General features: G+C 65.6%; 144 protein-coding genes, 1 tRNA gene and 1 pseudogene. 56 read left to right on the forward strand and 90 right to left on the reverse strand.

Annotated elements, in window-relative coordinates:
• Positions 1–66 precede the first annotated feature (66 nt).
• Positions 67–1392, forward strand: coding sequence for an ISNCY family transposase (locus U9J41_RS15220; protein WP_322402055.1), 1326 nt, complete (start codon positions 67–69; stop codon positions 1390–1392).
• Positions 1393–1475: 83 nt separating this feature from the next.
• Here U9J41_RS15220 and U9J41_RS15225 read toward each other — a convergent pair whose 3' ends face one another.
• Both U9J41_RS15225 and U9J41_RS15230 read right to left on the reverse strand, forming a co-directional pair.
• On the reverse strand, positions 1476–2642 hold the full coding sequence (locus U9J41_RS15225) for an MFS transporter (RefSeq protein WP_322403040.1): 1167 nt from the start codon (positions 2640–2642) through the stop codon (positions 1476–1478).
• On the reverse strand, positions 2639–3430 hold the full coding sequence (locus U9J41_RS15230; RefSeq protein WP_322403041.1) for a DeoR/GlpR family DNA-binding transcription regulator: 792 nt from the start codon (positions 3428–3430) through the stop codon (positions 2639–2641). Before U9J41_RS15230 ends, U9J41_RS15225 begins: the two co-directional genes overlap by 4 nt.
• Before the next feature lie 74 nt (positions 3431–3504).
• Between U9J41_RS15230 and U9J41_RS15235 the strand changes: the two genes are divergently transcribed.
• The gene (locus tag U9J41_RS15235; RefSeq protein ID WP_322403042.1) at positions 3505–3774 is read left to right on the forward strand and encodes a hypothetical protein; all 270 of its coding nucleotides are present in this window, start codon (positions 3505–3507) and stop codon (positions 3772–3774) included.
• A 149-nt stretch (positions 3775–3923) separates the two neighbouring features.
• Here U9J41_RS15235 and U9J41_RS15240 read toward each other — a convergent pair whose 3' ends face one another.
• The gene (locus U9J41_RS15240; RefSeq protein WP_322403043.1) at positions 3924–5270 is read right to left on the reverse strand and encodes a glutamine synthetase family protein; all 1347 of its coding nucleotides are present in this window, start codon (positions 5268–5270) and stop codon (positions 3924–3926) included.
• Between the two features lie 157 nt (positions 5271–5427).
• On the opposite strand from U9J41_RS15240, the gene U9J41_RS15245 reads away from it, so the two are divergent.
• Entirely contained in the window at positions 5428–6513 is a 1086-nt protein-coding gene (locus tag U9J41_RS15245; protein ID WP_322403044.1) for a sensor histidine kinase, read from the forward strand.
• On the forward strand, positions 6510–7262 hold the full coding sequence (locus U9J41_RS15250; RefSeq protein ID WP_322403045.1) for a LytR/AlgR family response regulator transcription factor: 753 nt from the start codon (positions 6510–6512) through the stop codon (positions 7260–7262). Before U9J41_RS15245 ends, U9J41_RS15250 begins: the two co-directional genes overlap by 4 nt.
• Positions 7263–7443: 181 nt before the next feature.
• On the opposite strand, the gene U9J41_RS15255 is transcribed toward U9J41_RS15250, so the two are convergent.
• Complete coding sequence (locus U9J41_RS15255; protein WP_322403046.1) at positions 7444–8928, reverse strand: aldehyde dehydrogenase; 1485 nt, start codon at positions 8926–8928, stop codon at positions 7444–7446.
• 143 nt (positions 8929–9071) lie between these two features.
• Here U9J41_RS15255 and U9J41_RS15260 point away from each other — a divergent pair, with 143 nt between their 5' ends.
• Positions 9072–10529, forward strand: coding sequence for a high affinity choline transporter 1 (locus tag U9J41_RS15260; protein ID WP_322403047.1), 1458 nt, complete (start codon positions 9072–9074; stop codon positions 10527–10529).
• A gap of 183 nt (positions 10530–10712) precedes the next feature.
• Here U9J41_RS15260 and U9J41_RS15265 read toward each other — a convergent pair whose 3' ends face one another.
• The 3 genes from U9J41_RS15265 to U9J41_RS15275 all read right to left on the reverse strand — a co-directional run bounded on the left by U9J41_RS15265 (position 10713) and on the right by U9J41_RS15275 (position 14459).
• Positions 10713–12149, reverse strand: a complete 1437-nt coding sequence (locus U9J41_RS15265; RefSeq protein WP_322403170.1) for an aspartate aminotransferase family protein — start codon at positions 12147–12149, stop codon at positions 10713–10715.
• A gap of 42 nt (positions 12150–12191) precedes the next feature.
• Positions 12192–13562: a glutamine synthetase family protein gene (locus U9J41_RS15270; RefSeq protein WP_322403048.1), complete on the reverse strand. Its 1371-nt coding sequence runs from the start codon at positions 13560–13562 to the stop codon at positions 12192–12194.
• A 126-nt stretch (positions 13563–13688) separates the two neighbouring features.
• Positions 13689–14459: a gamma-glutamyl-gamma-aminobutyrate hydrolase family protein gene (locus tag U9J41_RS15275; protein ID WP_322403049.1), complete on the reverse strand. Its 771-nt coding sequence runs from the start codon at positions 14457–14459 to the stop codon at positions 13689–13691.
• Positions 14460–14720: 261 nt separating this feature from the next.
• Here U9J41_RS15275 and U9J41_RS15280 point away from each other — a divergent pair, with 261 nt between their 5' ends.
• Together U9J41_RS15280 and U9J41_RS15285 are read left to right on the forward strand one after the other, a co-directional pair.
• Positions 14721–16175, forward strand: coding sequence for an NAD-dependent succinate-semialdehyde dehydrogenase (locus U9J41_RS15280; protein WP_322403050.1), 1455 nt, complete (start codon positions 14721–14723; stop codon positions 16173–16175).
• Positions 16176–16440: 265 nt separating this feature from the next.
• Positions 16441–18090, forward strand: coding sequence for a methyl-accepting chemotaxis protein (locus tag U9J41_RS15285; RefSeq protein ID WP_322403051.1), 1650 nt, complete (start codon positions 16441–16443; stop codon positions 18088–18090).
• Between the two features lie 61 nt (positions 18091–18151).
• Here U9J41_RS15285 and U9J41_RS15290 read toward each other — a convergent pair whose 3' ends face one another.
• From U9J41_RS15290 to U9J41_RS15330, 9 genes are all read right to left on the reverse strand, one after another.
• On the reverse strand, positions 18152–18514 hold the full coding sequence (locus U9J41_RS15290; protein WP_322403171.1) for a nucleotide pyrophosphohydrolase: 363 nt from the start codon (positions 18512–18514) through the stop codon (positions 18152–18154).
• The gene (gene can, locus U9J41_RS15295) at positions 18514–19188 is read right to left on the reverse strand and encodes a carbonate dehydratase (protein ID WP_322403052.1); all 675 of its coding nucleotides are present in this window, start codon (positions 19186–19188) and stop codon (positions 18514–18516) included. The genes U9J41_RS15290 and can overlap by 1 nt, the downstream gene beginning before the upstream one ends.
• 148 nt (positions 19189–19336) lie before the next feature.
• On the reverse strand, positions 19337–20461 hold the full coding sequence (gene dnaJ, locus U9J41_RS15300) for a molecular chaperone DnaJ (protein ID WP_322403053.1): 1125 nt from the start codon (positions 20459–20461) through the stop codon (positions 19337–19339).
• 282 nt (positions 20462–20743) lie between these two features.
• Positions 20744–22684: a molecular chaperone DnaK gene (gene dnaK / locus U9J41_RS15305; RefSeq protein WP_322403054.1), complete on the reverse strand. Its 1941-nt coding sequence runs from the start codon at positions 22682–22684 to the stop codon at positions 20744–20746.
• Positions 22685–22776: 92 nt separating this feature from the next.
• Positions 22777–23325, reverse strand: coding sequence for a nucleotide exchange factor GrpE (grpE, locus tag U9J41_RS15310; protein ID WP_322403055.1), 549 nt, complete (start codon positions 23323–23325; stop codon positions 22777–22779).
• Positions 23326–23826: 501 nt separating this feature from the next.
• Positions 23827–24930 (reverse strand): ferrochelatase, encoded by a 1104-nt coding sequence (hemH, locus tag U9J41_RS15315; RefSeq protein ID WP_322403056.1) that lies wholly within the window; start codon positions 24928–24930, stop codon positions 23827–23829.
• A 19-nt stretch (positions 24931–24949) separates the two neighbouring features.
• Positions 24950–26614, reverse strand: coding sequence for a DNA repair protein RecN (gene recN / locus U9J41_RS15320; protein ID WP_322403057.1), 1665 nt, complete (start codon positions 26612–26614; stop codon positions 24950–24952).
• Positions 26615–26645: 31 nt separating this feature from the next.
• A complete protein-coding gene (locus U9J41_RS15325) occupies positions 26646–27548 on the reverse strand; it encodes an NAD kinase (protein WP_322403058.1) in 903 nt (300 codons plus the stop codon).
• Between the two features lie 146 nt (positions 27549–27694).
• Complete coding sequence (locus U9J41_RS15330; protein ID WP_322403059.1) at positions 27695–28501, reverse strand: DUF3667 domain-containing protein; 807 nt, start codon at positions 28499–28501, stop codon at positions 27695–27697.
• Positions 28502–28732: 231 nt separating this feature from the next.
• On the opposite strand from U9J41_RS15330, the gene U9J41_RS15335 reads away from it, so the two are divergent.
• The 4 genes from U9J41_RS15335 to gloA all read left to right on the forward strand — a co-directional run bounded on the left by U9J41_RS15335 (position 28733) and on the right by gloA (position 31428).
• Complete coding sequence (locus U9J41_RS15335; protein ID WP_322403060.1) at positions 28733–29044, forward strand: hypothetical protein; 312 nt, start codon at positions 28733–28735, stop codon at positions 29042–29044.
• The gene (locus tag U9J41_RS15340) at positions 29041–30363 is read left to right on the forward strand and encodes a PQQ-dependent sugar dehydrogenase (RefSeq protein ID WP_322403061.1); all 1323 of its coding nucleotides are present in this window, start codon (positions 29041–29043) and stop codon (positions 30361–30363) included. The genes U9J41_RS15335 and U9J41_RS15340 overlap by 4 nt, the downstream gene beginning before the upstream one ends.
• The gene (locus tag U9J41_RS15345; RefSeq protein ID WP_322403062.1) at positions 30360–30788 is read left to right on the forward strand and encodes an OsmC family protein; all 429 of its coding nucleotides are present in this window, start codon (positions 30360–30362) and stop codon (positions 30786–30788) included. The genes U9J41_RS15340 and U9J41_RS15345 overlap by 4 nt, the downstream gene beginning before the upstream one ends.
• A gap of 226 nt (positions 30789–31014) precedes the next feature.
• On the forward strand, positions 31015–31428 hold the full coding sequence (gene gloA, locus U9J41_RS15350; protein ID WP_322403063.1) for a lactoylglutathione lyase: 414 nt from the start codon (positions 31015–31017) through the stop codon (positions 31426–31428).
• Between the two features lie 31 nt (positions 31429–31459).
• On the opposite strand, the gene U9J41_RS15355 is transcribed toward gloA, so the two are convergent.
• The 5 genes from U9J41_RS15355 to U9J41_RS15380 form a co-directional block, all read right to left on the reverse strand.
• Positions 31460–31804, reverse strand: coding sequence for a hypothetical protein (locus tag U9J41_RS15355; RefSeq protein ID WP_322403064.1), 345 nt, complete (start codon positions 31802–31804; stop codon positions 31460–31462).
• A gap of 259 nt (positions 31805–32063) precedes the next feature.
• Positions 32064–33389 (reverse strand): TolC family outer membrane protein, encoded by a 1326-nt coding sequence (locus U9J41_RS15365; RefSeq protein WP_322403065.1) that lies wholly within the window; start codon positions 33387–33389, stop codon positions 32064–32066.
• Positions 33390–33432: 43 nt separating this feature from the next.
• Entirely contained in the window at positions 33433–33756 is a 324-nt protein-coding gene (locus U9J41_RS15370) for a rhodanese-like domain-containing protein (protein WP_056438391.1), read from the reverse strand.
• A 17-nt stretch (positions 33757–33773) separates the two neighbouring features.
• A complete protein-coding gene (locus U9J41_RS15375) occupies positions 33774–34427 on the reverse strand; it encodes a protein-L-isoaspartate O-methyltransferase family protein (protein WP_322403066.1) in 654 nt (217 codons plus the stop codon).
• 165 nt (positions 34428–34592) lie between these two features.
• Positions 34593–35249 carry a TetR/AcrR family transcriptional regulator gene (locus tag U9J41_RS15380; RefSeq protein WP_322403067.1) on the reverse strand — a complete coding sequence of 219 codons (657 nt, stop codon included), beginning with the start codon at positions 35247–35249 and terminating at the stop codon, positions 34593–34595.
• A 143-nt stretch (positions 35250–35392) separates the two neighbouring features.
• Between U9J41_RS15380 and U9J41_RS15385 the strand changes: the two genes are divergently transcribed.
• The 3 genes from U9J41_RS15385 (at position 35393) to recQ (ending at position 38448) form a co-directional block, all read left to right on the forward strand.
• The gene (locus U9J41_RS15385) at positions 35393–35665 is read left to right on the forward strand and encodes a YkgJ family cysteine cluster protein (RefSeq protein ID WP_322403068.1); all 273 of its coding nucleotides are present in this window, start codon (positions 35393–35395) and stop codon (positions 35663–35665) included.
• A 106-nt stretch (positions 35666–35771) separates the two neighbouring features.
• A complete protein-coding gene (locus U9J41_RS15390) occupies positions 35772–36605 on the forward strand; it encodes an undecaprenyl-diphosphate phosphatase (RefSeq protein ID WP_322403069.1) in 834 nt (277 codons plus the stop codon).
• 22 nt (positions 36606–36627) lie between these two features.
• Positions 36628–38448 carry a DNA helicase RecQ gene (gene recQ / locus U9J41_RS15395; protein ID WP_322403070.1) on the forward strand — a complete coding sequence of 607 codons (1821 nt, stop codon included), beginning with the start codon at positions 36628–36630 and terminating at the stop codon, positions 38446–38448.
• Between the two features lie 40 nt (positions 38449–38488).
• Here the strand turns inward: recQ and trmB are convergent, their stop codons facing one another.
• A complete protein-coding gene (gene trmB, locus U9J41_RS15400; protein WP_322403172.1) occupies positions 38489–39169 on the reverse strand; it encodes a tRNA (guanosine(46)-N7)-methyltransferase TrmB in 681 nt (226 codons plus the stop codon).
• Positions 39170–39309: 140 nt separating this feature from the next.
• Here trmB and U9J41_RS15405 point away from each other — a divergent pair, with 140 nt between their 5' ends.
• Positions 39310–40428 (forward strand): succinylglutamate desuccinylase/aspartoacylase family protein, encoded by a 1119-nt coding sequence (locus U9J41_RS15405; RefSeq protein ID WP_322403071.1) that lies wholly within the window; start codon positions 39310–39312, stop codon positions 40426–40428.
• Between the two features lie 121 nt (positions 40429–40549).
• Here the strand turns inward: U9J41_RS15405 and U9J41_RS15410 are convergent, their stop codons facing one another.
• The 6 genes from U9J41_RS15410 to U9J41_RS15435 form a co-directional block, all read right to left on the reverse strand.
• A complete protein-coding gene (locus U9J41_RS15410; RefSeq protein WP_322403072.1) occupies positions 40550–43234 on the reverse strand; it encodes a bifunctional diguanylate cyclase/phosphodiesterase in 2685 nt (894 codons plus the stop codon).
• Between the two features lie 67 nt (positions 43235–43301).
• Positions 43302–43865, reverse strand: a complete 564-nt coding sequence (locus U9J41_RS15415; protein WP_322403073.1) for a response regulator — start codon at positions 43863–43865, stop codon at positions 43302–43304.
• Between the two features lie 199 nt (positions 43866–44064).
• Complete coding sequence (locus tag U9J41_RS15420; RefSeq protein ID WP_322403074.1) at positions 44065–46116, reverse strand: hybrid sensor histidine kinase/response regulator; 2052 nt, start codon at positions 46114–46116, stop codon at positions 44065–44067.
• 131 nt (positions 46117–46247) lie between these two features.
• Positions 46248–46321: transfer RNA gene (locus U9J41_RS15425), tRNA-Gly, on the reverse strand.
• A 64-nt stretch (positions 46322–46385) separates the two neighbouring features.
• The gene (locus U9J41_RS15430) at positions 46386–47444 is read right to left on the reverse strand and encodes an acyltransferase family protein (protein WP_322403075.1); all 1059 of its coding nucleotides are present in this window, start codon (positions 47442–47444) and stop codon (positions 46386–46388) included.
• Positions 47441–48763 carry a putative O-glycosylation ligase, exosortase A system-associated gene (locus U9J41_RS15435; protein ID WP_322403076.1) on the reverse strand — a complete coding sequence of 441 codons (1323 nt, stop codon included), beginning with the start codon at positions 48761–48763 and terminating at the stop codon, positions 47441–47443. Before U9J41_RS15435 ends, U9J41_RS15430 begins: the two co-directional genes overlap by 4 nt.
• Positions 48764–49405: 642 nt before the next feature.
• Here U9J41_RS15435 and epsC point away from each other — a divergent pair.
• The gene (gene epsC / locus U9J41_RS15440) at positions 49406–50329 is read left to right on the forward strand and encodes a serine O-acetyltransferase EpsC (RefSeq protein ID WP_322403077.1); all 924 of its coding nucleotides are present in this window, start codon (positions 49406–49408) and stop codon (positions 50327–50329) included.
• A gap of 18 nt (positions 50330–50347) precedes the next feature.
• Here epsC and U9J41_RS15445 read toward each other — a convergent pair whose 3' ends face one another.
• The 5 genes from U9J41_RS15445 to U9J41_RS15465 form a co-directional block, all read right to left on the reverse strand.
• Entirely contained in the window at positions 50348–51391 is a 1044-nt protein-coding gene (locus U9J41_RS15445; RefSeq protein WP_322403078.1) for a TraB/GumN family protein, read from the reverse strand.
• An 11-nt stretch (positions 51392–51402) separates the two neighbouring features.
• On the reverse strand, positions 51403–52233 hold the full coding sequence (locus U9J41_RS15450; protein ID WP_322403173.1) for a TraB/GumN family protein: 831 nt from the start codon (positions 52231–52233) through the stop codon (positions 51403–51405).
• A complete protein-coding gene (locus U9J41_RS15455) occupies positions 52233–52448 on the reverse strand; it encodes a hypothetical protein (RefSeq protein ID WP_322403079.1) in 216 nt (71 codons plus the stop codon). Before U9J41_RS15455 ends, U9J41_RS15450 begins: the two co-directional genes overlap by 1 nt.
• 119 nt (positions 52449–52567) lie before the next feature.
• Positions 52568–54100 carry a UdgX family uracil-DNA binding protein gene (locus U9J41_RS15460; RefSeq protein WP_425260548.1) on the reverse strand — a complete coding sequence of 511 codons (1533 nt, stop codon included), beginning with the start codon at positions 54098–54100 and terminating at the stop codon, positions 52568–52570.
• On the reverse strand, positions 54100–55329 hold the full coding sequence (locus U9J41_RS15465) for a putative DNA modification/repair radical SAM protein (RefSeq protein ID WP_322403081.1): 1230 nt from the start codon (positions 55327–55329) through the stop codon (positions 54100–54102). The genes U9J41_RS15460 and U9J41_RS15465 overlap by 1 nt, the downstream gene beginning before the upstream one ends.
• A 163-nt stretch (positions 55330–55492) precedes the next feature.
• Between U9J41_RS15465 and U9J41_RS15470 the strand changes: the two genes are divergently transcribed.
• Positions 55493–56296 carry an alpha/beta fold hydrolase gene (locus tag U9J41_RS15470; protein WP_322403082.1) on the forward strand — a complete coding sequence of 268 codons (804 nt, stop codon included), beginning with the start codon at positions 55493–55495 and terminating at the stop codon, positions 56294–56296.
• A 71-nt stretch (positions 56297–56367) separates the two neighbouring features.
• Here the strand turns inward: U9J41_RS15470 and U9J41_RS15475 are convergent, their stop codons facing one another.
• The 13 genes from U9J41_RS15475 to U9J41_RS15535 form a co-directional block, all read right to left on the reverse strand.
• Positions 56368–57936 carry a tetratricopeptide repeat protein gene (locus tag U9J41_RS15475; RefSeq protein ID WP_322403083.1) on the reverse strand — a complete coding sequence of 523 codons (1569 nt, stop codon included), beginning with the start codon at positions 57934–57936 and terminating at the stop codon, positions 56368–56370.
• Between the two features lie 6 nt (positions 57937–57942).
• Positions 57943–60165 (reverse strand): putative bifunctional diguanylate cyclase/phosphodiesterase, encoded by a 2223-nt coding sequence (locus U9J41_RS15480; protein WP_322403084.1) that lies wholly within the window; start codon positions 60163–60165, stop codon positions 57943–57945.
• Between the two features lie 7 nt (positions 60166–60172).
• Positions 60173–62287 (reverse strand): HDOD domain-containing protein, encoded by a 2115-nt coding sequence (locus tag U9J41_RS15485; RefSeq protein ID WP_322403085.1) that lies wholly within the window; start codon positions 62285–62287, stop codon positions 60173–60175.
• 317 nt (positions 62288–62604) lie between these two features.
• The gene (locus tag U9J41_RS15490) at positions 62605–63879 is read right to left on the reverse strand and encodes a multidrug effflux MFS transporter (RefSeq protein ID WP_322403086.1); all 1275 of its coding nucleotides are present in this window, start codon (positions 63877–63879) and stop codon (positions 62605–62607) included.
• Positions 63880–63882: 3 nt separating this feature from the next.
• Positions 63883–65091, reverse strand: a complete 1209-nt coding sequence (locus U9J41_RS15495; protein WP_425260520.1) for a THUMP domain-containing class I SAM-dependent RNA methyltransferase — start codon at positions 65089–65091, stop codon at positions 63883–63885.
• Positions 65092–65376: 285 nt separating this feature from the next.
• Positions 65377–65790: a CopD family protein gene (locus U9J41_RS15500; protein WP_322403087.1), complete on the reverse strand. Its 414-nt coding sequence runs from the start codon at positions 65788–65790 to the stop codon at positions 65377–65379.
• A 174-nt stretch (positions 65791–65964) separates the two neighbouring features.
• The gene (locus tag U9J41_RS15505) at positions 65965–67230 is read right to left on the reverse strand and encodes a glutamate-5-semialdehyde dehydrogenase (protein WP_322403088.1); all 1266 of its coding nucleotides are present in this window, start codon (positions 67228–67230) and stop codon (positions 65965–65967) included.
• Positions 67231–67286: 56 nt separating this feature from the next.
• Entirely contained in the window at positions 67287–68300 is a 1014-nt protein-coding gene (holA, locus tag U9J41_RS15510; RefSeq protein WP_322403089.1) for a DNA polymerase III subunit delta, read from the reverse strand.
• Between the two features lie 23 nt (positions 68301–68323).
• Positions 68324–68845 (reverse strand): LPS-assembly lipoprotein LptE, encoded by a 522-nt coding sequence (locus U9J41_RS15515; RefSeq protein WP_322403090.1) that lies wholly within the window; start codon positions 68843–68845, stop codon positions 68324–68326.
• Positions 68846–68848: 3 nt separating this feature from the next.
• The gene (leuS, locus tag U9J41_RS15520) at positions 68849–71494 is read right to left on the reverse strand and encodes a leucine--tRNA ligase (RefSeq protein WP_322403091.1); all 2646 of its coding nucleotides are present in this window, start codon (positions 71492–71494) and stop codon (positions 68849–68851) included.
• A 168-nt stretch (positions 71495–71662) separates the two neighbouring features.
• Positions 71663–71989 (reverse strand): barstar family protein, encoded by a 327-nt coding sequence (locus U9J41_RS15525; RefSeq protein WP_322403092.1) that lies wholly within the window; start codon positions 71987–71989, stop codon positions 71663–71665.
• Positions 71990–72166: 177 nt separating this feature from the next.
• Positions 72167–72976 (reverse strand): 4-hydroxy-tetrahydrodipicolinate reductase, encoded by an 810-nt coding sequence (gene dapB, locus U9J41_RS15530; RefSeq protein ID WP_322403093.1) that lies wholly within the window; start codon positions 72974–72976, stop codon positions 72167–72169.
• Complete coding sequence (locus U9J41_RS15535; protein WP_322403094.1) at positions 72976–73551, reverse strand: outer membrane protein assembly factor BamE; 576 nt, start codon at positions 73549–73551, stop codon at positions 72976–72978. The genes dapB and U9J41_RS15535 overlap by 1 nt, the downstream gene beginning before the upstream one ends.
• Positions 73552–73681: 130 nt before the next feature.
• On the opposite strand from U9J41_RS15535, the gene fur reads away from it, so the two are divergent.
• A complete protein-coding gene (gene fur / locus U9J41_RS15540) occupies positions 73682–74110 on the forward strand; it encodes a ferric iron uptake transcriptional regulator (RefSeq protein ID WP_036234473.1) in 429 nt (142 codons plus the stop codon).
• Between the two features lie 121 nt (positions 74111–74231).
• On the opposite strand, the gene hrcA is transcribed toward fur, so the two are convergent.
• On the reverse strand, positions 74232–75245 hold the full coding sequence (hrcA, locus tag U9J41_RS15545) for a heat-inducible transcriptional repressor HrcA (protein ID WP_322403095.1): 1014 nt from the start codon (positions 75243–75245) through the stop codon (positions 74232–74234).
• 72 nt (positions 75246–75317) lie between these two features.
• Positions 75318–76028: an HAD family hydrolase gene (locus U9J41_RS15550; protein ID WP_322403096.1), complete on the reverse strand. Its 711-nt coding sequence runs from the start codon at positions 76026–76028 to the stop codon at positions 75318–75320.
• A gap of 230 nt (positions 76029–76258) precedes the next feature.
• Here U9J41_RS15550 and U9J41_RS15555 point away from each other — a divergent pair, with 230 nt between their 5' ends.
• Together U9J41_RS15555 and U9J41_RS15560 are read left to right on the forward strand one after the other, a co-directional pair.
• On the forward strand, positions 76259–76861 hold the full coding sequence (locus tag U9J41_RS15555; RefSeq protein ID WP_322403097.1) for a hypothetical protein: 603 nt from the start codon (positions 76259–76261) through the stop codon (positions 76859–76861).
• 16 nt (positions 76862–76877) lie between these two features.
• Positions 76878–77615 carry a hypothetical protein gene (locus U9J41_RS15560; protein WP_322403098.1) on the forward strand — a complete coding sequence of 246 codons (738 nt, stop codon included), beginning with the start codon at positions 76878–76880 and terminating at the stop codon, positions 77613–77615.
• Positions 77616–77984: 369 nt separating this feature from the next.
• Here U9J41_RS15560 and U9J41_RS15565 read toward each other — a convergent pair whose 3' ends face one another.
• Positions 77985–78179 carry a hypothetical protein gene (locus U9J41_RS15565; protein ID WP_322403099.1) on the reverse strand — a complete coding sequence of 65 codons (195 nt, stop codon included), beginning with the start codon at positions 78177–78179 and terminating at the stop codon, positions 77985–77987.
• Between the two features lie 29 nt (positions 78180–78208).
• Entirely contained in the window at positions 78209–78403 is a 195-nt protein-coding gene (locus U9J41_RS15570; protein WP_322403100.1) for a hypothetical protein, read from the reverse strand.
• 238 nt (positions 78404–78641) lie between these two features.
• Between U9J41_RS15570 and U9J41_RS15575 the strand changes: the two genes are divergently transcribed.
• A complete protein-coding gene (locus tag U9J41_RS15575; RefSeq protein WP_322403101.1) occupies positions 78642–79439 on the forward strand; it encodes a DUF6851 domain-containing protein in 798 nt (265 codons plus the stop codon).
• Here the strand turns inward: U9J41_RS15575 and rsmA are convergent.
• Genes rsmA through U9J41_RS15595 form a run of 4 tightly spaced genes read right to left on the reverse strand, consistent with a single transcriptional unit; the run spans position 79434 to position 85032 of the window.
• Positions 79434–80213, reverse strand: coding sequence for a 16S rRNA (adenine(1518)-N(6)/adenine(1519)-N(6))-dimethyltransferase RsmA (gene rsmA, locus U9J41_RS15580; protein WP_322403102.1), 780 nt, complete (start codon positions 80211–80213; stop codon positions 79434–79436). The genes U9J41_RS15575 and rsmA overlap by 6 nt on opposite strands.
• 5 nt (positions 80214–80218) lie before the next feature.
• Complete coding sequence (gene pdxA / locus U9J41_RS15585) at positions 80219–81280, reverse strand: 4-hydroxythreonine-4-phosphate dehydrogenase PdxA (protein WP_322403103.1); 1062 nt, start codon at positions 81278–81280, stop codon at positions 80219–80221.
• 1 nt (position 81281) lies between these two features.
• Positions 81282–82712: a peptidylprolyl isomerase gene (locus U9J41_RS15590; protein WP_322403104.1), complete on the reverse strand. Its 1431-nt coding sequence runs from the start codon at positions 82710–82712 to the stop codon at positions 81282–81284.
• A 46-nt stretch (positions 82713–82758) separates the two neighbouring features.
• Positions 82759–85032, reverse strand: a complete 2274-nt coding sequence (locus U9J41_RS15595; protein WP_322403105.1) for an LPS-assembly protein LptD — start codon at positions 85030–85032, stop codon at positions 82759–82761.
• A 311-nt stretch (positions 85033–85343) separates the two neighbouring features.
• On the opposite strand from U9J41_RS15595, the gene U9J41_RS15600 reads away from it, so the two are divergent.
• The 4 genes from U9J41_RS15600 to U9J41_RS15615 are packed head-to-tail and all read left to right on the forward strand — an operon-like array spanning position 85344 to position 89625.
• The gene (locus U9J41_RS15600) at positions 85344–86402 is read left to right on the forward strand and encodes an aminoglycoside phosphotransferase family protein (RefSeq protein ID WP_322403106.1); all 1059 of its coding nucleotides are present in this window, start codon (positions 85344–85346) and stop codon (positions 86400–86402) included.
• Between the two features lie 10 nt (positions 86403–86412).
• Complete coding sequence (gene murU / locus U9J41_RS15605) at positions 86413–87135, forward strand: N-acetylmuramate alpha-1-phosphate uridylyltransferase MurU (protein WP_322403107.1); 723 nt, start codon at positions 86413–86415, stop codon at positions 87133–87135.
• On the forward strand, positions 87135–88469 hold the full coding sequence (gene pepP / locus U9J41_RS15610) for a Xaa-Pro aminopeptidase (protein ID WP_322403108.1): 1335 nt from the start codon (positions 87135–87137) through the stop codon (positions 88467–88469). The genes murU and pepP overlap by 1 nt, the downstream gene beginning before the upstream one ends.
• The gene (locus U9J41_RS15615) at positions 88462–89625 is read left to right on the forward strand and encodes an FAD-dependent monooxygenase (protein WP_322403109.1); all 1164 of its coding nucleotides are present in this window, start codon (positions 88462–88464) and stop codon (positions 89623–89625) included. Before pepP ends, U9J41_RS15615 begins: the two co-directional genes overlap by 8 nt.
• Positions 89626–89785: 160 nt before the next feature.
• On the opposite strand, the gene U9J41_RS15620 is transcribed toward U9J41_RS15615, so the two are convergent.
• Genes U9J41_RS15620 through U9J41_RS15630 form a run of 3 tightly spaced genes read right to left on the reverse strand, consistent with a single transcriptional unit; the run spans position 89786 to position 92718 of the window.
• Positions 89786–91243, reverse strand: coding sequence for an NAD(P)(+) transhydrogenase (Re/Si-specific) subunit beta (locus tag U9J41_RS15620; protein WP_322403110.1), 1458 nt, complete (start codon positions 91241–91243; stop codon positions 89786–89788).
• Positions 91240–91593, reverse strand: a complete 354-nt coding sequence (locus U9J41_RS15625; protein ID WP_322403111.1) for an NAD(P) transhydrogenase subunit alpha part 2 — start codon at positions 91591–91593, stop codon at positions 91240–91242. The genes U9J41_RS15620 and U9J41_RS15625 overlap by 4 nt, the downstream gene beginning before the upstream one ends.
• A 12-nt stretch (positions 91594–91605) precedes the next feature.
• The gene (locus U9J41_RS15630) at positions 91606–92718 is read right to left on the reverse strand and encodes a Re/Si-specific NAD(P)(+) transhydrogenase subunit alpha (RefSeq protein ID WP_322403112.1); all 1113 of its coding nucleotides are present in this window, start codon (positions 92716–92718) and stop codon (positions 91606–91608) included.
• Between the two features lie 247 nt (positions 92719–92965).
• Here U9J41_RS15630 and U9J41_RS15635 point away from each other — a divergent pair, with 247 nt between their 5' ends.
• From U9J41_RS15635 to U9J41_RS15645, 3 genes are all read left to right on the forward strand, one after another.
• Positions 92966–93469, forward strand: a complete 504-nt coding sequence (locus tag U9J41_RS15635) for an NUDIX hydrolase (RefSeq protein ID WP_322403113.1) — start codon at positions 92966–92968, stop codon at positions 93467–93469.
• A gap of 1 nt (position 93470) precedes the next feature.
• Positions 93471–94592, forward strand: coding sequence for a tRNA 2-thiouridine(34) synthase MnmA (gene mnmA, locus U9J41_RS15640; RefSeq protein WP_322403114.1), 1122 nt, complete (start codon positions 93471–93473; stop codon positions 94590–94592).
• A gap of 137 nt (positions 94593–94729) precedes the next feature.
• Positions 94730–95209, forward strand: a complete 480-nt coding sequence (locus U9J41_RS15645; RefSeq protein WP_082547796.1) for a chemotaxis protein CheW — start codon at positions 94730–94732, stop codon at positions 95207–95209.
• A 124-nt stretch (positions 95210–95333) separates the two neighbouring features.
• Here the strand turns inward: U9J41_RS15645 and U9J41_RS15650 are convergent, their stop codons facing one another.
• From U9J41_RS15650 to U9J41_RS15660, 3 genes are read right to left on the reverse strand one after another with little or no spacing between them, the layout of a single operon-like run.
• Positions 95334–95717, reverse strand: coding sequence for an ANTAR domain-containing response regulator (locus U9J41_RS15650; RefSeq protein ID WP_322403115.1), 384 nt, complete (start codon positions 95715–95717; stop codon positions 95334–95336).
• Between the two features lie 15 nt (positions 95718–95732).
• Positions 95733–96509, reverse strand: a complete 777-nt coding sequence (locus U9J41_RS15655) for a 5'-3' exonuclease (protein WP_322403116.1) — start codon at positions 96507–96509, stop codon at positions 95733–95735.
• 17 nt (positions 96510–96526) lie between these two features.
• Positions 96527–97195: a glutathione S-transferase gene (locus U9J41_RS15660; RefSeq protein ID WP_322403117.1), complete on the reverse strand. Its 669-nt coding sequence runs from the start codon at positions 97193–97195 to the stop codon at positions 96527–96529.
• Between the two features lie 281 nt (positions 97196–97476).
• Between U9J41_RS15660 and U9J41_RS15665 the strand changes: the two genes are divergently transcribed.
• From U9J41_RS15665 to U9J41_RS15680, 4 genes are all read left to right on the forward strand, one after another.
• The gene (locus U9J41_RS15665; protein WP_322403118.1) at positions 97477–99372 is read left to right on the forward strand and encodes a methyl-accepting chemotaxis protein; all 1896 of its coding nucleotides are present in this window, start codon (positions 97477–97479) and stop codon (positions 99370–99372) included.
• A gap of 284 nt (positions 99373–99656) precedes the next feature.
• Positions 99657–101591, forward strand: a complete 1935-nt coding sequence (locus U9J41_RS15670) for a CocE/NonD family hydrolase (RefSeq protein WP_322403119.1) — start codon at positions 99657–99659, stop codon at positions 101589–101591.
• A gap of 129 nt (positions 101592–101720) precedes the next feature.
• The gene (locus tag U9J41_RS15675) at positions 101721–102311 is read left to right on the forward strand and encodes a PEP-CTERM sorting domain-containing protein (protein WP_322403120.1); all 591 of its coding nucleotides are present in this window, start codon (positions 101721–101723) and stop codon (positions 102309–102311) included.
• Between the two features lie 57 nt (positions 102312–102368).
• Positions 102369–103199: a DUF72 domain-containing protein gene (locus U9J41_RS15680; RefSeq protein WP_322403121.1), complete on the forward strand. Its 831-nt coding sequence runs from the start codon at positions 102369–102371 to the stop codon at positions 103197–103199.
• A 94-nt stretch (positions 103200–103293) separates the two neighbouring features.
• On the opposite strand, the gene U9J41_RS15685 is transcribed toward U9J41_RS15680, so the two are convergent.
• From U9J41_RS15685 to U9J41_RS15695, 3 genes are read right to left on the reverse strand one after another with little or no spacing between them, the layout of a single operon-like run.
• The gene (locus U9J41_RS15685) at positions 103294–103554 is read right to left on the reverse strand and encodes a DUF6587 family protein (RefSeq protein ID WP_322403122.1); all 261 of its coding nucleotides are present in this window, start codon (positions 103552–103554) and stop codon (positions 103294–103296) included.
• Positions 103555–103556: 2 nt separating this feature from the next.
• Entirely contained in the window at positions 103557–105449 is a 1893-nt protein-coding gene (gene feoB, locus U9J41_RS15690; RefSeq protein ID WP_322403123.1) for a ferrous iron transporter B, read from the reverse strand.
• 10 nt (positions 105450–105459) lie between these two features.
• A complete protein-coding gene (locus U9J41_RS15695; protein WP_056438557.1) occupies positions 105460–105729 on the reverse strand; it encodes a FeoA family protein in 270 nt (89 codons plus the stop codon).
• Positions 105730–105971: 242 nt separating this feature from the next.
• On the opposite strand from U9J41_RS15695, the gene U9J41_RS15700 reads away from it, so the two are divergent.
• From U9J41_RS15700 to bfr, 3 genes are all read left to right on the forward strand, one after another.
• Positions 105972–106190, forward strand: coding sequence for a (2Fe-2S)-binding protein (locus tag U9J41_RS15700; protein ID WP_056438559.1), 219 nt, complete (start codon positions 105972–105974; stop codon positions 106188–106190).
• A 137-nt stretch (positions 106191–106327) separates the two neighbouring features.
• On the forward strand, positions 106328–107008 hold the full coding sequence (locus U9J41_RS15705; protein WP_425260533.1) for a PepSY-associated TM helix domain-containing protein: 681 nt from the start codon (positions 106328–106330) through the stop codon (positions 107006–107008).
• 140 nt (positions 107009–107148) lie between these two features.
• Positions 107149–107619 carry a bacterioferritin gene (bfr, locus tag U9J41_RS15710; protein ID WP_322403125.1) on the forward strand — a complete coding sequence of 157 codons (471 nt, stop codon included), beginning with the start codon at positions 107149–107151 and terminating at the stop codon, positions 107617–107619.
• A 132-nt stretch (positions 107620–107751) separates the two neighbouring features.
• Here bfr and U9J41_RS15715 read toward each other — a convergent pair whose 3' ends face one another.
• Entirely contained in the window at positions 107752–108690 is a 939-nt protein-coding gene (locus U9J41_RS15715; RefSeq protein WP_322403126.1) for a PfkB family carbohydrate kinase, read from the reverse strand.
• A gap of 7 nt (positions 108691–108697) precedes the next feature.
• A complete protein-coding gene (locus U9J41_RS15720; protein ID WP_322403127.1) occupies positions 108698–109315 on the reverse strand; it encodes a glutathione S-transferase N-terminal domain-containing protein in 618 nt (205 codons plus the stop codon).
• 164 nt (positions 109316–109479) lie between these two features.
• On the opposite strand from U9J41_RS15720, the gene purB reads away from it, so the two are divergent.
• Positions 109480–110859 carry an adenylosuccinate lyase gene (purB, locus tag U9J41_RS15725; protein WP_322403128.1) on the forward strand — a complete coding sequence of 460 codons (1380 nt, stop codon included), beginning with the start codon at positions 109480–109482 and terminating at the stop codon, positions 110857–110859.
• Between the two features lie 144 nt (positions 110860–111003).
• Here purB and U9J41_RS15730 read toward each other — a convergent pair whose 3' ends face one another.
• A complete protein-coding gene (locus U9J41_RS15730; RefSeq protein ID WP_322403129.1) occupies positions 111004–112968 on the reverse strand; it encodes a TOL_0244 family TonB-dependent receptor in 1965 nt (654 codons plus the stop codon).
• A 324-nt stretch (positions 112969–113292) separates the two neighbouring features.
• Between U9J41_RS15730 and U9J41_RS15735 the strand changes: the two genes are divergently transcribed.
• From U9J41_RS15735 to U9J41_RS15745, 3 genes are read left to right on the forward strand one after another with little or no spacing between them, the layout of a single operon-like run.
• Positions 113293–113829: a cytochrome b gene (locus U9J41_RS15735; protein ID WP_322403130.1), complete on the forward strand. Its 537-nt coding sequence runs from the start codon at positions 113293–113295 to the stop codon at positions 113827–113829.
• 10 nt (positions 113830–113839) lie between these two features.
• A complete protein-coding gene (locus tag U9J41_RS15740; RefSeq protein WP_322403131.1) occupies positions 113840–114406 on the forward strand; it encodes a YceI family protein in 567 nt (188 codons plus the stop codon).
• Between the two features lie 30 nt (positions 114407–114436).
• A complete protein-coding gene (locus tag U9J41_RS15745; protein ID WP_056438586.1) occupies positions 114437–115006 on the forward strand; it encodes a YceI family protein in 570 nt (189 codons plus the stop codon).
• A gap of 193 nt (positions 115007–115199) precedes the next feature.
• Here the strand turns inward: U9J41_RS15745 and U9J41_RS15750 are convergent, their stop codons facing one another.
• A complete protein-coding gene (locus U9J41_RS15750) occupies positions 115200–116705 on the reverse strand; it encodes a hypothetical protein (RefSeq protein ID WP_322403132.1) in 1506 nt (501 codons plus the stop codon).
• Positions 116706–116980: 275 nt separating this feature from the next.
• On the opposite strand from U9J41_RS15750, the gene U9J41_RS15755 reads away from it, so the two are divergent.
• The 4 genes from U9J41_RS15755 (at position 116981) to U9J41_RS15770 (ending at position 122003) form a co-directional block, all read left to right on the forward strand.
• Positions 116981–117250: a GlsB/YeaQ/YmgE family stress response membrane protein gene (locus U9J41_RS15755; RefSeq protein WP_056438592.1), complete on the forward strand. Its 270-nt coding sequence runs from the start codon at positions 116981–116983 to the stop codon at positions 117248–117250.
• A 72-nt stretch (positions 117251–117322) separates the two neighbouring features.
• Positions 117323–118600, forward strand: a complete 1278-nt coding sequence (gene cls, locus U9J41_RS15760; protein ID WP_322403133.1) for a cardiolipin synthase — start codon at positions 117323–117325, stop codon at positions 118598–118600.
• Positions 118601–118608: 8 nt separating this feature from the next.
• The gene (locus U9J41_RS15765) at positions 118609–120768 is read left to right on the forward strand and encodes a S46 family peptidase (RefSeq protein WP_322403134.1); all 2160 of its coding nucleotides are present in this window, start codon (positions 118609–118611) and stop codon (positions 120766–120768) included.
• Positions 120769–120893: 125 nt separating this feature from the next.
• Positions 120894–122003, forward strand: a complete 1110-nt coding sequence (locus U9J41_RS15770; protein ID WP_322403135.1) for an alpha/beta hydrolase — start codon at positions 120894–120896, stop codon at positions 122001–122003.
• Positions 122004–122156: 153 nt separating this feature from the next.
• Here U9J41_RS15770 and U9J41_RS15775 read toward each other — a convergent pair whose 3' ends face one another.
• Positions 122157–123644 carry an APC family permease gene (locus U9J41_RS15775; RefSeq protein ID WP_322403136.1) on the reverse strand — a complete coding sequence of 496 codons (1488 nt, stop codon included), beginning with the start codon at positions 123642–123644 and terminating at the stop codon, positions 122157–122159.
• Positions 123645–123852: 208 nt separating this feature from the next.
• On the opposite strand from U9J41_RS15775, the gene U9J41_RS15780 reads away from it, so the two are divergent.
• Together U9J41_RS15780 and U9J41_RS15785 are read left to right on the forward strand one after the other, a co-directional pair.
• Positions 123853–124347, forward strand: a complete 495-nt coding sequence (locus U9J41_RS15780) for an RrF2 family transcriptional regulator (RefSeq protein WP_322403137.1) — start codon at positions 123853–123855, stop codon at positions 124345–124347.
• An 87-nt stretch (positions 124348–124434) separates the two neighbouring features.
• Positions 124435–125628 (forward strand): globin domain-containing protein, encoded by a 1194-nt coding sequence (locus U9J41_RS15785; protein WP_322403138.1) that lies wholly within the window; start codon positions 124435–124437, stop codon positions 125626–125628.
• 184 nt (positions 125629–125812) lie between these two features.
• On the opposite strand, the gene U9J41_RS15790 is transcribed toward U9J41_RS15785, so the two are convergent.
• From U9J41_RS15790 to U9J41_RS15840, 11 genes are all read right to left on the reverse strand, one after another.
• Positions 125813–126685, reverse strand: a complete 873-nt coding sequence (locus tag U9J41_RS15790) for a head GIN domain-containing protein (RefSeq protein ID WP_322403139.1) — start codon at positions 126683–126685, stop codon at positions 125813–125815.
• A 135-nt stretch (positions 126686–126820) separates the two neighbouring features.
• Positions 126821–127936, reverse strand: coding sequence for an NADH:flavin oxidoreductase/NADH oxidase (locus U9J41_RS15795; protein WP_322403140.1), 1116 nt, complete (start codon positions 127934–127936; stop codon positions 126821–126823).
• Between the two features lie 201 nt (positions 127937–128137).
• Positions 128138–129145, reverse strand: a complete 1008-nt coding sequence (locus U9J41_RS15800; protein WP_322403141.1) for a succinylglutamate desuccinylase — start codon at positions 129143–129145, stop codon at positions 128138–128140.
• Positions 129146–129149: 4 nt separating this feature from the next.
• Positions 129150–133907 carry an NAD-glutamate dehydrogenase domain-containing protein gene (locus tag U9J41_RS15805; RefSeq protein WP_322403142.1) on the reverse strand — a complete coding sequence of 1586 codons (4758 nt, stop codon included), beginning with the start codon at positions 133905–133907 and terminating at the stop codon, positions 129150–129152.
• 228 nt (positions 133908–134135) lie between these two features.
• Entirely contained in the window at positions 134136–135491 is a 1356-nt protein-coding gene (astB, locus tag U9J41_RS15810; protein WP_322403143.1) for an N-succinylarginine dihydrolase, read from the reverse strand.
• Between the two features lie 4 nt (positions 135492–135495).
• On the reverse strand, positions 135496–136962 hold the full coding sequence (gene astD, locus U9J41_RS15815; RefSeq protein WP_322403144.1) for a succinylglutamate-semialdehyde dehydrogenase: 1467 nt from the start codon (positions 136960–136962) through the stop codon (positions 135496–135498).
• Positions 136955–137986, reverse strand: a complete 1032-nt coding sequence (astA, locus tag U9J41_RS15820; RefSeq protein WP_322403145.1) for an arginine N-succinyltransferase — start codon at positions 137984–137986, stop codon at positions 136955–136957. The genes astD and astA overlap by 8 nt, the downstream gene beginning before the upstream one ends.
• Positions 137987–138011: 25 nt before the next feature.
• The gene (locus U9J41_RS15825) at positions 138012–139052 is read right to left on the reverse strand and encodes an arginine N-succinyltransferase (RefSeq protein WP_322403146.1); all 1041 of its coding nucleotides are present in this window, start codon (positions 139050–139052) and stop codon (positions 138012–138014) included.
• 80 nt (positions 139053–139132) lie between these two features.
• Positions 139133–140374, reverse strand: coding sequence for an acetylornithine/succinyldiaminopimelate transaminase (locus tag U9J41_RS15830; protein WP_322403147.1), 1242 nt, complete (start codon positions 140372–140374; stop codon positions 139133–139135).
• Positions 140375–140741: 367 nt separating this feature from the next.
• The gene (locus U9J41_RS15835; protein WP_322403148.1) at positions 140742–141680 is read right to left on the reverse strand and encodes a GlxA family transcriptional regulator; all 939 of its coding nucleotides are present in this window, start codon (positions 141678–141680) and stop codon (positions 140742–140744) included.
• Positions 141596–142612, reverse strand: a complete 1017-nt coding sequence (locus U9J41_RS15840) for a DMT family transporter (RefSeq protein ID WP_322403149.1) — start codon at positions 142610–142612, stop codon at positions 141596–141598. Before U9J41_RS15840 ends, U9J41_RS15835 begins: the two co-directional genes overlap by 85 nt.
• A gap of 100 nt (positions 142613–142712) precedes the next feature.
• On the opposite strand from U9J41_RS15840, the gene U9J41_RS15845 reads away from it, so the two are divergent.
• The 5 genes from U9J41_RS15845 (at position 142713) to U9J41_RS15865 (ending at position 146182) form a co-directional block, all read left to right on the forward strand.
• Complete coding sequence (locus U9J41_RS15845) at positions 142713–143201, forward strand: MarR family winged helix-turn-helix transcriptional regulator (RefSeq protein ID WP_322403150.1); 489 nt, start codon at positions 142713–142715, stop codon at positions 143199–143201.
• 1 nt (position 143202) lies between these two features.
• A complete protein-coding gene (locus U9J41_RS15850) occupies positions 143203–143484 on the forward strand; it encodes a hypothetical protein (RefSeq protein ID WP_322403151.1) in 282 nt (93 codons plus the stop codon).
• 29 nt (positions 143485–143513) lie between these two features.
• Entirely contained in the window at positions 143514–144350 is an 837-nt protein-coding gene (locus U9J41_RS15855) for an HDOD domain-containing protein (RefSeq protein WP_322403152.1), read from the forward strand.
• A 200-nt stretch (positions 144351–144550) separates the two neighbouring features.
• Positions 144551–145069, forward strand: a complete 519-nt coding sequence (locus tag U9J41_RS15860) for a porin family protein (RefSeq protein ID WP_322403153.1) — start codon at positions 144551–144553, stop codon at positions 145067–145069.
• Between the two features lie 159 nt (positions 145070–145228).
• Positions 145229–146182 carry an IS1595 family transposase gene (locus tag U9J41_RS15865; protein ID WP_322403154.1) on the forward strand — a complete coding sequence of 318 codons (954 nt, stop codon included), beginning with the start codon at positions 145229–145231 and terminating at the stop codon, positions 146180–146182.
• A 428-nt stretch (positions 146183–146610) separates the two neighbouring features.
• Here U9J41_RS15865 and secF read toward each other — a convergent pair whose 3' ends face one another.
• From secF to queA, 5 genes are all read right to left on the reverse strand, one after another.
• On the reverse strand, positions 146611–147633 hold the full coding sequence (gene secF, locus U9J41_RS15870; protein ID WP_322403155.1) for a protein translocase subunit SecF: 1023 nt from the start codon (positions 147631–147633) through the stop codon (positions 146611–146613).
• A 14-nt stretch (positions 147634–147647) separates the two neighbouring features.
• A complete protein-coding gene (secD, locus tag U9J41_RS15875; RefSeq protein ID WP_322403156.1) occupies positions 147648–149540 on the reverse strand; it encodes a protein translocase subunit SecD in 1893 nt (630 codons plus the stop codon).
• A gap of 54 nt (positions 149541–149594) precedes the next feature.
• Entirely contained in the window at positions 149595–149927 is a 333-nt protein-coding gene (yajC, locus tag U9J41_RS15880) for a preprotein translocase subunit YajC (protein WP_322403157.1), read from the reverse strand.
• A gap of 317 nt (positions 149928–150244) precedes the next feature.
• A complete protein-coding gene (tgt, locus tag U9J41_RS15885) occupies positions 150245–151384 on the reverse strand; it encodes a tRNA guanosine(34) transglycosylase Tgt (protein WP_322403158.1) in 1140 nt (379 codons plus the stop codon).
• Positions 151385–151392: 8 nt separating this feature from the next.
• Positions 151393–152442 carry a tRNA preQ1(34) S-adenosylmethionine ribosyltransferase-isomerase QueA gene (gene queA, locus U9J41_RS15890; protein ID WP_322403159.1) on the reverse strand — a complete coding sequence of 350 codons (1050 nt, stop codon included), beginning with the start codon at positions 152440–152442 and terminating at the stop codon, positions 151393–151395.
• Positions 152443–152591: 149 nt separating this feature from the next.
• Between queA and recG the strand changes: the two genes are divergently transcribed.
• Positions 152592–154676: an ATP-dependent DNA helicase RecG gene (gene recG / locus U9J41_RS15895; protein WP_322403160.1), complete on the forward strand. Its 2085-nt coding sequence runs from the start codon at positions 152592–152594 to the stop codon at positions 154674–154676.
• A 350-nt stretch (positions 154677–155026) separates the two neighbouring features.
• Here recG and U9J41_RS15900 read toward each other — a convergent pair whose 3' ends face one another.
• The 3 genes from U9J41_RS15900 to U9J41_RS15910 form a co-directional block, all read right to left on the reverse strand.
• On the reverse strand, positions 155027–155287 hold the full coding sequence (locus U9J41_RS15900; RefSeq protein WP_322403161.1) for a hypothetical protein: 261 nt from the start codon (positions 155285–155287) through the stop codon (positions 155027–155029).
• 42 nt (positions 155288–155329) lie between these two features.
• Complete coding sequence (locus U9J41_RS15905) at positions 155330–155641, reverse strand: hypothetical protein (RefSeq protein ID WP_322403162.1); 312 nt, start codon at positions 155639–155641, stop codon at positions 155330–155332.
• Between the two features lie 125 nt (positions 155642–155766).
• Entirely contained in the window at positions 155767–156447 is a 681-nt protein-coding gene (locus tag U9J41_RS15910; RefSeq protein WP_322403163.1) for a DJ-1/PfpI family protein, read from the reverse strand.
• Between the two features lie 90 nt (positions 156448–156537).
• Here U9J41_RS15910 and U9J41_RS15915 point away from each other — a divergent pair, with 90 nt between their 5' ends.
• Complete coding sequence (locus U9J41_RS15915; protein ID WP_322403164.1) at positions 156538–157527, forward strand: GlxA family transcriptional regulator; 990 nt, start codon at positions 156538–156540, stop codon at positions 157525–157527.
• A 153-nt stretch (positions 157528–157680) separates the two neighbouring features.
• On the opposite strand, the gene U9J41_RS15920 is transcribed toward U9J41_RS15915, so the two are convergent.
• Positions 157681–158001, reverse strand: a complete 321-nt coding sequence (locus U9J41_RS15920; RefSeq protein WP_322403165.1) for a hypothetical protein — start codon at positions 157999–158001, stop codon at positions 157681–157683.
• A 712-nt stretch (positions 158002–158713) separates the two neighbouring features.
• Between U9J41_RS15920 and U9J41_RS15925 the strand changes: the two genes are divergently transcribed.
• Positions 158714–159136 (forward strand): hypothetical protein, encoded by a 423-nt coding sequence (locus U9J41_RS15925; protein WP_322403166.1) that lies wholly within the window; start codon positions 158714–158716, stop codon positions 159134–159136.
• A gap of 306 nt (positions 159137–159442) precedes the next feature.
• On the opposite strand, the pseudogene U9J41_RS15930 reads toward U9J41_RS15925, so the two are convergent.
• A pseudogene (locus tag U9J41_RS15930) lies at positions 159443–160870 on the reverse strand (IS1182 family transposase); the annotation flags it as partial.
• Positions 160871–161007: 137 nt separating this feature from the next.
• On the opposite strand from U9J41_RS15930, the gene U9J41_RS15935 reads away from it, so the two are divergent.
• Both U9J41_RS15935 and U9J41_RS15940 read left to right on the forward strand, forming a co-directional pair.
• Entirely contained in the window at positions 161008–161559 is a 552-nt protein-coding gene (locus tag U9J41_RS15935; RefSeq protein WP_322403167.1) for a hypothetical protein, read from the forward strand.
• Positions 161537–161815, forward strand: a complete 279-nt coding sequence (locus U9J41_RS15940; protein ID WP_322403168.1) for a hypothetical protein — start codon at positions 161537–161539, stop codon at positions 161813–161815. The genes U9J41_RS15935 and U9J41_RS15940 overlap by 23 nt, the downstream gene beginning before the upstream one ends.
• Positions 161816–162335: 520 nt before the next feature.
• On the opposite strand, the gene U9J41_RS15945 is transcribed toward U9J41_RS15940, so the two are convergent.
• Positions 162336–162965, reverse strand: coding sequence for an NAD(P)/FAD-dependent oxidoreductase (locus U9J41_RS15945; protein WP_322403169.1), 630 nt, complete (start codon positions 162963–162965; stop codon positions 162336–162338).
• A gap of 96 nt (positions 162966–163061) precedes the next feature.
• Between U9J41_RS15945 and U9J41_RS15950 the strand changes: the two genes are divergently transcribed.
• Positions 163062–163924, forward strand: a protein-coding gene (locus U9J41_RS15950) for an IS5 family transposase (protein ID WP_425260250.1) whose coding sequence is annotated in 2 segments (ribosomal slippage) — positions 163062–163431 and positions 163431–163924 — 864 coding nt in all. Because the reading frame shifts where the segments join, the coding sequence is not laid out codon by codon here.
• Positions 163925–163945 lie beyond the last annotated feature (21 nt).

The raw sequence follows: 163945 nt of genomic DNA on the forward strand, positions 1-163945 counted from the left end.
TGTTAGGGCAAAGTTGTAATGTCCGCATTTAGCAAAGTTGAAATGTCCGCTTTTGCTAGATAGCTCATGCTGTCGATTCCGAACGGTTTGGAGTCGAGCGTGGGAAAAATCGGGAGCATTACGATGGAGGAGTTGGAACGCGCCGGGGTCATCGGCGCCAGTATCAAGGGCGAGATCACGGCGGTCATTGCGGCCAGGCGGCTGGGGATAACGACGCGTCAAATACGCCGTCTTCAAAAACGCTTTGAACAAGAAGGCCAGAGCGGGATGATATCCAGGCAGCGGGGCAAGCCGAGCAACAATCGGCTTGCGCCTGAGGTGGCGCAGAAGGCGCTGGGACTGCTACGTGATCACTATGCCGACTTTGGGCCGACGCTGGCTTGCGAGCAACTACGCGAGCGGCATGGCTTGAAACTGTCGAAGGAAACCCTGCGCAACTTGATGATCAAGGCCGGGCTATGGGTCACGAAATCTGCCCACAAGAGCCGTCTTTATCAGCCGCGAGAACGACGTCGGTGCATCGGAGAGTTGGTCCAGATAGACGGCAGTCGTCATCACTGGTTCGAGAAACGTGGCGACGCTTGCACCTTGCTAGTGTATATCGACGATGCGACGGGCAGGATTCAGCATCTGCACTTTGCCGAGACAGAAACGACGGCCAGCTATTTTGAGGCGACTCGACGATACATCGAGCAGCACGGCAGACCGCAAGCGTTCTATGCCGACCGTGCAGCGGTCTTTCGCTCACCATCAGCAACGAACCAGACGAAGACCCAGTTCCAGCGTGCGCTCGATGAACTTGGCATCGAGCTAATCTGTGCCAACTCTCCTCAAGCGAAGGGCCGCGTGGAGCGGGCTAACCGTACGTTGCAAGACCGTCTGGTTAAAACCTTGCGACTGGACGGCATCAACGACATCGAGACCGCAAACGCCTGGTGCGGTGATTTCATCCAGAACTACAACGCACGCTTTTCAGTCGAGCCGGGCAATCCGCTTGACCTGCATGTCGCCCTTAACTCAACTTACAACCTGGATCTGATCCTGGCCATTTGCGACAGCCGAAAACTCAGCGCCAAACTCACCTTGCATCACGGCGGCGTACCGTATCGGTTTGACGATAAGCCTGAGCTTCGCAAGCTGATCGGTCAGTCCATCAACATCCATACCTATGCTGATGGTCGAGTTGAAATGCGCGCTAACGGCAACGTGCTCGCCTATATCCGTATGGAGCAACCGCTGCGGGCGAAGGATGTCGACGTGGATAGCAAAACGCTGCACGCAACTCTCGACAAGAAGAAACGCAATCGCAACTACCGCGAAGATCGAGTTGCCGCCGCCGTCGTGCAGGGGGTGATGACGGCAAGGAAAACGTCCGCTCAGAAGCGCATTTGAAATGTCACATGACGGACATTTCAACTTTGCTCAAAGCGGACATTTTAACTTTGCCTTTACAGGGTGGGCACCCCGTGCCCACCCTACGGTTTGACGCGCCGTGAATTGGCCGCGATTACGATCCCCGATAAGGACAGGACGCCCAGCGCCACCGCGATATTCGTATGCGCCGCGATCGACCCGATCAACGGCGGCGCCATCAGCAATCCCGCGTAACCCAGCGTGGCGACGGTCGCCAGGCCCCCGCCGGCCGACATCCCCGGCATGCGCGCGGCCGCCGCGAAGATCAGCGGCACGACGTTGGCGGCCGACAGGCCGATCAGCGCGAAGCCCAGCGCCGACAGCACGAAATGCGTGCTGACCACGGCCAGCATCAGGCCCGCGAACATGCCGAGGCCACCGACCGTCATCACGCGCAGCGGCCCGAAACGCAGCACGAGCCGGTCGCCGGCGAAGCGGCACGCGGCCATCGCCACCGAGAATGCCGAGTAGCCGAACGCCGCCGACGCCGCATCGACCCGGGTCCGCTCCGTCAGCAGCAGCGCGCTCCAGTCGACGAGGGCGCCCTCCACCGCGAAGCACAGCAACCCGAGCAGGCCGAGGAACAACGCCGGCCCGCGCGGCAGGGCGAAGTGGCTCGCGTGCGGCGCCGGCGGCACCGCGAGCAGCCGCCTCGCGCACAATGCCACGACGATGGCGATGGCAACGCTCATCATCAGCGCGCCGCGGCCGTCGCCCAGACCGGCGCCGATCAACAGGCCGCCGAGCGCCGCCCCGATGAGGCCACCGAGGCTGTAGAAGCCGTGGAACGAGGACATCGTCGGGATGCCGCGCGCCGCCTCGACCTCGCTGGCGTTGGCGTTCATCGCCACGTCCAGCACGCCGTTGCTGGCGCCGAACGCAAACGCCGCGAGGAACAGCGGCACGAGGCCGCCCGCGTTCATCAACAGGCCGCTCGTGAGCGCGAACAGGAAAGCGCTGCCGATGACGACGGCGCGCGTGCCCCAGCGCCCGGCCATCCAGCCGGACAGCGGCATCGCGGAGATCGCGCCGCCGGCGATGGTGAGCAGCAGGAAGCCGAGCACGCCGGTGTCGATGCCGGCGCGCGCCTGCACGAGCGGCACGTGCGCGGCCCACACGCCGATGCCGGCGCCGTTGAGGAGAAAAATCGTCGACACCGACCAGCGCGCGGCATGCAGCCCGGCCGCGGGTGCGCGTTCCAGCGCGTGCGCGTCGTCGATGCGGCTCATGCGCGCCCCCGCGCAGGCACCGGGGCCGCCAGCACGACCTCGGGCGCGCGCTCGCCCTCGCGCAGGCGCGCCAGCACGTCGGGCGCCGCATCCGCTTCCAGCACGAGGCGGTCGATCTCGTAAAGCGGTGCGATCGGAAACGGCGCCGGCACCTCCAGGCGTTCGTTCAGCGCGGCGACGACGCGCCGGCTGCCCGCGGCCAGGATGGCCTGCTTGAGGATGGCTTCCTCGGCGTCGCTCGCGCCCAGGCCGCGCTCGGCCTCGACACTGCACACGCCCACCACGGCCAGGTCCACACGCAGGCGCTGGATCTCGGCCAGCGTCTGCGCGCCCAGCACGGCGCCGACGTGGGCCGAATAAACCCCGCCGAGCAGCACGACGCGCGTGCTGCGCAGGTGGCCGAGACCCAGCGCGATCTGCGGACTGTTGGTGACGATGGTGGCCGCCAGGCCGTCTTCCAGCTGGCGCGCGAACGCGAGGTTGGTCGTGCCGGCATCGACGAGCACCGTGTCGCCCGGCCGCACGCTCTCGGCCAGCGCGCGCGCCAGCATCTCCTTGCGCGCGGCATCGGCATCGACCCGCTGGCCAAAGCTCGGCACGGCCTGCGTGCGCCGCATCGCGCCGCCATGCACGCGCCGCAGCAGGCCGGCCGCGTCCAGGTCGCGCAAATCGCGCCGGATCGTGTCTTCCGATGTATTGAACCGCTGCGCCAGTTCGGCCGCCAGCACCTTGCCCTGCCGCTCGACCGTGTCGACGATGTGCTGCCGTCGTTCTTCCGCCAGTTGCATATAGCCTCCTTTGAGGCGCCCACTGTACACATGTGCGCACAAACGTGCAACAATCAATACGAACATGCACGATCATGCATGACGACAGTCTGGTATGGGTTGGCAATACATTCGTTGTGGCACCGGGCCCCGGCAGCCTGCACGTCGTAATCGACAACGAGGGCGAGGTGCCGCTGACCATGCGCGGACGCTTCTTCGACAAGTACGCCACGGCCGGCAAGGCCGACGGCACGGGCCTGGGCACGTATTCGATCCGCCTCATGGCCGCGGTCCCGGGCGGCGACGCCGCTATCGCGACGGGCGACGGCCACACGCGGCTGACCATCACGCTGCCGTGCGTGTGAGCCGTTCCGGCCCGCGGCGGATACGTAGGGTGGGCGGCCTCCGCCCACGCGCGCAACCGGCGCGTGCACGGTTACAACGCATCCATTCACGCGCCGGTTGAACGCGTGGGCACGGGGTGCCCACCCTACCTGAAGCCAACGTTACACGATCAAACGAGGAGCATCAAATGCTCCCGCTCCCACGAACTGATCACGCGCGAAAACGTCGCGAACTCCAGCTCCTTCACTTCGCAGAACGCCTGCACGAACAATGGCCCCAGCATGTGCGCCAGCGCCGGACAGCCGCGCAGCTGCTGGATCGCATCCTCGAGATTGCGCGGCAGGTCGCCGTGGATGTGCTCCGCGCTTTCCGGCGTCGGCGCGGACGGCTCCAGAGCCTCGACCATGCCGAGAAAACCGCAGGCCAGCGTGGCCGCCATCGCAAGATACGGGTTCACGTCCACGCCCGGCACGCGGTTTTCCACGCGCCGGCTGGACGGCGCGGAATTCGGGATGCGGATGCCGCACGTGCGGTTGTCGTAGCCCCAGTGCACGTTCATCGGGGCCGACTGGAAGCGCGACAGGCGGCGGTAGGAATTCACGTGCGGCGCGAACAGCAGCGTGGCCGGCGGCACGTATTTTTCCAGGCCGCCGATGAAGTGCCGGAACAGCACGCTTTCCGAGCCGTCCTCGTTGGAAAAGATGTTGCGGCCTTCGCCGTCGACGATGCTCTGGTGGACGTGCATGGCGCTGCCCGGCTCCGTCTCCATCGGCTTGGCCATGAACGTGGCAAAGATGCCGTGGCGCAGCGCCGTCTCGCGCACGGCGCGCTTGAACAGGAACACGCGGTCGGCCAGTTCGAGCGCGTCCCCATGCGTAAAATTGATTTCCATCTGGCCCGCGCCGGCCTCGTGGATCAGCGTCTCGACGCCCAGCTCGTGCTGCTTGCAGAACGCCGACAGCTCCAGGAAGAACGGATCGAAATCGTTGACGGCATCGATCGAATACGATTGCCGGCCCTGCTCCGTGAAGCCGCTGCGTCCCGTCGGCGGGATCAGGGGCTCGTGCGGATTCGTCGTGCGCGCGACGAGATAAAACTCCATTTCCGGCGCCACGACGGGCGTCCAGCCCCGCTCGGCGTACCGGGCGAGCACGTGGCGCAGCACGGAGCGCGGGGCCAGGCCGACCCGGGTGCCGTCGAAATTCATGCAATCGTGGATCACGAGCGCGACCCGTTCGGTGGCCCAGGGCACGACGCGGATCGTGGCCGGATCGGGCACGCAGACCATGTCGGGATCGATGGACCCGACGTACGGGGTGTTGTTCGGTTGTTCGCCGTGGACCGTGTTCAACAGCACACTCTTCGGCAACCGCATGTGTTCGCCAGCCAGGAACAGGTCTTTCGGAAGAATCTTGCCGCGGGCTATGCCCGTCATGTCGGCAATGACGCACTCGACTTCGTGGATGTTATGTTCGCGCAGAAAATCGCGCATCGGATCATGCGCTTCGGAATCCATCACACTCCTCGCTTCATTCGATGCGACCCAATATAGCATCGGCGATGTTTGTGCCGCGCGCGGGTCGGACGCGCCTTTTTCCTCAATTCGTTGCCCCGTTACCGCACTTCGCGTCATGGGCATTCCGCCGGAGGCCGTCCTGCGTCATACTTTCTGAATGGAACAGCTGACGATCCCGACGACGACGATGCCGACCAGCCGCATGTGGCGCAACTACGCCGGCGGCTGGATCGCGTACATGCTGCTGCTCTCGGTCGCGCTGCACCTGGACGACATCAACCGCAACAGCTTCAACTGGCGCGGCCTGGTCCCGATGCTGTGGGTCGTGCCGCAGGCGCTCATCCTGGCCCTGCACTGGCCGCTCGGCGGCTGGCTGGAGCGCCGGCACGCCTCGGCCACGACGATGTGCCTGGTCCACGCCGTGGGCGGCCCCGCGTACGGCCTGCTGTCGTACGCGCTCCCGGCCATGCTGTACGGTGCGACGCAGCCGCTGTCGTTCTACGTGTGGCCCGTGCTGTATTCGATCATGAGCTACGGTGTCATCGCCATCACGTTCCACATGGTGCGCGCCAATGCGATGCGGCGCCGCCAGGAGGTGGCCATGCAGCAGGCCCACGCGCTGCTCGTGGCATCGGAGCTGAACGCGCTGCGCAGCAAGCTCAATCCGCACTTCCTGTTCAACACGCTGCACTCCATCATCGCCCTCACCCGCAAGGACCCGAACGCCGCCGAGACGGCGCTGTTCCAGTTCTCCGACATGCTGCGCTACGTGCTGGACACGGAAAAGACCGGCAACGACCGCGTCACGCTGGACGACGAACTGCGCTTCGTGCGCGACTACCTGGAGCTCGAGAGCCTGCGCCTCGGCCCGCGCCTCAGGATCGACTGGGAGCTCGACGACAATGCCGGCGGCCACGTGCTGCCCGCGCTGTCGCTGCAGCCGCTCGTCGAGAACAGCATCAAGCACGCGTTCAATCCGCATAGCCGGCCGGGCCGCCTGCTGATCCGCACGCGCGTCGACGAACACGCGCACACACTCGTGCTGTCCGTCGGCGACGACGGTCCGGGCGCCGACATCGTCCGCGTGCGCGCATCGAACGGGCTGGGCCTGCGCACCGTCGAGCGCCGCCTGCAGCTCGAATACGGCACGATGGATGCCCTCGCGATCGACACGACGCCGGGTGCCGGCTTCGTCGTCACGATGGCGATCCCGCTCCCCGCCAACGACAAGGATTTTGCATGAATGCCAGGACCGTATTCATCGCCGAGGACGAACCGCTCGCGCGCGACGTCCTGCGCGACTTCATCTACGCCCACGCCGGCCTGCGCCTCGTGGGCGAAGCGGCCGACGGCGCCAGCGCGCTCGCACAGATCGACCGCATCCGTCCCGACATCGTCTTCATGGACATCCAGATGCCCGAGATGACGGGCCTGGAAGTGCTGCGCCGGCTGGAGGTCGTGCCGGACATCGTGTTCACGACCGCATACGACCAGTACGCGGTGACGGCGTTCGAACTGAACGCCGTCGACTACCTGCTGAAACCTTTTACGCGCGCCCGCTTCGACGCGGCCGTCGTGCGCCTGCTGGAAACGCCCGGCGTGGCCGTCCCGGCACGCGACGTCGTCGATGGTGCCCTCGCGCAGGCCGTGCAGCACGCGCCGGCGCGCCTCGAGCGCATCCTCGTGCGCGACCGCGGGCGCATCTTCCCGCTGTCCGTGAACGAGATCGCCTATATGATGGCGGACGCCAAGTACACGGCGATCGCCGCGCGCGGCCAGACCTTCCTCGTGCGCATCGGGATCACCCAGCTGGAAGCCCAGCTGGACCCGGGCCGCTTCATGCGCATCCACCGCTCGGCGCTCGTCAACCTCGACTTCGTCGATTCGATGCGGGCGGACGACCAGTCGCAGCTCGAGATCACGATGCGCGACGGGGCGGTGCTGACGGCGAGCCGGGAGGCGTCGAAGGTGCTGCGCGAGATGGCGATTTAATCAGCCGCGCAACTAAAACACCGTCGTTCCCGCGCAGGCGGGAATCCAATTTTACGTGCATGGCTGCGCAATGAACTTGGGCCCCCGCCTCCGCGGGGGTGACGGGCTTGCATGTGCAGGTCTTGCGTGTGCAGGTCTTGCGTGTACAGGTCTCACGTGTGCAGAGTGTCGCGTGCACCGGTCAAACCCGAATCCACGTCGTCTTGAGCTCCGTGTACTTGTCGAACGCGTGCAACGATTTATCGCGTCCATTCCCCGACTGTTTATAGCCCCCGAACGGCACCGTGATGTCGTCGTTGTCGTACTGGTTCACGTGCACGGTCCCGGCCCGCAGCTTGCGCGACGTGCGGATCGCACGGCTGATGTCGGACGTCCACACGGCCGCCGCGAGGCCGTACGGGGTCGCGTTCGCCTGGCGGACCGCCTCGTCGAGGTCCGTGAACGACAGCACCGACAGCACCGGCCCGAAGATTTCCTCGCGCGCGATGCGCATCGCGGGGTCCACGCCGTCGAACAGCGTCGGCTCGATGTACAGGCCGCCCGTCGCCGCGCGCGCCGCGCTGCCGCCCGCGAGCAGGCGCGCGCCGGCCGCCTTGCCGTCCTCGATATAGCCCAGCACCGTCTTCATCTGGACCGCGTCGACGATCGCGCCCATCACCGTCGCCTCGTCGAGCGGATCGCCCGGCGCGTACTGCGGCAGCAGCGCGAGGGCCTTGTCGAGGAACGCCGTGCGGATCGATTCCTCGACGAACAGGCGCGACGGCGCGTTGCAGCTTTCGCCCTGGTTGAAATAGATAGCCCCGATGGCGCCCGCGACGGCCGCGTCCAGGTCGGGACAGTCCGCACACACGATGTTGGCGGATTTGCCGCCCAGTTCCGTCCACGCGCGCTTGAGGTTCGACTGGCCCGCCATCTGCAGGATCTGCCTGCCCACGCGCGTGGAGCCCGTGAAACCGATGCAATCGACGTCCATGTGCAGCGCGAGCGCGCGGCCCGCCTCGTCGCCATAGCCGGGCAGCACGTTGAACACGCCTTCGGGCACGCCGGCCTCGAGCGCCAGCTCGGCCAGCCGCAGCGAGGTCAAGGGCGCCTTTTCCGACGGCTTCAGCACGACGCTGTTGCCGCTTGCCAGGGCCGGGCCGATCTTCCAGGCGGCCATCAGCATCGGATAATTCCACGGGATGATGGCGGCGACGACGCCGACCGGTTCGCGCGTGATCAGCGCGAGGCTGTCCTGCGGGCTCGGCGCGACCTGGTCGTAGAGCTTGTCGATCGCCTCGCCGTACCAGCGGATGCAGTTCTGGGCCAGGCTCACGTCCACGCTCTTGCTGTAGCGGATGGGCTTGCCCATGTCGAGGGTTTCCAGCAGGGCGAGTTCGTCCTCGTGGGCGAGCATCAGGTCGGCGAAGCGGACCAGGATACGTTTGCGCTCCGCGGGCGCCTTGCCGGCCCAGCGGCCGTCGTCGAACGCGGCGCGGGCGCCGGCGACCGCCGCATCGACGTCGGCCGCGTCGCAGCGGGCAACCTGGCCCAGCAGGCGGCCGTCGATGGGAGAAACGCAGTCGAAACGGGCGCCGGACACGGCGTCGACGCGCCTGCCCTGGATGACGGCGCGGCCGTCGATGCGCACCAATTTGGAACGTTCATGCCAGCTTTGCGTGGCCATAATGTCTCCTTCCGGATGCATTGATGTTGTCGAGCCGATACTAGCAAACAAAATCGATCCAAACGCCGATTTCTGCCGCTATAATCGCGAATTTTTCCCACCCGCATTTCTTATTTCCGCCGCCGCACGGAGCACACACTGCCATGAACCCCATCCTGATTTCATCCGTCGTGGTCTACCTGCTCGGCACACTCGGCCTGGGCGTCTGGGCCGGGACGCGGATCAAGGACACGTCCGACTTCGCCGTGGCCGGCCGCAGCCTGCCGCTGATCATGGTCGTGACGACGACGTTCGCCACCTGGTTCGGCGCCGAGACCGTGATGGGCATCCCGGCCAAGTTCGTGCAGGGCGGCCTGGGTGCGCTCGTGGAAGACCCGTTCGGCGCCGGCACCTGCCTGATCCTCGTCGGCCTGTTCTTCGCCGCCCGCCTGTACAAGCTGAACCTGCTCACCATTGGCGACTACTACCGCGCCCGCTACGGCAAGGGCATCGAAGTGTTCTGCTCGGCCGCCATCATCCTGTCCTACCTCGGCTGGGTCGCGGCGCAGATCACGGCGCTGGGCCTCGTGTTCTCGGTGCTGACGGGCGGCGCGATGTCGGAGACGGCCGGCATGATCGTCGGCACGCTCGCCGTGCTGATCTACGTCGTGATCGGCGGCTTCCTGGCCGTCGCCATCACCGACTTCATCCAGATGATCGTGTTGGTGATCGGCCTGTCCATCATCGCGATGTTCTCTGCGAAACTGGCCGGCGGCACGGGCGCCGTCCTCGACATGGCCCACAACGCCAACCTGTGGCACTTCCTGCCGCAAGCGAAGTTCACCGACATCGCCTTCTTCGTCGGCTCGGCCGTGACGATGATGCTCGGTTCGATTCCGCAGCAGGACGTGTACCAGCGCGTGATGTCGGCCAAGAACGCGCCCACCGCCCGCGCCGGCGCCGTGATCGGCGGCGCCAGCTACATCGTCTTCGCCTTCGTGCCGATGTTCGTCGTGGCATGCGCCGTGATCGTGATGGGCAATGATGCGATGGAAATGGCCAAGAGCGATTACCAGCGCGTGCTCCCCACGTTCGTGATGACGAGGATGCCGCTGGTCATGCAGATCCTGTTCTTCGGCGCGCTGCTGTCCGCGATCAAGAGCACGTCGTCGGCCACCTTGCTGGCGCCGTCGACGAGTTTTACCGAAAACATCCTCAAGAATCTGCGCCCCGGCATGAGCGACCGCCAGCAACTGCTCGCGATGCGCGTCACCATCGTCGTGTTCGCCTGCCTCGTGCTGGCGTACGCGATCGCGATGAAGGGCACGTCGATCTACGACCTCGTGTCGTCCGCCTACCAGGTGACGCTCGTCGGCGCGTTCGTGCCGCTCGTCATGGGCCTGTACTGGAAGCGCGCGACGACGCAGGGCGCGATCCTGTCGCTGGCGGCGGGCATCGCCACGTGGATCGTGTTCTTCCCGCAGCTCTCGTCGCTGGGCGAGGTCTTCCCGGGCCAGCTGGCGGGCCTGGTGGCGGCGTTCGGCGGCATGGTCGCGGGGTCGCTGGCGCCGCAGGTGCTCAAGAACCGGCATGAGCCGCACAAGACGGCGCTGAGCGTGTAAATGAAAAGGCCCCGATGCATGTTCGGGGCCTTCTGTTTTGCGGCTTCGGATAGGAAATTGGGTCCCTGCCTGCGCAGGGACGACGTGCTGGTGATAACGCAAGAATAGCGTTGGCACCGTTCCTGCGTTGGCCTCAAAACCGTCGTCCCCGCGAAGGCGGGGACCCAAGTTCAGCATCCAGATTCAGCCCATCCACCCGCGCCCAACCACATCCTTCAGCGTCAGGTCGAGACACACCCGGATCCGCTCCACCATCTCGTCGATCTGCGCGCAACTCATGACGAGCGGCGGCGCCACGATCATCCGGTCGCCGACCGCGCGCATGATGACGCCGTTGTCGAACATGTGCTGCCGGCACACCATCCCCGCCCCCAGCGCGCGTGCGAACGGTTCGCAGTCGTGCACGGTCGCGCCCTTGCGCCGCACGAGGTTCAGGCCGGCCGTCATGCCGATGCTTTCCGCGTGCCCGACGAGCGGGTGGTCCGCCAGGCGCGCGAACGCGGCCTTCAGGTGTGGGCCCGTCTCGCGCGCGACCTTGTCGACCAGTTTCTCGTCCTCAATGATGCGCAGGTTTTCCAGCGCCGCCGCGCAGGCGACCGGGTGGCCGGAATACGTGAAACCGTGGTTGAAGTCGCCGCCGCGCTCGATCAGCGCGCGCGCCACCCGCTCGCCGACCAGCACGCCGCCCAGCGGCACATAGCCCGACGTGACGCCCTTCGCGAACGGGATCAGGTCCGGCCGCATGCCCATGCGCTCGCTGCCGAACCACGTGCCGAGACGGCCGAAGCCGCAGATGACCTCGTCCGACACGAGCAGGATGCCGTACTTGTCGCAGATGCGCTGGATTTGCGGCCAGTAGGTCTGCGGCGGAATGATGACGCCGCCTGCGCCCTGCACGGGTTCGCCGATGAAGGCGGCGACGCGCTCCGGGCCCAGTTCCAGGATCTTTTGTTCGAGCCAGTCGGCCGCGAGCAGCCCGAATTCTGTTTCGGACAGGCCGCGCCCGTGCTCGGCGAAGTTCGGCTGTTCGATGTGATGGATGCCGGGAATCGGCAGCGCGCCCTGTGCGTGCATGCCGGCCATGCCGCCCAGCGACGCCCCGGCGATCGTGCTGCCGTGGTAGGCGTTGCGGCGGCTGATGACGACGTGCCGCTCCGGCTGGCCCATCAGCTGCCAGTAGCGCCAGACCATGCGCAGCGCCGTGTCGTTGGCTTCCGAGCCGGAGCTGGTGAAGAACACGTGCTCGAAGCCGGGCGGTGCCAGGGCCGCCAGCTTTTCCGCCAGCTTCACGGCCGGCACGTTCGTCGTGTTGAAGAAGGTGTTGTAGAACGGCAGAACGTCCATCTGGCGCGCCACGGCCTGCGTGATGGACGTGCGGCCATAGCCCACGTTCACGCACCACAGGCCGGACATGCCGTCGATGGTTTTATTGCCGTCCGAATCCCACAGGTAGATGCCCTCCCCGCGCACCATCACGCGCGCGCCGCGGGTGCTCAGGGCGCCGTGGTCGGTGAACGGGTGCAGGAAGTGGGCGCTGTCGAGCTGTTGCAATGCGCGGGTGTCCAGGCGCGTGTCAACCTCGTCCCGGGCCGGCGCGCACAGGCCTGCCTCGAATGCCATGGTGTCGATAGTCATGATGATCTCCTCGTCGTCGTCGCATGGTCACACGTGCAGTAACAGATGTTCCCGTTCCCACGGGCTGATGACTGTCATAAATTCCTGGTGCTCCAGTTCCTTGACCGCGGAATAGACGTCGATGAAGCGTTCACCGAGGATGTCGCGCAGGCGGTCGTCGCCGCGCAGCACGGTCAGCGCTTCGGACAGGCCCTGCGGCAGCTCGACCTTCATCTTGTAGGCGCTGCCCTCGACCATGGCCGTCGGTTCCAGGTGCTCCTGGATGCCGAGGTAGCCGCACGCGAGCGTGACGGCCAGCGCGAGATACGGATTGGCGTCGGCGCCGATCACGCGGTTTTCCACGCGCCGGTCCTGCGAGCCGGACACGGGCACGCGGAAGCCGACGGTGCGGTTGTCCACGCCCCATTGCAGGTTGATCGGGGCGGCCGTGTGGCGCACGATGCGGCGGTACGAGTTCACGTACGGCGCGACGATCGCCATCGCCGACGGCATGTATTTCTGCAGACCGGCGATGTAGTGGCGGAACAGGTCGGACGGCGAGCCGTCCTCGTTGCTGAAGATGTTGCGGCCGGTCTCTTCGTCGACGACGCTCTGGTGCACGTGCATCGCCGAGCCGGGCTCGCCAGCCATCGGCTTGGCCATGAAGGTGGCGTACATATCGTGTTTCAGCGCCGCTTCGCGCAGGGTGCGCTTGAAATAAAACACCTTGTCGGCCAGGCCCAGCGGTTCTCCGTGCTGGAAATTGATTTCCATCTGGCCGGCGCCGATCTCGTGGATCAGCGTGTCGACGTCGAGGCCCATCATGTCGCAGTAATCGTAGATGTCCTCGAACAGCGGATCGAACTCGTTGACGGCGTCGATGCTGTAGACCTGGCGGCTCGTCTCCGAGCGCCCGCTGCGGCCGATCGGCGCGGCCAGCGGCAGGTCGGGGTCGATGTTCTTGGCCGTGAGATAGAACTCCAGCTCGGGCGCGACGAGCGGCTTCCAGCCCTTTTGCGCATACAGTTTCAGCACGCGGCGCAGCACGCTGCGCGGGGCGAAGTCGACCAGCTTGCCGTCGGAAAAATAGCAGTCGTGGATCACCTGCGCGGTCGGGTCGACGGCCCACGGCACCATCGTGATCGTGCCGGGGTCGGCCTTCAGGATCATGTCGCGGTCGGTCGTCGAGATGGCGCGGTCGAAGGCATCGTCGTCGGACGGCGAATTGCCCGTCACGGTCATGCCCAGCACGATTTCCGGCAGGCGCATGCCGCGGTCTTCGGTGAATTTGACACGTGGAAGGATTTTTCCACGCGCGACGCCGGTCAGGTCGGGGACCAGGCATTCGATTTCGGTGACCCGTTTGCCGTTGAGCCACTCGTCCATGTCGTTGTACGAAAAATTGTCGCGGATAGCCATGATGTTTCCTCTGTCCATTGAATGAATGCAGCCACGCGCAGGCGCGCCGCCCGCGGGCCGCGTGGGAGTCGAGCAGGAATCAGGGAAGCTATGGGACGGGCGTGACCGCCCATGTCGCGTCGGGGGTCATGATGGTGTCCTGGACGTTGCCGGTCTGGTCGAGCGGTAGGCGCGGCACGCGTTGCCGAACGCGCCGAACATTTTCATGGAATGCGGATTGTGGGCGATGCGCCATTCCGGGTGCCATTGCACGGCCAAGGTGAAGCCGGGCGCGCCGCTCACCGAGAAGGCTTCCACGAGCCCATCCTCGGCCGTCGCCTCGACGACGAGGCCGCGCGCCAGTTCGTTCACGCCTTGTCCGTGCAGGGAATTCACGGGAATTTCGGGCAGGCCAATGATCTGATGCAGCATGCCACCTTGCACGAGCTGGATCTTGTGGGCGTCGCCATATTGCTCGTCCATGCCGAGTTCCGGATTCTCGCGGTGGTCGAAGTGCCCGGGGACCGCCTGCACGGCCTGGTGCAGGCTGCCGCCCAGCGCCACGTTCATTTCCTGGAAACCGCGGCAGATCGCGATGATCGGAATGCCGCGTTTCACGGCTGCGCGGATCAGCGGCAAGGTGGTCTGGTCGCGTGCCGGGTCTTGCGGCAGCGACGGGTCGAGCAGCTCCTGGGAATAATAGCTGGGGTGAACGTTCGAGGCCGAGCCCGTCAGCATGATCCCGTCGCACAGCGCGAGCATCGTCTCCAGGTCGAGCGCCTCCCCCAGCGACGGCAGGATCAGCGGCGCGCAGTCGGCGCCGATGACGACGGCGTCGACATACTTGTGCTGGGCCGCGTGGTAAGGGTGTTCACCGAAATCGCGGGTGCAAGCGGGGACGAAAACGATCGGGCGCATGGTCTCTACCTTGTCGTGAGCGCACAGGAACCATCATACGTACAAAGCGGTCCGAATGCGAGTGGCCGTTGTTTCAGATCAAGGAAACCGCATTCCAAGTCGATGCTTCCCTGGAATCTGCTAGTTGGGTGGGTTCGTTGCGTGTAACCCATAGCAAAAGCTTAACGTCAACTGAGGAACGATGCCAACACAAACGGACCGGAGGGTCCGGCGCGACGTGGTATCGTAGTTTGCACGTCCGAACGAGATGACGAGGTGCTTATGCTGAAGCTCAACGATCCCGCCCTCCTGCGCCAGCAGGCATATATCGACGGCACCTGGTGCGGCGCCGACGACGGCAAGACGATCAACGTCGTCAATCCCGCCACCGGCACAACGCTGGGCACCGTGCCGCACATGGGGGCCCGCGAAACCCGGCGCGCCATCGAGGCGGCGCAGGCCGCCTGGCCGGCCTGGCGCAAGAAGACGGCGCGCGAACGCGCCCTCATCCTGCGCAGGTGGAACGACCTGATGCTTGACAATGCCGACGACCTGGCCGCCATCATGACGGCGGAACAGGGCAAGCCGCTGGCCGAATCGAAGGGAGAAATTGCCTACGCGGCCTCGTTCTTCGAGTGGTTCGGCGAACAGGGCAAGCGCATCGAAGGCGACGTGCTGGAATCGCCCGCGCGCGACCGTCGCATCGTCGTCACGAAGGAACCGATCGGCGTGTGCGCCGCGATCACGCCGTGGAATTTCCCGGCCGCGATGATCGCCCGCAAGGTCGCGCCCGCGCTGGCGGCCGGCTGCCCGATCGTGCTCAAACCGGCCGGGCTGACGCCGTATTCCGCCCTCGCCCTGGCCCTCCTGGCGGAGCGCGCCGGCGTGCCGCCAGGCGTGTTTTCCATCGTGATCGGCGATTCGACCGCGATCGGCGCCGAGATGTGCGCGAACCCGATCGTGCGCAAGCTCAGTTTTACGGGCTCCACGCAAGTCGGCCGCGTACTGATGGAACAGTGCGCGCCGACGATCAAGAAACTGTCGCTGGAACTGGGCGGCAACGCATCGTTCATCGTGTTCGACGACGCCGACCTGGACGCGGCGGTCGAGGGCGCCATGGCGTCGAAATACCGCAACATGGGGCAGACCTGCGTGTGCGCGAACCGCATCTACGTGCAGGACGGCGTCTACGATGCGTTCGCCGCCAAACTGACGGCGGCCGTCGCGAAACTCAAGGTCGGCAACGGCATGGATGCGGGCGTGAACCAGGGCCCGCTGATCGAAGAAAAGGCTGTCGAGAAAGTCGAGCACCACATCGCGGACGCGCTGGGCAAGGGGGCGCGCCTGCTGTTGGGCGGCAAGCGCCATCCGCTGGGCCAAACGTTCTTCGAACCGACCGTCCTCGCCGACGTCACGCCGCAGATGCTCATGTCGGACGAGGAAACCTTCGGCCCCGTGGCCCCGCTGTTCCGCTTCAAGACCGAGGCCGACGTGATCGCCCTCGCGAATGCGACGGAATACGGCCTGGCATCGTATTTCTACGCGCGCGACATCGGCCGCGTGTGGCGCGTGGCCGAGCGGATCGAGTCGGGCATGGTGGGCGTGAACACGGGCCTGATCTCGAACGAAGTCGCGCCGTTCGGCGGCGTCAAGCAGTCCGGCCTGGGCCGCGAAGGGTCGAAGTACGGCATGGACGATTATCTCGTCATCAAGTACATCTGCCTGGGCGGGATGTGACGCCTGCGGCGGTATTTGGGCGACGATACTCGTTGTCAATTTTCCACATGACAACTTTTTGATTGCCATGTAGGACAAGTCCTACTAAAATTATTCCGCTCGGCAATATCTACTACGGCGCCCTATCCCCGCGCACACGTTGTCCCCCCTTGCCGCGCCCCCCTTGTATCGCCATGCCCTTCAGCTTCACACGCAGGCCACGTGCCGCCCACCTGTGAAGTGAGCATCCGCACGCCCTGAAACGACACTCAACACATTCGGAAAAATGAAGCTGAACAATCTCAAGATCGGCCAACGCCTCGCGCTGGGCTTCGGCATGATATTGGCCCTGCTGGTGCTGGTCACCGCTGCCGGGCTGAGCAACATGAACACCCTCAACGACACGGTCGACAATATCGTCAACGGCAACAACCTGAAGCTGCAGGCCGCCAACGACATGCTCGAAGCGCAGCGCCGCGTGACGATCGCGGTGCGCGACATCATCCTGACCGACGACGAAGCGGAAACCAGGCGCCTGTACGAGGAAATCGGCGCCGGCTGGCAGGCTTACGACCGCGCCGACGCCGTGCTGCAGAAGATGGTGAAGCGGCCGGCAGTGCGCGCCCTGCTGGGCAAGATCACCGAGGCGCGCACAACCGCCACGCCTCTGATCGCCGAGGCAGCCGAGCTGGGCAAGCAGAACAAGCAGGCGGAAGGCTTCGCGGTCCTGAAAGCCAAGGTGAAGCCGACCACCGCGGCCTGGCGCAACGCGATCGCCGAGATGATCCGCTCGCAAAGCGAGTTCAACGCGGCCGACCAGGCCGCCGGCGTAGCCCAGTACGAACAGGCGCGCCTGGTGCTGTATGCCGTGGCCGCCGCCGCGATCCTGCTGGCGGTCGTGATCGCCTGGCGCATCACGCGCTCGATCACCGGTCCGATGCGGGAAGCCGTGCGCATCGCCACGACCGTCGCCGCCGGCGACCTGACCAGCCGCATCGAGGTCGACTCGAAGGACGAAACGGGCGAACTGCTGGCCGCGCTGAAGGCGATGAACGAGTCGCTGCGCTCGATCGTCCACCAGGTCCGTGACGGCACCCGCACGCTGGCCACGGCTACCGACGAGATCGCGACGGGCAACCTCGACCTGTCGAGCCGCACCGAGCAGCAGGCCGGCGCGCTGGAAGAAACGGCGTCGTCGATGGAAGAGCTGACCTCGACCGTCAAGCAGAACGCGGAGAACGCGCGCCAGGCGAACCAGCTGGCGCAGTCGGCGTCCGACGTCGCGGTCCGGGGCGGCACCGTCGTCGCCGCCGTCGTCACGACCATGGGATCGATCAACGAATCCGCCGGCCGCATCGTGGACATCATCGGTGTCATCGACGGCATCGCGTTCCAGACCAATATCCTGGCCTTGAACGCCGCGGTGGAAGCGGCCCGGGCCGGCGAGCAGGGCCGCGGCTTTGCCGTCGTGGCGTCGGAAGTGCGCAACCTGGCCCAGCGCTCGGCCAGCGCGGCCAAGGAAATCAAGGCCCTGATCGATGATTCGGTCGGCAAGGTCAACGAAGGCAGCCGCCTCGTCCACCAAGCGGGCTCGACGATGGAAGACGTCGTGGACAGCGTGCGGCGCGTGACGGACATCATGGCCGAAATCACGGCGGCCAGCCAGGAGCAGGAGGCCGGCATCGAGCAGATCAACCAGGCGGTCAGCGAAATGGATGCCGTCACCCAGCAGAACGCCGCGCTGGTGGAAGAAGCCGCCGCGGCCGCGCAATCGTTGCAGGATCAGTCGGGCGAGCTCGAGCAGATGGTCAGCACATTCCGCCTGCCGGACGAGGCCGCCGCCGCACCGGCATTCAGCCCGCGGCGCCCCGCCGCGGCCGGTCGTCCGGCGACGCGTCCGGCGCTGGCTGCGGCGGGAAGCTGGGACATGTTTTGATGGCGCGGCATGTGAACGTTGAACGCGTGGACGGCAAGCCGTCCACCCTGTCCGCGATCGTTCACCGTTTGTATTCGTGATACTTGCGCGCGTCGCCGCGCACCAGATCGGCCGGGTACTTGGCGCGATTGAGCACCATCTTTTCCTGCACGGCGGCGAGCAGGTCGACGTCGAGCTTGTCGGCCAGGCGCACGAGGTAGACGAGCACGTCCGCCATCTCGTGGCGCACCTCGACGAGCTTGTCCGCGCCGAGCTCATCGGCGCGGCCGTCGCTCAGCCACTGGAAATGTTCCAGCAGCTCGGCCGCTTCGACCGTCAGCGCCGATGCCAGGTTCTTCGGCGTGTGGAACTGGTCCCAGTCGCGCTCCTCGACGAATTCACGCACGACGGCGCGCAGTCGGTCGAGTTCGCCGCCGGGCTGCATCACTTGTCGCCACCCACGAGGTAGCCCTGCAGGATCTTGTCCAGCTTGGGCTGGATCTCGTCGTAGCTACTGACGGTGATGCCCAGGTCGCGCAGCAGGCCGTCGTGCACGCCGTAGACCCAGCTGTGGATGGTCACGGGCTGGCCGCGTTCCCACGCGTCGCGCACGACGGTCGTCTGGGCCACGTTGATGACCTGTTCGGCGACGTTCAATTCCACGAGGCGGTTGGTGGCGGCGGTACCGGCCACGTTGCCGAGGTATTTGCCGTGCATGTCGCGCACGTCGCGCACGTGGCCGAGCCAGTTGTCGGCCAGGCCGACGCGCGTATTGTTCAACGCCGCGCCCACGCCCGAGCAGCCGTAGTGGCCGCACAGGATGATGTGCTTGACCTTGAGGACGTCGACCGCGAACTGCAGCACGGTCAGGCAGTTCAGGTCCGAATGCGAGACGACGTTGGCGATGTTGCGGTGGACGAACAGTTCGCCCGGCGCCATGCCGACGAGTTCATTGGCTGGCACGCGGCTGTCGGAGCAGCCGATCCACAGGTATTCCGGGGACTGCTGGGACGCGAGGTCCTTGAAGAAGTCGGGATCTTCCTTGATCATCGACGCGGCCCATTGGCGGTTGCGTTCGAAGAGGTCTGCGGCGGTGAGGCCGGTGGGTGTCTTTGCCATGGATTTTTTACCTTACTCGATATGCAGCCGCACCGTCGTTCCACCCCGGCGAGCGGCCGGGTGAGAAACGGCGATGCTTGTTTAATCGACCACACTTTGGTCAAAAAAAACCGCCGGGGCTCGCGCTCCCGGCGGTCCATTCGGTATCTTACTCGAAGAAGTCCTTCACCTTATCCATCCAGCCCTTGCTCTGTGGGCTGTGCTTCGCGCCGCCCTCGTTCGTCAGGCGGTCGAATTCGCGCAGCAAGTCCTTCTGCTTGTCGGTGAGCTTGACGGGCGTCTCGACCACGACGTGGCAGAACAGGTCGCCCGAATAGCCCGAGCGCACGCCCTTGATGCCCTTGCCCTTGAGGCGGAAGGTCTTGCCGGTCTGCGTGCCTTCGGGGATCGTGAACGATACCTTGCCGGCCAGGGTCGGCACCTCGATCTCGCCGCCCAATGCCGCCTTGCTGAACGAGATCGGCATTTCGCAATGCAGGTCGTCGCCTTCGCGCTGGAACACGGTGTGCGGCTTGATGTGGATCTCGACGTACAGGTCGCCCGGCGGCCCGCCGTTCGTGCCCGGCTCGCCGTTGCCGGTCGAGCGGATGCGCATGCCGCTGTCGATGCCGGCCGGGATCTTCACTTCCAGCGTCTTGTTGCGCTTGATGCGTCCGGCGCCGCCGCAGGATGCGCACGGTTCCGGGATGATCTTGCCGCTGCCATGGCATTTCGGGCAGGTTTGCTGGATCGAGAAGAAGCCCTGCTGCATGCGCACCTGGCCGTGGCCGTGGCAGGTCGAGCAAGTGACGGGTGACGTGCCCGGCTTGGCGCCGCTGCCGTGGCAGGTGTCGCACTTGTCCCAGCTCGGCACGCGGATCGTCGTGTCGAAACCGGCTGCGGCCTGTTCCAGCGAAATTTCGAGGTTGTAGCGCAGGTCGGCGCCGCGGTACACCTGCGGGCCCGCGCTGCGGCCACGCGCACCGCCGCCGAAGATGTCGCCGAAGATGTCGCCGAATGCATCGCCAAAGCCGCCGGCGCCGAAGCCGCCGCCCATGCCGCCGTTCGGATCGACGCCGGCGTGACCGTAGCGGTCATAAGCCTCGCGCTTTTCCGGATTGGTCAGCATCTCGTAGGCTTCCTTGACCTCCTTGAACTTCTCTTCCGCTTCCTTGTTATCGGGATTGCGGTCCGGATGGTACTTCATCGCAAGCTTGCGATAGGCCTTCTTGATCTCGTCTTCCGAAGCACTCTTCGCGACGCCGAGGATCTCGTAAAAATCACGCTTTGCCATTTGTCGGCACCTTGCTGTCTATCTACAAAAGAACTGTGGCGGACCGGGCGCTACCCGCGAACGCACAGCCAAAAGGATACGAGTATACAGTGAGCATCACGGGCCTGCTCGACTCGACCGTAAAAACAACGGCCGGATCGGACCCGCAGAGTCTGGATTACGCAAAAAAACCGAGCCGGGCACCGTGAGGTCGCTTCGGCTCGGCGGTCCGGCTAGGACGTCGACCGGATCGTTCAGACGCCGGTCGGACGCGTGGACGGCGGCGCCGTCCACCCTACCCTGTTACTTCGCGTCTTTGACTTCCTTGAAGTCGGCATCGACGACGTCGTCATCCTGCTTGGCCGACTCCGCGCCCGGCTGGCCATCGGCCGCCTGCGCACCGGCGGCGCCCTGCTGGGCCTGCATGTCGGCGTACATCTTCTCGCCCAGCTTCTGGGCGGCGGTCGACAGCGCGGCCACCTTGGCGTCGATCTCGGCCTTGTCGCCCGACTTGATCGAACCTTCCAGGTCGGCGATCGCGGCTTCGATCTTTTCCTTCTCGCCCGCTTCCAGCTTGTCGCCGTATTCGGTCAGGGACTTGCGGGTCGAGTGGACCAGCGCGTCGGCCTGGTTGCGCGACTCGGCCAGTTCCTTGACCTTCTTGTCCTCTTCCGCGTTCAGCTCGGCGTCCTTCACCATCTTCTGGATCTCTTCTTCCGACAGACCCGAGTTGGCCTTGATGGTGATCTTGTTCTCTTTACCGGTGGCCTTGTCCTTCGCGCCCACGTGCAGGATGCCGTTGGCGTCGATGTCGAAGGTCACTTCGATCTGCGGGGTGCCGCGCGGCGACGGCGGGATGCCTTCCAGGTTGAACTCGCCCAGGCCCTTGTTGCCGGCGGCGATCTCGCGCTCGCCCTGGTAGACCTTGATGGTCACGGCCGGCTGGTTGTCGTCGGCGGTCGAGAACACCTGCGAGAACTTGGTCGGGATCGTGGTGTTCTTCTGGATCATCTTGGTCATCACGCCGCCCAGGGTTTCGATACCCAGCGACAGCGGGGTCACGTCCAGCAGCAGCAGGTCCTTGCGGTCGCCGGCCAGCACGGAGCCCTGGATGGCGGCGCCGACAGCGACGGCCTCGTCCGGGTTCACGTCCTTGCGCGGGTCCTTGCCGAAGAACTCCTTGACTTTTTCCTGCACCTTCGGCATGCGGGTCATGCCGCCGACCAGGATGATGTCGTCGATGTCCGAGACCTTCACGCCGGCATCCTTGATCGCGATGCGGCACGGCTCGATGGTCTTGGCGATCAGTTCCTCGACGAGGGCTTCCAGCTTGGCGCGGGTGATCTTGAGGTTCAGGTGGACCGGTGCGCCGTTCGCCATGGCGATGTACGGCTCGTTGATCTCGGTCTGCTGCGACGACGACAGTTCGATCTTCGCGCGCTCGGCCGAGGCCTTGATGCGCTGCAGGGCGATCGGGTCCTTCGACAGGTCGAGGCCGTTGATCTTCTTGAATTCGTCGATGATGTAGTCGATGATGCGCTGGTCGAAGTCTTCGCCGCCCAGGAACGTGTCGCCGTTGGTCGACAGCACTTCGAACTGCTTCTCGCCGTCCACGTCGGCGATCTCGATGATCGACACGTCGAACGTGCCGCCGCCGAGGTCATACACGGCGATCTTGCGGTCGCCCTTGTCGGTCTTGTCCAGGCCGAAGGCCAGCGCGGCCGCGGTCGGCTCGTTGATGATGCGCTTGACGTCCAGGCCGGCGATGCGGCCGGCGTCCTTGGTCGCCTGGCGCTGCGAGTCGTTGAAGTAGGCCGGCACGGTGATCACGGCTTCCGTCACTTCTTCGCCGAGGTAGTCTTCGGCGGTCTTCTTCATCTTGCGCAGCACTTCGGCCGACACCTGCTGTGCCGCCAGTTTCTTGTCGCGCACGCCGATCCAGGCGTCGCCGTTGTCGGCCTTGACGATCTGGTACGGCATCAGGCCGATGTCCTTCTGGACTTCCTTCTCGTCGAATTTACGGCCGATCAGGCGCTTGACGGCGTACAGCGTGTTCTTCGGGTTGGTCACGGCCTGGCGTTTCGCCGGCGCGCCGACCAGGATCTCGCCATCGTCCTGATAAGCGATGATCGACGGCGTCGTACGAGCGCCTTCCGCGTTTTCGATGACCTTGGGCTGACCATTTTCCATGATCGCCACGCAGGAGTTGGTGGTGCCCAGGTCGATACCGATGATTCTGCCCATAATATTTTCCTTTTTAGTACTCAGTTTTCAGATGTGTCGAATATTGGGAAATACTGGTTGCTTTCAAGAGCTTGTTCAGCCCCATCGCAACATTATTTCGGTGCCGCGGCGGTCACGATGGCCGGACGCAGCAGGCGGTCGGCGATCATATAGCCCTTCTGCAGCACGGTGACCACGGTGTTCGCTTCCTGGTCGGCCGGTACCACGGCCACGGCCTGGTGCTTGTTCGGGTCGAGCTTGTCGCCCGCCTGCGGCATCACTTCGATCAGGCGGTTCTTCTCGAACGCGGCGGTGAGCTGCTTGAGGGTCATCTCGACGCCTTCCTTGATCGATTCGACCGTCGGCGCTTCGACTTTCAAGGCCATCTCGAGGCTGTCGCGCACGGGCACCATGGCCTCGGCGAAACTTTCGATGGCGAATTTATGGGCCTTGCTCACATCTTCCTGGGCACGGCGGCGGATATTGTCCGCCTCGGCCTTGGCACGCATGAAGGCATCGTGCATCTCGGCCAGCTTGGCTTCGGTGGCGCTCAGCTGTTCTTCGAGGCCGGGCTCCGTTGCCGGCGCACCCTGGGCCGCGGCGGCTGCTGCGGCGTCGGCTTCCGGCTGATTGCCCACCTCTTGGTTTTCTTGGTCTTGCATCGAAAAAACTCCTGAAATCAAGGACTTGGCTGATTGATTGGACGGTTATACCGCATACACAGGCCCCCATATTGGGCAATCGCCTACATTTTCAAGGGGACACCGAACTAATATGGATGAGAAGGTGTAGTCTTTTGTTACAAGATTTACTTGCTCGTAGTCACCATCGACAGCCGGCCGTTCTACTATCGTTTCGTTAAGACATCCGTCCAAAAAACGACCCGATGGGAACGATCATGAAACTGCATCTGATAAGCGGCGCCGTGCTCATCTACACCCTGCTCGCGCTGGCTGCGATCTGCCTGGCGGAACTCGGGTCGGCGTCACAAAACGTGGCATTTTAACATCCCGTCGTTGGTTGCCGTAGGGCGGGCGGTCCTCCGCCCACCCGATGATACGTAACGGCTTCGTGTTCGTGCACGAACCGGCTGACGCTAACGATCACCGCGTGGGCACGTGGTGCCCGCCCTACGCACTACGCGGTCGTTGACGCTCGAACCTTCACGCGCCCATTTTCACGGCATGCCCGCGCGCGATCTCCGCATCGCGGCGCTGCGCCTCGCGTTGCGCGGGCGTGAGCATCGTCGGCCAGCCGATCAGGTGCTGTTCGGCGATCTCGGCCATGCCGACGATCCAGGCCGCATTGTCGTTCAGGCACGGGATGTAGTGATAATCCTGGCCGCCGTTCGACTCGAAGTCGTGGCGCACTTCCATGTTGATCTCTTCCAGCGTCTCCAGGCAGTCGCTGGTGAAACCGGGGCACATGACGTCGATCCGCTTGACGCCGTCACGCGCGAGCTGCTGCACGGTCGGCGCCGTGTACGGCTGCAGCCATTCGGCGCGGCCGAAGCGCGACTGGAACGTGACCAGGTATTGGTCGGGCGTGAGGCGCAGGCGCGCCGCCAGCAGGCGCGCCGTCCGGTGGCATTCGCAGTGGTACGGGTCGCCCAGCAGCAAGGTGCGCTTGGGCACGCCGTGGAAACTCATCACCAGTTTCTCGCCTCGGCCGTGCGCGTCCCAGTACGACTCCACGGATTCCGCCAGCGCCTCGATATAGCCTTCGTGGTCGTGGTAATGCTTCACGAGGCGCAGCTCGGGGATGTTGCGCACCTTTTTGTAGTGATCGAAGACGGCGTCCCAGATCGATGCGGTGGTCGTGCCCGAATACTGCGGATACGCGGGCAGCACGACGATGCGTTCGGCGCCGCGCGCCTTGAGCTCGTCCAGCACGTCCGGCAGCGCGGGCGCGCCGTAGCGCATCGCCATCGCCACCTCGACGTCGTGGTGGCCGCGCTGCTCCAGGAGCCGCCGCAGCGCCGCCGCCTGCCGCTCCGTGTACACCTTCAGGGGCGAGCCGTCGCGGCGCCAGATGGTCGCGTATTTTTTCGCCGACCGCCCGGAGCGGAACGGCAGGATCGCCAGGTGCAGGATGACGTTCCACACGGCGCGCGGGATCTCCACGACGCGCGGGTCGGACAGGAACTGCTTCAGGTAGCGCCGCACCGCCGGCCGCGTCGGCGCCTCGGGCGTGCCGAGGTTGACGAGGACGATGGCGCTCGTCGCGATGGTGCCGTGCTGGTGCGGAGGTTCTTTGTTGAAGGGCATGGACGGTTCTTGGGTTGACTCAGGACGCCAGCAACTCGCGCGCGTGCTTGCGCGTGGTCTCGGTGATCTCGATGCCGCCCAGCATGCGCGCCACTTCCTCCACGCGGGACTTGTTGTCGAGCACGTCGATGCGCGAGACGGTCTTGCCGCCGTCCGTCGTGCCCTTGGCCACCTGGAAGTGCTGGTTGGCCTGGCTCGCGACCTGCGGCAGGTGCGTCACGCACAGCACTTGCCGGCTCTGGCCGAGGCGCTTCAGCAGGCGGCCGACGACTTCCGCCACGCCGCCGCCGATGCCCGTGTCGACCTCGTCGAAGATCAGGGTCGGCACCGTCGTCGCGTTCGCCGTGATGACGGAAATCGCCAGCGAGATGCGCGCCAGTTCGCCGCCCGACGCCACCTTGGCCAGCGGCCGCGGCACGACGCCGGCGTGGCCGGCCACGAGGAACTCGACCTGCTCGCAACCATACACGGCCGGCTCGCACGGGTTCAGCGCGACGACGAAGCGGCCGCCGCTCATCGACAGTTCCTGCATCGCTTCCGACACCTGCGAGGACAGACGCTGGGCCGCCTGCGCGCGCGTCGCGGACAGTTTTTGCGCGGCCGCCAGGTAGACCGCCTTGGCCTTGTCTTCCTGGCGGCGCAGGCCTTCCACGTCGCTGGCGTCGGCCAGCTGCTGCAGCTTGGCCTTCAACGTCGCGTGTTCGTCCGGCAGTTCATCCGGCGTAACCCGGAACTTGCGGGCCGTGCTGTGGATGGCGTCCATGCGCGCGTCGACCTGGGCCAGGCGCTCGGGATCGAGCTCGACCTTGTCGACATAGGTGTTCAGCGCATACGCGGCTTCCTGCAGCTGGATGCGCGCCGGTTCCATGCAGTCGAGCACGGCCTGCAGGCCCGCGTCGACATCGGCCAGCTTGGCCAGCTTCTGGTTCAGCGACGACAGTTGCGACAGGATCGGCTGCTCCGATTCGGACAGTGCAGTGAGCGCTTCCTGCGCGCCTTCGATCAGGCTGGCGGCATGCGACAGGCGGCTGTGCTCGTTGGTGATCTCGGCCCACTCGCCCGGCTTCACGGCCAGTTTATCCAGCTCGCCGACCTGCCATTCGAGGCGCTCGCGTTCCAGCAGCACGTTCTTCGCGTTCGTCTCGAATTCCTCGCGCTGGCGCGCCAGCGCCTTCCACGCCTTGTAGGTGGCGGCGACGTCCTGCACCTGGGCCGGCGCGGCGGGATCGCGCACGGCGACCTGGTTGTCGAGCAGCGCCCGCTGGGCGTCGAGCTTGAGCAGCGACTGGTGCGCGTGCTGGCCGTGGATGTCGACGAGCAGTTCGCCCAGTTCGCGCAACTGGCTGGCGGTGGCGGCGATGCCGTTGATATACGACTTGGAGCGGCCGGCGTTGTCGATCACGCGGCGCACCAGCGCGCCGCCCTCGTCGCTGTCGAACTCGTTCTGTTCCAGCCAGGCGCCCGCCGCCGGGGTCAGGGCGAAATCGGCGCTGATGTCGGCCTTGGCCGCGCCTTCGCGCACCATGCTCGCGTCGCCGCGGCCGCCCAGCGCGAGCTGCAGCGCGTCGATCAGGATCGACTTGCCGGCGCCGGTTTCGCCGGTGAACACCGTGAAGCCGTTCGAGAACTCGAGCTCGATCGTGTCGACGATGACGAAGTCGCGGATGGTCAATGTGCGCAACATGAAGAAACTCATCTCCTGATGGATGCTGGAATTATTTGAGCTTGCCGTCACCGGACGGATATTCGTTCCAGTGCAGCTTCTCGCGCAGCGTATGGTAGTAGCTCCACCCTTCCGGATGCAGGAACGTGACGGTGTGGGGCGAGCGCGAGATCATGATCTGGTCGCCGTGCTGCAGGCTCGCGAACGTTTGCATGTCGAAGTTCACGCTGATGTCGCGGCCGTTGATGATCTCGACGACGATGTCGCTCGTGTTCGGCACGACGATCGGGCGGTTGGACAGCGCGTGCGGCGCGATCGGCACCAGCACGATGCCGGCCAGCGTCGGATGCAGCAGCGGACCGCCGGCCGACAGCGCATATGCCGTCGACCCAGTGGGCGTGGACACGATCAGGCCGTCCGAACGCTGGTTGTACATGAAGGTGCCGTCCACCGTGACCTTCAGTTCGGCCATGCCGGCGCCCGTGCCGCGCGCGACGACGACGTCGTTGACGGCGACGGAACAGTGGATCTCGACGCCGTCGCGCACGACGCGCGCCTCCAGCAGCGAGCGCTCCTCGGCCTTGGCCTTGCCGCTGAGGATCTCGCCCAGCGCGGGCAGCATGCGGTCGATCGGGATGTCCGTCATGAAGCCCAGGCGCCCCTGGTTGATGCCGATGAGCGGCACGCGGTAGCGCGCCAGCTGGCGGGCGATGCCGAGCATCGTGCCGTCGCCGCCGACGACGATGGCCGTGCCGCAGTGCGCGCCGATCTCGTCCACCGTCATGCCCGCCACGCCCGCGACTTTCACGTGTCCGGCCGTCTGCTCCTCGAACACGACGCGGTAGCCGGCGCCCTGCAGGAAGTCGACGATGGCCTGCACGGGCTCGTCGATGCCGGCCGTGTGGTGCCGTACGACGAGCGCGATGGTTTGTTGCGATTCAGGCGTCACGGACATTACGGCTCTCGGCAGCAGGTGATAGGGAGACAGAAGATTAACCGATTCGCCCGGCTTCTGCACTATCGCAACTCAGCAAATACTGTACAAACGCACAGTATAGTTGGGCGGACGGACTTCCGGCAAGCAGACCAGTCGAGTTCGCGTCAATGGAGGATGCCGAACCCGAACGCGGCACCGATCGCCAGGCCCAGGCCGGTAACGTGCAGCGCCATCAGCACGAGCCAGCGCAAGCCGGTGACGAGGCGCGAGCCGCCGTACACGCGCCGCATCGCGACCGGCGTATAGAACACGAGCCACAGGCCCAGCACGAACGACACGATACCGAGCACATTCGGCGTCACGATCAGCAGGGTCAGGGCCAGGAATGCAAACCCGTGCACATGCAGCGCGAACAGCAGGTGTTCGCCGTAGCGCCGTCCCGAACCCAGGTACAGCACCTTGAGGTACAGCGCGAACAGCGGCATCATCAAGAACACGGCGTACGGCACATAGCTGCTGAAGGCCGTCCTCATCACCTTGTCGCGCTCGGCCGGCGACATGTTGCTGAACCGGTCCGCCTGCTCGCCCCAGTGCGCATTGACGTTGCTGATGCCCTTGCGCAGTTCCACGGTGCCTTCGGCGATTTCGCCCGGCTCGTCTTCGCGCACCAGGCCGTCTTTCTTTGCCGCCTTGTCGTGTGCGGCCGCGGCGGCCGGGGCCTGGCCCCGCTGCGGCTGCGCCGGAACGTCGTCGTGACCGGTATATTTTGCGACGGCAAAGAAGATCAGGCTGAACGTCAGGTACAGCCGCAGCGGCTGGATGTAGCGCACGCGGCGACCATTGATGTATTCCAAAGTCAGCTGTCCCGGCCGGAACAAAAGGAGCAGCAACGACTTCCAAAGCTTGCCTTCCAATGCGACGTAATGTCCGATGAACTCGTGCAGGAATTCGCGCGTGCTGGGCGGATGCAAGACGGTTTCCTGCCCGCATTCGTGGCAGAAATTTCCGGAAACGACGGCCCGGCAATTCGGGCAGTCGCCGGCGGCGTGGTGCGGATGGGCGGGCGTGTTCATGACGGTCGCGGCGGTTGTCATATCAACCGACATGTTAACCAGTTAATTGCAAAAAAGCATCTTCCAATTGCGCGACCGCCTTCGGGTCGAAGGATTAGGATTTAATCAATTGAATCGAAGGAGGTTGTCATGGTGCAGGAAGAAAAAGACCGTGTCGTGAATACCGACCGGAAAATCGAAGAACAGAGCTACAAGCGCGAACCGCACGAGCGTGACGAATCGCCGGACGGCCAGGACGTCAAGCCGCGCGGGATCATGAAGCAGGCCGCGGAGGACCTGCAGCAGGGCCTCGTCGATACCGATGCGCGCGCGACCCCGGGCGCCAGCGAAGCCGTGACGCCGACACCGGGCGCCACCGGCCAGGCCAAGCCGCAGCCGGACCGCAACCGCGACATGCGCGACCACGATTCGACCATTCCGGACGGAGGGAAGAATCGATGACATCACGCATCCGGCTTGCGTTCCTGTTGCTTCCCCTGCTGGGTCCCGCTGCCGCCCTCGCCCAGCAATATCCGGTCGGCTGGGGTCCGAATCCGACCCTGCCCGCGCCCGAGAGATCGCTGATCCCGACCATCAACGTGGCCAAGGCGGACGCGTGGCCGCAGGGTACGCGTCCGACGCCGGCCGCCGGGTTGGCCGTCACCGCGTATGCGACCGGTCTCGACCATCCGCGCTGGCTGTACGTGCTGCCGAACGGCGACGTGCTCGTGGCCGAGAGCAACAAGCCTGGCAACGCGCCGAAGGAAAAGGGGATCCGGGCCAAGGTGCAGGGGCTGGCGCAGAAGGAGGCCGGGGCCGGGGTCGCATCGCCCGATAAAATCATCCTGCTGCGCGGCTTCAAGCCGGACGGCACGGCCGACACGAAGGTCACGTTCATGCAGGGCCTGACCTCGCCGTTCGGCATGGCGCTCGTCGGCAACGACCTGTACGTCGCCAACGCCGATGCGCTGTGGAAGTTCCCGTACAAGACCGGCGAGACGAGCATCACGGCCAGGGGCACCAAGGTGCTCGACCTGCCTTCCGGGATCAACCACCACTGGACGAAGAACGTCGTCGCTTCTCCCGACGGCAGGAAGCTGTACATCACGGTCGGTTCGAACAGCAACGCGGCGGAGAACGGCATGGAGGTCGAGAAAGGCCGCGCCGCCATCTGGGAATACGACATCGCCAGCGGCAAGTCGCGCATCTACGCGAGCGGCCTGCGCAATCCGAACGGAATGGACTTTCAGCCGCAGACGAAGGCCTTGTGGACCTCCGTCAACGAGCGCGACGAGCTTGGCAACGACCTCGTGCCCGACTACATGACGGCCGTGCAGGACGGCGCGTTCTACGGTTGGCCGTACAGCTATTACGGCCAGCACGTCGACGCCCGCGTCAAGCCGCAGAATCCCGACATGGTGGCCAAGGCGATCGTTCCCGACTATGCACTGGGCGCACACACGGCCTCGCTGGGCATGACGTTCTACAACGCCGACCTGATGCCGCAGTTCAAGAACGGCGCCCTGGTCAGCCAGCACGGCTCGTGGAACCGCAAGCCGCATTCTGGCTACCAGCTCGTGTTCGTACCGTTCACGAACGGCAAGCCGAGCGGTCCGCCGCAGAATGTCCTGTCAGGCTTCCTCGGCAAGGACGAGCACGCTTATGGGCGCCCGGTCGGGGTCGCGGTCGACAAGACCGGCGCCATCCTGCTGGCGGATGACGTCGGCAACACCGTCTGGCGGATCACACCGGCCGCCACCAATCAGGGAGTCACTAAATGATCAAACGTAAGGGAAGCGCCGTCTGGAGCGGCGGCTTGAAGGATGGCAAGGGCACCGTGTCCACGCAGAGCGGCGTCCTCAACCAGTCGCAATACGGCTTCAACACCCGCTTCGAGGATGGCGCGGGCACGAATCCGGAAGAACTGCTGGCGGCCGCGCACGCGGGCTGCTTCACGATGGCGCTGTCGGCCCAGTTGGGCGAAGCGGGCATGACGGCGCAGAAGCTGGAGACGACCGCCACCGTGTCGCTGGACAAGGTCGACGGCGGCTTCGCCATCCCGGCCGTGCACCTGGATCTCGTCGCCACGATCCCCGGTGCCGACGAGCAGGCATTCCAGGAAGCGGCGCGCAAGGCCAAGGAAGGGTGTCCGGTGTCCAAGCTGTTCAATGCGAACATCACGCTGGAGGCCAAACTCCAAACGTAGGGCTACCGTAAGGCATGCATGACATTGCCGCTGATGCCGTCCACGCGTTCAAGCGGCAATTGCGTTACCTCGGCTGTTCAATCCGGCACCGCTTACATTTTTGAAGGATCGACCGGCGCGTATCACTGCGTGGACGGCGCAGCCGTCCCCTGCGCGTGCCGCGCCTGCACGAATCCGCCCGAGCGCATAAAATCCTCGCTTCCACCACGAACCAACAAGGACAACAATGCGCATCCTGCACACCATGTTACGCGTCGGCGACCTGCAGCGCTCCATCGACTTCTACACCAAGGTGCTGGGCATGACGCTGCTGCGCACGAGCGAGAATCCGGAATACAAATACACCCTCGCCTTCGTCGGCTACGGCACCAATCCGGACCATGCGGAACTCGAGCTGACCTATAACTGGGGCGTCGACAAGTACGAGATGGGTTCGGCCTACGGCCACATCGCCATCTCGGCCGACGACATCTACCAGACATGCGACCAGGTCCGCGCAGCCGGCGGCAACATTACCCGCGAACCCGGTCCCGTCAAAGGCGGCACGACCGTCATCGCCTTCATCACCGATCCGGACGGCTACAAGGTCGAACTGATCGAGCGCGCGGACCACGCCGGTGGCGGCGGCCTGAGCAGCTAAGACGGCAAACCGGCGCGCGGTCCGCCGCGCGTTATTTTGTCTTCGAGCCGAAATAGACCCGGTCGCCCGACGTCGCCGTCTTGCGCGTCAGGTCCAGGTGCAGGTCCGACTTCGTGCAGTCGGGCCAGTCGATGTCCGGGTCGGCCGAATAGCACAGCGTGTTCGACGCATCCGATACCGGCAGCTCGACGGCCTCGCCCACTTTCAAGGTCAGGCCCTTGTCCACACCGCCGTTCCCGGCGCCGACCTTCACATAGCACTGGCCGTCGGACGCCCCCTTGCATGTGAACACGGCGAGTTTGCCGTCGTCCTTCGGTACGAACGCATAGGCCACGCTCCGGAACGGTCCCGCGTGGGCCGTACCTGCGAGCGCCAAGAACATCGCCAGAAAACCCGACACGGCCGGTAAGCGCAATCGCTGCATCGTCGTTCTTCCTTCGCTGGCTATCCTCGCCATCCTACCTTCGTGCGCTAAAGCTCCGCGCGCTCGACCTGTCGCCGATGGTGCTCGACAACGGCAACCGCTACGGCACGCCGTTCACCGTCTCGACCGAGGCACGCGACGGCGTCAGTGAATTCGGGGTCAGAGCCCTGTTTTAGGAAATTGCCCAAAACAGGGCTCTGACCCCGACTTATTACGGCTGCTGCAGCAACGCGTTGATCGGCTGCAGGTCTTCCTCGCGCAGCGAACCGGCCGCGGCCTTCAGTTTCAGGCCGGCCAGGATCGTGTTGTAGCGCGCGCGGGCCAGGTCGGTGCGGGTCTGGTACAGCTGGCGCTGGGCATTCAGCACGTCGATGTTGATGCGCACGCCGACCTGGTAGCCGAGCTTGTTCGATTCCAGCGCGGAATTGCTCGACACCTCGGCCGCTTCCAGCGCCTTCACCTGGGCCAGGCCGCTGTTCACGCCGAGGAACGACTGGCGCGCCAACAGCGCGGCGTTGCGGCGGTTCGCTTCCAGGTCGTTGCGGGCCTTGTCTTCCAGCGCGATCGATTCGCGCACCTTGCTCGTCACGGCGAAGCCGTTGAAGATCGGGATGCTGTACTGGATGCCGATCGAGTTGCCGTTGGTCTTGCCCGACTGGAACGTCTGGCCATTGACGTCGCGGTGCACCGACGATGCGACGAGGTCCACGGTCGGATAGTGGCCAGAGCGGTTCTTCGAGATGTCGTGCTTGGCCGATTCCAGCTGCAGCTGGGCCACGGTCACGGCATAGTTCTGGTTCTCGGCCGCGGACACCCACTGGTCGACGTTGACCGGTTGCGGCGCCGTCAGGTTCACGCCCGTGCGCAACGTGGCCAGCGCGGACGGCGGCGTGCCGATGATGGCCTGCAGCGCCGTCTTCTTGGTCTCCAGATCGTTGACGGCGGCAATTTCCTGCGACACGACCAGGTCATACGCGGCCTGCGCTTCATGGGTGTCGGTGATGGTCTGCGTGCCGACTTCGAAGTTGCGCTTGGCGGACGCCAGCTGCTCGGTCACGGCGACTTTTTGCGCACGCGTGGATTCCAGCGTGTCCTGGGCGGCCAGCACGTCGAAATAGGCTTGCGATACGCGCGTGATCAGGTCTTGCTGGGCCTGGGCAAACTGGGCTTCCGAAATGGCTTGCTGCAGCTTGCTCTGCTGGTAGGTTTCCCAGCGGTCCCAGCGGAACAACGGCTGCTGCAGCGTGACCTGGATCTCGTTGGTGCGCAGGTTGCCGCTGTTGCCCAGCGCCGCATCGTTGTTCCACGCCGTGAAGTCGCTATTGTTCTTCGTGATGTCGCCAGTGATGCCGACGGTCGGCAGCAGGCCGGAACGCCCCTGGGTGATACGTTCGCGTCCGGCGGCGGCGGCCGCGCGGGCGCTGGCATACGTGGCGTCGTTCGCCAATGCCTGCTGGTACACCTGGATCAGATCGGCCGCCTGGGCATCGAGCGAAAACGCGCTGGCCAACAGTACGGCGATGAGGGGCTTCTGCATTACTTTCTCCGTCGGAGTCATCAATAGTTAAGAACGCAGGCCGTCAATACTTGGGCATCGAAGGGTCGACCTGCACGGCCCAGGCGTGTATTCCGCCTGTGAGGTTGGTAATGTTGCTGAATCCGTTGCGCTCCAGGAAAGCGGCCACCTGCATGCTGCGTGCGCCGTGGTGGCACACGCAGACGATGTCCTGGCCGTCATCCAGTTCGCTCACGCGGATCGGAATCAGGTTCATCGGAATCTGGGTCGAGCCCTCGATGTGGCAGGTCTCGAATTCCCAGTTTTCGCGGACGTCGAGCAGCAGCGGCTTCGGACGCGACGGGTCGGCCAGCCAGGCGGCCAACTCGGGTGCGGTAATATGCTGCATCCTTGCGTCTCCGTCGCTCAGAACTGGAAGTGAGACGGCACCGGGGCGCCAGTCAGGTAGCGCACGTTGGTCTCGAACACCTTGATCGTGCTGTACGTGTTCTCGCCCGTGCGGGTGATGACCGACGCTTCCATCACCGGCGCCTGGCCGACGATGGCGGCGATGCGGCCACCGACCTTCACCTGCTTCAGGATGGCTTCCGGCAGCACTTCCAGCGCGCCCGAGATCACGATCGCGTCGTAGGGTGCGCCTTTTTCCCAGCCTTGCGCGCCATTGCCCGTTTCCACGGTCACGTTGTGGATGCCGGCATTGGCCAGGTTCTTCTTCGCCTGTTCCGCGGTTTCCGGATTGATTTCCACGGTGGTCACCTTGGCGGCGCGGTGCGCCAGCAGGGCAGCCATATAGCCCGAACCGGTGCCGATTTCCAGCACGGTCTCGTGTTTCTTCACGCCGACTTCCTGCAGGATGCGCGCTTCGAACTTCGGCGCCAGCATGGCCGCGCCGCCCGGCAGCGGGATCTCGACGTCGGCGAACGCCAGGTTCTGGTACGCCGCCGGCACGAACTGTTCGCGCTTGACGACGTGCAGCAGGTCGAGCACATCCTGGTCCAGCACGTTCCACGGACGGATCTGCTGTTCGATCATGTTGAAGCGGGCTTGTTCGATATTCATCTTTATACTCGGTGGGAAAATAAATAATCCGATATTTTATCGTTGAACGGCTTCAGCAAACATATCTTAACGATATGAAGCTGAGTACCACGGGAAATTGCGACAGTCTGCAGTTTAAGGGGCATGAAACCCGGAAAATAGCGTCTTGACGTAGGAAAACGAGGGTCACGCGGCTTCCGCGCCCGGGGCGGCCGGCAGCAGCCCGTGCAGCGCCATGTCGAGAAAGGTGTCGAGGAAGGCCTGCGGCGCCAGTTCCGCAGGCGGACATGGGCCGACGGAATGCTTCCAGATGACGAGGGTAAGCATCGGCGCGAACAGCACCTGGGTCGTCGTGACCACGTCGATCGGCCGGAACTCGCCGCGCGCGATGCCGCGCTCGAGCATCGTCGCCATCGCCTTCGTACCGCGGTTGATGACCTCTTCCTGGTAGAAGCGGGCCAGTTCCGGGAAGTTGCCGGCTTCGGCCATGACGAGCTTGATGATGCCGGACGCCTTGGTCGCGCCCAACCGCTGCCACCACGAGTGGATCAGGTGGCGCAGCAGGTCGGCACTGTGGCCGTCGAACTCGGCGACGGACGCTTCCGCCTCGCCGATCACGGGCACGATATTGCTGCGCACGACCGCCTTGAACAGTTCTTCCTTGTTTTCGTAATACAGGTACAAGGTGCCTTTCGACACGCCGGCGCGGCGCGCGACGTCTTCCAGGCGTGTGGCGGCGTAACCACGCTCGACGAACAGGTCGATCGCCGCCTCCAGCAACTCCTGGGGCCGCGCGTCCTTACGGCGCTCCCAGCGCGGCTTGGTGTCAAAGGGGCATGGCATGCTTCTGTCCGACAACTAACTGTTGAGTCAGCAAATATAGACCTGGGGATAGGGCCAGTCAAGAACAGCAGGCCCTGGCGGTAGTATACTGGCAGCTTGTCCGCCCCCGGTCTTTACACCGCACGATTTCCCCGGCCGTTTCCGTGAATTCTCCATCTGCTCCCGTCCATTGCCGCCCCGGCTGCGGCGCCTGCTGCACCGCCCCGTCGATCACGTCGCCGATTCCCGGCATGCCGAACGGTAAGCCGGCCGGCGTGCGCTGCGTGCAGCTGGACGAGCACGACGGTTGCAGGATCTTCGGGCAGCCGGACCGGCCCCGCGTCTGCGGCAGCCTGCCGCCCTCGCGCGAGATGTGCGGGGACACGCGCGAGCAGGCGATGTTCTTCCTGTCCGAATTGGAGCGCTTGACGGCCTGACATTGAAACAGTAACTCGACGGCGGCCCCCTTCCTCATGGTAAGCTTGCGGCCCGCGCGGCGGCGTCCGCGCACGCGTCTCCAACCCTACCGAACTCATACACCAAATGGATATCATTCTCGCCCTGAAAGCGATCATCATGGGCCTCGTCGAGGGCTTCACGGAATTCCTGCCGATTTCGTCCACAGGTCACTTGATCCTGGCCGGTAGCCTGATCAATTTCACGGGTGAAGTGGCCAAAGTGTTCGAGATCGCGATCCAGGCCGGCGCCATCTTCGCCGTGATGTGGGAATACCGTGCGCGCGTCGCTGCCGCGCTGAGCGGAGTCACGTCCGATCCGCGCCAGCAGAAACTCGTCGTCAACCTGATCGTCGCGTTCCTCCCGGCGGCCGTGCTGGGCGTGTTGTTCGCCAAGGCGATCAAGGCGCATCTGTTCAAGCCGGAACCGGTGGCCGCCGCGTTCATCATCGGCGCCTTCGTGATCCTGTGGGCGGAGCGCCGCCACAAGGTCCTGCCGGGCTCGCACCGCGTCGAGACCGTGGACGACATGACCATGCTCGACGCGTTCAAGGTGGGTTGCGCGCAATGCTTCGCGCTGATCCCGGGCACGAGCCGTTCGGGCGCCACGATCATCGGCGGCATGCTGTTCGGCCTGTCGCGCACGGCCGCCACCGAATTCTCGTTCTTCCTCGCGATTCCGACCCTGCTGGCCGCGACCGTGTATTCCGTCTTCAAGGCGCGCCACGACCTGCACGCGGCCGACCTCCCGCTGTTCCTGATCGGCGGCGTGGCGGCGTTCATTTCCGCCTTCCTGTGCGTGCGTTGGCTGTTGCGCTTCATCAGCACGCACACCTTCACGGGCTTCGCCTGGTACCGTATCGTGTTCGGTGTGATCATCCTGGTCACCGCCCATTTCGGCTGGGTCGTCTGGGCCGATTAAACCGCAGGCAGCAAGTACCATCATGACGAGCGACATCCAGCAACGCGCGCTGCAGATCCTGCAGACGGTATTCGGCTACCCCGCCTTCCGGGGGCAGCAGGCCGACATCGTCGAGCACGTGGCGTCCGGCGGCGATGCGCTCGTGCTGATGCCCACCGGCGGCGGCAAGTCGCTGTGCTACCAGATTCCCGCGCTGCTGCGCGACGGCGTCGGCGTCGTCGTGTCGCCGCTGATCGCGCTGATGCAGGACCAGGTCGACGCGCTGGCCGAAGTCGGCGTGCGCGCAGCGTTCCTGAACTCGACCCAGACCTTCGAAGAGACCCTGCGCATCGAGCGCATGGTGCGCACCGGCGAACTCGACCTCGTCTACGTGGCGCCCGAGCGCCTGATGACGCCGCGCTGCCTGGAGCTGTTCGAGTCCGCGCACATCTCGCTGTTCGCCATCGACGAGGCGCACTGCGTGTCGCAATGGGGCCACGATTTCCGGCCCGAATACATCCGCCTGTCGATCCTGCACGAGCGCTTCCCGCACGTGCCGCGCATCGCGCTGACGGCCACCGCCGACCAGCTCACGCGCGCCGAAATCGCCCAGCGCCTGCAGCTGGACGAGGCGCGCCAGTTCGTGTCGTCGTTCGACCGTCCGAACATCCGCTATGCCATCGTCGAAAAGACGAACGGCCGCAAGCAGCTGCTCGACTTCATCTCGGCGGAACATCCGGGCGACTCCGGCATCGTCTACTGCCTGTCGCGCAAGAAGGTCGAGGAGACTGCGGCGTTCCTCAACGAAAACGGCATCCGCGCCCTGCCCTATCACGCGGGCATGGAGTATTCGCTGCGGGCCGAAAACCAGGCGCGCTTCCTGCGCGAAGACAATATCGTGATGGTGGCGACCATCGCGTTCGGCATGGGCATCGACAAGCCGGACGTGCGCTTCGTCTGCCACCTCGACCTGCCCAAATCGCTGGAAGGCTATTACCAGGAAACGGGCCGCGCCGGCCGCGACGGCCAGCCGTCGAACGCCTGGATGGCCTACGGTTTGCAGGACGTCGTGCTGCAGCGCCGGATGATCGACGAATCCGAGGCCGACGAGAATTTCAAGCGCGTGCTGTCGTCGAAACTCGACGCCATGCTGGGCCTGTGCGAGACGCTCAGCTGCCGGCGCATGCGCCTGCTCGAATACTTCGGCGAGCGCTCCGGCCCGTGCGGCAACTGCGATACGTGCCTGATCCCGCCAACGTCGTTCGATGCGACGGTGCCCGTGCAAAAGCTGCTGTCGGCCATCTACCGCGTCGACCAGCGCTTCGCGGCCGGCCACGTGATCGACGTGCTGCGCGGGGTGTCGTCCGAACGCATCGTCCAGTGGCACCACGACAAACTGACGGTGTTCGGCGTCGGTGCCGAGCGCGGCGAACAGGAATGGCGCGCCATCGTGCGCCAGACGATCGCACTCGGCCTCGTCACCGTCGACCACGACGCGTTCAGTTCACTGAAATTGACGGAGGCGGCGCGGCCGGTGCTGAAGGGCGAGCAGAACGTGCAGCTGCGCCAGTACCAGAAACCGGTCAAGCCCAAGCGCACGTCGACGCCGCGCGGCAGCTACGAAGAGGTCGAGCTGTCGAAGTCCGAACAGGCGATCTTCGACAAGCTGCGCTGGTGGCGCGTCGAAACGGCGCGCGCGCACGGCGTGCCGGCGTACGTCGTGTTCCAGGACGCGACCTTGCGCGAGATCTCCAAGGTCAAGCCCACGTCGCTGGATCAGCTGCGCGGGGTGTCCGGGGTCGGCGAGAAGAAGCTGACGTCGTATGGCGACGAGATCGTCGGCATCATCAGCGAGATGGTGTAGCGCGGTTCGCGTGGGCACGGGGTGCCCACCAATGCACGCGTTACTTCTTGGTGAACACCAGGTCCCACACGCCGTGGCCCAGCTTCAGGCCCCGGTTCTCGAACTTGGTCAGCGGGCGGTACGCCGGCTTCTCCGCATACCCCTCGGCCGTGTTCCGCAGCGCGGGTTCGGCGCCCAGCACTTCCAGCATCTGCACCGCGTAATCTTCCCAGTCGGTGGCGCAATGGATGTAGCCGCCCTGCGCCAGCTTGCGGCACAGCAGCGCGACGAACGGCGGCTGGATCAGGCGGCGCTTGTTGTGGCGCGCCTTGTGCCACGGGTCCGGGAAGAAGATGTGCACGCCGGACAGCGTCCCATCCGCCACCATATTGTTCAGCACCTCGACGGCGTCGTGCTGGATGATGCGCAGGTTCGCGATGTCCTGTTCGCCCGCCAGCTTCAACAGGCTGCCCACGCCGGGGGTGTGCACCTCGACGCCGATGAAATCCTTGTCCGGCATCGCCTGCGCGATGTGCGCCGTCGTGCCGCCCATGCCGAAGCCGATCTCCAGGACCAGCGGCGCGGTGCGGCCGAACGGCGCGTGAAAGTCGAACGGCGCCTTCTGGTACTCGATGAGATAGCGCGGGCCGAACGCTTCCAGCGCGCGCGCCTGTCCGGTCGACAGGCGGCCGGCGCGGGTGACGAAGCTGCGGATGCGGCGTTCGGTCGGGTCGTAGAGCATGGTGCGGCCCTGCTCGTTGGTAGGCGTATCGGAGGACATGGGAGATAGGGGAAGAGTCTGAAAAAGCGGGCGCCATTATAACCCGGCGCTTTCCCGGCGCGATCTCCGACATAATGTGCCTTCGCCCACAGGAGTTGCACATGCACCAGCAGACCCACCCGATCGCCACCGAGGACAACGTCGCCGCCTACCGCCTGACGTCGTTCCACTACGGCGCGCCCGGCAGCGGCAAGAAGGTTTATATCCAGGCCTCGCTCCATGCGGACGAGGTGCCGGCCATGCTGGTCGCGCACGTCCTGCGCCGTGAGCTCGACCGCCTGGACGCGGCCGGCAAGGTCCGCGGCGAGATCATCCTGGTGCCGGCGGCGAATCCGATCGGGCTGTCGCAGGTGATCCACGGCGCGCCGTTCGGCCGCTTCGACCTCGCCAGCGGCACCAATTTCAACCGGTCGTACCGGCACGTGGCCGACGCCCTGAAAGTGTCGCTGGAGGGCAGGCTGGGCGCGGACGCCGCCGCCAACGCGGCGCTCGTGCGCGCACATGCGCGCCGCGAAATCGCGGCCTGGCTGCCGAACAACGCGACCGAGGAACTCAAGAAGACGCTGCTGGGCATGGCGATCGACGCCGACATCATGCTCGACCTCCATTGCGACAACGAGGCCGTGCTCCACATGTACACCGGCACGCCGCTGGCCGACCGCGTGACGCCGCTGGCCGCGCTGATGGGCGCGCACGCGGTGCTGCTTGCGACGGAATCCGGCGGCGAGCCGTTCGACGAAGCGTGCAGCCGCGTGTGGTGGCAGCTGCGGGAACACTTCGGCGACCGCTTCCCGATCCCGCTCGGCTGCGTCGGCGTGACGGTCGAGCTGCGCGGCGAGAACGACGTGCGCTACGACCTCGCCGAACGCGACGCGCACGCGCTGCTGCAATACCTGGCGCGCGAAGGCGTCGTCGACCTGCCGCTCGACCCGCTGCCGGCGCCGCTGTGCGCGCCCACGCCGCTCGAGGGCGTGGAACCTTTGCACGCGCCGCACGCGGGCGTGCTCGTGTTCTTAAAAAATCTGGGCGAGCGCGTGCAGGCGGGCGACGCCGTCGCCGACATCGTCGACCCGGTCCGCGGCAGGACGACGACCTTGCGGCCGACGCAGTCCGGCATCCTGTTCGCCAGCACCGCGCACCGGCACCTGCTGCGCGGGATGCACGTCTGTAAGGTCGCGGGGACGTCCGCGTGGCGGACCGGGAGTCTGCTGGGCGCGTAACAGAACCGATAAAGCGAACCGTCGCCCCCGCGCAGGCGGCGGTCCAATTTTGCCAGCGCTGCCGCGACGCGCGCATGACTTGGGTCCCCGCCTGCGGAGACGACGTATCGAGCGCTGCGGCCTATGCGGCCAGCGCCTCGTTGAACAGGTAGCGCTGCGCCAGCAGCGGCGCAATCGACGCCGCCGGCTGCGGCCGCGCGACGAAATACCCCTGCACCTCGTTGCAGTTCAGCGCGCGCAGGATCGCCAGCTGTTCCTCGTTCTCGACGCCTTCGGCCACGACTTCCATCCCGAGCGCGTGCGCCATCGACACGATGGCCTGGAAGAACACGGTGCCTTCCTTCGAGCGTCCCAGTTCGGCCGTGAACGAGCGGTCGACCTTGAGCACGTCCATCTTCATGCGCTGCAGCTGCGACAGCGACGAGTAGCCGGTGCCGAAATCGTCGACGTGCAGCTTGACGCCCAGCGCGCGGATCGCGGCCAGTTCCGCCAGGATCTCGGCCTGGTCGCCCATCATCGCGGACTCCGTGATCTCGACTTCGAGCAGGGCGGCCGGCACGGCGTGGCGTTGCAGCGCATCGGCCAGCTCGCGCTGCACGCCGCCGCGCAGGAACTGCTTGGGCGAGACGTTGATCGATACCGGCACCGGCACGGCGCCGTGCGCGCGCCACGCGGCCAGCTGGGCGCAGGCCTGGTCGATGACGATGGCGCCGATCGGCACGATCAGGCCGCTCGACTCGGCCAGCGGAATGAATTCGTCCGGGCGGATCATGCCCAGCGTCGGATGCTCCCAGCGCAGCAGCGCTTCCATGCTCAGGAGCTCGCCCGTGCGGGTGTCCACGCGCGGCTGGTAGTGCAACAGGAACTGGCGCTTGTCGATCGCTTCCAGCAGGCGCTGGCGCAGCTGCGTGCGCGTCTTGAGGATGTTCGACTGCGCGGGATCGAAGAAGCGGTACTGCCCCTTGCCTTCGGCCTTGCCGGCATACATGGCGATGTCGCCGTGGCGGATCAGGGTCGCGGCATCGAGGCCGTCGCGCGGGTACACGGCGATGCCGACCGAGGCGCCGATCATGTGCTGCTCGTCGGCGATCGGGAACGGCTTGCCGAAGGCGTCGACGATGCGCGCGGCGACGATCGCCACCTGCTGGTCGCTGTCGAAGGGGCTCAACAGGACGACGAATTCATCGCCGCCGAAGCGCGCCACGCTGTCGCCCGGCCGCAGCTGCGACATCAGGCGCTCGGCGGCCAGCTTGAGCAGGCGGTCGCCGACGGCGTGGCCGTGTGTATCGTTGACCTGCTTGAATTCGTCGAGGTCGATGAACAGCAGCGCCGCGCCGTGGTCGCCGTGCTGCGCCTGGGCCAGCGCGGCCGGCACGAAGTTGAGGAACCAGTGGCGGTTCGGCAGGCCGGTGAGGCTGTCCTCGTTGGCCAGGCGCGCCAGCTGGGATTCGTGTTCCTTGCGCTCGCTGATGTCCTGCAGCGTGACGGCGAGGACGTCGCCCACGCGCACGATGCGCCGGTGGCCCCAGCGGATGTTCAAGCGGTTATTGTCGGGCATGCGCCGGTCTTCCTGGTGGAAGCCGACGGCCATGGCCGTGCGGTAGTTGGCGGACAGGTCGTCGAACGAGGTGCCGTGATGGAGGTCGGAGATCAGGCTCCCGACGATTTGCACGCGCGTCGCGCCATAGAAAAAGGCGCCGCGCTCGTTGCAGTCGACGATGCGGAAGTCGATCGTCTGGCCCTTGCGGTCGCGCACCGGCGCGACCATGTAGAAGCCGTCGTTGCCGCTCTCGGTGGCCGTGCGGTAGGCGCGCTGGATCCCGGCCCGCTCGCGCGCCCGCGCTCCCGCCCGCAGCGAGAGCATGCTCGCGCCCAGCGCCAGCAGCGACAGCACGACGGTCGCCAGCACCGTGTGGTTGCGGCTGTCGGTCCAGTAGGCGTCGGCCGCTTCCAGCACGGCCGTATGCGACAACGCGACGAGGGCCACGAGCGGATACGCGCTGGAACGGCGCCAGCCCAGCACGCGCGCCTCGCCGTCGGCGAAGCCGCCCTGCCCCGCGACCAGCTGCACGCCGCGCGCCACCGGCCAGCGGTCGGCATTCGCGGGCAGCAGCGAACTGGCGCTCTGCGTGCGCACGACGCCGCGGGCGTCCTGCTCGACGCGCAGGGCATTCTCGGTGCCGACGAGGGCCAGCAGGCTGCCCGGCCCCAGCGTGGGCGAGCTGACGAACGACGTGAAGTAGCCGGCATCGACGGCCATCAGCAGCACGCCGTCGAATCCATCGTCGGCCGTATCGAGGCGGCGCGTGAACAGGATCGTGCCGCGGGTCTCCTCCAGTTCCGGCGGCGGCGTGCCGATGCGCAGCGCGGTCGAGATGGCGTCGCGGTGCTGGATGAAGAAGCCGGCCCTGGACAGGTTCAGCCCGCGCTCGTGGATGCGGCTGGACGAGCGGATCGCGCCGTCGGGCCCGATGACGCTCACGTTGACGAAGGCGGCGTCGGTGAACATGCCGTCGCGCCGCATGTTCTCGATCAGGCTGCGGTCGTGCGCATGCTCCCAGCTGTGCTTGAGCTGCATGGTGATCTGGTCGATCTGCGCGACCGAGCGCGTGACGTACTGTTCGTAGGCCTCGGCATAGGCATCGGCCTCCTTGAACGCCTGCTCCTCGGCGCGCCGGCGCTCGGCGCCCGCGTGCAGGATCGTGGCGGTCCACAGGGCGGCGCAGGCGAGCAGCGCCAGCGCGGGCCACAGCAGCGCGAGGAATCGGTGGGTGCGCGGGGCGGTGTGCGCACTGGACTTGGACATGCGGTTTCCGAGTTACTGTTCAGCAACGCGCAGTGTAAGAAGTGAAAGTTACCGCTTGATGACAACGCTACCCCGGAACGCCGCCGGCCAAGGCCTGCGCCAACGCATCCACGTTGGCCGGCTTCACGAAATGGTAATGGAACCCGGCGGCCCTGGATGCGTCGCGGTCCTGCTGCTGGCCATAGCCAGTGAGCGCGATGAACAGGGCGCCGGCCGCCCCCGGCAGCGTGCGGATCTGGCGTGCCAGTTCGTGGCCGTCCATGCCCGGCAGGCCGATGTCGAGGACGAACGCGTCGAAAGACCCGTCGCGCGCGCTGGCCAACGCCTGCAACGGATCGTATTCGACGGCCGTCTCGTGCCCCAGCACTTCCAGCAGCATCGCCACCGTCTGGGCGGCGTCGACGTTGTCGTCGACCACCAGCACGCGCCGCACGCCCGGCGCCGCCGCGGCATCGGCGGTACGGTCGGCCGGCGCGGACGCGGTCGCCGCGGCGAGGCCGCCGGGCCGCCCCGCGACACGCTTGACCGGTGCGGGCGCCACGCCCACACCCATGCTCTCGTCGGGGTGTATCAGTTCGGCCCGGGCGGTGCCGTCCTGCAAGTCTTCGAAGATGCCGATGAAGTCGTACATACGCTCGTTCCAGTAATCAGCCGCATGGCATTGCCAATGGTACGAAAATACGCCTTGTTGGCGCGCAGCCTACGCACGGTAGGGCCGCGCCCGGTCGCTTACCGGCACGCGCAAGGCCGTCCATACGACGCATGCGCCAAGGATAACGCTCCCAGTGCCAGGCGGCAATACACGCACGGTTGAATGATCGACGTGCGGGTCAGCGCCGCGCCTCGGCCCGGGACAATACCTCGTTGACTTCGTTCAGGTCGGCAGGCTTGACGAGGTAATGGTCGAAGCCGGCCTGGCGGGCCTCGGCGCGGTCCTGGCTCTGGCCGTAGCCCGTCAGCGCGACCAGCGTGGCGTCCGCGTTCTCCGGTTGGGCGCGCAGGCGCCGCGCCAGTTCGTAGCCGTCCATGTCGGGCAGGCCGATGTCGAGCAGCAGGACGTCGGGATGCTCGTTTCTCGCCCGCGCCAGCGCCCCGCGCGCGTCGTACTCGACGCTCACCGCGTGCCCCTGCACTTCGAGCAGCGCGGCCAGCATCTGGGCGGCGTCGGCGTTGTCGTCGACCACCAGCACGCGCAGGTTGCCGTTGTCGTGGCCGGCATCCGCGTCGCCCGCCGCGCCGGCGTCTGGCATCTGCGCCGGGGCACGCGCCACGCACGGCAGGCAGATCGAGAACTCGCTGCCCAGCCCCAGGCCGTCGCTGTGGGCGTGCACGCTGCCGCCGTGCAGGGCGACGAGGCTCTTGACGAGCGCCAGTCCGATCCCGAGCCCGCCCTGGGAACGGTCGGGGGTGCGCTCGGCCTGCGTGAACAGGTCGAAGATGTACGGCAGGACTTCCGGCGCGATGCCGACGCCGTTGTCGCGCACGGCCACCGTCACGCGCTCCGCCGCCACCGTCACGGCCAGCACGATCCGCCCGCCCGGCGCCGTGTACTTGGCGGCGTTGTTGAGGATGTTCGAGATGACCTGCACGAGGCGCGTGCGGTCGCCGGTCACGCGCGCCGGCTGGCCGGACAGCTGCAGCGTCAGCGCGTGGCGGCGCGTGTCGACCAGCGGCCGCACCTGCTCGACGGCGGCGGCGACGAGCACGTTCAGGTCCAACTCTTCCTTCTCCAGCGCGACGAGGCCGCGCGTGACGCGCGACACGTCCAGCAGGTCGTTGACGAGGTCCGTCATGTGCTCGGCCTGGCGCACGATGATCTCGCTGGCGTTGGCCACGCTCCGCGGCTCGAGGCGGCCGAGCTTGAGCAAATGGGCCGCCGTCATGATGGGCGCCAGCGGGTTGCGCAGCTCGTGCGCCAGCATCGCCAGGAACTGGTCCTTCTGGCGGTTGGCCGCGCGCAGCTCGTCCTCGACGAGCTTGCGGGCCGTGACGTCGCTGCCTTCCACGAAGATGCCGGTCACCTGGCCGTTTTCGTCGCGGATCGGCTGGTAGACGAAGTCGATGTAGCGCTCTTCCGGCGGCCCTTCCGGCTCGCGCTGCAGGCGCACGGGCAACGCATGGCCGACGAACGGCTCGCCCGTCGTGTAGACCCGGTCGAGCAGTTCGAGGAAGCCCTGGCCGACGATCTCCGGCAACGCCTCGCGCGCGGCCTTGCCGACGACCGGGCGGTGGCCGACCAGCTGCATGTACGACTGGTTCGTCAGCTCGAACACGTGCTCGGGACCGCGCAGCACGGCCATGATCCCGGGCGCCTGCGCGAACAGGCCGCGCAGCCGCTCGTTTTCCTCGTTGCGGTATTTCTCGGCCAGCACCTGGTCGGTGACCTCGACGCACGCGCAATACATGCCGGCGATGTTTCCGCGCTCGTCGCGCACGGGCGAATACGAGAACGTGAACCAGGTCGGCTCGTCGTAGCCGTGGCGGTTCATCACGAGGTACAGGCGGTCGGCGTACGTCGCCTCGCCGCCCAGGGCGCGCTCGGTCAGCGGGCCGATGTCGTGCCAGATCTCGGACCAGATGTCGTGGAAGCGCCCGCCGAGCGCGGCCGGATGCTTGGCGCCGAGGACGTCGCGGTAGGAATCGTTGTACAGGAACCCGAGCTCCGGCCCCCAGGCCACGAACATCGGGAACTTCGAATTGAGCATCAGGCCGACGACCGTGCGCAACGCCTGCGGCCACGTGCGCGGATGGCCCAGCGGCGAACCGGACCAGTCGTGCGCACGCATCATGGCGCCGACCTCGCCGCCACCGCTCAGGAACATGAGGGCGCCGGCATGGTCGAGCGTGTCCGCGTGGGAAGAGCCTTTTTCGTCTACTTGCATGATTGATACAGGATGGAGCGACAACCCAGTGTGCCATAAGGGGGCCGCGGCAGGCGCGCACGGCGGGACGGACGGCGCGCGGGTATGACGGAAGCAGGCAGGGAGGACGGCGGGGAGGGGGCGCCGGAGACTGGAGCGGGTGAAGGGAATCGAACCCTCGTCGTAAGCTTGGGAAGCTTCTGCTCTACCATTGAGCTACACCCGCGTTGCCTGCATTCTACGCGGGTTTTATAGGGATTGACAACGTTCGCCGCTGCCGGCGGCCGCGCCTATCGGGTCGACAGGCGGCGCCGGAAGTATTTTTGGGACGGCATGTCCACCACGTGGTGCAGCGCCACGGACAGGATGAAGACGACCACGAACGACAGCCACAGATACACTTGGTTGATCTGCTGGGTATTCGAAATAAAGGCGGCTTTCAGCAGGTCGTAGACGAGGTAATGCACCATGTACGTCGAATACGAGATCTCGCCGAGGTAGACGAGCACGGGCGTGGAAAGCGCGGCGGTGATCCATGACGTCGTCACGCTCAGGTAAGCGATCAGCAACGCGAACGTGATCGGAATCAGCGCGTAATCCGGCGTCGACGTCAAGGCATACAGGACGCACGACGCGACGAAGGCCGCAAGTGCCACGGTGGCATACCGTTCCAGGAAATCCCGGTGGTTGACGTACAGCGAGCCGACGAAGACACCCATCAGGAATTCGAACATGGTGCGCACCAGGGCCATGTGCGGAATGTCGGCGCCGATGGAGTGCAGCCCGCTCGTCGAATAGATCACGTACAGGACGACGGCGGCCGCCGCGATGCTCAGCAGGTGCGCGGCAATACCGCCGCGCAGCTTGCGCAGGCTGAATGCCATCAGCGGGAAGAACAGGTAGACGAACCATTCCGAACTGATCGACCAGGACGGCACGTTCCACGTCAGGTCGCTGCCGAACCACATATGCACCAGAAACATGCTCTGGATGAACGTACTCCACGTATAGCTTTCCGGCGCCGCATGGCTGCTCGACAGATAAGTGAAGGCCGCGAACAGCATCAGGTATCCGCCCAACATCACAAAATGCAGCGGATAGATACGGGAAAACCGGTTCCAGTAAAACTTGCCGACGCTGTGAGGAAAATTCGTGCTCAGCGATGCGTGGTAGCTCAGGAAGATCACGAAGCCACTGAGCAGGAAGAACAGGTCGACGGCCAGGTAGCCGTGCGCGATGAAATGCCTGACCGGCGTCGGTACCGAATCGTTCATGAGGCCCAGGTAATGGTAGAACACTACCCACCAGGCGCAGATTCCCCGTAATCCTGCGAGTTGGTTGAGTTTCACGGTATCGCACGTCCTTTTACTTTGAGTTGGTCCCGCACCACGCGCGCCGCGTACTGGTCGATCGCCACTGTCAGGCTGAGGATGTAGAAGACGTACGGCTGGTAAGCGATGCCGACGAAAGAGCCGCCGGCGAGAAACACCACGATCGACGTCATCAACGCATTGGCCAGGCCGGAAATCCAGGCCATGCCCGCATCGTTTTTCCACGCCCTCTTTAACCTGGTTAATTTGAACAAGGCCAGCCCGACCATCAGGAGGTATAGCGAAATACCGATGATGCCCTGTTCGCCCAGCACTTCGAAATAGATGCTGTGGAAGGCCTTGCCGCCGATCTGGCCCTCAGGCAGATACTGGGTTTCGCCGTCGGACGTGACGCCAAGAATACGGTTGTGCAAGTAAGCATCGAAACCGCCGCCCAGCGGGTGCTTGCCGACAAAGCCGATCGTCCATTGCCACACTTTGATCCTGCCCATTGCGGACGAGTCGGCACTATAGGTTTCGATCGTGGACATGCGGTTGCCCCAGCGCGTCTCGGACAGGTCGAGATTCATTATCACGACGGCGACAAGGGCAAGGCCAGCTATCCACCACAATTTCTTTTTCGACTGCAGCATCGACAGCAGGCACATCACCGCCACGGCGATGATGCCCGTGCGCGCCGTCGTACCGACCACGGCGGCAAGCGCCATGACGATAATGGTCAGGAACAAGCCGCGCGTCAGCAGGTTTCGCGGAAAGATCACGGTATGGCGCATGAGGAACATGACCAGGGGGATCAGCATCACGCACACCACGGCCAGCGTGCTGCTCTCGGACAGGCCGGTATTGCCCGTTCCCATGACGGCCAGCGTCCCGTAGCCGCCGCCGCCGAGAATGGTCTTCAGGCCGGCCGAGAACAGGATCGTACTGGCGGAGAATACGAACACCAGGATGAAGGCTTCGATCTGGACCCGCGAACGGAAGATGTACGGGATCAGCACCGCGAAAATGAGCACCTTGGACGCCCAGTCCCATTTACCCCATGCTTGCGCCGGGAAATCCGATATGAATGTCGTAAACGTTACCCACAGACCGAACAGTACAATCAACAGCAGGATCGGTCCGAATTTGGGCGGCGACTTTTTATCCCTGAGCAGGAACAGTCCCAGCGTCGCCACGGCCGCGATGAACGACAGCGGCTGGTCGTTGATGATCGAATAGGCGAGCTGCTGGGGCCGAACGATGTCCACCCAGACGAAGCCCAGGGCGGCGGCAAAAGCGGCTGAAAAACCGGTGAACATCAGGACGGCGAAGACAGCCGACAAAAAAATACTCTGCATACGTGTGATGCCTTGCGCAACAGTAAAAGAAACGCCGAAGCCGTATGTTTATTTACGAATGTTCTTCTTCGCCGGCGGTGGCGGTTGCTGTTCCTCGCGTGAGAACCAGGAAAGCGTCTTGTCCAGTTTGATTGCGCGGATAACCGTATAAATTATTAACGTACTGAAAAGCAATATTGCTGCAGTGTCAATCATGCGTGACCTTTGACGGGAATCTGTTGCCGCGTATCGATGAGTTACCGGAACGAACGGGCGCTAGAATAACATGCAACATACGGCCACACCGTTGCCTCAACGGACTTTGTATTATCAGCCAGTCTCTAAACCGAGCGCAACAATCTTTCCCTGCGCGTGCCGCCGTGCCAACACCGATACGCTCGTTTGGATGACGATTCTTCAACGTTGGCGTTGACGAAACGCAGGGCACCCACGCTGCGCCTTAGACGTTTTCAGCATGAGCTTGTGCCGAAAAATTCGTTGGGCCGCCCGTGGATGGGCTCGTATATTGAAAACTCGTCAATAGCATAGCGGAGGCATCGTGACGCCCGAAGTCCTGAAGGAACACCTTTTCGGCCCGGCGCACGTTGCCGGGCTCCATGTGCCGCCGCACATGCGCGGCGATCGCCTCCGGGAGCACGACTGATGGCCGACTTCGACATCGGCGCGATCGTGCGCGACCTGCACGGCGCGCGCCAGCAATGGCGCCAGGCCCACCGTCCGGCCGGCGAAGTGCGCGGTATCGAGTTCCCGTCGCGCGAAGCGCTGGCGACCGTCCTCGCGCAACTCAAGGGCGTGCTGTTCCCCCTGCGCCTGGGCCCGCCCGACCTGCGCCAGGAAAGCGAGGACTTCCACGTCGCCCATGCCCTCGACACCGCCCTGCACGTGCTGCTGCGCCAGGTGCGCATCGAGTTGCGCTACAGCGCGGCGCTGCGCCGCCTTGCCGACACCGACATCGAACCGCAGGCGCTGGACGCCACCCGCGCGTTCGGCGCCGCCCTGCCCGGCATCCGCACCCTGCTCGACAGCGACGTGATCGCCGCCTACCAGGGCGACCCGGCCGCGCGCAGCGTCGACGAAGTGCTGCTGTGCTATCCGGGCATCCACGCGATGATCCACCACCGCCTCGCGCACTGCCTGTACGGGCTCGGCCTGCCGCTGCTGGCGCGGATCATCGCCGAGCTGGCGCACGCGGAGACGGGCATCGACATCCACCCCGGCGCCACGATCGGCCCCGGCTTCTTCATCGACCACGGCACCGGCGTCGTGATCGGGGAGACGGCCGTCATCGGCCAGCGCGTGCGCCTGTACCAGGCCGTCACCCTGGGCGCCAAGCGTTTTCCCGCGAATGCCGACGGCACGCTGCAAAAAGGCTTGCCGCGCCATCCCGTCGTCGAGGACGACGTCGTCATCTATGCCGGCGCCACCCTGCTGGGCCGCATCACCGTCGGCAAGGGCGCCGTCATCGGCGGCAATGTCTGGCTGACGCACGACGTACCGCCCGGTGCCCGCGTGGCCCAGGCGGCGTCGCGCGAGGATGACCTGGGGGTGCCGGGCGAGCCGGCGTGACCGGCCGGCCCGGCCTGGTCATCTGGGACTCTCGACCGCATAGCCCCTGGCCTGCAGCCCGGCCAGGTAGCTCGTCGGTCCGACGATGTCCTGGATCTCCAGCACGGCGAACGTGGAAGCGTTGCCGGCCAGCGCCTTTTCCGCCGATTTGAGCCAGGAGATGCGCAGGCGCTCACGCATCTGCCGCAGGGCCGCGGCATCCTTCGTGATCGAACTGTTCAGGATGGCGTCCAGGCAGGCGTCCTGGCGCTCCGCGAAGTTCAGGCCGCGGATTTCGCCGATGTCGCCGTTGGCCCAGGCATTCGCCCGCACGCGCATCGTTTCGAGGTCGATATCCAGGCTCTTGAGCGTCTTGGTGAAGCAGACGAGATCGTCCACCTGCGAATTCTTGAAGTCACGCACGAGCTTGCGCGGATCGTCGAGCATCACGTCGTAGCCGGAGTCGCTCAGCTTGACCTTGTTCTTTTTCGCGATGTCCTCGATCGTGCCGAGCACTTCGCCGCCGTACGACAGGCCACTCTGCTTGAGGCCGGCGAGCAGCAATTCCTCGCCGGCGAAGACGGGGCGGTAATGCTCGACGCCGTCGTCGTTGCCGATGTATTTGGCCTTCAGCACTGTCCAGTGCGCATACACGTCGGACGGGACGACGTCATGCAGCACGGCATCGTCGGGATTCCGCTTGATGCCGATGAGGCTGGGCAAGGCCGTCAGCCCCCGGAAGAACCCGATGTGGGCCTTGGCGACCGGCGGCATGAGTACTTCCTGCGACTTGGCCACGAGGCGTTCGACGCGCGACGCATCCCACTCCATCTTCTGCGGCAACGGCGCGTAGGTCCCGAACACCCACATCACATGCGCCCCCTTCGACACCTTCCACACGCCAGGACCGGGGCGGCGCCCCTCGACGACCACCGTGGCCGGGATGGCGTCCGGCGCGGCTTCGGTGACGGCCGGCGGTTCGGCCAGTTGCGCGGCCGGCTGCGCGGCCTGGTCGATGCTCTGGGCGCATGCCGGCACAGCCAACAGGCCCAGCCAGAGCGCGTATCGACTGGTTCTCTTCATGGGGAATATCCTTATTTCGGGCTTTCGACCGTATAGCCTTTCGCCTGCAGGTCCGCAAGATAACCTGTCGGACCGCCGAGGTCCTTCATCGGCAGGAGGGCAAACGTCGACGTGTTATCGGCCAATGATTTTTCCGCCGCCTTCATCCAGTTGGCACGGATACGTTCGGGAAGATGCTGGAACGCGGGAGAATTCCTGGCGAACGCGCTGTTGAAGATGGCATCGCTGCACGCCTTGTCGCGCTCGGCATAATCGAGGCTTGAAATCTCGGCGATATTGCCGTTGGCCCAGGCGTTGGCGCGCACGCGCATGGCGTCGATATCGCCTTCCAGCCGTTCCAGGGTCTTGGTGAAGCAGGCCACGTCTTCCACCTGCGACTTTTTGAATGCCTTCATCAGGCCGCGCGGATCGTCGACGTCGATGCTGAACGCGGTCGACGTGACCTTGACCTTGTTGCGCCTGGCCGTCTTTTCGATCAACTCATCCACGCCGGTATGCTGCGTCAGGCCGCTTTTCCAGATGCCCTTGCTCAGCAGCGTGTCGGCGACGAAGATCGGGCGCCGGCGCTCGATGCTGTCGTTCTCGCCGATATACTTGCCCTTCAATACCTGCCACCGCGCATACACGTCCGCCGGAAGCACGTCCCGCAGCGTGGCCCCGTCCGGGTTCTTGTCGATGCCGATCGCGGTCGGCAGCAGGGTCAGGCCACGGAAGAATCCGACCTCCATGTGGGCGGCCGGCCGTGCCAGCACTTCCTGCGACTTCGCCACCAGACGTTCCACGCGCGCCGAATCCCATTCCATCTTTTGCGGCAGCGGCGAGTACAGGCCGAACACCCACATCACGTGATCGCCCTTCGACACTTTCCAGACGCCGGGACCGGGGGACGGCGGCCCTCGACGACGACGGTGGCCGGGACCGCATCCGATGCAACGTCAGCGGCAGGCTCGACGGCGGCAGCCGGTTCAGGCTGGACCGAGGTCTCGGCCGCGGTCTGGGCCAGCGCCGGCAGGGTGAGGAAACCCAGATACAACGCGCATGCATATCGTTTGCTCATCGGACATCCCATTGTTGTCATGTGCGCAAAAGCTTAGCGCCGCGGATGAGCTTAGCCTATCCACGCAACGGAATGTTACATATTTGACATGCATATGTCACAGCGACAACACTCTGGCGTCACGCCTCGTCCGGCGTCTCGACCGGCCGGTTCAGGAGATCGTGCGCCAGCCTGAGCCCCTCGACCATCGTATCGAACGCCGCGCGCTTCGCGTCTTCGCCCGGCACGCGCAGCACGTACGACGGGTGATACGTGGTGACGACCCACCGGCCTTCGTGGCGCAGCGGTTTGCCGAGGGAGTCCTTGAGCGTCACGTTGGCCGTGCGCAGCACGGATTTCAACGCGGTGGCGCCGAGGGCCACGATGACGGTCGGCTTGACGCTCGCCAGCTCCTTGTCGAGCCAGTAGTGGCAGGCCTCGATCTCGCGCTGGACCGGCGTCTTGTGCAGGCGCCGCTTGCCGCGCGGCTCCCATTTGAAATGCTTGACGGCGTTGGTGACGTAGATCGTGTCGCGGTCGACGCCGGCCGCCTCGCACACGCGGTCCAGCAGCTTGCCGGCCGGGCCGACGAACGGTTGCCCGGCGAGATCTTCCTGGTCGCCCGGCTGCTCGCCGACGAACATGATTTTCGCGCGCTTCGGGCCTGCGCCGCCGACGGCCTGGGTGGCGGACTGCCACAGCTCGCAGCGCCGGCATTCGTCGAGCTTCGAGGGCTGCTGGCGTGCCGGCTGGGCGTCTTCGGGGGCGATCGGGATCGTCGTGCCCTTGCGCTGGCCGACGGCCTCGTACTGGCCCACCTTGCGCGCGCCACGCGCCGCGTCGCTCACCATCTGCGGCACGATCTTCGCCTCCGGCAGGTTCTTCCACCGATCCGATTGAATATGCTGGTGCATGACGTCCGTGTTCAGGCGGGCCGGGTTGAACACGCTGCGGTAATACGTCAGCCACAGGGCTTCGCCCGTGTCTTCCAGGTCGGCCGCATCGCGCACGAGCGGACCGGTATTGTGCAGCGTATGGCCATCCCACAGGACGCTCGCCTCGGGCGTGGCGATCATCCAGCTGACCTTGCCCATGCGCGACATAAAATGCTCGGCCACCTGGGGCAGCACGTCGTGGCGCGGTTCGTACCAGGCGACGAAGCGCGGCGGACCGGCATCGATCGGGCGCTCGCGGAAGCGGATGTAGGCATGCATGTCGTGTTCCTCGCGGTGCACCGCCTTCACCATCGCGTGCAGGCGCGCGCCGTCTTCGTCGGCCGGCGACTGCACGTCGTGCTCGCCCTGCTGCCAGCGCCAGATCACGCGGTACAGGAAGGCCCAGCGGTCCGGCACGCGGCAGCAGGCGGCCGACTGCAGCATCTCCATCAGCGAGCGCGGGATGTGCGGCGCGGGGCGCAATGGCCCGGTCGGCGATTCAGTCGGCGGTATGGGCAGATTATCGGACGCCCCGGCCGCGGGCGGCGCACCCGAGAACAGGTCGCCGCCCGCCAGCAGGTCGTCCATATGCGGCGCACCCCACGTCACCTGCTCCGGCGGAATGCCGCGCACGAGCAGGTCGCGCGCCGCCTCGCGCCACTCGGCGAACGTCTCGACCTGCAGCGGCTGCCCGGCCCGGACCAGTTCGTCGGCGGGCTGTGCGGACGGCGCGGCCATCAGGCGGCCTGCAGTTCCGGCCACAGATTCATCTGCTGCGGCGCGTCGGCCAGGTTACGCCGCAGCAGGTCGGACGAGGCGCCTCCCGACGCCGGCTTGTAGTCCGCCGTGATCACGAAGGGCGCCAGCTTCTTGAGACTGCAGCGCAGGCGCGACAGGTCTTCCCAGCGGATGCGCCGCAGCCGCCGCAAATCGATCAGGCGCTTCGCCGTGCGCAGCCCGATGCCCGGCACGCGCGCGATCATGCCCTCGTCCGCGCGGTTCAGGTCGAGCGGGAAATGGGCGCGGTTCGCGAGCGCCCAGCCCAGCTTGGGGTCGATGTCCAGCGCGAGATTGCCGGCCGCGGGCATCAGCTCCTGCGCCGTAAAACCATAACCGCGCAGCAGGAAGTCGGCCTGGTACAAGCGGTGCTCGCGCAGCAGCGGCGGCGGCGCGGACGGCACGCTGGACGGACTCTGCGGGATCGGACTGAACGCCGAGTAGTACACGCGCTTGAGTTTATAGCTGCCGTACAGCGTCTGTGCCGTGCCGAGGATCGTCTGGTCGTCGCTGGCGTCCGCGCCGACGATCATCTGCGTGCTCTGCCCGGCCGGCGCGAACACGGGCGCCTTGGGGTGGTCGTCCTTTTCGTCCAGCCGGGTGCGGATGGACCCCATCGCCAGCTTGATCGTGTGCACGCTCTTTTCGGGCGCAAGCTTCGCCACGCTGTCCTGCGTGGGCAGCTCGATGTTCACCGACAGGCGGTCGGCATACCGGCCCGCCAGTTCGATGAGCTGCGGGTCGGCGTCGGGAATCGTCTTGAGGTGGATGTAGCCGCGGAACTGGTGGTCCTCGCGCAGGCGCCGCGCGACGTCGACCAGCTGCTCCATCGTGTAGTCGCTCGACTGGATGATGCCGGAGCTGAGGAACAGGCCGTCGATGTAGTTGCGCAGGTAAAAGTCGTGCGTGAGCTTGACGACCTCGGCGACGGAGAACCGGGCCCGCGGCACGTTCGACGTGCGCCGGTTCACGCAGTACTGGCAATCGTAGACGCAGAAATTGGTCAGCAGAATCTTGAGCAGCGACACGCAGCGGCCGTCCGGCGTATAGCTGTGGCAGATGCCCATGCCATTGGTGGCGCCGAGCCCGTCCTTGTCGACCGAGTCGCGCTTCGGCGCGCCGCTGCTGGCGCAGGAGGCGTCGTACTTGGCCGCGTCGGCCAGGATTTCGAGCTTGTCTTTGAGTTCCATCGCGCAGAAAATACTGTAGATATAAACAGTATATCGCGAATCGTCCGCGCCATGCCGTGCGCGAACGCACCGTGTTCGCCGATGCGGCCCGACCGTTGTTTAATCCGACGTCCGTTATTTCACAATGTTAATATCGGAGGATCGCACCAAGCCTGGAATCACCATGTCTGTACAGTTTCGCAACAATGTCCACGTGACCGGTTCAGGACCGACGACCATGATCTTCGTGCATGGTTTCGGTTGCGACCAGACCATGTGGCGCTACCTGGCGCCGGCTTTCGCGGACCGCTTTCGCGTCGTGCTGTACGACCTGACGGGCAGCGGCCATTCCGACTGGTCCGCCTACGACCGCACGAAGTACGGCAGCCTGCAAGGCCACGTCACGGATCTGCTGGAGATTCTCGACGCCTGTGCGGCCGGCCCGAGCATCGTCGTCGGGCACTCGGTCGGCGCGTCGATCGGCCTGCTGGCGACGATCGCGGCGCCGCAGCGCTTCGTGGGCCAGGTCCTGGTCGGCCCCTCGCCCTGCTACACCAACGACGGCGATTACGTAGGCGGTTTCAACCCCGAAGACATCGACGGCCTGCTGGACTCGATGGAGACCAATTTCCTCGAGTGGTCGCACAAGATGGCACCCGCGATCATGGGCGCGCCCAACCAGCCGCACCTGGGACAGGAACTGACGCGCAGCTTCTGCCGCAACGATCCCGCCATCGCCAAGCATTTCGCGCGCGTGACCTTCCGCGCCGATGTCCGCGCCGACGTGCCCCGTTCGACGGTGCCCGCCCTGATCCTGCAATGCAGCGACGACCTGATCGTGCCGCGCGAAGTGGGAGACTGGCTGCATCGCCACCTGGCGCGCAGCACGTTACGTGTGATCGACAACGTGGGGCACTGCCCCCACCTGAGCGCGCCGACGGCGAGTTCGGACGCGATCGAAAGCTTTCTCGCGCAGACGTTGCGGTAGGGTGGGCGGCCTCCGCCCACGCGTAGCGCCAACACGCCGCATACGTCACGCGCGGGCACGGGGTGCCCGCCCTACGCAGCGCCGATGTACCCGTTGGCCTGCGCCAGCAGCGCAGGTTCCATGCGCGCCGCCAGGCGCTGGATGTAGTTGGCGGCCGGCGCGACGCCGGCGGCGCCGGCGCGGTGCAGCCACGCATAGGCTTCCACGAGGTCGGTCGGCACGCCCTGCCCCGCCGCATACATCACGCCGAGGTTGAACTGGGCGCGCGCATGGCCCTGGCGCGCGGCGCACAGATACCAGAAATGGGCGGCCTCGTAATCGCGCTCGGCGCCGTGGCCGCTGTCGTGGCGCAGGCCCAGCGCGAACTGCGCGAGCGCATGGCCCTGCTCGGCCGCCTTGCGGTACCACAGCGTGGCCTGGCGCGGATCGACGGTGCCGGTGTCGTCGCGGTCGAGCAGCTGACCCAGCGCGTACTGGGCCGGCGCGTAGTCCTGGTCGGCGGCCTTGCGATACCAGTACGCGGCTTCGCGCTCGTCCTGCGCGACGCCGTTGCCGCTTTCGTAGCGCAACGCGAGGTCGAATTGCGCGCGCAGGTGGCCCTGTTCGGCGGCCTTGCGATACCAGTCCAGCGCGATCGCGGTGTCCTGCGGCACGCCGTGCCCCGCGTCGACCAGCTGCCCGAGGTGATACTGCGCGCCGGCGAAGCCCTGCGCGGCCGCCAGTGCGAACCAGTGCGCGGCCGCGGCGTAATCCTGCTCGACGCCCTGCCCATGTTCGTAGCGCAGCCCGAGGTTGTCCTGCGCCGCGGCGTGCCCCTGCTCGGCCGCGCGCCGGAACCACGCCAGCGCCAGTTGCGCATCGCGCGCGACGCCGTGCCCGGCATCGTAGATCAGCGCCAGGTTGAACTGCGAACTGGCGTGGCCCTGTTCTCCGGCGCGGCCATACCACAGGATCGCCTTCTCGCTGTCCTGCGGCAGGTCCTGGCCCTTGTCGTAACGGAGACCGAGGTTGAACTGGGCCGGCGCGTAACCCTGCTCGGCGGCCTTGCGGAACCAGTGGATGGCCTGCTGGACGTCGCGTGCGATGCCCTGGCCGCTGTCGTAACGCAGCGCGAGATTGAACTGCGAGCGCGCGTAATTCTGTTCTGCCGCCTTGCGATACCAGTCGACGGCCTGCGCGACGTCCTGCGCGACGCCCTTGCCGCCCTCGTACATCATGCCCAGGTTGTGCTGCGCGCCGGGGTCGCCCTGCCCGGCCGCCTTGACGAACCAGCGCAGCGCTTCGTGCACGTCGGCCGGCGTGCCTTGTCCCTTCGCGTACAGCCACCCGAGGTTGTACTGGGCCTGGACGTAGCCCTGCTCGGCCGCCTGCCGATACCAATATAACGCCTGGCCCAGGTCCTGCGCCACGCCCTGGCCCTTCTGGTACATCACGCCGAGGTTGTACTGGGCCTGTTCGAGGCCGCTGTCCGCGGCCATGCGATACCACGCGACGGCCAGCTCATGGTTGCGCGGCACGCCCTGGCCGTTCACGTACATGAAGCCCAGGCTGTGCTGGGCGCTGGCGACGCCGCGCTCGGCCAGCGCCTTTACCCGCAAAAACTCAGCCGTGTGACGCGCCTCGATCTCGCTGGGGGACATGGCGCATCAGGCCTGGAAGGCGAGCACGTTCGACGCGCCCGTCGGCAGCCCCTGCCCGCGCAGCACGTCGATGAAGCGCGGCAGCGGCATCGGGCGGTGATACAGATAGCCCTGCATCGTCAGGCAGCCGTTCGAGCGCAGGTAGCGGGCCTGCGAATCGGTCTCCACGCCTTCCGCGACCAGGTTCAGGCCCAGGCCGCGCGCGATCGAGATGATCGCCAGGACGACCGGATAGTGCCCGTGCTCGTCGTGGATCTCCTTGACGAACGACTGGTCGATCTTGATCGTGTGGACCGGGAACCGGTGCAGGTAAGCGAGCGACGAATAGCCGGTGCCGAAGTCGTCGATCGCCACCGACACACCCAGCTGCCCCAGCTTGTTCAACTGCTCGATCGCGTGCTGCGGATTGCGGATGCAGATGTTCTCGGTGATTTCGACTTCGATCTGGCTCGGCGCGATCCCGTAACGCAGGAGCGCGCCGCGCATCTTTTCGAAGAAGTCGCCGCGGTCGAGGTATTGCGGCGACAGGTTCAGCGACAGCCGCACCTGGTTGCCGCCGATGTTCTTCCACTGCAGCATGTCGCGGCACAGGGCGCCGATCATCCAGTCCGAGATCGGCAGCATCAGCCCGTTCTCTTCGGCGAACGGCAGGAATTCGCCCGGCGAGACGATGCCGCGGGTAGGGTGGTTCCAGCGCATCAGCGCCTCGGCGCCGACGATGCGGCCGCTGATCGCGTCGATCTGCGGCTGGTAGTACATCTCGAGCTCGTTGTTCTCGAGCGCGCGGCGCAGGCTCTGTTCCAGCGCGATCTTCTGGTGCGACACGTCCTGCATCGTCGGGTCGTAGAACGCGTGGCCGTTCTTGCCTTGTCCCTTGACCTGGTACATGGCGATGTCGGCGTGGCGCAGCAGCTCGTCGATCGATTCGCCGTGGGTCGGATAGATCGCGATGCCGATCGACGCCGAGATGTGCACGGCGTGGCCATCCAGGTCGAACGGGTCCTGCAGGCATTCGAGGAATTTGTCGGCCACCATGCGCGCGTCGTCGCGGTCGCGCAGCTCGGGCAGCACGATCGTGAATTCGTCGCCGCCCTGGCGCGCCAGCGTGTCGCCGCGGCGCAGGCATTCCTTCAGGCGGCCGGCGGCCTGCTGCAGCAGCTCGTCGCCCTTCACGTGGCCGAGCGTGTCGTTGACGAGCTTGAAGCGGTCCAGGTCGATGAACATGACGGCGAGTTCCGTCTGTTTTCTCTTGGCCTGGATGACGGCGAGGCCGAGGCGGTCCTTGAACAGGATGCGGTTCGGCAGGTCGGTCAGGATGTCGTGGTAGGCCTGGTACGAGATCACTTCTTCCGCGCGCTTGCGGTCGGTGATGTCGCGCGCCACGCCATAGGTGCCGTAGAACTCGAGCTTCCTGACCTCCTGGTCGGGCACGTGCATGCCGATGGCGTTCAGCGAGATCGTCATCAAGGTGTTGTTGAACGTGCGTTCCTGGTTGGCGCCCGCGTGGCACTTCAGGCGCAGCTCGACGTTGCGCGAGGCGCGCTCGTCGACGCGGCGCTCGTTGAACACGTAGCGCGCGCGCTCCAGGTCTTCCTCGTGCACGAGGATCGAGTAATGCTGGCCGATGAGCTCTTCGCGCTTGTAGCCGAGCAGCTGGTAGGCGCGGTCGTTGATGAACGTGAAGCGGCCTTCGTGGTTCAGCGTGTAGATGATGTCGGGCGAAGAGTCCACCAGGTAGCGGTACATCTTCTCGGAGTTTTCCAGCTGGTTGGCGATGCGCGCGTTGGCTTCTTCCAAACGCCGTTGTTTCAACGCGTTCGCCACGGTTTTCAGCAGCTCCTCGCGGCTGTACGGCTTGCGCAGGTAGTCGTAGGCACCGCGTTTCAGCGCGCCGATGGCGGCATCGATGCCGACCTCGCCGCTCATCACGATGACATCCGATTCGATGCCCTTCTCGTTGATGAAGTCCATGATCTCATGGCCGCCGATGTCGGGCAGGCGCAGGTCGAGCAGCACGAGGTCGAAGCGCAGACGTGCCAGGTGTGCGAGGGCTTCGCTGCCGGTGGCCGCCGTGACGAGCTGGTAGCCGCGACCCTGCAGCAGCTCGTACAGCGAGGCGAGCAGGCGGGGTTCATCGTCGACGAGCAGGAGCCTGGGCTGGTCGTTGCCGAGCGAGGTTTGCGTGTCGTGGGGGCTGGACGACGGTGCGCTGGCGGAGAATGGATTCATTGTTACCTTATACGGATCCAAGCGCGCGCACCGGCGATGTGGCCGGTGCGCCGGCGCCGGCATGCGCCGGCAGCAGGATTTCAAAACTGGTGCCGGTCGTGCCGCTGCGGCAGGCGATATGCCCGTTCAGCTTCTTGACCAGGCTGTGCACGATCGACAGGCCGAGACCGTGGTGCGGACCTTCCTTGGTGCTCTTCACGGCCGAGAACAGATTGGCCAGCACGTCGCGCGACAGGCCCGGACCGGTGTCGGAGACCACCAGTTCCAAGTACAGCCTGCGCTCGCGGTTCACGTGGCCGCGGTTGGCGATCTCGATGCGGCCGCCACCCGCCGACAGCGCCTCGATCGCGTTCTTGACGAGGTTCACGAGGATCTGCTTGAGGATGTCCGGGTCGCCGTCGACGCGGCCGGCGTCGTCCGGCATGCTGACGACGATCTCCACGTTGGCCGGGACGAAGTTCGTCGTGCGGAACAGGCGCAGCACCTCGTCCACGACTTTCGCCACGTCCGCGGCCGGCGCGGCACCGTCGGCTCGCGACATGGCGACGCCCGGCTGGATCTCCGTCAGGCTGCCGACCAGCTGGCCGACGCGGTCGATCTCCTCGTTCAGGATCGACAGCTCGGCGCTGACCGGTTCCTGGCGTTCCAGCTTGCTGTCCAGGACCGACAGGTAGTTCTTGATGATCGACAGCGGGTTGTTCACTTCGTGCACGACGCGGCGCGATGCCTCGCGGTATTCCTCCGCGACGTGGGCGAGCTGGCGGCGCGCATGGCCCCGTTCCGACAGCGCCGTCTCCAGCGCGCCCGCGGCCTGCGTCCCGAACGCCTGCAGGAAGCGCTCGCGCTTCTGGCAGGCCGGCAGCTGCCAAGCGGCGACGCCGCCCACCAGCACGCCGAGGCAGCGCGCGCCCGCGACGAGCGGCAGGCACACGAACGATTCCGTGCCGAGGATGCGCAGCAGCTGTTCTTCCGCCAGGCCGAGCGGACGGCCGTCGCGGCGCACGAAGCCCAGGCGGCGGTCCAGCGCGGACTGCGCGACGGCGCCGCCCTTCGCCAGCGGGACCGTGAATTCGGCGATGCGCTGCTGGTTCGTGATCGGCGCGCCGACGAGGGCCTGGCCGGTCGGATTCTCCAGCAGCACGACGGCATTCTCGAAATCGAACAGGATGCGCGCCGAGCGCGTCATCGCTTCCAGCAGGCCCGACTCGCCTTGCTGGCGCGCGAACGTCTGGCCGACTTCGGACACCAGCACGAGATTGCGGACTTCTTCGGACAGGCGCTGCTGCACGGGGTCGACGGGTGGCGGCGGCGCGAACGCGGGCAGCGCGGGCAGGTCGTCGGCACCCGCGAGGTCGATGCCGAGATGGACGGCGGCCTTCTCGACCTGGCGCGCGGCCAGGGTCAAAAGCTCGTCGGGCGCGTCCGGACCGAGGCCGCACAGGGCGCGCGCCTCGTCCACGAGGGCATCGTCGTTCGCGTGGCTGGACAGCACGTGGGCCACGCGCACGATGCGGATCAGGGGATGCGCCGCTTCCAGGCGCTCGCTCGGCTCGTGGTGGTACAGCACGGAATCGGCGAGGAAGGAATCGAGCTGCCAGCGCTCGATCAGCCAGGCGCCCGCTTCGGCGTGCGTGATCTGCAGGGTGCGCTGCTCGACGGCGCACAGGTCCTCGTCGTCGCGCGCCGTGAAGTTGAACGCATATTCCTTGGGCGCCGTCGCCAGCAGCGCGAGGCGGCCGACGTTGTGCAGCAGGCCCGCCAGATAGGCTTCTTCCGGCTGCCCATAATCGATGCGGCGCGCGACCTCGCGCGCCAGCACGGCCGCCGTCAGCGAATTCTTCCAGAACACGCGCAGGTCGGTGGTGCCGGAGTTCGGGAAGCTGTTGAACGTCTGGAACACGGAATCGCTGATGACCAGCGTCTTGATCATGTCCGTGCCCAGCGCCACCATGGCCTGCTCGAGGCTGGCCTGGCGGCCGTTGCGGTGGTAGGCCGAACTGGTGGCGACGGTGAGGATCTTGCCCGTCATGCCGGCATCCTTGGCGACCAGCGCGGCCAGCTCCGGCATGCCCAGATCGTCCGCCTGCAAGTGCGCGAGCAGCTTGATGAGGATCTGCGGCATAGCCGGCAAACGCGCGATCAGCAGTCGGTTGCGGATGTCCTGGTCTGGTTGATGTATGGTTTCAAGCACGGCCGCCAACTTGGTTTTTGGGGTGATGGCCGCCTTCCCTGCGGGGGCTGCCACAGTATTCGTTCTTGCGGTCCCTGGAATAAGGCAATCCTTACATCGTTATTCCAAGCATGAAAAACTTATCTTAGCATATATACATTTCTGGCCGGGAACAATATTTTCCGTGAAATTTGACGCTTTTTAGACTCAAAACTCAATTGGACGGTATTGACATTGCGCAAATTAAACCATACTAGTTTGCATTTTACTCAGGCCAGCGCCTTGTAACGGCGATACCGGCGCGATGTCATCCAGCACGCCAGCGATGCCAGCGCGAACGCGGCCTGGCCGAGCGCCATCGCCAGCACCGAATGGGTCAGTGCCGGCGCGATGATGCCGGCGACCAGCGCGCCCATCAAGGTGGTCACGAACGACTGGCACGACGCCACCGTGCCGCGGATGTGCGGGAACAGGTCGAGGGCCAGCAAGGTGGCGCTCGGGTTGATGATCGAGCTGCCGAAGTTATAGAAGAACATCGGCAGCACGGTCCACGGCAGCGCCGGCGGCAGCAGCGAGTGGTACGTGACGGTACCGGTGACGGCCGCCAGCATGAATGCGTAGCCGATGCCGATCTGGCGCGAGAACGTCATCTTCCCCGCCAGCCGGTTGGCGGCGAGCGCGCCGAGGAAGATGCCGCTCACGGCCGGCACGAACAGCCACGCGAACTGCGACGGCCCCAGGTGCAGGTGCACGGGCAGCAGCACGGGGGCGCCCGCGATGAACAGGAACATGCCGCCGAAATTGCACGCGACGATGCCGGACTTCATCTGGAACAGCACGGAGCTGAAGATGTCCCAGTAGCTGCGCGCCAGGAAGCGCGGGTTGAACGGCTGGCGGCGCTCCACCGGCATCGTCTCCGGCAGGTGCTGCCAGCACACCCACCACAGCACGACCGAAAATCCCAGCAGGCCGAGGAAGATCGAACGCCAGTCGAACGCGGCGACCACCCAGCCGCCCAGCACGGGCGCGATGGCCGGTGCGATCGAAAAAATCATCGTCACCATCGACAGCAGGCGCGCGGCCGGCGCGTCCGAATACAGGTCGCGGATGATGGCCCGACCGACGACGACGCCCGCACCGGCGGAGATGCCCTGCATGATCCGGAAGACCCACAGGTAGTGCACGGAATGCGCGGACGCGCAGCCGAGCGTCCCGACCGCGAACACGATCAGCCCGACGAGGATCACGTTGCGCCGCCCGAACGCGTCCGACAACGCGCCGTGCCACAGCGACATCACGGCGAAGGCCAGCATGTACGCCGTCAGCGTCTGCTGGACTTCCAGCCCGGTCGCGCCCAGCGACGCCTGGATGCTCGGGAACGCGGGCAGGTAGGCGTCGACGGAAAAGGGGCCCAGCATCGACAGCGCGGCCAGCAGCGACGCGAGGCCGCCGGCCGACAGCATGGTGACCTTGTGCGGCACCGGCAGCGGGACGGGGATGACCGGGTCTTTCGGCAGGTTGTCCGGTTCGGGTTCGGGCAGCATCGATTATTCGTCTTTCGGTTTTGCGGCGTCGCGGCGGTTGAAGCCGGCGACCATGTCGAAGCGGAACAGGCGGCATTCGAGGGCGCCGTTGAAGAACGGCGTCTTGCGCGATTCCTTCAGGCGCAGCATCTTGGGCAGGCCCAGGTCGGCCGTGAACAGGTACACGGTCCAGCCGGCGAAGCGCTGCTTCAGCGTGGTGGAGAGCTGCTGGTAGAAGCCGACGGCCATCTCGTCCTGCGGGATCGTGGAATCGCCGCGCACGCCGATCCGCTCGCCGTACGGCGGATTCGTCACCAGCAGGCCGGGCAGGCTGGTGGGCGGCTGCACCTGCTGCGCCTCGATCTGCTTCAGCGGGACGTCGAACAGGATGCCGGCCGCGCGCAGGTTGTGGCGGGTCATCGCGATCATGTCGCCGGAGATGTCGGAGCCGAAGATCGTCGGTTCGGCGGGCAGCGGGTTCGGCTTGATGGCCGTCTTCATCTCCTGCCAGGCCTTGGCGTTGAAGTTCCCGAATTTTTCGAACGCGAAGCGGCGGCGCGCGCCGGGCGGAATGCCCTGCACCATCTGCGCGGCCTCGATCAGGATCGTGCCCGAGCCGCACATCGGATCGAACAGCGGCACGCCCGGCTTCCATCCCGCCACGCGCAGCAGGCCGGCGGCCAGGTTCTCGCGCAGCGGCGCGTCGCCCGTCTCTTCGCGCCAGCCGCGCTTGAACAGCGCCTCGCCGGAGGTGTCCAGGTAGATCGTGAAGTTGCGCTGGTCGAGGAAGCCCACGATGCGCATGTCCGGCTCGCGCGTATCGACGGACGGGCGGCGGCCGAACTGGTCGCGGAAGCGGTCGCACACGGCGTCCTTGATCTTCAGGGTCGTGAACTCGAGGCTCGTCAGCGGCGACTTGATGGCGGTGATGTCGACGCGGATCGTGTGGTCGACGCCGAACCAGTCTTCCCACGGCTGTTCCAGCACGAGGTCGTAGATGTCGTTTTCGTTGGCGTAGTTGCGGTTGGCGATGCGCAGCAGCACACGCGACGCGATGCGCGAATGCAGGTTGATGCGGTATGCGTCGGTGTCCGAGCCCGAGCAGTGCACGCCGCCCGGCACCTGGTTGTGCACCTTCAGCGTCGCGCTGCCGGTGGCCTGTGCGATCTCGGCCAGCTCGTCGGCCAGCGCCTGTTCCATGCCGCGCGGGCAGGGGCAAAAATAAGAAGCCATAGGGGTACCTTTTATCCGTTATTTCGCATAATCGGGGTCAGAGCCCGGTTCACCGGGTGGGCTCTGACCCCGACTGACTAAATTGGGGTGAGAGCCCGGTTCACCGGCTGGGCTCTGACCCCGACTGACTATTGGGGCGAGAGCCCCGTTCACCGGGTGGGCTCTGACCCCGACTGACTAAATTGGGGTGAGAGCCCGTTCACCGGCTGGGCTCTGACCCCGACTGACTAAAAAGAAACGGCCGGGATCAGGCCCGGCCGCCAATTGCAAGTTTGAGTCTTCAGGTCAGAATGGTTTTACCACGACCAGAATCACGATCGCCAGCAACAACAAGACCGGCACTTCATTGAACACGCGGAACCATTTATGACTGCGCGTATTCACGCCGCGCTCGAACTTCTTCAGCAGCGATCCGCAGGCATGATGGTAGCCGATGACGAGGATCACGAGCGCCAGTTTTGCGTGCAGCCAGCCGCCCTTGATGCCGAAGCCCAGCCACAGCCACAAGCCCAGCAACAGCGCCGGCACCGCGAGGATCGTCGTGAAGCGGTACAGGCGGCGAGCCATGCCGAGCAGGCGCTCGACCGCGGCCGGGTTGCTTTCCTGGGCCAGGTTCACGTAGATGCGCGGCAGGTAAAACAGGCCGGCGAACCACGAGGCGATGAAGACGATGTGCAGCGCTTTGATCCACAAATACATGCAATCCCTCTATTTCCAAAATTCGGGCTCTGACCCTAATGCCGTTAAGTTAAGCGTGATTTCAGCCAGTTTAGGACCGGTAAGGTCCGCGCGAAGCCCTTGAAAAGGCCACTCAGATGTTAGTCGGAGCGGTCTTTTTGGCCTTAACTTAACGGCATTAGGCTCTGACCCCGGTTATTTGCGCACCTCGCCGTGGCCGAAGACCACGTACTTCAGCGACGTGAGGCCTTCCAGCCCGACCGGTCCGCGCGCATGCAGCTTGTCGTTCGAGATGCCGATCTCCGCACCGAGGCCGTATTCGAAGCCGTCGGCGAAGCGCGTCGACGCGTTGATCATCACGGAGGCCGAATCGACTTCGCGCAGGAAGCGCATCGCGTCCGTGTAATCCTCGGTGACGATGGCGTCCGTGTGCTTCGACGAATACGTGTTGATATGCTCGATCGCGGCATCGATGCCGTCGACGATCTTGACGGCGAGGATAGGCGCCAGGTATTCCGTGCTCCAGTCCTCTTCCGTCGCCGGCACCAGGTGCGGGTAGCCGTGCAGGATCGCCAGCGCTTCCGGGTCGGCGCGCAGTTCCACTTCCTTCGTCGCGTACAGCGCGGCCAGTTGCGGCAGCAAGGTGGGCGCGACGGCGCGTGCGACCAGCAAGGTCTCCATCGTGTTGCACGTGCCGTAGCGGTGCGTCTTGGCGTTCATGGCGATCCGGAGCGCCTTCGCGCTGTCGGCCTTGGCGTCGATGTAGACGTGGCAGATGCCGTCCAGGTGCTTGATCATCGGGACCGTGGATTCCTTCATCAGCCGGGCGATCAGGCCCTTGCCGCCGCGCGGGACGATCACGTCCACGAATTCCGGCATCGTGATGAGGGCGCCGACGGCGGCGCGGTCGGTCGTCTCGACGACCTGCACGCCGTGTTCCGGCAGGCCGGCGCCACGCAGGCCTTCGGCCACGAGCGCCGCGAGCGCGCGGTTGCAGTGGATGGCTTCCGAGCCGCCGCGCAGGATGGCGGCGTTGCCGCTCTTGATGCACAGGCCGGCCGCGTCGACCGTCACGTTCGGACGCGCCTCGTAGATGATGCCGATGACACCGAGCGGCACGCGCATGCGGCCCACCTGGATGCCCGTCGGGCGGAATTTCAGGTCCGTGATCTCGCCGATCGGGTCGGGCAGCGCGACGATCTGGCGCAGGCCGTCGACCATCGTGGCGATCGCCTTGTCGGACAGCGCCAGGCGGTCCAGCAGCGCCGGTTCCAGGCCGGCGGCGGCCGCCGCTTCCATGTCGCGTGCGTTGGCGGCGCGCAGGATGTCGGCGTCGCGCTCGATGGCGGCGGCGATCAGGAGCAGGGCCTGGTTGCGGGTGGCGCTGTCCGCGCGCGCCATCGCGCGCGAGGCCGCGCGCGCCTGGCGGCCCATTGTTTGCATGGTGTCGGTGATGTCCATCGTGCTTCGTTCCTCTGTATTCATATCAGCCGTAGGGTGGGCACCCCGTGCCCACCCTACGATGCAATTCTCAATGCAAGCTGCAGCATCGCGTCCCATGCGTCGCCCGCGAACTGCTTCGCGCGCAGGCCCTTGACCATCTTGTCGACCTGCGCCGCCTGCTGCAGCGCCGCTTCCAGCGTCGGCAGCGCGATCCTGCGCAGCGCCGGTTCCATCATGCGCTCGCGCGGGCCCCAGATGCGGTATTCCTTCAACAGCGCGCCCAGCGGGCGTCCCTGCGCCATCCCTGCCTTCAATTTTAGCAGCGTACGGATTTCTTCGGAGACGGCCCACAACACCAGCGGCAGCGCCTCGCCCTCGCCTTTCAGGCCTTCCAGCATCCGCACGAGGCGCGCCGGGTCGCCGGCCAGCATCGCTTCCGACAATTTAAAGACGTCGTAGCGGGCGACGTTCAGCACGGCGTCGTGCACCTGCTCGTACGTCAGCTTGCCCGGCTCGTACAGCAGGGCGAGTTTCTGGATCTCCTGGTGCGCCGCCAGCAGGTTGCCTTCCACGCGGTCGGCGATGAAGTCCAGGCTCTGGCGGTCCGCGCTCTGGTTCTGCGCGGCCAGGCGCGTGCCGATCCAGCCCGGCAGCTGCGCGCGTTCCACGTTCGCGATCTCGACGTAGACCGCGGCCTGCTGCAGCGCCGCCACCCACGATGCCTTGGCCGTCTGCCAGTCCAGCTTCGGCAAGGTGACCAGCGTGAGGTTGTCGGGGTTCAGGTCCTTCGCGTAGTTCTGCAGCGCGGCGCTGCCGTCCTTGCCCGGCTTGCCGCCAGGGATGCGCAGCTCGATCAGCTTCTTGTCGCCGAACAGCGACATGGCCTGGTTCGCGGCCAGCAGCTCGCCCCATTTGAAACTGCGCTCGACCGTGAGCACGTCCCGCTCGGAATAGCCGTGCGCGCGCGCCGCGCGGCGGATTTTATCGGCCGCTTCCAATGCGAGCAGGTGCTCGTCGCTGGTGATCACGTACAGGGGCGCGAGCCCCTTGGCGAGGTGGCCGTCGAGTGCGTCGGGCCGCAACTGCATGGTCTTCCTTTGTCGCTTATCTGTTAAGTGGCCGGCTTCATCGCGGCCAGGCGGCGGATGATCTGCTGCACGAGGTCCGCCTGCATGTCGCGGTACAGCAGCGCTTCTTCCGATTCCTTGGCCAGCACCTGGGTCTCGTCGAACGCCATGTTCCGGCGCAGCGAGATCTCGGTCGGCGCCACCAGCTCCGCGCCCTTGGCGTCGCGCACGCTGAACGTCAGCGTGTACGTCAGCAGGTATTCGCGCACGCGGCCCAGGCTGTTCAGCGACAGGATGGACTTGTTGCGCGTCTCGCCCAGCAGCACGAACTGCGCCTCGGCGTCCGTCGCCTTGTCGGCGATGACCACCTGGTCCGTCGCGCGCAGGTTGCGCTTGAGTTCCGTGCCCAGCGCCGACGTGTCCGGGAAGCCCAGATAAATGCTGTGGAACGGCATCGTGTAGCTGCCGTTCGAGCCGCGCAGCTCGAAGCCGCAGCCTGCCAGGCTACTCGCCACCAGCAGGGCCGCGGCCGCGCGCACCACCAACTTCCGGGTAGGGGCGCGCATCGCTTACACCACGATGTTGATCAATTTGCCGGGGACGACGATGACCTTCTTCGGCGTGCCTTCGATGAACTTCTGCGCCGATTCCGACGCCAGCGCGGCGGCCTCGATGGCGGCCTTGTCGGCATCCTTGGCCACCTTCACCGAACCGCGCAGCTTGCCGTTCACCTGGATCATCAGTTCGATCTCCGCCTGTTCCAGCGCGGCCGGATCCACTTCCGGCCAGGCCACGTTGAGGATATCGCCGTACTTGCCGGCGTACCCCAGTTCCTGCCACAGCGCGTGCGTGATGTGCGGCGCGACCGGGTTCAGCATGCGCAGGAAGATCGACAGGCCTTCGGCGATCACGGCGTCGCTCGCAGCACCTTCCGCCAGCTTGCTGGACTCCAGCGTGTTGAGCATCTTCATGCAGGCCGAGACGACCGTGTTGTACTGGATGCGCTTGAAGTCGTAGTCGGCCTGCTGCAGCACCTTGTGCACTTCGCGGCGCAGCGTCTTCTGCGCTTCATCCAGCGTGCCGGCCTGCTGGCCGGCCAGCGCCGCGGCGACGCGCTCGCGCTGGGCGTAAGCGAACGCCCAGACGCGGCGCAGGAAGCGGCTCGCGCCTTCCACGCCCGACTCCGACCACTCGAGCGTCTGCTCCGGTGGCGCGGCGAACATCGTGAACAGGCGGGCCGTATCGGCGCCGTACTGCTCGATCTGCGCCTGCGGGTCGATGCCGTTGTTCTTCGACTTCGACATCTTCTCGGTGCCGCCGATGACGACCGGCTGGCCGTCTTCCTTCAGCACCGCCGACTGCGGACGGCCGCGTTCATCGAACGTCAGCGTCACGTCGGCGGGGTTGTACCAGGTCTTCTTGCCCGACTCTTCTTCGCGATAATAGGTCTCGTTCAACACCATGCCCTGCGTGAGCAGGTTGACGAACGGCTCGTCGAACGTCACGAGGCCGAAGTCGCGCATGACCTTCGTCCAGAAACGCGCGTACAGCAGGTGCAGCACGGCGTGCTCGATGCCGCCGATGTACTGGTCCATCGGCATCCAGTAATCGTTGCGGGCCGGGTCGACCATCGCGTCGTTCGAACCCGGCGAGGTATAGCGCATGTAGTACCAGGACGAATCGATGAACGTGTCCATCGTGTCCGTCTCGCGGCGCGCGGGCGCGCCGCAGCACGGGCAGTCGACCTTCAGGAAGGCTTCGTGTTTCTTGAGCGGATTGCCGCTGCCGTCCGGGACGCAGTCTTCCGGCAGCACGACCGGCAGGTCCTTCTCGGGGACCGGCACCGTGCCGCACTTGTCGCAGTGGATCATCGGGATCGGCGTGCCCCAGTAGCGCTGGCGCGAGATGCCCCAGTCGCGCAGGCGGAACGTGACCTTCTTGTCGCCCAGGCCCAGGTTCGCGAGGTCGCCGGCGACGGCATTCACCGCCGACGTGTAATCCAGGCCGTCGTACTTGCCCGAGTCGACGACGACGCCGCGCTCCTTGTCGCCGTACCACTCCTGCCAGCCGTCCAGCGAGAAGGTCTCGCCTTCGACCGCGATGACCTGCTTGATCGGCAGGTCGTATTTTTTGGCGAACGCGAAATCGCGCTCGTCGTGGCCCGGCACGCCCATCACCGCGCCGTCGCCGTACGTGATCAGGACGTAGTTGCCGACCCAGACCGGCACCTGCTCGCCGGAGATCGGGTGCGTGACGAACAGGCCGGTCGGCATGCCCTTCTTTTCCATCGTCGCCATGTCGGCTTCGATGACGGAACCCTGCTTGCACTCGGCGATGAACGCCTGCAGTTCCGGATTGTCCTTGGCGGCGTGCTGCGCGAGCGCGTGTTCCGGCGCGACGGCGCAGAAGGTCACGCCCATGATCGTGTCGGCGCGCGTCGTGAAGACGTACATCTTGCCGTCGTTGATGAGCTCACCCTGCTCGTCCATGATCACGTGCGGGAACGCGAAGCGCACGCCGGTCGACTTGCCGATCCAGTTGGCCTGCATGATGCGCACGCGCTCCGGCCAGCCCGGCAGCTTGTTCTCGACGTGGTCCAGCAGTTCGTCGGCGTAGTCCGTGATGCGCACGTAGTACATCGGGATCTCGCGCTTTTCCACGGTCGCGCCCGAGCGCCAGCCCTTGCCGTCGATGACCTGCTCGTTGGCGAGCACGGTCTGGTCGACCGGGTCCCAGTTCACGGTGCCGGTCTTCTGGTAGATGATGCCCTTCTCGAGCATCTTGAGGAACATCCACTGATTCCACTTGTAGTAGTCCGGCTTGCAGGCGGTCATTTCGCGCGACCAGTCGATGGCGAGGCCCATCGACTCCATCTGGCCGCGCATGTGGGCGATGTTCGAATACGTCCACTGCGCGGGCGGCACGTTGTTGGCCATCGCCGCGTTCTCGGCGGGCATGCCGAAGGCGTCCCAGCCCATCGGCATCAGCACGTTGTAGCCGTTCATCCGCAGATAGCGGTACATCACGTCATTGATCGTATAGTTGCGCACGTGACCCATGTGCAGCTTGCCCGACGGGTAAGGCAGCATCGAGCAGGCGTAATACTTGCCTTTTGGGAAACGCGGGTCGTTCTCGACGGCTTTATACGCGTCGATCGACTTCCAGTAGGCCTGCGCGGCCTGTTCGACTTCGGCTGGACTATATTTATCTTGCATGATGTTCTGCGGACTGAAGGAGGTGAGCAGAACATTATACCGGCTCGTTCGTCAACCGGCGGCGGTAGCGCGGTAGGGTGGGCACCCCGTGCCCACGCGGACGTATGCGGCGTGTTGGCGTTACGCGTGGGCACAGGGTGCCGACCTACGATTGAACGCGTTTCCGTATTACCGAAGCTCGAGCTCCAGCGCCGGCTTCTCGCCGTAATCCTCGTAGCGCTCGTTGATGCCGATGATGCAGAACGCCATCTCTTCCAGCACGTCCGGCGCCCGTTCGCGCAGGGCTTCCGAGTGCGTCACGACGATGTGCAGCACCTCGTCCTTTTTCAGGCGGACGCTGCTCATGCCGTCTTCGTCGCGCAGATAGCTCAGGCAATCGACCCAGGAATCCATGGTGTGCACATACGAATCGGGAAAGCCGAACGCACGCCGGCTCTCGACGTGGAAGCTGTCCGCGTCGGTGATCGCGGCGCCGTTCAATTCGACGGTGGCCATGGAAGATCTCCTGTCAGGTAACGTAAAACAACGCCGCCCCTGCGCAGGCGGTCGGCTTACAAAATTGAATCCCGCCTCCGCGGGGAGTCGTTTCCGGCAGTGCCGGGAACGACGGCAGTCATGGAGAGTATGCCAGCAGATCGCCGGCAAAGCCGTCCAGTTCGGCGGGCGTGTGCGTCAGCCCTTGAGGCCCAGCACGTCCTGCATGTCGTACAGGCCGGTCGGCTTGTCGGCCAGGAAGCGCGCGGCGCGCAGCGAGCCCTGGGCGTAGCTGACGCGGCTGCTCGATTTGTGGCTGATCTCGATGCGTTCGCCGATGCCGGCGAACAGCACGGTGTGGTCGCCCACGATGTCGCCGCCGCGCACGGTGGCGAAGCCGATCGTCGACGGGTCGCGCTCGCCCGTCACGCCTTCGCGGCCGTAGACGGCGCATGCCTTGAGGTCGCGGCCGAGGGCGTCGGCGATGACTTCACCCATCTTGAGCGCCGTGCCGGACGGGGCATCGACCTTGTGGCGGTGGTGGGCTTCGATGATCTCGATGTCATAGCCCTCAGAAAAATTCTTGGCTGCCAGTTCCAGCAGCTTCATCGTGACGTTGACGCCGATACTCATGTTCGGGGCGAACATGATCGCGGTCTTGTCGGCGGCGGCGCGGATGGCGGCCTTGCCGGCGTCATCGAAACCGGTGGTGCCGATGATCATCTTGATGCCGTGCGCGGCGCAGTATTCCAGGTGGCGCAGCGTGCCTTCCGGACGCGTGAAATCGATCAGGAAATCGGCGTCGGCCAGGCCCTTGTCGAGGTCGGACTGGATCACGACGCCGGTCAGCTGGCCGGAAAACGCGCCGGCGTCCGCATTGATGAACGGGGTGCCTTCGCGGTCGAGGGCGCCGGCCAGCCGGGCGTCCGGCGCAGCGGCGATGGTTTCGATCAGCATGCGGCCCATGCGGCCGCTGGCGCCGGCGACGGCGATTTTCAGTTGGGTCATCATTGTCCTCCGCCGCCACCGCCTTTGGCTGCCTCGTCGCGCTTGCGCTTGAGTTCGTCCAACGACTCCTGCTCGGATTGGGTTTCGTATTTCGAGATGCCGATCAGGCGATTGATGTATTCGCGTTCCGTCGGCAGGTTGCCGCCGTCAAAGTGGTCGACCTTGTCGTCCTTGAAAAAGACGGTGACGCGGCTGGTGGTCAGCTCGCCGTTGCCGCGCGCGAGGTAGAACGGATAATCCCAGCGGTCCGCGTGGAAGGCGTCCTGCAGCAGCGGGGTGCCGAGAATAAATTTCACCTGGTCGCGGGTCTGGCCGACTTTCAGCTGGTTCAGCATTTCCTGCGAGACGAAGTTGCCCTGCTGGATGTCCGGGCGGTAGGGCGAGAAGATCCAGAGGAATTTCTGCAGCTTGGTGACGGTCGTCGTCTGCGCGCCCGAATTCGCGATTGCCGCGGACTTGCCGGCATCGGCAGCGACCGCGGCGGGGGCGGTGCTCACCGGGGCTGCCGGCTGGGTCTGGTTGCGCCAGGCGGCGCAGCCGGACAGCGCCAACGTCATGCAGGCGAGGCCGGCCACGAGCGCTGCCCGGGCGTGGGAACGATGTAAAACGGCGTTAATGCGCATATCTGACCTTAAAAATCGATGAGGCGGGAGCTATCAAAACGCTATATCATAAAGCACTCCGCCCATATCCGAGTAACAAAACATGAGCAACAATCCAACCGACCTGAAAGCCAGCGGCCTGAAAGCGACCTTGCCTCGGCTAAAAATCCTGGAAATTTTCCAGAACAGCGCGGTGCGGCACCTGACGGCGGAAGACGTCTACAAGACCCTCCTGAACGAAAATATGGACGTAGGGCTGGCGACCGTCTACCGGGTGCTGACCCAGTTCGAGCAAGCAGGCCTGTTGAACCGCAATCACTTTGAAACCGGCAAGGCGATCTACGAGCTGAACGCCGGATCGCACCACGACCACCTCGTCTGCCTCGATTGCGGCCACGTGGAAGAGTTCTACGACGACGAAATCGAAAGCCGCCAGCAAAAGATCGCCAGCGAACGCGGCTTCAAGATCGCCGAGCACGCCCTGGCCATCTACGGCCACTGCCAGAAGACCGACTGCCCGCACCGGCACTAAACCAGGCGCAAACCGGTAGCGTGGGCATTTGAGGCCGGGGGCCTCAAATGAAACGTGCCCACGCGTAACGTATGCGGTACGCGAACGTCACGCGTGGGCGGAGGCGGCCCACCCTACCCCCTCATGTGTGGCTCAGCGCGCTCGACAGCAGCTTGGCCGTGATGTCGACGATCGGGATCACGCGCTCGTAGGCCATACGCGTGGGGCCGATGACGCCGAGGGTGCCGACGATCTTGCCGTTCACCTCGTACGACGCCGTGACGACGCTCATCTCGTCCATCGGCACGAGCTTCGATTCGCCGCCGATGAAGATCTGCACGCCGCCGGCCCGGCTCGATACGTCGAGCAATTGCATCAGGCCTGTTTTCTGCTCGAACATCTCGAACATCTGGCGCAGCGAGCTCATGTTGGAAGACAGGTCGGCCACGGACAGCAGGTTGCGCTCGCCCGCGATCACCATATCGTCCGTCTCGGCCAGCGCTTCGCTGCCGGCCTCCACCGCGGCCTGCATCAGGCGTCCCATGTCGTCGCGCAGCTGGCGCAGTTCGCCCGTCAGGCGGCCGCGCACCTCGTCGAACGACAGGCCGGCGAAATGCTGGTTCAGGTAATTGGCCGATTGGATCAGTTCGGACGGCGTGTAGTCGACGTCGGTCAGCAGCAGGCGGTTCTGGACGTCGCCGCGCGGGTCGACGATGACGAGCAGGATGCGCTTTTCCGACAGGCGCAGGAATTCGATCTGCTGGAACGCCGATTCGCGCCGCGGGCTCTGCACGACGCCGGCGAACTGCGACAGGGACGACAGCATCTGGGCCGCGTTGGCGATCATCTTCTGCGGCTGGTGCGCGGGCAGGCGCATGCCGGCCTCGACGGCGTTCTCGTCGATCTGCTGCACGGTCAACAGCGTGTCGACGAACAGGCGGTAGCCGCGCGGCGTGGGAATGCGGCCGGCCGACGTGTGCGGACTGGCGACGTAGCCCATTTCCTCGAGGTCGGCCATGATGTTGCGGATCGTGGCGGGCGAGAGGTCGAGGCCGGAAATCTTCGAGAGCGCGCGCGAACCGACCGGCTGGCCGTCGGCGATGTAGCGCTCGACCAGGGCTTTCAACAGGGTTTGTGCACGGTTATCGAGTTGCATGGCCTTGGAACGGAACGGACTGTCCGGTTGTTGTCATTTCTTTCATTATGCACGTTCGATCGACGGTGTGCGTTATCCGTGTTCGCGCTTGAGCCAGTCGAGCAGCTCGTCGAAGTCGCGCACGATCGCATCCGGCACCACCTCGTGTTCCAGGTGCCCGGTCGACCCCGTGCGGTTCATCCACACCGCGCGCAGGCCGGCGCGCTGGGCGCCCCGCACGTCGAGCAGCACGTCGTCGCCGACATACACCGCGTCCTCCGGCGCCACGCCCAGTTCCGCGCACGCGGCCAGGAAGATCGTCGCATCCGGCTTGGCCACGCCGAACTGCGACGCCGCCACCGACACCTTGAAATGGTGCGACAGGCCGATCGTCCGCAGGTCGGCATTACCGTTCGAAATCGAGCCGATCAGCACGTGGTTCTTCAGGCGCAGCAGGCCCGGCAGCACATCGTCGTACGGGACCACGGCATTGCGCGCGGCGAAAAACTGCGCCATCGCATGCTCGACCTTGGCGGCATCCTCGCCCGCTTCCTGGAACGCCTCCACGAGGCCGGCGTGGCGCAGCTTGCCGAGGTCGAGGTGGAATTCGGGCTTGCGCGCCAGCAGTTCCAGGCGCGCCTGGCGCAGGGTGTCGATGGTAAACCGCTCGGCCACGCGCGGCGCGTGCTCGCGCAACCAGGCGAACAACGTCTCTTCGGCCTGCAGGATCACGGGGGCGATGGGCCACAGCGTGTCGTCGAGGTCGAACAGGATGGCCTTGGGCCAGGCACGGCGCGTGTTCATGTGGGATTGCGGCTCCGGAAACGAAGCTTGGACAGTGGAAAGGAGCAGGTCAAGCATAACGAGGGCGGCGCCGAAAAGCAATGCCGCGCCGGACACGGGCTCATGGTTACACCGTGATACAAAGGCAAATGAGGCCGTTGCTTGGCAAATGCACTAAAATGATGGGCATTTTTCTATTCGGCCGTACCGGCGCCGCCTTCGCGCGCCACTCATTCCATTGTGGAGATTTTATGAAGAGCTCGATCCTGCGTGCCGGCGTTGTAGCGCTGGCATGCGCGCTGGGCCTGTCCGCCTGCGGCGGCGGGAGCGGCGACCTGTACCTGACCGGCACGGTTGGCAACGTCACCAAGGACGGCCTGGTGCTGACCAATAACGGCGAAGACCTTGCCGTGACGACGCCGTATACCTCGTTCCAGTTCAATAACCGGATTTCGACGGACGACCAGTTCGACATCAAGGTCAAGGCCGTGCCGTCGAACGTTGCCAAGATCGACGATTGCACAGTGAACAACGGCAAGGCGCGCGCCAACTATTACACGATCGCCCAGATCAGCGTTGTGTGCAAAATCATTCAACATCCGCTGACGGCGTCGATCAAGAACCTGACGGGCAGCGGTCTCGTGATCGTCAACGGCGATGATCGCCATGACGTCCCGGCGGGCACCAGCTCGGTGTCGTTCGCGACGGTGTACGAAGACGGCGCCTACGGCGTCACCGTCCTCACCCAGCCGACCGGCCAGACCTGCACGGTCAGCGGCGGCAGCAGCGGCAACGGCTCGGGCATCATGGGCTCGGCCGCCGAGGGTACGACCGTCACCGTCACTTGCTCTTAATCCTGGAGAGACCTACATGAAGTTTTCTTTCGCGCGTCCGGCCCTCGCCCTCGCGATCATGGCGACGCTGGCCTCCTGCGGCGGCGGCGGCAAGGCCACGTTCCCGATCACCGTCACGGTCAGCAATGTGCGATACCCGGGCCTCGTTCTGAGCACGAACGGCCAGGACCTGACCGTCAACCCGCCGTCCGCCACCAGTGCGACGGACGCCATTGTCCCGGATGTCGTCCTCACCTTCCCGAACTCGATCGAGTACGGCCAGGAGTATGAAGTCGTCCCGAAAGGCGCGACCGTCGTCAACCACGCCGCGACGGGCGGCGCCCTGCCAAAGCACCAGCAATGCTCGCCGAACCTGTTCCCGGCATACGGCACGGCCGGCCAGCTGGCCAAGATCGACATCCGCTATGCCTGTGCCATCAACACGTATCCGCTCACCGGCACCGTCAAGGGCCTGACCGGCACCGGCCTCGTCCTCGCCAACGGCAGTACGACGGGCACCATCGGCGTCAGCCCCGCCGTGGACGCCAACAACGCCCCGACCGGCGCGGACGTGACGCTCACGATGAACCCGGTGCCCTACGGTTCGACCTACGGCGTGACCGTCCTGACCCAGCCAACCAGCCCGGCCCAGACCTGCACCGTCACCGGCGGCGGCACCAACGGCACGGGCGGCGGCACGATGGACGATGCGGCGGAAGCGGCAACGAGCCCCGGTGTAAACAACCTGGTCGTGACCTGCGTGACCAATAAATAAGCAGCACGCGACGGCCTGTAGGAGATATGGAAATTTCGAATATCGAATATCCGAAACAGAAATTGGACTGATATGCTGTGATGCAGCATAATTGCACCTGTCTCCTCCAACTCTCCTCAGAAAGAATTGGATTTAAGCCCGCCTCACAGCGGGCTTTTTTTTTGCCCGCGGGGCGACACGGGACCGGCGGCGGCATGCCGTCGATGTCCTCATCGGGTGCGTTGTGTGGTGCGATCTACGGCCTGTGCGGCCTGCTGTGGACGGCGCCGTCGAGCTGCGTGGCAGCCGGGCCGTTCTGGCTTCATTCACTGCCGGGCGGCAGCAGGTTCCATCTCTTGCTCGATCTTTTGCCCTGCGGCGCGCGCCGCATCAGGCGCGCGATTTCTCGACGGTGGCGAGGCGTTTCGCCGTCACCTTGACGACGGCCATCTGCTGGCCTTCGATCGTCACCTGGGCGTCGTAGCGCTGATGCCGGGTCACGCTGGCGGCGTGCGCGGCGCTCGTCACACCCACGAGGACGGCGGCTGCGAGGAAGATGGCTTCCATGTTTTTCAGGATGTTCATGACTATTCTCCTTCAGTCCGGTTCAAGGTTCAGATGGCGGCTTTGTCGACGGCGGCGAGGCGTTTCGCCGTCACCTTGACGACGGCCATCTGCTGGCCTTCGATCGTCACCTGGGCGTCGTAGCGCTGGTGCCTGGTCACGCTGGCGGCGTGCGCGGCGCTCGTCACACCCACGAGGACGGCGGCTGCGAGGAAGATGGCTTCCATGTTTTTGAGGACGTTCATTTTGCTTCTCCTGAGTGGTCGTTCGGTTCGTCGGGGGCCGTAATCGGCTCGGTATGGTGTCACTGTAGGCGCACGTCCCCGTCCCTTCCAGCGGACTGCGACGAACTGCATAAAACGCAGGATAAAGCGGCAAAAAACCGGATTGTGCGTTGCGGCACAGCAGCCGGCGCATGAGCATGCTCAACAGCCTGGCCGGATTCGCTGGCGATACTCGTCGATGGCACAAGCGGAGGCGAACATGGGGCGGCGGAACATCCTGAAAGTGGAGTCGGACGGGGCAACGGCACCCCTGGCGGCGCGGCCGGCCGGCACGGTGCCGGGCTGGAATGCGCTGGCGCTAACGTGCAGCGGGACGGCGCAGGCGCTGCATACGCTCGCCCTCGTGCATACCTGCGTGTACAACGCCTGGGCCGCCTACGACGGCGACGCGCGCCAGACGACGCTCGGCGTGGCCGTGCGCCTGCCCCGCGCCGAGCGCGACGCCGCCAGCAAGACGGCCGCGATGAGCCATGCGGCCCGCCGCGTCCTCGTCGACCTGTTCCCGGAACGGCAACCGGACGTCGATTGCCACATGGCGAGCCTGGGGCTGGCGCCGGCCGCCGCGGCCGGACAATTCAGCCCGGCCGGCATCGGCCGCACGCAGGCGGCGGCCGTGCTCGACGCCTGCCGTCGGGAGCAACCGTTCGCGCTGATGCCGGCCGAGGTCAACCGACCGGTCACCGCCGGGCGGCATGCGGTCGCGGCGCACTGGTTCCGGCTGGCCCGGCACATATCGTTACGGGACGGGCACGACGACGACCGCGACGTGCTGCTGTTCTTCGTGCTCGCCAATGCCCTGGCCGACGCCGCCAGCGCGGCCATGGATGAGAAATCCGTCGACGCCGCCTGCGCCGGCGCCGCGGCCGAAGCGCTACGCCGCTTCACGGGCAGCGACCGGCTGGACGCGGCCGCGTTCACGGCGGGTCAGGAAGCGGGAAAAAAGATCGGCGCGCGCGTGTTCGACAAGGCGCGCCGCTACCGGCAGGGGAAGTTATGACGCCGGCTTGAGGATATTCGCCAGCGCCACGTACTGCTCGAGCCCCACGGTTTCCGGACGCGTGCCCGGATCGATGCCGGCATCGACGAGCTGCTGTTCGGTGAACATGCCCGCCACGCAGTTGCGGATCACCTTGCGGCGCTGCGAGAACGCCTTCTGCACGACGGCTTCGAGCGTGGCCGCATCGGCCGGCAGCTGGCGCTTCGTCGGCACCATGCGCACGATCGCGGACTCGACCTGCGGCGGCGGATCGAACGCCGTCGGCGGCACGATGAACAGCAGCGCCATGTCGTAGCGCCACTGCAGCATCACGGACAGGCGGCCGTAGGCCTTCGTGCCCGGCTCCGCCACCATGCGCTCCACGACCTCCTTTTGCAGCATGAAGTGCTGGTCCTCGATGAGGTGGGCGTAGTCGGCCAGGTGGAACAGTAGCGGGCTGGAGATGTTGTACGGCAGGTTGCCCACGACACGCAGCTTCTTCCCTTCCGGAACGGGGATGCCGCCGAAGTCGAATTTCAGGGCATCGCCCGCGTGGATCGTCAATCGTTCGCGCGGATACGCTTTTTCCAGCCGCGCGACGAGGTCGCGGTCCAGCTCCACCACGTGCATGTGGTCGAGCTCCTTGAGCAGCAGTGCCGTCATCGCGGCCAGGCCCGGGCCGATTTCGACCATCGTGTCGCCCCGGTGCGGGGCTATGCCTTCGATGATGTCGTGGAGGACGTGGTCGTCGGTCAGGAAGTTCTGGCCGAAGCGCTTGCGGGCTACGTGTTTCATTATTGTTATGCGGGTGGGTTCTGTTGCGCGCGGACCATCGACAGGGCGACGCGGATCGCCTCTTCCATGCTGCCGCAATCGGCCTGGCCCAGGCCTTGCGCGGCCAGGTCGAGCGCCGTGCCGTGGTCGACGGACGTGCGGATCAAGGGCAGGCCGAGCGTGATGTTGACGCCGCGGCCAAAGGTCGCGTGCTTGAGCACGGGCAGGCCCTGGTCGTGGTACATGGCCAGCACGGCGTCGGCGTCCTGCAGGTATTTGGGCTGGAACAGCGTGTCGGCCGGATACGGGCCGCGCGCGTCGATGCCGCGCGCGCGGGCGTCCTCCAGCACGGGTGTGATGACGTCGATCTCTTCGCGGCCGAGATAGCCGTTCTCGCCCGCGTGCGGGTTCAGGCCCGTCACGAGGATGCGCGGCGACGCGATGCCGAACTTCTGCACCAGATCCGCGTGCAGGATGTCGAGCACGCGCGTGAGGCTGTCACGCGTGATGGCGCCGGAGACGTCCTTGAGCGGCAGGTGCGTCGTGGCCAGCGCCACGCGCAGGTACGGCTGATCCGCCCCCGAAGGTGACGCCAATGCGCCCGCGAGCATCATGACGACCTTGGGCGTGCCGGTCTTCTCGGCCAGGTATTCCGTGTGGCCGGAAAACGCGACGCCGGCGTCGTTGATGGTGCTCTTTTGCAGCGGCGCCGTGACGATGCCATCCCACCAGCCGGCTTGCGTGCCTTCGACCGCGAGATCGAGCGTCGCCAGCACGGCGCGGCCGTTGGCGGCGTCGAGCCGGCCCGGCACGACGTGGGCGTCCAGCGGCACGTCGACGACGGGGATCGTGTCCGGGCCGAAGTGCGGCAGGCCGCTGTGGCGCAGCGCGAGCGTGGAGATCGCGGACAGGCGGATGCTCGGGTCGATCAGGCTGGCCGTCAGCGACAAAAAGGCGGCATCGCCCACGAGCACGCAGCGGGCCTCGCGGCGCAGCGCCCAGGCCGCGCGGATCGAGATCTCCGGACCGATGCCCGCCGGCTCGCCGACCGTGACGGCCAGCGAAGGGCGTGTGCCTGCCTGGGACATCTTATTTGTCCTCGCGGAACTCGACGTAGGCGCGGTCGCGGACCTGGCGGCTCCAGTCTTCCAGCGCTTCCTGACGCTTGCGGTCGGTGAGGACCTGGCGCGCGGCCGAGCGTTCCTTCTCCTTCGACACGTCCTGCGTCTTACGCTCGACGACCTCGATCAGGTGCAGGCCGAACGGCGTCTTGATGACATCCGAGACCTGGCCCGGCTTGAGGGCGTTCATCGGGTTCTCGAATTCCGGCAGCGCGTCGCCCGGATACAGCCAGCCCAGGTCGCCGCCCTTCGAGGCCGAGCCGTCGTTCGAGTACTGGCGCGCCATGTCTTCGAACGTGGCCTGCTTGCTGTCGATCTTCTGCTTGATTTCCAGGAGCTTCTTGCGGGCTTCCTCTTCGGTCTGGGTCGGCGTGATCTTCAGCAGGATGTGGCGCGCGTGGGTCTGCTGCACGACGGCCTGGTCGGGCTTCTGCGCGTCCGCCAGCTTGCGCACGCCCGCGAGCTTGAGGACGTGGAAGCCGACGTTGGTGCGGATCACCGGCGTGACCTGGCCCGGCTTCAGTTTATGCAGTTCGCTCGCGAAGATCGGGGGCAGGCGGTCCGGATCGCGCCAGCCGACCGAGCCGCCTTTCAGCGCGTCCGGCGAATCGGAATACGTGGCGGCCATCTTGGCGAAGTCGGCACCGGTGCGCAGCTGGCGCTCGACTTCGTCGGCCCTGGCCTTGCGGGCGGCGATCTGTTCGGGCGACGCGTTTTCCGGGATGCGCACGAGGATCTGGGCGATGTCCATCTCGACGCGGTCGGCGGCGGCAGCCTTCTCGGCCGCCATGTACGTGTCGATCTCGGCGTCGGTGACCTGGATCTTGCTGTCGACTTCATGCTCGATCAGGCGCTGCATCATGATCTCGTTGCGGATCTGCTCGCGGAACTGGGAGAACGTCAGGCCGTCCTTTTCCATCGCGTTGCGCATGTCCTGCACGGTCATCTTCTGGTTCTCGGCGATGCGGCCGATGGCGCGGTCGAGCGTCGTGTCGTCGACGCGCACGCCCATTTCCTTGGCCAGCTGGAGCTGGGCGCGCTCGGTGATCATGGCCTCGACGACCTGGCGGCGCAGGTCTTCCTCGGCCGGCATCTGGGCACCTTGCGCCTTGAGGCGCTGGGTGATCTCGGCCATGCGCTGGTCGACTTCGCGCCTGGTGATGACCTCGTCGTTGACGATCACGTACACGGAATCGATCACGTGGGCATTGCTGGACGCCGGCGGCAGGAAGCCGGTGCCGGGTTTGGCGGCCGGCTTGGCGGCGGCGGGCTTGGCCGCGGCCGGAGCGCCGGCCGGTGCCGCCTGGGCCAGGACATCGCCGGTGGCGAGGGCGCACAGCAGCAGCACCGCCAGTTTGATCTGGTGCGGACGGAGCGGGGACGGGCGGGTAGTACGCATATTCAGGAAAGCACTCATTTCAGGTATCTAGTTGTCCATGGCCCGGTCAGGGGCGGCCGACGTTGGTGTTCAGCCGGGTGTAGCCGGGAATGCTCTTGTTGAAAGTCTCCAGCGGGTTGCCGAACCCCAGGCGCGACAGGCCGTTCAGCTCGAGCTGGAAGAAAATCGGCGTCGAGGTGGTCTGCGCGGCGGTCACGAAACGCTGTGCGCCCATGCGGAACACCCAGCAATCCGCCTTGTACTCGAGCCCCACGAGGCTCTCGAGCAGTTTGCGGTCGCGTACCGAGTAGCTGACCCGGGTCACACCATACCAGCGCTGCGACAGCGGCCACTGGCCCGAGACGTCGGCGTTGCGGAAGCCGTTGGCGATGCCGAAGGTGTCGCGTTGAAAACGGTATTCGAGGTTCAACACCTTCATCGGGGCCGGCTGCCACTGCACCCCGACATTCGAGCTGTACAGGCTGCGCGCCTGTGCATCGTATTGTACGCCGCTGTCGAAGCTCCAGGACTCCGAAATGCGGCCCGACGCCGCCAGCAGCGCGTCCGAGCGGGTCTGGTTGCTTTGCTCGCTCGAGTTCAGGCGCACGCGCGGGTCGGTGAAGTAGTAGCGGCTGCCGACCGCGAGGCGCAGGCGCTCGGCGCCGTTGGCCTCGATGAAGCGCGAGACGATCGCCGCCGTCAACTGGTTCGCATCCGACACCTTGTCGGCGCCGACGAAGCGGTTTTCCGTGAACAGCTGGGCGTAGTTGAAACCGGCGACGCCCGTATCGAAGTTGGGGATGTCGTCCTGGTTTTTATAGGGGGTGCGCACGTAGAACAGGCGCGGCTCCAGCGTCTGCGTGCCGCCCGATCCGAACAGCGACGACTTGCGCTCGAAGACGAGGCCGGAATCCAGCGAGACCGTGGGCAGCACGCGCGAGATCTTGTCGTCGCTGTTGACGTTGTGCGTCAGGTCGTACTGCGTCGCGTGCAGCATCAGCTTGGGCGTGACGAACCAGCCCGGATGCACCCACGGGTAGCTCACCTGGGCGACCATATTGGCGCGGTTGCCCTGCACCTGGTTGTCGTCCGGATGCGTGAAGCGCGTGGCTTCCGCATCGACGGCCCAGTCGAAGCCGCCCAGCACGTCGTAGCGGCCGGCGTGGAAGTTCAGCGTCGGCAGGCGGTTGTACGGCGTCGCCACGGTCAGCGCGGGATTCAGCACGGCGCCCGGGTCCTGCAGCACCTGGTAGCTCTGCACGCGCGCCGTCAGGTTCCAGTACTGGCCGTAGTAGTCCGTGCGCAGTTCGCGCAGCAGCTGGCGCTCGGCGCTGGCGGCGACGGTGCGCGAGAAGTCCGACGGGTATTCGTTGTCCGACGCCGCGTGCGCGTTCCAGCCGAACGTCCAGTTGGGCGCCAGGAACTGGTTGTGCAGCGTGTCGACCCACCAGCGGTTGCGGTGCGCCAGGCGGTCGTTGGCGAGGTATTCCACGTGCGTCTCGCCGTGGTAAGGCCCGCGGTCGGTCTCGCCCAGGTAGCGGCCCGTCGCGCCCAGTTGCAGGCCGCGCGCGAAGATGTAGCGCGGGAACAGCGTCAGGTCGCGGTTCGGCGCGATGTTGAAGTAATACGGCACCATCAGCTCGGCCGAGCCCTTGGAACCGAAGCCGATCGTGGGCGGCAGCCAGCCGGAACGGCGCGCGCCCGACAGCGAGAACGACAGCGCCGGAATGCCGAGGATGGGCACGTCCTTGAAATAGATGATCGTCTTGCCGGCCGTGCCGACGTCGCGGCCCTGGTCCAGGCGCAGCGTGCTGGATTTCAGGTACCAGTCGGGATCGGGGCCTTCGCACGTGCTGTACGTGCCGTCGACGACGACGGCCTGGTCCTCGCCGAGGAAATTGATGCGCTGGGCCTTGCCCTGCGCATTGTTCGTGCCAAGGCGGTAGGCCGGGTGCAGCACCCAGCCCTTGCCCGTTTCCAGGTTCAGCTGCAGGGCGTCGCCCTTGTAGCGGTCGCCGAAGCGCCACATCGTGATATTGCCTTCGGCCGTGACCTCGTCCTCGACGCGCCGGTAGCACGCCGTGTCCGCGGTGATGCCGGTGGCGCCGCGCGTGATCTCGACGTTGCGTACCATGTTCAGGATGCGATCGGGGCGGCCGGAAAATTCCTCGGCGCGCATCGTGATCGGGAGGTCCTGCTCGTCCGGATGGGCCGGCGCGGGCACGGGCGCGGCCGATGGCGCCGCCGTCTGTGCATACAGCGGCCCCGCGGCCATGGCCACGAGAGCGGACAATGCTGCGGTTCGCCGCGGCGGGAATGGTAGGGCCGTCGTCCAGCTCATGAAAGATCGCGTTGCACCATAAGGGCGATTGTTTGGATTGAATCCCTTATTATATGGGAATTCGTGCGGCACGGTCGCGTTAGTCCGCTCGGCGGTCATTCTGTGCAAGCGCGACGGTGAACCATAACTCTTTGATTTTCAAAGAGAAATGAATTTTACCGATAGATACAATTTTAACAATAGGATCTTTTCCGCTGCAGTCCCGAGTGGTCCGGTGCATAGGGAAATCGCGTATCATTACACCGAACTGCCCTGCGCACGCAGGCGCGCACTTTACAACCCGTCACGAACCCGTTTCACCGGGACGCTTCATGTCTTCTCAGCCTCAACACGTTACCCCCTCCCCCGACAAGGATGCCCGCCTGGCCCGACTGACCGAATGGTTGAGCTCGCTGGACCTGGTCGACGTCGGCAGCCTGCGCCCGGCGTCGTCCGACGCGAGTTTCCGCCGCTACTTCCGGCTCGATGTTGTGCCGGCGCTACGCGACAAGCTGGGCAATACCGTCGTCGCCATGGACGCCCCGCCGGAGCGTGAAAACGTCCCGGCCTTCATCCACGTCGACGGCCTGCTGCGCGACGCCGGCGTCACCGTGCCCGCCATCGTGGCCCGCGACGTGGACGCCGGCTTCCTGCTGCTGTCCGACCTCGGCACGACGATGTACCTGCAGCGCCTGTCCGTCGACAACGCCCCGTTCATGTACTCGGACGCCATCGACGCCCTGATCAAGTTCCAGCTCGCCAGCGAGGCCGGCGTGCTGCCCGAATTCGACCGCGCCTTCGTGCTGCGCGAGATGAACCTGTTCCCCGAATGGTTCATCGGGCGCCACCTGGGCGTCACGATGAACGACATCCAGCGCGCCCAGCTGGATAAGGTGTTCGAGGCGATCACGGCCAACGTGCTGGCGCAACAGCAAGTGTTCATGCACCGCGATTTCCATTCGCGCAACCTGATGTTCCTCGACCAGGGCAACCCGGGCGTGCTGGACTTCCAGGATGCCGTCTACGGCCCCGTCACCTACGACCTGGCCTCGCTGCTGCGCGACGCCTACATCCAGTGGGACGAGGAATTCGTGCTGGACTGGGTCGTGCGTTACTGGCAAAGCGCGAAGCAGGTCGGCCTGCCCGTCAACCCGGACATCGACGCCTTCTACCGCGACTTCGAATACATGGCCCTGCAGCGCCACCTGAAAATCCTCGGCATCTTCTGCCGCCTGAACTACCGCGACGGCAAATCCACGTACATGGGCGACCTGCCCACGGTGATGGACTACGTGCGCAAGACCGCCAACCGCTACACCGAACTCAAGCCGCTCGTGCGCCTGCTCGACGCGTTCGACGACAAGGCGCCGCAAGTCGGCTACACATTCTGAAGACCAGCCGATGAAAGCCATGATCTTCGCCGCCGGCCGCGGCGAGCGGATGCGTCCGCTGACCGACACCTGCCCCAAGCCCCTGCTCAAGGTGCGCGGCCGTCCCCTCATCACCTGGCACGTGCTGAACCTCGTGCGCGCCGGCATCAAGGACATCGTCATCAACCACTCGCACCTCGGCCACATGATCGAGGAAGCGCTGGGCGACGGCAGCCGCTACGGCGCGCGCATCGTCTACTCGCACGAACCGGCCCCGCTGGAAACGGCCGGCGGCATCGCCAACGCCCTGCACCTGCTGGGCGACGAACCGTTCCTGGCCCTGTCCGGCGACATCTACGCGCCCTACTTCGACTTCGAACAGGTCCTCGATGCGCTCAAGGACGTGGACGCCGTGGGCCAGCCGATCCCGCATGACAAACGCGACATCGCGTGGCTGTACCTGACGCCGAACCCCTGGCACAACCCGGACGGCGACTTCGGCATGACGATGTACACGCTGTCCAACGACGGCGATCCGAAATGGAATTTTTCGAACATCGGTGTCTATCGTCCCGAGATGTTCGACGGGATCAAGGCCGGAGAAGTTTCACGGCTCGGCCCCCTGATGCGCAAATTCATTGACCAGGGTCGTATCGGCGGTGAGATCTACACGGGCCCCTGGGTCAACGTGGGCACCGTGCGCCAGCTGGAAGAACTCAACGCGCCGCCGGCCTCCGTGCGGACGGACGCCTGATGGACTACGCGGCACGACGCGCGCGCCTGGCCGCGCAGATGCAGCCGGGCGCCGTCGCCGTGCTGCCCACCGCCCCGGAATTGCTCCGCAACGGCGACAGCGACTACCCGTACCGGCACGACAGCGCGTTTTACTATCTGACCGGCTTCACGGAACCGGAAAGCGTACTGGTCCTCGTCGCCGCGCACGGCGACAAGCCGGCCCGTTCGATCCTGTTCTGCCGCGAGAAGAACGTCGAGCGCGAAATCTGGGACGGCTACCGCCACGGTCCGGAAGCGGCGCGCACGACGTTCGGCGTCGACGACGCCTATCCGATCGCCGAACTGGATACGCACATGGCGCGCATCCTCGCGAACGCGCCAGCGCTGTACTACGCGCTGGCGTCGAACGCCGCGCTCGACGCGCAGGTGACCGGCTGGATCAAGGCCGTGCGCGCCCAGGCCCGCACCGGCACGACGGCGCCCGGCACCTTCGTCAACCTGTCGCCGCTGCTCGACGAGATGCGGCTCGTGAAGGATGCCGACGAACAGGCGCTGATGCTGCGCGCCGGCGAGATCTCGGGCCGCGCGCACGAGCGCGCGATGCGCGCGGCGCGGCCCGGCATGTTCGAATACGAGCTGGAAGCGGAACTGCTGTACGCCTTCCGCAAGAGCGGCGCCCAGTTCCCGGCCTACACGCCCATCGTGGCCTCGGGCCCGAACGCCTGCATCCTGCACTACAACGTCAACGACCGGCCCATGCAGATTGGGGACCTCGTGCTGATCGACGCCGGCTGCGAGCTGGATGGCTACGCGTCCGACATCACCCGCACGTTCCCCGTCAACGGCCGCTTCACGGACGCCCAGCGCGCCCTGTACGAACTGGTGCTGGCCGCGCAGGACGCGGCGTTTGCCGCCATCGCGCCGGGGCGGCCATACAGCGCCTTCCACGAAGCGGCGCTGCGCGTTCTCGTGCAGGGCATGCTCGACCTGGGCCTCATCGACAAGTCGGCACATGCGAGCGTCGACGACGCCATCGCCGCCAAGGCGCACGTGCCGTTCTACATGCACGGCACGGGCCACTGGCTGGGCATGGACGTGCACGACGTCGGCGCCTATCGCGACGTCACCCAGGCCGAGAAGCCATCGCGGCCGCTCGCGGAGGGCATGGTCGTGACGGTGGAACCGGGCATCTACGTGCGCCCGGCCGACGGCGTGCCGGAACGCTTCTGGCACATCGGCATCCGCATCGAGGACGACGTCGTCGTGACGAAGGACGGTTACCGCCTGCTGACGGCGGCCGCGCCGAAGACCGTGGCGGAGATCGAAGCGATCGTGGGGACGGCGCATGGCTGACGAGATTCTATCCGCCGACGTCGCCATCTGCGGCGCCGGCCCAGTCGGCCTCGCGCTGGCCGCGCTGATGGCGCGCCGCGGCGTCGCGCCGGGGCGCATCGCCCTCGTGGATGCGAAGGCGCTGGGCCAGGCGATCTCGGACCCGCGCTCGATCGCGCTGTCGTGGGGCAGCCGCATGCTGCTGGAGGATGTCGGCGCATGGCCGTTGCCGTGCACGCCGATCCACCAGATCCACGTGTCGCGCCGCGGCCACCTGGGCCGCAGCGTGATGGACCGGGCCGAGCACAAGCTCGATGCGCTGGGCTACGTCGCCCGCTACGGCGACGTCGTCGATGCGTTGTCGCGCGCCTGCGGGCGCGCGGGCGTGCAGGTGCTGCGCCCCGTGCGCGTGGCGGGGCTCGATGAAGAGCGCGACGGCGTCGTGCTGGCGCTGGACGACGGCCGCACGCTGCATGCGAAGGTGGCGGTGCAGGCCGAGGGCGGCGTGTTCGGCGAACAGGCGGACAAGACGCAGCGGCGCGACTACGTGCAGACCGCCGTCATCGCGCGCGTCACGGCCAGCCAGCCGATCGCGCACCGCGCCTTCGAGCGTTTTACGGACGAAGGTCCGCTCGCGCTGTTGCCGCAGGACGGCGCGGACGGCCATCAATATGCGCTGGTCTGGTGCGTGCATCCGGAACGCGCGCAGCAGTTGCTCGACCTGGGCGAGGAAGCGTTCCTACGTGAGCTGGGCGCGGCGTTCGGCGAGCGTCTCGGCACGTTCGTGCGCGCGGCGGAACGGGCCGCGTTTCCGCTCGGGCTGAATGCGGACCCGCGATTCACGACACGCACGGTGGCCATCGGGAATGCGGCGCAGACCTTGCATCCGGTTGCCGGCCAGGGCCTGAACCTCGGCCTGCGCGACGCGGCCGTGCTGGCGCGCCTGCTCGCGCGCGGGATCGACCACGACGGCGGCACCGCCGATGCGCTCTCCCGCTTCGCCGACGAACGTGCGCGCGACCGCGGCGCCATCATCCGCACCACGGATGCGATGGCGCGCGTGTTCGCGAATACGGGGCCGCACCAGGCGTTGTTCGGGCTGGCGCTGGCGGCCCTGGATACCGTCAAGCCGGCGCGGATGCTGCTCGCCGAGTTGATGATGTTCGGACGGCGTTGAACGCGTTCGCGTTTCGGCAGGTGCCCCGTCCACGCGTTCAACCGCCATATGATTATTCGACCCGCGTTTCGGTAATCGCGCGTGGGCACAGGGTGCCCACCCTACCGATGAGGTTCCACCGCCGGTAGGGTGGACGGGTTCCCCGTCCACGCGTCCAGCGTTATTCGACCGCCTTCACCATCGACTCGATCACCTTCTTCGCATCGCCGAACACCATCATCGTGTTCGGCTGATAAAAGAGATCGTTGTCCAGCCCCGCATACCCGGACGCCATCGACCGCTTGTTGACGATGATGCTCTTGGCTTTATAGGCCTCGAGGATCGGCATCCCCGCGATCGGCGATGTCGGGTCCTTGGCCGCCGGGTTCACGACGTCGTTCGCGCCCAGCACGAGCACGACGTCGGTCTGTCCGAATTCGCCGTTGATGTCTTCCATCTCCGCCACCTGATCGTACGGCACCTCGGCTTCGGCCAGCAGCACGTTCATGTGGCCCGGCATGCGGCCCGCCACCGGGTGGATCGCGTAGCGCACCTGCACGCCGTGCGCGGTGAGCTTGTCGACCAGTTCCTTCACCGTATGCTGGGCGCGCGCCACCGCGAGGCCGTAGCCCGGCACGATGATCACGGATTCCGCGTTCTGCAGGATGAACGCCGCGTCTTCCGGCGAGCCCGATTTCACCGGGCGCTGTTCCTTCGCGCCGCCCGCGTCGGCCACTGCGGCCTCGCCGCCGAAGCCGCCCAGGATTACGTTGAAGAACGAGCGGTTCATCGCCTTGCACATGATGTACGACAGGATCGCGCCCGACGAGCCCACCAGCGAGCCGGCGATGATCAGCATCGAGTTGTTCAGCGAGAAGCCGATGCCGGCCGCGGCCCAGCCCGAGTACGAGTTCAGCATCGACACGACAACGGGCATGTCCGCGCCGCCGATCGGGATGATGATCAGCACGCCCAGCACGAACGACAGCACGGCCATCACGATGTACGGGGTCCACGCCGGTGCCGCGCCGTCCGAAAAGCAGAACACGAGGCCGAGGCCGACGATGGCGATGGCCACGAGCAGGTTGATCATGTGCTGGCCCGGATAGCGCACGGGCGCGCCCTGGAACAGCCGGAATTTATATTTGCCGGCCAGCTTGCCGAACGCGATCACGGAGCCGGAAAACGTCACCGCGCCGACGAACGTGCCGATGAACAGTTCGAGGCGGTTGCCGAACGGGAGCCCGGCGCCGCGCGCGGCGATATTGAAAGCCCACGGCTCCGACACGGCCGCGATGGCGATGCACACCGCCGCGAGGCCGATCAGCGAGTGCATCGCCGCGACGAGTTCCGGCATCTTGGTCATCTCGACCCGCCGCGCCGCGATCGCGCCGATCGTGCCGCCGACGACCACGCCGAGCAGCACGAGACCGAAGCCCATGCCGCCCGTCTGCATCTGCTCCTTGAGCTTGAACATCAGGGCGATGGTCGTGACGACGGCGATGCCCATGCCCGTCATGCCGAACGCGTTGCCCATGCGCGCGGACGCGGGCGACGACAAGCCCTTCAAGGCCTGGATGAAGCACACGGACGCCACCAGGTACAGCAGCGTCACGACGTTCATGCTGATCAGGTTCATGCGGCCTCCTTGGCACGGACAGCCCCGGCAGCGGCATCGCCTGCGGCCGGCTTGGCGGCTTTCGGCTCCTTCTTCTTGAACATCTCCAGCATGCGCTGCGTGACGAGGAAGCCGCCGAACACGTTTACGGCCGCCAGCGCGACGGCGATGGTGCCGGCGACCCGGCCCGTCAGGCCTTCCGTCAGGCCGGCCGCCAGCATGGCGCCGACGATGATGATGGCCGAGATGGCGTTGGTCACCGCCATCAGCGGCGTGTGCAGCGCGGGCGTGACGGTCCACACGACGTGGTAGCCGACGTAGATCGCCAGCACGAAGATGATCAGGTTGATGATGGTATGACTGATTTCCATGACGGCCTCTCCTTATTTACGTAACACGTCGCCGTCGATGGCGACCAGCGTCGCGCGCACGATCTCGTCCTCGCGGTCGATGACGAGCTTCCCGTCCTTGTCGATCACGAGCTTCAGGAAATCCAGCACGTTGCGCGCGTACAGGGCCGACGCATCGGCCGCCACGAGCGCCGGCAGGTTCGGTTCGCCGATGATCGTCACGCCGTGCTTGATCACCGTCTTGCCGAGTTCCGTCAGCGGGCAGTTGCCGCCCTGCTCGATGGCCATGTCGACGATCACGGAGCCCGGTTTCATGGCGCGCACCGTCTCTTCCGAGATCAGCACCGGCGCCTGGCGGCCCGGGATCAGCGCCGTCGTGATGACGATGTCCGCGAGCTTCGCGCGCTCGTGCACGAGTTCCGCCTGGCGCCGCATCCAGTCGGCCGGCATCGGGCGCGCGTAGCCGCCCGCGCCTTTGGCGATCTCGCGCTCCTCGTCGGTCAGCAACGGCACGTCGATGAACTTGGCGCCCAGCGATTCCACCTGTTCCTTCACGGGCGGACGGACGTCGGACGCTTCGATGACGGCGCCCAGGCGCTTGGCGGTCGCGATGGCCTGCAGGCCGGCGACGCCGACGCCCATGATCAGCACGCGCGCCGCTTTCACGGTGCCGGCGGCCGTCATCAGCATCGGCATGAAGCGTTGATAGGCATTCGCCGCCATGAGCACGGCCTTGTAGCCGGCGATGTTGGCCTGGGACGACAGCACGTCCATCGACTGGGCGCGCGTGATGCGCGGCGCCGCTTCCAGCGCGAACGCGGTCAGGCGCTGCTGCGCCAGCGCGGCCAGGTTGTTGGCGTCGAACGGGTTCAGCATGCCGACGAGGGCGGCGCCCGGCGTCATCTGCGCGCGCTCCCCGGCATCCGGGCTGCGGACCTTCAGGACGAGATCGGCCCCGAGGGCCTCTTGCGCGGTCCCGATGCGGGCGCCGGCGGCAACATAGGCGTCATCGATCACGGAAGCATGGACGCCGGCGCCCGATTGCACGATCACTTCGTGCTGGGCAGCCAGCTTCTTGACGGTTTCGGGGGTCGCTGCGACACGTGTCTCGCCCGGCCTCGATTCGGCCGGCACACCAATTCTCATAATGCCTCCGTATAATTGATAAACTGTCCACAATCTAGCATGTAATGCCCCCGATCAATACAGATGAGTGGTTTTTCGTCAACAGATCGGCAATTCTCGTGGCATGGCCCGTGAGAACCTAGACGAATCCACAAGATTTTTGTTTCATATCAATATTCAAACTTGTCCGGAACTGTTGCACCGCAGCGTGCGCCCGAGCAACGCACGTTCCATCAAGGTAGAATGTCGGCTCACTACAAGGACGCGCATGACCCATACCTTCAGACCGTCAGTCACCGTCGCCGCGATCATCGAGCGCGATGGCCGCTTTCTGCTGATCGAAGAGGAAACCAGCGACGGCATCCGCCTGAACCAGCCTGCCGGCCACCTCGACCCGTACGAATCGCTCGAACAGGCGGTGATCCGCGAGGCGATGGAAGAGACGGCGCACGAATTCATCCCGGAAGCCCTCGTCGGCATGTACCTGTCGCGCTACCACTCGAAATCGCGCGGGCATGACGTCACGTACCTGCGTTTCACGTTCTGCGGCAAGGCCGGCAGGCAGTTCGACCAGGCGCTGGACCATGGCATCCTGCGCACCTTGTGGTTGACGCGCGACGAGCTGGCCGCGTGCCAGGAGCGCCACCGCAGCCCCATCGTGCTGAAGTGTGTGGACGATTACCTGGCGGGCAGGCGCACGCAGCTCGACCTGCTGTACACGGACCACTCGGTCTTCGAAAACGGACTCACCATCAAACCGGACGTAACCTGAAATGAGTAAAAAGAAAGTCGTGATCGGGATGTCGGGCGGCGTCGACTCCTCGGTCGCGGCCTGGATGCTGAAGGAACAGGGATACGAGGTCGTCGGCCTGTTCATGAAGAACTGGGAAGACGACGACGATTCCGAATACTGTTCCACGCGCCAGGACTGGATCGACGCGGCCAGCGTGGCCGACGTCGTCGGCGTGGACATCGAGGCGGTCAACTTCGCCGCCGAATACAAGGACCGCGTGTTCGCGGAATTCCTGCGCGAATACCAGGCCGGCCGCACGCCGAACCCGGACGTGCTGTGCAACGCCGAGATCAAGTTCAAGGCCTTCCTCGACCACGCGATGAAGCTGGGCGCCGACCTGATCGCGACCGGCCATTACGCGCGCGTGCGCCACAACGGCGCCACCGATCGGTTCGAGCTGCTCAAGGCCCTCGATTCGACCAAGGACCAGAGCTACTTCCTGCACCGCCTGAACCAGGCGCAGTTGTCGAAATCGCTGTTCCCGCTGGGCGACATCGCCAAGACCGAAGTGCGCAAGATCGCGGAAAAGCTGAACCTGCCGAACGCGGCGAAAAAGGATTCGACCGGCATCTGCTTCATCGGCGAGCGCCCGTTCCGCGAATTCCTCGGCCGCTACCTGCAGCACAAGCCGGGCCCGATGAAGCTGGACAACGGCCAGACCGTAGGCGAGCACGTGGGCCTGTCGTTCTACACGCTGGGCCAGCGCAAGGGCATCGGCATCGGCGGCCTGAAGTCGCACAAGAACGCGGACGGCACGAGCGAGCCGTGGTTCGTGGCGCGCAAGGACATCGCCACCAACACCCTGTACATCGTGCAGGGGCACGACCACCCGTGGCTGCTGTCGTCGAACCTGGGCGCCGGCCAGGCTTCCTGGGTCGCGGGCGAGCCGCCCGGGGTCGAGTATACTGCGCGCGCCCTGTCGGCCAAGACGCGCTACCGCCAGGCCGACGTGCCGTGCACGGTCGCGCCGGAAGGCCTCGACCGCTTCACGCTCGACTTCACCGATCCGCAATGGGCGGTGACGCCGGGCCAGTCGGCCGTGCTGTACGACGGCGACGTGTGCCTGGGCGGCGGCATCATCGATACTGCCAGCGCCATCTGATTGTTGCGTTCTGCACGCAGCCACGGCATTTTTGTGTGGGATTAGTATTTGTCCATCGTATCGGACACAAAAATGTCGTAACCTTCCTGTATATTTCCGCATGGAAAATTTGTGGCATGCTTACCCGAGGAATTACCATGGCTGAAGACATCGACAACAACGCGACCGAAGTGCTGTCATTCCGCCTGGGCAGCGAGGAATATGCGATCAGCATCCTCAAGGTCCAGGAAATCCGCGGCTACGACGCCGTCACGCGCATCGCCAGCGCGCCCGACTACCTGAAGGGCGTCGTCAACCTGCGCGGCATCATCGTGCCGGTCGTCGACATGCGCATCAAGTTCAACGTGGGCGCGGCGACCTACGACGCGTTCACCGTCGTGATCGTCCTGAACATCAACAAGCACACGATCGGCATGGTGGTGGACAGCGTCTCCGACGTCGTCACGCTCACGCCGGACCAGATCAAGCCGGCGCCGGACCTCGGCGCCACCGTGTCGGGCGACTACCTGCGCGGCCTGGCTACCGTGGGCGAGCGCATGCTGATCATGCTCGATATCGACAAGCTGCTCGGTTCCGAGGAGATGGGGTTGCTGGCGGCGGCGAAAGAGGCGGCCTGATCCAGGCCGCCGCATCAAACGTCGTCCCCGCGAAGGCGGGGATCCAATTTTGCTTGCGTTTCGATACGCGAAGAACTTGGGCCCCCGCCTGCGCGGGGGCGACGTTGTCCCAAGCCGGTAAGTCTCATTCGCCCCGGTGTTTCTTGACGATCGAAATGACGGTGTTGCGTATCGTGCGCAGCACCGTATCCGCCTTGAACGGCTTGACGATGAACCCGTGCACGCCGCCCGCGAGCGCGGCCTGGATGGCGGGCGCGTCGAGTGTGCCGGACACCATGAAGATCAGCGTTTTCGGGAATTGCGTGCGCAACTGGCCGACGGCTTCGTGCCCGTCCTCGAACTGCTCGCGCGCGATGCAGAAGATGTGCGGGTGGTGCTTGAGCGCTAGCGCAAATCCGGCCGCGGCCGTATGGGCCTGGCCGGCGACGTCGTAGCCGCCGTCGGTGAGCACGGTGTTGAGCAAGCCGCGCGCGACGGCGCTGCCGTCCACGATGATCGCCTTGAGCATCGGTTTCCTTTCTCGTTAATCTGCCTCGTACGCGAGCATGTTCCACGTGACGCCCAGGCGCACGTCGGTCTTCAGCTGCACGAGCTTGCGCGACACCTCCAGGATCTCGCGTTCCGCGCGCAGCCTCTCGCCCAGCGGCGTCTTGAGGATGCCGGCGCCCGCCATGACGGCGTCCAGGTCGCCATAGGCGTTGAGCAGGCGCGCGGCCGTCTTCATGCCGATCTTCGACACGCCCGGCACGCCGTCCGTCGGGTCGCCCATCAGCGCCAGCAGGTCGTGCAGGCGTTCCGGCGCGACGCCGAACCGGTTGCGCACCCACGCGTCGTCGTGCCACTCGCCCTTGAAATGATCCCACACCAGCGCGCCGTGCGCGATCAAGGGATGCAGGTCCTTGTCGGTGGTCGCGACGACCGCGTCGCCGCGTCCTTCCGACAGCCAGCGCAGCACGCCCGTGCCGATCACGTCGTCGGCCTCGACCTCGGGCAGCATCAATACGTGCAGGCCGACCTTGCGCAGGCGCTCGTGGAATTCCGGCAGCGCCTCGCGCAGCACGCCCGGCATCGGCGCGCGGCCTTCGCGGTAGCGCGGATACAGGGCGTGGCGCCACGTGGCGCCGCCGTAGTCGAACGCGGCCAGCACGTGCGTGGGCGCGTGCGCTTCGAGCAGGGTGCGGAACGACGAGAATGCGTGGCGCAGCGCGATGCTCGCCTTGAGGTCCGAGTCCGGTTCGGGACTCGCCTCGTACACGCGCCGTACGATGTTCAGGCCGTCGATGGCCAGCAGCTTCGCCATGGTTCTTTACGTCTTGCTTACTTCACGAAATCGTATTGCCCGCCGCGTTCGAGCGCGCGCCGGTAGGCCGGCCGCGCGTGGATCTTGTCGAGGAAGGCGACGAGGTTCGGATACTGCCCATCCAGCCCGCCGCGCGCGGCCGCCGCTTCCAGCGGAAAGCTCATCTGGATGTCGGCGGCGGAAAAATCGTCGCCCGCGAACCAGGTGCGCTTGCCCAGTTCCCCTTCCAGGAACGCCAGGTGCTGGCGGATCTGCGGCAGCACGAAGCTGTCCTTGACCTTGTTCGCGATGGCGCGCGCGATCGGGCGCACGAAGAACGGCGCGGGGCCGTTCCCGACGCGGTCGAACACGAGTTTCAGCAGCAGCGGCGGCATCGCCGACCCTTCCGCGTAATGCAGGAAATACGTGTAGTGCAGGCGCCCGGGCGTGCCCGGCATCGGCGCAAGCGCCGTGCCGTAACGGCCGACGAGGTATTCGATGATCGCGCCCGATTCCGCCACGATCGCGTCGCCGTCCTGGATCACGGGCGACTTGCCGAGCGGGTGCACGGCGCGCAGCTCGGGCGGCGCCAGCATCGTCTTCGGGTCGCGCTGGTATTTTTTGATCTCGTATTCCAGACCCAGTTCCTCCAGCAGCCACAGGATGCGCTGGGAACGCGAATTATTCAGGTGATGGACGACGATCATTGGCATTTGCGAGCGTGACAAAGGCCCTAGCTTAGCATTGTTGCGTGCTGACCAGAAGCAAAGCGACAACGACATCGTCGCCAAATTTGCCATATTCGCCGAAAGATACCGGATATATCGCCGGTGACATTAGATCGCCGAGCATTTCCAAGACTATAAAAGAACGTTGTAGAGATGCTGCGTCCAGAGACAAATTTTGACGAAAACCATCAATTACAAACGTCATCCCATGTTTTCATGATTAAACTCAATTTACCTTTCCATAAACCAATTCCCCAGCCATGACATTCCGCCATCTCACCATACGCGTCAAGCTCATGCTCAGCATGGGTGTATGTCTGCTCGTATTCATCGCCATCTCGTCCACGCTGTCGATCACGATGACCAGTGCGCAGATGCGCGAGCGTGTCGTCGACAATGAATTGCCGGCCCAGGTCAGCGCCATCCGCAACGACATCCAGCGCCAGATCGCGGAACCCGCGGCGATGTCGCAGACGCTGGCGAACAACACGTTCCTGCAGGCGTGGGAAGATGCGGGCAACCCGGACGACGGCCTTGCCGCGTGGACCGCGCAGGCCAAGCGCCTGTACGAGGCCAACCATGCGGCCACCGTGCTCTGGGTGTCGGACAGCACATCGAAATACTTCACCGAAAAGGGGCTGGACCGCACGATCGACAAAACGTCCGACAAGGATGCGTGGTTCAAAAAATTCCTCGACAGCGGCGCACCCTATACGCTCAACCTGGACAAGGATGCCACCTCGGGCGTCTACATGCTGTTCATCGACGCGCGCGTGCAGACGCCGGGCGGCAAGCTGGCGGTCGCCGGCCTGGGTCTCTCCGCCGAAGCGCTGGCCAACAGCATCCGCAACTATCGCCTGGGCAAATCCGGCTATGTCTACCTGGTGAGCAACAACGGCACCCTGCTGGTCCACCGCGACCGCAGCCTGCTCGACGGCCACCATACCCTCGACAAACAGCCCGGCTTCACGCCCGAACTGGCGCGCTCGCTGCTGAACAAGCAGGCGTTCGCGTCGGCGCGCTACGAAGCCCCGGCGGGCCGCCAGTTCGTCGCCTCGTCGTACGTGCCGGAACTGAAACTGTACGTCATCGCCGAAGTGCCGGAAGCCGAAGTGCTGGGCAACATCGGCCGTACGGCGGCGGTGTCCGCCATCGTCGCGGCCCTCGTCGGCGGCGCGGTCGGCCTCGCGGCGATCTGGTTCGTGGCCGGCGCCATCTCGGCGCCCGTGATGGGCGCGGCCGGCATGCTGGGTGAAATCGCCGACGGTGAAGGCGACCTCAGCCGCCGTCTGGAAGCCGATGGCGAGGACGAGGTCGGCAAGCTGGCCCAGGCGTTCAACCGCTTCGTCGGCTCGCTCAGCGGCACGATCGGCAAGGTGCGCGACAGCAGCCATGTGATCGCGGGCGCCACCGAAGAAATCGCACGCGGCAATATGGACTTGTCCGCGCGCACCGAAGCGCAGGCGTCGAGCATCGAGGAAACGGCTGCCGCGATGGAAGAACTGACGACGACCGTGCGCCACAACGCCGAACACGCGATCGAAGCGAACCGCCTCGTGTCCGAGACGGCGCAATCGGCCGAGAAGGGCGGCGCCGTGGTGGCGGAAGTCGTGCGCACGATGGGCGCCATCACGGAAAGCTCGCGCAAGATTTCCGAGATCATCGGCGTCATCGACGGCATTGCGTTCCAGACCAATATCCTCGCCTTGAACGCGGCCGTGGAAGCGGCCCGTGCGGGCGAACAGGGCCGCGGCTTCGCGGTCGTCGCCGGCGAGGTGCGCACGCTGGCCCAGCGCTCGGCCGCGGCATCGAAGGAAATCCGCCAGCTGATCCTGGACTCGGTCGCCAAGGTCGATGCCGGCAGCGCGCTGGCCGACGGCGCGGGCCACGCGATGGAAACGATCGTCTCCTCGGTGCGCCGCGCCGAAATCCTCATGCGCGACATCGCCTCGTCGAGCCAGGAACAGAGCCTGGGCATCACCCAGGTCAACCAGGCGATCGCGCAGATGGACGACGCAACCCAGCAGAACGCCGCCCTCGTCGAGGAAGCGGCGGCCGCCGCGGCCGCGCTGCAGGAACAGGCGCGCGAGCTGGATGCCGTCGTCAGCACGTTCAAGCTGGCCGCACCGGCGGGGCGCAAGCTCCTGGCAGCGTAACACCGGGGTCAGAGCCTAATGCCGTTAAGTTAAGGCCAAAAAGACCGCTCCGACTAACATCTGAGTGGCCTTTTCAAGGGCTTCGCGCGGACCTTACCGGTCCTAAACTGGCTGAAATCACGCTTAACTTAACGGCATTAGGGTCAGAGCCCGATTTTTGGCAATTGCCCAAAATCGGGCTCTGACCCCGGTACGTTTGCAGACTTTTCCACGCTTCGGTACTATGCTTTGTTGCAACTTTTACCCAAGGTTGCTCATTCAACCGTCCCGTGGAGAACAATCCAATGTCGCGTCACCGCCTGCCATCCCTGTCCGCCCTTTCCCTCTTGCTTGCCGCCGCCTTCGCCAGCGCGGCGCACGCCCAGACGCCAGCGATGGCGCCGGATATCCCGGCCGACAAATTCACCGCGACGGTCCCGAACGCCGACTACGTCAAGCAGGAGGTCATGATCCCGATGCGCGACGGCGTCAAGCTGCACACCGTGATCGTGATCCCGAAGAGCGTCATGGCCGGCAAGGCGCCGATCATGCTGACGCGCACCCCGTACAACGCCTCGGGCCGCGCGAGCCGCATGAAGAGCCCGCACATCGCCTCGATCCTCGGCGACGGCGACGACGCCTTCATCGAGAACGGCTACATCCGCGTGTTCCAGGACGTGCGCGGCAAATACGGTTCGGAAGGCGATTACGTGATGACGCGCCCCGTGCGCGGCCCGTTGAACAACACGCCGGTCGACCACAGCACGGACGCCTGGGACACCATCGACTGGCTGGTGAAAAACATCCCGCAGTCGAACGGCAAGGTCGGCATGGTCGGCTCGTCCTACGAAGGTTTTACGGTGCTGATGGCCCTCGTGGAGCCGCACCCGGCACTGAAGGCGGCGGTGCCGATGAGCCCGATGGTCGACGGCTGGCGCGGCGACGACTGGTTCCACAACGGCGCCTTCCGCAACACGAACCTCGCCTACATCGCCGGCCAGAACGCGGCGCGCGGCGAAGGCGAGAAAATCGTCACCGGCATCAACGACGACTACGAGGCCTACCTGCGCGCCGGCTCCACGTCCGACTTCGCCCACATCTTCGGCCTCGACCAGCTGAACTTCACGAAAAAACTGTTCGAGCATCCGGCCTACGACAGCTACTGGCAGGAACAGGCGCTGGATAAAATCCTCGCCAAGCGCCCGTTGAAGGTGCCGACGATGACCGTCGTCGGCCGCTGGGACCAGGAAGACATCTACGGCGCCTACGCGACCTACGCCGCCGTCGAACCGCAGGACAAGACCAACAAGATGAATTCGCTCGTGGTCGGCCCGTGGCGCCACAGCGGCGTCAACTACGACGGCTCCACGTTGGGCGCGCTGAAATTCACGGGCGACACGGCCCGCGAATTCCGCCGCGAGGTCATGCTCCCGTTCTTCAACCAGTATCTCAAGGACGGCGCGCCCGCGTTCGACACGCCGCCCGTATGGTCGTACCAGACGGGCGTGAACCGCTGGCGCCGCCTCGACCAATGGCCGCTCGCGCCGGCCAGCACGCCGCTGTACCTGAAGCCGGGCTTCGGCCTCGCGTTCGAGAAAGCCGAGGGCAAGGCCGACAAGACGGCCGCGTTCGACGAATACGTGTCCGACCCGGCCAAGCCGGTGCCGTTCGTGCCGCGTCCCGTGCACATGAACGACGCCAATGTCTGGAAGCCGTGGCTCGTGAACGACCAGCGCGGCGATGCCGACCGCACCGATGTGCTGACGTACACGAGTACCCCGCTCACCGCGCCGCTGCAACTGGCCGGCCAGCCGATGGTCGACCTGTTCGCGTCGACCTCGGGCACGGACAGCGACTGGGTCGTCAAGCTGATCGACGTGTACCCGGACGAAGTCGCGGCGCAGCCGGAACTGGGCGGCTACGAGCTGCCGATCGCGATGGACATCTTCCGCGGCCGCTACTACCAGGGCCTGGACAAGCCGGCCGCGATCCCCGCCAACAAGGCCGAGCGCTACCGCTTCGCCCTGCCCAACGTCGACCACGTGTTCCTGCCGGGCCACCGCATCATGGTGCAGATCCAGTCCAGCTGGTTCCCGCTGTACGACCGCAATCCGCAGACCTTCGTGCCGAACATCTTCTACGCCAAGCCGGGCGATTATCGCAAGGCGACGCAGCGCGTCTATCACGCGCCGGGGCTGGAGAGCGCGATCGAACTGCCGGTGGTGCGGGCGGCGAAGTAAGCGGTGCGGCGCCGGCCGGGTCATGCGTTGTGGCTGGCCGGCGACACACATGTTAAATCCTTAGGACTTTCGCGGACTGCACGGTAGGCTGTCAGCACGCTCATCGTTGCCGATCACCGAGGTCCTGTCATGAAGTTCATCGTTTCCGCCGCAGCCCTGCTGCTGGCAAGTACGCTCGCTCACGCCCAGACCAGCCACTGGGGCTTCAGCTACACCGGCTTCTACGACCAGGAAGCGGGCGCCTTCCTGCCCGACATGCGCATCGACGGTTCGTTCACCGGCGTCGATGCCGACGGCGACGGCGTCCTCGAACGCGGCGAACTGACGTCCCTGCTGGTCGACACGAAAGACTATGTGGCGTGCGCCGCGAGCAGCAACGCGTACTACCACTGCGACGCCGACAGCTTCACGTTCTCCGCGGAGAGCGGCCTGGCGTTCAGCGTGAGCGAGACGTCCAGCGATCCGGAAGGTTTATATGGCGGCGGCCACCTCGTCACGACGGGACAGCTGGCCTACGACTACCAGTTCAATCCCTATGCCAACGCGGAACACCACCTGTATTGGACCGACGCCACGGTGCTGACCATGACGTCTGCGCTGGGCGGGACGGAATCGGTGCCGGCCGTGCCGGAAGCGCCGGCGTGGATGATGCTGCTGGCCGGCGTGGGCGGCGTCGGCCTGTGGCGCCGGCGTGGTTCGCAGCGCATCCGCCCCGGCTGAACGATCACGGTTCGCCAGCGCACGGATCGGAGCCGGGGCCCGGCCTAGACTGCCGGCATGGGCGCAATCTACATCGGCATCTCGGGCTGGCGCTACGCACCGTGGCGCGGCGTGTTCTACCCGCCCGGCCTCGCGCAGGCGCGCGAGCTGGATTACGCGTCGCGCTTCCTGCCCTCCATCGAGATCAACGGTTCCTTCTACGCGCTGCAGCGCCCCGCCAGCTACGCGGCGTGGTACGACGCGGCGCCGCCCGGCTTCGTGTTCGCCGTGAAGGGCAACCGCTTCCTCACCCACATGCTCAAATTGCGCGGCGTCGAGACGCCGCTCGCCAACGTGCTCGCGTCGGGCGTGCTCGCGCTGCGCGACAAGCTCGGGCCCTTCCTGTGGCAGTTCCCGCCGCAGTTGCGCTTCGACGCCGGCAAGGTCGAACATTTTCTCGGCCTGCTCCCGCACGACACGGGCCGTGCGCTCGATATCGCCCGCGGCCACGACGACAAGGTCGCAGGCCGCGCGCTGCTGGACATCGACGCCGTGCGCCCGCTGCGCCACGCCGTCGAAGTGCGCCACGAGAGCTTCCGCGATCCCGCCTTCATCGCGCTGCTGCGCAAGTACGGCGTGGCGGTGGTGGTGGCCGATGCGGCCGGCAAGTGGCCGGAATTCGAGGAGGTGACGGCGGACTTCGTCTACATCCGCCTGCACGGCGAGCACGAGCTGTATGCGAGCGGCTACGACGACGCGTCCCTGGCCCGCTGGGCCGCGCGCATCCGCGCGTGGGCGAAGAAAGGAGATGTGTACTGCTACTTCGACAACGACATCAAGGTCAGGGCGCCGTTCGATGCGAAGCGCTTGATGGAGATGGTGGGCGTGGATTGGAAGCCGGCGACCTGAAAACCGTCGTTCCCGCGCAGGCGGGAACCCGAGTTTTGAGCGTACCGAAATGCATGCAAAATTGGGCCCCCGCCTGCGCGGGGGCGACGGTGTTTTAGCGCTGCACGTGGACCTGGATGACCTTGCGGCCCTTCGCATCCGTCTCCGGCAATGGCGTCGTCTCGCAGGTGCCGCACGAATCGCACCCGCTGCCGCAACTCGAATCCGTGCCGAGCCACGTCACGATGCGGCCCTTGCCGGTGCCGCGCGACAGCTTGTAGACGAGCTTCTCGCGCCACGTCTTCGGCAGGTACTTGGCCGCCGCATACAGCGCGGCCAGGGCGACGATGAGTCCGACGATCAGGTATTGAATCACGATCAGCTCCCCAGCACGGCCCGTGCGATGTGATAGGTCAGGAACGAGGCCGTGTACGCGAGCGCGAACATGTAGCCGGCCATCAGCAGTGCGTAGCGCATGCTGCCCGTCTCGCGGCGCACGACGGACAGGGTCGACAGGCACTGCGGCGCGAACACGTACCACGCGAGCAGCGACAGCGCCGTCGGCAGGGTCCACGAGGCGGCGATGATCGGGGCCAGCGAACCGGCCACGTCGTCGCCCGTCGTCGACAGCGCGTACACCGTGCCGAGCGCGCCGACCGCCACTTCGCGCGCCGCCATGCCCGGCACGAGCGCGATGCAGATCTGCCAGCCGAAGCCGATCGGCTCGAACACGACGGCGAGCGCCCGGCCCAGTATGCCGGCGATGCTGTAGTAGATCGGCGGATGCGTCGCGCCTTCCGGTGCGCCCGGGAAGCTGGACAGGAACCAGACGAGGATCATCAAGGTGAGGATCACGGTGCCGACGCGCGTGATGAAGATGCGCGCGCGCTCCCACAGGCCCAGCGCCAGATTGTGCAGGTGCGGCCAGTGGTAGGCGGGCAGTTCCAGCATCAGCGGCTGGTGGCCCTTGGCGCCGACGGTGCGCTTGAAGAAGTAGGCGACGCCCATCGCGCTGAAGATGCCCGCCGCGTACAGCACGAACAGCACGAGGCCTTGCAGGTTGATGCCGCCGCCCAGTTCGCGGGCAGGGATGAACGCCGCGATCACGAGCGCGTACACGGGCAGGCGCGCGGAACACGTCATCAGCGGCGCGATCATGATCGTCACGAGGCGGTCGCGCGGGTTCTGGATCGTGCGCGCGGCCATCACGCCGGGAATCGCGCAGGCGAACGACGACAGCAGCGGGATGAACGCGCGGCCCGAGAGGCCGACTCCGCCCATCATGCGGTCGAGCAGGAACGCGGCGCGCGGCAGGTAGCCGCAATCCTCCAGCACGAGGATGAAGAAGAACAGGATCAGGATCTGCGGCAGGTACACGAGCACGCTGCCCGCGCCGCCGAACACGCCGTCGACGACCAGACCGCGCAGCGGGCCGTCCGGCAGCGCGGCGCCGACCCAGTGGCCGAGCGCGTCGACGCCGTTCTTGATCAGGTCCATGGGCACGTTGGCCCAGCTGAACACGGCCTGGAAAATCAGGAACATCGTGGCCGCCAGGATGATCGGGCCGATCACCGGGTGCAGCACGACGTGGTCGATCTGCTCGCTCAGGTTGCCGGTGTCCTTGTCGAAGCTGACCGTCGCGTCGATGATGCGGCGCACCTCGCGCTGCGTCTCCTCGACCGGGACGGCGTCGATGGCGGACAGCGGGTTCGGCTTCGCCTGCGTATCGAACGGCATCGCTTCGAGCGCCTTGAGCAGGCCCTTCTCGCCGCCGGCCTGCACGGCCACGGTCTCGATGACGGGCATGCCGAGTTCCCGCGCCAGGCGCGCCGTGTCGATCTCGATGCCGCGCTTCTTCGCGACGTCGACCATGTTCAGTGCCAGCACCATCGGCAGGCCGAGGCGCTTGATCTCCAGCACGAGACGCAGGTTCAGGCGCAGGTTGGTCGCGTTGACGACGCAGATGACGGCATCCGGCGTCTGCTCGCCGGCGCGCAGGCCGGCGACGACGTCGCGCGTGATCGCTTCGTCCGGCGTGTGGGCGGCAAGGCTGTAGGCGCCCGGCAGGTCGAGCACGCGCAGCGGACGGCCGCCCGGCAGCATGAAGCTGCCTTCCTTGCGCTCGATGGTGACGCCGGCGTAGTTCGCGACCTTCTGGCGCGCGCCGGTCAGGCGGTTGAACAGGGCGGTCTTGCCGCAGTTCGGATTACCCAGCAGGGCGACGAGCGGCGTTTTTGCGGCCGCCAGGACCTGCTGTTCTACTGCTCCCATGTCGGTTCCGTCACTCCGGCTGGATCGAGACCAGCGCCGCTTCGAACCGGCGCAGGGCGAACGTCGACTGGCCGACCTTGACCGCGAGCGGACCGCCGGGCAGGCCGCGCTTGAGCATGCGGATGCGCTCGCCCGGCACGAAGCCCAGTTCCATCAGGCGGCGCGACACGTCGATGCCGCCGTCGCGGCTGCCGAGCGCGTTCGGCGCGAGGTGGATCACGGTGCCGCTCTGGCCGGCCTTGAGGCTGTCGAGCGTGGTCAGGGTGGGTGCAAGAGTCATGGTGTCGCTTCCCGGTGGTGGTGCGCTGCTTTAACGGATGGGTACATCATAAACCTAAATGCGAATTATTTCTATTTGCGGTTTGTCCACTTCTGCTCACTCGGCATCGTTTTAACGCAACGGCGCAACAAAAACGCTTGCAATCCGGATTTAATTTGCGCAGAATACGAAGGGTAATGAGAATGATTCGCATTATAGACCAAACAACAATGGCCTGTGATGCACCCACCACGGAACCGTCCATGATCGTCTGCGTCTGCAACAACATCTCCGACCGCGAAATCCGCCAGGCGGTCGACCTCGGCCTCACGTCGATGGCCGACCTGTACAAGGAACTCGGCGTCGGCACCTGCTGCGGCAAATGCGTCAGCTATGCGCGCGAAGTGATGCACGAGCACCTGGAAAGCAAGACGGTCGTCACCGAGCTGCGCCGCACCCCGCACGACGGGCTTGCGGCCTGATCCGGCCCGCCGCCGCCGCGGGTGATAACAGGCAGACAAGGCGCCAATATTGCTACGCCCAATCCGTGCGTGCGACTGTCCATGCGCGGTCCGGTCTTGGTAATATGTGACTTCCGATGCGCCCAGATTTCACTCCCATGCCCGTAATCCCGTTCCGTCCACCAAGAGCGCCCTTTACGGTCCAGCCTCCCCCGCAGCCTTCGCGCCGAGCACTCATCGTGAAATGGCTGCGCAGGACGCACGGTTGGATCGGTCTCTGGGGCGCCGTGCTCGGCCTGCTGTTCGGCAGCACCGGCATTCTGCTCAACCACCGCGCCGTGCTCAGGATTCCCGCCGTCCGGGCGCAGGAGTCCACGGTCCAGGTTCCCCTGCCGAGTCCGGCACCCGGCAGTCCGCAGGCGCTGGCCGTCTGGCTCAAGCGTTCGCTACGGCTGGAACCGGAACCCGGACGCGTGAAGGCCGAGGCCGCCCGTGCCGTCGCCTGGGGCGACAAGTCCCTGATCCAGCCGGCGCGCTGGAGCGCCAGTTTTACTTCGCCATCAGGCAATGTCCAGGCTGAATATTGGGTCGGTAACAGCTATGTCACCGTCAAGCGCGCCGAAAACAATGTCTTCGGCACCCTCGTCAACCTGCACAAGGGCGTCGGCATGAGCGCCGCGTGGGTCCTGCTCGTGGATACGCTGGCCGGTTCCATCATCCTGCTGTCGCTGTCCGGCGTCGTGCTGTGGACGCTCACCAACCGGCGGCGCACGGTCGGCATCGTGATCGGTACGGTGTCGCTGCTGGCGGTAGGCGGGCTGGCGCTGGCCGCCATCTGATTTCCCGTGGCGGCGGCGTGCACGGCACGCCACGCCGTTGCCGTCCGCCGGCGCACGGTCCGGCAAACGATTCACACCCCTGCCCGCCTGCCGCGCGGTTTGCTATGATGCCGGGACAACAACCGCACGCAAAGGCAATCATGAAGGGCGATCCCAACATCATCCGGCTGCTCAACGCGCAGCTGACCAACGAGCTCACCGCCGTCAACCAGTACTTCCTGCACGCGCGCATGTACCGGCACTGGGGCTTCGCGAAGCTGGGCAAGAAGGAATACGACGAATCGATCGGCGAGATGAAGCATGCCGACCGGCTGATCGACCGCATCCTGATGCTGGACGGCTTGCCCAACCTGCAAGCCCTGCACAAGCTGCTGATCGGCGAATCGACGCAGGAAATGCTCGAATGCGACCTCAAGCTGGAACGCGCGGCCCAGGTCACGGTCAAGGAAGGCATCGCCGCCGCCGAGATCGCGCACGACTATGTGTCGCGCGACCTGCTGCTGGAGATTCTCGAAGACACCGAGGAACACATCGAGTGGCTGGAAACCCAGCTCGACCTCATCGTCAAGGTGGGCATCCAGAATTACCTGCAGTCCCAGATGGGCGAATAAGAGCGAGCATTAAGGGGCCTCGAGAAACCGTAGCGAGCGGAAGCCATGTTGGCCGAGAAGCGCAGCCGTACTTGAGTACGGTGAGCATCGCAGGCCGACAGGGCGACGCGCAGTAGGTTTATCGTCGCCCCTTCAGGATTGGCGCCAGCGCGCGACCCACTTGTCGTAGAAACCGATGTCGCCCGGCACGGCGCCCGTGACGGCACAGATCGCGCCGGCGAATTCGTTGGCGCGCGACAGGATCAGCTCCAGCGGCCAGCCGCGCGCGCGGCCCAGCATGAAGATGGCGGAAAAGGCGTCGCCGGCACCGGTCGTGTCGATCACGAACGGCGGCACCGGGTTGTCGCGGGTGGCGATGTAGCCGCCGTCGGCGCCGAAGTACACGGAACCGCGGTGGCCCAGCGTGACGATCAGCGCCTCCAGCGAAAACCGGTCCATCAACGCGCGGCAGGCCGCGTGCACCTCTTCCGTCGACAGCGCCGCATCGTCCGGGCCGATCTGGAAATACCACTGGAACAGCGCTTGTAATTCCTCTTCGTTGACCTTGACGACGTCGGCCGCCGTCAGCGCCTTCGTGACGATGGGCTCGGTTGCCTGTCCGGGCCGCAGGTTGAGGTCGAGGAAACGCTTGGCCTGCGTGTTTTCCAGCACGGCCGCCAGCGCCAGGCGCGAGCGTTCCTCGCGCAGGGCCAGCGTGCCGAAATAAAAGAAGTCATGATCAGCGCCGGCGATGCTCGCGGCGGCCGCCTGCGGGTCGATGAAATCGTAGGCCTGGCGCGGCAGCAAGGTGAAGCGGTGGGCCGCGCCCTGGCGCTCGGCGACGGCGCGGCCGGTCTCTTCCATCGGGTCGACCTGCAGGCCCGATTCCGGAATCACGAAGCGCTCGAACTCGGCGCGCACGGCGGCGCCGTTGCGGTCGTCGCCGATGCGCGTGATCATCAAGGGCGGCGCCATGAAGGCCGCCAGGTGGCGCGCCACATTGAACGGGGCGCCGCCCACCGCGTGCCCGCTCGGCCCTTCGTCGACGAGGGCTTCGCCGAAGACGATGGTCGATATGCGCGCGGTCATCATCGGGGGCTCACTGCGGCAGGAAAGGCACGGTGTCCTTGAACGACGGCCGTTCGGACAGCTTGTCGAACAGGCGCGCCAGGTTCGGGTAGGTGTCGCGCCAGGCGATGTCGGGGAAGCGGAACGCCAGCCAGCCCAGCGTGCAGCCGACGGCGACGTCGGCCAGCGTGTAATGGATGCCCATGCAGAACGGCTGCTCGCCCAGGTTCTCGGACATCACTTCGAGGCCGCCGTGCACCTTGCCCATCTGGCGGTCGAACCAGGCCTCGCTCTGCTGCGCGGCCGGGCGCCACGTGCGCTCCAGGAAGGCCAGCACGGCCGCATCCAGCACGCCGTCCGCCAGCGCTTCCCACACCTTGACGTTGGCGCGGTCGCGGCTGTTCGCGGGCAGCAGTTTGCAGACGGGCGTCAGCGTGTCGAGGTATTCGGCGATCACGCGCGAGTCGTACATCGCGCTGCCGTCCTCCATCACGAGGCACGGGACTTTCCCGAGCGGGTTCGACGACGCGATGTTCGTTTCCGGTGCCCAGACGTTTTCCAGCTCGAACTGATAGTCGAGCTTTTTTTCTGCCAGCACGACGCGCGCCTTGCGCACGTAGGCACTGGTGACGGAACCGATGAGTTTCATAAATGCTCAGTATTGGGGAGTGGCTGACAGTATAGCATCGGCCTTTCGCCCGCCGAACGCAGGGAACCGCTTGCAACGGTGGCCAAATGAGACTTGACAAAGCGATCCCGGCCAGGCCGCCGATGGTAGAATCTCGTTTTTGCACTCACCGCTTCCCGCCTCCCATGACCTCTACCGCCTCCTCCTCGACCCTGTCGGCCCTGTCCCCCCTGGACGGCCGCTACGCCGCCAAGACCGACAAGCTGCGCCCCATCCTGTCGGAAGCCGGCTTCATGCACCACCGCGTGAAAGTGGAGATCGCCTGGCTGCAGGCGCTGTCGCAAGCCGGCTTCGCCGAACTGAAACCGTTCTCCGCGCAAGCGTCCGCCCTGCTGGACAAGATCGCCGCCGGCTTCTCCGACGCCGACGCTGCCCGCATCAAGGACATCGAGGCCGTCACCAACCACGACGTGAAGGCCGTCGAGTACTGGCTGAAGGAACAGGTCAAGGATGTGCCGGAGCTGGTCGCGGCCTCCGAATTCATCCACTTCGCGTGCACGTCGGAAGACATCAACAACACGTCGCACGGCATGATGCTGAAGGCGGCCCGCGACGGCGTGCTGCTGCCGTCGCTGCAGGCGGTGATCGCCAGGCTGACCGAGATCGCCCACACGAACGCCGACCTGCCGATGCTGTCGCGCACGCACGGCCAGACCGCGAGCCCGACCACGCTCGGCAAGGAATTCGCCAACGTCGTCGCCCGCCTGCAGCGCGCGGTGAAGCGCATCGCCGACGTGGAAATCCTCGGCAAGATGAACGGCGCCGTCGGCAACTACAACGCGCACCTGTCGGCATACCCGGGCTTCGACTGGCCGGCGTTCTCGAAGAACGTGATCGAGCAGCGCCTGGGCCTGACGTTCAACCCGTACACGATCCAGATCGAACCGCACGACTACATGGCGGAGCTGTTCGACGCCATCTCGCGCACGAACACGATCCTGCTCGACCTGAACCGCGACATCTGGACCTACGTCTCGCTCGGCTACTTCAAGCAGAAGCTGAAGGCCGGCGAGATCGGTTCGTCGACGATGCCCCATAAAGTCAATCCGATCGACTTCGAGAACTCGGAAGGCAACCTCGGCCTGGCCAACGCCATGCTGCGCCACATGGCGGATAAGCTGCCGGTCTCGCGCATGCAGCGCGACCTGACCGACTCGACGGTCCTGCGCAACATCGGCGTGGGCTTCGGCTACGCGCTGCTCGCGTACGACAGCTGCCTGCGCGGCCTGAACAAGCTGGAAGTGAACCCGGCGCGCCTGGCGCAGGACCTCGATGCGAACTGGGAAGTGCTGGCCGAGCCGGTGCAGACCGTGATGCGCCGTTTCGGCATCGAGAACCCGTACGAACAGCTGAAGGAACTCACGCGCGGCAAGGGCATCACGCGCGACGCGCTGCAGGAATTCATCGGCAAGCTGGCGATTCCGCAGGACGCCAAGGACCTGCTGCTGGCCATGACGCCGGCGAATTACACGGGTCTGGCGGCGCAGCTGGCGAAGGCGATTTAAGCATTTCGCGGATAGCGCTGCAAAGAAAATGATACGTCGTTCCCGCGGAGGCGGGAACCTAATTTTGCATGAGCTGTCGAAACGCGTAGAACTTGGGCCCCCGCCTTCGCGGGGGCGACGTTTCTCACTGAGTAGTCGTCCTCTTCACCTCTGCCACGTCAGCTTGACCCCCACCGTCCTGGGCACCTCGGTGCGCACGGGCACCACGCCGTATTCCGCGTGGCTGCCGTTCAGGTTCGTCCCGATCACCGATAACTCCATCCCCGGCGCGAACCGCCAGCCGAACCGCGCGTCGATGGCCGTGTAGGCCGGCACGTACGGGAATCCCAGCGCGCCGTTGCGGCGCACGGCCAGTTCCAGCTCGCGCTTCTCGCCGAGCGCGTGGCTGGAGCGCAGCTGGGCCGTGTAGGCCGGATCGCGGCCCGTCGTCATCACGCTGCCCAGGTCACCGCTGCCGGGCTTGAGCGAAAACACCTCGTGCAGCAAGGTCGCCCCCGCCGCGATGCGCCACGACTCGCTCACCTGCACGTTGCCCCAGGCTTCGATGCCGCGCGTCTGGCCCGCCATCAGGTTGCCGAACACGATCGCGCGTCCGTCGGGGGTGATGTCCTGGGTGCGCAGGTGGTCGTACAGGTTGCGGTACGCGGTCACGGAATACGACACGCGCTGCCCCGCCTGCCCGCGGTAGCCCAGTTCGAACACGCGCGCGGTCTCGGACCGCACTTGCCGGCCGCCCGCCAGCAGGTAGGGCGGCGCGCCGGGCACGTAGGCGTCGACGTCCAGCCGCGACGGCGCGCGCACCGTGCGCGACACGGCCGCCCAGAACGCGTGCGCCGGCGTGGCGCGCCACGACAGCCGCACGGTCGGCAGGAATTCGGCGCCCGTGTACGGATTGCGCTCCCAGCGCGCGCCGATGGTGGCGCGCAGGTCGTCCCGCAACGCCATCTCGTCCTGCGCGAACAGGCTGGCCCAGGCCTGCCTGTCGCTGGCCGGCAGGAAGGCGACGAAGCGGCTGTTGTCGACGCGGTCCCAGTTGTAGCGGTACTCCCCGCCCCACACGACGCGGTGGCGCCCGACCGGCGCCAGCGCATGCTGCAGCTGCACGTCGAGGATGTCCACGCGGTCGGCGAATGTGGGCGGCACGCGGCGGTAGCGGGTGTCGTAATAGGCTTGCGCGGTCACGCTGCCGCCGCCGTCGATCAGGTGCTCCCAGTGCCCGGTGACGTTGGCGCCGTGCAGCCGGATATCGTCCAGGCCCGTGCTCGCGCCGGGTGCCGCGATGACGCCCGGCACCGGCTGGCCCTCGCGCCCGCGCCAGGCGTTGGCGTTGACGCTGAACCGCTCCGACCCGCGTTCCCAGTCGCCGCGCCAGCCGACCTGGCCCTGCGTCCAGTCGTCGTCGATCGGCTGGCCGGACGCCAGGTCGCTGTGCGCCAGCCGGAACGCCTTGCCGTACGCGCGCCAATGGCCGCCGTCCATCTCGGCGCCGTGGCGGAACGCGGCCTGGACGCCGTCGTCGTCGGCGCGCAGCACGAGCAGGTCGCCCTGCGTGTCGCGCGCGTGGCGCGTGGTGATGTTGATGACGCCGTTGACGGCATTCACGCCCCACAGCGTGCCGCCCGGGCCGCTGATCACTTCGATCCGCTCGACGTCTTCCAGCATGACGTCCGGCTCGTCCCAGAACGTGCCGGAAAACAGCGGCGAATACACGGACCGGCCGTCGATCATCACCAGCAGCTTGTTGGCCGGGCTGTTGCTCGTGCCGTTCATGCCGCGCGCGGAAATGAACGCGTTCGTGTTGCTGCTGCGCGCGACCTGCACATTGGGCGCCAGGTTCAGGGCGTCGACGAGGGTGCGGGCGCCGGAGCGGCGGATGTCTTCCGCCGTGATCACGAACACGGACGCCGGCGCGTCCTGCAGGCGCTCGGGCCGGCGCGATACCGACGTGACGTCGATGTTCGCCAGCTCTTCGATCGACAGGTCGACGAACTCGCCGCCCGGCCGGCGCGCCCCCTCGTCGGCATGGACCGGCTGCGCCAGCAGCAGCGCGGCCACCAGCAGGGCCACGCCGGACGTGCGGCAATGGGTTCCGGGAACCATCTGGTTCATCGCTTATCGAAAGAAATAATCATTTCCCAACCATTATTTTTTATAAATCCATTTTTTCAACATTTTACCTTCACGACCCCGCGATTTTGTCGCGCACACCGCTCGGGCTGGTACACGAACGACGGATTGTGCCATTTGCTGAACAAAGTTATCCGTGTGGATGGCTTCCTTACGATATTTGGAACAGGTAAAGTGTCCCTATTGCAAAACAACGCCGGCGCGCAAGTCGTGCTAGTGTGTTTAAGGAAATGCCGGCTGCTTAACCAGGCCGAACTTGGTAAGATTTGGTCCTAACACGTACTAACTGATCGGAGACACCCACCCATGCAGCGCTATACAACGACCGCCATCGTGCTTCACTGGCTGATCGCCGTGCTGATCATCGGGGCGTTCACGCTCGGTCTCGTGATGACGGACATGCCCGGCATCTCGCCCACCAAGCTGAAATATTTTTCGTGGCATAAGTGGGCGGGCGTCACCGTGCTGCTGCTGGCCACGCTGCGCCTCCTGTGGCGCCTGAAAAACCGCCCGCCGGCGCTGCCCGCGTCGATGCCCGCGTGGCAGCGCGGCGCCGCCCACGGCCTGCACCACCTGCTGTACGTGCTGATCTTCGCCGTGCCGCTGTCCGGCTATTTTTATACGCTGGCGACCGGCTTCCCCGTCGTCTATTTCGAACTGATCAAGCTGCCCGTGCTGATCGCCAAGGACAAGGCACTGGCCGACACGCTGAAGCCGATCCATTACTGGCTGAACATGACGATGGCCGGCCTCGTCGGCCTGCACGTGGTCGCCGCCCTGAAACACCAGATCATCGACCGCGACGGCACGCTCGGACGCATGCTGCCCGGCCGTTCCCACTGAAGGAGATACCATGACATTCACCCGTGGCAGCCTTGCCGCCTCAGTTGCCGCATTACTCGCCGGCGTGACCCTCATCGCCAGCGCAATGCCGCTCAAGACCGACGTGGCGCACAGCAGCGTCTCGGCCGTGTTCAAGCAGATGAACGTGCCGGTCGAATCGAAATTCAAGCGTTTCGACGCGCAGATCGACTACGACGCCGCGCATCCGGACAAGGCGACGGCGCGCGTCGACATCGACACGGCCAGCTTCGATATCGGCGAGGCCGAGTACAACAAGGAAGTGGCCGGCAAGGACTGGTTCAACTCGGCCAAGTTTCCCAAGGCCACCTTCGTGTCGTCCGCGATCAAGCCGGCCGGCGCGGGCAAGTTGTCCGTCTCGGGCAAGCTGACCATCAAGGGCCGGGTCCAGGACGTGACCTTCCCGGTCACCATCAAGCCGGAAGGCACCCGACAGGTTTTCGAAGGACAGCTGCCGATCAGGCGGCTGGCCTTCAACATCGGCGAAGGCGAGTGGAAGGACACGAGCATGGTCGCCGACGAAGTCGTCATCAAATTCCGCGTCGCTGCGGGACAGTAATCCACACCCCATCGTAAAGGACTGTTTTTCATGAAATTCAAGCACCTCGCCCTGCTCGCCGCCGTCTTCGCTTCCAGCGCCGCCTTCGCCGCCGACACCTACAAGGTCGACCCGGCCCACACCTACCCGAGCTTCGAGGCCGACCACTTCGGCGGCCTATCCAACTGGCGCGGCAAGTTCGACAAGAGCGACGGCACCATCGTGCTGGACCGCGCCAACAAGTCGGGCACCGTCGACATCACCATCGACACCACGAGCCTGGACTTCGGCTACGCCAAGCTGAACGAGCACGCCAAGGGGCCGGATATGTTCGACGTGGCCAAGTACCCGACCGCCACCTACAAGGGCAAGCTCGTGTTCAAGGGCGACGTGCCGGCGTCCGTCAACGGCGAACTGACCCTGCACGGCGTGACCAAGCCGGTCACCCTGCACATCAACCAGTTCAAGTGCATCCAGCACCCGATGCTCAAGCGCGAAGTGTGCGGCGCCGACGCGTCGGCCACGTTCAACCGTGCCGATTTCGGCGTGGATTACGGCGTCAAGATGGGCTTCAAGCCGGAAGTCAAGCTGGCCATCCAGGTCGAAGCCGTCAAGCAGTAAGCAGCGTATCCCAACGTAAAAAAGCCTCGCGTCGCGAGGCTTTTTCTTTTGGCGAACAACGTGTTTCGGTAGGGTGGGCGGCCCCCGCCCACGCGTTCAGGCAGCGTATGAATCGACATATTCAACGTATCGTCCATTTCACGCGCCGGTTGAACGCGTGGGCACGTGGTGCCCACCCTACGTCGCCGGTCGATCAACGGCCGTCGCGGTCCAGGTCGCCCGGCATCGCACGCTCCACGCGGTCCCACGCGGCGCGGCTGGCCGACTTGGCCTGCTCCCACGACAGGCGCGACTGGCCCTTCACGCGATCCCACTCGTCGGCCATGTGCGGCTCGGCCAGGTCGTAGCTCGGGAAGCGGCGCGCGTTGTTGTAGCCCAGCGCGTAGGCCGGCGAATAATCGTCGTACGTGTAGCCCTGGGCGTAGTACGGCTGGGTTTGGTAGTTGGTGCGCCAGTAGGCATCTTCCGCCGTCGGATTGACGAGGTGGCCGGCTCCCTTGCCCACCATGCCGCCGGCGATACCGCCGATGGCCGCGCCGGCCGCCATGCCCACCGGACCGCCCACGGCGCCCAGCGCGGCACCGGTCACGGCACCGCCGCCCGCGCCGACGCCGCCGGCCAGGTTGTGCTCATGCAGCTCGTCGCCCGGTTTCGGGTTCGCGACCTCGCCCGCGCCCTTGCCGGCCATGCCGCCCGCGATACCGCCGATGGCAGCGCCCGCGACGGCGCCGATCGGGCCCGCCGGGCTGCCGATGGCCGCACCGGCCAGTGCGCCCGCACCGGCACCGGTGCCCTGGGCCAGATTGTGTTCATGCAGGCGGTCTTCGCTGTGCGGATTCACCACTTCGCCCGCGCCACGGCCCGCCGCGCCGCCGGCCAGGCCGCCGATCGCGGCGCCGGCCAGGGCGCCCACCGGACCGGCCACGGAACCCGCCGCCGCGCCCATTGCCGCGCCGGCACCGGCACCCGTGCCCTTGGCCAGGTAGTGTTCGCCCAGGTCGTCGCCCGCTTTCGGATTGACGACTTCGCCCACGCCCTTGCCGGCCATGCCGCCGGCAATGCCGCCGATCGCGGCGCCGGCCGCCATGCCGACCGGACCACCGACCGCGCCCAGCGCGGCGCCGGTGGCCGCACCCGCGGCGGCGCCGATGCCGGTGCCGATCACGTGCGAGCCGCCGTTGTCGACGAAGGTCTGGTTCAGGTAGGCGACGTCGTCATCCGTGCGCGGCGTCACGCCCATCACGATGCCGCCGTTGTTGATGCCTTCCTCATAGTGCTTGACGCGTTCTTCCGGGATGCCGGCGCCGATCAGTGCACCGATCAGGCCGCCGGTGATGCCGCCCGCGCCCGCGCCGGCCAGGGCCGCCGCCAGCGGACCGGCGACGACGAGGCCCGCGCCCGGGATCACGAGCGTGGTGCCGATGGCGGCCACGCCGGCCAGCACGGCGCCGATGGTGCCGCCGATGCCGGCGCCGGCAGCGGCGCCCTCGGCGGCCTTGCTGCCCAGTTCAGTCTCGGTGTCGGCGAAATGGGTCTTGCGGGTGGTGTCCGACATCATCAGGTTGACGTCGTCCTTCGTATAGCCGCGGGTCGAAATTGCGTTGTACGCACGCTCCGCGCTGGCGCGGTCGGGGAACAGCCCGGTGACCATGCGGTTCTGCTTGTTCTGCTCTGTCGTCGTCGTGTCGAAAATGGCCATGATGAAATTCCTTTCAGTAATCGAATCGGTCCGGGGTGTCGCGGTTCACTTGATGCAAAGTGGCTTAAACGATATGCCTGCCGAGCAGTGCGCTTCTGTTCGCTGACGCACCCAGTACAGGACATTCCGCATCACAAGAGAACGCACGCGCGGTTTGCGCGTCTAACGTTCGGCAACGCACCGACCCCGGGGGGTGTGCATCACTAGACTTTGCACATGGCCTCGGCAATCAATTGGCCTGGAGTATGTTTTTTCCAACTTGAGGAGGACTCAACATGTTATTCATTATCTGGATCGTTGTCGGTGGTGTGCTCGGCTGGCTCGCCAGCATGGTCATGAAGACGGATGCTGAGCAAGGCATGATTCTCAATATCGTGGTCGGTATCGTGGGAGCCTTCCTGGGTGGCTGGCTGCTGTCTCCGCTGTTCGGCAGCGGCACCATCAACTCCGATGACTTCAGTGTGTCGTCGCTGCTGGTCTCTTTCCTGGGCGCCGTCATCCTGCTCGCTATCGTGAATCTGCTCCGTCGCGGCCGCGTCCGCTAAAACAGGTGCAAGCCCCACTTTGAAAACCAACGTCGCATGGCGTTGGTTTTTTTACGTCCGGAATCCGAGCTCATGCGCATCAAACGTTCCATCGTCGTCCTCATCACCTGCATCGCCACGCTCGTGGCGGGCTTGCTCGTGCTGAACTTTTCGCCCGGCGAAAAGAAGATCGACACGCAGTTGACCCGGCAATACGACACGAGCGACCCGCAGTTCCGCCGCTCGCTCGGCGTGCTGCTGGGCCCGCCCATCATCGAGGGCAACAAGGTCGAAGCGCTGCTCAACGGCGACCAGATCTTTCCCGCCATGCTGGACGCGATCCGCTCGGCGCAGAAGTCGATCAGCTTCGAAACCTATATTTATTGGGAAGGCACGATCGGGCGCGAGTTCACGGAAGCGCTGTCGGAACGGGCGCGCGCCGGCGTCAAGGTGCACGTGCTGCTCGACTGGATCGGCAGCATGAAGATCGGCGAGGCCGCGCTCGACGAGATGCGCCGCGCCGGCGTGGAAGTGCATCGCTATCACAAGCCCGTGTGGTGGAAGCTGGCGCGCCTGAACAACCGCACGCACCGCAAGCTCTTGATCGTCGACGGCAAGACCGGCTTCACGGGCGGCGTCGGCATCGCCGACAAATGGCGCGGCCACGCCCAGGACCCCAACCACTGGCGCGATTCCCACTTCCGCGTCGAAGGTCCCGTCGTCGGGCAGATGCAGGCCGTGTTCAACGACAACTGGACGAAGGCGACCGGCGCCGTGCTCGACGGCCCCGACTATTTCCCGGCGCTCGTCGCGCAAGGCGACATGCCCGCGCAGATGTTCTCCAGCTCGCCCACGGGCGGCAGCGAGAGCATGCACCTGATGTACCTGCTCGCGATCACGGCCGCGCGCCACACGATCCACCTGTCGAATTCCTACTTCGTGCCGGACGAGCTGGCCCTCAAGGCACTCGTCGCGGCGGCGAAACGCGGCGTCGACGTGCGCATCATCACGCCGGGGCCGGTTATCGATTCCGACATCGTGCGCGCCGCGTCGCGCGAGCGCTGGGGAGAATTGCTGGCGGCCGGCGTCAAGATGGCCGAATACCAGCCGACGATGTACCACGTGAAGGCGCTGGTCGTGGATTCGCTCCTCGTCTCGGTCGGCTCCACCAACTTCGACAACCGCTCGTTCATCCTCAACGACGAAGCGAACCTGAACGTGCTCGATGCCGGCTTCGCGAAACAGCAGGAGGCTGTCTTCGAAGACGACTGGAAGCACGCGCGCCAAGTGAGCCTGCAGGCCTGGCAGAACCGGCCGTTCACGGAAAAGATCGGCGGCATGCTGGCGGACCTGATCGGGGCGCAACTATGAAGCGGGCCATGTACACATCCCTGCTTCCGTTTGTCCTCCTGGCCGCCTGCGCCGCGCACGCCGACGAAGGCATGTGGATGCCGCAGCAGCTGCCGCAAGTCGCGAAGCAGCTCAAGGCGGACGGCCTCGAACTCGATCCGGCGACCCTCACCCGGCTGACCGGCTTCCCGATGGGCGCCATCGTCAGCCTGGGCGGCTGCTCGGCCTCGTTCGTGTCGCCGCAAGGCCTCGTGATCACGAACCACCACTGCGTGTACAACAGCGTGGCCGTCAACTCGACGCCGCAGCGCGACCTCCTCGCCGACGGCTTTCTCGCGCGGACGATGGCCGATGAACTGCCGGCCGCGCCGGGCAGCCGCGTGTTCGTCACCGAGGACGTCGCCGACGTCAGCCGGCGCGTGATCACGCCGGACGTCGCCAGGCTCACGGGCAAGGCGCGCCTGGACGCGATGGAGACGAACCAGAAAGCCCTCGTCGCCGAATGCGAGCGGGACGCCGGCTACCGCTGCACGGTGGCGAGCTTCTACGGCGGCCTCGCGTTCTACCGCATCAAGCAGCTCGAGATCCGCGACGTGCGCCTCGTGCACGCGCCCCCGGTCGGCATCGGCAAGTTCGGCGGCGACACCGACAACTGGATGTGGCCGCGCCACACGGGCGACTACGGCTTCTATCGCGCCTACGTCGGCCGCGACGGCAAGGCCGCGGACTACGCCAGGGACAACGTCCCGTACCGTCCCAAGGTGTGGCTGAAGATCGCGCCAGGCGGCGTGCGCGAGGGCGATTTCGTCATGGCCCTCGGCTACCCGGGCCGCACGAACCGGCACCGCCTGCCGTCCGAAGTGGCGTTCACGTTCGACTGGAACTATCCGGCCTACGTGAAGGCCGCGGGCGAGACGCTGGCCGTCATCGAGCGCGAAACGAAGAACGATCCGGCCATGCGCCTCAAGTACGCGGGCCAGATCGCCAGCGTCAACAACTACTACAAGAACCGCAAGGGCATGCTCGCCAGCTACCAGGGCAGCGACATCCTCGCGCGCAAGACGGCCGAGCACAATGCATTGAAAACCTGGGTGGATGCGAACCCGCGGCGCAAGGCGGAATTCGGCGCAGCCATCGAGGCGGCCGAACGGCTGATCGCCCGGCGCGACGCGCAGACCCGGCGCGAATTCTTCCTCGGCTATTCGATGCCGCGCTTCCTGAACGCGGCGCGCACCCTGTACCGCCTCGCCAACGAGCGCGCGAAGCCGGATGCGCTGCGCAAGTCGGGCTACCAGGAACGCGACCTGGCGCGCCTGGCGTCCGTCATCGGCGGCCAGGACCGCACGTACGACGAGAAGGTCGACAAGGCCCTCGTGCTGAACTTCCTGAAGCAGTACGACGCGCAGCCGCTCGACCAGCACGACGCCGCATTCGACAGTGCGCTCGGCATCGAGCCGGGCATGGGCGAGGCCGACCTGAAAGCGCTGCTCGACCGCGTCTACGCCGGCTCGCGGCTGCAGGACAAGGACGTGCGCACGGCGTGGCTGACGAAGACCCCGCAGGACTTCAGGGCCAGCAACGACAGCTTCATCAAGGCCGCCGTCGCGATGTACGACGCCGACGCGCGGCGCGAGGCGGAAGAGGACGAACTGGCGGGGAATATCCAGCAGGCCTACGCCGGCTACATGAAGGCCAAGATCGCCTACATGAACGGTCGCGGCCAGGCCGTCTACCCGGACGCCAACTCGACGCTGCGCGTCACCTTCGGCAACGTCAAGGGCCGCGACTACGGCGCCGACGGCACCGGGTCCTGGACCGCGTTCACGACCGTGAAGGGCGTCGTCGCCAAGCACACGGGCACCGGCGAATTCAACGCGCCCGAACGGCAGCTGGCCGCGATCCGCGCGCGCGACTTCGGCCGCTGGGCCGATCCGGTACTGAAGACCGTGCCGGTCGACTTCCTCGCCACGCTGGACATCACGGGCGGCAACTCGGGTTCGGCCGCGCTGAACGCGCGCGGGGAACTGGTCGGCCTCGCGTTCGACGGCACGCTCGATTCCATCATCTCCGACTGGGATTTCGATCCGCGCGCCACGCGCGACATCCAGGTCGACATCCGCTACATCCTGTGGAACATGGAGAAGGTGGACCATGCCGACAACCTGCTCGAGGAGATGAACGTGCGGTAAAACCGTGCGTTCATCCGTGCGCCATGCATTCCATGCCGCGCTCGGCGCAGTTCATTCCATTGCCGCTGCCGGCCGCCGCGCCGCCCGCTACACTGCCTGCACATCGACGCATAAGGAGAACGGCAATGAAGCGGATCTGGATCTGGTGCTGGGCGCTGCTCGGCATCGCGTGCGCGCCCGTGCACGCGCAGGAAGACAAGGTTCAACAAGAGCAGGCGCAGGCATGGACGCAAGCCCGCGCCATCGTGGCGGACCTGGATAAAATCGTCGTGCCGCACGGCGTGCAGGCGTCGTACAAGACGCGCATCGGCGGCATCGACCAGTGGCTCACGGTGCGCGGCCAGGAACGCGACAACCCGATGATCCTGTTCGTCCACGGCGGCCCGGCATCGCCCGTCACGCCGACGCTGTGGCAGTTCGAGCGCCCGCTCGAGGAATACTTCACCATCGCGAACTGGGACCAGCGCGGCGCCGGCAAGACCTACGGCGAGACCGACCCGGACAAGGTCGCGGACACCATCCACATCGACCGCTACGTCGACGACGCCATCGAAGTCGCGGAGCACCTGCGCCAGCGCTACGGCAAGAAGAAGCTGATCCTGATGGGCCACAGCTGGGGCACGATCGTCGGCATGAAGGCGGCGCTGAAGCGTCCCGACCTGTTCTATGCCTACGTCGGCATCGGCCAGGTGATCAGCGTGCGCGAGAACGAACGCATCAGCTTCGACTACGCGCTGGAACAGGCGAAACTCCACAAGAACGAGGAAGCGCTGCGCGATCTGCAGTCGATCGCGCCCTATCCCGGCAACCAGCCGATCACGCGCGAGCGCATCATCGTGGCGCGCAAGTGGCCCCAGTACTACGGCGGCATGAGCGCATACCGCAGCGAGTCCGCCTATTATTTCGACGGTCCGCGCCTGTCGCCGGACTACGATGCGAAGCAGGTGAAGGACATCGACCAGGGCAACCTGCTGACACTGGGCCGCATCCTGCCGGAGTTCGTGCACGTGGATTTCTCGAACGTGAAGACGTTCCCGATCCCGGTGGTGATGTTCATGGGCCGGCACGACTACACGACGCCGACGGCACCGACCGTGGCCTGGCTCGCGCAGGTGAAGGCGCCCATCAAACAGGCCGTGTGGTTCGAGCGCTCGGCGCACATGATCCCGTGGGAAGAGCCGGGCAAGACGCTGGTCAGCCTGTTGACGTACGTGCGGCCGTTGGCGCGGCAATAACCGAAAGTGCAAAACGTCGCCCCGTGCAGGCGGGGGCCAATTAAACGTCGCCCCCGCGCAGGCGGGGGCCCAATTTTGTGAGCGCCGTCGATACGCATACAACTTGGGCCCCTGCCTTCGCAGGGACGACGTTGTTATGCGTACGTGGTCACGTCAATGCATCAACTCCGCCTGCGCCGCATCCACCTTGTTCAAGCGGCTGTTGCGGATGCCGTAGCCGAAATACGTGAGCACGGCCACCGTCATCCAGATCGTGAACACGGTATAGGTCGTGCTGGACAACCCGCCCACGAGATACAGGCAGGCCAGGATCGACAGCCCCGGCACCAGGTAAGGCCCGAACGGCACGCGAAAACCCTTGCGTCCCGTCTCGCCCTGCTTGCGGCGGATGACCGGCACGGCGACCGACACGACGATGAACGCGACCAGCGTGCCCATGCTCACCATGTCCCACAGGAAGGTGGAGTCGACGAGGCCCGCCACGATGCCCACGGCGACGCTGACGATCAGCGTGTTCGTCACCGGCGAGTGCGTGCGCGGATTGACGCTGCGGAAGGCCTTCGGCACGAGGCCGTCCTTGGAGATGGCGTACAGGATGCGCGTCTGGCCGTAGATCGTCACCAGCGTCACGGAGAACACGGAGATGACGGCGCCGGCCGACAGCACGAGCGCCGGCCAGGCCTTGCCGGTCACGTTCTGCAGGATCACGGCGAGGCCCGCTTCCTGGCCCGCGAACATCGCGGCCGGCTGGGCGCCGAGGGCGGCGATCGCCACCAGCATGTAGAACACCGTGACGATGCAGAGGGCGGCCAGGATGCCGATCGGGACGTCGCGCGTCGGGTCCTTGACCTCTTCGCCGGCGGTGGCGATGGTGTCCAGGCCGATGAACGAAAAGAACACGGTGCCCGCGGCCGCCGTCACGCCGGCCAAGCCGCCGATGCCCTTGCCGGTCGCCGGCCACACGAACGGGTGGAAGTTGTGGATGTCGAAGCCGGACAGCGCGATCGCGGAAAAGAACACGAGGATCGCCAGCTTGATGAGCACCATGACGGCGTTCGTCGTCGCCGATTCCTTGGTGCCGCGGATCAGCAGCACGCAGCACAGCACCACCAGCAGGATCGGCGGCAGGTTGATCTGGCCGGCGTGGAATTCGACGCCGCCGGTCTTGCCCGCGACGATCATGGGCGAGCGCAGCGCATCGGGAATCTGCCAGCCGAGCGCGTTCTGCAGGAAGTTATTCAGGTAGTCGGACCAGCCGATGGCCGTCGCGCTGGCCGCGAGGCCGTACTCCAGCAGCAGGCAGGCCGCGACGATGAAGGCGGCGAACTCGCCCACGGTGGCGTAGGCGAAGGAATACGAGGACCCGGCGGCCGGCACGCGGTTGGCCAGCTCGGCATAGCACAGCGCCGTGAGGCCCGCGGTGACGGCGGCCATCAGGAACGACAGCACGACGGCCGGACCGGCCTTCGGCACGGCTTCCACCATCGTGAAGAAGATGCCGGTGCCGATCGTGGCGCCGACGCCGATCATGGTCAGGGGAAAGAGGCCCAGCGAGCGGCCCAGGGCGTGGGCGGAGCCGTCATCCGATTTGTGCTCGGATGTCTTGGTGCGGATGAGCTTTTGGCCCAGGGTCTGGTTCACGACGTGTCCTCTTGGCGCGGGTGGCGCTGATTATATGTGTTATGTGGATGCGATATAAGCACCCAAAGTCCGCGATTATAGGGCCAGTTTCCGGGGGCGTTTTCAGTGCCGCAAAAAAATACTTCACTTAAACATGCATTTTTTATGCAGATTTAGGTAGAATACGGCCGTGCAGGTAGAATACGCCGGTACCCACTGAGCTTACCCAATGCGACTCACTCGATTCTCCGATATTGGCCTGCGTGTCCTGATCTATCTGGAACGGGCGGGAGAACGTACGCAGCCGGTGACGGTGGCCGAGATCGGCAGGCAGTTCGACATCCCGCTGAACCACCTCGTGAAAGTGGTCGGGCAGTTGGCGAAGCTGGGCTGGGTGCAGGCGACGCGCGGACGCAACGGTGGCCTGCGCCTCGCGGCCGATCCGGCAACGCTCACGATCGGCCAGGTGCTGCGCAAGCTGGAAGGCGAGGACGACGAACTGGTCGACTGCGAAGGCACGGACTGTACGCTGAAGCTGGATTGCCAGCTGCGCGGCATGCTGCGCACCGGCATGAAGGCCTTCTACGACGCGATGGACCGTTTTACGCTGGCCCACGCGACGGCCGGCAATACCGGCGAGCAAGTCATGCGCATGCACCGCATGTTCTGGGATGGCGCGGCAAGAAGCAGGCTGCCGGCCGCGGAACCGGTGAGTGAGGATTAACTTATTAGTATGATGGCAACGCCCGCCATGCGAGCCTTTTTTTGAACCGTAAATCTGCATTTTAAATGCATAATTAAAGGAACCAAGATGATTTCCGAAGCATCCCGCCCCTACATCGATGCCAGCGTCCCCGTCCTGCGCCAGCATGGCCTGACGATCACCAAGCTGTTCTACACGAACATGCTGGGTGCGCATCCCGAGTTGACCCGCATCTTCAATATGGGCAACCAGGCAAGTGGGGCGCAGCAGCAATCGCTGGCATCGGCGGTGTTCGCCTATGCGGCCAACATCGGCAATCCGGGCGCGCTGGGTCCCGTCGTCGAGCGCATCGTGCACAAGCACGTGTCGGTCGGCATCCGCGCCGAGCACTACCCGATCGTCGGCAAGCACCTGCTGGACTCCATCGCCGCCACGCTGGGCGACGCCGCCACGCCGCCGCTGCTGGACGCCTGGAAGGAAGCGTATAACTCGCTGGCCAAGCTGCTGATCGAAGCGGAAGCGAAGATGTACAGCACGGCCGGCATCCAGCCGGGCGAAACGCGCCCGATGCGCGTCACCGACGTCAAGACCGAAAGCTTCAACGTGCTGTCGATCCGCTTCGTCCCGGCGGACGGCAAACCGGTTTCCGCGTTCAAGCCGGGCCAGTACGTCAGCGTCGCCGTCGACCTGCCGGGCGGCCGCCACCAGCTGCGCCAGTACAGCCTGTCCGATGCGCCCGACGGCGAGAGCCTGCGCATCTCGGTCAAGCGCGAAGACAGCATCGACGACACGCCGGCCGGCGAAGTGTCGAACTGGCTGCACGCGAACGTCAACGTCGGCGCCACGCTGCAGGTATCGCACCCGTTCGGCGAATTCACGCCGGAGACGGAAGGCGACAAGCCGCTCGTGCTGCTGTCGGCCGGCGTCGGCATCACGCCGATGGTCTCCGCACTGAAGCGCGTGGCCGGCGTGAATCCGCAGCGCCGCGTGATCTTCGCGCATGCCGCCCGCGATGCGGCCCACCATGCGCTGCGTGCGGAAGTCGACGCGCTGCAGGCCGTGATGCCGAACCTGTCGGTCGTGACGTTCCACGAAGACGCGCGAGGCGCCGCCGGCGTCATCGCGGGCCGCATGGACGTGACCAGGCTGCCGGCATGGCCGCGCGAGGACGCGAACGTGTATCTGTGCGGACCGCACAAGTTCATGCAGGCGCAGTGGCTCGGTTTGCTGCACGCCGGCGTGCCGGCGGGGCGCCTGTATCGCGAGGTGTTCGGGCCGGAGCTGCTGGATCACCTGCTCTGAACCTGCGTGCGTCGAACGCGTGGGCGGAGGCAATGCCCCCGGCATTACCTCCCCGCCCACCCTACGTGCTCTCGTTGGGTGGGCACCCCGTGCCCACGCATCCCACCACGCACCCGCGTAGGGTGGGCACCCCGTGCCCACGCGTTCCGCCACCCACCCTCGGTGCCCACGCATCCCACCACATTCAATTCACGACCTGGATGAGCGTCCCGCGCACGGTCCGCTGCGCGGGATTCCCGTACACGCGGATACCGCCGGACCCGCTGTTCTGCGCGACCAGCGACTGCTTCACGTTCGCCGTGATGCCGCCCGATCCCGTCGCCGACAGGTCCGCCTGGTCGCTCGCGAGGTCCGCCAGGTCCAGGTGACCGGACCCGTTCGACCGCGCCGCCAGGCTGCGCACGGCGCCCGCCACGCGCAGCTGACCCGAGCCGTTCAGGTTCGCCGTCACGTGCTCGCCCTGCATGCGGCCGACGACCAGCCGGCCGGAACCGCTCATGGACACGGTGCCGCCGCCGCTCTGCAAGGTCGCCGCGTCAATGCTGCCCGAACCGTTCATCGCCGCATCGAGGCTGGCCACGCGGCCCGTCAGCAGCACCGAGCCCGAGCCCTGCTCCGCCACCACGAGCGGCGCGCCGTTCAGGTCCTGCACGGTCAGGTGGCCGGAACCGTTATGGCGCACGTCCGTCAGGCGCGGCACGGTATAGGTCACGCGCACGGCATGATTGGTGCGGAACGACCGCTCCTTCTCGATGACGAGGCGGTCGCCGCGCAGTTCCGTGCGGATGAACGGCAGCAGGTTGCTGTCCGCCTCCACGACCAGCGACGTGGCCGGGCCGACGCGCACGTCGACCGTGATGGTGCCGTTCACTTCCAGTCCCGGCACGGTGGCGATCGTGCGCTCGTCGCGCGCGAACGCGCCGTTGCCTTCGACCGAATCGTTGGAGAACGGCGTGCGGACCTGGTAGTCGCCATCGCCGTTCGGGTTGACGATGATGGCGCAGCCGCCGAGGACGGCGCAGGTGATGGCGATGGCGATGGCGAGCGGAGTACGCATGAAGTCCCTTTTCTTGTTGTCAGTGGATGGCGCGGCAGGGCCGACCATGCCACTGTAGCAAGGGCATCCGGCACCTGCCCGCGGGATGCGACAGGCGGTAGAAAAGACGGGACGAACGGTCGCGACGGACGACGGTCAGCGCTGGCCCAGGCGCGTGTCGCCGAACAGCTGCTTGAATTCGTGCGGCTGCGAGCGCCAGTACTGCGGCGGCGCGCTGACCGTCGCCCCCAGTTCCGCCGCCGCGTGCCACGGCCAGCGCGGGTCGTACAGCATGGCACGCGCCAGCGCCACCATGTCGGCCTGGCCCGTCTGCACGATGGTCTCGGCCTGCTTCGCTTCCGTGATCAGGCCCACGCCGATGGTCGGCATCGACGTCTGCGCCTTGATGCGGGCGGCGAATTCGATCTGGTAGCCCGGGCCGACGGGGATCTTCTGCTGCGGCGACACCCCGCCGCTCGACACGTGGATGAACTGGCACCCGAGCTTTTCGAGTTCGCTCGCCAGCACGAGACTCTGGTCCAGGTCCCAGCCGCCCTCGACCCAGTCGCTGGCCGAGATGCGCATGCCGACGACCATCTCGGGCGACACCGCGGCGCGCACCGCCTGGAACACCTCGAGCGGGAAGCGCATGCGGTTGTCCAGCGCGCCGCCGTAACGGTCGTCGCGCCGGTTCGACAGCGGCGACAGGAACTGGTGCAGCAGATAGCCGTGGGCGCCGTGCAGTTCGATGGCGTCCAGCCCCAGGGCGTCGGCGCGGCGCGCGGCGGCGACGAAGCCGTCCTTCACGCGCTGCATGCCGGCCGCATCGAGCGCCAGCGGCACGGTTTCGCCGGCCGCATGCGGCATCGCGGACGGCGCCACGGTCTGCCAGCCGTGCGCATGGTCGGCCGGAATATTCGCCCCGCCCTGCCACGGCACCTCGCTCGACGCCTTGCGGCCCGCGTGGGCGAGCTGGATGGCGATCTTGATGGGGGCGTATTTGCGCATGGCGTTGACCACCGGCTCCAGCGCGGCCGCGTGCTCGTCGGACCACAGGCCCAGGTCGGCGTGGGTGATGCGGCCTTCCTCCGTCACGGCCGTCGCCTCGATGGTCAAGAGGCCGGCGCCGGACAGCGCGAGATGGCCGAGGTGGATCATGTGCCAGTCGGTCGCGAGGCCGCGGTCGGCGGAGTATTGGCACATCGGCGCGATGGCGATCCGGTTGGCCAGCTCGAGCGGGCCGAGTCGGATCGGAGAGAACAGCTTGCTCATGGGTGGTGCACTCCCTTGACGTAGGGTGGGCACCCCGTGCCCACCAAATGCATGCATAAAGGGATAGTCTAGCGCGCGCGGTTAAAACGCGCTTTTCGGGAACCGGGATACGTGCGTTGAACGCGTGGGCACGTGGTGCCCACCCTACCGTAGGGTGGACGGCTCGCCATCCACGCGTTCAACCGGCGGTGCCAGGCACGATCAATCCGCGCGGACGACCATGATCCCCGCCCGCAGCCCGACCCGCACATCCGGGTTCGGGAACACGACACACTCCTCGTCGTGCTGAACGGTATAAACCGTATCACCATCCCGTGCGATCACGTCGCCCTTCTTGAGCGGCGTGAAGTTCTCAGTGTCGCGCCCGAAGCTCATCGTAAAAGCGTCGGACAGCTTGGTGATCGACTGCGCCGTATCGAACACGATGGGCGCCTTGCCCTCGCCCGCCGTCGAACCGCGCAGCAGGCCGCGCAGCGCGTCCGCCATCGCCGCGAACTGCGCCAGGTCGTTCTGTCCCAGCGTGCCGATGCGTCCCAGTTCCACGGTGGTGCCCGCGGCCCCGTGCCGCTCGGCCGTCCAGTAGCTGTACGTGCCGGCGGAAGCCGGATTCATGATGACGGCTTCGATGCCGCCGACGCCCAGCCACGCGATCAGCGCGCGGCGCGGTTCGGCCGCGATCAATTCCGGCACGATCGCAAAACGGGGATAGCGCGACCCGCGGATCGCCGTGTGCAGGTCGAGGTGCCAGCGGCGCGGGCCGCTGCCGTCGAAAAAGTCGGCGGTCGCCGCGATCAGCGCGTCGGCCCGGCCGGCCTCGAAGGTGCCTGCCAGGTCGCCGCGCTGGTCGCGGAACATGCGGTTCAGGTCCGCATCGATGAAACGCTTGCCGGCCGCGATCGCGTCGATGTTCCCGACGCACAGCATCAGGTCCACCGCGAGTTCTTGCGGCGCGCGCGACAGCGCCTCGATGGCGTAGGCCACCATCTCGATCGGCCCCGTCTCGTCGCCGTGCACGCCCACCGACAGCAGCACGGCGGGACGATCCGGCGTAGGTGCGGCAGCCTTCACCGTCAGCACGCCCTTCGCAGGCTGGCCGACGATGAAACCGGCCGCCGCGAAGCGGCCGGCGACCTCGCCGAAGTCGGCCTGGGCCAGCGCCCGGATCGCCTTCGGCAAGGTACCCAACTGAGCGAACGAAGCGGCCGCCATCGCGTTACGCCAGCGTCGCGACGGTGAGGGCCGCGGTGCCCGCTGCGATGCGGTCCGGGCTCGAACCTTCCGACAGCGACCACACGGCCAGCATCGCCTGTTCCAGGTCGGTCGGCTGGACGTAGCCGCCGGACAGGCCCATCGCCGCCGTCAGCTCGCGCACCGCGGCCTGCATGTCGCCGGTGGCGCGGCTCGCTTCCAGCACCTCCAGCAGCAGGCGTTGCTGCGTGCGGCGCAGGGCCTGCAGCGCGTAGTTGCGCAGCTGTTCCTGCGACTTGCTGATGGCCGGCAGCTTGAGGCCGCGCTCCAGCGTGTCGATGCCGGCCTGCTCGCGCAGCACCATGCCGACGCGCAGGAACTCGGCCAGCGACATGCCCTGCGGACGCTGCACCGACACGGCCGCGAACAGGAAGGCGGCCAGCGATTCGACCGTATCGACGGCCTTCCACGCCTGCACGAACGACGACGACAGGCCGGCCTGCGCATCGGCATCCGACTTCGCCGGCATCAGCTGGCGCAGTTGCTCCGGCTGGGCGAACAGGTTCGACAGCTCTTCCATGCCGCCGGCGCCGGCCTGCTCCGCCGGCAGCGACAGCACGCCTTCGATCACGGTGCGCAGCATCACGCGGGTGCGCGCATCGACCGTCTGCGACACGTCGCGCGGCACGACCAGCGCGTCATGGTCGAGCGCCTCGAACACGGGCGCCAGGTGCAGCGCGGACCAGGCCTGGCCCCACGCTTTCACGACCTCGGCGTCGTCGATGCGGTGTTCCAGCGCCAGGTCGCGCAGCATCAGCGGGCCGCAGCGGTTGACGGATTCGTTGGCCAGCACGGTCGCGAGGATCGCATTCGACAGCGGATGCGCCAGCGGATCGCGCGTGGCGACCAGCTGTGCCGGGAAGTACGGGCGAAGGATGGTCTCGGCCCACGGCTGCTGGGTCAGCGGCAGCGCGGCCAGCAGGCGCTTGAAGCGGTTCTTGACGTTGGCGACGACGACGGCCAGTTCCGGCGTCGTGAGACCCAGGCCGAGGCCCTTGCGGCGCTGCAGTTCCGTCTCGCTCGGCAGCTGTTCCAGCTCGCGCGACACGGCGCCTTCCGCCTCCAGGCTCGCGATCAGCGCGGCATAGCCGTCGACGACGGCGCTGTTCGATTGCGCCTGCGCCTCGCGCACCAGCAGGTGCGTCTGCAGCGTGTTGTCGCGCAGGACCAGCTTCTCGATATCGCCCGTCATTTCCGTCAGCAGGCGGTTGCGCTCGCCCTCTTCCAGCTGGCCCGCGTTGACTTCGGTGTCGAGCCAGATCTTGACGTTGACTTCGTGGTCGGAGCAGTCCACGCCGGCCGAGTTGTCGATCGCATCGGTGAAGATGCGGCCGCCGGCCAGCGCGAATTCGATACGGCCGGCCTGGGTCGCGCCCAGGTTGCCGCCTTCCGCCACGACCTTCACGCGCAGCTCGTTGCCGTTGACGCGGATGTTGTCGTTGGCGCGGTCCTTGACCTGCGCGTGGGTCTCCGTGGAGGCCTTGATGTAGGTGCCGATGCCGCCGTTGTAGAACAGGTCGACCGGTGCCAGCAGGATACGGTGCATCAGTTCTTCCGGCGTGAGCGACGTCTCTTCGATGGCCAGCGCCTCGCGCACCTGCGGCGACAGCTCGATGTGGCGGGCGGTGCGCGGGAACACGCCGCCGCCTTCCGAGATCAGGTCCTTGTCGTAGTCCTCCCACGAGGAACGCGGCAGCGCGAACATGCGCTTGCGCTCGTTGAACGAGACGACGACGTCCGGATTCGGGTCGAGGAAGATGTGGCGGTGGTCGAACGCAGCCAGCACTTTCAGCTGGCGCGACAGCAGCGCGCCGTTGCCGAACACGTCGCCCGACATGTCGCCCACGCCGACCATCGTCACCGGGGTCGTGTTCATGTCGTGGCCCATCTCGTAGAAGTGGCGCTTCACCGCTTCGAACGCGCCCTTCGCCGTGATGCCCATCTTCTTGTGGTCGTAGCCGTTCGAACCGCCCGACGCGAACGCGTCGCCGAGCCAGAAGCCGCGCGAGACGGCGATGCTGTTGGCGATGTCGGAGAAGGTCGCGGTGCCCTTGTCGGCGGCCACCACGAGGTACGGGTCGTCCTGGTCGTAGCGCACGGTGTCGCCAGGGGGTACGATCTCGCCGCGCACGCGGTTGTCCGTCATTTCCAGCAGGCTCGCGATGAACAGGCGATAGACGGCTTCGCCCTCGGCCGCGACGACGTCACGCGCGGCATCCTTCGGCATCTGCTTGCACACGAAACCGCCCTTCGAGCCGGCCGGCACGATGACGGCGTTCTTGACCATCTGCGCCTTCACGAGGCCCAGCACTTCGGTGCGGTAGTCTTCCATGCGATCGGACCAGCGCAGGCCACCGCGGGCGACCGGGCCGCCGCGCAGGTGCAGGCCTTCGAAGCGGCGCGAGAACACGTAGATCTCGCGGAACGGACGCGGTTCCGGCACCAGCGCCAGGTGGCTCGTGTCGAACTTGAAGATGATCTTGTCGCCGCGATTTTCGGCCGTCCCCTGGAAGTAGTTGGTGCGCACGGTCGCCATCACGAGGTCGACCAGCGCGGCCATGATTTCCTCGGTGTCGGCGTGGTTGACGGTGGCCAGGTCGGCCTTCAGCGCGACCAGCTTGGCGTCGCCCGCTGCGCGTTCCTCGTCCGACAAGGCCGGATCGAAACGCAGCGCGAAGCCTTCCACGAGTTCCTTGACGAGCGCCGCGCGCGGGCGCAGCGTCTCGGCCATGTAGCGGGTCGAGAACTTGCTGCCGGCCTGGCGCCAGTAGCTGATGTAGGCGCGCACCAGCTGCACCTCGCGCATCGACAGGCCGCCTTCGATCGTGAGACCGTTCAGGCGGCCGTCCTCGGCTTCGTCGTTGAACAGCGCGGCGAACAGTTCGTCGGCCACGTCGACGACGCCCGGTTTCGCCAGCTTGGCGGCGGAATCCGCGTCGACGATCAGGCTCGTGATGTAGCGGCGGGTGCCGTCGGCCGTGTCGATCCAGAAGCTCTGTTCGCGGTCGATGGCGACGCCGGCGTTCTGCAGCGCCGGCAGGATGCGCGACAGCGACGGCATCGTGCCCGTCGAGTACAGGCGCAGCGACGTGACGCCCGCTTCATCCGTCTCGATGCGGACCGACACGTGGCCCTGCTGGCCGTTCGCGATGATCGCGCCGACGTCGCGGAAGGCGATTTCCGGCGCCGTCGCGGCCACGTAGTTCACGGGCAGCGTGGGCAGGATCTTGCGCAGCGCGTTGCGGGTCGGGACGTCTTCGACCGTGTCGGTCAGCGCGGTGTAGCGGTCATGCCAGCCGTCCAGCACGGACAGCAGCGGTTTCTGGATGTCGGTTTCCAGGTCGAGCGGATAGCGCGCGGCTTGCGCGATCAGGTAGACGCGGGCCAGCGGACCATCGGCGACGAGGGTCTGCGTGCGCACGTCGACGGCGCCCGAGCTGTCCTTCAGCGCCTGCGCCAGCGCCGCGACGACGGCGGCGCTGTAGCGCTCGCGCGGCAGGTAGACGAGGACGTTCAGGTGGCGCTGGTACACGTCGCGGCGGGCGAACACTTTCGCGCGCGGCTGCTTGTACAGCGAGACGACGGAGCTGCACACCTGGGCGAGCCATTCGGGGTCCGCTTCCAGCGCTTCCGTGCGCGGCAGCGATTCCAGGATCTCGAGGAATTTCTCGGCGCGGAAGCCTTCCTGGCGCACGCCGGCGATGGACAGCACTTTCGCCACGCGGCCGCGCGCGAACGGCAGGCGCGCCAGCGGGGTCGAGGTGGCGGCGCGGGTGAACAGGCCGACGAAGCAGTGTTCGCCGATCGTGTTGCCCTGCGTGTCGGTGTCGCGCACGCCGATGAAGTCCAGCGGCTGGTCGCGGTGCAGCGTGCCGGCCACGTCGGCCTTCACGATCGACAGCGTGTCGTCGCGCTTGGACAGGATCTCGAAGTCGCCCGGGATGTTCTGCAGGCAGGTGCCGTACACGGGATGCGCCGTGTCCTGCAGGACGCCGATGCGGCTCGGGATGTCGCGTTCCAGCTCGCGCACGCCCGGCTTCACGAAGTAGTAGGCGTAGCCGAACGGCTCGAAGCCTTCGTTCTTGGCCCAGTCGAGGAACGCGGCGACTTCCTGGCCGCCCGGCGTGCCTTGCGCGCTGGCCGCGGCGGCGACGGCCGTCATGCGGTCGGCCATCGCGACCGCGTCGCGGTGCACGATGGCGGCGTCGCGCGCCACCATCTGGATGCGTGCGACGAGTTCGGCGAGTTCGTCCTGCGGCAGGTCTTCGGCCAGCAGGCACAGGACATACGATTCGAGCGGCGCGCCCGCTTCGCCGACGGCGACCACGCGGCCGGCGGCGTCGCGGCGCACCGGCAGCACCGTATTCAATACGCCCGACGCGACGACGCGCTGGCGGCGCAGCGCCATCACGAACGAGTCGACGAGGTAGGGCATGTCCTCGTTCAGGATCAGCAATGACGTCGACATGCCGCAGCGCCCGTCCGTGTAGCGATTCTCCGCGATCTGGCAGCCGTCGGTCGTGCGCTGCGCCATCTGGGCGAAGGCATCCCACAGGATGGCGGCGAGGTTGCGTGGGTCGATGCCGGCGAGGTCGTCCTCGTCGAGGGCGCCGATCCAGGCACCGATCAGCGCGCCCACCTGGTCGGGGGCATCGGCCGGCTTGTTCTCGTTGACCAACGCGAGGGTTTGCGTGCGCAGATCGTGAGGCATGTCTTTGTTCATTGGCTTCTCCAAAGCGATAGTTGCGCCGGGTTCGTCACGGCTTGTGGCCACATGTTCCCGGCTTGTATGGACAGGGTTGTCCCGTCCAGATTCGTGCTTCCAGTTCCGGAAACTATTCTTTGCGTAGGGTGGGCGCCCCGCGCCCACGCGTGACGCGAGCCGTATGTTGGCCTTATGCGTGGGCACAGGAGTGCCCACCCTACATTTACGTTTATATGTTCACGTTCATCATGACAGATCATACAGCCCCGGCAAGCCGAGGATGCGTTCCAGGTCTTCCAGTGCGGCCGCGCACTCGATGGCCAGTTGCGGATCGGCCAGGTCGGTCGGCTCGACGCGGTCGCGGTAATGACGCTCGACCCACGGCACGAGGCGCGCATATAAATCGTCGGTCATCAGCACGCCCTGGTGCATCGCGGCCGCTTCCTCGTCCGTGAGCACGACGCGCAGGCGCAGGCACGCGGGGCCGCCGCCGTTGCGCATGCTCTGGCGCAGGTCGAATTCGATCAGTTCGTCGATGGCGCAGTTTCCCGACCTTCCGCTCGTCACCAGCTGCTCGAGGTAGCGCGCCACGGTCGGGACCTCGCGGCATTCGTGCGGCACGACGAGCGCCATACCGCCGTCCGGTTTCGACAGCAGCTGGCTGTTGAACAGGTAGCTGGCGACGGCGTCGGCGACCGGCACGACGCTGGTGTCCACGCGCACGGCGCGCAGGTCGGTGCCGGTGGCGCCGAGCGCGCGGCGCAGCGATTCCAGCGTCGCGGTTTCGTCGGCGAAGGCCTGCTCGTGGTAGAACAGCACGTCGCCGTTGCCGACCGCGATCACGTCGTTATGAAACACGCCCTGGTCGATCACGGCCGGATTCTGCGCCGCGAACACGGTGCGCGCGGCGTCCAGGCCGTGCAGGCGGGCGACGGCCTGCGAGGCTTCCAGCGTCTGGCGTGCCGGGTATTTCGTCGGCGCGGGTGCGGACGGGTCGAACTCGACGCGGCCGTACACGAAGAATTCCACGCCGGCCGCGCCGTGGGCGCCGGCGAAGCGCGTGTGGTTGGCGGCGCCCTCGTCGCCGAACGCCGGCGTCGACGGCAGCGGGTCGTGCACGACGAAGCGGTCGGTGTTCGCGAACAGGGCGCGCAAGGTGCGCGTGGCCTGCACGTGTTCTTCCGCGCGGTGCAGCTTATTGTTCAGGTTCGCCGCGGTGAAGTGCACGCGGCCGTCCGCCGTGTCGGCAGATGGGCTGACGGTGGCGGCGTTCGCCGTCCACATCGGCGACGCGGAGTAGGCGCAGGCGAGGATCACCGGCGATTCGCGGTACGCCTGCGCCAATACGTCGGCGTCCGTGCCCGTAAAGCCGAGGCGGCGCAGCAGCCTGAAATTCGGACGCGCCTGCGGCGGCAGCAAGCCTTGCGCGAAGCCGCGCGCGGCCAGGGACCGCATCTTGGCCAGGCCCTGCAGCGCGGCCTGGCGCGGGTTCGACGCGCTCCTCACATTGCTGAACGAGGCCACGTTGCCGAACGAGAGGCCGGCGTAGTTGTGCGACGGGCCCACGAGGCCGTCGAAGTTGAATTCGCGTGCGTTGCGCATGGTGTCAGAAGGTCAGGCCGGGCGACAATTTCGCCGGCATTTCCAGTTCGGCCGTTTCGATCGAGGCGACCGGGTACGCGCAATAGTCGGCCGCGTAATAGGCGCTCGGACGGTGGTTGCCCGATTTACCCACGCCGCCGAACGGCGCGGAACTCGCGGCGCCCGTCGTCGGACGGTTCCAGTTGACGACGCCCGCGCGCGCCTTGATCGCGAAGCGCTTCCACAGGTCTTCCGACGGCGACAGCAGTGCCGCGGCGAGGCCGAATTCGGTGGCGTTGGCGGCGTCGATGGCGCGGTCGAAATCGGCCACGCGGATCACCTGCAGCAACGGGCCGAACCACTCTTCGTCGGGGATGCCCGTCGCATCGGTCACGTCAACGATACCGGCAGTGACGAAGCCCGCGTCCGGATCGAGCTGACGCATGCGCAGCAAGACCTTGCCGCCCTGCGCTTCCATCATCGCCTGCGCCTGCACGAGGCGTTTGGCGACGGCGGCCGAGACGACGGGGCCCATGAACGGCTGCGGCTCCGCGTTCGACGGACCGACCGCCAGCTTGCTGGCGACTTCCACGAGGCGGTCGATGAAGGCTTGTCCTTGAGGCGTGTCCCGCACGATCAGGCGGCGCGCGCACGTGCAGCGCTGGCCGGCCGAGATGAACGCGGACATGACGGCGTGGTGCACGGCCGCGTCGACGTTTTGCACGTCCCACACGACGAGCGGATTGTTGCCACCCATTTCCAGCGCCAGCATCTTGCCCGGCTGGCCGCCGAACTGTCTATGCAGCGCGGCGCCGGTCTGGCTGCTGCCGGTGAACAGGATGCCGTCGACGTCGGCCTGGCCCAGCGCGATGCCGGTGGCGCGGCCGCCGTTCACGAGGTTCAGCACACCTTGCGGCAGGCCGGCCTGTTCCCACAACTGCACGGTACGCAGGGCGGTGCGCGGCGCGTATTCGCTCGGCTTGAACACGAGCGTGTTCCCCGCGATCAGCGCCGGCACGATGTGGCCGTTCGGCAGGTGGCCGGGGAAGTTATACGGGCCGAACACCGCGAACACGCCGTGCGGACGGTGGCGCAGCACGGCGTTGCCGTCGGCGACCTTGGCACTCGTTTCTCCCGTGCGCGCGGCGTGCGACTGCACCGAGATGTCGACCTTGTTCGCCATCGTCGTCACCTCCGTGCGCGCTTCCCACAAGGGCTTGCCCACTTCCTCGGCGATGATCGCGGCCAGGTCCTCGTTGTGTTCCTTGAGCAGGTCGCGGAAGCCCTGGCAGATGGCGATGCGTTGTTCGAGCGGCGTGAGGGCCCAGCCCTCGAAGGCGGCGTGGGCGGCCTGCACGGCGCGGGCCACGTCTTCCGCCGTGGATTCGTTGCTGGTCCAGGTCTGGCGGCCGGTGGACGGGTCGATCGTCGCGAGCAGCGGGCCGCTGCCGGCCAGCCATGCGCCGCCGATGTAATTCGATACGTTAGCCATGGTTCTTCCTTACGTTGAGGGTCAGCGAGCGGACAGGATCGCCCGCCTGGCAATGCAGTAGCTGGAGTTCGCGCACGGACAGGGGCACGTTGCGGCCGCCGTCGCAGGCCTGCGTGAGGACCATGCGGAAATCGTCGAGCTTCGTGTTCGACACGAGCGTGGCCTCGCCCTCGCCTTGCGGCTGGCCTTCCGCGGCCACGGTCAGCACGCTGTCGCGCACGGCGCGCAGTTCGGCCACGCGGCCCTGCAGCACGGGGCCGGCGTCGAAGATGTCGACGTAACCCTCGTAGTGCATGCCTTCCTGTTCCAGCAGTTTTCGCGCGGGGAGCGTGGAGCGGTGCACCTGGCCGATCACGGCCTGCGCGTCTTCCGGCAGGTACGCGACGTACAGCGGCTGGCGCGGCATCAGTTCGGCGATGAACGATTTCTTGCCGAGCGCCGTGAGGCCGTCGACGTGGTTGAAATCCATCTTGAAGAAATGCCGGCCCAGGCCTTCGTAGAACGGCGACGTGCCGTCTTCCGCCTGGTAGCCGCGCATCTCGGCGATGATCTTTTCCGTGAACAGGTGCTGGAACTGGGCCATGAACAGGAAGCGGCTCTTCGACAGCCACTTGCCGTTGTAGCCGGTGCGGTATTCCGGCATCAAAAACAGCGAACACAGTTCCGTCGACCCCGTGAGGTCGTTCGACAGATACAGCGTGTCCATGCGCGTAAACACGTTCAGTTCGCGGCTCGAGTGGACGAGCGTGCCGATGCGGTAGTTATAAAACGGTTCGGTCAGGCCCACGGCGGCCTTGATGGCGCACACGCCGGCCAGGCGGCCGTTGGACGTGTCTTCCATCACGAACATGTAGTCGCGTTCCTCGGGCGGGATCGTCTGCGCGAACGACGCCACCGCGGTCTCGACGCGTTCGCCCAGCATGGCGCGGTCCGGCTTCAGCGTGGTCATGCCACTGCCGACCTGGCGCGCCATCTCGATCAGCGGATCGATGTCGTTCAGGGTGATTGCGCGGATTACGAGCATGGGTTCCTCATTGTTTTCCAAAGCGTCAGATCCGTACGCAGATGACACTGTCGCCGGTCTCGACACCGAGCGCCTCGCGCGCCGCGGGCGGCAGGCAGATGGCGTCGGCGCTCTCGGCCGGGTCGCACGGCAGCACGACCGCGCGGAATTTGCGCTCGCTGCTGGCCACCGCGTAATTCACCATCGCGGCCTTGCCGCCGCGCGTGGGCGGCTGCAGTTCGGCGTTCGCGACCTTCCTCACCATCGACCCGGAGAACGAGTGCAGCGCGTGCTTGTGCGCCTGCAGGATCGGGCCGCCGTCGAAGATGTCGATGTATTCGTCGGCCTCGAAGCCCTCTTCCGTCAGCAGGTCGAACGCGGGCTCGCCGCTCGGGTGGATCTGGCCCATCACGGCCTGCGCGGGGCCGGGCAGCAGCGGCACGTAGACGGGGTAGTGCGGCATCAGCTCGACGATCAGGGTGCGGTTGCGGGCGCCGCCGATCGTGCGTTCGGCGTCGAGGAAATCCATCTTGAAGAACTTGCGGCCCAGCGCATCCCAGAACGGCGACTGGCCCGCGTCGTCGGTGACGCCGGCCAGCGGCACGAAGAAGCGGTCGCCGAAGCGGTGCGGCGCGAGCACGGCATACAGCAGGCGGGCACGCGACAGCAGCGCCGCTTCGCGCCGGGCGGTGTCGCGGTCGCGGATATAAAAGCCGGACAGCTGCGAATACGCCGTCAGCTCCGAGCACAAGGTCAGCGCGTGCACGCTGTGGCTGATGTTCAGGTCGCGCGAGACCTGCTGGATCACATCGTTGCGGAACGCGAAATAGGTGCCGTTGGAGCCGGCCGACGCGTGGATCGCGGCGGTGCCGGCCAGCTCGCGGGACTCGACGTCCTCGAGCACGAACAGGTAGGACTCTTCGCTGGGGATGTCGACGTGGGCGGCGAACGACGCCACCGAACGCTCCACGAACGCGGCGATCTTTTCGCGCGTGCGCGGCAGGGTGTGCACTCCCGGCGTGGACGCGGCGAGCAGCGTCTCGAGGGCGCCGACATCCGCTGGTTCTACCGGACGGACTACATACATGGAAACTCCCGACAAAGGCATCGAACGAACGGAAGCCGGCCGGGCTGGGGTGCCCCCTTTCCGGCCGGGTGGTGCGGAGGTCAGCCGGCGAGGAACGCGTCGGCGGCCTGGCGCATGAGGCGATCCGCTTCGGCGATCTGCTCGTCCGAGACGACCAGCGCGGGCGCGAGACGCACGACGTCCGGACCGGCGATCAGCAGCATCAGGCCGAGTTTTTCCGCGGTCTTGGTGTAGTCCTTGGCGCGCCCCTTGTTCGCGTCGGCCATCGGCAGGCCGATGAGCAGGCCCTTGCCGCGCGGCCTGGTGAACAGCTGCGGATAATCGGTTGCCAGCGTCTCCAGATTGGCGAAGATTTTTGCGCTGGCTTCGCGCACGCGCGCCAGGAACGCCGGCTGGTTGACCTGCTCGATCACGTTCAGCGCGACGGTGGTCGCCAGCGGGTTGCCGCCGTACGTCGTGCCGTGCGTGCCGACCGACAGGTGCTGGCCGATCTCGTTCGTCGTCAGCATGGCGCCGATCGGGTAGCCGTTGCCCAGGGCCTTGGCCGACGTCAGGATGTCCGGGGTCACGCCCACGTTCATGTAGTCGTACAGCGCGCCGGTGCGGCCCACGCCCGACTGCACTTCGTCGAACACGAGCAGCGCGCCGGTCTTGTCGCACAGTTCGCGCAGCGTTTTCAGGAACTCGATGTCGCCCGGGATCACACCGCCCTCGCCCTGGATCGGCTCGACGATGACGGCCGCCACGTCGTCGCCGATGGCCGCGCGTGCGGAGGCGATGTCGTTGTAGTTGATATGGTTGATTTCCGGCGGCAGCGGCTCGAAGCCTTCGGTGTATTTCGACTGGCCGCCGACCGACACGGTGAACAGCGTGCGGCCGTGGAACGAGGAATAGCACGACACGATGCGCGACTTGTGCGGGCCGAACTTGTCGTGCGCGTATTTGCGCGCCAGCTTCAAGGCGGCTTCGTTGGCTTCCGCGCCGGAGTTGCAGAAGAATGCGCGGTCGGCGAACGTCGCTTCCGTCAGCGCGGCGCCCAGGCGCAGCACGGGTTCGTTCGTGTAGCCGTTACCGAGGTGCCACAGCGTGTTGATCTGGCGGGTCATCGCGTCGACCAGCACCGGGTTGCAGTGACCCAGGCTCGATACGGCGATGCCGGAGGTGAAGTCGAGGTAATGCTTGCCTTCCTGGTCCCAGACGTCCAGGCCCGAAGCGCGCACCGGGACCATCGCGGCCGGCGCATAGGTCGGTACGAGCACCTCGTCGAAAGTCTGGCGTGTGACAGGCCGCGTGGTGACACCCGATTCGAGCTTAGCATTCATGACGTTTTCCTCATCCAAGTAAAGGTTGCGCGGACTCCAGCAGCCGCGCCGAGCGACTCATTATAGAGAAGCCAAACCTTGCCGTTCTTTCCAAACTGCGACAGGCATTTTCATTTTTGGACGAGCAACAAAAAACCGGGGTCAGAGCCTAATGCCGTTAAGTTAAGCGTGATTTCAGCCAGTTTAGGATCGGTAAGGTCCGCGCGAAGCCCTTGAAAAGGCCACTCAGATGTTAGTCGGAGCGGTCTTTTGGGCCTTAACTTAACGGCATTAGGGTCAGAGCCCGATTTCTGGAAATGTCGAAATTTCAATATTTTGCGGCAAGAAATTGCCAAAAATCGGGCTCTGACCCCGGTTCTGACCCCGGTTACTGGCTCAGCTTGCGCTGGCGCTCTTCGCGGGGGGTATTGCCGAACAGGGCGCCGAAGGCGGTGGAGAAGTGGGAGCCGGACGAGAAGCCGCACATCAGGCCCACCTGCACGATGGAGTGGTTGGTGTCGCGCAGCAGCTGGCGGGCGCGCTGCAGGCGCAGTTCGAGGTAGTAGCGCGACGGCAGGCTGCCCAGGTATTGCTTGAACAGGCGTTCCAGCTGGCGGCGCGACACGCCCGCCAGCTGGGCGATGTCGTCGGTCGACAGCGGTTCCTCGATGTTCGCTTCCATCAGGGTGACGGCCTCCGTCAGCTTGGGCTGCAGCACGCCGAAACGGGCCTGCAGCGCCACGCGCTGGCGCTCGTCCGGGCCGCGCACGCGGTCGACGCACAGGATTTCCTTGACCTGGGCCTGGACCGTCGCGCCGAACAGCGTGTCGACGAGCGTGAGCGCGAAGTCGATGCTGGCCGCGCCGCCGCAACAGGTGATGCGGGCGCCGTCGATCTCGTACAGGTGCGGGCTCAACAGGGCCTGGTCGGCGCGCATGTCGACGTCCGGATACAGCGACCACGGCAGCGCGGCCCGCGCGCCGTTCAGCGCGCCCGCCTCCGCGAGCCACAGCACGCCGGCGCCGACGCCGCCCCAGACCGGCGCCGCGCGGCAGCGCGCGACGAGGGCGCGCAGGTTGGCGGGACGCAGCCCGGCCTCGGATTCGTCCGCCACGAGCAGCACGAGGTGCCACAGGCGCTGGTCGGCCGTGAATTTGTCCGGACTGCGCACGTCCACGTGCAGGCGCCCCGGGCCCAGCACCTTGGCCGCCAGGCGCAGCGGCTGCACGAGGCCGGACCACGTCAGCGCATCCGGCTCGCCGGCGTGCACGAGCAGCACGCGCAGCGGCGCCTCCTGCGCGAGGCGGGACAGTTCAAGATGCTGCATCGAAACGAACAGGGGTCATTACTCGGGGCGAGCGCGGCGGCCGGCCGGCTTTCGGCATTCCATTGACTGACTATCATACCGGAGATCAACAATGCCGCGCCGAGCCAGCCGCGACCGCCCATCGCCTCGCCCAGCCAGAAATACGCGAAGAACGCGGCGCCGCCGGGCTCGAACGCATAGATGACGGCCGCCTCGTTGGCGCTCGTGCGCGCCTGGCCCCAGGCCTGCATCGAGATGATGGCGGCCGTGCACAGCACGCCCAGATAAGCGAAATTCGGAGAATAACGCGCGAGGCCGTGGCCGATGTAGGTCCAGTAGTTCGCGGCCTCTTCCATGCCGACGGCGCCGTGCGGCACCTCGCGCACGAACAGCCACAGCGCGGCGCACACGGCGACCGTGCCGATCTGCGCGGCCGTCACGCTCATCAGCCGGGTCGCGCGGCGCGTGTAGGTTTCCATGACCTTGATATAGGTGCCGAACGTGAGCGCGGCCAGCAGCGCGAGCGTGTCGCCGCGGCCCCAGCCGCCACCGCCGTCCCAGCACAGCGAGACCAGGCCCAGCACCGCGAGCAGCAGCGCGGCGACGATGCGGCGCTCCGGCAGGCGCCCTTTCATCAGCCCCAGCAGCGGCACGACGAGCACGTTCAGGCCGCAGATGAAGGCGTTGCGGTTGGACGTCGTCAGCGCCAGCCCCTCCACCTGGAACAGGTAGCAGAAGAACAGCAGCACGCCGAGCGTCGCGCCCAGCGCTAGGTCGGTGCGCCGTGCGCGCCACAGGAAGGGCGACAATAACAACGCCGCGATAACGAAGCGGGTCAGGATGATCCAGACGGGAGAAAAATAGGCGGTCAATTCCTTCATCGCGGGGAACGTCGTTCCCCATACGAGGACGACGACGACGAGGGCAAGGATGCCGCGCAGATGCTGGGTCATGAAGCGTTCAATGTTGTCTGGCAAGATTGCTATGGTAACGGGGCCGAACGCAAAACGCGAAGCGCTGGGGCCTGCCCGCGCTGGCGGCTATAATCGTTTCATGGGTGAACGATATCTGAAGAGTGTGCGCCTGCTGGCCGAATGCCTGCAAGGGTTCGAGCGCTTCGTCGCCGAACCGGTGCGCCGGCATGGGCTGACGCATCCGCAATTCGACATCATCGCCACCCTCGGCAACACGCCCGGCATGACCTACAAGGAACTGGGCGAGCGGACCCTGATCACGAAGGGCACGCTGACCGGCGTCATCGACCGCCTCGAACAGAAGGGTCTCGTGGAACGCGTGCGCAAATGCGACGACAGGCGCTCGTTCCGCGTGTGCCTGACGGCGGCCGGGGACGCCCTGTTCCATAATGTGTTTCCGGCCGTGGTCGCGCACGGCAAGCAGCTGTTCGCCGATTATGGCGACGGCGATTTCGAACAACTGGACCATGCGTTGCGCCGCCTGCGCACCCGGCTCGACGCGCCGGACCTGGCGGCGCCGGCGCCTGGCGAACACCGCGCGGGGCATGTCCCCGCCGACGAAGGATGACATGAAGACTGCACTGCTCGAAGGCAAAAAGCCCCCTCATTTCGACAAACACATCATCGGCAACCTGCTGCTCGACGTGGCCCCGCCCGCGGAAGTCCGCGACGAGCCGATGCTGATCGGGGTGCGCAACGACGCCGGCGAGATCTACCGCCTGATCGGCGCCGCCACCCTGAACAGCTTCATGAACGCGGTCGAGGAGCTGTTCGACCTCGGCCTCGTCGACGAGCTGCAGGACACCGAGGAACAGAAAGACGGTTGCGACGCCATTTTCAGCGAGCCCTGACGAGCTGCCCGGGGGTATAATTTTTTCCCATGGACAGAATCGACGCCCTCAAGAGCATTGCCGCGCAAGCCGGGCGCGGCGACCTCCACTTCCCGACCCATGTCGACGCGACGCTGAAGCTGCAACGCGCGCTGGCCGACCCGGCATGCCACATCGACGAAGCGGCGCGCCTCGTGCAGACGGAGCCGCTGCTGGCCGCGCGCACCGTCGCCATCGCCAACTCGGCCGCCTATAACCGCTTCGGCAACGACGTCACCAACGTCAAGGCAGCCGTAGCGCGCGTGGGCTTCCGCACGCTGGGCGCGCTGGCCGCGGCCGTCATCGTGCGCCAGTTGGCCAGCGAAATCCACGACCCGGTGCTGCGCGCCAAAGCCGACCAGCTGTGGCTGCACTCGACCCACGTGGCCGCGCTGTCGCAGGTGATCGCGCGGCGCGTCTCGTTCGTCGATCCGGAAACGGCGATGTTCGCCGGCATCGTGCACGAGGTCGGCGGCTTTTATCTGCTGTCGCGCGCGCCCGAGTTCCCGGGCCTGCTGGACGGCGGCGCCGACGAATGGATCGAGCATGGCGAGACGGCCATCGGCCGCGGCGTCCTGCTCAAGCTGGGCGTGCCGGCACCCGTGATGGGCGCCATCGAAGCGCTGTGGAACGGCATGCGCGCCCTGCCGCCGGAAACCCTGGGCGACACGCTGCTGCTGGCGAACGACCTGGCGCCCGTCCCGTCGCCCCTGCTGGAACGCGATCCAGGCATTCCCGGCGTGCAGGTCGGCGCCACCATCGACTTCGCCGTGGGCGAAGGCACCTTGAGCACCATCCTCCAGGAATCGGAGGATGAAGTGAAAAGCCTGACGGCCGCACTGGCCTGAATTCCTCCTTTACCTGCTCGTCGGCCGGCCGCCCTTGCGCGGCCGGCGTCATTTCGTACATATGTGACTTTTCAGTCACTTACTTTCATCTTGTTACACTCCTTACCGATTGAGAACTTCTCTTAGGGAAACACGGTGCTATCTTGGCCATATTGCGATTCACGACGAATCGCGAGCCCGAGAACACTAAGGAGTGAACCATGAAGAAACTGCTGCTCGCATTGCTCGCCACTTCCGCCGTCGCCGGCGCCGCCCAGGCCCAGACCACGACGCCGCACGCCTACATCGGCGTGGGCGCGGCCACGGCCGACAACCAGACCACGGACAGCTACAAGACCGGCGCCAAGGTCTACGGCGGCTACGATGTCGACCAGAACTGGGGCGTGGAAGCCGGCTACACGGACTTCGGCAAGGAAAACAACGGCGCCGGCAACGTCAAGGGTTCCGGCACGTATGTCGCCGGCAAGTACACGGTGCCGCTCGGCGACCGCTTCTCCGGCTACGGCAAGCTGGGCGTGGCCTACAACGAACGCAAGTTCGACAACGGCCTGGGCACGCACGTCAACGACTACGACACCGGCCTGTATGGCGGCGTCGGCGTCGAATACAAGCTGAACGAGAAGCTCGCCGTGAACGCGGAATACGAGCGCTATGGCAAGGACAAGGCGTTCGGCGCCAAGGCCGACGTGTACACCGTCGGCCTGAAATACGGTTTCTGATTCCCCTCCCCGGACCCGGCAACGGGTCTGCTGCACCGGACGTCGTCTCTGCGCAAGCAGGGGCGACGTTTTTTTTGGGCTGTGTTCGCGTTAGTTATGTGAACTGAATCCAGTTGCAACGGTCATACGCATCGTCGAGTTAACTCATGAGGAGTGACGATGCGCAGCCTGACGTTCGACGAAGTGTTCGCCAAGTTGTCGGCGGTACAGCTGTCGGCTTCCGACCTGGTCCGGCTGCGCGAATGGATCGCCGGCCTCGCGCACCCGGCGGAATGCATCGCGCTGATCGAACAGGCCGCCAGAGGCCGGCCATGCCCGCGCTGCGGCTGTGGCCGCGTACACCGCTGCGGCCAGGCGAGCGGCCTGCAGCGCTTTCGCTGCCTCGCCTGTGGACGCAGCTATAACGCGCTGACCGGCACACCACTCGCACGGCTGCGCAAAAAGGAGTGCTGGCTGCCGTTCCTGCAATCCATCCTCGAATCGCGCACGGTGCGCGACGCCGCGCGCGTGACAGGCGTGCATCGCACGACAAGTTTCAGGTGGCGCCACCGGTTCGTGCCCGGCGCGATGCGCGACCGTCCGGCGACGTTATCGGCGATCGTCGAGGCGGACGAGACCTATCGTCTCGAATCGCAAAAGGGCTCGCGCAACCTGACACGACCGCCGAGAAAGCGCGGCGGCGTGGCCACGCGGCGCGGGATCAATCGGGAACACGACTGCCTGCTCATCGCGCGCGACCGCAGCGGGCAGACGCTGGACTTTCACACAGGCCGCGGACAAGTGACCGTCGCGCAATTGCATGCGTGCCTCAAGCCGGTCTTGCCGGCCGACGTGCTGCTGATCAGCGACGGGGCCGTCGCGTATCGCCGTTTTGCCGAACAAGCGGGCGTCACGCACGAGGCCGTGAACGTGAAGGCCGGCATCCGGGCGCGCGGCGCCATCCACATCCAGAACGTCAACGGCTGGCACAGCCGCTTCAAGAGCTGGCTGGTGCGGTTTCGCGGTGTCGCGAGCCGCTACCTCATCAATTATTCGGGCTGGCAACGGCTGTTGGATGCGCGGCGCCTGACGACACCCGCGCACCTGCTGTGCGCTGCGGCCCGGCTCGGCTAAGGCGGCTGCGCCCGTTTACCTAAATATCGCGAACACAGCCCAAAAAAACGCCCGCTCCGAAGAGCGGGCCAAGTCCAAAACTAGGGATGTCCTGAAAGAGACGAGTCCATCTTAGTTCCCGCCACCTCTGCACTCTGTGCGGTGACTCACATTTTGTTAAATCTTCCTGCTCATCTGTAAAAAAGCCTATGCAGGCAGGGCGACAGGCAAAAAAAAACCCGCTCCTTGCGGGAGCGGGTGAAGTCCAAAACTAGGGATGTCCTGAAAGAGACGAGTTCATAGTAAGGCAGCCTTAAGTGAACGCTCTGTGCGCTGTTTCACACAAAGAAAAATCTTTTATATCAAAGCGATGCGGTATTGATCCGCCCCATAAAAACAAAAGCCGCCGCGGCCAGGCCGGGGCGGCTTTATCGGGGCAACGATCGTGATTACACGACGGCGCCGTCCGTCTCGTCCTTCGCCTTGATCGGCTTGATCAGGTCCTCACGCTTGACGCCCAGCCACATGGCGATGGCGGCCGCCACGAACACGGACGAATAAATACCAAACAGGATACCGATGGTCAGCGCGACCGCGAAGTAGTGCAGCGTCTCGCCGCCGAAGAACAGCATCGACAGGACCATCATCTCGGTACAGCCGTGGGTGATGATCGTACGCGAGATCGTGCTCGTGATCGCGTGGTCGATGACCTGGGTCACGGACAGCTTGCGCTCCTTGCGGAAGGTCTCGCGGATCCGGTCGAAGATCACGACCGATTCGTTCACGGAGTAGCCCAGCACCGCCAGCACGGCGGCCAGCACGGTCAGCGAGAATTCCCACTGGAAGAACGCGAAGAAGCCCAGGATGATCACGACGTCGTGCAGGTTGGCGATGATCGCCGCCACCGCGAATTTCCATTCGAAGCGCACGGCCAGGTAGATCATCACGCCGATCACGACCATGACCAGCGCGTTCAGGCCGTTCTGCGCCAGCTCGTCGCCGACCTGCGGACCGACGAATTCCACGCGCTGCTGGCTCAGCACCTCCGCGCCCGCCGCATTCACGCAGCTCGTATGGGCAACGGTCTCACCCTTGGCGGTAATCTGCTCCACTTGCTTCGGCGTACCGGATTCCGCCCCGCACAGCGTGTTGAACACCGTGGCCGACGTGCCCGAACCAGGCACGTCCTTGCGGATCGGCAGGCGCAGCATGACGTCCTGCGCGGTGCCGAACGGGACCACTTCCGGCTGCTCGTAGCCCAGCTTTTCCAGGTTGCGGCGGATCTTTTCCTGGTCGGCCGCGTGCGGGTAGCGCAGTTCCATCACTGTGCCGCCCGTGAACTCGACCGAGAAGTTCAGGTGCTTGGTCACCAGGAAGAACACCGCGGCGACGAAGGTCAGCGCCGAGATCACGTTGAAGATCAACGCGTGGCGCATGAACGGGATGTCCCGTTTAATCTTGAAAAATTCCATGTTCTACGCGCTCCTTATTTCTTGACGGCCGGCTTGGCGCCCGCGGTTGCCGCGCCGCCGTTCCAGACGGTACCGATGGCGATCTTGCCGAGTTTCTTCTGGCGGCCGTACCACAGGTTCACGACGCCGCGCGACAGGAACACGGCCGAGAACATCGACGTCAGGATGCCGAGGCAGTGGACGACGGCGAAGCCGCGCACGGGGCCCGAGCCGAACACCAGCAGCGCCAGGCCGACGATGAGGGTCGTCACGTTCGAGTCGAGGATGGTGGCCCAGGCGTGGCTGAAACCGGCCGAGATCGACGCCTGCGGAGTATTGCCCGCACGCAGTTCCTCGCGGATGCGCTCATTGATCAGCACGTTGGCGTCGATCGCCATGCCGAGCGCCAGCGCGATTGCCGCGATGCCTGGCAGGGTCAGGGTCGCACCCAGCATCGACAGCAGGGCCAGCAGGAACAGCAGGTTGCAGGCCAGTGCGATGACGCTGAAGAAGCCGAACAGCTGGTAGTAGATCATCATGAAGATGGCGATCGCCACGAAGCCCCACAGCGTCGAATGCAGGCCCTTGGCGATGTTTTCGGCACCCAGTTGCGGGCCGACGACGCGTTCCTCGACGAATTCCATCGGTGCCGACAGCGCGCCGGAGCGCAGCAGCAGCGCCAGCTCGGCGGCTTCCTGCGGGCTGCGCATGCCGGTGGTCTGGAAGTGCGAACCCAGCTCGCTCTGGATCGTCGGCGCCTGCAGCACGGTGTACTTGCCCTTTTCCTTGAGCAGCACGGCCATGCGCTTGCCGACGCGGGTACGGGTCGCTTCGCGCATCTTGCGGCCGCCGTCGCTGTTCAGGTCGATGTTGATGGACGGACGCTGGTTCTGGTCAAAGCCGGCCACGGCGCTGGTGATGGAGTCGCCCGTCAGGGTGACGTCCTTCGACACGACAACCGGCGCGCCCGGACCTTCGGTGAACAGTTCCGAGTTCAGCGGGATCGCGGCGCTCGTCTCGGTACCCGGGGTGACGGTCTCGTCGACCATGCGGAATTCCAGCGTGGCGGTGCGGCCGATGATGTCCTTCGCGTGGGCGACGTCCTGCACGCCCGGCAGCTGGACGACAATACGGTCGCGGCCCTGTTGCTGGATGACCGGCTCGCTCACGCCCAGTTCATTGATGCGTTTGCCCAGTGCGCTGATGTTCTGCTTGACGCCCTCTTCCACCGCGTGTTGCAGCGCTTCCGGCTTGAGGGTGACGATCAGCTTGAGGTCGGTGCCGTCGGCGGCTTCCGAAAACGCCAGGTCGGCATTCTGGCTGGCCAGTAGGTTGCGCGCCTGGGTGCGGGTGGCTTCGTCGCGGAACTTGATCTCGACGTTGTTGCCGATGCGTTCGATTCCCGCGTGGCGGATGTTCTTTTCGCGCAGTTCGGTGCGGATGCTGGTCAGGACGTTCTTGATGCGCGTTTCCTGCACGGCCCTGGCGTCCACCTGCAGCAGGAAATGCACGCCGCCGCGCAAGTCGAGGCCGAGGTTCAGCGGCTTGGCGTTCAAGGCCTGCATCCAGGCCGGCGTGTTCTTGACCAGGTTGACGGTGACGATGTAGTCGGGGTCGGTCGGGTCACGGTTCAGGTCGCGCTCGAGCGCCGCCTTGGCCTTGAACTGGATGTCGGGGGTCGCGAAGCGTGCACGCACGGCGCTCCTGTCCCCCGCACCTTCCAGCGCCACGCCGTCGGTGGGAATACCTTCGCTCTTGAGCGTGTCGGCAACCTTGCTGGCCGTGTCGCTGTTGATCTTGACTGTCGCCTTGGACGTCGTCACCTGCAATGCGGGCGAATCGGCGAAATAGTTGGGCGCCGTGTACAGCAGGCCGAGCAGCACTGCCACAAGGATCAGTATGTATTTCCAGAGGGGGTAACGATTCATGATGTTCCAGCGTTCAGGATCGGGCGGGAAGCGCGGCGCGAAGCCGCGGCGGGATTACAGGGACTTCAGCGTGCCCTTGGGCAGCAGCGCAGTCACGGCGTTCTTTTGCACCACGACTTCGGTACCGGCCGCCACTTCGACCGTCACATAGGTATCGGTGACGCGGGTCACGCGGCCCAGCATGCCGCCGGCGGTGATCACTTCGTCGCCCTTGGCCAGCGCTTCCATCATGGATTTCAGCTCTTTCTGGCGTTTCTGCTGCGGACGGATCATGAGGAAGTACATGACCACGAACATCAGGACCAGCGGGGCGAACGTGGTGAGGTTACCCATCAGACCCGGTTCGGCTGCACCGGCGGTTTGCGCGTACGCGTTGGAAATGAACACAAGGACTCCGATTGTATAAATGTGAAAAAACAAGCGCTGTATTCTAGCACCGGCAAACTGTCAACAGCCAGTTTCCGGCCATGTGGGCCTAGGATGCCCGAATGCAAGACGTTATCGGAAATTTAATTTGACGGCATCGCCGACGATATGTGGGTCGCATATCGCCGGGGCGGGCACCCCGTGCCGGCCAATCGCATGCGGCTCGAACATCGATGACCGTTGGGTGGGCACCCCGTGTCCACGAACCGCATGCGTCAACGCGACGTCATGGTGGGCACGGGTCTCCACGCTACGGCCATGACAACGCAGCCGGGAAATCAGACACCCCGCGCGCGGTCCGCGTTGAACTGCAAGCGGAACGCGTGGAAGCGATCGCCATCGATCGCATCGCGGATCTCCTGCATGAGGTTCAGGTAGTAATGCAGGTTGTGGATGGTATTCAGCCGCGCCCCCAGGATCTCCTTGGACCGGTGCAGGTGGTGCAGATAGGCGCGCGAAAAATTCTTGCAGCAGTAGCAGGAACAGGTCTCGTCCAGCGGCGCCTGATCGTCCTTGTAGCGGGCATTCTTGATCTTGAGGTCGCCGAAGCGGGTGAACAGCCAGCCGTTGCGGGCGTTCCGGGTCGGCATCACGCAGTCGAACATGTCGACGCCGTTCGCCACGCCCTCCACCAGGTCTTCCGGCGTGCCGACGCCCATCAGGTAGTGCGGCTTGTTGTCCGGCAGGCGCGGGCCGATGTGCTGCAGCACGCGCATCATGTCTTCCTTCGGCTCGCCCACCGACAGGCCGCCGATGGCCAGGCCCGGGAAGTCGATCTCTTCCAGGCCCGCCAGCGATTCGTCGCGCAGGCGCTCGTACATGCCGCCCTGGACGATGCCGAACAGCGCGTTCGGGTTCTCGCCCTGCTTGAATTCGTTCATCGAGCGCTGGGCCCAGCGCAGCGACATGCGCATCGACTTCGCCGCCTCTTCCGCCGTGGCCGGACGGCCGTCGATCTCGTACGGCGTGCACTCGTCGAACTGCATGACGATGTCGGAGTTCAGCGAGCGCTGGATCTGCATCGAGATTTCGGGCGACAGGAACAGGCGCGAGCCGTCGATCGGCGACGCGAACTTCACGCCCTCTTCCGTGATCTTGCGCATCGCACCCAGCGAAAACACCTGGAAGCCGCCGGAATCGGTCAGGATCGGCTTGTCCCAGCCCATGAAGCCGTGCAGGCCGCCGAACTTGTCCATGACGTCCGTGCCCGGGCGCAGCCACAGGTGGAAGGTATTGCCGAGGATGATCTGCGAGCCCACTTCCTTCAGCTCGTTCGGCGCCATCGCCTTGACGGAGCCATAGGTCCCGACGGGCATGAAGATCGGCGTCTCGATGGTGCCGTGGTTCAGTTTCAAACGGCCGCGGCGGGCGTGCGAGAGGCCGCTCGTGTCTTTCTTGAGGAGGGTGAATTCGAGCATGTGAAATTTCAGTTCGTTGCCGCGACCGCGCGCGAATGCGTCGTCAAGAGCATCGCATCGCCATAGCTGAAGAAGCGGTATTCGCTGGCGATCGCGTGCGCGTACGCGGCGCGGATCGCCTCGTAGCCGGCGAAGGCCGAGACGAGCATCATCAGCGTCGACTTGGGCAGGTGGAAGTTGGTGATCAGCCGGGTGACCGTCTTGAACAGATAGCCCGGGGTGATGAACAGATTGGTGTCGCCGCTGCCCGCGACGAGGGCGCCCGACTGCGACGCCGATTCCAGCGCGCGCAGCGACGTGGTGCCGACGGCGACGACATCGCGTCCGGCTTCGCGCGCGGCGCGCACGGCGTCGACCGTCTCTTGCGGGATCGTGTACCACTCGCTGTGCATCTTGTGCTCCGCGAGGTTTTCCACGCGCACGGGCTGGAAGGTGCCGGCGCCCACGTGCAGCGTGACATAGGCGATGCGCACGCCCTTGGCCGCGACCTTGTCGAGCAGCGCCTGGTCGAAGTGCAGGCCGGCGGTCGGCGCGGCGACGGCGCCCGGCTCCTTCGAGTAGACGGTCTGGTAACGCTGCTCGTCGAAGTCATCGGCGTCGTGCTCGATGTACGGCGGCAGCGGCAGGCGGCCGTGGGCTTCGATCAGGTCGAACACGTCGCCGTCGAAGTGCAGCGTAAAGAATTCGCCGGCGCGCTCGCCGACGCCGACCTCGAACGCATCGGCCAGGCGGATGCGCGAACCGGGCTTCGGCGACTTCGATGCGCGCACCTGCGCGAGCACCGTGCGCGGGTCCAGTACGCGCTCGACGAGCACCTCGACCTGGCCGCCCGTGTCCTTCTGGCCGAAGAAGCGCGCCTTCAGCACCCGGGTGTCGTTCATCACGAGCGTGTCGCCGGCCTGCAATTGGTCGACGATGTCGGAGAAATGACGGTCGGTGATGCGGTCGCCGTCCAGCTGGAGCAGGCGCGACGCGCTGCGGTCGGGCAGCGGCACCTGGGCGATGCGCTCGGGCGGGAGGTCGAAATCGAAATCGGAGAGGGAGTACGTTTTGCTCATCTGGGAAAAACTCGGCGTGGCGCCTTACAATATGGGCTACAGCGTGCGGCGAACCCATTATTTTACACCCGGATTCCGGCTGGAGGGCGCAGGCCATAACCGTTATGCCCAAATCCTGATAAGCCGACAACACGCGCCAACGAACCGCCATGCCAGCCACGAATGCCAAACCGGCGGCCAAAGCCGCAGCCAAGACAGCACCGAAAAGCATCGAAAGCAAGCTCGCCAAGCTCGGCCTGCGCACCGACATGGACCTCGTCCTGCACCTGCCGATGCGCTACGAGGACGAGACGCAGATCGTGCCCATCCGCGAAGCCTGCCTGCGCGGCGGCCACGTGTCGCAGGTCGAAGGCGTCGTCACGAAGAACGAAATCGCCTATAAACCGCGACGCCAGCTGCTGGTGACCATCGCCGACGACACGTCCGACATCCAGCTGCGCTTCATGAATTTCTACGGCAGCCAGGTGAAACAGCTGGCCGAGGGCACGCGCGTGCGTGCGCGCAGCGAAGTCCGGCACGGCTTTTTCGGCGCCGAGATGGTCCACCCGGTCTACAAGATCGTCAACGAGGGCGCGCCGCTGCCCAATTCCCTCACCCCCGTATATCCGTCCGGCGAGGGCCTGTCGCAGACGGTGCTGCGGCGCGCGATCGCGGACGCGATGAAACGCGTCGACTGGACCGACACCGTGCCGCGCGCCGTGCGCGAGCGCCTGAACCTGGCCGAATTCCAGCCGGCCGTGCGCCTGCTGCATTATCCGCCGCCGGACGTCGACGAACACGCGCTGACGGAGCGCTCGCACCCCGCGTGGACGCGCGTGAAATTCGACGAGCTGCTGGCGCAGCAGTTGTCGCTGAAACGCGCGCAGGAGGCGCGGCGCGAAAAAGGCGCGCCGGTCCTGGGCGCGGTGGGCGCGCTGTCCGAGGCGTTCCTGAAGGCGCTGCCGTTCAGGCTGACCAATGCGCAGCAGCGCGTGGTGGAAGAGATCCGCGACGACCTGCGCGCGGACTACCCGATGCAGCGCCTGCTGCAGGGCGACGTCGGCAGCGGCAAGACCGTCGTCGCGGCGCTGGCGGCCGCGCAGGCCATCGACAGCGGCTACCAGGCCGCGCTGATGGCGCCGACGGAAATCCTGGCCGAGCAGCACTTCCGCAAGATCGCCGCGTGGATGGAACCGCTGGGCGTGAAAGTCGCGTGGCTGACGGGCAGCCTGAAAAAGAAGGACAAGACGGCCGCCAGCGAGATGGTGGAGTCGGGAGAAGCCAACCTCGTGATCGGCACGCACGCGCTCATCCAGGACACCGTGCAGTTCGCGAAGCTGGGCCTCGTGCTCGTCGACGAACAGCACCGCTTCGGCGTCGGCCAGCGCCTCACCCTGCGCAACAAGGGTTCCGACGGCCTCGTGCCGCACCAATTGATGATGTCCGCGACGCCGATCCCGCGCACGCTGGCGATGACGTATTACGCCGACCTGGAAGTGTCCGTCATCGACGAGCTGCCGCCGGGCCGCACGCCCATCGTCACGCGCGCGATCGACCAGAACAGGCGCGACGAAGTGATCGAACGCGTGCACGCGGCCGCGCTGGAAGGCCGGCAGGTCTATTGGGTCTGCCCGCTGATCGAGGAATCGGAAGCGCTGCAGCTGCAGACGGCGACCGAGACCTACGAGACGCTGGCGGAAGCGCTGCCCGACCTCGTCGTGGGCCTCGTGCATGGCCGCATGAAGCCTCTTGAAAAGCAGGTGATCATGGATGCGTTTTCCGCGGGCGCGGTGCACGTGCTGGTGGCGACGACGGTGATCGAGGTGGGCGTGGACGTGCCCAACGCGTCGCTGATGGTGATCGAGCACGCCGAGCGCTTCGGCCTGTCGCAGCTGCACCAGTTGCGCGGCCGCGTGGGCCGCGGTTCCGCGGCCAGCGCCTGCCTGCTGCTGTATCAGAGCCCGCTGGGGCCCGTGGCCAAACAACGGCTGATGACGATGCGCGAGACGACGGACGGCTTCGAGATCGCACGCCGCGACCTGGAAATCCGCGGCCCCGGCGAGTTCCTGGGCGCGCGCCAGTCGGGCCAGGCCATGCTGCGGTTTGCGAACCTGGAGACGGACCAGTGGATCGTCGAACAGGCGCGCGACGTGGCGGCGTGGCTGCTCGGCTCGGACCGGCCCGAGCTCGAGGCGATCGTCGATGCGCACCTGTCGCGCTGGCTGGGCGGGCGCGAGGAGTTTCTCAAGGTCTGACCCGAAACGTCATGCCCGCGCGCCAAAACGCCATCCGCGTGCACCAACACGTCGCCCCTCTATACCAAAACGTCGCCCTGCGCACAAAACGTCGCCCCGGCGCACAAAACGTCGTCCCCGCGCACCAACACGTCATCCCGGCGCACCAAAACGTCGTCCCTGCACACCAAAACGTCATCGCTGCGCACCAAAACGTCATCGCTGCGTACCAAAACGTCATCGCTGCGCACCAAAACGTCATCCGGCGCGCCAAAACGTCGTCCCCGCGCAGGCGGGGACCCAATTTCTGCATACCTGGCCGTGCACCCGAACCTGGGCCCCCGCCTGCGCGGGGGCGACGGTGCGATGACTTACTTGCCCGCCATCGGCGCCGTCGTATCGGCCGCCGCGTCCTTCTGCGCGTCCTTGGCAGCGGCCTTCTTGTGATGCTTGGCCTTCTTCACGTGCTTCGTGGTCGCCTTGGCTTCCTGCTTCTCGTGCGTGGCCTCGGCCTTGGCGACGGCCGGCGGCGTGGCCGAATCCGGCGTGGTGGTCGGCGCCGGGGCCGGGGTCTGGGCGAAGGCGGCGGTGGCGAACAGGCCGGCGATCAGGGTGGCGATGGTACGTTTCATGGTGTTGGCTCCTGCGGATTCGGTGATTCGGGTCGGTCGGTATTACTTGGTCGCGGCCGGGGTCGCGGCGGCAACGGTGGTGTCCTTGGCGGCGTCAAGCTTGGCGGCCGCGGTCTTGGCGGCGTGCTTCGTCTTGGCCTTCGCGTGCCTGGTGGCGGTCTTGGCTTCCTTCACTTCGGCCTTCGCTTCGGTCTTCGCTTCGGCCTTGGTCTCTTTCGCCTCGACTTTCGCAGCCTGCGTCTCGTGCTTGGCTTCGGCCTTTACCGCGGCGGCAGGGGCGCCCGGTGCGGGGGTCTGGGCAAAAGCGGCGGTGGCGAACAGACCGGCGATCAGGGCAGCGATGGTGTTTTTCATGATGAAGGGTCCTCAGTAGTTTTGGATTTGAGTGATGCACGTTTGCGTGTCACTTGTGTCTGAAAACGGCCCACCCCGCTCCCCTGTTGACGCGATTTACAAATGCTTACGCGCCTGACAAACGCTTACAGCTCGACCATTGCCGCCATCGCCGCCTCGACCTGCGCCAGCCGCGGCACCATCGACGCGCGGTAACGTGCCACCAGCTCCGGGCCGGCGCCCTCGGGCGAGCCGGCAGCGAATGGCGGCTGCGGATCGTATTCGAGCGCCAGCTGGATCGTGCGCGCGACGTCTTCGCCGGCCAGTTCGGCCGCCAGCGCGAGGCCGAAGTCGATCCCGGCCGTCACGCCGCCGCCGGAGATCCGGTTGCGGTCGCGCACGATACGCTCCGCCACGGGGACGGCGCCGAAGCGCTCCAGAAACGGCAACCACATCCAGTGACAGGCGGACCGATAACCCGCGAGCAGGCCGGCCGCGCCCAGCACGAGCGAGCCGTTGCACACCGACGTGACGTAGCGCGCCTGTGCTCCCTGGCGGCGCAGGAAGGCCAGCGTGTCGTCGTCGCCGAACAGGCGCTCGATGCCGAAGCCGCCGGGCACGCACAACACGTCCAGCGGCGGACAGTCGGCGAAGGTGGCCGTCGGGTTGATCGTGAAGCCGACGTCGGTCGGCACCGGATCGCGCGTCTTCCACACGAGGTGCACCTGCGCGCCGGGCATGCGGCCGAGGACCTGGGCGGGACCGGTGAGGTCGAGTTGGGTCACGTGGGGGAACAGCAGAAATCCGATGTGCAGCGTATTACTCATGGCAGGCTCCAGGTCGTCGATGAAGGATGACGCCATTCTAGGAAGCGGGTAGCATTGGCAGCAATGTCAAACTTGTGCCGAATCCTGCCAATGCCCGCCAAACCCCGCCAGGTCGCCCTCCTCGCCTTCGACGACGTCCAGGTGCTCGACGTCACCGGCCCGGCCGCCGTCTTCGGCGCCGCCAACGACGCGGCGGTCCACCTCACCGGACGCCCCTTTTACCGCATCCACATCCTGTCGCCGCAAGGCGGCCACGTGACCAGCAACTGCGGCCTCGCGGTGGTGGCGGCGCCGCTGGCCAGCGTCAGGCCGGGCGCGCTGGACACCGTGCTGGTGGCCGGCGGCAGCAAGCGCGGCCTGCGGGCGCTCGCCCAGGATCCCGCCGCGCAGACCTGGCTGCGGCGCGCCTGCGCCCGCGCGCGCCGCTACGGCTCCGTGTGCACCGGCGCCTTCGCGCTGGCGGCCTGCGGCCTCCTGGACGGCAAGCGCGTCGCCACGCACTGGGAAGCGACCGATATCCTCGGGCGCACGTATCCGGACGTCGAGGTCGACGCGAACGCGCTCTACGTCGAGGATGGCAATGTGTGGACGTCGGCCGGCGTCACCACCGGCATCGACATGTGCCTGGCGCTCGTCGCGCGCGACCTGGGCGACGCCGTCGCCAACGCGATCGCGCGCCGCCTCGTCCTGTATGCGCGCCGCCCGGGCTACCAGTCGCAGTTCAGCACCGTGCTGGCGGCCCAGGAAAAGGCGGACAGTCCGTTCGCGGCGCTCGTCGACTGGATCCGCACGCACCTGGACGAGCCGCTCGACGTCGCCAGCCTGGCCGGGCGCGCGGACATGTCGCCGCGCACGTTCCACCGCCGCTTCACGGACGCGCTGGGCGAGACGCCGGCACGCTTCGTCGAGACGCTGCGCCTGGACCACGCACGCGACCTGCTGCAGACGACGCTGGCGCTGAAGACGGTCGCGGCGCAGACGGGTTACGCGACGCCGGGCCAGCTGTCGAAAGCGTTCGCGCGCCGCTTCGGCGTCAGCCCCGGGCTGTTTCGCGCGATGCAGCGCGACGCGACCGCGTGAAAAGTTCAGCCCCCGGGCAACGCCGACGCCATCCGCGTCCTCGGCGGCGCACTGGCGGCGCGGGCAGCACGCGCTGAAGCCCCGCATCCGTCCGGCGACAACCACGGAAAAAAGCCCGCATCGCGCGGGCTTCGTGACGCAGGACCGGCGGGCTTATTTGGCGGCGGCGGGCGCTGCAGCAACGGTCGTGTCCTGGCTGTCCTTGGCGACGTCCGCCTTCACGACGTGGTGCTTGGCCTTGTGCTTGGCGTGCTTGGCGTGCTTGGCGCTGGCCTTGGCTTCCTTCGCATCGGCCTTCGCTTCCTTCACGTCGGCGTTGGCGGCGACCTTGGCGTCGGCGACGTCGGCTTTCGCTTCGGCCTTCACGGCGGCGGGCGTCGCAGCGGCCGTCGTCGTGGCGGCCGGTGCCGGGGTCTGGGCGAAAGCAGCGGTGGCGAACAGGCCGGCGATCAGGGTAGCGATGGTCTTTTTCATGATGGAGAGTCCTTGAAGTTTGTCGGGGCAGGTGCACGTCGTTTGCGTGTCACTTGCTCCTGAAACGCGGCCGGCCCGACGGGTGTTGACGGGCTTTACAAACGCTTACCGTGCTGACAATCGCTTACAAGCTTCGCGTAATCCGGACGGCACGGGGATGGAGGTCGATGCGGTGGCATTCGGCGACTTTTTGCGCCGGGCTGGGTGATATGCTTGCTGCAATGGCCGGGGTCGGCCACAAGCAGTCATCGACCTCAGAAAAGTCGTTGTTTTAAGGGAGCGCGCAAGTGATTCGGAAAGCAGTCTACATTGTCCTGAAACAGGATGGATGGCTTATCCCGCTAACTACGCTTTTTGTGGGTATTTCCGAGTATTGGCGCGAAGGTCACATAACAGTTGCCGGGCTCATCGTTTCCGCGCTCATGACGACCGTCTTCTTGATGACGAAAGTTCCTGGTGAAATCCGTAAGCTTGAGGCTAAACGCGAACCGCTGTGAACGTGCCATTTACGTCACGGAGGCTGCCACGTCCCAAATGGGTCGGCTCCGGTCGGTCGTGACACTCCGTGATTTTTCCTGGACGGCAACATGCTATGCTGGTCCAAGGGGCCGAATTCGGCCACAAGCGGACGTTGAATCCAGCATACGCTCGCCGCCCGGCACCTTCTTAGGTAACGCGGGCGTATTTGACAAGGTAACTCTGGCATCGGCATATGAGACCAAAAACCGCATTCGCCTACATCCTTCGCGGCGCCGCATTTTTGTTTGGATGCTACATCGTACTCAAGAGTATTTTCATTGCGTTAATTGGCGGCGCTGCTCCCAGTGATACAGTGCCTACAGTGTCTCCGCTGTTGACCGTACCCTTGATCGGCTTTCTCATGGCCTCCGGCTTCTTTTACGTTGCGGTATTAGGTCAGCGCCTTGCCAACTCGCGCCTGCGCTACAGAATCGCCGGTTTGCTGCTCGCAGTACCGCTCGCGTCAGGTATATCGCTTCTCGCGACGCCGGAAGAACAGATGCTGCACGCGACCGGATTTTTTCTAGCTGCACCTGCATGCCTTCTCCTTCTATGTGCAATCTGGCCTTTGCGCTTAATCTCCGTGCCAAGCCGGCCAGACGACGGTTCGAAGTAAATCCCTGTTCAGCAGTGTCCGCTTTGGGTCGGGCGCTGCCCTTCGTCGACAGGCAGCAATCCGCCATTTGTCTCGACTTGCCTTCAGAACAACAATCGCCGTACATTGAGCCGTAATAAGAGCAGAAAACGGTCCAGGCTGTGTAAAAACAAAAGGCAGAACATTCGGACCTCGATAACGAGGTCGAAATTAGTTTCAGCACGCGACGAGAGCTCGAGTAGTGCGATAACTTCTTCTCAGCCTTCCGGGCAAGGTGATCAAAATAATTGCCCGGAGTGGGCCATATAGTCGCAGAAAAAGGGCATGCGCCCTGATCGCGTCGATAACCGCCGCGATGCCGAGCAATGCCATCAGGCGCCTGAGATTGTAGGCAAGCACGTGCAGACTCATCTCGGTCTTCACGCGTTCCAAACCCTTCGTCAAGAAGTGCGTCGATCCCATCCACGCTTTGATCGTTCCGTACGGATGCTCGACCGTGGAGCGCCGAATTCGCATGGCGTCAGGGCTTTGTTCGAGACGCGTCTGCATAGCTTCAAGTACGGCCTGGTGCTCCCAGCGCGTTACTCGTCTATTCGGGCTTGGCGTGCACTTTTCCTTGAGCGCGCACCCTTGGCAATTCGAGCTCCAGTACCGGTGGTTTGTCCTGCCTTTCTCGACAGTCGCAAAGCGCCAGATCAGTGCCTGGCCTGCCGGACAACGGTACTCGTTCTTGTGCGGATCATAAATGAAATCCGCCTTGTCGAATCGCCCGTCGGCCTTGGCGCCCGAGGTCTTTGTTGGCGGCACCAGGGCGAAGATTCCGGCCTCGTGGCACGCGAGGATCTCCTCACCCTTGAAGTAGCCACGGTCGGCAATAGCGGTCAGTATCGGTGTGCCGATGACCGTGCGCGCTTTCTTGGCCATACCGGACAGTTGATCGCGATCGCTGCCGTTGTTTGTCACATCATGTTCGACGATCAAATGATGCCTGGTGTCGACTGCGGTTTGGACGTTGTAGCCGACGATGCCGCTGCCCCGTGCCATCATCGAGCGAGCGTCAGGATCAGTCAGCGAAATCTGCGTTTCGCCTGTCTTTTCAAGCATCGCTTCAATTTCCCGAAGCTTGGCCATCTGCTCCTTCAGCGATGCAATCTTGTCGTTGAGGCGCACAGTCTTCGCTTGCCTGGCGGACGGCTCTTGCCGGTCGGCCGTGTCGAGCTCTGCCAGGTAGCGAGTGATGTTTGCCTCGATCTCCTCCATCCTGCGCTTGAGCTTGGCGTCAGTGAAGTTACGATCGCTGCTGTTGACGGCCTTGAACTTGCTGCCGTCGATCGCGACCACCGCATCCGAAAACAAATCCAACTGCTGGCACACCACAACGAACTGGCGACAGACATTGCGAATGGCCTTGCCGCTGTCCTTGCGGAAGTTCGCTATCGTCTTGAAATCGGGCGTCAAGCGCTGCGTCAGCCACATCAATTCGACGTTGCGCTGGGCTTCCCGCTCAAGCCGCCGGCTCGACTGGATACGATTGAGATAGCCGTAAATGTAGAGCTTCAAAAGCACAGCCGGGTGGTAAGCAGGCCGCCCCGTTCTCGCTGGTTGCACCCGTTTGAAGCCGAGGCTGGCAAGATCCAGCTCTTCCACGAAAACATCGACCACACGTACCGGGTTGTCTGCCGCTATATAGTCGTCCAGGAGTTCGGGAAGCAGCGTACCCTGTCCTCGATCCTCGCCTTCAATAAAGCGCTTCATGTCGCATCCATATCGATGAGATACTCGTTCAACGTTTACTGGGCCGATTCCGTTTACCTGGACCTACGTTTTTACACAGCCTGGGTCGAGAGCCGGCGCAAGCGTACAATTTGATAATTTTTGGAAGTGCTTAGATTTTGAACGACGCGAGTAAGAAGGCCGCTCCAACATGGAGCGATGTCAAAGCAAAGTTAGCTGGTTTTGACCGCGCAGGTGTCATTGCGCTGCTTCAGGACCTGTACTCTTCCAGTAAAGAGAATCAGGTGTTTCTGCATGCCCGATTCGGCCTCAATGCCGATACCCTCAAGCCCTACAAGACTTCGATTACGCGCTGGCTCTGGCCGGACATCTCTCGAGGGCAAGACATCTCGATTTCCAAAGCAAAGAAAGCGGTAGCCGACTACAAGAAGGCGGTCGGGCGACCAGAAGAAATAGCCGAATTGATGACCTTCTATTGCGAACAGGCGGTTGGATTCTGCCGGGAGGTCGGCTTCTCGGATGAGAGACTTTTCGTTTCGTTGATGGGAATGTTCGTTCAGGTGCTGAAGTTGTCGACGATGCTCGTGCCGGTACAGCGCGAGAATTTGCTGGGGCGACTCAACGAAGTAAAGCGGCTCTGCCATGACTTCGGCCACGGGCTAAGTGAAGAAATGGAAGATCTCCTAAATGACTACTCGGCTTTGGATTGAGCGGCCGTTTTCGGCCAAGACCGGACGTTTAGAAATCGAGATTATGACGAACAGCAAAAAGCACGAATACTGCCTGATCTGCGGACGTTTACTCGACAACCCAGCAGATCCGCTTTCAGGCAATTGCGGCGGAGATTGCTGGGGCTGCGTAGGCGCTATCGAGGCAGAAATGGGATGTGAAGAATCGCTCGCCTACGTACGCAAAGAATACGAGGCAGGACTTCGACCCGGCTGGATCGATCCGTTCAAGCGCTGATTTGGCAGCTGCGCTACGTCCGCTTCGGGTCGGTTGCCGACGGTCGTGACAGTCCGTAGACTTTATAACAGGGCGACATACATGGTGGGTCGCGCGGCCCTGCTCAGCCAAGAGCAGACGGTCGCTGATGATTAATCGGCAGTTGCTCTGACAACGCCTTCATGCCAAGATCCATCACCTTACGCAACGATTACTTGGAGTTCGCTATGGCTGCATATATCCCGGCCTTGATTTGGTCGCTCTCGTCCGTGGTCTGCCTCATCATCGCTAAACACCGGCATGTGAAGAAAACCGCTGTCAGGGCAATGGTGGCCGTCCTACTTGGTCCGGTTGCAATTCCACTTGTGATGGCCGCAAAACCGTAAAGCTTCAACCAAGCCTAAACGGGCAATAGCTGCATGCGTTCTACGCTAAGCAGCACCGATTACGGTACCAGCGCAGGCCAGCCGGACGTTTGCAACGCGCCGCTTTGGGTCAAGAACTGCAGTACATTGAACGGCCAAAAGCAGTCGGCCAGGACCTACGCCGCATGATCTAATTCCGCAATCAACGAACGATGTGTCGCAACACCGGCCATCGCCCCATCGGCGACGGCCGACGCCACGCTACCGGCCGCCCGTGCCATGTCGCCGCAACAGAACACACCCGGCACATTGGTCGCCTTCATCGCGTCGGTCGCAATGAATTCGCCCATCGGGCCGGCTTCCATGGCGCAGCCGAGTTCCTGAGAAAGCGTGCCGGTGACCGTCGTGCGCGGCACGACGAACAATCCCGTCATCGGCAATCGCCGCCCGTCACGCAGCACGACGTCGGCTTCGCCATCGATCCGGGCGACTGGCATCGCTTCGATCATGACGCCGCGCCGGGCTAACGCCTCGTACTGTGCATCGTTCGGCGTGAACGCGTCGTTCAGGAAGAGCGTGACGCGGCCCCAGTCCGGCAACATCAATGCATGATGCATCGACAGCTTGCCCGTGGCGAGCACGCCGATATCGCCTTCATCGAGTTCGTAGCCGTGGCAATAAGGGCAGTGAAATACATTTCGCCCCCAGCGCTCGGCCAGGCCCTCGATGGTCGGCAGCGTATCGGTGACGCCCATCGCCAGGACCAGGCGGCGCCCGCTGACGGTCCCGCCGTCGCTCAGCGTCACCTCGAAATAATCACTGCTGCCGGCAGCCGACGTAGCCGTGTCGCTAGGGTCTGTCTGACTGAGGGAACGAAATTTTGTTTGGTTGGTCAGATGGCGATGAGCCGAACTGACCTAACTGAACAGCAATGGCGGCAGCTGGAACCACATTTGCCGCCCAATCCACATCACGGTCATGCTTATGTCGGGCACAGACACGTGATTAATGGGATCGTGTGGCGGTTGAGGACTGGCGCGCCTTGGCGCGACATCCCACCCCGCTACGGTCCTTGGCAGACCTGTTACGACAGGTTTGTGCGTTGGTCGCGCAACGGCACATGGCAACGTCTACTCAAGATCATGCAGGCGGCCGCGGATGCATCCGGCCGCATCGACTGGGACGGAGCTGCGCTTGATGCGACCCACGTGAAAGCTCAGCGAAGTGCCGCTGGGGCTCGAAAGACACTTCCTGCGGCAGAAAAAAGGGGGATGTAATTGACGAGTGGCTGGGGCATTCTCGTGGTGGACTCACCAGCAAGATCCATCTTTGCGTGGATGGAAACGGTCTGCCATTGTCCTTCATCGTCACGGCCGGCCAATGCAGCGACGCGGCGAACATCGGCCCTGTTCTTGACGCCATTTCAGTACCCCGACCAGGGCGAGGCCGGCCACGCAAACGCCCGACATGCTTGCGTGTCGACCGCGCTTACGGTGCCCGGCATTATCGGCGACAGATCCAACAACGGGGCATCCGCTGCGTGTGCCCCGAACGACTTGATGCGCAGAACAGCCGGCTGCGCAAAGGGCGTCGCGGTGGCTCGCCTCCACGATTCGACGCCGAAGCGTACAAGGGCCGCAACGTCGTCGAACGCGCGATCAACCGATTAAAAGACTTCCGCGCCGTCGCAACGCGATACGACAAACGCGGCCATAACTTCTCTACGGCCGTGCTTGTCGCGACAATTATTTTATGGCTCCTCTGAGATCAGTCAGACACGCCCTAG

It is taken from the genome of Massilia luteola, assembly GCF_034420155.1.
In the GTDB taxonomy this organism is placed as follows: Bacteria; Pseudomonadota; Gammaproteobacteria; order Burkholderiales; family Burkholderiaceae_D; genus Telluria; species Telluria luteola.

Bases quoted from the DNA above. Each gene is read 5' to 3' on its own strand.
- U9J41_RS15220 (WP_322402055.1), top strand. From the start codon at position 67: ATGCTGTCGATTCCGAACGGTTTGGAGTCGAGCGTGGGAAAAATCGGG.
- U9J41_RS15225 (WP_322403040.1), bottom strand. From the start codon at position 2,642: ATGAGCCGCATCGACGACGCGCACGCGCTGGAACGCGCACCCGCGGCC.
- U9J41_RS15230 (WP_322403041.1), bottom strand. From the start codon at position 3,430: ATGCAACTGGCGGAAGAACGACGGCAGCACATCGTCGACACGGTCGAG.
- U9J41_RS15235 (WP_322403042.1), top strand. From the start codon at position 3,505: ATGCATGACGACAGTCTGGTATGGGTTGGCAATACATTCGTTGTGGCA.
- U9J41_RS15240 (WP_322403043.1), bottom strand. From the start codon at position 5,270: ATGGATTCCGAAGCGCATGATCCGATGCGCGATTTTCTGCGCGAACAT.
- U9J41_RS15245 (WP_322403044.1), top strand. From the start codon at position 5,428: ATGGAACAGCTGACGATCCCGACGACGACGATGCCGACCAGCCGCATG.
- U9J41_RS15250 (WP_322403045.1), top strand. From the start codon at position 6,510: ATGAATGCCAGGACCGTATTCATCGCCGAGGACGAACCGCTCGCGCGC.
- U9J41_RS15255 (WP_322403046.1), bottom strand. From the start codon at position 8,928: ATGGCCACGCAAAGCTGGCATGAACGTTCCAAATTGGTGCGCATCGAC.
- U9J41_RS15260 (WP_322403047.1), top strand. From the start codon at position 9,072: ATGAACCCCATCCTGATTTCATCCGTCGTGGTCTACCTGCTCGGCACA.
- U9J41_RS15265 (WP_322403170.1), bottom strand. From the start codon at position 12,149: ATGGCATTCGAGGCAGGCCTGTGCGCGCCGGCCCGGGACGAGGTTGAC.
- U9J41_RS15270 (WP_322403048.1), bottom strand. From the start codon at position 13,562: ATGGCTATCCGCGACAATTTTTCGTACAACGACATGGACGAGTGGCTC.
- U9J41_RS15275 (WP_322403049.1), bottom strand. From the start codon at position 14,459: ATGCGCCCGATCGTTTTCGTCCCCGCTTGCACCCGCGATTTCGGTGAA.
- U9J41_RS15280 (WP_322403050.1), top strand. From the start codon at position 14,721: ATGCTGAAGCTCAACGATCCCGCCCTCCTGCGCCAGCAGGCATATATC.
- U9J41_RS15285 (WP_322403051.1), top strand. From the start codon at position 16,441: ATGAAGCTGAACAATCTCAAGATCGGCCAACGCCTCGCGCTGGGCTTC.
- U9J41_RS15290 (WP_322403171.1), bottom strand. From the start codon at position 18,514: ATGCAGCCCGGCGGCGAACTCGACCGACTGCGCGCCGTCGTGCGTGAA.
- can (WP_322403052.1), bottom strand. From the start codon at position 19,188: ATGGCAAAGACACCCACCGGCCTCACCGCCGCAGACCTCTTCGAACGC.
- dnaJ (WP_322403053.1), bottom strand. From the start codon at position 20,461: ATGGCAAAGCGTGATTTTTACGAGATCCTCGGCGTCGCGAAGAGTGCT.
- dnaK (WP_322403054.1), bottom strand. From the start codon at position 22,684: ATGGGCAGAATCATCGGTATCGACCTGGGCACCACCAACTCCTGCGTG.
- grpE (WP_322403055.1), bottom strand. From the start codon at position 23,325: ATGCAAGACCAAGAAAACCAAGAGGTGGGCAATCAGCCGGAAGCCGAC.
- hemH (WP_322403056.1), bottom strand. From the start codon at position 24,930: ATGCCCTTCAACAAAGAACCTCCGCACCAGCACGGCACCATCGCGACG.
- recN (WP_322403057.1), bottom strand. From the start codon at position 26,614: ATGTTGCGCACATTGACCATCCGCGACTTCGTCATCGTCGACACGATC.
- U9J41_RS15325 (WP_322403058.1), bottom strand. From the start codon at position 27,548: ATGTCCGTGACGCCTGAATCGCAACAAACCATCGCGCTCGTCGTACGG.
- U9J41_RS15335 (WP_322403060.1), top strand. From the start codon at position 28,733: ATGGTGCAGGAAGAAAAAGACCGTGTCGTGAATACCGACCGGAAAATC.
- U9J41_RS15340 (WP_322403061.1), top strand. From the start codon at position 29,041: ATGACATCACGCATCCGGCTTGCGTTCCTGTTGCTTCCCCTGCTGGGT.
- U9J41_RS15345 (WP_322403062.1), top strand. From the start codon at position 30,360: ATGATCAAACGTAAGGGAAGCGCCGTCTGGAGCGGCGGCTTGAAGGAT.
- gloA (WP_322403063.1), top strand. From the start codon at position 31,015: ATGCGCATCCTGCACACCATGTTACGCGTCGGCGACCTGCAGCGCTCC.
- U9J41_RS15365 (WP_322403065.1), bottom strand. From the start codon at position 33,389: ATGCAGAAGCCCCTCATCGCCGTACTGTTGGCCAGCGCGTTTTCGCTC.
- U9J41_RS15370 (WP_056438391.1), bottom strand. From the start codon at position 33,756: ATGCAGCATATTACCGCACCCGAGTTGGCCGCCTGGCTGGCCGACCCG.
- U9J41_RS15375 (WP_322403066.1), bottom strand. From the start codon at position 34,427: ATGAATATCGAACAAGCCCGCTTCAACATGATCGAACAGCAGATCCGT.
- U9J41_RS15380 (WP_322403067.1), bottom strand. From the start codon at position 35,249: ATGCCATGCCCCTTTGACACCAAGCCGCGCTGGGAGCGCCGTAAGGAC.
- U9J41_RS15390 (WP_322403069.1), top strand. From the start codon at position 35,772: ATGGATATCATTCTCGCCCTGAAAGCGATCATCATGGGCCTCGTCGAG.
- recQ (WP_322403070.1), top strand. From the start codon at position 36,628: ATGACGAGCGACATCCAGCAACGCGCGCTGCAGATCCTGCAGACGGTA.
- trmB (WP_322403172.1), bottom strand. From the start codon at position 39,169: ATGCTCTACGACCCGACCGAACGCCGCATCCGCAGCTTCGTCACCCGC.
- U9J41_RS15405 (WP_322403071.1), top strand. From the start codon at position 39,310: ATGCACCAGCAGACCCACCCGATCGCCACCGAGGACAACGTCGCCGCC.
- U9J41_RS15410 (WP_322403072.1), bottom strand. From the start codon at position 43,234: ATGTCCAAGTCCAGTGCGCACACCGCCCCGCGCACCCACCGATTCCTC.
- U9J41_RS15415 (WP_322403073.1), bottom strand. From the start codon at position 43,865: ATGTACGACTTCATCGGCATCTTCGAAGACTTGCAGGACGGCACCGCC.
- U9J41_RS15420 (WP_322403074.1), bottom strand. From the start codon at position 46,116: ATGCAAGTAGACGAAAAAGGCTCTTCCCACGCGGACACGCTCGACCAT.
- U9J41_RS15435 (WP_322403076.1), bottom strand. From the start codon at position 48,763: ATGCAGAGTATTTTTTTGTCGGCTGTCTTCGCCGTCCTGATGTTCACC.
- epsC (WP_322403077.1), top strand. From the start codon at position 49,406: ATGGCCGACTTCGACATCGGCGCGATCGTGCGCGACCTGCACGGCGCG.
- U9J41_RS15445 (WP_322403078.1), bottom strand. From the start codon at position 51,391: ATGAAGAGAACCAGTCGATACGCGCTCTGGCTGGGCCTGTTGGCTGTG.
- U9J41_RS15450 (WP_322403173.1), bottom strand. From the start codon at position 52,233: ATGTGGGTGTTCGGCCTGTACTCGCCGCTGCCGCAAAAGATGGAATGG.
- U9J41_RS15455 (WP_322403079.1), bottom strand. From the start codon at position 52,448: ATGAGCAAACGATATGCATGCGCGTTGTATCTGGGTTTCCTCACCCTG.
- U9J41_RS15460 (WP_425260548.1), bottom strand. From the start codon at position 54,100: ATGGCCGCGCCGTCCGCACAGCCCGCCGACGAACTGGTCCGGGCCGGG.
- U9J41_RS15465 (WP_322403081.1), bottom strand. From the start codon at position 55,329: ATGGAACTCAAAGACAAGCTCGAAATCCTGGCCGACGCGGCCAAGTAC.
- U9J41_RS15470 (WP_322403082.1), top strand. From the start codon at position 55,493: ATGTCTGTACAGTTTCGCAACAATGTCCACGTGACCGGTTCAGGACCG.
- U9J41_RS15475 (WP_322403083.1), bottom strand. From the start codon at position 57,936: ATGTCCCCCAGCGAGATCGAGGCGCGTCACACGGCTGAGTTTTTGCGG.
- U9J41_RS15480 (WP_322403084.1), bottom strand. From the start codon at position 60,165: ATGAATCCATTCTCCGCCAGCGCACCGTCGTCCAGCCCCCACGACACG.
- U9J41_RS15485 (WP_322403085.1), bottom strand. From the start codon at position 62,287: ATGCCGCAGATCCTCATCAAGCTGCTCGCGCACTTGCAGGCGGACGAT.
- U9J41_RS15490 (WP_322403086.1), bottom strand. From the start codon at position 63,879: ATGCTGCCCGAACCCGAACCGGACAACCTGCCGAAAGACCCGGTCATC.
- U9J41_RS15495 (WP_425260520.1), bottom strand. From the start codon at position 65,091: ATGGCTTCTTATTTTTGCCCCTGCCCGCGCGGCATGGAACAGGCGCTG.
- U9J41_RS15500 (WP_322403087.1), bottom strand. From the start codon at position 65,790: ATGTATTTGTGGATCAAAGCGCTGCACATCGTCTTCATCGCCTCGTGG.
- U9J41_RS15505 (WP_322403088.1), bottom strand. From the start codon at position 67,230: ATGGACATCACCGACACCATGCAAACAATGGGCCGCCAGGCGCGCGCG.
- holA (WP_322403089.1), bottom strand. From the start codon at position 68,300: ATGCAGTTGCGGCCCGACGCACTCGACGGCCACCTCGCCAAGGGGCTC.
- U9J41_RS15515 (WP_322403090.1), bottom strand. From the start codon at position 68,845: ATGCGCGCCCCTACCCGGAAGTTGGTGGTGCGCGCGGCCGCGGCCCTG.
- leuS (WP_322403091.1), bottom strand. From the start codon at position 71,494: ATGCAAGATAAATATAGTCCAGCCGAAGTCGAACAGGCCGCGCAGGCC.
- U9J41_RS15525 (WP_322403092.1), bottom strand. From the start codon at position 71,989: ATGGCCACCGTCGAATTGAACGGCGCCGCGATCACCGACGCGGACAGC.
- dapB (WP_322403093.1), bottom strand. From the start codon at position 72,976: ATGACCCAACTGAAAATCGCCGTCGCCGGCGCCAGCGGCCGCATGGGC.
- fur (WP_036234473.1), top strand. From the start codon at position 73,682: ATGAGCAACAATCCAACCGACCTGAAAGCCAGCGGCCTGAAAGCGACC.
- hrcA (WP_322403095.1), bottom strand. From the start codon at position 75,245: ATGCAACTCGATAACCGTGCACAAACCCTGTTGAAAGCCCTGGTCGAG.
- U9J41_RS15550 (WP_322403096.1), bottom strand. From the start codon at position 76,028: ATGAACACGCGCCGTGCCTGGCCCAAGGCCATCCTGTTCGACCTCGAC.
- U9J41_RS15555 (WP_322403097.1), top strand. From the start codon at position 76,259: ATGAAGAGCTCGATCCTGCGTGCCGGCGTTGTAGCGCTGGCATGCGCG.
- U9J41_RS15560 (WP_322403098.1), top strand. From the start codon at position 76,878: ATGAAGTTTTCTTTCGCGCGTCCGGCCCTCGCCCTCGCGATCATGGCG.
- U9J41_RS15565 (WP_322403099.1), bottom strand. From the start codon at position 78,179: ATGAACATCCTGAAAAACATGGAAGCCATCTTCCTCGCAGCCGCCGTC.
- U9J41_RS15570 (WP_322403100.1), bottom strand. From the start codon at position 78,403: ATGAACGTCCTCAAAAACATGGAAGCCATCTTCCTCGCAGCCGCCGTC.
- U9J41_RS15575 (WP_322403101.1), top strand. From the start codon at position 78,642: ATGGGGCGGCGGAACATCCTGAAAGTGGAGTCGGACGGGGCAACGGCA.
- rsmA (WP_322403102.1), bottom strand. From the start codon at position 80,213: ATGAAACACGTAGCCCGCAAGCGCTTCGGCCAGAACTTCCTGACCGAC.
- pdxA (WP_322403103.1), bottom strand. From the start codon at position 81,280: ATGTCCCAGGCAGGCACACGCCCTTCGCTGGCCGTCACGGTCGGCGAG.
- U9J41_RS15590 (WP_322403104.1), bottom strand. From the start codon at position 82,712: ATGCGTACTACCCGCCCGTCCCCGCTCCGTCCGCACCAGATCAAACTG.
- U9J41_RS15595 (WP_322403105.1), bottom strand. From the start codon at position 85,032: ATGAGCTGGACGACGGCCCTACCATTCCCGCCGCGGCGAACCGCAGCA.
- U9J41_RS15600 (WP_322403106.1), top strand. From the start codon at position 85,344: ATGTCTTCTCAGCCTCAACACGTTACCCCCTCCCCCGACAAGGATGCC.
- murU (WP_322403107.1), top strand. From the start codon at position 86,413: ATGAAAGCCATGATCTTCGCCGCCGGCCGCGGCGAGCGGATGCGTCCG.
- pepP (WP_322403108.1), top strand. From the start codon at position 87,135: ATGGACTACGCGGCACGACGCGCGCGCCTGGCCGCGCAGATGCAGCCG.
- U9J41_RS15615 (WP_322403109.1), top strand. From the start codon at position 88,462: ATGGCTGACGAGATTCTATCCGCCGACGTCGCCATCTGCGGCGCCGGC.
- U9J41_RS15620 (WP_322403110.1), bottom strand. From the start codon at position 91,243: ATGAACCTGATCAGCATGAACGTCGTGACGCTGCTGTACCTGGTGGCG.
- U9J41_RS15625 (WP_322403111.1), bottom strand. From the start codon at position 91,593: ATGGAAATCAGTCATACCATCATCAACCTGATCATCTTCGTGCTGGCG.
- U9J41_RS15630 (WP_322403112.1), bottom strand. From the start codon at position 92,718: ATGAGAATTGGTGTGCCGGCCGAATCGAGGCCGGGCGAGACACGTGTC.
- U9J41_RS15635 (WP_322403113.1), top strand. From the start codon at position 92,966: ATGACCCATACCTTCAGACCGTCAGTCACCGTCGCCGCGATCATCGAG.
- mnmA (WP_322403114.1), top strand. From the start codon at position 93,471: ATGAGTAAAAAGAAAGTCGTGATCGGGATGTCGGGCGGCGTCGACTCC.
- U9J41_RS15645 (WP_082547796.1), top strand. From the start codon at position 94,730: ATGGCTGAAGACATCGACAACAACGCGACCGAAGTGCTGTCATTCCGC.
- U9J41_RS15650 (WP_322403115.1), bottom strand. From the start codon at position 95,717: ATGCTCAAGGCGATCATCGTGGACGGCAGCGCCGTCGCGCGCGGCTTG.
- U9J41_RS15655 (WP_322403116.1), bottom strand. From the start codon at position 96,509: ATGGCGAAGCTGCTGGCCATCGACGGCCTGAACATCGTACGGCGCGTG.
- U9J41_RS15660 (WP_322403117.1), bottom strand. From the start codon at position 97,195: ATGATCGTCGTCCATCACCTGAATAATTCGCGTTCCCAGCGCATCCTG.
- U9J41_RS15665 (WP_322403118.1), top strand. From the start codon at position 97,477: ATGACATTCCGCCATCTCACCATACGCGTCAAGCTCATGCTCAGCATG.
- U9J41_RS15670 (WP_322403119.1), top strand. From the start codon at position 99,657: ATGTCGCGTCACCGCCTGCCATCCCTGTCCGCCCTTTCCCTCTTGCTT.
- U9J41_RS15675 (WP_322403120.1), top strand. From the start codon at position 101,721: ATGAAGTTCATCGTTTCCGCCGCAGCCCTGCTGCTGGCAAGTACGCTC.
- U9J41_RS15680 (WP_322403121.1), top strand. From the start codon at position 102,369: ATGGGCGCAATCTACATCGGCATCTCGGGCTGGCGCTACGCACCGTGG.
- feoB (WP_322403123.1), bottom strand. From the start codon at position 105,449: ATGGGAGCAGTAGAACAGCAGGTCCTGGCGGCCGCAAAAACGCCGCTC.
- U9J41_RS15695 (WP_056438557.1), bottom strand. From the start codon at position 105,729: ATGACTCTTGCACCCACCCTGACCACGCTCGACAGCCTCAAGGCCGGC.
- U9J41_RS15700 (WP_056438559.1), top strand. From the start codon at position 105,972: ATGATCGTCTGCGTCTGCAACAACATCTCCGACCGCGAAATCCGCCAG.
- U9J41_RS15705 (WP_425260533.1), top strand. From the start codon at position 106,328: ATGCCCGTAATCCCGTTCCGTCCACCAAGAGCGCCCTTTACGGTCCAG.
- bfr (WP_322403125.1), top strand. From the start codon at position 107,149: ATGAAGGGCGATCCCAACATCATCCGGCTGCTCAACGCGCAGCTGACC.
- U9J41_RS15715 (WP_322403126.1), bottom strand. From the start codon at position 108,690: ATGATGACCGCGCGCATATCGACCATCGTCTTCGGCGAAGCCCTCGTC.
- U9J41_RS15720 (WP_322403127.1), bottom strand. From the start codon at position 109,315: ATGAAACTCATCGGTTCCGTCACCAGTGCCTACGTGCGCAAGGCGCGC.
- purB (WP_322403128.1), top strand. From the start codon at position 109,480: ATGACCTCTACCGCCTCCTCCTCGACCCTGTCGGCCCTGTCCCCCCTG.
- U9J41_RS15730 (WP_322403129.1), bottom strand. From the start codon at position 112,968: ATGAACCAGATGGTTCCCGGAACCCATTGCCGCACGTCCGGCGTGGCC.
- U9J41_RS15735 (WP_322403130.1), top strand. From the start codon at position 113,293: ATGCAGCGCTATACAACGACCGCCATCGTGCTTCACTGGCTGATCGCC.
- U9J41_RS15740 (WP_322403131.1), top strand. From the start codon at position 113,840: ATGACATTCACCCGTGGCAGCCTTGCCGCCTCAGTTGCCGCATTACTC.
- U9J41_RS15745 (WP_056438586.1), top strand. From the start codon at position 114,437: ATGAAATTCAAGCACCTCGCCCTGCTCGCCGCCGTCTTCGCTTCCAGC.
- U9J41_RS15750 (WP_322403132.1), bottom strand. From the start codon at position 116,705: ATGGCCATTTTCGACACGACGACGACAGAGCAGAACAAGCAGAACCGC.
- U9J41_RS15755 (WP_056438592.1), top strand. From the start codon at position 116,981: ATGTTATTCATTATCTGGATCGTTGTCGGTGGTGTGCTCGGCTGGCTC.
- cls (WP_322403133.1), top strand. From the start codon at position 117,323: ATGCGCATCAAACGTTCCATCGTCGTCCTCATCACCTGCATCGCCACG.
- U9J41_RS15765 (WP_322403134.1), top strand. From the start codon at position 118,609: ATGTACACATCCCTGCTTCCGTTTGTCCTCCTGGCCGCCTGCGCCGCG.
- U9J41_RS15770 (WP_322403135.1), top strand. From the start codon at position 120,894: ATGAAGCGGATCTGGATCTGGTGCTGGGCGCTGCTCGGCATCGCGTGC.
- U9J41_RS15780 (WP_322403137.1), top strand. From the start codon at position 123,853: ATGCGACTCACTCGATTCTCCGATATTGGCCTGCGTGTCCTGATCTAT.
- U9J41_RS15785 (WP_322403138.1), top strand. From the start codon at position 124,435: ATGATTTCCGAAGCATCCCGCCCCTACATCGATGCCAGCGTCCCCGTC.
- U9J41_RS15790 (WP_322403139.1), bottom strand. From the start codon at position 126,685: ATGCGTACTCCGCTCGCCATCGCCATCGCCATCACCTGCGCCGTCCTC.
- U9J41_RS15795 (WP_322403140.1), bottom strand. From the start codon at position 127,936: ATGAGCAAGCTGTTCTCTCCGATCCGACTCGGCCCGCTCGAGCTGGCC.
- U9J41_RS15800 (WP_322403141.1), bottom strand. From the start codon at position 129,145: ATGGCGGCCGCTTCGTTCGCTCAGTTGGGTACCTTGCCGAAGGCGATC.
- U9J41_RS15805 (WP_322403142.1), bottom strand. From the start codon at position 133,907: ATGAACAAAGACATGCCTCACGATCTGCGCACGCAAACCCTCGCGTTG.
- astB (WP_322403143.1), bottom strand. From the start codon at position 135,491: ATGCGCAACGCACGCGAATTCAACTTCGACGGCCTCGTGGGCCCGTCG.
- astD (WP_322403144.1), bottom strand. From the start codon at position 136,962: ATGGCTAACGTATCGAATTACATCGGCGGCGCATGGCTGGCCGGCAGC.
- astA (WP_322403145.1), bottom strand. From the start codon at position 137,986: ATGCTCGTAATCCGCGCAATCACCCTGAACGACATCGATCCGCTGATC.
- U9J41_RS15825 (WP_322403146.1), bottom strand. From the start codon at position 139,052: ATGTATGTAGTCCGTCCGGTAGAACCAGCGGATGTCGGCGCCCTCGAG.
- U9J41_RS15830 (WP_322403147.1), bottom strand. From the start codon at position 140,374: ATGAATGCTAAGCTCGAATCGGGTGTCACCACGCGGCCTGTCACACGC.
- U9J41_RS15835 (WP_322403148.1), bottom strand. From the start codon at position 141,680: ATGCAGCATCTTGAACTGTCCCGCCTCGCGCAGGAGGCGCCGCTGCGC.
- U9J41_RS15840 (WP_322403149.1), bottom strand. From the start codon at position 142,612: ATGACCCAGCATCTGCGCGGCATCCTTGCCCTCGTCGTCGTCGTCCTC.
- U9J41_RS15845 (WP_322403150.1), top strand. From the start codon at position 142,713: ATGGGTGAACGATATCTGAAGAGTGTGCGCCTGCTGGCCGAATGCCTG.
- U9J41_RS15850 (WP_322403151.1), top strand. From the start codon at position 143,203: ATGAAGACTGCACTGCTCGAAGGCAAAAAGCCCCCTCATTTCGACAAA.
- U9J41_RS15855 (WP_322403152.1), top strand. From the start codon at position 143,514: ATGGACAGAATCGACGCCCTCAAGAGCATTGCCGCGCAAGCCGGGCGC.
- U9J41_RS15860 (WP_322403153.1), top strand. From the start codon at position 144,551: ATGAAGAAACTGCTGCTCGCATTGCTCGCCACTTCCGCCGTCGCCGGC.
- U9J41_RS15865 (WP_322403154.1), top strand. From the start codon at position 145,229: ATGCGCAGCCTGACGTTCGACGAAGTGTTCGCCAAGTTGTCGGCGGTA.
- secF (WP_322403155.1), bottom strand. From the start codon at position 147,633: ATGGAATTTTTCAAGATTAAACGGGACATCCCGTTCATGCGCCACGCG.
- secD (WP_322403156.1), bottom strand. From the start codon at position 149,540: ATGAATCGTTACCCCCTCTGGAAATACATACTGATCCTTGTGGCAGTG.
- tgt (WP_322403158.1), bottom strand. From the start codon at position 151,384: ATGCTCGAATTCACCCTCCTCAAGAAAGACACGAGCGGCCTCTCGCAC.
- queA (WP_322403159.1), bottom strand. From the start codon at position 152,442: ATGAGCAAAACGTACTCCCTCTCCGATTTCGATTTCGACCTCCCGCCC.
- recG (WP_322403160.1), top strand. From the start codon at position 152,592: ATGCCAGCCACGAATGCCAAACCGGCGGCCAAAGCCGCAGCCAAGACA.
- U9J41_RS15900 (WP_322403161.1), bottom strand. From the start codon at position 155,287: ATGAAACGTACCATCGCCACCCTGATCGCCGGCCTGTTCGCCACCGCC.
- U9J41_RS15905 (WP_322403162.1), bottom strand. From the start codon at position 155,641: ATGAAAAACACCATCGCTGCCCTGATCGCCGGTCTGTTCGCCACCGCC.
- U9J41_RS15910 (WP_322403163.1), bottom strand. From the start codon at position 156,447: ATGAGTAATACGCTGCACATCGGATTTCTGCTGTTCCCCCACGTGACC.
- U9J41_RS15915 (WP_322403164.1), top strand. From the start codon at position 156,538: ATGCCCGCCAAACCCCGCCAGGTCGCCCTCCTCGCCTTCGACGACGTC.
- U9J41_RS15920 (WP_322403165.1), bottom strand. From the start codon at position 158,001: ATGAAAAAGACCATCGCTACCCTGATCGCCGGCCTGTTCGCCACCGCT.
- U9J41_RS15925 (WP_322403166.1), top strand. From the start codon at position 158,714: ATGAGACCAAAAACCGCATTCGCCTACATCCTTCGCGGCGCCGCATTT.
- U9J41_RS15940 (WP_322403168.1), top strand. From the start codon at position 161,537: ATGACTACTCGGCTTTGGATTGAGCGGCCGTTTTCGGCCAAGACCGGA.